This is a genomic window from Tepidibacter thalassicus DSM 15285 (genome assembly GCF_900129915.1).
GTDB classification, from domain to species: domain Bacteria; phylum Bacillota; class Clostridia; order Peptostreptococcales; family Peptostreptococcaceae; genus Tepidibacter; species Tepidibacter thalassicus.
The window spans coordinates 1-230,686 of record NZ_FQXH01000005.1 but is presented as its reverse complement, the minus strand read 5'-3'; the positions used below and the strand labels follow the sequence as shown (position 1 = coordinate 230,686).

Here is a 230,686-nt window from a genome sequence, read left to right as displayed (position 1 = left end):
TGTAAAACTTCTTCCACGTCTTTTATATTTTCTGGATATTTTTCCTCAAAATAAGAAATAGTTTCTTCTTTAACTTTTTCCATATTTTCAGTTCTTTCAAGCTTTTCAACTGTTTTTATAGCTTTTTTCATCTTTTCAGTGGCAAATTCTCTGACCTCTTTTTCTATTTCTTCAGCTGGTTTATATAAAACCACATCTTGCTTTTCTTTACCTAATTCTTCTACAATCTCCTCTATAAATTCAACTATTTTTTTAATTTCTTCATGCGCAAACATAATTGCATCTAACATTACTTCTTCTGAAACTTCATTTGCACCTGCTTCAACCATCATGATAGCATCTTTAGTTCCAGAAACAATTAAATTTAAATCACTTTTTTCTTTTTCTTCAGCTGTAGGATTTACAATAAATTTTCCATCTATTAATCCTATGCAAACAGACCCTGTAGGTCCATTGAATGGAATATCAGATATTGAAAGTGCCACTGATGAACCTATCATAGCTACTATATCAGTACTACAATTTGGATCTACAGACATAACAGTTGCTACAACTTGTACATCATTTCTATATCCTTTTGGAAATAAAGGTCTTATAGGTCTATCTATTAACCTTGAAGTCAAAATAGCTTTTTCTGACGGTTTTCCTTCTCTTTTTATAAATCCTCCAGGTATTTTACCAACTGAATAAAGTCTTTCTTCATAATCAACACTTAAAGGAAAAAAATCTATTCCTTCCCTTGGCTCAGATGAAGCACAAGCATTTACAAGAACTACACTATCTCCATATTTTATCATACAACTACCATTTGACATTTCACAAACTTTTCCAATTTCTACCGAAAGCTTTCTACCAGCTAAATCCATTTCAAAATTTTTATACATAATTTACCTCCTCTCATAGGTAAAAGATACTACAAAATTTAATTTAAGTAAATAACTTTATATAATTTATATAAACATTATTCCCTAATACAAATAAATTATAATTTGTTGTATTAGAAAAAAGAGCAGGTAAAATCCTGCCCTTTACTATTTTCTTAATCCTAATTTTTCAATTAAAGTTTTATATCTTTCTAAATCTTTCTCTTTTAAGTAATTAAGTAGGCTTCTTCTTCTACCAACCATCTTTAAAAGACCTCTTCTTGAATGATGATCTTTTTTATGAATCTTTAAGTGTTCATTTAACTCATTTATTCTTGCAGTAAGCAAAGCTACTTGAACCTCTGGAGAACCAGTATCTCCTTCATGAGTTTTATAAGTATCAATTATTTGTTGTTTTTTATTAGCATCTAACATGCTTAACACCTCCACATTTTTTTATCTCCTATTGCCAAGCATTAGTCGGTGAATCTAATGCTGAGCAATGGTTGACAACAAAATCTATTGTAGCATAATTTTCCCTATAAGTAAATATATTTTTTTCTTTTTATCCACTCTATGTCATTTTTCATTTGATTTTTCAGTTCTTCTAAAGAAAGAAATTTCTGTTCATCTCTAATTCTCTCTATAAAATAAACAGATACTTTTTTTTTATATAAATCTCCATTATAATTTATAATATGAGTTTCAATAGAAAAATTTTTATTTTTTATTGTAGGACTATATCCTATATTGGTTGCTCCATCATAAAAATTATCTTTTATTTTAACTTTTGTATAATAAACACCAGTTTTAGGAATTAAAATATTTTCATTTAATTTCAAATTAATAGTAGGAAATCCCAATTTTCTTCCTAACTTTTTCCCATGTATAACTACTCCATTAATATTATAATATCTTCCTAAAAATTTTTTAACTTTTCCCACATTTCCTTTTTCTAATAATGTTCTAATAAAAGTACTGCTCACTCTAATATTTTCAATTTTTACAGGGCGAACAACATTTACATTGAAATTGTATATTTGTCCAATTTTTTTTAAAAAATTAATATCTCCACCTCTATTTTTTCCAAATTTAAAATCATGACCTACAACTAATTCTTTCGCTTTCAATCTTTTTATAAGTATTTCCTTTACATATTCATCAGGAGTTAATTTTATAATAGATTCATTAAATGGTATTAATAAAACTATATCTATTCCCATATTCTTTATGAAATTATATTTATCTTCAACTGTCATTAAATTTTTCAAACTATTATCAGTAAAAAAGTTTATAGGATGATTAGAAAAAGTAAAAAGCACACTTTTCAAATTCTTTTCTTTAGCTATCAACTTAGTTTTATCTATTATATTTTGATGTCCTATATGAACTCCATCAAAATTCCCAATAGTTACAACTGTATCATTTTTTAAATTTATTTCATTTAAATTATTGACTATCTTCATCCCAAACATCTCCAATATTTATAAAAACAATTTGTAACTTTTTAAAGATATAGTTTCATTTATAATTATTATTTTTCCAATACCACAAAACTTATTATTTAAATAAACTTTAACTAATTCTTTATTTTTATAATTATTAGACAATATTAATCCTTTTTCATATACTATATTCCCATTAGAAAAAGCTTTAAAAGCACTTTCCTTTATTTTTATACTTTTATAATTTTCTAATGGATAATCTATATCAAATAAATATTTCTGCAGGTCATTATTTTTTAAAGCTTCTTCAATTTCTTCTAATGTAACAGAATTTTTTATATCAAAATTTCCTGATAAAGTTCTAAGTAAAAAAGACATATACGCTCCAGTACCTAATTTATCGCCTATGTCCTTACAAAGAGTTCTTATATAAGTTCCCTTAGAACAAGTTACCTCAAACAATACTTTATTCTCACTTATATTTTTTATTTTTATATCCCTAATAAACACATTTCTAGATTTTATATTTACATCAGTTTGTCCAGCTCGAGCAAGTTCATAAAGCTTTTTTCCATTTACCTTTATAGCAGAATAAATAGGAGGAGTTTGAGATATTTCTCCTTTAAACATTTCAAACACTTCATATAATTCTTTTTCATTTATACATTTTACATCTTTTTTACATATTACATTACCAAAAGAATCGTAAGTATCTGTTTGAATTCCTAAAGTCAATTCTGCTATATAAGTTTTTTCTTTATTTAATATAAAATCTGATATTTTTGTTGCCTTTCCTATACATACAGGAAGTACTCCTGCAGCATTAGGGTCTAAAGTGCCAGTATGTCCCACTTTTTTTATTTTAGTAATTTTTCTTATTTTAGAAACTACATCATGCGATGTCATTCCAGTTGGCTTTAATATATTAAATATTCCATTCATATAACCACTCTCTTAAATATAATTTAATACTTCTTTTATTATCGCTTTTTTTACATTTTCTAAAGAATCTTCTATTGTACATCCAGAAGCCATCATATGGCCTCCTCCTCCAAATTTCTGAGCTATCTTATTTACATCTACATACGACTTAGATCTAAAACTTACTTTCACTACATTTAAATCTTTTTGTTTAAATAATATTCCAACTTCAATACCTTGTATATCTCTTGCATAATTTACAACTCCATCAACATTATTAAAACTTATGTTGTTCTTTTTAAACATTTCATAAGTTAAATCAATAGTTGCAATTTTTCCATTTATAACTTCTAATGTATTTAATGCATCTCCAAGTATTTTTACATAATTTAAAGGATTATTTTGATATATATTTTTTATTATACCCTGTTTATCTATATCAAGTTTTAATAAATTAGAAGCCATTATAAAACTACTTGGATTAGTATTTGAATACATAAAATTTCCTGTATCTGTTATAAGCCCTGTATAAAGACAATTGCCTATTTTTTTATCGATTATTTTATTATCTATACGCATTAACAAATCATATATAATTTCACAAGTTGATGAAGCTGTAGGGTCGACATAATTTAGATCTCCATAATTATCATTGCTTTTATGATGATCTATATTTATAAGCATTTTATAATTTTCTTTTAAATACTCACTACAACATAATCTATCTTTATCTCCACAATCAAGAGATATTAAATTATAATCTTTTACTTTTACCTCTTCTGATTTATAAACTTTTATATCCTCATACAAAAATTTTAAATTAATAGGCAATACATCGTCCAATACAAAAAACACATTTTTATTAAGCTTTTTAAGTGCGTAATAAAGCCCTATAGACGAGCCCAAATTATCTCCATCTGGGCTATAATGGGAAGTGATAATAAAATTATCACTTCCCATTATAGCTTCAATTATATTATTCATTTTCATCATCTTCTTTTTTAATGTTTAAATTTTTTATTAAATTAGACATATATAACCCTTTTTCTATAGATTCATCTAATTTAAATATAATTTCTGGAGTATATCTTAATTTTACACTTTTCCCAACTTCTCTTCTAATAAACCCACTAGCACTTTTAAGCCCTTCTAAAGTACTTTCTTTATCACCTGAAAGTACACTTACATATACATAAGCATATTTTAAATCTGAAGTAACATCTACATCCGTCACACTAACCAAAGAAGATACCCTTGGGTCTTTAATTCCTTCTAACAACAATCTACTTATTACTTTTTTTATTTCCTCACCAATTCTCTTTGTTCTAGGATATGATGACATAGTATCTACAACCCTTCTATATATTATCTTTCCTTTTCTTTAACTATATAAGCTTCTATAATATCGCCTTCTTTAACATCATTATATTTTTCAATTCCTATACCACACTCATAACCTGAAGCCACTTCTCTTACATCATCTTTAAATCTCTTCAATGACGAAAGTTCTCCTTCATGTATCACTATACCATCTCTAACTAATCTTATTTTTGCATTTCTAGTTATTTTACCATTAATTACATAACATCCTGCTATAGTTCCAACTCCAGAAACTTTAAATGTAGCTCTAACTTCCGCTTTTCCTAACTCTTCTTCAACAAATTCTGGATCAAGCATACCTTTCATAGCAGCTTGTATATCTTCTATAGCATTATATATAATTCTATACGTTCTCATATCAACTTTTTCAGTTTCAGCAAGCGATGATGCTCCAGCAACTGGTCTTACATTAAACCCTATTATAATTGCATTAGAAGCACTTGCAAGCATTACATCAGATTCAGTTATAGCTCCTACTCCACCATGTATTACTTTTACAGAAACTTCTTCATTACTTAATTTTTCTAAAGATTGTTTAACGGCCTGAACTGAACCTTGAACATCAGCCTTTACTATTATATTAAGTTCTTTTATTTCACCTTGTTCCATCTGTTTAAACAAATCGTCAAGAGAAACCTTTTGAGTAGCTTTTAATTGTTCTTCTCTTAATTTTTCCTTTCTTTTCTCTGAAATACTTCTAGCTATTTTATCACTTCCAACTACTACAAATTGATCTCCTGGTTGAGGAACTTCAGAAAGACCTAAAATTTCAACTGGAATAGAAGGTCCTGCTTCTTTTATTCTCTTCCCTTTATCATTTATCATAGCTCTTACTTTTCCACAAACACTTCCAGCAACAATAGCATCTCCTACTCTTAATGTCCCGTTTTGAACAAGTACAGTAGCAACCGGACCTCTTCCTTTATCTAATTGAGCTTCTATAACTGTTCCTACTGCTTTTTTATCAGGATTTGCTTTAAGTTCTTCCATTTCCGCTACAAGTAATATCATCTCAAGTAAAGTATCTATATTTTGTTTTTTAAGAGCTGAAACAGGAACAGATATTACATCTCCACCCCAATCTTCTACTAAAAGTCCTTGTTCTGCTAATTCTTGCTTTACTCTATCTGGATTTGCATCTGGCTTATCTATTTTATTTATAGCTACTATTATTGGAACACCTGCTGCTTTTGAGTGATTAATTGCTTCTATCGTTTGAGGCATTATTCCATCATCAGCTGCTACTACAAGTATAGCAATATCTGTTACTTGAGCACCTCTTGCTCTCATTGCAGTAAAAGCTTCATGACCCGGTGTATCTAAAAATACTATTTTTTTACCATCTACATCAACTTCTGAAGCTCCTATATGTTGAGTTATTCCTCCTGCTTCTTTAGCCGTAACATTACTATGTCTTATAGCATCAAGTAAAGATGTTTTACCATGATCAACGTGTCCCATAACAGTTACTATTGGTGGTCTTGGTTTTAAATCTTCAGGTTTATCCTCTTCTATTTTTATAAGTTCTTCAGTTTCATCCTTTACCTCTTCTTTTATAGTCTTAAATCCAAAATCTAAAGCTACAAGTTCTGCAACATCGTAATCTATTTCTTGATTTATCGTCGCCATTATACCTAATTTTATAAGTTTAGTGATAACTTCAGAAGGGGTTTTATCCATTAATTGAGCTAAATTTTGAACTGATATTTTACTTCCTATTTCAATTTTAGGAATATTATCATCATCTTCTTCAACTGCTAATTCACCTTTTTTATCATTTAAATCATCAACTTTTTCATCTTTTAAAAGCTCTATTATAAGTTCTGCTTCTTCTTCATCTAATGTACTCATATGATTTGCTACATGAATATCTAATTCTTCTAACTTTTCCATAAGTTCTTTACTTGAAATTCCAATTTCTTGTGCTAATTTATAAACTCTTGTCTTTGACAAAAGCTTCACCCCCTATTAATTCTTTTATTTTATTTGCAAAGTTTTTATCTTTTATTCCTATAATAGCTCTGCTATTTTTTCCTATACTTTTTCCTAATTCTTCCTTAGTCGAAAATACAACATAATCTATATTTCTAAACTTAGATTTATCTACAAAAAGCTTTTTCGTATTATCAGATGCATCTTGAGCAATAATTATCAATTCAATTTTATTTTTTTTTAATTCTCTTAAAGTTGTATCATCTCCTGATACTAAATTTTTACTCTTTAAAGCAAGTCCTAACAAGGAAAGTATTTTATTTTTCATATTTTTTCATTTCCTCCGTTAGTTTTTCATATACTTGTTGTGGAATTTCCAATTTAAAAGCTCTATTTAACGCTTTACTTTTTATAGCCTTTTCTAAACATTCTGCACTATTGCAAATATAAGCTCCTCTACCATTAGCTTTCCCTGTAGGATCTACAAATATTTCTCCTTCTTTATTTTTAACTATTCTTATTAAATCTCTTTTAGCATCTCTATTTTGACAAGCTATACATTTACGTTGAGGTATTTTCTTTTGTTTCAAGAATATCGCCTCCTTTATAATTAATCTTGTTTAGCTTGACTTTCACTTTTTATATCAATCTTCCAATTTGTAAGCTTTGCTGCTAATCTAGCATTTTGTCCTTCTTTACCTATAGCTAAAGAAAGTTGATAGTCTGGAACTATAACTTTTGCACTTTTTTCATCTTCATTTACTTCTACAGATATTACTTTAGATGGACTTAATGAGCTCGAAATAAATTCAGCTGGATCTTGACTGTATTTAATTATATCTATTTTCTCTTCTTTAAGTTCATCAACTATATTTTTAACTCTACTTCCCTTAGGTCCAACACAAGCACCTATAGGATCTACATTACTATCAACTGAATGTACTGCTATTTTAGTTCTTGAACCTGCTTCTCTAGCTATTGATTTTATTTGAACAACTCCATCATATATTTCAGGAACTTCAAGCTCAAATAATCTCTTAACTAAACCTGGATGACTTCTAGATAAAAGTATTTGTGGCCCTTTTGTTGTCTTTTTTACTTCTAATATATATGATTTTATTCTTTGTCCTATTTCATATGTTTCACCTGGAATCTGCTCAGTCTGATTTAACACTCCTTCTATTCTTCCAAGTGATACATAAACTATTCCTTTGCTTATTCTAGCTACTATTCCTGTTATTATTTCACTTTCTCTATTTACAAATTCTTCATATATCACTTCTCTTTCTGCTTCTCTAATTCTTTGAACTACAACTTGCTTAGCAGTTTGAGCCGCTATTCTTCCAAAATTTTTAGGAGTTACTTCAAATTCTACTACATCTCCAACTTCATAGTTTACATTAAACTCTCTTGCCTCTTCTAATGATATTTCTAAAAAATCATTATCAACTTCTTCTACTACTTTTTTTTGAGAATATACTTTTACATCTCCATTTTCTCTATCAATCTCAATCCTGACATTTTGAGACGATCCAAAATTTCTTTTGTATGCTGAAACTAATGCCGCTTCAATTGTGTCTATTAATATGTCCTTAGAAATTCCCTTTTCTTTTTCTAATTGCTCCAAAGCTTCTATAAATTCTATATTCATTTCTTTTCCTCCTTATTAAATCTTTATAGATAATCTAATTATAGATACATCTTTTTTATTAAATTCAAGTATTTTTTCACCAAATTTTATTTTAATTACTCCATCAAATAATCCTAAAAGCTCTCCTTCAAATTGTTTTTTACCATCTAAAGACTTGTATAATTTAAGTTCAACATCTCTCCCTTTATATCTTTCAAAATCTTTATCTTTTTTTAATGGTCTATCAAGTCCAGGTGATGATACTTCTAAAAAATAATTTTCTTTTATTGGATCTAATTCATCCAACAATTTACTTAATTCTTCACTTACAATTTGACAATCTTTTAAAGATATTCCTCCCTCTTTATCTATATATACTCTTAGATATTTATGCCCTGCTTCTTGAACATATTCTATATCAACTAATTCAAAATTTTCTCTGTCAAGTATTGGAAGTACTATATCTTCTACTAATTTTTCTATATTTTTTCTCATTTGCAAACCTCCTTTATTCAATTGTAATGTTTTTTATAAAAGAAAGAGTGGGAATCTACCCACTCTATATTTTCACAAAACATATATTTTTCTATACTAGTATACCATATAATGTTTTTTTGTGCAACTTATCACAATAATGATAATTGATTTGTATCAGGCATATTTTTAAGACAACCATGTTTTTTTAAAGTCTCTATAACAGTTTTAGAAATTTTAGTTCTAATTCTTAAATCTTCTATAGATAAAAATTCACCTTTATCCCTTTCATTTACTATATTTACTGCAGCATTAGCTCCTACTCCTTGAAGCGCTATTAAAGGAGGTAATAACTTTCCATCTATTATTTTAAATTTTTTTGTATCCGATTTATACAAATCAACTCTTAAAATTTCAATGTTTCTCGCAAACATTTCTACAACAACTTCAAGCACAGTTAACATATTTTTTTCTTTCGCAGTAGCGCCATTACCTAATTTCTCTATTTCTTTTATTTTATCAATTACTGCATCTTTACCTTTTACAACTAATTCAGCATCAAAATCTTCAGCTTTAGTTGTAAAATACGTTGCATAAAACGCAGCAGGATAATAAACTTTACAATAAGCTATTCTAAACGACATCATAACATATGCAACAGCATGAGCTTTTGGAAACATATATTTTATCTTATTACAAGAATCTATATACCACTGAGGTACATTATTTTTTCTCATTTCTTCTTCATCTTCAGGAGTTAAACCCTTGCCTTTTCTAACCCTTTCCATAATTTGAAATGAAAGTTTTGGTTTTAATCCTTTAAATATTAAGTAATTCATAATATCATCTCTTGTAGATATAACATCCTTAAGAGTAACTACTCCATCTCTTACTAAATCCTGAGCATTGTTAAGCCAAACATCTGTACCATGAGAAAGTCCTGATATTCTAACAAGTTCTCCAAATGTTGAGGGCTTTGTATCTATAAGCATTTGCCTTACAAACTTTGTTCCAAACTCAGGTATCCCAAGACTTCCTATAGGACAATTAATATCTTCAGGAGTTACTCCTAAAGCTTCAGTAGATGTAAATATAGACATTGTTTTTTTATCATCCAAAGGTATTTTAGTAGCATCAATTCCCGTTATATCTTCAAGCATTCTTATTATAGTAGGTACATCGTGTCCTAATATATCAAGTTTAAGTATTCTTCCACTTATAGAATGATAATCAAAATGAGTCGTAATAACACCAGATGAAGAATCATTAGCAGGATATTGTATTGGCGTAAAATCATATATTTCTTTATAATGTGGAACTACCATAACTCCTCCCGGATGCTGACCTGATGTTCTTTTTACTCCTGTACACCCACTAGACAACCTATTAATTTCTGCTGATGTCGTAGTAATCCCATTTTCTTCTACATATTTTTTTACAAATCCATAAGCTGTTTTTTCTGCTATAGTACCAATAGTTCCCGCTCTATAAACATATCCTTCCCCAAATAAAACTTCTGTATACTTATGAGCATTCGATTGATATTCTCCTGCAAAATTAAGATCTATATCAGGTTCTTTATCTCCTTCAAAACCTAAAAATACTTCAAAAGGTATATCATGTCCATCTTTTATAAGAGGAATATTACAATTAGGACAATCTTTATCTGGTAAATCTGCACCTGATGTATAACTTCCAGTTTCAAAAAACTCAGAATAAAGACATTTTTCACATCTATAATGAGCAGGAAGAGGATTAACTTCGGTTATATCACTCATGGTAGCTGCAAATGACGATCCAACCGAACCCCTAGACCCTACTAAATAACCATCGGCTAAAGATTTTGTAACTAACTTTTGAGAAATTATATACATAACCGCATATCCATTATTTATAATGGAATTTAATTCTCTTTCAAGTCTATCCCTAACTACATCTGGAAGTGGATCTCCATATATTCTATGTGCTTTTTCATAGCACATCTTTCTTAAACTTTCTTCAGAACCTTCTATTATAGGAGGACATGTTTCATCTGGAATTGGTTTTATAACTTCTACATCGTCAGCTATTTTATTTGTATTTGTTATAACAACTTCTTTAGCTAAATCATCACCTAAATAACTAAACTCTTCAAGCATTTCATCTGTAGTTCTAAAATATAAAGGAACTTCTTCATTTGCACTATCAAACCCTTGAGAGTGTTTTAATATTTTTCTAAATATTTCATCATGAGGATCTAAAAAGTGCACATCTCCTGTTGCAACCACAATTTTATTGTATTTTTTTCCTAATTCTACAATTTTCTTATTAATTTCTTTTAATTCTTCATAATCTTTTACTATTCCTTTTTCTATCATAAACTTATTGTTGTCAAGAGGCATAATTTCTAAATAATCATAAAAACTTATAACCGTTTTTATATCATCTTCACTTTTGTTTTTTAATACACATTGATATACCTCTCCATTTTCACAAGCAGAACCAATCAAAAGTCCTTCTCTATATTTAGATAATATGCTTTTTGGTATTCTTGGATTTTTATAAAAATAATTAATATGAGACTCTGATATTATTTTATATAAATTTTTAAGTCCAATATAATTTTTAACAAGTATAGTTATATGATTTGTCCTTATCTTTTTATAATCTAATTTAGTAAATAATTCATTAACTTCATTTAAATTATTCACTCCTCTTTCTTTTAACATGTTTAAAAATTTAATAAATATATGAGCTGTTGCTTCTGCATCATCTACTGCTCTATGATGATTTTCTAATTTTATATTTAATTCTTTTGCAACTATATTTAATTTATATTTTTTCAAACTTGGAAGCAATTCTTTAGCAAGTGCTATTGTATCTATAGATCTGTTATTAAATTCAAGAGACAACCTATTACAATTTTCTTTTATAAATCCCATATCAAAATCTGCATTATGAGCAACTAAAACACTATCTCCTATAAATTCTAAAAATTTAGGCATTATTTCTTCAATAACAGGTTCATTTTTTACCATATCATTAGTTATACCAGTAAGTTCTTGAACTTTATAAGGAATTTCTCTTTGAGGATTAACCAAAACACTAAACCTATCAACTATTTCAAAATTTTTTATTTTTACTGCTCCTATTTCTGTAATTCTATCATTTTTATTAGAAAATCCCGTAGTTTCTATATCAAATACTATAAAACTTTGACTAAGAGGTAAATTATTAGGATTTTTTATTACTGGATTTGTATCATTTACCAAATACCCCTCTACACCATAAATAACTTTTATTCCATATTTTTTTGCCGCATTCATAGCTTCAGGAAATGCTTGAACTACTCCATGATCAGTTATAGCAATAGCTTTATGTCCCCATTTCGCTGCTCTTTCAATTAATTTTGAAGCAGAAGTAACAGCATCCATGGCAGACATTTGAGTATGAAGATGAAGCTCTACTCTTTTTTCTTCACTATTATCTATTTTTTCTTTCTTTTTAGACCTTTGTATATCAGAAATATTTATAATAAGTTCTTGTGAATAATTATCAAACAAAGCATTTCCTCTTATTTTTAAATAAGAACCTTTTTTTATATTATTTACAACATCATCCCTATTGTTTTCTCTTAAAAACAATTTACATTTTATAGAACTTGTATAATCAGTAATAGAAATTATAAGAAGAATTCTTCCACCTTTTAATTCCCTAGTCTCTATATCAAATACTTCCCCTCTTACAGAAACTCTACCTGTTTCTGGGGTAACGTTTTTAATCATTTCTACAGGATCTATATTGTCTTTCCCATATATCAAATCAGTTTCTTGTTTTTCAATTTTATTATTAATTTCTTTCTCGTTTTTTTCTTCTATCGCTTCCTTTATAGATATTATTTTTTTATTTAAAATTTCATTTGTTTCTTCCTCTTTTTTAGATATATACTCTTTTAAATTTAAAGTCTTTTTAGATTCTAAAATAAAATTAACATTTAAATCTAATCCCAATTCTTCATTAATAATATTTTTTATAGAATATGAAGCATTTTTTAACAACAACCTTTTATATAAAATTTCATCACTTATGTTTATTTCAAATAAATTATCTCTATATTTCCATTTTATTTCATCACATATACAATTAATAGAAGGTACCAACGACTTAATTACAAAAAATATATTATTCCAATAAGAACATAAAACATCATTTATATTATTCATATCTAAATCTATATACCTTACTTTTATCCTTATATCATTAAAATAATTTAATTTACTTTTTATTTCTGATTCTAATTTTTTCAACACATTAACTTTTAATATCTTTTTTGCTTCTAAAAACATATAAACAATTTTATCTTCTTTAAAGTACAATACTTTTTTTATAAATACATTTTTTAATGTAGAATCTAATTTTATATTATCCAATCCTACTCTTACTAAATATTCCTTTATATTTTTCATAACTTCCTCCCAGAAAGCTTTAATATATATCTACATTAACATAAAAATTCTAGACTAAAAAGTCTAGAATTTTTTTATTTCATCAATTAACTTATCTACCAAATATTCACTTTTTATTTTTCTTACAATTTGACCTTTTTTAAATAAAAGTCCCTCACCTTTTCCACCAGCAATTCCTATATCAGCTTCTTTTGCTTCTCCTGGTCCATTTACAGCACACCCCATTATAGCAACTGTAATATTTTTGTTCAAATTTTGTGTTTTCTCTTCTACATTAGAAACTATATCTATTAAATCTATATTACATCTACCACATGTAGGACAAGATATTATCTTCACTCCTTCTTTAATCAAACCTAAAGACTTTAATATTTCTTTTCCCACAAATATTTCTTCCTCAGGATCTCCTGTTAATGAAACTCTAATAGTATCTCCTATTCCTTTTAAAAGTAAATATCCTATTCCTATAGAAGATTTTATAGTACCTCTTTTTATACTTCCAGATTCAGTTATACCTATATGAAGCGGATAATTCACCTTTTTAGACATAAGCTCATACGCTTTTATTGTAATATGTATATCACTAGATTTTAAAGAAATTACTATATTATCAAAATCCATATTTTCTAAAACATTCACATGTCTCATTGCACTTTCCACTAAAGCTTCAGGAGTCACCTTTTTATATTTTTCAAGAAGATCTTTCTCAAGTGATCCACCATTCACTCCTATTCGTATTTTTATATTTCTTTCCTTTGCTTTTTTTACTATTTTTTTTACTTTTTCTAAATCTCCAATATTTCCAGGATTAATTCTAAGTCCATCTACTCCTTGTTTTATAGATTCAATTGCTAATCTATAATCAAAATGTATATCAGCTATTAAAGGAATATTTATTTTGCTCTTTATATCTGAAAGCTTAATTGCAGCTTCCATATCTGGAACTGCAACTCTAACAATATCACACCCTACTTCTTCTAACCTTTTTATTTGATTCACAGTAGAATTCACATCTCTTGTATCTGTGTTAGTCATAGACTGAACAGTTATAGGATTATTTCCTCCAATTTTAATATTTCCACATCTAACCTCTTTAGTTAATTTCCTCAAAAAAACCACCTTCTACTTTATTATTCTAGTAATATCCTTATAAGTAATAAATATCATCAAAATCATCAACGCTACAAATCCTATTAAATGTATTTTTCCTTCTTTTTCTGGATCAATTTTTTTACCTCTTATTAACTCTATTATTAAAAATATAATTCTACCTCCATCAAGTGCCGGTATAGGAAGTAAATTAAAAAGTCCCAAATTTATACTAATTGCAGCAGCTAAAAATATTAAATGTACTATTCCAGATTCAGCTGCCTGACCAACTACACTTATTATTCCCACAGGTCCAGTTACCTGTTCAAAAGATATATTCCCTGTTATAGCTTTTCCTAAAAAAATAATTATTTGATTTGAAAGGAACACAGTTTGATCTACAGCATATTTTAACGATAAAATTATATTTTTCTCATATTTAGGCTGTATTCCTATCATCATTCTCCCGTCTTTTTTTTCAGGAACAACATTGTAATTAAATATTTTTCCATCCCTCAAAACTTGTATATTTACACTTTTACTATCAGAAGAATTTATAACTTTCACTATATCATCCCAAGTATTAGTTTTAATATCATCAATTTTAATTATTTTATCTCCAGATTTAATTCCAATTTCCTGAGCCGGAAAATTTTCTATAGTATTTTTTATAGTTGTACTTGGAATTCCTTGATACATAAACATACCTACAAACAATAATATAGCAAGCACAAAATTCATAAAAGGACCTGCAAACAATATACTTATTTTTTGTAATATGCTTTTGTTATTAAAACTTCTAGGGTCATTTGATTCTTCATCTTCTCCTTCCATTCTAACATACCCTCCAAGAGGTAAAGCTCTTATTGTATATTCTGTTTCTCTGCCTTTAAATCCATATATTTTTGGTCCCATACCTATTGCAAATTCATGTATTTTTACTCCTGCTTTTTTAGCAACTATAAAATGACCAAATTCATGAAATAAAACAAGAATTCCAAATACTACAAGCGATATAACTATAGTCATTTTTTCACCTTCCTATTTTACAATTTCTTTAATAAACTCTCTACTCCAGTTATCTACATATAATATTTCCTCTAATGTAGGATTATTTACACAAGAATGTTTTTCAAGTGCTTTTTCTATATACAATGGTATATCATAAAATTTTATATTATCATTTAAAAATTCACTTACTAACACTTCATTAGCTGCATTTAAAACAGTAGGATATGTTCCCCCATTTTTTAAAGATTCATAAGCGAGTTTTAAACACGGGAAAGTATCCATATCAGGTTTCTCAAATGTTAAAGAACTAATTTTTACAAGGTCAAGCCTTTCAAAATTACTATAAATTCTATTCGGATAAGACAAAGCATATTGTATAGGTAACTTCATATCAGGATTTCCTAACTGAGCTATTACAGAACTATCCTTAAATTGAACCATTGAATGTATAATACTTTGAGGATGAACAAGTACATCTATATTATCTCCATCAATATCAAATAACCATCTCGCCTCTATTACTTCAAGTCCTTTATTCATAAGAGTAGCTGAATCGATAGTTATTTTTTTTCCCATACTCCAATTTGGATGCTTTAATGCTTCATTTTTTGTAACAGTTAAAAGTTCTTCTTTTGTCTTATTTCTAAAAGGACCTCCTGAAGCTGTTAATATTAATTTTTCAATACTCTTATTATCCTCTCCATTTAAGCACTGAAATATAGCACTATGTTCACTATCAACAGGAATTATATTAACTCCTTTTTCCTTAGCTTTTTTCATAACTAAACTACCAGCCGTAACAAGCGTCTCTTTATTTGCAAGAGCAATAGTTTTTCCTTTATTTATAGCTTCTAATGTAGGAATAAGTCCAATCATTCCAACCAAAGCTGTAATCAATATATCTACTTCTTCTAAAGAAGCTATAGCTTTCAACCCCTCCATTCCCCAATATATTTCTATATTTATGTTATTAGGCAAAATTTCTTTCAACTTTTTAGCTTTATCTTCATCATATACAGCAATTATTTTAGGCTTAAATTCTTTTATTTGTTCTAATAATTTATATATATTTGTATTTACTGCTAACGCTACAATATTAAAATCATCTTTGTTATTTCTTATAACTTCTAAAGCTTGAGTTCCTATTGATCCTGTTGACCCTAAAATAGCTATATTTTTCATATTATTCATCCCTTCTTATAATAAATCTAAATTAATATAATAGCTTCAGATTATTCTGAAGCTATTTAATAAAAAATAATATATAATAATATACAAAAGGAGCTGTAAAAATAATACTATCAAATCTATCTAATATACCTCCATGTCCAGGTATTAATTTTCCATAATCTTTTATTCCTAAAAATCTTTTTATAGAAGATGCAAATAAATCCCCAAACTGAGCAATTATACTTCCAATCAAACCTATTACAGCCATATGCAATAAATTTAAATTGAATAAACTTCCAAATAAAACGCACGAAAGAGAACTTCCTAATATTCCTCCAATACTTCCTTCCACTGTTTTTTTAGGACTTACTTCAGGTATTAATTTATTTTTACCAAAAAAATACCCACTAAAATAAGCAAATGTATCTGTCATCCAAGCTATTATAAAAACCAACCAAACATACTCATAATCACTTAATTTTGAAATTAACACTATATGATTTAAAAGATACGGTATATATAATATACCTAAAAAGGTTATACTCATATCCATAATATTATATTTTCTTAAAACTATTAATATGCATGCTACTAAAAACAGAATAAAACTTAAACCTAATAAATATTCATTACTAAATTTTAAAACTGAAAATATAAAAAATATTAAACACAATATATATCCTAACACATTAACCGAATTTAAATTTTTCTCCTTAAAAGCATCATAAAACTCCTTAAGTGCAATTAAAGAAACTATTAAAACTCCTAAATAGAGGGGAATTCCTCCATTTATCAATATAAATATTAAAAGCGGTAATAATATTATTGAAGATAGTATTCTAATAAACATATAATTCCCCCTATTTAAGTCCTCCAAATCTTCTTTCTCTATTTTGATATTCTAATATAGCAGCATATAAATGTTCTTTTTTAAAATCCGGCCAATATACATCTGAAAAGTAAAATTCTGAATAAGCTATTTCCCATAACAAAAAATTACTCACTCTATATTCTCCACTAGTTCTAATTAAAATATCAGGATCTGGCAGATTTTTTGTGTTTAAATAATTTTTAATAAAATTTTCATCTATATCATTTATAGATATATTACCTGTTTCATATTCTTTCAATATATTTACTATAGCATTTTTTATATCATTTCTACTTCCATAATTTAATGCCAAAGTAAGAACTAATCCACTATTGTTTTTAGTAAACTCCTTAGCTTTATTCAACTCATCTATTGCAACTTTAGGAAGATAAGAAATGTCACCTATTGTATTTAAAATAACATTATTTTTATGAAGTTCTTTAACTTCTTTTCTTAAATATTCAACTAATAAATTCATCAAAGTACTTACTTCTTCCTTAGGTCTTTTCCAATTTTCTGTCGAAAAAGCATACAATGTCAAATAATTAACACCCAAAGCACTGCATTCCTTGACAATTTCTCTTATAGTTTCAACTCCTGCTTTATGCCCAAAAGTTCGAGGTAAAAATCTTTTCTTTGCCCATCTTCCATTTCCATCCATTATTATAGCTATATGTTTTGGAATATTCTTTTTATCTATACTATCTAGTTCTCTTTTATTCATCGTTTTCCTCCAAGTAAATATTTTTCCAACTTCTTACTTTAAGAAGTCGGAAAAATATGTGATAACAAGTTCTATAATATTATCTTTTTCTTTTACCATAATTACTCTAGGAATTTTTAATGTTTCTTTATCCTTATGTCCTCTAATCTCTCTAATAACATATGTTATATTTTTTCTTTTAAGTATATTTTCTACTTCTTCAAGTTCAAGTCCTAAAAGATTTTTATAATCCAAATTAAACCTCCATAATTTCTTTTTCTTTCTTTTCTAAAAGTTCATCAACGATTTTTATATAACTATCAGTAATCTTTTGAACTTCATCTTGAGCCTTTTTCAAATCATCTTCTGTAAGCTCACCATCTTTTTGCATCTTTTTTAATTTATCATTAGCATCTCTTCTTTCATTTCTCAAAGCAACTTTAGAATTTTCTGCTGTTTTACTAGCAAGTTTAAACAGTTCTTTTCTTCTTTCTTCTGTAAGTTGCGGAATAACTATTCTTATAACTTTTCCATCATTAGTTGGATTAAATCCTAAATCTGCCAACTGAATAGCTTTTTCAATACTACTTAAAGCAGACATATCCCACGGTTGAATTACTAAACATCTTGGCTCTGGTGCAGATACTGTAGCTAACTGCTTAAGCGGAGTTGGTGCACCATAATAATCAACAACAACTCTATCAAGCATTCCAGGATTTGCTCTTCCAGCTCTTATAACTCCTAATTCTTCTTTTAAAACCGAAATAGTTTTTTTCATTTTTTCTTCTAAAGACTTATGCACTTCTAATCTCATAATTAATCCTCCTTTACAATCGTTCCAATATTTTTTCCTAAAACAACATCTATAATATTTTTAGAATTATTTAAACCAAATACCCTTATAGGTATTTTATTATCCATACATAAAGAAGTTGCAGTTGAATCCATAACTTTTAAACCTCTTTTTAAAACTTCTATGTAAGAAACACTGTCAAACTTTTTAGCTCTAGGATTTATCATAGGATCACTATCATATACCCCATCCACTTTTTTGGCTAAAAGTATAACTTCAGCTTCAATTTCAGCAGCTCTTAGCGCCGCCGCTGTATCAGTTGAAAAATATGGATTTCCTGTTCCTGCCGCAAATATAACTACTCTATTTTTTTCTAAATGTCTCATTGCTTTTCTTCTTATATACGGTTCTGCTATTTGTCTCATTTCTATAGCTGTTTGAACTCTAGTCAAAACCCCTATATTTTCTAAAGCATCTTGCATAGCTAAAGAATTCATTACAGTAGCAAGCATACCAATATGATCAGCAGTAGTTCTATCCATTCCTTCACTACTTCTTCCTCTCCAAAAATTACCACCACCTACTACTATAGCAATTTCCACTCCCATTTTATGTAATTCTTTTATAGAAAATGCAATTTCATTTACAATTTCATTATCTATTCCAAATCCTTTTTCTCCAGCTAAAGCTTCACCACTTAATTTTAATAATACCCTTTTATATATAGGTTTATCCATAAAAATCCTCCATTCAATATTCTTTTAAAAAAGAGAACACACATGTGTTCTCTTTTTTATTATTTAAGTTGCTTAGCAACTTCTTCTGCAAAGTTTTCTTCTTTCTTTTCTATACCTTCTCCAACTTCAAATCTAACTACTTTAGATATTTTAATTTCAGTACCCAATTTATCAGCAGTTTCTTTAATAAGTTTTTCTACTGTTAAATCTGGATTTTTTACAAATGATTGATCAAGTAAACACACTTCTTTTAATTGTTTATTTAACCTTCCAACTACCATTTTTTCAACTATTTCAGCTGGTTTTCCTTCATTTAATGCTTGTTGTTTTAATATTTCTGTTTCATGAGCTATGTAATCTTGATCCACATCATCTCTTGAAATATATTTTGGATTCATTGCAGCAACCTGCATAGCTATATCTTTACCTAAAGTAAATACCTCTTCAGAATCAGAATCTGTTTCTATAGCTACTAATACTCCTATTTTTCCTGCACCATGAATATATCCTGCAATTTTTCCGTTTTCAACTTCAAATATTTCAAATCTTCTTATATTCATGTTTTCTCCAATTGTAGCTATTTTAGAGTTTAAAACTTCTTGAACTGTTGTTTCAGTATCTAAATATTTTTCATTTAATAATTCTTCAACAGTTGACTTATTTGATGCTAAAGCTGTAGTTGCTATATCCTTTACAAACTGTATAAATTTATCATTTTTAGCAACAAAATCAGTTTCAGAATTCACTTCAACTATAGAAGCTTTTTTGCCATCTTCAGTCATACATATATCTACTAATCCTTCTGCTGCCACTCTACCTGCTTTCTTAGCAGCTTTTGCTAAACCTTTTTCTCTTAATAAATCTATAGCTTTATTCATATCTCCATCAACTTCAATTAAAGCTTTTTTACAATCCATCATTCCTGCACCAGTTTTTTCTCTTAATTCTTTTACCATTGCAGCTGTAATTGCCATATAATCGCCTCCCTATATATTATTAAAGGTAAGGGATTTTATCCCTTACCAATTTATTATTCTTGTACTTCTTCTACTTCATCTTCAACGCTTTGTTTACCTTCCGCCACAGCATTAGCTATTGTACTAGTAATAAGCTTAACAGCTCTTATAGCGTCATCATTTCCTGGAATTGCATAGTCAACCTCTTCTGGATCACAGTTAGTGTCAACTATAGCTACAACAGGAATGCCTAATCTATGAGCTTCTTGTATTGCTATCTTTTCTTTTCTTGGATCTACAACAAATAAAGCTCCTGGTAATTCAGGCATATCTTTAATACCATTTAAATATTTTTCTAATTTTTCTTTTTCATGTCTTAACTTTATAACTTCTTTTTTAGGTAAAACTTCGAATGTTCCATCTTCTTCCATTTTTTCTAATTCTCTTAATTTTTGAATTCTATTCTTGATAGTTTTGTAGTTAGTTAACATTCCACCTAACCATCTTTCATTGACATAGAACATTCCACATTTTTCTGCTTCTTCTTTTATAGCATCTTGAGCTTGTTTTTTTGTACCAACAAATAATATTGGCTTTCCAGTTTCAGCAACTTCTTTAATAAATTTATAAGCTTCTTCAATTTTCTTTACAGTTTTTTGTAAATCGATAATGTAAATTCCATTTCTCTCAGTAAATATGTACTGAGCCATTTTTGGATTCCATCTTCTTGTTTGATGTCCAAAATGAACGCCTGCTTCTAATAATTGCTTCATTGATATAACTGACATTTAAAATGCACCTCCTATGGTTTTTCCTCCGATTTAGTCATTTTCTTAAAAGACCATTTTTGGCACCATTTTAAGAATTCTAAATCGTGCGTAATATTTTCGCCTATGATAGTATAGCACATAGAAAGCAAATTTACAATATTTTTTTCCATTTTAATTTACTAATATTTTTATTATCTAAAATTATTTCAATTTTATTACAAGTATATCCATTTTCGATCTTAATATGCATAAAAATTCATTTAAAATCGTTTTCTTTATGCTTATTTTTTTAATTTTAATATTAAATCCACTTCACGTATACTTTTGTTTGTTTTTTTAGCTATTTCTTCTTTTGAATATCCTAACATATTTAATCTTTCAACTTCATTTGAATAAATAACTTCTTTATTTTTAAAATTCATTGTATACATTTGATTCTTTATAATATTATCTATATTTTTTACTTTTTCATCTAACTCACTTAATTTATTTTTTAATAAATCCCCCGAAAAATTATTTTTATATTCATTTGATGTATTAGTTGTATTTTCAAATTTAGAAAAAAATTTGATTAAAAAAAACAAACTTATAATACACGTAATCGACCCTAATAAAATAATTACGTAGTTTATATTCATGTTTTCCTCCTATACTACAGACTTTACAACAATATCTTTATTTTCAACATAAAATTTAGAACCTCTTATCTCTTCCCTTATATGCTTCGTTAAACTTCCTATGTTTATCTCCACTCCAGGATATATCTTTTTATTGACAACTATAACCCCTTTTTCTGAATTTTTAATTTCACAATTAACTCTTTGAATAGTGTCATTTAAAATCTTTAATCTTTTTGAAAGCTTATCACATAATTGTAATTTTTCTAAAAGTAAATTTTTTTCTTTTCTATCTAAAGTTCCTTTTTTTAATAAACTCTTATACGAATTTATAGCAATTGATAAAATTTTTAATTTTTTTTCAATATCTTCTTTTTCATCTAAAGAATATTTCATCTTGATTTTAAGTTTAGGATCAACTCCTGCTTCTAAATACGTTTTTGTTCCCATTGGAGATCCTATTATATCAGCTTCGATATTTTGTCGAGCATTTAATTCTCCACCTGCTATTAACCCTTTTTTACCATTTACAATTATACTTCCTCCACACATTATCTTACTATGAACTATAAAATCTGTAATTATATCTCCTTCACAAATGACTTTAGCATTTTCTATATATTTACAAATTAAATTTCCACTACAAAATATAACATTTTTATCACTACCTTGTATTCCACTTTTTACAAATAAACTTCCGTTTGCTTTTACAGTAGCACTTTCTATTACTCCATTAACTTCTATATCACCATCCGATTCCACACAAAATCCAGCTTTTATATCTCCATAAACCAAAATACTTCCATTAAATCTAATATTTCCAGTTAATGAATCTACATTCCCTTTTATATCTAAAACTGTATTAACACTTATTTTTCCATCTCTAAATTCAATTCTTCCTTCAGTGGTACTTATTGCTTTTAATCCATCTTTACTTATTTTTACATTTTTACCCAACTTAAAATTTACATCTTTACCTTTATTAGCTTTTATTTTTTCACCTTTTAAATTTATACCATCAAGTCCTTCTTTTGGAGGAATTTTTTCAGCTAATATCTGTCCTTTTTTTACATTTTCCACAAAATTTAATTCTTTAAAATCTATCCTTCCATTTTCATCAATTTTTGCTTTTCTCTCTCTATTAATATCAAAATAATATTTAATAAATCCATTCTCGCCAGTTACAGGTTTTAATCCATTTGCTACTTCTATTAATTTATTAAAATCTTTCCTCTGAATAGTATCATTTATCACTTTTTCATCTATTCCATATACAATATTATTTTCTTTTAAAAAATCTATTATATACTGTGTATCTAAATTTATGTTTTCTTTACTAGTTTTTATTTTTAAATAAGCTTTCATAAAATCACTAGTTACACTAAGTATTAATTCTCCCTCTTCAAATTTTTTATAAATATCTTTTAACACTATTCCCTCTCCTTTATACTTACCTAAAATTTTCTAACTTTGTTTTTATTTTTAATATAGATCTACTATGAATTTGAGATATTCTTGATTCAGATATGTTAAGTATTTTACCAATTTCTTTATAGGTAAGCCCCTCATAATAATATAAATTAATTATCAACCTTTCTCTTTCATTAAGTACATCTAAAGCTTTCTTTAAACTTTCTATAATATCTTTCCTTATTAGAGATTCTTCTGGATTTACATCAGAAGAAGTATCTTCTATTTGAATTTTAAAATTATCATTTAATTCTTCTTCTAAAGAAACTACATTATATATATTTGTTTCTTCTAAAAGCTTTAAAATTTCATCTTCACTTTTACCAAGTTCCTCAGCTAATTCATTTGTATTAGGTTCTCTCCCTAACTTGTTTTCTAATTTTGCATAAGCATCTTTTATTAATTTTGATTTTTGACGTATCGATCTAGGTATCCAATCTAAATTTCTTATTTCATCAATTATTGCTCCTCTTATTCTAACTGATGCATAAGTTTCAAATTTTATATTTTTACTATAATCATATTTTTCTATTGCATCTATAAGCCCTATTATTCCATAACTTACCAAATCATCATATTCTATATTTGATCCGTAATAATTATAAAGTCTTCCTGAAATTATTTTAACTAATTTTATATACCTTAAAATAATTTCTTTCTTCAATTCATTTTTTGCCTTTTCATCTTTTGTACTTTTATATTTAATCCATATATCTGATTCATTCATCTAAATACCTCCAGTTAATTATTCAAATCTTTAAAGTTTATTTCTTTAAATTCATTATTATCATCTTCTTGTCCATCATTTTCATTTAATATATCTTTTATATCTGAATCTATAGGAGGTATAACTATATCTATGTTATTTTTAGTTTTATTTATATTTTTTAATATAATATTAAAAAATATAAATAAAACTACATTTAAAGCTATCAATAAAAACATAGATCTAGTAATAAATTCAAAAAAACTCATCTTTTTCACTATTGAATTTAATGTGCACATAAATAACAATAAATAATTTATAACAAGTGTATATAATATATTTTTTTTCATATTAAACACCTTAATCTATATTATTTTTCTACCTTTACCTATAGCCTTAATTGCCAATTCACCATTATAACAATTAAATTCTATAGTTCTTCCATAATTACCCAAAACATCTTCTCCTATAATTGATATTTTATGCTCAGATAATTTTTCTTTTACAGCAATTACATTTCTTTTCCCTATATTAAGAGTATCACTTTTAATTGAAATATTAAACATTTGGGCTCCTCCAGCAATTTTAGCTGTTAATCTATTTTTTGAAGCCCCTTTTTTTATCATATCAGTTATAAGTTCTTCAATAGCTGTATCTGCAAATTTTGCCTTATTTGAATTATTTTTTATTTCTTTACTAGAAGGAAGCATTATATGTGCCATTCCTCCAACTTTTTTAAATTTATCATATAAAACAATGCCAACACATGATCCCAAACCTAATGTTATTAAAATATCATTTTCTTTTCCTATTTTATAATCTGCCATTCCCACTTTTATAATATTACTCATCTTTCAACACTCCAAGACTTTTAAATAAAACTTTAAACGAATCTATGTCTGGCATTAAAAAAAATTTTCCCACAATTTCATTATTTCCTTCTTTTAATTTATTTTCTATTAGAATTATTTTATCGCTTATTTGTCCATATTCTATAGCAGGAACACTTAATATAGATCCCGCCATATCTATACTAACACAAGGAACAGATATATTTATTTTCAAATTAGAAAATGCAGATATAGCATTTATATATGAACTTGATAATATATTACCTATTTCTTGTAAAGCTGAAATTTCCATTTCATTATAAAATTCAGATTCTATTTTTTTACCAAATAACATGCTAAGTAAATTATCACTAGACTCTTTATCCAAAATCAATAACATTGTTCCATTTATATCGTTAAAAAAACTAATATAAACTCCTACTACAATTAATTCTTCTCCTCCTAAAATTTCTACTATTTTTTCTGTATCAAGTATTTCTATAGATGGAACTTCCATATCTACTTTTGTATTAATCATTTTTGAAAGAGAAGTAGCTGCATTTCCAGCTCCTATATTTCCAATTTCTTTTAAAACATCTATATATATACCCTTTAAATTGTTTATTTGAAAACCCATAATGCTTTTTTCTCCCTCCGCCCTTAAATTAAATTTAGTCATTCATGTTTAATATTTTATATACATCTATTAATATAATAACTCTATCTTCTATTTTTCCTATACCTTTAATAAACCCCTCACTAAAACTATCATCAACTATATTATAATCAATATCTTCTTGATTTATATCTTTTACTTCAGAAGCTGAATCCACTATAAAACCTATTAAAACATCTTCTATTTTATTAACTATTATTCTAGCATCCTTATCGTATTCTTTAATACCAAGATTAAATCTTTTTCTTAAATCGATTACTGGTACTATTTCTCCTCTTAAATTAATTACTCCTTTTATATAGCTTTCAGTTTTAGGAACCCTAGTTATTTCTGTCATTTTTTCTATAGTTTGAACATAGTTTATATTTATTCCATAAAATTCTTCTTCTAATTTAAATATTACATATTGATTGTCATTATTTTTCAATTCATTCACTCCCCTTAAAATAGAGAATTTGTATCTATAATTAATGCTACACTACCATTACCTAATATAGTAGCTCCAGCTATAAAATTAATTCCACTTAAATACTTTCCTAAAGATTTTATAACTATTTCTTGTTGTCCTATAAGTTTATCTACTATTACACCCAAATCCTTATCTCCTTTTTTCACTATTACAACAGTTACTTCTTCTAAATCTTTTTCTCTTTTTTCATCTATTTCTATCACTTCTCCCAAATCTACTAATGGAAGTGTTTTTCCTCTATATAAAACAATATCCTTACCTTCTACCTTTCTAATTTTATTTTTATCAATATTAGTTATTTCTTTAATATTATTCAAAGGTATAGCATATTTTTCACTTCCCACCATTACCAATAAAGCTTGTATTATTGCAAGTGTCAATGGCAATCTTATTATAAACTTAGTTCCTTTATTTCTCTCAGTTTCAATTTCTACTAAACCACCTAACGCTTCTATCTTTGTCTTTACCACGTCAAGCCCCACACCTCTACCAGAAATATCTGATATTTTATCAGCAGTACTAAAACCTGGGGCAAATATCAAATTACTAGCCTCTTTATCATCCATTAAAGCTGCTTGTTCTTTACTTATTATTCCTTTTTCTACAGCTTTATTTTTTATTTTCTCTACATTAATTCCAGCACCATCATCACAAACTTCTATAACAACATTATTTCCATCTGGATAAGCAAGTAATTTAACTGTCCCCACTTCATTTTTATTTAATGACCTTCTCACTTCTGGAGTTTCTATTCCATGATCAATAGAATTTCTTAAAAGGTGAATTAAAGGATCTCCAATTTCATCTATGACAGTTCTATCAACTTCAGTTTCTTCACCTTCCATTATCAAATTAATTTCTTTATTTAATTCTTTAGAAAGATCTCTTACCATTCTTGGAAATCTATTGAAAACTCTTTCAATAGGAACCATTCTAACTTTAGTAACTGCATCATGAAGACTTGTAGTAATTCTCTCCAAGTACTCTATAGCCTCATTCATGTTCTGAGTTTTTGAAGATATATCAATATCTTCAAGTCTAGTTTTAACTATTATAAGTTCACTTACCAAATTCATAAGATTATCTAATCTATCAATATCCACTCTAACTGTTTTTCCTGTTTTTCCTCTTCTTTGTTTGTTTTGTTTTTCCTTATTATTTTTTATTTTTCCTTGTACTACTTTATTAATTTCATTTTTTGAAATGACTTTATCTTCAGATTGTTTATTATCTATATTATTTCTAATAGGAGTATCTCCGGTAAAATCTTTTATAATTACATCTTTTACCTCTGATATATTTTTTAATTTATCTCTCAATTCTTCTTCTTGTAATTTTGTCAAAACTATAATATCAAATTCTTTATCAAAATTTTCATCTTCAATATCTTCTACAGATGGATTTGAATATACTATTTCTCCATCTTCTTCTACAGATTTAAATACTAAAAATGCCCTTGCAGCCTTTAACATACAGTTTGAATCTAATTCAATCTTAATATTGTACGAATTTAAACCTCCTTCTTTAGCCTTAGTAACTACTTCATATACATATTTAAATTCTTCATTATTTAAATTTTCATCAATATTTTCATTACCTTGATATTCAAAATCTTTTATAATTACATCTTTTACCTCTGATATGTTTTTTAATTTTTCTCTTAATTCTTCTTCTTGTAATTTTGTCAAAACTATAATATCAAATTCTTTGTCAAAATTTTCATTTTCAATATCTTCTACAGATGGATTTGAATGTACTATTTCTCCATCTTCCTCTACAGATTTAAATACTAAAAATGCCCTTGCAGCCTTTAACATACAGTTTGAATCTAATTCAATCTTAATATTATAAGCGTTCAATCCGCTTTCATTTGCTTTAGATATTATATCATTCACATATTCTAATTCTTCATTATTTCCATCTTTTTTATCCACTTTAGAATCTTCTATAGATCCTATATGTTCTAATCTATATATTATGTCTTCTACAGATCTATCTGATTCTTTTCCTTCGATTTCTACATTTTTTATAAATTCTTCTAAAATGTCTAACCCTTCAAATAATATATCTATTATATTAGAATCTATTTTTAATTTTCCACTTCTAATATCGTCTAAAACATTTTCCATTTTATGTGTAAGATTAGATATTTTTAAAAAACCCATAGTAGATGACATACCTTTGAGAGTATGCGCAATTCTAAATATTTCATTCACTATTTCCATATTTGAAGTATCATTTTCAAGTTCTAATAAACTTTGATTTAAATTTTCTAGGTGCTCTTTAGATTCATCCAAAAACATATCTAAATATTGTTCTAAATCAAGCACTATTTACACCCCCATTAATTTATTAATTTCTTTGCCAATAAGATTAACCGGAAAAACTTTATCAGCTAATCCTAAATTTATAATTGATTTTGGCATTCCAAAAACTACACATGTTGACTCATCTTCAGCTATTGATATAACATTTTGTTTCACTTGTTTTAATTTATTCAATCCTTTCGTTCCATCAGAACCCATTCCCGTCATTACAACAGCAATAATTTTCCTTAAATCAATTTCACATAATGAATAAAACATTGCATCTACAGAAGGTTTGTGTCCTGAAACCTTTTGACCATCGTCCAAAACTATTTTAATTTTATTTCCTTCATTTTTAAATTTGATATGCTTATCACCTGGAGCAATATATGCTACCCCATTTTTTACAATTTCACCATCTTCTGCTTCTTTTACTAAAACTTCAGAAATATTATTTAATCTTTCTGCTAAAGATTTTGTAAACCCAGGAGGCATATGCTGAACTATAACAATTGGTGCTTTAACATTTTTTGAAATATTAGGTAGAACCTCTTGAAGCGCCCTAGGTCCTCCTGTAGAAGTTCCTATTGCAATTATAGATTCTACTTGCCCAAATCCTATATTAATACTTTTTTTATTTGTATTTTCTTTCTTTATTTTTACAATTTCTCTCTTCGTATAATGTCTTCTAGAAATCTTAACTTTTGAAGCAGTTTTTATCTTATTTATAATCAATGATTTTATTTCTTCATCATTTATTTTAAAAATATTTGAGGGTTTAGTTATAAAATCTACAGCACCTAAATTTAAAGCTTGTATTGTTAAATCTGCTCCACTTTTAGTTAAACTACTGAGCATAACTACAGGTGTTGGTTTTTCTTTCATTATTTTTTCTAAAGTTAATATTCCATTCATAATTGGCATTTCAACATCTAACGTTACTACATCTACTTCATTTAACATCAATTTTTCTATAGCTTCTTTCCCATTTTTCGCAACATCTACCACTTGAATTTGTTTATCAACAGACAAAATATCTTTAATTATCTTTCTTATAAAAGCTGAATCATCAACTACTAATACTCTTATTTTATCCATCTAAATCAATCCTTTTTGTCTTAATATTCTTTGTTGTTTAAATAAATAACCGACAATATAATTTCTAATTTTTTCCTCCAATTCTACAAACTTAATTCCAAGTTCAAATTGTTTCATATTCTTTGTATATACATTAACTCTTATTACTTCTCCTTTTATTTCAAGTTCATTTCCTTCTATATTCATTTTACAACATACTTGTTCATTATTTTCTAATTTTTTATCTGATATTAATTTAAAACCTCCTCCACTTAAATCTTTTGTATATCCATTTATAATGATTTCATTTTCATTGTTATAAATTTTCACTGGAATACTAACATCTAATCTAAAATAATTTCTTCTTTGTATAGTTTTTGTCTCTTCTAATTGCTGTATTCTAAAATAAGGAATCTCAGTATTTTTTCTATCTATTAATTTTGCAGTAAAGTAAAATACTCCTTTATTATCAATGCTATAATATACTAATATTTTACTTCCAATATGTATTGGAACTAAATTTCCTTCATGTATAGGTATTGCTATTAAAAATTCTTCTTCTGATACTATTTCAAGAAGTTGACTGATTAAATTTTTGTCTTTTTCTGTATAGCTACCTAATACCTGAATTTCTAGTTTATCACCTACTTTAAAACAGTTTTTATATTTCATTCAAAATTTACCCCCTATTGCTAAAAAATAAACCAGATAATTTTTTCACAAAACTACTAAATAATTTATTATTTTCTTTTTTCCCTAATAGTTTATTACAAATATTATCTATATTTTGACTTGCTAGACTATTAGGTGCCCCTATATAAAAAGGAATCTGTCTTTTTACACAAGTTTGAACATTTTTATCATTACTTATATATCCTAAATATTCAATATTTTTATATAAAAATTTTTTAGATACTAAACTTAATTTATTAAAAGTATTTTCAGCTTCTTTTTTTGTATCAGCCTTATTTACAACTAAACTTATAATTTTACTAGTAGATTCTTTACTAATAACTTTAATTAAAGCATATGCATCAGCTATAGCTGTGGGCTCAGGAGTTGAAACCACAATTATTTCTTCAGAAGCTGATATAAAAGATATAACCGATTTCGATATACCAGCTCCTGTATCTATTAACATAAAATCTGCATAATTTTTTAAATAAGCTATATTATTTAATATTTTATTTAATTTATAAAGTGGTAAATCGACTATATCACTTATTCCTGCTCCTCCTGAAATTATTTTTATACCTAAAGGTCCTTCTATAATTATATCTTCAATATTCACATTATCTTTAACTAAATCTACAAGACCTAATTTCGGACTAATCCCAAGAAGAATTTCTATATTAGCAAGTCCTAAATCAGCATCTATAATCAAAACCCTACTACCTTTTTTTTTCAAAGCTAAAGCTAAATTTAAAGTAAAATTACTTTTTCCAACTCCACCTTTACCACTAGATATACATATTACCCTTGGTTCATTTTCATTGTTGCTTTTATTATTTATATAATTATAACTATTTTTTTTCAAAATAGCACTTCTTAATTTTGAGGCTTGATCCATAATTATTTACCTCCTAAGAACTTCATTTACTACTTTTTTAAGATCAAATTTCTCTATATCATCTGGCACATTTTGACCAAAGGTAGTATAAGTTATAAATTTATTAGAATTATATAAAATATCTAATACTATACCTATATTATCAGTTTCATCTAATTTAGTTACTATAATTTTATAATCATTTAAAAAACTATATTCATTAATAATACTTTTTATATCATCTATATTGCAATTAGCACTTAATACTAAAAATACTTCTTTTTCTTTAAAACAATTTAAAAATTCCTTTAATTCTTTCATATGTTTTTTATTTTTATGGCTTCTTCCAGCTGTATCTACAAATATTAAATCCCTATTTTTTAATTTTTCTATACAATAACTTACATCATTTAAATCATAAGCTACTTCAATAGGAGCATTTAATATATCGGCATATGTCTTTAATTGATCAACAGCTGAAATTCTATAAGTGTCTAATGTTAAAAAACCAACTTTCTTATCTTTTTGTAAAACAACTTCTGAAGCAAGTTTTGCTAAAGTTGTAGTTTTCCCAACACCTGTCGCTCCAACAAATATATTTATTTTTTTATCAAAATCAATATCATTAAGTTCATATATTTTAAACTTATCTAATAAATATTTTCCAACATAAGCCTCAAATTTATTATCATCTATATCTACATCTTCAATATCACATAAAATATTTTCTATTAACTCATCAGACAATCCTTTTCTTTTAAGATTATTATAATAATCTTTAAATTTAACTTTTATGCTTTTTTCATCATTAAATTTAATATCTACTTTATTGTTAATTTTTTTTATCATTTGTTTTAACTCTTGTATTTCTCTATTTAGTGTATTAACTTCTTCATTTTCATATTTAATTTTATCTAATTGTTTCTTTACTTGATCCTTGAATTGTATTTCTTTTATATCTCTATTATCTAAGTTTTTTTCTTTTAAAGCAACCATTTTATTTTCTAATTGCTGCTTTTCTAAAGCAGCTAATACTTCTACTTTTTCTTTTTTTAAAAAACCAAATATTCCTCCTGTTTTAATTTTTTTTGTATGAAGTATCACTGCATTATCCCCTAATTCATTTTTAGCTTTTTTAATAGCTTCTTGTGCATTATCTGCAACAAACTTCTTTATTTGCATTATTATATACTCACCATCCCTACAGATTGGATTTTCACTTTAGGGTCTATTTCATTGTATGACAATACAATTATATCATCACTAATTTGTTCTACAAAGCGTTTAAAATATATTCTTATCACAGGAGGTGTAACTATAATAGGTTGTTCTCCTATCGATAAAAGTTTTTCTACTTCTTTACTTAAACTAGAAACAAGCTTTTGAGAAATTTGAGGATCTAAAGCTAAATAATTACCTGTTTCTGTTGGTTGAATAGAATCCATAATTATCTTTTCTAAATTTTGATCTAAAGTTATGACTTTAGCTTCATTATTAGGAATAAACTGTTTAGTTATCGATCTAAACAAAGCTTGTCTTACATATTCAGTAAGAGTATCTGTATCTTTTGTTATAGTTCCATAATCCGCTAAAGTTTCTATAATAGTTGATAAATTTCTAATAGATACTCCTTCTCTTAAAAGATTTGCTAATACTTTTTGAATATCTCCCAATGAAAACAAATTAGGTATTACTTCTTCAACTAAAGCTGGACTATTCTCTTTTAAATTATCAATTAACATTTTAACTTCTTGTCTTCCTAAAAGTTCATATGAGAATTTTTTTATAATTTCTGTCAAATGAGTTGAAATGATTGAAGGTGGATCAACTACAGTATAACCTAATATTTCGGCTCTTTCCCTTTCTTTTTCATCAATCCACTTAGCAGGAAGTCCAAAAGCTGGTTCTATAGTATCAATACCACTTATTTCACCTTCCACCATTCCTGGATTCATGGCTAAATAATGATCAAACATTATTTCACCTTTAGCTATTTCAACTCCTTTTATTTTAATAATATATTCATTCGCTTCAAGCTGTATATTATCTCTAAGTCTTATCATAGGTACAATTATTCCCATTTCAATAGCACATTGTCTCCTTATCATAACTAGTCTATCAAATAAATCTCCGCCTTGAGACTTATCAGCAAGAGGTATTATTCCATAACCAAACTCTAATTCAATAGGATCTACTTGAAGAAGAGGTAATACATTTTCAGGTTTTCTTATCTCCTCAATATCCACATCCGTAGATTCTTCGCCTTCTTCTTGTTCCGATTCTTCTAAAACATCTACTGATTTTTTTATATTAAAACCTAATATAAGAAAAATTATCGACAAAGTTAAATAAGGAATAGCTGGAAGTGGAGTTAATGATAAAAAGAATAAAACTCCCGATATTATAAACATAATTTTAGGTTGCTTAAAAAGCTGATTGATAACGTCATTACCTAAATTTGATTCCGAAGCAGCTCTCGTAACAACTATACCTGTAGCTGTAGATATAAGAAGAGCTGGTATTTGAGATACTAATCCATCCCCTACAGTAAGCAAAGTATATCTGCTTATAGCATCCTGTATAGATAAATGCTGAAAAACTATCCCCATTACAAATCCAGCTAATATATTAATAACAGCTATAATTATACCAGCAATAGCATCTCCTTTTACAAATTTAGATGCACCATCCATTGCTCCATAAAAATCAGCTTCCATTTGTATTTTTTTTCTTCTTTCTCTAGCTTCTTTTTCGTCTATAAGACCAGAATTCAAATCAGCATCTATTGCCATTTGTTTTCCCGGCATAGCATCGAGAGTAAATCTAGCACCTACCTCTGATACTCTTTCTGCTCCTTTTGTAATTACCATAAACTGAATAATAATTATTATGATAAAAACTATAAATCCAACTAAAGCATTTCCACCCATTACAAAATTACCAAAAGCTTCAATTACATCTCCAGCATTTCCTGTTCCTAATATATATCTCGTACTGGTTATATTAAGCGCAAGCCTAAACATTGTAGTTATTAATAATAAAGATGGAAATATAGAAAACTCCAATGCTTCTCTATTATATATAGCAATTAAAAGTATCAAAAGTGAAATAGATATATTCAAACTTAAAAGAATATCAAGTACAAAAAGGGGTACTGGTATTATTATCATTAAAATTATACCTATTATCCCTATAGTAACTATAATATCTCCTGATTTTTTCATTTTAATCCCCCTACTTAGTCCCATTTTTTAATGAATATACATAAGCAAGTATTTCGGCTATAGCTTCATAAAGTTGTGGAGGTATTAAATCACCTATATTAACTACAGCATATAACTCTCTTGCTAAGGGTTTATTTTCTACTATTGGTATATTATTTTCTCTCGCTTTTTCTTTAATTTTTAACGCAACTAAATTCTTTCCTTTTCCAATTACATAAGGTGCATCATACTCAGTTTCATCATATCTTATAGCAACAGCAAAATGAGTTGGATTTGTAATAATAACATCTGCTTTTGGAATATCCTGCATCATTCTTTTCATTGCAGATTGTCTTTGTTTTTCTTTTATTTTAGATTTAATTTGAGGATCTCCTTCTGATTGTTTAAATTCTTCTTTTATTTCTTGTTTAGACATTTTTAAATTTTTTTCATATTCATACCATTGATATAAGTAATCAAAAATAGATAAAACAAAAAGTACAACAGACAACTTGATTCCAAGATCAATAGCTAAATTAAATAACGCATAAGAAAACTGAACTTTATTTAAATACATTGGTTTTAATAAATAAGATATATTTTTTTTTACATGAATATAAGATATAACTATAAGTATTAAAAGTTTAAAACTCGATTTTGAAAATTCAAAAAAAGCTTTTACTGAAAAAAGTTTTTTAAACCCTTCAACAGGATTCAATCTTTCAAATTTAAACTTTAAAGTTTCAGTAGTAAATAAATTTCCTACTTGAATTCGACTGCTTAAAAAAGCTGTTACAGCATTTATTAATACAATCAAAATAGCTCCTTTAATCGCAAAATAAAAAATATATATAAAAATTCTATACCCAACTAAAGTATTTTCAAATTCAGCATTTAAAAAATTCTCTTTAAAAAATAATATACTTTCATATATATCATTAACTATATATTTACCAAAATATTTTAAAATTAACAAAGAACAAATCAATGTTAAAGAAGAAGTTATCTCTCTACTTTGAAATACTTGACCTTTTTTTCTAGCTTCTTGTCTCTTTTTAGGCGTTGCTTTTTCCGTTTTTTCTTCTCCAGCAAAAAGCTGTAAATCAATATACATACTCATATATCTCATCCTTGAAATAATTTTATACTTTGAAATATAAATTCATACATATCTTTAAATATCGTTTTTATTATAGGTACATAATAAGGAATTATAAATACCATAATAACAAGTCCAAACATTATTTTAAGAGGCATACCAACTACAAATACATTCATTTGAGGCATAGTTCTAGCTAAAATTCCTAATATTAAATTAGTCAAAAATATAGATATAATAACAGGTATAGCTATTTTTAAAGCGTATATAAAAATGTAATCCAATAATTTTATTATAAATATTAAAAAATTATCATTTATTTTTATTAAACTATTAATAGGTAATATATAAAAACTATTTATCATACCTTTTATTAAATAATGATGTCCATTTAATATTAAAAAAATTAACGTAGAAAGTATATATATATAATTCCCAGAAATAGAAACTTGAGATCCATATTGAGGATCTAAAACATTAGCCATACTAAATCCCATATCTCTATCTATAAAAGAACCTGCAAGAAAAAATATTGAAAATATTACAAATGCAATAAATCCAATAATTAATCCTATTATCAATTCTTTAATTGACAAAAATAGTATCTGCAAAAACGGCATATATTTCAAATTAGGAGTACTCACATACGGCAAAATTATATACGCCAATATCATTGAAAATCCTAATTTAAAAATATTCGGAAGGTTTTTCCTTCCGAATACAGGTGATGCTACAAATAACCCTATGCATCTTGATAAAATAAGCATATATAAATTTAAATAAATTAATATTTGATTTAATACATCATTCATATTATCATCTCTTTACTTTATGAACTTATCTATATTTAAAAATAGATTTTCTGTAAAGTTAACAACAGTAGTTATCATCCAATGTCCAAATAATACTAAAGATATAAATGTAACAACAATTTTAGGCACAAAAGATAATGTAGCCTCTTGTATTTGAGTTGTAGCTTGAAATATACTAACCAAAAGTCCAACTATAAGACTCAATATAAGTATAGGTGAAGCAAGTAATAATACCATAGTTAACGCTTGCTGACCTAAATTAATAGCAGAATTAACATCCACTGTTTCACTTCCTTTTTTATTTAAAACCCATTACAATAGATTTTATTACTAAATTCCATCCATCTACTAATATAAAAAGTAATATTTTAAATGGAAGAGATATCATTACAGGTGGTAACATCATCATCCCCATGGACATTAATGTACTTGCTACTACCATATCTATTATTATAAAAGGAATAAAAAGAATAAATCCTATCTGAAACCCTGTTTTAAGTTCACTTATTAAAAAAGCCGGAATTAAAACCTTATTAGGTATATCATTCAAAGTTTTAGGTTTTTTTAATTTTGCAATTTCTATAAAAAGAGAAATATCTTTCTTTCTAGTTTGCTTAAACATAAATTCCCTCACTGGATCCATTGCTCTGCTAAAAGCTTCTTCTTGGGTTATTTCTTCATTAAAATACGGATTTAAAGCATCATTATAAATTTTATTCCCAACTGGAGCCATTATAAAAAAAGTTAAAAATATAGCAAGCCCAATTAAAACCTGAGTAGGTGGATTTTGTTGAGTAGATAAAGCATTTCTTAAAAAAGATAATACTATTATTATCCTCGTAAAAGAAGTCATCATTATTATTATTGTTGGAAGTAAAGAAAGTACAGTGAACAATAATATTAATTCAATTGTACTGCTTAAATTTCTAGGATCCGAATTACCATTTATTTGTAAAGAAATATTCGGAACTTGAGGCTGAGCCCATGATAAATTTGTGCTTAACAAACATATTATTAAAAAAAGAAATAATACTTTAAATTTTTTCATTATTATCATCCTTAAGTTTAAAAGTATCTATTTTTGTAAATTTATCTTGAGAAATCCCCAATAGGTATTCTTTATCTTTATACTGTAATAAAACGACTTCTTTTTCTTTACCAAGAAATACTCTTTCTACAATTTTAATTTTTTTATTTTTATATAATAATTCATTTTTTTTTGCTAAATATTTTGATGTCCAATGAGCAAAATACAGTATTATTAAAAAAATACATATATATAATATTATTTTTAATATTTCTAAAAAAATACCCATTTTAACATCTAATTATCCTAAAACTTTTTTAACAGCTTCTAATACTCTATCAGCTTGAAATGGCTTTACTATAAAATCTTTAGCTCCAGATTGAATAGCTTCAATTACCATAGCTTGTTGCCCCATAGCTGAACACATTATTATATTAGCATTAGGATCTATTTTCTTTATTTCTTTTACTGCCTGTATGCCATCAACTTCAGGCATAGTAATGTCCATAACTACAAGATCTGGTTTTAACTCTTTGTATTTTTCTATTGCCTTTGCTCCATTTTCAGCTTCACCAACAACTTCATATCCGTTTTTTACCAAAATATCCTTAATCATCATTCTCATAAATGCTGCATCATCCACTAATAATATGTTTTTTGACATTTTATAATTCCTCCTTCTAATTTAATTTATATAAATTTATATTTAAATTTTACTAAATATTTCTCAATCTTTTTTCTGGCTTAATAATATCAGTTATTCTTATACCATAATTTTCATCTATAACCACAACTTCTCCTTTAGCTACTTTTTTACCATTGACTAATATATCTAAAGGCTCTCCTACTAGCTTATCTAATTCCACTATCGTTCCAGGAGCAAATTCTAGTATATCATCAATGCTTTTTTTTGTTCTTCCAAGCTCTACTGTTACATTTAAAAGCACATCTTTAATTATGTCTATATTCTCTGGCACATTATTTGTATAAGAACTATTTGTATCGAAGCTCTCAAATTTTACAGGTTGAACATTTATAGGATTTTCTTGTTTTACTTCTTTCTTCTCAATTGAATAATTACTATTTTGAATTGTATAATCTGTATTTATAACTTCTTTATCCACATCAGAAGACACTATTGAATCTTTAGAAGAAGTATTGTTATTTGACTCCCCATATAACATATTATCAACTAAAGTCTTAGCAAAGTCAATAGGCATAAGTTGCATAATATTACTATCAACTAAATCTCCAATAGTCATTTTAAAAGATATTCTAACTATTTTTTCATCTTTTTGTATAAATTTAAGATCATAATCTTCATTTCCTAAATCAACCTTGTAAATATTAGGAGGAAGTATATCTATTTTTTTAGAAATCATATCTGAAAGCGCTGTCGAAGAAGCTCCTATCATCTGATTCATTGCTTCACTTATAGCGCTTAAATGTATTTCATCCAATGTATCTGGTAAATTATTTTTTCCATCTCCGCCCATCATTAATGAAGTAATAACTTTGACATCATCTTCTTTTAGAACAAGTAAATTGCTTCCAGTTAAACCTTCTTTATACCCTACTTCCACAGCTACAAATGGCAAAGGATATTCATCAGCCATTTCATTGAGTGTAACTAAATCTACTCTTGGAGTAGTTATACTAACTTTTTGACCTAATAACGTATATAAAGTGGTAGCAGATGTACCCATGCTTATATTTCCAATTTCACCAATAGCATCTTTTTCTATATCGCTTAATAACAAATCTGCTTCATTATTTGAAGAAACATCTTCTGAACTCCCTTTTAAAAGAGCATCAATTTCTTCTTGTGATAACATATCATTCATCATATTCTTCATCACCCTTTTCAAAGACTTTAGTAATCTTTATAGCATATTTATTTTTCATACTACCTGGGGTACCTAAAAACTTAATTTTATTTCCAACTTTTATTTCAAGCTGTTCATTTATGTTTTTATTAAGACTAATTACATCTCCTACTTGAAGATTTAAAAATTCTTCAACTGTTATAGTTGTATTTGCAATTATTGCCGATAATTCAATATTAGCTTTCTTAAGTCTTTTTTGTAACATGTTTTTTTCTTCATCTGTAATTGTTTTATTAGTATTAGTAGAAAACCAAAATTTAGTGCTTAATTTTGGTAAAATAGGCTCTAATACTATGTGAGGTATACATATGTTAATAAGCCCTTCCACTTCACTTATTTTTGCTTTTAGAGTAATCAAAGCTACTGTTTCATTAGGAGAAACTATTTGAGCAAATTGAGAATTTGTTTCTATTTTATCAAGTTTTGGCGATAATTCTATTACATTTTCCCATGGCTCAATAAGCAACTTAATTATTTGTCTAACTATTTTATTTAATATAGTGAGCTCTATTTCAGTAAAACTTCTTATTTCGCCTTGATAATTCCCATTTCCTCCTAGTATTCTGTCAATTATACAAAAAGCCAACGATGTAGAAACTTCCATTATCATTTGTCCTGGCAAAGGATTAAAGTCGACAATAGAAAGCATTGCCGGATTAGATATTGAATTGCTAAATTCATAATACGAAAGTTCTTCAACAGATAATACTTCTATTTGAATATAACTTCTTAAATATCCTGATAAAAAAGTATTTAATATTCTAGAATAATTTTCGTGTATTATGTGAAGAGTGCGCAATTGATCTTTTGCTAATTTTTTAGGACTTTTAAAATCATATTTTTTTATTTTCTTCTCTTTAGTCTCTTCTTTAATTTCTTGAACATCGACATCTCCAGTATTTAAAGCTTCTAATAAGGCGTCTATTTCACTTTGAGATAATATTTCAGACAATTACGCCACCTGCCTTTACTGAACTATATAATTAGTAAAATATATATTTCTTATAGATTGAATATTTAAAACCTTTGATAATTTAGATATCAATTCTTTTTCTATTTTGTCCATTCCCTCATTTGTTGTCATTTGATTAGGGTCTTGAGATATTATAACTTTTAATACTGTATCTCTTACTATAACATTTTTTTCAGTTAATTTTTCAATTGCTTTTTTATCAGTAGTTTCAATTACTAAATTTCCTTTAAAATAATGCCTTAAATCTCCCATATTTGTAGAAAACTCACCAGCATCATAATTATACGTCTTTATATCTTTAACGTCTTTAGATGAGCTTTTAACATAATACAATGTCCCAACAAATATAAACAAGGATAATACAAATCCTATAATAGAAAAAATCATCACTTTTTTTGTATCCATTTTATTAATCCTCCAATCTTATAGGCTCATCTTTTATAAATTGATTTTTTAATATAAGTATATCTACTCTTCTATTTTTAGCTTTATTTTCAGGAGAATTATTCGGTGCTACAGGATGATATTCACTATATCCTGAAGCTGAAATGCGTTTAGGATCTATTCCTGTATTCTCAACTAAAAACCTAACTACATTACTAGCTCTAGCAACAGATAATTCCCAATTTGTAGGATATTTATGATTATATCTTATAGGATCATTATCTGTATGGCCTTCTATTCTTATAAATTTATTTTTAAATTCATTTTTATTTAAAAAAGTTGAGATGTATCTTAAAATTTCTTTAGATTTTAATTTTAAATCTGCTTTTCCTGAATCAAATAAAACATTATCTTGAAATCTCAGCAAAAGTCCTGCACTCTCATTCATGACAAAAACATCTTTATCTAATCCATTATTTTTTAAATACTCTTTTATTTGTTTTTCTAAATTATTAAAATTCTCAGTTTCCTGTTTTTGATCTATACTTTTATCATCATTTAACCCTTTACCTATATATTCCTTATCAACTATAGTTGTACCTCCTGATAACATTCCCAATGATCCATTAAACGATTGTATAATCGCTTGAAATTTTTGAGCATCAACAGATGACATCGAAAAAAGCAAAACAAAAAAACAAAGTAATAATGTTACCATATCTCCATAAGTACCCATCCATTCAGGAGCACCTTGTTTAACTTCTTCTTCTTTTTTCTTTTTAGCCATATTATGCTTCTCCTTCCTGTGCTTCTCTTCTCATTGAAGGAGGTAAAAATGCCTTTAATTTTTCTTCTATTATTCTTGGATTTTCCCCTGCTTGTATAGAAAGTAATCCTTCTACTACAATTTCTTTTTCCAATGTTTCCTCTCTACTTTTTAATTTTAATTTATTTGCAATAGGTATAAACATTAAGTTTGCAAATAAAGAACCATAAAATGTTGTAATTAATGCAACAGCCATAGATGGACCTATACTCGATGGATCATCTAACTTTTGAAGCATATTGATAAGTCCAATAAGCGTACCAACCATACCAAAAGCAGGACACAAAGAACCCATAGTTTCAAATAATCCTTGACCACTTTTATGTCTTTCTTCTAAAAAAGCTAATTCAGTTTCAAGCAAAGTCCTAACAAGTTCTGGATCTGTTCCATCTACCACAAGCATTATTCCCTTTTTTAAAAACTCATCATCCATATCATTAGATAATTCTTCAAGAGCTAACAAACCTTCTTTTCTTGCTTTATTTGCAAGTTCTATTATATTTTCTATTACATCATTTGGGTTATTTGTTCTTTGTTTAAAAGCTATTTGAGTTAATTTTATAACTTCTTTAACTTTTGGAAGGGGATATGCAACTAAAGTTGCAGCAATTGTTCCCCCTAATACTATCATTAAAGAAGGTACATCAAAAAACGACCCCAAACTTCCTCCTAAAAGAATACTTACTATAATTAATACAAAACCTAATACTATACCAATGAGTGTTCCTAAATCCAAATGCTACACCTCTTTTCTACGTTGTACTATTACAGTATTTATACTACTTTTAAATTGTTTTACTTTTTCAATTACTGTATTTATATCCTCTTTTACTACATATTTATGTCCCGTAGTTAATGTTATTATTGTATCTGGATTTCCTTCAATCGTTTCTATTAATTCACAATTAATAACAAATTCTTCACCATTAAGCCTTTTAACCTTTATCATAATTTCACCTTATTATCTCTTTAGATTTACAAGTTCTTCAAGCATTTGATCTGTCGTAGTTATAACTCTCGAGTTAGCCTGAAAACCTCTCTGAGTTGTAATCATATTTGTAAATTCCTGTCCTAAATCAACATTAGACATCTCTAAAGAACCAGGATTAAGCTCTGCAAATCCATCTTGACCAGGCTTTCCAACTACAGCATTTCCTGAGTTTCTAGTTTCTACAAACATATTAGATTGTAATTTTTGAAGACCTGATGGATTTCTAAAATTAGCTATTGCAACTCTACCTAAAAGTCTTCTTTCTCCATTATCAAACATACCTATTATTTCCCCATTTGGAGCTATAGTAAATTCTTTTAAAGAACCTTGTTTATAACCTTTTATAAAACTAGCATCTGCATTAGATTTGTCAGAAAACTGAGTTAATTTACCTAAATCAATTTCAAAATTCAATGCATCTGCTCCTTGAGTTAAATCACTTCCTATAGTTATAGGCATTTTTGCAGCACTTCCAGCTTTGATTTTTCCATTTTTATCAAATGTTATTGTGAAAGAATCACAATTAAATCCATTTGCTCCTGTATTTGGAGTAATGCTTCCATCAGCGGCAACAGTCCATCCAATTGTTTCATCATCTGCTAACATATATCCATCTTTTCCCATGTACATAGCATCTACTTGCCACGTACTTTCTCCATTATTTGAATCTACTGACATCTTAGTAAATAATAACTTTATTTGATGTACATTTCCGAAATCATCGAATACTTTTATCGTAGTTTCTCTTCCTAATGCTTTGTTTAATTCTTCATTTTTCTGAGAATAAACAGGCTTTCCAGCTGCTTTTGAAAGAACTGGATCAAATTGATAAATACCTGCTTTATCACCATTTTTTGCAACTGGTTTTAAATCACTAGGATTTATAGGATTACCTGTTGCATCATCAATATTTATAGTTCTAAGCCCAATAGTATCAGAATTTAAATTTCCTTTAAAAGTTACTATTTCCTCGCCAGGTATAGGAGGATTAGATGGTTTTGTCGCTTGAGGAGGATATACTAACGATTTGTCTATTTTAAGTCCTTCTAAGCTACTTTTAAGTCTCCCTGTTTCGTCAGCCATATAACCAAGTACTTTATAACCATCTTGTGTAACTAAATTGCCACCTTCATCAAGAATAAAATTACCAGCTCTTGTGTAATATCTGTTTAAAAAATTAACATCATCAGATACCATAAAATATCCTTCACCATTAATCATTAAATCTGTTACATTGTCTGTTCTTTCAACAGCCCCTCTTCTTTGAATTGTATCAATCGAAGCTACATCTGCACCAAGCCCTATTTGCATAGGATTTGTACCTCCACGTCCATCTTGAGCTCCACCTGCTCCTTTTATTGTTTGAGCAAATGTTTCTTTGAATGTAACCCTAGAAGCTTTAAATCCCACAGTATTAACATTTGCTATGTTATTTCCTATAATATCCATTTTTGTTTGATGTGCTCTTAAACTTGATACAGCAGCATACATTGATCTCATCATAATAAATTCCCCCTCTAAAATTTTATACTAACTCAATTTTATTTTCATTATCTTTATCGACAGAATCTGTTTCATCATTATTTTTAAATTCTTCCTTTAAAGATTTAATTTCACTTATAAGTTCATCTATTTGTTCTTCCAAATTTTTATTAGCTACTACAAAATTATTATTTAACGATACCATTCCCTTAGCTACATCTTGAAAAGAAGTATTTAAATTTTGCATTTGCTCTAATGAACTAAACTGTGCCATTTGTGATATAAATTCTTTATCCTCCATAGGATTTAATGGATCTTGATATTTAAGTTGAGTTGTAAGCAACTTTAAGAAATCATTTTTTCCTAACTGATTTCTTAAGCTTTTTGTTAATTTATCAGAATTAATGTTTTTATTATCCGTATTTTTTTTTTCATTAATTTTATTTTCATCTTTTTTTTCAACAATCTCACCTGAAGCTGTATATTTAGTAAACTTATCAGGTAATACTCCCGCTATATTCATATTCTCCCTCCTAAGCTAATTCATTAAACTTTTCATCATTATACAAATAAGGATTTTCTTTTTCTTCTTCAACAACATCATTTATAGCTAAATTTTTACTAATTCTTTTATTATAAGCCATAGCTTCTAAAATATTCCTATGTTTGTTTAAATCGCCTTGACTATCAACAGATACACTTAAACTTTGTATATTAAGCCCTTGCTCTAAAAGATTCTCTTTAAGTTCATCCATATTATTTTCTATTATTGTCTTTACATCATCATTTTCAGCTATAAACTTAGCACTTAAAATACCTCTTTCAAAAACCACTTTTAAAGTTAATTTACCTAAATGTTCTGGTTCTAACTTAATTTCCATACTTGAATTATCTTTATCAATAATTAATTTGCTTTTTTTAATTATTTGTTCTAATATATCATTATGATTTATACCGTTTACTTGTCTTAAATTCAAAGAAGAAGATATATTTTTTAAATTTTGAGATGCTTTCAACGTATTAAAATCTTGTAAATTTAAACTCATCTCATCTTCATTATTTGATTCATGTATTCCTAAAAATTTTTTTTCCAACTTATGCAGATCTTCATCTTCTTTTATAAAACCCGAATTCAAACTATTATTCAAATTAAAATTTTTATCTACCTTATCTATTTTACTTGCTTGTCGCACTATTGAGGATTTATCTTCTGTATTTTCTGATTTTATATTATGACTATTTATTTTTTTTATATCTTTTTTATTTGATTCTAAATTATCTAAATTTACATCTAACTCTTTTTTGTTTAAATTTAAAACAGTATCAACACTTATTTTTTCTTTTATATTTTTAATAATGTATACCACTTTATCTTTCACATCTTTTGGTAGAAAATCTGCTTCTTCTAATTTTACAAAAAGTTCCTCAATATCTTTATTGTTCAATTTTTCATTAGATATATCATTATATACCTTTATTAAACTCGTTTTCATTTCCTCAACTTTATTTAAATTATTAATATCTTCTGAATTAACATTAACAGACTGTAAAAAAGATAATATATATTCTAACTCTTTTATCAATTCATCATTGTTCGAAAATTTTTCATTTGATTTTAATGAATTTAATTCCTGATTTTCATCTTCTTGATCTACTTTTTTTATTGTATTTTTTTCAATTGCATTTTCATTTTTATGAAAATTAAAATCTTGTTCTTTTATATTTTTTGATTCTTCAACATCTTTATATTTTTCACTACTAATACTTTTATCATTTTTTAAATATTTATTAATTGTATTTTTAAAACCATCTGTTTTTTGTAAATTGAAAGATTTTTTCTCTTTTTTAAAGGACCTTCGTAAACTTAAATTTACAGATAATAAATTGTTCAATAATATCCCCCCTTAATTTTGCAACTTTGGTAAACCTATTTTTCTGCTTATCTCAGCTCCTTTTTCATTATCCAAATTCGATATTACTTGAGATAATAATTTAGGCTTTAATTTCTTTAAAATTTCTATCATAAGCTCTTCTTCACTTATAATAAAACTTTTACCTCCATCAATTTTATATTGCTTAAATTTCGGCTTACTAGTAGTCATTTTATTTACTAAATCCGCAATTTCTCTTGGAGTCATTTTTTCATAAGATTTCCTTAAAACCTCCAAATCCCTTTTATACATATCCAAAATTTTCAAAGCATTATTTATATCATTAGATATATTTACTATTTTTTCATTATCTTTATTTAACTCCTCTACATATTTTACTTGTTTTAAAACAGAATTTAAATACTCTTTATCTTCAAATTCAGAAAGTATTTTAGCTGCTGTTAAATAATCCATATTTGCAAATATTATTCCTAAATCTTCAATTGAATACAAGTCTTTATCTTGAAGCTGTTTTGCAGATTCTTCTTCTTTTTTATTTTTATAAATTAAAGCTAAATTTTCTTTTTCTTTTATATACTCTTTATACTTTTTTATTTCCTTATCTAATTTTTCAATATATTTTTTTGACATATTTTCTTTTATCATTGATGATATGTTTTTATCCATATAATAAAATACTTTAGCTGAATAATCGGGTTTAAAATTTTCAATAACCTTAGCTGCATCTTCAAAATCTAATCTTAAATTAATTATATCTTCTTCTAAATTATTTATCGTACCAACTAACCCTAATTTTAAATAATTATTCGAAATACCTTTTATTTCATTAAGTCTTTCTTTATTCATATCATCTATCTCTCTTTGAAGAATATCTTTTTTAAGCTCTTTGTTTCTTACTTCCTTTAATATATTCTTTGTATTAGATAGATCTATTTTATTCATTTCTAATATTATATCATCATATAATTTTCTATTTTCCTTTTTTAATATAATCAACTTATCCACAGTTCTATCAGCATCTAAAGATAAATAATACTCAGCAAGAACTTTTTTTCTTTGTTCATTTTCTTCTTTAGATGGAATACTTTCAAAGCTACTTCCAATTATTGGAGCTTTTTTTAACAAATTATTAATCATTGTATTAATATTTGCACTTGTAAAATAGAGGATAATAAAAGTTACAAACAATACAGATAACATAATTACTAAAGCTTTAAACTTTTTCTTTCTTGGCTTAATTTTATTTTCCTCTATATTTTCATTTAAATTCTCTTTCATATTCTCCTCCTAGTTACCAATACTGTGTTTGAATGTAACTATTTGATCTACAAATTGCTCTTCTTGTTTTTTTAATTTTTCATTAAAGTTTTGAATATCTCTTTCTTTAAGCTTTTCAAATGTTTTTTTTTCTTTCATTACTTCTATATACTCTTTTTTCTTTACCTCTAATTCATTTTCCAATAAATCAAGTTTCTGAATTAACATTTTTATTTTTAAATCAATAGAATATATAAATTCATTCATAGATCTGATAGTGTTTATATCTGTACCTAACTTCATAACACTTTTTATTTCTATGTTTTTAGATTCTTTACTTTTATTTAAATAATAAATTTCTTCTTTAAACTTATTTACTTCACTAAGAAGATTATTAATTTCCATCTTTTTACTTTCTTCTAATTTTTCTTTTATATCTAAAATTTTTTGAAATCTAAATTTATATTTCAAAATACACACCTCTAATCTTCAAATATTCTGAATAGAGTTTGTATAATTTCTTCATATTCAAACTTTTCATGAGTCCATTGTTTTAAAAAAGAATTAATTTCATCTATTTTTTCTATAGCTAAATCTATTTTGGGATTAGATCCTTTTGCATAAGCCCCTATATTTATCAAATCCTCGGCTTCTCTATAGGTAGCCAAAAGATCTTTTAACTTATTAGCTATTTCTATATGCTTTCTATCTGTAATATTTGTCATTACCCTACTCGCACTAGACAACACTTCAATAGCTGGATAATGATTTTTATTTGCAAGACTCCTAGATAAAACAATATGTCCATCAAGTATACCTCTTACAGTATCAGCTATAGGCTCATTCATATCGTCGCCATCTACAAGTACTGTATATAATCCTGTAATAGATCCTTTATCCGAATTACCCGATCTTTCTAAAAGTTTTGGAAGCACTGCAAATACAGAAGGAGTATATCCTTTTGTAACTGGTGGCTCTCCTATTGCAAGTCCTATTTCTCTCTGTGCCATCGAAAAACGAGTTAACGAATCCATCATTAATATCACATTTTTTCCTTTATCTCTAAAATATTCAGCTATTGATGTTGCAAGTAATGCTCCTTTCATTCTAACTAACGGTGGTTGATCTGATGTCGCTACTACTACTACAGACCTTTTTAATCCTTCTTCTTGAAGATCATTTTCAATGAATTCTCTAACTTCTCTACCCCTTTCTCCAATTAAAGCGATTACATTTATATCAGCTTTTGTATTTCTTGCAATCATCCCCAAAAGTGTAGATTTTCCTACTCCTGAACCTGCAAATATACCTACTCTTTGACCTCTCCCACAAGTTAAAATACCATCTAATGCTTTAACTCCAAGGGGCAGTGGTTCTGATATTTTTTGTCTTTGCAGAGGATTTGGCGGTTGATTCATTACAGGATAAGATTCTCTAAGATTCAAACTTTCTCCACCATCTATTGGATTACCTAATCCATCTAAAACTCTTCCTAATAGTTCATCTCCAACTTTAACTTCTAATCCATGGCCACTTGCTACAACTTTACTTCCAGGACCTATACCATCCATCTCTCCAAGAGGCATTAACAAAACTTTCTCTTCTTTAAATCCAACTACTTCAGCTAATATCGGTTCATCTGATTTTATTGGATATATATAACACATCTCACCTAATTTTACAGCTGGCCCTTTTGACTCAATTGTAAGCCCTACTACTTGAGATACTCGTCCAGTATACTGAATCAAATTAATTTCTCTTAATTTTTGAAAATAATTTTCTATATTTATAGTTTTCATACCTTATCATCACCTTGAATCAGGTTCAAAAATTCTTTTTTCAATATTTCTAACTGATTTTTAATTCCTGGATTTATACTTCCTGAATTTGTATCAATTATTACCTCGCCTTTTTCTAAAGAACTATCCATTTTTACATCCATTTCATCTATATGATCTGCCATGGCGAGAATTCTATCTTTCGAAAAATTAACCACATCAAAATCATCAGAACTTACCCTAATAATAATTTTTTCTGTAAATGTAAATTTATCTAATCCTTCTTTTATAATATTTAAAACTAAATTGTCATCTTCTTTTAATTTAATCTGAATTATTTTTTCTACAGATTGAATAACTAAATTTATTAAATCTTTTTCAAGTCTATTTATTTCTGATTTTTTCCAAGCCAATACAGAATTTTTAACATCTAAAGCTTCTTGCACTATGCGATTGTATTCTTCTATACTTTTTTTATACCCATCTTCATATCCTTGCTTATATCCTTCCTCTTTTTTCTTATTAAATAATACTTTAGATTCCTCTTCTGCTTTTTTTAATATATTTTCATATTCTATTTTTGCATTATTCAATATCTCTTCTTTTTCTCTTTGTGCCATTTCTTTTTCTTTTTTAATTTGATTGCTTATTTCATCTTTTTCAATTAATAATCGCTCAATTTGAGCCGTTATTTTTTTTATTTCTATATCATTAGAAGGATCTTCTTTTATTTTTTTTTCAGAATCAAACTTAACTATTTTTTGATTAATAACTTTAACTTGATTAGATTTTATTACTCTAGACAATCAATTCATCTCCTCCACCTCTTGAGATTACTATTTCTCCTGTTTCTTCTAATTTTCTTATTACATTAACAATTTTTTGTTGAGCTTCTTCAACATCCTTAAGTCTAACAGGTCCCATAAATTCCATATCCTCTTTTATCATTTCTACCAAACGCTTAGACATATTCGAGAATATAATATCAGCAACCTCTTGAGTTGCTCCTTTAAGAGCAACAGCAAGATCATTATTATCAATTTCTCTGATAAATCTTTGAATATACACATTATCAAGAGTAATAATATCTTCAAATACGAACATTCTTTTCTTAATTTCTTCAGCAAGCTCTGGATCTGACATTTCAAGATCTTCCATAATATATTTTTCAGTACCTCTATCTACTGAATTTAATATATCAACTATAGATTGAACGCCTCCAACAGTTGTATAATCTTGTGTTACTAAATTAGATAATTTATTTTCAAGAACTAACTCAACTTCTCTTATCACCTCTGGATAAGTTCTATCCATTGTAGCTATCCTCTTTGCAACTTCAGCTTGTTTATCATTAGGAAGATTTGATAATATTTGTCCTGACTTTTGAGGGTCTAAATACGATAATATAAGAGCTATAGTCTGAGGATGCTCATTTTGTATAAAATTCACTATTTGAGCCGCATCAGCTTTTCTAGCAAAATCAAAAGGTTTAACTTGCAATGACGCTGTAAGTCTATTTATAATTTCAATAGCTTTATCAGTTCCTAATGCTTTTTCTAATACATCTTTTGCATATCCAATTCCACCCTCAGAAATTACTTCTTGAGCTAAACAAATTTCATAAAATTCTTGCAAAACTTTATCTTTAACTTCTGATTCAACTTTTTTCATATTGGCAATTTCCAAAGTAATTTCTTCAATTTCTTCTTCAGATAAATATTTAAACATTTTAGCAGAATATTCTGGTCCTAAAGCAATTAAAAGTATCGCTGCTTTTTGCTTTCCTGTTAATTCATTTTTAGACCCTTTTGTTTTTGGCAATATAACCACCTCTTTTAATCCTCATCTAACCAACTTTTTAATAATTGAGATACAATCTCTGGGTTCTTATCGACAAAATTCTCAATACTCTTTTTATACCCAGATTCTTTTATATCTAATTCCAATTCATCTATTTCTTCTTTAATACTATCTATATTATCAAGTTCTGTTTTGACAGATTCTTGACTCATCATTTGCTGCTTTTTCTTATTTTTCATAATCACGTAAACAGCAAATCCAATTAACGGTATTAAAACAAGTATCACTAATAAAATAATTGCCCACATAGGTAATTCATTTCCTTGACTCTTAGAAGCATTATCAAATGCATCAGCTATATTTGTATTAAATGCTTGAGCATACACTTCTACTCTTTTAGTATCTAACCCTGTAGCACTCGAAACTAAATTAGATATTTCTTTTTTCTTCTCATCAGTAAGTTCTTTACCTTCCAACACTTCACTATTTAATATAACAGCAACTGTAATATCTTGTATTTGACCTTTTGACTTTTCAACTTTTCTAACTATTTCATTTATCTCATAATTCACTATTTTACTTGATTTATTATAAGCAGATTCATTACTTTGTTCCTCTTGATATTGAGTAATTTCTTCTGTATTACTATCAGTTCCAGGAATTCCTCCATTTTGATTATCTCTTACAGATTCACTGCTTTCTTTCAAACTTCTTATTATTCCATTTTCTTCCCCTTCTATTGGAGGCTTATATTCCTTAGTTTCTGTAATATCAGTATCAAAATTAAGCTTAACACTTGCCATTACAGAAACATTTCCATATCCATAAACTGATGATAAAAATTCCATTAAACTTTTTTCAATATCTTTTTTCACTTTATTTTGAAGTTCTAATTGATTTGTAGATGCAAAAGTCTCATCTTCATCTTCTTTGTTTAAAACCTTTCCTGTAGAATCATGTACGGTTACATTTTTTGGATCAAGTCCTTCTACAGAATTTGCAACTAAAGTTGCAATCCCATCTATACTTTGTTTATCTAAAACAGCCCCCTCTTTTAAATCTATAAATACAGATGCTTTTGAATCTTTTTTATTTTCATCTAGTATAAAACTAGATGTTTTGGGAATACTAAGATTAACAAAAGCTTTTTTAATAGCTGGAATTTCTTCTATAATTGAAGCTATTTGATTCTGAAGAGCATAATTAAAAGCCCTTTCTTTTTCATCTTCACTCATAAACATAGTATTTTTATTTAATAAATCCTCATAAGAAAATTTAGCTGATGGAATGCCTTTTGTTGATAAATCCATTTTAACTTTGTTTATTTTTTCTTTTCTAACAAGTATAGTTCCTTCATCTTTTATTTTGTAATCTACTTGTAATTCATCTAGACTTTTTGCAATTTGTGCACTTTCTCTTAAATCTAAATCTTTATACAATATTGCATATTCTGGTCTAGTAATATATAAAATAGTTCCAGTAGTTATAGCAATTATCAGAAAAACACCAATACCTATACTTATTTTCTGCTTTTTACTATATTTAGATAAAAAGCCACCTGTAAAATCTTTTAATTTAGAAAAAAAATCACCCATTTATACACCTCATTTCAAACTAGGTATATTACTATATTTGAATTCTCATTATTTCTTTATAAGCGTCCATAATTTTATTTTTTATTTGTATGAACGCTTGAATTGCTATATCTGCTTTTTGACTTGCAATCATTACATCATGAATATTATCAACCTCACCAATCATAAATTTCAAATTCATATCATTAGCCTTTTTTTCCATATCACTTACAAGATATATATTTTCTTTTAAAAAATCTTTAAAACTAATATTTTTTTCGTTTTGAATATCCACTTTACTTTTGATACTACCGATAGTTAGGTTGTGATTTGCTACACCTTTTATATCCATAACGCATTACCCCTTTATTTGCCTATTTCTAAAGCTTTCATCATCATACTTTTACTAGCATTCAAAGCTGTAACATTAGCTTCATAAGAACGCGTTGCTGAAATCATATTTACCATTTCAGTAACTATATTTACATTAGGCATTAATACATATCCATCTTTATCCGCATCCGGATGCCCTGGATCGTATACCTTTTTAAATGCACTAGTATCTTCTTTAATCGATTCAACTTCTACTCCTTGTCCTATATTCTTGCTTAAAGATTTACTCAAATAATCCTTAAACGAATTATTTTCAACAGCTTTAAATGTAACTACTTGTCGTCTATATGGTGTTCCGTTAGCTGTTCTAGTTGTATTAGCATTAGCTATATTTTTAGATATAACATCCATTCTAAGTCTTTCAGCAGTTAATCCTGAAGAACTTATATTAATCGAATTAAATATAGACATAACTATCTACCCCCTTCATTTATTGCATTTTTAATTCTTCTAAATGAATTTGATATTTGCTGACTAATTACATTGTACTTAATGTAATTTTTTGTTAATTGTGCCATTTCAACATCGATATCTACATTATTTCCATCTAGTCTTGATTTAGTATTTTTGCTAACTACAATTTTAGGTTCTATGCTTATGTCATTAATTTTAATATGTTTTGGATTTGTTGTGCGTAATTTTATAGATTTATCACTATCTTGTAAAAACTTCTTTAAAATACTATCAAATTCCACATCTTTTCTTTTATAATTTGGAGTGTTTGCATTTGCTATATTATTTGTTATAGCTTCCTGTTTAAGAGAATAAGCATCAAGGCCTTTACTCATCAATTCTATATTATTAGTTATCTTCATAGTGTATTCCTCACATTCCGACAATATTCTATATATATTTTATCACACTAAAAAAAATCTAACAATTCTAGTTTAACATTTGTAAATAAAATTTAAACTTTTGAAATATTTTTTTAACAACACAAATATATTCTACATAATAAACCAATTTTTAGCAATATTTTTTATCCAAAATAATTCAAATTTACTAATCATTGCGAAATACTCAGTACATGAGTATTATAAAAATATTACTTTTTTTTATACCCCATTCTATCTAATATCAAGTTATATCCATCAGCTCCATAATTTAAACACCTACTAATTCTACTTATAGTAGCTGTACTAGCCCCTGTTTTTTCTTCTATTTCACTATATGTTTTATTTTCTCTTAATAATATAGCAACTTGAAGTCTTTGTGCTATTGATTTTATTTCTTTAATAGTACAAATATCCTCAAAAAATCTATAACACTCTTCTATATTCTCAAGTTTTAATATAGCTTTAAATAATTTATCAATTTGGTCGCCTTTAAGCTTAGAATTATAAGACAAAAAATCCCCTCCTTAAAATAAAACTTATAACATTTCCTCAAATCTATTTTAATATTTATACCTATTCTTGCCAATACTGTAATATATCCAATATTCTCTTATATTTCCCAGGACATATTTAATTTCCACTATGAATATATGTCCGAAAATTCAATGTTAATTTTTTCTATTTTGTCTTCATTACTAGAAATCTCGCCTACTAAAACAGATTTATCTTCTGGATTTAAATTACTAGGTATTTCAATAATAAATTCACTCCCTTTGCCATATTCACTATTTAAATAAATATTTCCTCCATGAGATTCTACTATAGACTTTACTAAAGAAAGCCCTATTCCACTTCCTTCTCTTTCTCTATTGAGCAAAGGATGCACTTGTCTAAATCTTTCAAATATTGTTTTTTGTTCTTCTTTTGGAATACCTATTCCTGTATCCCTTACAGAAATACAAATCACATCATTTTTATCATATATATTTACAAAAATACTTCCTCCCGACTTTGTAAACTTAATAGAATTAGATAGTAAGTTAAGAATAACTCTCTCAATTTTATCAGCATCACACAAAATAACCTTTTCTTCTATATCCGTATCAAATATTATATTTATATTTTTACTTTTTACATACTCTACTACAGACATAGTTATATCTTCAACAACTTGAACAATATTGTATTTTTTAAAATTCATCCTAAAAAATCCTGCATCTATTTTAGTTATATCTATTAAATTATTAATAAGTTTAAGAAGTCTATAACAATTTTGAGTCATTATATGTGAATATTTATTGTAATACTGATATTGTGTATATATATCATCATTTTCAGAAACTTTATTAATAAGCTGAATAGTTCCCAATAAAATATTTAACGGAGTTCTAATTTCATGAGATATATTAGCAAAAAATTCTGTTTTTAATTGCTCATATTTTAATTTTTCCCTTAAAATTTTTTGTTTTTCCTCTTCTCTTTCTTTTCTTTGAGAAATGTCCCTTATAATAGTTAAAATTGCAGTTTTTTCTTTATAATGTATTACATTCATTGTCATTTCAATATCAATTATCTCTCCATTGCTTTTAACTATTTTTTCTTCAAATGTAGGAGTCGTAATTTTAAATTTTTCAAGCATATAAATTACATTTTGAATAGTTTTTTTACTATCTCCTTGTATAAACTCTAAAAAATTTTTATTAATTATATTAGTATCATTTTTTTCTCCAAGTATTTTTATTGCAGCGTCATTAGCAAATACAACTTTTCCTTTTTGATGAACAAAAATACCATCTGGACAAAGAGTAACGAGTTTTTTATAACTTTCTTCACTTTCTGCAAGCCTTTTAACTCCCAATGCAATTCTATTTTTTAAAAACAAGATATTCATCAATAAAAATAAAATTATAACAATAAATGCTATTAAAATATATTTTTGTACTTTATCCTTTGTTAAATATATATTTATATATTCCCATTTAGATTTCGCACCTTCTATTTCACTAACCGACATTTTCTTTATTCCATTATTTATAAAGTTCAATAATTCTTTTTCTCCTTTTTTCACAGCAACCCTCAAAGGCTGTGTATATATTGTTTGTAAAAGTTTAAAATCTTTTAATTCAGTATAATAAAAAGATATATTTCTAAAATTATTATAATAATCTATACAAACAGCCTTTACTTTTCCATTTTTAACATCATTCATTACATCTTTAACATCTTTATATATTAACAATTTTATATCAGGATAATTTTCTTCTAAATAATATCTAGCATAATTTTCTTCTGTAACACCAATTCCTAAATCTTTAATATCATTAATATTAAAAGCGTCTATATCTTCCTGTATATATATAACTGTCATAAGATCTAAAAACGGACTACCAAAATCCATATATTTCGATCTGTTATCATTATAAAATAACCCCAAGTGTATATCTGCTTCTCCATTTTTTATAAGTTCTAATGATTTTGCCCAAGATGTTGCTTTAACAAATTCTACTTTAATATTATTAACTTTACCCCATGCTTTCCAAAAATCAATCAGTATTCCCTTTGGATTGCCTTTTGAATCTAAATAACTAAAAGGTTTCCAATTAGTTATACTTGTTACTTTTATAACTTTGGGATTTTTATATGTTACTCCTAAACTAATAAAAGAAGTACAATTAATTAATATCATAATAATTACACATGTCTTTAATATTTTTTTCATAAAACTATTTCCTTTCAAAACTTTTTCATTATTCAATATTATCCATAAGCCAACTTTATACGCTAATATTATACACGTTATACAATGCTCATACTATATTTTTATAAAATTTCAATCATGTTATTTTTCTGATTATATTCAAAAGAATGAATATTTCTAAATTTTATAAAATCATTGCTCTTTTTATATATTCTTATATAATTATATTTATATTGTAAATTTTTTTTATATGGCCATTATTCATAATTTATAATCTAATCTTTAAATAAGGAGGGCATAATATGTCATCAAACGTAAAAAACAACAAAAAATTAACTTTAATATCATTAGTATTAATGATTTTCACATCTGTATTTGGATTTGCAAATATGCCTAGATCTTTTTATTTAATGGGATATGGTGCAATTCCTTGGTATATTTTATCTGCAATCACATTTTTTATACCTTTCGCTTTTATGATGGCTGAATACGGCGCAGCATTTAAAAACGAAAAAGGTGGCATTTATTCGTGGATGTCAAGATCTGTAAATCCTAAATATGCATTTATTGGAACATTCATGTGGTACGCATCTTATATAATATGGATGGTCAATGTTAGTTCTTCAATATGGATTGTATTTTCAACTGCAATATTTGGAACAGATACAACTTCAGCATGGTCATTATTCGGTTTAAACTCTACTCAAACACTAGGATTATTAGGTGTTGCTTGGATAGCACTTGTATCATTTATATCAACTAAAGGATTAGATAAAATTAAAAAAATAACTTCTGTAGGAGGTAGTGCAGTAGCTCTATTAAATATTGTATTGTTAATTGGATCAATGGCCATATTAATAGGAAATGGTGGAAAAATAGCACAACCTATTCTAGGTATCCAATCATTTGTACAATCTCCTAACCCAGGTTATCAAAACCCAATTGCAATACTTGCATTTTTAGTATTTGCTATTTTTGCTTACGGTGGAACTGAAGTAGTTGGCGGTTTAGTTGACCAAACAGAAAATGCTGAAGTAACATTCCCTAAAGGTATAATGATTGCATCTATTATCATTTCAATAGGATATGCAATAGGTATATTTTTATGTGGTATATTCGTTAATTGGAATCAAGTATTATCTTCTGAAAATGTAAATATGGCTAACGTTGCGTATATAATGATGAACAATATGGGATATGAATTAGGACATGCATTTGGACTAAATAAAGCACTTTGTATTTCACTAGGTAATTGGATAGCTAGATATGTCGGTATATCTATGCTACTTGCATTAACAGGAGCTTTTTTTACATTGACATACGCTCCATTAAAACAAATAATCCAAGGTACTCCAAAAGAATTATGGCCAGGTAAAATGGGTGAATTAAACGAAGATGGAATGCCTATAAATGCTATGAAAATACAAGCTATAATAGTTATATTCATGATATTAGCAGTGTCATTCGGCGGAGATAAAGCTGCTACATTTTTCACAAAATTAGTATTAATGACTAATGTTGCAATGACACTACCATATATGTTTATAGCAGCTGCATTTGCTCCGTTTAAGAAAAAAACGGAAATATACAAACCATTTGAAATATTTAAAACCTATAAAAGTGGATTAATAGCTTCTATAATAGTTACATTCACTGTTGGTTTTGCTAACTTCTTTACAATAATAGAACCTGCAATAAAAAAAGGAGATATAGCATCTACTATATGGAGTATAGCTGGACCTGTAATTTTTACAATAATCGCATTAATAATGTACAATAGATATGAAAAAAAAGTAAAAAAACAAAAGATAAAACAAACTGCTTAATTTAAAAACAGCTGGATATACATCTAGCTGTTTTTTATTTGAAAATTTAAAAATAAATAAATTAATATAATATTGTTAATTTTCCTATATAATGGTAATATAATATATAAAAAGATTTTAAATTTAATCAAAAATTAAAATTCAGGAGGGGGTAAAATGTTTAACACATTAACAAAACAAAAAGAAACTAAAAAACATCCACCAGGTCTTTACGTCATTTGTTTTACTGAAATGATGGAAAGATTTAGTTATTATGGAATGAGAGGACTTTTAATTTTATTTTTAACAACACAACTTGTAAAAGGCGGATTGGGTATTGACACAAAAACAGCAGGTTTAATTTATGGTCTTTTTGCTGGCTTTGTTTATTTCACTCCAATAATAGGAGGATGGCTTGCTGATAAATACTTAGGACATAGAAAAGCTATTTTACTTGGTGGACTTTTAATAATGCTAGGACAATTCGCTTTATTTGCTACATATACTAAAAGCATGTTATATTTAGGTCTTTTACTTTTAATATTAGGAAATGGTTTTTTTAAACCAAATATGTCTATAATTGTTGGAAACTTATACGATAAAAATGATGGTAGAAAAGATGCAGCATACACAATATTCTATATGTTCATAAACATAGGTGCATTTATAGCTCCACTTGTTTGCGGAACACTTGCTGAACAAGTATTTGCCCAAAAACAAGGTATTGAAATAATATCATATGGATATAGATATGGATTTTTAGCAGCTGGTATAGGTATGTTAATAGGTCAAATTGGATTTATGTTATTAGCAAATAAATATTTAGGCGATATAGGAAAATATCCCATTACAAATACTCCTAAAAACAATTCTGCTACAAATACAGATAAACCTCTTACTAAACAAGAAAAAAGAAGAATTAAAGCTATATTTATAATAGTGTTCTTTGTAACATTCTTCTGGGCTGGATTTGAACAAGCCGGAAGTTCTCTTACTATATATACTAATAATTTTATAAATAGAAATATAGGAAATTTTGTAGTTCCTGTAACATGGTTCCAATCTTTAAACCCTATATTTTGTGTTATTTTAGGTCCAATTATGGGAGCCTTATGGATACACCTTTCTAAAAGGGAAAAAGGAGATTTAAGTATTCCGCAAAAAATGTCTTTAGGTATGATTTTGCTTGGTTTAGGCTTTTTATTAATGGTAGGCGCAGTTTTACAAAGAGGCTCAGCTGGTAATGATGTAACTGTAAAAGCTAATATGCTATGGTTAATAGGTGCATACTTTTTACATACAGTGGGAGAAATGTGTTTATCTCCTGTAGGACTTTCAATGATTAGTAAATTATCTCCACCTAAATTAGCATCTTTTTTAATGGGAGTTTGGTTATTAAGTAGTTTTTTTGCAAATTTAACTGCAGGTATTGTAGCTTCTTTTATGGAAACTTTCACTCATATGCAAATATTCGGAACTATAACTATTGTATCTATTGGATTGGGTTTTATATTACTATTATTAAACAAAAAACTTATTTCTATGATGGAATAATAAATAGAGAGAAGGAATCCAAATATATTTGGATTCCTTCTCTCTATTTATTATAATAAAAAAGAGATGATTTCTCATCTCTGCATATTTAATACCCGGCATTTGAATCAGTGATTCCTTTAACTATAGCAACCGAAGAACTAGCTCCTATTCTTGAAGCCCCATTTTTAATGACAGCTTCAGCATCTTCTTTACTTCTAACTCCACCAGATGCTTTTACTCCCATATCTTGTCCAACTATTTCTCTCATAAGTTTTATATCTTCAGGAGTTGCTCCACCTGTTCCAAATCCTGTAGAAGTTTTTACATAATCTGCTCCTGCTTTTTTAGAAAGCTCACAAGCTATTTTCTTCTCTTCATCAGTTAAATAACATGTTTCTATTATAACTTTAACTAAAGCTTTTTTATCAGCAGCATCTACAACTGCTTTTATGTCTTTTTCTACATAATCGTATTTTTTATCTTTAAGTGCACCTATATTTATAACCATATCAACTTCATCAGCACCTTTTTGAATAGCATCTTTTGTTTCAAATGCCTTAACTTCTGAAGTATTAGCTCCTAAAGGAAATCCTATCACTGTACAAACTTTAACATCTGAATCTTTTAACTCTTCTTTAGCTAATTCTATATACGCTGGATTTATACATACAGAAAAAAATCCATATTCTTTAGCTTCTTTACAAACCCTTTTTACATCTGCCTCAGTTGTTTGTGCTTTTAAAACTGTATGGTCTATATACTTTGCTAAATTCATTTTTAACATCTCCTTTTTATTTAAAATTTAATTGACGAAACCGGTTACATTTTATCAATAACATAAATGTGAATAATATTATTCACATTTATTATTTATAAACTTTTCTGATCCTTTTAAAACGAGCTTAGGGAAAAGAGTAATTCTTTTTATTTCTTCTTTACTTTTTTTATTATCTAAATTATCTATAAGCATCTTCATACCAACCTTACCCATTTCTATAGTAGGTCCATTAACAAAACTAATATTCATTCCTATTATATTCAATGCATCTATCTTGTCAAAACCTATAATAGCCATATCTCTTGGAATATTTATATTTTCTTCATAAAAAGCTTTTATACTTCCTAAAATCATCATATTACTCGTTACAAAAACAGCAGTAGGTCTATCATTCATTTTTAATATATGCTTTGTTATCTTATATGCACTTTCATATTCAAAATCACCATAAAAAACGTATTTATCCTCTACAAATATATTATTTTCATTTAACGCTTTTTTATATCCTTTAAATCTATCTACTGTTATTTTATAATTCTTCCTACCATTAATTATGGCTATTTTTTTATGTCCAGCTTTTATTAAAGCCTTTGTAGCATCATAAGCCCCTTTTACGTGATCTATAAATATCCCACTAAAATTTGAATATTTAACATGTCCATCTAATAATACAACTGGAATCCCTAAATTTTCAAGTGTACTTAAATATTCACTATTAAACTGATCTTCTGCATATGTCGGTGTTATTATTATCCCCCGAATTCTTTGCTCTTTTAAAATCTTAAGAGCCTTTAACTCTTTTTCTCTATCATCATCAGTATTACAAAGAATTATATTTAAATTATGTTCATCAGCTACTTGTCCAACTCCTTTTATTATTTCTCCAAAAAATGGATTGTTTATTTCTGGAACAATAACCCCTATTGTATTACTTTTATTTGTAGATAAGCTTCTCGCTATAGCACTAGGAGTATAATTTAATTCCTTTATAACTTTCAAAACTCTTTGTCTCGTTTCATCCTTTACATATCCTGAATCATTCAAAACTCTCGATACTGTTGTACGAGATACCCCTGCTTTTCGTGCAATATCTTTTATTGTAACAGTCATTTTACTCCTCCCCACACACATTAAAGAAAGCGATTGCTCAAATTGTATATCAAAAGATGTTACCGGTTTCATTAATAATTATATACTCTTTTTTCATATACTTCAATATATTATGATAAAATTTTATTTATTTTTTAAATTAAAGTCTCACATATTTTAAATTATATATATCAATTACCTATTTAACAGTTTTTTATTTCTTATTTCTGCAAAAATCCATATAAAAATAGGTAAAATCACTTGAAACGGAAAAGCATAATACTTCCATATTTTCAAAGACCATTCAATAAATTCCATTATATTACTGTACAATAAACACGAAAAATCTACCATTAACAATCCTAAAGGAGTCACTATGAATTTATAATCATTATATCCCAATATTTTAGCAACACCTCTACAAGCAGCCAGCAAACATATACTTACCTTTATAAATGCACCCACTATAAATATAAACGATATTACAACCTCTAATCTCTGCAACATATGTCCAATATTCAATCTAGATACAGTAACATACGTTGGAACATAATTTAATAAAGATTCATTTACTCCTAATACCAATACAGTAGATAAAGAAGTAATTAGTATTACTATTGACGATAAAATCAGACTATATATATATATTTTATAAGAAGATTTTTTGTATTTAAAATTTGTAAAAATCATAGTAAAAATTACTGTTTCTGAAAAAGGAAATGAAAACGCTGTAAAAGCAGCTTTTATAACAGGTTGTATTCCATTATATAAAACAGGGCTAACATAATTAATATTCATTTTAGGAATCAATAAAACAAATGTAAAAAACAATAAAATAACAATTCCAATAAGAAAAATTTGACTCAACCTCCCCATTACTTCAATGCCTTCTTTCAAAACCCAAATAATCAAAATTGTTGTAATTATTATAAATACTATTAATGGAGTATCTTTCATACCCGATATAATAGCATATTCTCCAAAATCTCTTACAACTATAGATGCTAAATGAAATGCAAACCAAACATATATAATTCCTATTAACTTTCCAATAAATTTTCCAAAGCAAATCACAAGAATATCATACAGATCTTTACCTTCAAAAATACAATTCAATCTAGAATATATAAGTATCATTGGAAATGCCATAATAAATGCTAATATAGTAGCTAACCATAAATCTTGTTTAGCATCAAGTCCTGTTATTATTATAGTTGAAGTTCCAATTATAAATATACTCACAATAGAAATTGCTTCTTCATTAGAAATAATCTCCTTGTTCATTATGTGTTCCTCCACACATATATTTTTTATATTTAATCCTCCACTTTAAAAGCAAGTGGAGGATTACACTATCCTAAAACAACCTCTACATTGTGTTCTATTTTATCATTTAATAAAAGTATCTCTTTGCTTTTAAGTTTTTTTCCATCTAAACTTATACTTTTAATATTTTTATTAACTCCATCGGGATTTTTTACAATTATATTATATATTGTCTCTTCATACTTATACTTAATCGAATACTCCCTCCAATCTTTTGGTATACACGGTTCTATAATCAATCTGTTTTTACGCTTTTTAAAACCTAATATATCCTCTATCCCAACTCTGTACATCCATCCTGCTGTTCCTGTATACCAAGTCCATCCACCTCTTCCTACATGAGGATTTACTGCATAAACATCTGCTGCCATTACATACGGTTCAACTTTATAAGTAGAACATTCAATACTTGTTCTAGTATGATTAATAGGATTAATGCTATTATAAAGCTCCCATGCTTTATCTCCATATCCCATCATAGCAAAAGCCTTTATAACCCAAGTTGCTGCATGTGTATATTGTCCTCCATTTTCTCGTACTCCCGGTACATATCCTTTTATATATCCTGGATGTAAATCACTATTGTCAAAAGGTGGAGTAAATAAAAGTATCATCCCTTCCTCTTTTTTAACAAGATACTTATCAACTGATTCCATGGCTTGTTTTATTCTATCTTTTCTTCCTGCCCCTGAAATTACTGACCAAGACTGAGCTAAAGAATCTATTGTACATTCTGAATTTTTTATCGATCCAAGCGGAGTACCATCATCAAAATACGCTCTTCTATACCACTCTCCATCCCATGCATTTTCCTCAATTGAATTTGCAATTTGTCTTGCATATTCTACGTAGCGATTTTCTCTATCATAATCTTTCATCTCATTACATATCACAGAAAACTCCTTCAAAATAGTATATAAAAACCATCCTAACCATATACTTTCGCCTTTTCCCTTGTTACCTACTGTACTCATTCCATCATTCCAGTCTCCAGATCCCATTAAAGGTATACCATGTTCTCCAAATTTCAAAGCTCTTTCAATAGCCCTTACACAATGATTATAAACTGATGCTTTTTCCTCAGATACTGTCGGTATTCCGTATCTTTCATCTTCATGTTCGGCTAAAGGTTTATCCTCTAAAAAATGAACTTCCTCAGTTAAAAGACTATAATCACCTGTATTCTTTATATATTCAGTTGTTACATAAGGAAGCCATAATAAGTCATCAGAAAATCTCGTTCTTATGCCTTTTTCACCAGCTCCAGGATGCCACCAATGCTGAACATCTCCTTCAACAAATTGATGAGCACAATGAAGCAATATTTGATTTCTTGTAATTTCTGGAACTGAATAGACTGCATTCATACAATCTTGAAGCTGATCTCTAAAACCATATGCTCCTCCTGATTGATAAAAAGCTGACCTTGCCCAAATTCTACAACCTATATTTTGATATAAAAGCCAATTATTAACAAGTAAATCCATTGATAAATCAGGGGTTTTAACTTGAATAGTTCCTAAAATGTTTTTCCAATTCTCTTTTACTTCTTGAAATGATTTTTTACAATTATCCAAATTTTTATATTTATTCACTAATTCATTTACTTTTTCAATATCTCTTTCTTGTCCTAATAAAAACACTAATTCCCTTTCTTCTTCTGGATTTAATTCAATTAAAATTTGTATAACACCACATGGTTCAAATCCTGCACCTATACTATTTGAAAGCTTTTCTTTTTTTAACGCCATAGGTTCACTCAAATCACCCTTTAATCCTAAAAACTCTTTTCTATCACCTGTATAACACTTTATATTTTCTGATGAACTCATAAAAGCAATACGTCCTGGAAAATCAGAATTATATGGATTTTTAATCAAAAACGTTCCATTAACCTCATCTATATCCGTTATAATATACTGTTGTGTGAATTGATCACTAACTCCCATTACTGGTCTTATATAATAAGTAAGAGTCAATTCTCTTTTTATTCCAGAATTATTTTTAAGTTTAATCATATTTATTTTTACAGGATCCTTTACAGGAACAAACATAGTAAGTTCTTGTTTAATTCCATTACTATCATGAATAAATTTTGAATATCCATACCCATGATGTATTGTATAACTTTCTTTTTCTTTTATCGGCAAAGGTGTATTTGTCCATATTTTCCCATTCACTTCATCTCTAAAGTAAATCACTTCTCCCGGTGGATCTGATACCGGATCATTTGACCATGGCGTTAACTTATTTTCCCTACTGTTTTCAGCCCATGTAAATCCCGAACCATTTTCAGATACATGAAACCCAAAATTTTTATTAGATATTACATTTATCCAAGGAGCAGGAGTATCAACATTCTCTTTAAGTCTTATAATATACTCTTTTTGATCTTTCGTAAATCCTCCATATCCATTAAAATAATCAAGATCAAGAACTTCATCTTTACTCATATATACTATTTTATCTTTTTTAAACACTTTTTCTTTGATATTATAATTTTCATTTTCTATTTTTATCTGTGAACTAATTAAACCATTTTCACCTTTTAAAACAATTCTAGCAACAGCATAAATGAGAATTATGTCTTCCTCAGGCATTACATTAGCATTTCTAATAAATATTCCTCCTGGTTTATCAAACATATCATATCCGTATTTTGAACTTACTGTATCTTTAAGAAGTTCTTGAAGAGGTTGTAAATAACTACTTTCATCTTCATTGAGAATGACCAAATCTACAGCTAATCCCTTCATTTTCCAATATTCATGAGCTTTTAAAACCTCTTTTACTATATCCATCTCATCTACATTTTTAATACTCACAAGCACAATAGGAATATCCCCAGAAATTCCATACGCCCAAAGTGACGATTGCCCTTTAACATTTTGCTGTAAAATTTTTTGATATTTTCTTCTATTAGGACTTAAAAATACTATATGCGATATCATGTCCTGATAAGTTTCAATTTCATCATTTTTAAAATTAAGATACGTATTTTCCACTTGACTTCTAGTATGAGCTAATTCAAAAGCTCTAGATATTGAAGATATATCATAATATTTTTTTGCAAGCTCTAAAGCTTCTTTTCTATTTTTTGCAATTGCAGTTGTAAAAGATACTACAATACTACTTCCCGGTTCTATTTTTAGCTTCCTTCTTAAACTCATAATAGGATCAAGAACTGGTCCATAAGTATTTTTAAGAGCTTGTGTTATAGCAATAGGATTTTTTATATTTCGACCTCTACCAATAAAATTAGCTCTATTCGTCTCATATTCTAAATTTCCTATTAACTCACCTTCAGTAGAAATAGTATGAACCATCCATATAGTGTCTTGTCCTTCCACTCTCGGTCTTCTCGAAGCTATAATACTATCATATTCTAAAATTGGTTCAGTTCTTATAAATAAATTAGTAAATGCAGGATGTACAACATCTGCTGCTTGATGAGTTAATACTATTTCAAAATAACTAGTAAGCTCAAGTACCACAGCTTCATCACTATGATTTGTCAAAGTTATTTTCCTTATCTCAGCATCATCTTCAGGTGATACTACAATTTCTGTATGAGTATCTATACTTTCATCTCTTCTAATAAATTCAGCTTTATCTTGATAAAATTTAACTTGATATTCGTCCAACTCCGTTCTCAAAGGTTCATATGTTGATGACCATATTTTATTTGAACTTAAATTTTTTATAAAAATATAGTTTCCATAATTTCCTGTTATTAAATCTTCTCTCCATCTAGTAACTTGTATATCATCTTTTTTACTATATCCTCTACCATCATCTGTAATCATGACAAAATATCTTCCATTTGACAGTATATGGCATCTAGGAATTAAACTATCTAGTGAATTATATGTTCTGAGGACATGTACTTCTTCATTTTTTACTACTTTTAAATCTAAAGGTTCTATATCATCTTTATATTCTTTTGTAATAATAGCCCTTACAGGAACTTTTTCTTGAAGTAAAACTTCTCCTGACCTTATAACTGGATCAGAATGAAATCTTTTCTGCATAATATTTTCATTTAAAAAATTATTAAGTGCTATAAAACTCATTCCTTGATGATGAGCCATAAAACTTTTTACTATCATTTTTTTCTTTCCACGAGGTAATCTTTCAATCGTATAATCTATCGCTTCATAAAAACCATAATCTCCTTCTAATCCATCATTTATCAATCTATTAATATTATTCATTGATTCTTTATAATCAAAAGGAAGTGCTAAAATTGTAGAATATGGTGATATAACCATATCATTCACAAGACCTCTTTTTAATCCTAAATCCGGCACTCCAAACGCTTTATACTGATAATTCAAACTCATATCAAATCCATAATATCCCGATTCAGATGTGCCCCAAGGTACTTTTCTCTTTTCTCCATATTTTTTTTGAACTCTAATTACAGTTCCATAAGTTTCATCTAAAAGAGTATTTTTATAATTTTTCATTACAAGAGGTGGCATTAAATACTCAAACATAGTTGCAGTCCACGAAACTAATCCTCTATAACCATCAATTACTGATAAAGCTCTACCCATTTTAAACCAATGCCTTTTAGGTATCTGTCTTTTAGTAATTGCAATATAACTTGTAAGTCTTGCCTCTGAAGCAAGTAAATCGTAATATGAATTTGTAAGTTTTTCTTCTTTAACATTATATCCAATTGAAAATAAATGTCTCTTTATATCATATAAACAACTAAAATCTGTATTTTCTATTATTTTATCTATTCTATCAACAATACTATTTATATTTAATAAAGTTTTATCAATGTTATTTTTTAAATCTAATACATTATTTTTTAAATTTAATAAATATTCTCTTTGTTTACTTTGTAATTTTTTATCTCCATATATTTTATTGATATTTAATACAATATCCTCATAAATTTCTTTTAAATTAATTAAAGATTTATTCAAATCAATATTCTCTATTTTTTCTTTTATATATTTAAATTCTTCATCAATTTTCTCATCTATTATAAATTCATCAATTTCAGCTTTTAAACTAATTAACATATCGTTAAGTTTAATAGCCCATTTTGATTGATTTTTATTTTTAGAAAGCAAATCTTCTATTAATTCATTTAATTCATTTTTACTTATTTTTTCTTTATTTATCAAATTATCTATATTTGTATGCTCAATATAATTTTCATCAATAAATTCAATTGTATCCTTAATACCTATAAGTAATTTTTTATCAAATATTGAATTATTTGCATATTCCAAAAGTCCTTGTTTTAAAGTCATTAAATATCCAACAAAATTCCCACTATCTACTGTAGATATATATAGGGGAAGCAACACTTTTAAACTACGTGTATCATACCAATTATATAAATGTCCATTCCACTTTTCTAACTTTTCAACTGTAGATAATGTTTTATTTATTTTATCTATCATTTGAGTAGTTGAAATATATCCTAAATCTCTAGCTGCAAGTATAGAAATTAATAAAAATCCTATATTTGTAGGAGATGTTCTAGTAGCTATTCCATTTGGTGGATCCTCTTGATAATTATCAATAGGAAGATAATTTTCTTCTTCTCCAGCAAAATCTTCATAGTATGCCCAAGTTTTTCTTGCAAGTCTTCTCAATATCTTAATATCTTTTTCATTTATCTCCATATCCTCTTTTTCTTCTTTGCTTATATTATATGCAACTACAGGAGCAATTCCCCATATAAACGTCAAAGTAATAGCATATATTATATTATTAGGTTTTACAAAGTACACTAATATTAAAGTTATCATAGCAATAAATATTGAAATTTTCATTCTTTTTATATAACTCGATAAATTGTTCTTAAGTTTTCTTTCCACATCTGCTGCTGTAACCCATTCTAATAAATTTTTCTTAGAAATAAATACTCTATAAAGAGTTCTCAATATAGCATCCGTCATTACATACGCATGATAAGGTAAAGATATAAACAAAAATAGAGCTTGACATAAGACACCTTTACAACCATATATTAAATTTCCATTTATTTTACTAGTTATATTTTTATAGTATTTACAAATTATACAATTTACAAATTCCATTATTAAAGGAAAAGCCATGGCAAAAACTGCATACCCAATCCATATCCAAGTTTTTCCCGGAAGAACAGTCAATCCTAATATAATTAATAACATTAAACTTATAGAAACTTTACTCCTTCTTAAATTATCTAGTATTTTCCATTTAGACAATGTCGAAATAGGATTTTTTACTATCTTTCCTTCTCTATTTTTTACATTTGAAAACAGCCATTTTATAAGCTGCCAATCTCCTCTTACCCACCTGTGAAGTCTCATAATAAAAGAACTATAATTCGATGGATAATTATCAATAAGTTCTATATCCGTTGCTAAGCCCGTTCTTACATAACTTCCTTCAAGAAGATCATGACTTAATATAGTATTATCCGGTATTGCATTTTTCAATACTTTATTAAAAATTTGTAAATCGTATATTCCCTTTCCTGTAAAAATACCTTCTCCAAATAAATCTTGATATACATCTGAAATTGCAGTTGTATAAGTATCTATTCCTCCTTGTCCTGCAAAAATTCTTGTAAATGTAGTTTTATTTGAGCTTTCAATATCTACAGCTATCCTAGGCTGAATTAATCCATATCCATCTACTACTATTTTGCTTTCTTCATCCAAAACGGCTTTATTAAGAGGATGAGATATTGTTCCTATAAGTTTTTTTGCAGTATCCATAGCAAGATTTGTATCAGCATCAATTGTAATTACATACTTTATTTTATTTACAATATGAGAAATATCTCCTGAAATTATCGAATATGAAGTGTTCTTATTTCCAGCCAATAATTCATTTAGCTCAATTAAAGCACCTCTTTTTCTTTCCCACCCCATCCATTTTTTCTGTTTATCACAATATTGTCGCTCTCTATGAAAATAAAAAAATATGTCTCTATCTTTTGAATATTTTTCATTTAAAATTCTAATTCCTTTAATTGCAGTGTTTATTATATTTTTATCTTCAGGCATAATTTTATTTTCACTGTCTTTAAAATCACCTGCTATAGCAAAGTATATATTTTTTTCTTTATTTCCATGATAATATACTTCTAATTTTTCAATAAGTTCTTCAACACATTGTTCACTTGGTACTAAAGTAGGTATAACTACAATTGTAGCTAACTCATTTGGAATACCATCTGTATATTCAATCTTTGGTAAAAATGCAGGATTAACAGTATGAGTAACTACCCAATTGACAATACTCACTACTATATCGCTCGATGGAATCAACACAATAGCTCCTGATAATAAACTCAAACTTATACTATTCGAAATTTTATATGAATAAAAAACAAATAATAAACTTATCAACCCAGTTAATATAATAATAGGAATTAAGTAAATTAAAACAGGATAATTATTTAAATCATATTTTTTCAAAGTATATCCAAATTCATTTAATATTTTTTTTCTTCCTTGTCCAATAATGTAATATCCTACATGTTTTAATTTTTCATCTTCCTCTTTACAATTCTCAGCATATTCAATTGCCTTTTTAGCAATTCTCACCTCAGAAACTTTGCACTTTTTTGCAATTTTTTCAATTTGAGCTCTATAATAATCTCTAGTTTCAAAATCCATTTTTTCATAAATTTCTGCAGGATCTTTCCTTAATATTTCTTCGACAATAGATAAAGATTCAAAAATATCATTCCAATCTAATGTTGAAACTACATTGAGACTGATAATTGAATTTCCTATAGATATCTTTCTAGCCGCTTGTTCCTTATGTTCTAATTTAATCACTTCATCTATGCTCATTTCAAATTCTAACAATTTTTTTTCAATGTAATCTTTAACTTCCCCAGCTTCATCATTTTCCACTCTTAATTTCTTAAAAAGATGTTCTATAAAAGAATAACTTACATTATCTACTTTTTTAAATTCTTTATTTATAGAATCTAATAAATTTTCTTTATTTTCAATTGCTTGTTCAACTTTTTCCCATTCAATCTGATCTTCATATATTTTTTCACAAATATTTCTTATTTTTTCAATAAGAGCACATCTTATTACTAAAGATAATGACCAAATTTCTGCTATCGAAAGAATACTTTGTGATTGATATGCTTTTACAAAATCTATTATTAAATTCTCATCCACTCTACCATCAGTATGAGATATAAGTTCAAGAGCTATTGCATAAACTCTTGGGTATCCTTTTAAAAATCCAGTTTCCAACACGCTTAATTCCAAAAATTTATCTTTAATCAATTCTTGTTTTACAAATTTAGCTTGTTCCTCAATTTTATAAAAATTATCTAATAACCATTCTGATGCAGCAGATAAATCTTTTTTATTTTTAGCATACTTATTCAAATTTTTATATACATTTGAAATAATATTAAAATTATTATTAAGTCTTAATAAAAGAGATTTACTACTTCCATACTCTTTTGATACAACATGTTTTTTAGCTATTTCTATAGAATGATTCACAAGTTCTTCTCTGTTTAATAAAACGTCGCTTACATCTATCTTTTCATCATCATTAATTCTTAAATTATTTTGACTCATTTTTACTCCCTCCTATTAAAAAATAAAAGGCATTATAGCCTCTTATCTTTTAATAATCTCTCTATTTTTTTACTAAAAATAGTTGAAAGTTCATTAGCATATTCCTCAGAAAATCCTTCAGCATATATATTAAATAATGGTTTTTCACTATCTGGAAGTATCAAAGCCCATCCCTTATCATTATTGATTTTTACTCCTTCAAATAATTCTATATCATTATCTTTGTTTTCCATTATAATCTCCTTTATAATTCTTCCTTTATCATCCCAATCACATGGAATTTCTTTTTTTATATAATAAAAATCAGGAATTTCATCTAGTAGATCACTAAGTTTTATAGAATTATTTACTAAAAAATCAATTATTTTTCCTGCTGCCCAAATACCATCAAAAGAAAGAATATATTGAAGCATCACGTTTTCCTTACTTTCAAAATTTAACATTTCTTTCATTATTGAAGCAGGCGAAGTTTTTGTACGAACAACATCTACTTTATATTTTTTTATCATATTTTCTATAGCTTTAGGTGTTGTATGAGGCATGACAATTTTTTCAGAATATCCACTCTTTAGAAGTATAATAGCTACTAAAGCTCTATATTTTTCTTCTTCTATAATCTTTCCATTTTCATTAATCAAAATGATATTTTCACCATTTTCACTAAAAAGTATTCCAAAACTAGCATTATTTTTGACAACATTTTGAGACATAAAATTTAAATATTTATTAATAGATTTATAATTGTTTATTGAGTAATCACATACAACATCACAACCTATATTGGCAAGAAATTTAGAAGTTAAATTTGTTATATTTTTACATATAGAACTTATCACTAATCTAGGATTTTTTCTTTTAATTTCAGATATATTCTCTAAAAATTGTTCAGCATTATTTATATAAAATGAATCGAAATTATCTACTTCTACAACTGATTTCACTTCATTAGCACTACATCTTTGAAAATCATCTCTATTAAACAAATTTTCTATTTTTCTCTCAGTAGCTCTATCTATATTGGCTCCACTTTTATCAATAAATTCAATATGAACCTTATCATTTTCTACGTGATTAATTCTAACGTGTATACCTCCACTAGCTTTATAATGTCTTACTGCAAATCTTGTAATTGGAATAGCTGAATTTTTTATATCTATTACTCCAACTCCAGTTGAAAGTATCCCTGATATTAATGATTTTCTTATTACTTCAGATGCACTAGAACAATCTCCGCTAACTACTACCATAGAATCTTTAGTCAAATTAGAAGCATAGGCAGAACCTAATCTTGAAGCAAACTCAGGATTAATTTCTGTATTTAAATACCCAGATACATCTCTATGTCCAAAAATAGTTTTAGAAAATCTTGTTCCCCATATAATATTTTGATTTATTATCATATCTTCTCCAATTGCTTTGTCTGGCCAAATTTTTATATTTGGTTTAACTTTTACTCCTGATGATAATAAACTACCTTTTCCTATTGCACAACTTTCAAATGTATTTATTCTATTTTTTAATTGAACATTATTGCATACTACAGTTCCTCTACAATGCGTATTTTTACCTATTTTCGCATTTTTCCATAAAATGGTTTTCTTCAAAGTACTTTCTTCTCCTATTTCACAATTAGGTCCAATAATCGAATAAGAGTGTATATTAGCAAAATTTTTAATAATAGAATTTTTTCCTATATATATTGGTGGATTAAAATTAACATTATCTCCTATTCTCACTCCATTTTCAACCCAAACTCCATTTTGAATTTCCCTAGCATTTATAGCTACATCAACCTTTTTATCTAATATGTGAAAATGTGTAACCATATAGGAATTTAAATCGCCAATATCATTCCAATAATCTTCTGTTATATAACCATACATAGAAATTTCATCTCTTAATAATTTAGGAAATAAATCTTTACTAAAATCAAAATTTTCTCCTTTATTATAATAATTTAAAACTTCTGGTTCTAATATATAAATACCTGTATTTACAGTATCACTAAATACTTCTCCCCAACTTGGCTTTTCTAAAAATCTAATAATTTTTCCATATTCATTAGTAATAACTACTCCATATTCAAGAGGAACTGATTCTTTTTTTAATACGATAGTTACTTTTGATTTTTTCTTATTATGATAATCAATTGCCTTTTTAATGTTTAAATCAGTTAAAGCATCTCCACTTATTACTATAAATGTATCATCTAAAAAGTCCTGAGCATTTTTTACACTTCCTCCTGTTCCAAGTGGGACATCCTCTATAAAATAACTTAAATTAACTCCCCATTCTTTACCATCTCCAAAATAATCCATTATAACAGATGGTAAATAAGCCATTGTAACAGCAATATCTTCTATTCCATATTTTTTTAATAAATTTATTGAATATTCCATCACCGGTTTATTTAATATAGGAACCATAGGTTTTGGTATATCACATGTAAGAGGTCTTAATCTAGTTCCTTTTCCTCCTGCCATTATTACAGCTTTAATAACAACCGCCTCCTTATATTCAAAACTTCTTACATTAATTTCAATATTTATTATGTGTTATATATTTTCGTAAAAAAAACTTATTTTTATTCATTAAATATACTAAATTAACAATTTACATACTATTAATATCTCCTGAAGAATTACTATCTATGCATAAATTAAAACTCATCATTTTATTTAATTTAAAATCTGTCTTACAAATATTTTAAATAATATATTCAATGGTACAAATTTAATTTCACTATCACTTACTAAATCAACATTTGCAATAACATTTCCATTCTGATCGATATAGTTTATTCTTCCTACTTTATCACCTTTTTTTACAGGACAAGATATATCATCTAATATTACTTTTCTTTTTATTTTTTCTTTTTTGTTTTTTACAATCCACAAATCATTTTTTGCTTTTAATTTTATTTCTAATTTATCTATTCCATACAAATACACTTTGCCTATAAAATCACCTTTTTTTATAACTCTTTTTTTAATAAAATTATTTTTAACATATTCTAAAATTTTTTTACTTTCAATTGTTCTATTTTTCGAACTTGTTGCACCTAATACAATTCCAATAACTCTAAAATCATTATCTTCTTTACCCAGCACATTCATTGTAAAAGCCAAACAATATCCAGCTCTACCTGTAAATCCAGTTTTAATTCCATCTACTTGATTCATAATTCTAAGTAATGCATTTGTATTATTTCTAATAAAATTTCTTTCAGGATTAATATAAGTTTTTATTTTTGTTATAGATAAAACTTCATTTTTATAATTATCTAACAAGTATTTTGCTAAAATACTTAAATCCCTTGCACAAGACATATTTTCCTTTGGATTTTTCATATCTTTATTAATTCCATAAACAGGAAGACCATGAGGATTTATAAAAAATGTTTTGTTCATACCTATTTCTTTTGCCTTATTGTTCATAATATCTACAAATGTTTTCGTATCTCCTCCTATATATTCTGCAATAGCTACAGCTGCATCATTCCCTGATACAACCATCAAACCTTTCATCAAATCAATAAATTTTACTTTTTCATTATATTTCAATCCATAAGTAGATCCTCTTGTTCTAGCAGCTTTTTTACTTATTTTTACAATATCGTATTTTGACACTTTATTTTTTTCAATAGATTCTAAAGCTATAAGAAATGTCATCATTTTTGTTAAACTAGCACAAGCTCTTTGTTCATCTGGATTTTTTTCATATAATACTCTTCCTGTTTCTTGATCTATTAATATAGCAGACTTAACATTAATATCAATATTATCTTGTCCATATACATTGCTTGAAAACAAATTAAATACCATTAAAAAAACAAATAATTTTAAATAAACTTTCAAAATATCACCTCTTTAAGTAATAAATTTTTATATTATTAATATCTGCTAATTATTTTTTATAATGCTAGGAAAATTTTATAAAAACATGTAAAAAAGCAGCTAAAATTAGCTGCCTTATTTTATCTTGACATTTTTCTCACTAAAGTAGATGTCCACGCTGCAACAACTGTAAGTCCTAAAAACATTTCTATAGATGAAAGTATTTTACCCCAAAAATTTATGGGGATAAAATCACCATATCCTACTGTTGTAAACGTAACTATACTAAAATACCATGCTTGAAAATAATCTTTAAAAATTTGTTTTATATCTGCTCTTAAAAAATCAACTAAATTATATTTTATAATCTCTTGAGAATCTATTGAACAAGTACTATAAACATTTAATTTTAAACCTACAATCATATATAAATAAGCAAACAAACTTATTAAAATAAAAGATAAAAAAAGAACATTTTGAGGTCTTTCACCATAGCCTACAACATATTTAGCTGTTAAATCCATTAATTTAGGTATTACGTATTTATAATGTTTTTCATTTTTTATACTTCTAAATACAGCTATCTTTTTTATTCCTTTATTATTATTGTCCCAAAATAATACAGGTGGAAATATCATTTTTCCATTATACCATCTTTCTTTGTAATAATATCTTCCAACTTTATAGTAATCTCCTATTATATTGGATTGATTTTTAGCAATTCTATATGCATTTCTACCATTTAAATAATTCATTTTATCGTAATTTACATTATCCAATATAAACTTCGTATTTTGAGAAAATAATATTCCATCAAATTTAGGTCCATTTTCTATATCTTTAAATATTAAATGTTGTCCCACAAAATTAGCTTTATAAAAAGGAGAAATATTATGTACTAATTTAAATTTAGTTTTTTGAAAAACACAATCTCCTTCAAAAATACAATTTTTAAATGATACTACTTTTTCAAATTCAGTATTATAAAAATATACATCACCTTTAAACTTATAATTATCAAAATATATATTTTGTTTAAATACAGCTTCCGAAAAATCAAAAGTAATATTATCCTTTATATTAACAATACTATTTTTAAAATTAAAATGCTTAATCTCTTCACAAAAAACAAATCCTCTAAAATCCAATAATCCACTTTTTGAATTATAAATATATAAATCAGATTGTATACCTTCACTTATAATTTTATTAAATATTTCATTTTCCTTTTTTGTTTTATTAGGTTTATGAAATAAGCAATATCCAGAAGTATCATATGCATCTCTACAACATTTTATATTATCGTACTTTGACTCCCATTTACATTTCATAAAATATAACCCTCCATAAGTTATATTAAAATAACTTATAAATATATTAACTTGAATTTATTATTAACATATATCATATTTTTATATACTTTGAATTTTCTCCACAAAAAAAACTATCTCTCTAGAAATTACTTTCTAAAAGAGATAGTTTTTTGTATTAAATATTAAAATTCTGCATTTCTTGGAGTTCTTGGAAAAGGAATTACATCTCTAATATTACTCATTCCTGTTAAATACATAATAGCTCTTTCAAATCCAAGCCCATATCCAGCATGCTTTGTTCCACCGTATTTTCTAAGTTCTAAATACCACCAATAATCTTCTTTATTGAGTTTTATTTCTTCCATCCTTTTTTCCAAAATATCAAGTCTTTCTTCTCTTTGACTTCCGCCAATTATTTCCCCTACTCCTGGAACAAGTAAATCTGCTGCTGCAACTGTTCTATTATCATCATTAAGTCTCATATAAAAAGCTTTAATGTCTTTTGGATAATCAGTAACAAATACAGGTTTTTTATACACTTCATCTGTTAAATATCTTTCATGTTCTGTTTGAAGATCACATCCCCATTCTACTGGATATTCAAATTTTTTACCTGATTTTTTAAGAATTTCTATTGCTTCTGTATAAGTTATTCTACCAAATTCAGAATTCACGACATTATTTAATCTACTAAGTAATTCTTTATCAATAAATTTATTGAAAAATTCCATTTCTTCTGGTGCATTTTCTAATACAAAACTAATAATATACTTCATCATATCTTCTGCAAGATCCATATAATCATTAAGATCCGCAAATGCAATTTCAGGTTCAATCATCCAAAACTCTGATGCATGTCTAGCCGTATTAGAATTCTCAGCTCTAAAAGTAGGCCCAAATGTATATATATTTCTAAAAGCTAAAGCATAAGCTTCTCCTTCTAATTGTCCACTTACTGTTAAATTAGTTTCTTTACCAAAAAAATCTTTAGAAAAATCAACATTTCCATCTTCATCTATCGGTATATTTTTCATATCTAAAGTAGATACTCTAAACATTTCTCCTGCACCCTCACAGTCACTTCCAGTTATAATAGGTGTATGAACATATACAAAACCTCTTTCTTGAAAAAACTTATGTATCGCATAAGCTGCTAAAGAACGAACTCTAAACACTGCTGAAAAAGTATTACTACGAGGTCTTAAATGTGCTATAGATCTTAAAAACTCAAAAGTATGTCTTTTTTTCTGAAGTGGATAATCACTTGATGAATATCCCTCAATAATTATTTTTGAAGCCTTAATTTCAAACGGCTGTTTAGCTTCAGGTGTTAAAACTAATTTTCCTTCAACTACTATAGACGAACTAATAGGTAATTTAGATATTTCTTTAAAATTCTCTAAATTTTCTTCAAATACAATCTGAATATTTTTGAAAAAACTTCCATCGTTTACTTCTATAAATCCAAATGCTTTTGATGCTCTTAACGTTCTAATCCATCCTGCTACTTGCACTATTTGCTCAGCATATTTTTCAGTATCTCTATAAATATCTTTTACTAATATAGTTTTCATTATTTTACCTCCTTTATTAAATTTTAATGTATAAAAAAAGCCCTTCACTCCCTAAAAAAGGGACGAAAGACTCAACATTCGCGGTGCCACCCTAATTGTCAAAATATGACCACCTTAAACCAGCACAAAAACTTATCATGCTGTCCACTTTATAACGGTGTGAAACCGTCTAAGCCTACTCTCTTTTAAGATTTCAGTTAGAGACTCTGAGATGTTCTTCAATATAGGCTTCGTATCGATCTTCCACCATCATCGACTCGCTAAAACTACTTCCTATACCTACTCTTCTCTTCATAGTCTTTTCTCTTTTCAATATCTAATTATCGATGTTTATATTATATTATTTTTGAATTTTCAAGTCAAATATATTTTAAAATTTTTCAACAAATAATAAAATCATATTATTTATTTTTGATTTTCATTATCAACCCATTCTTTAGCTTCTATAACTGATTGTTCACTTGGAATTGGAACTTTAGATTTAGACATTGATTCTTTAATATTTGCCCATGCTGCTGTATCGTGTTTTTCTATTTGGTCTAAAGGATTGTTTTTAATTGTTTTATTTTTCATACAATCACCTCTTTGTATTATTATTACCTTAAATTTTATTTAATATTTATATTTAATTATTAAATTTTATACAAAAACAAAGGAATCCTTTTTAAAAATTAAGGATTCCTAATTATTAAATTCCTTTTTTATTCAACTATAATGGCAACTTTTTCAGGATCATTGTAATACAATCTTAAAAATTGATTTTTTCTTATTTTTTTCTCATCTATACCTTTTCTAATAGTCAATTTAATCGGTAATTTTCCATTTTTAAGCAAAAGTTCATGATAATTTTCTTTCTTTTGAAAATATATAACTTTTCCTTCGTAATATTTTAATTGTTGAAGCTTGTCTCTATATTTTTTAAGATAGAAAAAGTTTCCTGCCATAACAACTAAAGTAACAAGCAATCTCACCCATATATTAGGAATAAATGATTTAGTTCCAAAGAAAGCCACAAATATTAAAATAATAGGAATTATAGATTTTTTTAATATCATTTTTCCAAAAATTGTTGATAAATTTTTTTCCGCTTCACTCATATTTTTAAAATCTACTTTCTTTTTTATTTCTTGTCTAAATTCTTTTTTCATCATAAAAACCTCCTTACAATTATATTTTACAATAAACAACACATAACATATTTTATCATGAATACAACTAAAAGAAAACTAGTATAGTTCACAGAATATAATTGTACACAAAAAAATATTTTAAATTTGATAAACCCACGATTTTTAAAATCGTGGGTTTATATACTATTATTATTATATTTTAGTTACATTTGCAGCCTGAAGTCCTTTTGGACCTTTCACCACATTTAATAAAACATCTTGTCCTTCTTCTAAATCTTTTTTAGATCCTTTTTCTTTTACTGCAGATATATGAACAAATACATCTTCACCTTCATCTAAAGTTATAAATCCATATCCTTTTTCTGGATTAAACCACTTTACTACACCAGTTTTCATATTAATTCCTCCATTTTGCAAAATTTATTTAAATTGATATTTTTTAATTGTAATTATTTTTTGTATAAAAAAAAAATTATATACTAATACTTCAGTAGATTTTTTGTTTAAATCAGTATACAATATACTTGATTAGTTTTACTAATACAACTAGAAAAGAGGTGTTTGTTTTGAAGTTTCTACGACAATTAGGTATTATTTTATTTATTTCTTTTTTAGGTGAATTTATATCTAATTTTTTTAATTTAACCATACCAGGAAGCGTCGTGGGTATGCTCATTCTTTTTACATGCCTTTATACAAAAATTATTAAATTAGATATGATAAGTGAAGTAAGCAAATTTTTAATTGACCATCTAGCTTTTTTTTTCATACCAGCTGGAGTAAGTTTAATATCTTCACTAAATCTACTCAAAGGTAAATGGATATCAATTATTGTAATCTCTTTAATATCAACTATTCTTGTAATTTTTACTACTGGAATTACTGTTCAATTATTAACAAGGAGATGTGAAAAATGATAGATTTGATAAATACGCCTTTATTCGGAATATTAATATCTATAATAGCATTTGAATTTGGTATTTTTATAAATAAAAAAACTAAACTAGCTATATTTAATCCATTATTGATAAGTATATTAACTATAATTATATTTCTTCTAAAATTTAATATAAATTTAAGCGTATATAATAAAGGAGCAAACTTTATATCTTTTTTTCTAAGCCCAGCAACAGTAATATTAGCAGTTCCACTTTATAAACAGCTTAATATTTTAAAATCAAATTTAATTCCTATACTCATTGGAATATCTATCGGCTGTATAACTGCAATAATAAGTGTATCGTTTTTAATAAAATTATTCAACATATCCAATGATATTGGATTATCTCTTATTCCAAAATCAATAACTACACCTATTGGTATAGAAGTTTCTCGCCAAATAGGAGGTATCCCCTCTATCACTGTAGTTGCTATCATTATTACAGGAATATTAGGAGCTATTATTGCTCCTGTTGTATGCAAAATATTTAAAATAAAAAATAAAATTGCTGTTGGAATTGCAATAGGTACTTCATCTCATGCCCTTGGTACTACAAAAGCCATGGAAATCGGAGAAATAGAAGGAGCCATGAGCAGTTTATCAATAGGTATAGCTGGTCTTATCACAGTTTTTTTAGCTCCTGCATTAATTAAAATTTTTTAAAAATCAAATATTTATAAAAAGCCTGCCATTTTATTATTATTGTCAGGCTTTTTATAAATATTTAATTAAATTGAATTTTTATTCTAATACATATTATCAAAATATACTTTGTATAGTATAATATATTAAATTTAATTTTCTGAATTTTCCAAAATATTTTTTTAACAAAGGGGGTTATCATATGTTAAATAATATTTTAGAGGAAGAAAAATTCAAAGAACTTAAGAATTTTATCTCTAATCTTAATGATGAAAAAGGTACTTTAATAGAAGTACTTCACAAAGCCCAACACATATTTGGATATCTTCCAAAAGAAGTTCAACTTTTTATAAGTGAACAACTAAATATTCCTTTATCTAAAGTATTTGGAGTAGTGAGTTTTTATTCTTACTTTACTACTAAACCAAGAGGTAAATTTGTTATTAATGTCTGTTTAGGAACAGTATGCTTTGTTAAAGGTGCTGATAAAATTATGGAAGAATTTGAAAAACAACTCAATATTAAATGCGGTGAAACTACTCCTGATAATAAATTCACTTTAGAAGGCTTAAGATGCGTAGGAGCATGTGGTCTTGCACCTGTTGTTGTAATTAACGATAAAGTTTATGGTCATGTTACAAAAAACGATGTAATTAAGATATTATCAAATTATAGTGATATTGAATAAAAAATAATTATTAGAAATTTAATATAATTTTTTGTATATTGGGGGTAACTGCTTATGAATAAAATAAAATCTTATCAAGAACTCATTAAGCTCAATGAAAAATTAAAACCTTTATTAAATTTAAGAAATCATTATGAAAACTATAAAAATAATGAATTAAAAGAAATTTTAGTTTGTGGTGGAACTGGCTGCCATTCTTCAGAAAGCAATAAAATAATTGAAAATTTAAAAAAATGTGTAGATAATGCAAATCTTTCAAATAAAGTCAAAATTTCTTTAACAGGATGTTTTGGTTTTTGCGCTAAAGGTCCTATAATAAAAATTTTCCCTGATAATGTTTTCTATGTTCACGTATCTCCAAATGATGCTTATGAAATTATTCATGAACATATTATTAACGGAAATGTTATAGAAAGACTTTTATTTGAAGAACCCACTATAAAACAAAAAGTTAAACGACATGATCAAATGTCTTTTTATAAAAAACAAATGCGTATAGCACTTAGAAACTGTGGACTTATAAATCCTGAAGATATCAATGAATATATAGCATCAAATGGCTATATGGCTCTTGGGAAAATATTAACTTCTATGTCTCAAAATGAAGTTATTGATATAATTAAAAAATCTGGATTAAGAGGTAGAGGTGGCGCTGGTTTTCCTACAGGAATAAAATGGGAATCAACTAAAAAAGCTATCTCTGATGAAAAATACGTAATTTGTAATGCAGATGAAGGGGATCCTGGTGCATTTATGGATAGATCTATACTTGAAGGAGATCCTCACTCTATTCTAGAAGCCATGGCAATTAACGGTTATGCTATAGGTTCTAACAAAGGATATATATATATTCGCGCCGAATACCCTCTTGCAATTCACAGATTAAAAATAGCTATTAATCAAGCTCAAGAATTTGGTTTTCTTGGTAAAAATATATTGGGAACAGGATTTGATTTTGACATAAAACTTAAATACGGTGCTGGAGCATTTGTATGTGGAGAAGCAACAGCCCTTATACATTCTATAGAAGGAAATCGCGGAGAACCTAGAATGAAAACTATAAGTTCTTCTAAAAAAGGTTTATGGAAAAAACCTACTTGTGTAAACAATGTAGAAACTTATGCTAATATTCCTGTAATAATAAATAAAGGAGCTGATTGGTATTCAAGTATAGGCACTAAAAACTCTAAAGGCACAAAAGTTTTTGCACTTGGCGGAAAAATAAACAATATAGGTCTCGTTGAAGTTCCTATGGGAACTACATTAAGAGAAATTATATATGAAATTGGCGGCGGAATTCCTAATGGAAAAAAATTTAAAGCTGTACAAACAGGAGGCCCTTCTGGCGGATGTATTCCCCCAAAATTTTTAGATACTCCTATAGATTTTGATTCATTAAATGCTATAGGATCTATGATGGGATCAGGCGGAATGCTTGTACTTGATGAAACCGACTGTATGGTTAATATAGCAAAATTTTTCCTTGAATTCACTGTAGATGAATCCTGTGGAAAATGCACACCTTGTCGCATAGGAAACAAACGTTTACACGAAATACTTACAAAAATTACAGAAGGCAAAGGAACAGAACAAGATTTATCTAATTTAAAAGAACTTGCTCAAACTATTAAAGACACTTCTTTATGTGGTCTTGGTAAAACAGCACCAAACCCTGTTTTAAGTACAATGAAATATTTTATGAATGAGTACGAAGAACATGTTAATGATAAAAAATGCTCTTCTGGATCATGTCAAGCACTCCTTAACTATTTTATTACAGATAAATGTATTGGATGTACTAAATGTTCTAAAATATGTCCTGCAAATGCTATAACCGGTAAAATAAAAGAACAACACACAATAGATTCTCAAAAATGTTTAAAATGTGGAGCTTGTTTAGAAGAATGTAAATTCAATGCAATAATAAAAAAATAGTTTGCGAGGTGATAATGTGAATTTAATAAATATAACAATTAACAACAAAAAAATAGCAGTTCCAAAAGGAACTACAATTTTAGAAGCTGCAAAAGCCTTAAATATCAAAATACCAACTTTGTGCCATCTTGATCTTCACGATATCAAAATGATTAATAAAGTTTCTTCCTGCCGTGTTTGTGTAGTTGAAGTTGAAGGAAAAAAAAATCTTCTTCCTGCATGTTCAACTCTTGTATCAGAAGGAATGATAATCAGAACTGACACACTAAGAGCAATTAAAGCCCGCAAAAATATAGTTGAACTTCTTTTATCAAATCATCCTCAAGATTGTCTACTTTGTGAAAAAAATACAAATTGTGAACTTCAGTCTCTAGCTGCTGAACTTGGAATTCAAGAAATTAAATACAAAGGTCAAACTTCAAATCACGGCATAGATAAATCAAGTTATTCAATTGTTAAAAATTTAGATAAATGTATTTTATGTAGACGTTGTGAAACTATGTGCAACGAAGTTCAAACAGTAAATGTTCTATCCGGAGTTAATCGTGGTTTTGAAACAATCATTTCACCAGCTTTTTATAACCCTATACTCGAAACTTCATGTACTTTTTGTGGTCAATGCATAGCAGTATGTCCTACAGCAGCATTAACAGAAGTTAATAATATTTCTAAAGTATGGGACGCTTTAAATGATGACAAAAAAACAGTTATAGTTCAAGTAGCACCAGCTATAAGAGTCTCTTTAGGAGAAGAATTTGGAATGCAACCTGGCGAAATTGTAACAGGAAAAATAGTATCCGCACTTAAAATTTTAGGATTTGATAAAATCTTTGATACTGATTTCGCAGCAGATTTAACTATAATCGAAGAAGCATCTGAACTTATTTATAGAATAAAAAATAATACTAAACTTCCAATGCTTACAAGCTGTTGCCCTGCTTGGATTAAATTCTTTGAACATCAATTTCCAGATCTTTTAGATATACCTTCAACTTGTAAATCTCCACATGAAATGTTTGGAGCAATTGCCAAAACCTATCTTGCTCAAAAAATGAATATAGATCCTAAAAACATGGTAATTGTATCTATAATGCCATGTGTTGCTAAAAAATATGAAGCAACTCGTCCCGAACTCAGCAATAAAAATATAAGAGATGTAGACATTGTAATAACAACAAGAGAATTTGCTAAAATGATAAGAGAAGCAGGAATAGACTTTAATTCTCTTAAAGACAATAATTTTGATAATCCTCTTGGAGAATCTACAGGAGCATCTGTAATATTTGGTACAACTGGCGGAGTTTTAGAAGCTGCTCTTCGTACTGCTTATGAATGGATTACAAATAAACCATTAGAAAATATAGAATTTAATAAGCTTAGAGGTATAAATGGAATTAAAGAAGCTACTATAAAAATAAACAATATAAATATAAACGTAGCAGTAGCAAGTGGACTTGGTAATGCTCGTAAAATATTAGAAGATATCAAATCAGGAAGATCAAATTACCACGCAATCGAAATAATGGCTTGTCCTGGAGGATGCGTCGGTGGAGGTGGTCAACCTTACCACCATGGCAATCTAGAAATAATTTCAAAACGCGCTGAAGGCTTATACAAAGAAGATAGATCTAAAAAACTTCGTAAATCTCATGAAAATCCATATATCCAAAAATTATATAAAGAATTTTTAGGTGAACCTTATGGTGAAAAAGCTCATGAAATTCTTCATACACATTATTTTAAGAGAAAAAAAATATAAAAATATATTAACTAAATTTATTAAATAATAAAATCCGGTATTATTTTTTTAAATCAAAATAATACCGGATTTCTACTAAAATTTTCTTAACAAGTTTGCCATTTCTATAGCTGTTACAGTAGCTTCATAACCTTTATTACCAGCTTTAGCACCTGCCCTTTCAATAGCTTGTTCTATAGTATCTGTAGTAAGTACTCCAAATATAACAGGAACCTCTGTATCTAAAGATACATTTGCAATTCCTTTTGAAACTTCACTAGATACATAATCAAAATGAAGAGTAGCACCTCTTATAACAGCTCCAAGACATATAACTGCATCGTATTTTTTTGATTTAGCCATTTTTTTAGCAACTAAAGGTATTTCAAAAGCTCCTGGAACCCAAATTATTTCAATATCATTTTCTTCAGCTCCATGGCGCTTAATTGCATCAATAGCACCAGATAGTAATTTCGATCCTATAAACTCATTAAATCTTCCAACAATAATACCCAATTTCAAACCCTTTGCAATTAAATTTCCTTCATAAATCTTCATTTTTATTTATCCTCCTTAAAATTTAACATATGTCCTAATTTTTCTTTTTTCGTCTTTAAATAATAAACATTTCTTTCGTTATGATTCACTTGTATAGGAACTCTATCGACTATTTCTATACCATAACCTGATAATCCACATAATTTTTTAGGATTATTAGTCATTAATTTTATTTTTTGTACTCCTAAATCTAATAAAATTTGAGCACCTATTCCATAATCTCTCATATCTTCTGGAAATCCTAATGCTAAATTTGCTTCCACAGTATCCATACCTTTATCTTGAAGAGCATAAGCCTTTAACTTATTAATAAGACCTATTCCTCTTCCTTCTTGACGCATGTATACAAGCACTCCTCTACCTTCATCATTTATTTTTTCCATTGCAATAGAATACTGCTCACCACAATCACATCTTAATGAACCAAAAGCATCGCCTGTTAAACACTCTGAATGAACTCTAACCAAAACAGGCTCTCCATCAGATACATTTCCTTTCACAAGAGCAATATGATGTTCACCATTTAATTTGTTTTCATATCCAATAATTTTAAAATCTCCATATTTTGTAGGCATATTAGCCTCTGTTACTCTTTTTACTAAAATTTCATTTTTTCTCCTATATTCTATTAAATCAGCTATTGTAATAATTTTAAGATTATGTTTTTTTACATATTCCATAAGGTGAGAAACTCTAGCCATGGTTCCATCTTCATTCATAATTTCACAAATTACTCCAGCAGGATAAAGTCCAGCAAGTCTTGCCAAATCTACAGCAGCTTCAGTATGTCCAGCTCTTTTTAATACTCCTCCTTCTTTTGCCTTAAGAGGAAATATATGACCCGGTCTTTTAAAATCATTAAAAGTAGATTTAGGATCTAAAGCCTTACGTATTGTAATAGCTCTTTCATATGCAGATATACCTGTAGTAGTTTCTATTGCATCAATAGATATAGTAAATGCAGTTTCATATGTATCTGTATTATTAGAAACCATTTGTGGAATATCAAGTTTTCTCAGTCTTTCTTCAACTATAGGCATACATATAAGCCCCCTGCCATATGTAGCCATAAAGTTTATAGCTTCAGGAGTTACTTTTTCTGCTGCCATAAGTAAATCTCCTTCATTTTCCCTATCCTCATCATCTACAACTACAATCATTTTTCCTTGTTTAATATCTTCTATAGCTTCTTCAATAGTATTAAATTTGTTCATATTTTCACCTCATATTTTTGTAGAATCTATATAAAACCATGCTGACTTAAAAAATCAACATCAATATCTTTTTTTACTTTTGAATCCTCTTTTAATAACAAAAATTTTTCTATATATTTACCTATCAGATCACACTCTAAATTTACTTCATCTCCTATATTTTTTGTCAAAAGAGTAGTTTCATCTTTTGTATGTGGTATTATAGAAACCTTAAATATATTGTCATCAACATAAGAAACAGTTAAGCTTACTCCATCTATAGTTATTGATCCTTTATATACAATGTATTTTAATATATCAGAAGATGTAGATATTGATATCCAAGTTGCATTTTCTTCTTTTTCAAGACTAGTTACAATTCCTATCCCATCAATATGTCCACTAACTATATGTCCTCCTAGCCTATCCCCTACTCTTAATGCCCTTTCTAAATTAACCTTACTCCCTCTTTTTAAATTTTTCAAATTACTTTTTCTCATAGTTTCAGCCATAACATCTACGCAAAATTTATCATTATCATATTCAGTTACAGTAAGACATACTCCATTAGTACTTATACTATCTCCTAACTTCACATCATATAATATTTTTTTTGCTTTAATAATAATTTTTGCACTTTTAAAGCCTTTAGTAATAGACTCTACAGTACCTATTTCTTCTACAAGTCCTGTAAACATAATTATTCCCTCTTTCTTATGTATCCTTGTATCATAAAATCCTCTTCAAATCTTGACATTTTTAAATCATATAACTTAAAAGCATCTTTAACATATTCTTTTCCTTGTCCACCAACTGGAGTTTTTGCATTAATTCCTCCTAAAATCTTAGGGGCTATAAAAAAAATTACTTTATCTACAATCCCTTCATTTAAAGCACTATAATTCAATGTACTTCCACCTTCTAAAAGAACACTATCTATATTTATTTTTCCTAGTTCTTTCATTAAATAATTTAAATCTACTTTATTGTCTTTTATTGGTGTTACAATTACATCTAAACCCATTTCTTTAAGAGATTTAATTTTATTTTCTTGAGCAAACTCCGTTGTAGCTATTATTGTATTTCCCTCTAAATCTTTATTAAGTACATTAGAATCAAGTGGAATTCTAGCTTTGCTATCTACTACTATTCTTATAGGACTATTTCCTTTTTTATCTTTTAATCTAGTTGTCAATCGCGGATTGTCCATAAATACAGTTTCAATACCCACCATTATTCCAGAAACTCTATGTCGAAGTTCATGCACATATTTTCTAGAAAATTCATTTGTAATCCATTTTGAATCTCCTGTATAACAAGCTATTTTACCATCTAATGTCATAGCTGTTTTAAGAATACAAAAAGGAACTTTTTCAGTTATATACTTTATAAATATCTCATTTAATTTTTTAGCTTCTTCTTCAAGCACACCATATATAACTTCTATTTTATTTTCTTTGAGTATTTTTATACCTTTACCTGATACAATAGGATTTGGATCTCTCATCGCTATTACAACTTTACTTATACCTTTTTTAACAATTTCCTGTGCACATGGAGGAGTTTTTCCATAATGAGAACAAGGCTCCAAGGTTACATACATAGTAGCTCCTTTTACATCTTCAATAGTATTTTTAAATGCATTTATTTCTGCATGAGGTCCTCCGTAAAATTGATGATACCCCTCTGAAATTATTTTTCCATCCTTGACAATTACTGCTCCTACAAGAGGATTAGGATTTACATATCCTATTCCTAATTTTGCTAGTTCCAACGCTCTTTTCATATAATTAACATTCAAATAAATCACCTACTTTAACTTTAAAAAAATAAAAACCCTAAGAATATTATTCTCAGGGCTTTATTTGCGTATAGCAAAATATATTATATCCATATAAAATACATTATAGATATAACTACTCCTTCTTCCATCCAGACTTTACTGTCGGCCTTGGAATTTCACCAAGTCTGCCATAAATATGGCTCGCGGGCTATACCGCCGGTCGGGAATTTCACCCTGCCCTGAAGGATTTAGTATTTATTTAATTTTATATAAAAATCTTAACATATTTTCTCTTAGTTGTAAAGATATTCAAAAATATATGTAACCTTAATTATTATCTTTAATCAGGCTTAATTTCCTTAATAAACAATTTCCCTTTTTCCCATAATTTTTAATATACTGTTCTACTAATTGTTCTAATAAAATTAAATTTTCTTTATCCCTACTATTAACATTATTTATTTTCTTTGATATATCATTAAACATTAGAAAGTCAGCTATAATATCTGTATTTTTCATATCTTACCTCCTATAACTATTATAAGAGTATTATTTAATCTATATAATTATATTATTCCTTTTTCTTTTAGTCTTAACTGATATAAACAAAAATAACCTCATTCTTGAGGTTATTTTTGTTTTTTATTTACCTTTGTTTTTTCTATTTAATTTATTCATTGTCTTTTTACTGTATTTACTTTCTCCCATAGCTGCTAAATTAACTTTATTTTCTATATCATAACTCTGTATTCCAAGTTCACTAGCCATTTCTGACATCATCATATTCGCATTTTTTCTTCCTTGTGGAACACCATTTCTATTTTTTTGTCCCATATAAACACTTCCTTTTTTATAATTTTACTTATTTTTATTTTATAAAAATATAAAAATTTAATTCAAAGAAAAATTTGGATTTATATTTTTATTTTATATTTAACACTTAAAATTGGACATAATGCATTCTTTTTGTTATTATATGAAAGAATAAAATTATAAAGGAGAGTTTATTTTATGGAAAAAAAAGATATATTAGCTATAGTTGGTAAAAAAGAAATAACAAAAAATGATGTTGAATCAGCTCTTAAAAGTCTTGGAACTCAAAGAAGTATGCAATTCAATTCCGAAGAAGGAAGAAAAAAATTATTAGAAGACTTAATAAATCAAGAATTATTTTATTTAGAAGCAATAGAAAATAAAGTTGATGAAGAAGAAGAGTTCAAAACTGAAATGGAAAAAATAAAAGAAAACTTTTTAAAACAATATTCAATTAATAAATTATTAAACAGCGTAATAGTTGAAGAAAAAGAAATAAATGATTTTTACAATAATAATAAATCACAATTTAAATCTCCAGAAAGTGTAAAAGCAAGTCATATTCTTGTAGAAGAAAAAACTCAAGCAGAAGAAATATTAAAAAAATTACATAATGGACTTTCTTTTGAAGACGCTGCTAAAAAATACTCAAAATGTCCTTCAAATCAAACCGGTGGAGACTTAGGATATTTTACAAAAGGACAAATGGTTCCTGAATTTGAAAAAGCAGCTTTTGAAATGAAAAAAAATGAAATAAGTAAACCTATTAAAACTCAATTTGGCTATCACATAATAAAAGTATATGATAAAAAAGAAGAAACAATAAAACCTCTTTCTGAAGTAAAAGATTCAATATTTAATCAAATACTATATAGAAAACAACAAATTGCATATTTTGAAAAAATAGAAAAACTAAAAAATAAATACGAAGTAAAAATCAACTTATAATAAAAGAAAACCTCTTAATTTTTAAAGAGGTTTTCATCTTATAATTCACTAAAATACAATATTAACTATTTTTTAACATCTTCTAAAACATTTAATTTTTTAGCTACTATTTTAGTAGTACTTGCCTGAATCCCTAAAGTTATCAATATAGCCATAAATACTACAGACGATAAAATTCCTTTATACTTTATATCCATACTCATAATCATCCCAGATAAAGCAGCTGGAATAACACCTGTTTCTCTTACCCACATCATAAAAAGTATTTCATTAAACTTCCACTTTATCTTTCTATCTATTAAAGTACACACTATTACAGATATAGGTCTTACAATTAAAACTAAAGCTAAAATAACTAAAAGAGATTCTTTCCAATACTTAGCTAAAGATACAAAATCAACTTGAGTTCCTAATAATACAAATATAGCCATACGCATTATAATAGCAAGTGTATCTCTTACATGAGTTTGTATTTCAAAATCTTCACTAGGAACCCATAATTTAAAAGTTTTTTTATTTCCACAAACTAACCCTGTAATAAATGTAGCCATATATCCACTACCATGTATTTTTTCAGCAAATATATACGATAATATAACTGCTACTATTGAAACTAACGGTGCAAATTCATGAAATAAACCAAATTTACCCTCTGATATAGAAATTGAAAAAAGTATTCCAACTAATGCACCGGCAAAAATTCCACCTAATATCATAATTATTAATTCTTCTAAATTGTGAGTTAAAGAAATTTTACCAGACTCAATAATAGTTAATATAGAAAAAACTAATATAGCTCCTGCTGCATCATTAAAAGCAGATTCACTTATTACAGTTTGTTTTAATCTATCTTTTATAGCAACAGCTTTAAAAACAGGAACTAAAGTAGCAGGATCTGTTGAAGCTATTACTGCCCCTATTAAAAGCGCATAAATAAATGGAATATTAAATATATTCATCGATACAAAACCTATGCTAAATGCAGATATTGCAACCCCAATAGTCGCTAAAAGCCCTACTGTTATTTTAACATTATTTAAAACTTTCAATTTTATTTCTCTACCACCATCATATAAAATATAAGCTGATCCAAAAATAAGTATAAATTGATTTGCAGTAGGATAAGCATCAGCACTTATTAAATTTAATACAGATGGTCCTATTATAATACCTGCAATTAAAAATAAAACTACATCTGGTAGTTTTACAATTCTACTTATTTTAGAAAAAATCATCCCTATTACTAAAATCACTGCTGACATCGTCATTATTCCATTTACCGCCAATTCTGTTGTGTTTTCCATTTTATTACCACCTCCACTTGATTAACTTCTTCAAACAGGGAACTAGATAATTATATACTATATATATAAAACATAAAAATCTTATTTGTTTCTATATTTTCTCTTATAATTTAAATTAAAATTATTATTCTTATTTATCTCTCTTTTTCATAGTTATTTACACATTTTCTGTTTTTATGTGCTAATTTCAATTTTATTAAATAAAAAAGTCTTCATTCTAAAGATTTTAAATGTAGACTTTTTTAAAATTTCATATCGCCAACGAATTCCGTTGCTCAAAATTTCATAACGAAAATTATATTTATCCACAATTCAAAAAGATTATAATTTCCTATTCATTATAAAAAAAGCCTATGTTAAACACAGGCTTTTACATATTATGTGAAATTTTAATAATATTTAGTTTTAAAAAAATCGCGTACATTTTGCAAAGATTGTATAAGCACCTTTTGTTCATCTTTGTTCATAGTACAAACTATATTTTTTATAATTTCATAATGAAAATCTTCATGAATTTTATATACCAACTTTCCTTTATCAGTTAATTTAATTTTTACAACTCTCCTATCTTTTTCTATTCTTAACCTTTCAACATACCCCTTCTTTTCCAATCTATTAATAGCAGTAGTAAGTGTTCCTATTGTAATTTTCAAGTCCATAGCAACTTCAGACATTTTTCTCGCTTCATCCAATCCAATAGCCTGAATTGTTCGCACTTCATTTATAGATAAATCTTTAAATTCACCTTTACTAAATATCTCTTTTTCAATGCATATTATATCATAAAAAATATCTACTATAAGTTTATTTAACTCCTTTATAACTTCATTCAATTTTACCACCACTTTAATATATTTTTTTATTCTAAAGCTATATTGGCTTCTGTAACTAATTGAAATATAAGTTCTTTTACAGAAACAATTTTATCCAATTTATATGCATTACTACCACTAAAAATCAATCCATTTTCTATATCACCTTTTACAGCAGCAATTAGTGCTTCTGTTATACAATAAGGTGTAGTATTAGGATTACAACTAACCAAACAATTATAACACTTTTTTACAAGTATATTATTCAATTTAGTTTTTTTAACAAAATTATTATTAATAGCTCTTCCAGGAAGACCTACAGGACTTTTAATTAATTCAATATCCTCTTGACTTGAATTTAAATACGCTTTCTTATAGTTTATATCTGCATCACATTCATGAGTAGCTACAAATCTAGTCCCCATTTGCACTCCAGCAGCACCTATTTTAATGCATTTTGCAATATCAATTCCATCAAATATTCCACCAGCAGCAATAACAGGAATATCTTTTTTGTATTTTTCTTTAAAAGGTTTCAATTTTTCTATAACTTCTTCCACAATATCAAACAAATCTATCTTTTTATGTAAATCTAATTCTTCCATTGAAAATCCTAAATGTCCACCTGCCTTAGGTCCTTCTACAATAATTAAATCTGGTATATAATTATACTTTCTATCCCACAATTTAGATATCAATTCAGCCGCTTTTCCTGAAGATACAATTGGAGCTATTTTAGTTTTAGAACCTTTAATCATTTCCGGTAAACTTTTTGGTAATCCTGCACCAGAAATAATTAAATTTATTTTTTCTTCTACAGCAGTTTTTACCATTTCCTTGTAATTTTTCATGGCAACTAAAAAATTAACACCCAAAATTCCATTTGGACTAAGTTCTCTTGCTCTTCTTATCTCTTTTTTCAACGCTCTAATGTTTGCCTCTTTATTATTTGTTCTAAAATCCTCTTCTGTAAATCCTATCTGCACACCTGAAATAACTCCAATCCCTCCTTCATTCGCCACAGCCGCTGCCAATGAAGATCTTGAAACTCCAATTCCCATTCCACCTTGAATAATAGGTACTTTTGCTATTAATTCTCCTATATTAAGAGATGGTAATCTCATAAATTCAGCTCCTTTATTTTTTGATTTTCAAATATTTTGATAATCAAAGTATATATAAAATATTACTTTAAGTCAATAACTATTTACCTAAAGAAACGAGCTGTATCAAAATAAAATTTTGATACAGCTCGTTTAATCTACTTATTAAATAAAAACTTATAACAATAATCTATTATCTCACTTCTTTTTATTATACCTATAAATATTTGCTGGTCATCAACTACAGGCACAAAATTTTGTCTTACAGCAATAGAAATCAAATCTTCTATATTCGCATTAATAGATACAGGTTTATTATTCATATGTCTTGGTACATCTTTCAATAAAATTTTACTTGTATTCTTAAAACTCAATTCAGGAGTATTTTTTAATTTCCAAAGCAAATCTCCCTCAGTTATAGTCCCTATATATTTCCCATTATCATCAATAATAGGAATAGCCGTATATCTATGATATTCCATTTTTTCTAAAGCTTGACGCATAGTTGAATCTGGCGATATATAAGCCACATCCTTTTTAGGTGTAAGAAAAAAAGCAATATTCATATATGTCTCTCCCCTATTTGGCAAAATATAATATCAATAGTATATTACGTTACACAATAAAAGTTGTCAAGTTTTATTATTTTCTAACAAACATTAAAAGCCGCTTTACACATTAAATGTAAAGCGGCATCTTTTTATATTTATTATAATCGATCTATATATAAACTATATAATTATATACAAATTGACGATTATAACTTAACAACGTTAGCAGCTTGAGGTCCTCTAGCACCTTCAACTACTTCAAATTCAACGTTTTGTCCTTCTTCTAAAGTTTTATATCCATCTGTTTGGATAGCTGAAAAATGTACAAATACATCTCCTTCTCCTTCGATAGATATAAATCCATAACCTTTTTCTGCATTAAACCATTTAACTATTCCTTTTTTCATTCTAAAATATCCTCCCAAAATAAAACAAATTTGAAACAAATAAAACTATTTGTTACTCATGTACTATAATACTATATTTTCGAATTTTTGTCAATATCAAAAATGTACTCTTATTAACCAAAATTTAATTCCTCTATTACTCCATCCTAAATCCCAAGGAACTCTATATCTATCTGTATTATGACAATTTACTAATGCATATCCTCTTGAATCTAATCCAGTCACAACTGAAATGTGAGTTACCTTACCCTTTTTTTCATATGCTACAAAATCTCCTGGTAATAAATTATATGCAGCTTTATAAACTTTACCATAATTTCCATACGCTATCAAAGAAGCTCTACCACTATTTAACATATAATCCTTAAAGGCTTGTGCATTTATCCACGCTTTACTTCCTCCAGTTTTATTATAATTCCAAATGTATGTTTTTTTAAAATTACCTCCTTCATGTAATATTTGAGAAGCAAAATTTGCACAATCTCCTCCTAAATAATTATAATTTCTATACTTTTTATTATATTTAAATCCATCTTCATCATTTCCAGCTGCACCACAAAATTTATCTGCATAATCAACAGCATTTTTCCTTCTTTCATTTAAATTCGATAAATCCTTTTTTTCTTGAGCTAAAATATATTCCTTTATATCTTTGTATTCTATCTCATCTAAATTAAGCGAATCAGCAAAAGGATCTGTATACCATTCTTTAGTTATAACCCATCCTTCTTCTTTTTTTATTATATTTAAAATATGATATGTTCCTATCCTAAAAAAATTAACATTATCTAAATCATTTTTATAAACATATTTATACTCTGTTGATACTATAAAATTTATTGAATACCCATCATTTATTGTCTTTATACGATTTATCTTTATTTTAGTTCTTATACTTTTAAAATCTACTCCCTGTTTATCAGCCCATTTATGTAAATATTTCATTTTTTTCAATTCATGCTCATATGCCCAAACTCCATATTTTACACTTTTATCATATAAATTATTTAATATATTTAAATCTTCTTCAAGCAAAGCTTTATTTCTCAATTCAAATATTTTTTCTAAAATCAGAAGACATTCATTATTATTAAAAATCGTTGTTATATCTGATTTAAAATTAAATGGTAATATTACAAAACTTAATATCAATAAACAAATAAAACTAATAATAAATTTTCTTTTATTTATTATAACAAACACACCTCTCCCCCCTAAAGCCTACTCAAAAGATTATATGTCTGTAAATATCAAAATAGAATTAAAAAAAAGAACTAGATTTTAACCTAGTTCTAAAAATTTATAATTGTACCTACAGAATTTTTTAAAAACTTTATTCCACTATCTAATAACTTTTCAATAGCTTCATCTCCTGTACAATGACATAAAGATACAATATCTATTTTTTCATTTTTCAAATAATCAATAGTCATATCAATCCTATTAGAATCTGCTTCTTTAAGATGACTTCCTCCTAAAACCATATGTATTCTTTGTTTAAATCTATCTCTTATAGTACTTAAAATATTTACTATACCAATATGAGAACAGCCTACTACAACAACAAGACCCTTTTCAGTTTTTATTACAATAGCTATTTCATCATCAAAATTATCAATATTATATTCACCATTTTCTTTTAAATAAAATCTTTTATTAATTTTTTCAAACCCACTACTCGCTTCAAAATTTTTCACTATAAATACATCTTTACAAATTTCAACTATATCTTTTTTTACGATATTAATATTGATATTATTTTCTACCAAAAATTTTAAATCAAAATTATTACCTGAAAATCTGTAGTTCTCCCCATTATAAGAATACTTTTCATTAAAAAATTTATCTCCAACAAAAAGAGTATATTCACTTTTAAAATTCTCGACCAAATACCTAAACCCTCCTGTATGGTCATAATGACCATGACTTAAAACTACAAAATCTAAATTTGAAAGATCTACATTTAACAACCTTGAATTTATTGTGAAATTTTTACTTTGTCCTGTATCAAACAAAATTTTTACTCCATCTTTTTCAATATACATAGATAAACCATGTTCAGATATAAATTTTTTTTCTTTTGAATAGTTATCCATTAACGTTATTATTTTATTCATCTAAATCCCTTCTTTCATATTTTATACATTTTAAAATTGAACTCCTATTTATATTATTATACAATAATAATAAACTATATTTAGGAGTGAATAATTATGGATATAAAAACACTAGAAAAAAAAATAAAAAACAACGGATATAAACTCACAAATCAAAGAAAAGGCATCATCAAAACCCTATTTGAACATAAAAACCATTTTCTATCTGCTGAAGAAATATTTTCAAAATTAAAAGAAAAAAATATAAAAACAAATCTCTCCACAGTATACAGAAATTTAGAGATATTGGAAAAAATAGATATAATTCACAAAATAAATATAGATGGAAACTATTTTAAATATGAATTAATACAAAATAAAAAACAACATAATCATGTTATTATTTGTAAAAATTGCGGAAAAACAGAAAAAATAAATTTCTGTCCTCTTGAAAAAATCATTTCAAATATAACTAATAACAATTTTGTTTTAACAGATCATAAATTTGAATTATACGGCTACTGCAATAAATGTAAAATTAAATAAAATTTAATATATATCCAAAAATATTTTTCTCATATTTTTAATTGTAATTACACAAATTAAAATAAAAATAGATAATACTACTATAGTTCCTCCTGATGCTATTTCTAAATAATAAGAAATTATAATTCCCAATATAATAGAAACTTGAGCAAATATTACAGACAATATTGTAGTTTGTTTAAAACTATTTGATATTTGTAAACTTGTCGCTACAGGTATTACCATTAAAGAAGATACTAATAATGCCCCTACAATCCTCATAGATAAAGTAACAGTCGCTGCTACCATTATGGTAAAAATCAAATTAATCCACTTTACTGGTATTCCAGAAAGTTTTGCTCCTTCTTCATCAAAAGCTATATAAAATAACTCTTTGTACAATAATTTTACAAAAAGTATAATGAAAAATCCTATAATACCTATCATATATAAATCTTCTTTTAATACCGTTGTAATACTTCCAAATAAATATCCAAATAAATCTACATTTAATGATTGTACAAAGCTCATTAAAACAACTGCAATCCCAATGCCTGCCGATAGAATAATAGCAATTGAAAGTTCTGCATACTCACTATAATTCTTTCTGAGCTTTTCAATAGCAAATGCTGCAATTACCGAAGTTATTAATGCTGAAACTATAGGATACACATTCAAAAGTATACCTGATACTACCCCTGTTAAAGCAACATGAGATAAGCTATCTCCTATTAAAGACATTCTCCTTAAAACTATAAAAACTCCTATTAAAGGACATAAGACACCTACAATTACTCCTGCCATCAACGCCCTTTGTATAAACCCATATTGTAACATTTCTAGCATTTTTTATTACTCCTTTATTTTTCGTTATAATTATGACTTAAAATTCTTATTCCATCTCCATAAATCTCTTTTAAGATATTACTCTTAGAAATATTTAAATTTTTTTCATGAAAAATTAATCTTTTATTATTAATACACGCTAATTTATTTACTTTTTCTGAAATAATTCCTATATCATGAGATATAATAACAATTGTTATGTTAAACTCTTTATTTAATCTTTCTAATAGCTCATAAAATTCTTCTTGAGATTTCATATCTATCCCTACAGTAGGTTCATCAAGAAAAATAATTTTCGGAGAACTAATTAATGCTCTAGCTATAAAAACCTTTTGTTGCTGCCCTCCTGACAAATTACCAATTAACTTTTTTGTATAATTTTGCATACCCACAATTTCAAGAACCTCATAAACTTTTTGTAAATCTTTCTTTTTTATACGCTTAAACATACCTATTTTTGAAAATAAATTAAGTCCTACTACTTCTTCTACAGTAGCTGGAAAACTAGTATTAAAAGAAGTTGCTTTTTGATTTACATACCCAATTGTTCCCCAATTTTTAAACTTATTAATATCTGTATCAAATAATTTTATACTACCTTTTAATGGCTTTAATATATTTAACATAAGCTTTATTAACGTACTTTTTCCCGATCCATTCGCTCCTACTATTCCAAAATAATCTCCTTCATATATATCTACATTGATATTTTCAAGAACTAATTTACCTTCATATCCAAAATATACATTTTTCAAACTCACAACCTTACTCATTTTTTTATTCTCCTAACGCTTTTTTTAATGTTTCTAAATTTTCTTCCATAATAATTATATAATTTTTATTATTTTTTATATCTTCTTCAGTTAATCCTTCAATAGGATTCAAAACCAAAGTTTTTGCTCCAACTTCTTCAGCTAAAACTCTTGATAATTTAGGACTAGTTAAAGTTTCAAAGAAAATATATTTTATATTATGCTCTTTTACAAAATCAGATAATTTTGCAATTTTAGCTGCACTAGGTTCCTCTTGTGGAGATAATCCACTAATAGCAATTTGCTTTAATCCATATCTATCTGCAAGATATCCAAAAGCTGCATGAGAAACCACAATTTCTTTTTTTTCTAAATTAGAAAGCTCATTTTTATATTTTTTATCTAATTTACTTAATTTGTCAACAAATTCTTTATAATTTCTTTCATAAAAATCTTTATTTTCAGCATCAGCTTTTATAAAAGCATTTTTTATATTTTCTGCTTCTTTTATAGCATTTATTGGATCAAGCCACACATGAGGATCATATTTCCCATGATCATGTTCATACTCATTAGAATGAACTCCTAATAAATGTACACCTTTTGACGCTTCTACCGTTATTAATTTTTCATTGTCAATAGAACCAATAAGTTTATCAACCCATGGCTCTAAATCTAAACCATTATATATAAACACATCAGCTTTTTCAATTTCTCCCATAATTTTAGCCGTAGGTTCCCAATCATGAGGTTCAATTCCTGAAGGAATCATTAATTTTAAATTAATTTTTTCTCCTCCAATATTTTTTGCAAAATCATACATTGGATAAAAACTTGCATATACTAATATTTTATTTTTTTCTATAGATTTTTGTTTTGTATTATCTGTGCACCCTACTACAGTTAATAACATAACAATCATGATAAATATAACTACAATTTTATTTTTCATAACCAACCCCCTCATTTTATGTAATTTTTCTGTAACAAAAAATATATCACATTCTCAATGTAAATGCAAATTATTTGCATTTACATTAAAAGGGCTATTTTCATTGTTTACAAAAATAAAAATACTATACCCAAAAATCAAAAGGATTATTAGTTTTTTCTAATAATCCTTTTGATTTTAAAATGAATTGAGTATTTTTTCAATTTTCTTAACCACTTTACTCAATTTTTCATTTATACTCTCATTTCTAATTTTAGCACCACATTTTGGACAATATATAGCACTCTTTGGTAATACCGCTTTACACTCAGGTTCTGGACAAAATATATATCCTACATCAGTTGGTTTTACTTTTCTTTTACACCTTGGACATACAGTTCCCGGTCTTGCAGATATTTGTTTATTGCATCTAGGACATTTGATCATACTAACCCCTCCATTTATTTCAAATACCACTTTAGTTATATTATCATATTCAATTTTGCATTCTATTGATAAAAAAATAGAGTGGTCATATGACCACTCTATTTTTTAGCAACTTTTTCTAAAATTTTCAATGGCTTTATTTAAATTCAATTCATTTTCCTTAGCAATTTGTTTCAATTCTTTGTTTATAACTATATTTATATATTCCCCATCATATTCTATTCCATCCACAAAATTATATTCACTTAAAACATTTTTCACCTTAGACTCAACATCACTATAACTTAATATATCTTTTAAATTATCAAACGAATATTTATAAATCACGATATTACCTCCTCACTTTATTACTTATTAATAAAATTAAAAAGCATATCACCAAATTCAACTATTAAATTATAATGCCTCTTTTATTTTTTGTCAAAAACACCTCCTTTATTTTTATAATAAAAAAACTCCCATTTCTTAAAATTAAGAAACGAGAGTTACTTCCCGTGTTGCCATTCTTATTGATATGAATAATCATATCCACTCATTACCCTTTAACGGCGGGAACCGTATTTTCCTACTAAATAGTTCAGAAAATATCCTCCATGGCTCTTTTCAGTATAACTATGTTACTAGACTTTCACCAACTCTAGCTCGCTGAAACAATCATTATACCTACTCTCCACTTCTTAGGATTTATATAAAATATTATACTCACTTTTTATATAATTTATGTCTGTTAACAAAAAAATATATTAAATTATAAATCTATTTTATTAAACTTAAACTGAGTATTAATTAATTTAAAATTCTCCTTCAATCCAGAAGTTATATAAACATTATAATCCCTAGTAATAAATATAGCATCAACATCACTTAACTTCTCAATAAAATCCATCCCTTTACGTAAACCTAAAGAAAAAACAGCCGTAGATAGAGCATCAGCATCTATCGAAGTATTTGTTATTATCGAAACTCCTACAAGATTATTTTCTACAGGATATCCTGTAACTGTATCTAATATATGATGATACCTTTTACCATCTTTTTCAAAAAACCTCTCATAAATTCCAGAAGTAACAACTGTTTTATTTGAAATATTAACTATACCCATATAATCTCCCCTTTGAGAAAAAGGATTTTGAATACCTATTTTCCATGAAGTTCCATCAGGTTTATTTCCATAAGCAAATACGTTTCCTCCAAGATTGATAATTGCATGCTTTATATTGCTTTCTTTTAAAATTTTTACTATTTCATCAGCAGCATACCCTTTTGCAATTCCTCCTAAATCAAGAACCATACCTTTTTCTTTTAACATAATACTTTTTTGAGATTCATTTAAAACTACATTATTATAATCTACTAATTTTATTTTTTTATCAATTTCATATTTAGAGGGTACTCTAGCATATTCCGTTCCAATATTCCAAAGTTTAACAAGAGGTCCAATAGTTATATCAAATTTTCCATTAGATAAACTCGAAAAATATTTTCCTTTTTTTATAACATAAAAAGTATCATTAGATACTTTAACAAAATCTTTGCCAGAATTTGAATTTATTCTCATAACCTCACTATCTTCTTTATTAATAGTCATTTTATGTTCTATTTCTCTCAACCTATTAAAAATTTTATTAAAAACTTCTTCTGAAACATCATCATAAATTTTTACTGTTACAACTGTACCCAATACAAATTCTGTTTTTGAAACTGGATTACTTTTTATAGGTCCATTATCTAAAGCCTTTTTAGCCAATTTAAAAAATTCACTAACTCTTATCGATACTCCAGAAATTGCATCAGTATGTCCTTGATAATCTTTATACTTTATAGCTGTTGGATCTTGTGTTTTTAATAAAAAAGCTTCTACTTTTTCTGCTTGTTCATGCCATGGTGCCTTTGCTCCCGCTTTTTCCACCATTGGATATTTTCCATTTTTAGATAAAGTTTTTCTGTCTTCTCCACCATTTTTGCTAATTCCATTCCAATCAACTGAAATTATCTTTCCATCTTTCACCTCAATCTTTACTGTATCTTTAAAACCAGTTTTCTCATTAAAATTATCTTCTTGAGCAAAATAAATTCCATCTTCATATTTTGCTGTATTTTGTGATGCATGTAAAATAAATCCTACCATCAATCCAACAAATATAATTAATATTAATTTTTTCATTAAAAAACCTCCTTTATATTGCACAAACAATTATAAATTTATTATATATCTATTATACAATTTCAACACTACAAAAAGACAATGCAAATACGCATTGTCTTTTTAATTTTATATATTATTTTTTTCTTTCAACACAGCTTGAGCTGCAGCGAGTTTTGCAATAGGAACTCTATATGGAGAGCATGAAACATAATCAAGACCTATATTATGACAAAACTCAACAGATGAAGGTTCTCCACCATGTTCCCCGCAAATACCTAATTTTATATTAGGTCTTGTTTTTTTTCCAAGTTTTAATGCCATTTGAATAAGTTTTCCAACTCCGTTTTTATCTAGTATTTGAAATGGATTTTTTTCTAGTATATTTTTGGAGCTATATTCTACTAGGAATTTATTAGCATCATCTCTTGAAAAACCATATGTCATCTGCGTTAAATCATTAGTACCAAAGCTAAAAAACTCTGCCTCTTTTGCTATTTCATCAGCAGTTAAAGCAGCTCTAGGAACTTCTATCATTGTTCCAACTAAATAATCAAGTTTAACTTCAGATTTTTCTATTATTTCATCTGCAATTTTAATAACAAATTCTTTTATATATTTAATCTCATTTACATCTCCTATAAGAGGTATCATTATTTCTGGCTTTACACTTATACCTTTCTTTTTAACCTCTACAGCTCCCTCAATTATTGCTTTTACTTGCATTTTATATATTTCTGGATAAGTAATAGCCAATCTACACCCCCTGTGACCTAACATTGGATTAAACTCTTCTAAATCTTCAACCCTTTTTCTTAATTCATCATAAGAAATTTTCATATCAATTGCTAAAGATTTAATATCTTCTTCTTTTTTAGGTAAAAATTCATGAAGTGGTGGATCTAAAAGCCTTATTGTCACAGGTCTTTCTCCCATTACTTCAAATATACCTATAAAATCTTCTCTTTGCATAGGTAAAAGCTTGTCAAGAGCTTTCTGTCTTTCATCTATTGTTTTTGATAATATCATTTTTCTTACAACTGATATTCTAGTTTCATCAAAAAACATATGCTCAGTTCTACAAAGCCCTATACCTTCTGCTCCAAATTTCACAGCAATATGTGCATCTTTTGGAGTATCCGCATTTGTTCTTACTTTAAGAACTCTTATTTCATCTACCCAATTCATAAATTCTTCAAATTTACCAATAAGCTCTACTTCAACTCTAGGTATGTTACCCAAATAAACTTTACCTGTAGAACCATCAAGAGATATATAATCTCCTTCTTTTACAACCAAATCTCCTACCCTAAACTCTTTTTTATGCTCATAAACTTTAATTTCTCCACAACCAGCAACACAGCATTTTCCCATACCTCTTGCAACAACAGCAGCATGAGATGTCATACCACCTCTTGCTGTAAGTATTCCTTCACTAGATACCATACCTTCTATATCCTCTGGAGATGTTTCAATTCTTACTAGAATTGCTTTTTCACCATTAGCCTTTGCATTCACAACATCACTTGCTGTAAAATATACTCTTCCTGATGCAGCTCCAGGTGATGCCGGAAGTCCTTTAGCTATAACTTTTGCTTTTTGCAAAGCTTTTTCTTCAAAATTAGGATGTAGAAGTTGATCTAATTGCCTAGCATCTATTCTCTCAATCGCATTTTCTTTACTTATAAGTCCTTCATTTACCATATCAACAGCTATATTAATAGCTGCTCTTGAAGTTCTTTTACCATTTCTCGTTTGAAGAATATATAATTTTCCATTTTCAATAGTAAATTCTATATCTTGCATATCTCTATAATGATTTTCAAGCATACTTGTAACTTCTTTAAACTCTCGATATACTTTTGGCATCAATTTTTTTAAGTTGCTTATATGTTGAGGTGTTCTAATACCAGCAACTACATCTTCTCCTTGAGCATTTACCAAAAATTCTCCAAATAGTTTATTTTCTCCTGTAGATGGATTTCTCGTAAAAGCGACTCCTGTACCAGAAGTATTTCCCATATTCCCAAATACCATAGATTGAATATTTACTGCTGTTCCTAAATCATTAGGTATATCATTCAATTTTCTATATATTATTGCCCTTGGATTGTTCCAAGAATCAAATACCGCTTTTACTGCAAGTAAAAGCTGTTTTTTTGGATCATCTGGAAATTCCTCTTTAATCTCTTTTTCGTATATTAACTTAAATTCACACACAATTTCTTTTAAATCTTCAACAGTTAACTCTGTATCGTATTTATACCCTTTTTTTTCTTTTATTTTATCTAAAATTGATTCAAATTTATATTTTGGAATACCCATGGCTACATCTGAAAACATCTGTATAAATCTTCTATAACTATCATAAGCAAACCTTTCATTATTTGTATTCTTAGAAAGCGCATTCACAGTTACATCATTAAGTCCTAAATTTAATATTGTATCCATCATACCAGGCATTGAAATTACAGCACCTGATCTAACAGAAAGAAGTAGTGGATTTTCTTCATCTCCAAATTTTTTTCCTAACGTTTTCTCGAGTTTTAAAAGATGATTCATTATCTCATCTATAAGTTCTTCCCAAAGCTCCTTATTTTTTTCATAGTATGTATTACAAGCAGTAGTTGTAACTGTAAATCCCGGAGGAACTGGCAAGCCAATCTTTGTCATTTCAGCTAAATTTGCACCTTTACCTCCTAATAAATTTTTCATTTCTTTTGAACCTTCGCAAAAACTATATACATATTTCCCCACTTTTTCCACTCTCCCTTTTTTATATTAAATATAAACTTATAAACTTAACTATTTAAAAAACCCTTATAAACTCTAAGTCCATTTTCCTTCATTATGTTTATAATAAGACCAGCTGTTTCTTCAATAGCTTTATTTGACACATCAATAATAGGACATCCTATTTTTTTCATTATTTTTTCAGCATATTCAATTTCTTCTAAAATCCTTTCCATAGTTGCATAATTTGCATTACTAGAAAGACCTAAAGACTTTAATCTTTCTTGTCTTATTTCATTTAACTTTTCTGGAGTATTTGTAAGACCTATTATTTTTTTAGATGGTATTTCAAATAACTCTTTAGGTACTGGAACTTCTGGTACTAAAGGAACATTTGCTACTTTTATATTTTTATTAGCTAAATACATACTAAGAGGAGTTTTTGATGTTCTTGATATACCAATAAGAACTAAATCTGATTTTACAAGCCCTCTAGGATCTTTTCCATCATCATATTTAACTGCAAATTCTATAGCTTCTACTCTTTTAAAGTATTTCTCATCTAATTTTCTTATTGTTCCTGGCTCTCTTAAAGGTTTTAAATTAGTTCTTAAAGATATTGATTTAAGCAAAGGACTAACTAAATCTATGCTAGGTATTTTATTATTTTCACAAAACTTAGCAACATAATTTGCAAGTTCTAAATCTACCAATGTATATACTACTATTGAATTTTCATTTTTCGCTTCATTTAAAATTTCATCTAAAAAATTAACATCAAGTACATAAGGATATTTTCTCATTTCATAATTATTTATGTTAAATTGACCAATAGAAGCTCTTGCTACTTGTTCTCCTGTTTCTCCCAAAGAATCAGATATTATATATATAACTAAATTTTCCATAAAACACCTCTCTATTCTCCACATAATTCTACAAATAATCTCGCTATATTAGTTTTAGAAATTCTTCCAATCACTTTATAATACTCTTTTTCATTTTTTAACTCTATCTCAACAACAGGAATAGAATCAACTTCATGATCTATTATTTTTTTTACAGCTTCAGAAATACTATCATTTGGATTTGCTAAAACAATATTAGGCATCCTAGTCATTATCATTCCAACTGGAATCTTATTAATATCTATTCCTCCTATAGTACTTTTCAATAAATCTTTTCTAGATACCACCCCCGATAAATAACCATTATTTGTTATATATATACTTCCTACATCCTCTAAAAACATAGTAACTATAGCATTATAAACTGTAGTTTCTTCAGTTAAAAGAACTGGAATACTCATTATTTCACTTACTTTTTTTGATTTAAGTTTTTTAGATATTATATTATTTTCATCAATCCCTGCATAAAAATATCCAACTTTAGGTCTTGCATCCAAAATACCAGTCATAGTAAGTATTGCAAGATCTGGTCTTAAAGTAGCTCTTGTTACATTAAGCATTGAAGCTATTTGTTCACTAGTTATAGGCTCATGTTCTTTTACTATTTCTATTATCTTCATTTGACGATCATTTAATTGAATAATAACCACCTCTCTCAAAATGTGTTATACTATATTATATAGTATATTATATATCCTTATGCATTATATGTAAATATAAAAATTTATAATTTCCAAGTAATTGTAATAAAGATTTAAAGCCGGGTTGTTACCCGGCTCTAACTACTTATATACTATTTTTGATAAATCACATATTAAAAGCATTGTATCGTATATTTGTTTTAATAAAGCAAGCCTGTTATTTTTTATATTTTCATCTTTATCCATAATCATTACAGTATCAAATAAATTATCAATAGGTTGTTTTAAACTTATAAACTCATCTAATGCTTTTGAATATTCTGCTTTTTGTATAGCTAAATTTACATTTTTACTTACTTCTTTAAATTTATTGTAAAGAATTTTTTCTTCATCTACTTGTAAATAATCTTCATTTACTTTACTACATTCTGCTTTTTGTGCTAAAGTCGAAACTCTATTGAATGCAGTTAATATTTCTACAATTTCATCTTTTTCTATCCATAAATTGAGCTCTTTTGCTCTAATATACATATCAGCTATATCATCAGTATTACTGCTTAATACTGCATCTATAACGTCATATCTTATTCCCTTTTCACTAAATAAATTTTTAATTCTTTGTTTAAAAAATTCAAGTATTTCTAAAGCTACTTTTTCTTTATCAAAATCTAAATTAGTATAATTATCTAGAGAGTAATTTATAATTTGTTTTAAACTCACGCTAATGTTTTTATCCATTATGATATTAATTATACCTAAAGCTTGTCTTCTCAAAGCATATGGATCATAAGACCCTGTAGGCTGAATTCCTATTGCAAAAAAACCTGCTATCGAATCTAATTTGTCAGCTATAGAAAGTACTATTCCAGCTTTTGTACTTGGAAGATTATCTCCTGAAAATCTCGGAAGATAATGTTCAAAAATAGCTTCTGATACTATTTCCTTTTCTCCAGATACCTTTGAATATTCCCTTCCTATAACGCCTTGAAGTTCAGTAAATTCAAATACCATATTAGTAACTAAATCTGCTTTACAAAGCTTTGCAGCCCTTAATACTTCTTCTTTTTCTTCTTCATATCCTAAATCTTGAATTAACTTTTTAGACAATTCTTCTATCCTAAGAGTTTTATCATATACAGTTCCAAGTTTTTCTTGAAAAACTACATTTTTAAGTCCATCAATATAACTTTCAAGTGGTTTTTTAGTATCTTCTTTATAGAAAAATAGCGCATCTGCAAGTCTTGCTTCAAGTACCTTTTCATTTCCCTTTTTAACATTTTCTATTTTATAATCAGTTCCATTTCTAACAGTTATAAAATTAGGAAGTAAACTTCCGTCTTCTTTTACTACTGGAAAATATCTTTGGTGCTCTTTCATAGGAGTTATTACTACTTCTTTTGGAAGTTTTAAATAATCTTCCTTAAATTCTCCATAAAAAGCGGTTGGATACTCTAATATATAAGTAACTTCTTCAAGCAAATCTTCATCTAAAAGAATTTGTCCATCTAAATCTCTTGCTACTTTTATACATTGTTCTTTTATTATTTCTCTTCTTTCATTTTGATCAAGTATTACATAGTTTTCTCTCAATTTATTCAAATATTCATCGACTGAATTTACAACTATATTATCGCTTCCTAAAAATCTATGTCCTCTTGTAATATTTGAAGCTCTTATTCCTTCTATATCAAATTCTAAAGTTTCTCCATTATAAACTGATACTATCCATCTTATCGGTCTTGCAAATCGTAAATTTTTTCCTCCCCAACGCATTGATTTAGGAAAATTTATAGATCTTATTATGTTTGGAAGTAAATCTTTTAAAACATCTTCAGTATTTTTTCCTTTTTCTTTTATTTTTGCAAATACATATTCTTCTTTTCCTACTACCTTAAAGTACAAATCATCTAAATTTACACCTTTACTTCTCATAAATCCTTGTAATGGTTTAGTTGGATTATTCTCTTCATCAAAAGCAATCTTTTTAGCTGGTCCTTTTATTTCTTCTTCTAAATCGTACTGCTTATCATTTAATCCTTCAACTATTAAAGTAAGTCTTCTAGGTGTTCCATATGTTTTTATACTTTTAAAATTCAATCTATTTTCATTTAAAAATTTTTCTGCATTTTCCTTCAACTGATTTAATGAACTATTCATAAATCTAGCAGGAATTTCTTCACATCCTATCTCAAATAAAAGATCTTTATTCATATTATTTTCCTCCTTTCTTTAAAAGAGGGTATCCCATTTCTTCTCTTTGTTTTACATAAGCGTTTGCAACCATTCTCGCCATAGTTCTAACCCTCGCTATAAATGAAGCTCTTTCACTAACACCTATTGCCCCTCTTGCATCTAATACATTAAATGTATGAGAACATTTTAATATATAATCATAAGCTGGAAGAACTAATCCTTTTTCTAAAAGTTTTTTTGCTTCTTCTTCATAAGTATTAAAATGTTCAAGCATCATATCAACATTTCCCTCTTCAAAACTATAAACAGAATGTTCGTATTCTGCTTTTTTAAATATATCTCCATAAGTTAATTCATCATTCCATTGTAAATCATATACATTATCTTTCTCTTGAATATACATAGCTAGCCTTTCAAGCCCATAAGTAAGTTCTGCTGATTCCAGCTCACAGTCAATACTTCCTACTTGTTGGAAATATGTAAACTGAGTAACTTCCATACCATCAAGCCATACTTCCCAACCAAGTCCCCATGCTCCAACGGCTGCAGCTTCCCAGTTATCTTCTACAAATCTAATATCATGTTCATCTGGATTTATCCCTATAGTTTTTAAACTATTTAAATAAAGTTCTTGAACATTATCAGGAGATGGCTTTAATATTACTTGAAATTGATGATGCTGATACAATCTATTCGGATTTTCTCCATATCTAGCATCTGTTGGTCTCCTTGAAGGCTCTACATAACATACTTTCCATGGCTCAGGTCCAAGTGATTTTAAAAAAGTATATGGACTCATAGTTCCAGCACCTTTTTCTATATCATAAGGGTTCATTACAATACAACCTTGCTTAGCCCAATAATTTTGTAGTGCAAGTATCATATCTTGAAAATTCATTTTCTTACCTCCTACAATAGTTTAAAAAATTTAGCCTTTCGCAGTGCGAAAGGCTAAATTTTACACAATTCTAATTTTTAATTTAGCAAAATAAGGTTTATTTGTCAAGCTCATTAGATGTATCTTGCTTTTCTTCTTTTATAACTTCTTCAGTTATATCCTTGTTATCCTTGTTTTTTAAATTCATTTTACTTTTTATTTCAGTCAATGAATCTTGTGTCATTTCATTTAAATCTAAAGTTTCTCCATCATCTTTTACTATTTTTATCTTATATTTTGTAACCATAGCTGCAGAAACTCCTACTATTGTAGCTACAGGCCCTAAAACCAAACCAATTGCTCCAACTGTTACAGGAAGATTTAATAACACATCTCCATCTTTTTCTACCATTACTCTAGTTACATTTCCTTTTTTAAGTATTTCTTTTAACTTTTCTATCAATTCATTTCCCTTTTCATTAATCCCTTTTAAAACATTCACATCCTTTTTTTCAAGATAAATTAAAGCATCTACTACATCCCCATTTGCATTAACTAAAGCTTCTTTTGCTTTTTCATAACTTACGTTCATTCTTTTCATGATTTCATCAATTTTTTCCAATGTAATTTCCATAGTATCACTCCTACCCCTTTGAATTTTCTAAAAAGCCTAAAGATTTTAAATTTAGATCTCCAAGGTGAAATTTCAAATACATTTTTAAAATATTATCTAACTGATTTATAATATATTCTGAAACTTTTACTTTGCTACATATTATTATGTCATTTTTTAATATATATTCCATTAATTTTACAGTTGAAAAATCAATTTTCAAACTACTACTATCTACATAGGCACACTCTTTACAAAGCATTCCACCTTCTAATATGCTAAATTTACCTTTATTTAAATTATTATTACCACAATTAACGCATTTTAAAACATTTGGTTTATATCCTATATAATGTAAAAATTTAAGTTCAAATATTTTAGTTATATATATATAATTTAACTCATTTTTAGAATATAAATACAATGTTTTTAAAAATAAATCAAACAACCTATTATTTGTTTGATTTTCAAATGTACTACTTTCAACTAATTGAGTTACATAAGAAGCATGAGATAACAAATCTATATCACAACTTAAATTGTAAAAATTTTCTTTCAGTTCACATTGACTTATCTTATATATACTTGAAGATTTATAAAGTAAAAAATTAGAATAAGAAAAAACTTGAGTTCCTGATAAAATAGTACTATTTGTTCTTTTTGCACCCTTTGCTAAAACAGAAATTTTCCCAAGTTTTCTTGTAAATAATGTCAATATCAAATCTGTTTCTTCATATTTTATCGATTTTAATACTATCCCATCTGTATTTATAAGCATAGTTATCCTTTTTCTCCCTTGTATTTTCACTCTCAAAATAAAAATTTTTAAATGCCGTTATATACATAAAAGCTTCTATATTACCAGTTTTTTTAAAAAATTCCCAGCAAAAATTTTTCATTTTTAAAAACCCCCTTCTATCCATTTAATTTTATTTTAGGTAAGAAGAGGGCTTAATATACTTAAGAAATTTTTAGTAAAAGCACTGTGGTTAAAGTAAAATAAATTGTAAGTCCTGTTATATCAAGAGTTGTAGAAATAAACGGAGCAGAAGCAACAGCTGGATCTACTCCAAGCTTTTTAAAAATTATAGGAACTAAAGTCCCTATAGTTGCAGCTGTCAACATATTTGCAGCCATGGCAATTCCTACAACTACACCTAATTTAAAATCTCCCATCCATAAATAAGCAACAATACAAATTATAACACTACATACAACTCCAACGCTAGCTCCAACACTCATTTCTTGAAATATTGTTTTAAAAGCTCTTTTCATGTCTACATGTCCTGTAGCAATACCTCTAACTGTAAGCGTTGAAGATTGAGTCCCAACATTTCCTCCCATTCCTGTTAAAAGAGGCATAAAAAAAGATACAGCAGTATATTGACTTATAGTACTTTCATACTTTCCAAGTATTGTAGCTGATAAAGTTCCTCCAAGTAAAGTAATTAAAAGCCAAGGAAGTCTTGCTTTAACAGAATATATAACCTTTGAAAAAAATTTATCTTCTTCTAAATGTTCACTTTCTGCTTCCGAAGTTCCAGCAAATTTATATATATCTTCTGTTGCTTCTTCTTGTATAACATCTATTATATCATCAACAGTAATTATACCTCTAAGTTTTCCATTTATATCTGTAACTGGAATTGCTAAAAAATCGTATTTAGATACAAGTTTTGCAACTTCCTCTTGGTCATCATTTACATTTACCGATATTACCTTTTCACTCATTATATCTTCAATTAAAGAATTAGGTTTTGCTATTATAAGCTCTCTTAAAGATATAACTCCAACTAATTTTTGATCTTTATCTATAACATATACATAATAAATAGTTTCTGCATCAGGAGCATTTTCTCTTAAATATTCTATCGCTGAATAAACTGTAATATCTTTTCTCAGAGCAATAAAATCAGTTGTCATTATACCCCCAGCAGAATCTTCTTTATATACCAATAATTCTTTTATATCTTCGGCTAGCTCTGAATCTAAAAGATTTATAATTTCTTGCCTTTTATCCTCTGAAAGATCACTTAAAATATCAACCATGTCATCTTGAGACATTAAATCAAGTATTTTCTTTTTATGTTCAATACTAATTTTAGACAAAATAGAAGAAAATATATCAGAATCAAGTTCATCTAGTACTTTTGCTCCAATTTCCCAAGGAAGCACTTCAAATAACTTAATTCTTTTTTCTTCTTCTAAATCAACTAATATTTCAGCTATATCTCGGGGATGAAGCTCCTCTAAGTATCGATTTAATTCAACTATTTTCTCACTATCTATCAAAGCTTTAACTTCTAATGCTATTTTTTCAAATAAAATTTCATTCTTATTCATAGTTTTCACCCCCAATTAATTAGCTATTTATTACTATATCCAAAATTACTTATATAATTTTCTAAATTCCTCCAATTTTCTTTAACTTTAACCCATGTTTGAAGGTATACTTTTGACCCTAGAAGCCTTTCTATATCTTCCCTTGCAGACTTTCCTATCCCTTTAAGTTTTTTCCCATTTTTTCCTATTATAATTCCTTTATGAGAGTCTCTTTCACAGTATATTATAGCAGATATATCAATAATTTTATTATCTTCTCTCGACTTTATATATTCAATTTCCACAGCAACTCCATGAGGAACCTCATCATGAACATAATGCAAAACTTTTTCTCTTATTAACTCAGAAATTAACACCCTTTCTGGTTGATCTGTTATCATATCATCAGGAAAATACTTAGGTCCATTAGGAAGATATTTTTTTATAACATTTATTAAAGAATTTAAGTTTCCTTCTTTTAATGCAGATATTGGAACTATTTCATCGAAAACTTCTTCTTTACTATATTTTTCAATCAAAGTTATTAACTCTTCTTTAGAAATTTTATCTATTTTATTTATAACCAAAACAACAGGAGTCTTAACTTTTCTTAAACTTTCTATAATTCTCCTATCTCCAGGACCAATATCCTTAGAGTCATCTACTACAAATAAAACTACATCTACTTCATTTAATGTATCTGTAGCAACTTTTACCATATACTCTCCAAGCTTATTTTTAGGCTTATGTATTCCTGGAGTATCTAAAAATACTATTTGAAAATCTTTATCTGTATATACTGACTGTATTTTATTTCTAGTAGTTTGAGGTTTATCACTCATTATAGCTATTTTTTGTCCAATTATTTTATTCATAAGTGTAGACTTTCCAACATTAGGTCTTCCTATTATACTTGCAAATCCTGATTTAAAGCTCATTTTATCACCTCAATCTATTTATTAATATCTGCTCCTGTAAATCCACATGGAATTAATTCCTCTATAGATATTTCCTTATATTCTCCATCAGATTCTCCAACTACTACTTTAATATTTCTTCCAAATTCTAAAATTACTTGCCTACATATACCACACGGATAAGTTTCTCCTTTATTATCACTAGAAATAGCTATTTTTTCAAATTCTCTTTCTCCTTCAGAGATAGCCTTAAATATAGCAGTTCTTTCAGCACAATTTGTTCCTCCATACGAAGCACATTCTACATTACATCCAGTAAATACTTTTCCAGATTTAGTTAAAAGCGCAGCTCCCACATGAAAATTAGAATATGGAGCATATGCATTTTTTCTAGCTTCTTCTGCAAGTTTTAATAATTCTTTATTGTTCATCAGTATATTCCTCCTTTAAATTAATTTTCTTTCGGTGATACAATCCCTCCAGAAACAATAATTTTTAAAGCATTTTCTATAGAAACATCTAAATATATTATTTCATCTTTTGGAACTGTAATTAACATTCCAGAAGTTGGATTTGGAGTTGTAGGTATAAATACAAAAACTCCTTCTGCTCCTGTATTTTCATTTATAAATTTAGGAGTATTTGTTGTTATAAAACCTAAAGTATATATACCCTTTGAAGGATACTCAACCAATACAGTATTTTTAAATCCATCGCCTTTTTTAGCTGCAAAAGCATCTACCACTTGTTTAACTGATGAGTATATCATTCCAACTAAAGGTATTTTATACATAACGTTTTCAAACGCCTGGAATATCTTTTTCCCCAATAAATCAGTAGTAATCATTCCCGTCAAAAAAATCAAAAGAAATGTAATGATAATTCCTACTCCATAAAGAGGAAATCCTAAAAGCCTTTCAAGTGGTCCTCTAAATATAGAATCTATTTTATTAAAAAGCCAAAATACCAAAGAAATGGTTACTGCAATTGGAAGAATAGTAAAAATACCAGTTATAAATACTTTTCTTATATCTTTTAAATTAGAATTATTTTTCATACTCAGCCTCCTAATTTTACAGAAATTAAAGGAGCATTTCTCATTATATCAAATATTTCATTTTTATCCAATATGTATTTTTTCATTAAAATTTTAATCATTTTTTTGTCAAACATAAAAAATGGAAATATAATATATCTCCATTTTAACCAAGACTAAACTGAAATATAAGTATTGTCGTTAATATTCCCAAAATAGCTCCAAATACAACCTCTAATGGCGTATGAATTTCTCCCTCTATTCTACTTTGAGCTACTAATAATGCTAAAATATATGTAAGTGTTGAAACCAACATTTCTTCTGATATAAATGTAACCGCAGTAGCTACAGAAAAAGCTAGTGCAGCATGACCACTTGGCATACCTCCTTTTAAATGAGTTCCTTTTTGACTTATAGATTTACCCACTATAACTAAAATCATTACTATAACAAGTCCAATTACAGTAATATGAATTTCAGATCTTCTTATCTTATTTAAAACTATATACGAAAATGGATTTATTCTATCAAAAAACAACAAATAACCTACTACAATTGAATTCAACGATGAAATAAGAACAGCTCCTGCAGCTACATCTTTTGCTATTTTAGCAAGCTCATGATATTCTTTTGTAAATAAATCTATGGATTTTTCTATAGCAGTATTTATCATTTCAGATATAATAACAAGAGATATTGTAAAAAATAACATTATCATTTCAAACCTACTTAAATCAAAAAAAAGACTTAAAAACAATATTAATACAGCTATCAAATAATGAATTTTCATATTTCTTTCATTTTTCAATGTATATATTATTCCATCTATTGCACAATTAAAAGCGGTTATAAGGTTTTTCAATTTCATCTCATTCCCTCACTATACCAAGTTTTAACAATACAGCTTCTTCTTTTTCTCTCATTATTTTAGTATTTTCTTCAGTATCATGATCATATCCCATTAAATGAAACATACTATGACAAACTAAAAAAGCTACTTCTCTCTCAAAACTATGATTATATTCTCTACTTTGTTCCAAAGCTTTTTCCATTGATATTACTATATCTCCTAATGCTTTTTCTCCAAATTCTATATAAAAATCATTCTCTTCAATAAGAGGAAATGAAAGCACATCTGTAGGCTTATCTACTCCTCTAAACTCTTTATTCAATTTATGTATTTCTTCATTATTTACAAAAGATAAACTTATTTCATAATCTTCATCAAACCCCTCATATTTTAAAGATTCATTTATTACATCTTTTATCATATCTAATAAATTATCGTTAACTTCTATTTCATCTTGTCTATTATCTATTATCAGTTTCAACTTTATTTCCTCCTTCATCTGGATATTCTATTCTCTCATGAAACATCCCCATTATTACTTCAATAAATGCTTCTTTTATAGTATCTAAATCTCTTAATGTTAAATTACTTTTATCAAGTTGTCCATCATTTAATTTTCCATTAATTATTTTACTTATCATTTCTTCAATTTTTTCTTTAGTAGGCTCTTTTATACTTCTTATAGCAGCCTCGACAGAATCTGCAAGCATTATAACAGCTGATTCCCTACTTTGAGGCTTTGGCCCTTCATATCTAAATTCTTCTTCTCTTATATCAAGTCCTTCTTCTTTAGCCTTATGATAAAAGAAAGCTACTAAAGTAGTTCCATGGTGTTCTCTTATAATATTTGTTATTTCTCTAGGAAGTTTATATTTTTTAGCAAGTTCAACTCCATATGTAACATGTTCTTTTATTATTTTAACACTAAGTGTAGGTACTATTTTATCATGAGGATTATCTGTTGTTATTTGATTCTCTTTAAAAAAATACGGTCTTGAAAGTTTTCCTATATCATGATAATAAGATGCAACTCTTGCAAATAATGAATTAGCTCCTATTTTATCACACGCTCTTTCTGCTAAATTTCCAACTATGATACTGTGATGATAAGTTCCTGGAGTTTCTATAAGCATCCTTTTTAAAATCTCATTATTAGCACTTGAAAGCTCAAGAAGTTTTAAACTAGTCAATATATCAAAATAATGTTCCCATAACGGAAGACTTCCAACTACAAATATAGATGAAAATATACCTGATAAAAAAGCAAGTAAAGAATTAATTAACGGTTCTTTTAAATTAGTTGTAGTAATAAAACTTAAAGATAACACAATCAAAAAATTCACTATACCTATTTTAAACCCTGTAAATATTATGTTTCTCCTTTGTGATATTTCTAAATTCGCAAAAGAACCAAAAGTTCCTGATACTAAAGACAATAACAATAAATTAACATCACCTATTGCTAAATATATCATAATCGAAATGATTATATTAGATATTATAGCTATATTTGAATTTAAAAGTATGCTAATAAGCATACTAGCACCGGCAACAGGTATTATATACATAGATATACTATTTAATGATAAGCACATTAAAACAGTTATACTTATCACTAGTATTACTAATAACAATTTTTTTTCGTCATTTAATATATCTTTATTAAAAATATAAATATATAAAATACCAACTGATTCTAATATCAATATTATTAATATCAATCCCATTAACACAAAAAAATCTTCTTTTCCTTTTTTCTCAATAAATCCTATACTTTGAAGTAGTTCTAATTTCTCTTTTGTTATGACTTCACCTTTAGAAATTATATTTTCTCCCTTAGGTATTATTACTTTTTCAACAGAAGCTTTAGCTTCTTCTGTTTTTTGTTGTGTCTTTTCTAAATCTAAAAATTTATTAGGTCTTATATAATTATTTATTATTTCTATCCCTAACAATTTTTCATTTTGATTGAGTTTTTTTATTTCTTCAAAAAATTCAGAGACATTTTTCTTTTGAGAATCAATTTCTTCTTTTGTAACTCCTGTACTCATTATTTGATTTATAGTATCAAATATATAGTTTTTTAACCTTTCCAAATTAACCTTATTTAATTTTAAAGCTATATTTATAGATTTGTCTGAAATACTAGGATATTCTTTTTTTATATTTTTTAATTTATCATCAAAACTCAATTCTTCATTAGAATTTATAAAATATATATCATTAAAAAATTTCTCTATATCAGATTTTATTTCAGCTTGTATTGTAGGGTTTATTCTATATACAGGTTGTACTTGTTCTATAGCTTTTTTTATAAGTTTTTCTGTTTCTATTTTGTTTTCTATATCTTTTGTTGCTTTTATATCTTCTTGAGCCCTTTGTCCTATTTTTAACTCATATTTTTCTGGAGATAAAAATGTAAATAATAATATAAAATTTACTAAAAAAAACAAAAGGGCAAAAGAAAATTTCTTAAACTTCATCGTTTCAATCTCCTTCCTCACTTTTTCTTCTTGACGTTCTTTTTATATTCTCGTCTTTTTTCGAACTTCTCATATGCTTTTATAATCCTCTGAACAAGTTCATGTCTAACTACATCTTTTTCAGTCAATGTTACAATAGATATTCCTTTTACGTCTTTTAATACTTCCTGAGCATGCAAAAGTCCAGATTTTTTACTTGTAGGAAGATCTGTTTGAGTTATATCTCCTGTAACTACAGCTTTTGATCCAAAACCAAGTCTTGTTAAAAACATTTTCATTTGCTCAGGTGTAGTATTTTGTGCCTCATCAAGTATTATAAAAGCATTATCTAATGTTCTTCCTCTCATAAAAGCAAGGGGAGCTACTTCTATCATTCCTCGTTCCATATATTTATTAAACTTTTCTCCTCCTAATATCTCAAATAAAGCATCATATAACGGTCTAAGGTATGGATCTACTTTATCCTTTAAATCTCCTGGTAAAAATCCAAGTGTTTCTCCTGCCTCAACAGCTGGTCTAGTTAATATTATTCTACTCACTTCATCTCTTTTAAAAGCTTTTACAGCCATGGCAACAGCAAGATATGTTTTACCTGTCCCAGCAGGACCTATTCCAAAAGTAATATCATTATTTTTTATCTGATTAATATATTCCTTTTGTCCTAGCGTTTTAGGTTGTATAGCTTTTCCCTTAGTTGTAAAAGCTATTATATCCTCAGCAAGTTCTTTCATTTTTTCCTCTGTTCCTTCAAACAACAAATTTATACTATATGATATATTCTGAGCATTTAAATCATTACCTTTTTTAACTAATTCATTCAACTCTTTCATAAGTCTTTGTGCAAGATTTATATTTTCTTCTGTTCCTATCAAAACTACATTTCCATCTCTAAGAACTATATTAATATTGAGATTATCCTCTATTATCTTTACATTTTGATCAAAATTTCCAAATAATTCTCTTGTAAAAACTTCATCTTCAATTTCTATTTTTTTCTGTATTATCAATATAGTTTCCTCCTTCTATTTTTTCATCTTTACCTATATCTTCTAAAGCTTGTATTGTTACAATAAATTCTAACACATTACCCTTTATTTTGTAATCTTCTTTTTTATTTATTATTCTTGCCTGTACTGGAAGTAAATAGTCAATTTTCTTTAAAGCTTTTTGTCTAATAATATTTTTTAACTTTTCTATATCTTTTTTATTATCTTTTACATTTACTTCATAAAAAGTATTTATTTCAACTTCAATAGGAACTTTAAATTTTTTATATTCACACTTCAAAATTCTTTTCCTTATATAATAATTTTTATACGGTATATTTCTTTTTATATAATAAGTTTTATTAAAAAATTTTATTTTATAAGTTTTTTTGCTCTTTCCTGTCTTAATTTTATCTTTATTTATATACTCAATACTTTCTTTTATCTCATAAAATGTTCTTGCCCAAACTTCTCCCTTGGCTATTACATTACCCCCAGCAATCAAAACATCTCCTTTTTTTACTATATTCCCCTTACTCACTAAAGCTTCACCACTTCTAGGTATTACCTTTTCTATTATACCATCTTTTTTAGCAATTATATTACAATTTATTTTTGTATTTTCCTCAGGTTCTTCTGATTTCTTTACTATTTCTACAAACGCATTAGTTCCCTCAATATTTATAAAAATATACGCAATATCATCAAATTTTGACAATATACTATCTCTTATATCTTTTTTATCAATCATATATTTATTAACCCAAGGTTTAAGTCCACAATTATATAATTCCTTTCTCAATTCAGATTTATTTATACCTTCTGGACAATCAATATATACATTTGTTATAAATGTAGTTAAAAAAACTAAAATAAATAAAGATAAAATTCCTCCTATTAATAAAGACTTTCTTTTATATATTCTCTTCATTAAAAAAGGAAGTCCAATTGATCTTTTTATTTTTAAATTATAATCAGATTTTTTATAAAGATATATAAGATTTTTAACATCATCCCTATATATATAAGCTTCTATTTTAGTAGGAGATATCCTTCTTATATTAAAAAGATAAATCCCATTATTAACTAAATAATTTATAAATTTCTCCAAATAAAGCCCTTCTATACTTACTATACAAAACCCTTTGACATACTGCCACAAAATCTATGCCCCCCCTAAACCCAATATTCAACAGAATATATTTTTCCCTCTATACACAAATCATCTTCAGTTATATACTTTATAATCAAATCCTCCCCTTCTATTTTTAAAACATTTAACTTCGTACTCACTTTAATCATTTGTTTAGAATATTCTAAAACACTTATATAATTTTCTATGTTAATAAATTTATTACCAACCGTTATAACTTTAGGTAAATTAATTTTTAAATCGTTAGGTAAATCAAACATTCCTACACCTCCCTTATATAATTTTATGAATACAACATTATTTAATTCCACATTTTTATTGTGCATAAAGCAATACACATTTTTATATTTAAAATTTCTATTGACATTTATATTATTATATCGTAATATATAGATATAAAAATTAGCGATATTTTTTATAAGGAGGTATTCAAATGAAAAAAAGAAAATCTTATATGAATTGGTCTTGGATATTTTTCATTACATTTATGACTCTTGCAATTTACGACATTAGATTTGCAGCATTAGGTTTAGCATGTATGATTTCACCTATAGTATTTTCATCTACTGGACAAGGAAAAGTGCATTGTTCCCATTACTGTCCTAGAGGCTCATTCTTAGGAAAATTTTTAAGCAAGTTATCTCTTGGATACAATGTACCAGCTTTTATGAAAGCTAAATTATTTAAACACACTATCTTAGTTTCTATGCTTACTTCTTTTTCTTTATCTTTATATAAAGGCGGATTAACTTTAACAAATATAGGTGCAACTATATTTAGATTAGTACTAATTACTACTATAATCGGAATTTTTCTTGGAATAATTTTCAAACCAAGAACTTGGTGTACAATATGTCCTATGGGTCATGCTTCTAATTTAATAGATAAACAAATAAAAAAATCATCTCCTACAAAAAATAAAACTACTAAAAAAATAGCTTAAAAGTAGGTCTTAATAAATTTTATTAAGACCTACTTTTAATTTTAAATATAAGTAGTTTTTCCCCTTCCTAATTTTTTCGAAATATACAAAGCTTTATCAGCTTTTTCTAAAACCTCTTCAATAGTTTCATGTTCACCTTCAAAAGTTGAAATTCCAGCACTAAACGAAATATTAATACTATTATCTTTATATTTAATAACTTTGTCAATTATCTTATTTCTAGCTCTTTCTAAAGCTTCATAAGCTTGAGTGCCTAATGTATCATTAAATAAAACTAAAAATTCATCTCCTCCAAAACGATATATCTCATCAGTACTTCTAAGACACTTTTTCAACTCTTCTACAAACACTTTTAATGCATAATCTCCTGCTAAATGTCCATATTTATCGTTAATTTCTTTAAAGTAATCAAAATCTATAAAAGCTATAGAAAAAACTGTTTTACCATCTTTAAAACTGTTTTTAATCTCTTTTAATCTTTCATTAAAATACTCCTTATTGTAAACCCCCGTTAAATTATCTTTAATTATTTTCGTTCTATAAATATTAATTTTTTTCAATATACTCTCTACCCTTACAATAAGCTCTTCTATTTGAAAAGGTTTTATTATATAATCATCTGCTCCTTCTTTTAGAGCTTTTACTTTATAACTTATCGTATTTTTAGACGTTAAAAATATAACAGGTACATTTATCTTCTCCTCTTTTATCTGTTTTAATAACTCAAACCCACTCTTTTCTGATATGATTATGTCTAAAATCACTAAATCTATTTTTTCTCTCTTTAATATACACATTACATTTTCCAAACTATAAGAAGTAATTACATTATATCCTTCATTTCTAAATATATTTTCTAATAAATAAATAAGCTCTACATCATTATCGACTATTAATATATTTCCTTTGTTAGTAATATTTATATTTTCACTTTTTATCTTATTTTGTTTATTTTCTAAATTAAATACATACATCTGTTTTAACTTTTCTATTTCTTCATAAATACACGCTAATCCCTTTAATAAATTGGAAAAAACCTCATCACTTATAAATTTACTATTTATACATTCTAAATAATCTTCATACTCCCCTGCTAATCGAGACAAATGATTAAGTCTTAATATACCACTTTTTCCCCTTATAGTATGAAAAAAATTCTTTATTTGCATTTCATATTTTCTATCTCTATACAAACGATATTTCATTAAATTTACAATTGCATTATCTATTTTTTCTCTTTGACTATTTAAAAACATTTGTATCTTATTCACAAATAATTTTTTTGATTCATCCACTCCGTCTCTCCCCTTTTTATTTTTTACCTCTAAAAAAAGCACATCAAAACGTATTATATTAAATATATATACAATAACAATATCAAAAATATTACATCTAAATAATTTTACGATACTTATATAATAATATTTCTTTTTATTTATCATAAATCCTTTGTTTTTTTAACAAATATAAAAAAAGACTAAAGCTAAGCTTTAGTCTTTTATATCTATTGTAAGTGTTTTTTTACTAATTGATTTACAATTTTACCATCAGCCTTTCCCTTCACTTTAGGCATTATAGCTGACATAACTTTACCCATATCCTTCATTGAAGAAGCACTAATTTCACCTATAGTTTCTACAACTATCTTTTCTACTTCTTCATCGCTTAATTGAGCTGGCAAATAAGTTTTTAATATTTCAATCTCAGATTCTGTCTGAGCTATAAGATCTTCTCTACCTGCCTTTTTAAATTCCTCAAGTGCATCTTTTCTTTGTTTCATTTGTTTAGAAACAATGTCTATAACACCATCATCATCAAGTTCAATTCTATTATCCACTTCATACTGCTTAACTGCAGATCTTATAAGAGTAATAACAGACTTTTTAACTTGATCTTTTTCTTTCATAGCAAGTTTTAGATCATCCATTAATTTCGATTTAAGGGACATCCCCTTTCACCTCTTATCTACTATCTTTTTGCTTTTTTTCTTCTTGCAGCCTCAGCTTTTTTCTTACGCTTTACGCTTGGCTTATCATAATGCTCTCTTTTTCTGATTTCAGATAATATACCAGACATAGCACATTGACGCTTAAATCTTCTAAGAGCACTATCTAAAGATTCATTTTCTCTTACTTTTACTTCTGACATTCTTCTTCCCTCCCTCCAATACCAGCAATTCTGCTATAACTATAACTGTGATTATAAGCTAGATTTATTACAGGGTTAATACCATACTTAGTTATTATAAACTACTTTTAAACTTTTATCAAGTATTTTTTGATTCTATGGCCAATTTAAGGTTTTTCCACCAATAATATGATAATGTATATGTTTTACCTCTTGTCCTGCATCTTTTCCACAATTATTTACAATTCTAAATCCACTTTGTTCAAAATTCATATCTTTAGCAATTTTATTTATAACTTTATGAATATCAGATATAATATCCATTTCATTATCTGGTATATGTATTATAGATTCATAGTGTTTTTTAGGTATCACTAAAATATGAATTGGCGCTATTGGATTTATATCTTTAAATGCAAGCACTTTATCATCCTCATATATTTTAGTCGATGGAATTTCTCCATTCACTATTTTACAAAATATACAATTTTCCATTTTTTACACCTCCTTACACAAAACCTAAAATATAAATACTATATTCAAATTAAAATTCCTTCTACAAACTCTTCTTTTATTTTGTTTAACTTAACATTTAATATTTTTCCCTCTATATCTTCTTCCTCTTTAACTAAAACCCTTATATAATTAGGAGTCAACCCTTCATAATATCCATTTTCTAATTTCTGCTCAAATAATACAGGTACAATTTCACCTATAAACTTAGATGTAAATTTTATATAATTCTCCTTAGATAAATTTATAAGTTTCTCACTTCTTATTTGCTTTACTTTAGGATCTACTTGATTTTTCATAGATGCAGCAGGAGTCCCTTTCCTAGGAGAATACTTAAAAATATGCATTTGAGAAAGTTGTATCTCCTTCAAAAAATTATAAGTTACTTCAAATTCTTTATCAGTTTCTCCAGGAAAACCAACTATAACATCTGTAGTTATAGATGCATCTTTTATGTTTTTTCTAATTTTTTCAACTATATCTCTATACTGTTTTGTAGTATACTTTCTATTCATTCTTTTTAATGTTTCATCGCATCCACTTTGAAGAGATAGATGAAAATGAGGACATATCTTGTCCATAGAGGCTATTTCCTTTATAAAACTATCTGTCATAAGAAGTGGTTCCACAGAACTCAATCTTATTCTTTGTATACCCTCAATTTTATGAATTTCTCTTAAAACATCTAATAAATTTACATTTCCTAAATCCTTTCCATAAGATGCCACATGAATACCAGTTAAAACTATCTCTTTAAATCCATTATTTGAAAGCTTTTTAACTTCATTCACTATATTTTCAAGTAGTCTACTTCTAACAGGTCCTCTAGCATAAGGTATTATACAGTAAGAACAAAACCTATCACATCCTTCTTGTATTTTTAAAAATGCTCTAGTTTTTCCTCTTACTTCTTTTATTTGCATTTCCTCAAATTCTCTAACCTTCATTATATCATCAACAGTACTTAACTTAGTATTGCTATCAACATTTTTTACTATTTCAACAATTTTATTCCTATCATTAGTTCCCATAACAATATTTACTTCTTCTATATCTAAAATCTCCTCAGGTGCTACTTGAGAATAACAACCTACTACTACTATTATAGATAAAGGATTTTTCTTTTTAGCTCTTCTTATAAACTGCCTTGATTTTCTGTCACTCATATTTGTAACAGTACAAGTATTTATTACATATATATCTGCATATTCTTCACAATCTACAATTTCGTATGAAGATTTTTTAAAAAGTTCCATCATAGCTTCCGTTTCATATTGATTTACTTTACAACCTAAAGTGAATATAGATATGGTTTTTTTGCGCCCATATTTCTTGTAAAATGCCTCTGCGTCAAGACTTAGGTCAACTTTTTCTCTATTTTTATTTTCCATCGCGGTAGCTTCCTCCTATATTTATTATTTCCAAGTGTGTTATTATATATTGTTAATAAAATTAATTTTTCTTGTATTCTTTCTGTATTTTTGGTATAATGCTGTTTTATGCATGAATATATTCTACCATACAGTTTGTAAGCATTCAACTATAAAATATGTTCAAAAGCCCACTGGTGAACATCAATTCTCCAATGGGCTTTTGCTTCTTTTATTCCGTTTTAATTTCTGGCAAAATTTTCTCTTCATTATTAATATACATTTTTAGGTTTTCGTTGCTTTCCCATTTTTGTTTTGCCATTTCAAGTGTGCTTTCAATCATTCTGTCTATATCTTTTGAAGTAAATAAGAATTTCAATATAGCCGGCAAACGTTCGTATATCCAATCAGATACCGCCGCATATTTCAATTCCCCTGTTCCTGCTCCAAATTCTCTTTCTGCTTGTGTTACCAACTTGTAAAGTATATTGTTCAATATTTTCATTTCGCCTCTTTTGATAAGCACTACAACAAGGGCAATAAACCCTATAACAACAATAACGCTGTCCCAATTTTCAAGTAAAAAATTCAATATAGCCATTTTAATTCCTCCTATTCTATAACTTTAATATCACTTTTATTTAACCAGCTATTGATTCCGCCGTTTGCTCCAAGCAATGCTTTTTCTCCCGCTATTCTCGAAACTTCATGAGTTCCGTTTTTTACCCATCCCGGGATTTTCTGACCTGTTGCATATTTGTTTCCGGTGATTTTAACTTTTGAACCTACTTTTATAATGTTTCTAGTTCCTCCCTCTCCTTCTAGGTCTGATAATTTCACCCAGCTATTTATACCAGATAACAACGCCCTGTCCGCTCCAAGCTGTTTTATTTTGTATTTGCTTCCTTTTACAAAGTTAGCAATCCTTTGTCCTGTAGCGTACTTTGTGGCGCTTCTTTTAACTGTTACAGTATCACCAACTTTAAAATCATTTGTATTCGTTGGTGCGTTAGGTGTAACCGGAACACTTGAACCGCCTACCGCTTTTATAATTTCGTCAAACTGGAAGTTTTCACCCGGGCAATGTGGTTTTGTTATTGGGCTTACTTCATAATGTCCCACTATATGCGCCCTATCTGCTGGTATTTCTACCCCAAATATCTTTTTCACTTCATCTCTTATATGTTTTATCAGTTCAATTGTTGCGGCTTTCTGCGCTTCTGTAAGTTTGCCTTTGTTTTCCTTCCAGAATCCCTCATGCTCAATTGATACGGTGTAATAGTTTGCGTTGGTCCTTCTATCTCTTACGGCTTTTAGTGATGATTTCCCATAATAAACTTTGCTTGATGGCTTTGTACTTGTCCCATTGCACCAAGCACCGTCCTTTAGGTCCACAAGTTGCGTCACTCTTCCATCTTTAGCAACAACATAATGTGCTGAAGCTTGCGACTTCGGATTGCATAACCATGATACCGCGCCATTATATGACCCCTCTGTGATATGACAAACAATCATATCTGGTTTCCAACCTCTTCTTCCATTATACTTGTTTGGTGAATTTTTCTTTGTTATTCTCATTCCAAATTACCTCCTTATTATTGTGATGATATATTATTAAAATCAATAGGAACTTCCGTAATTTCCGGATTTTCCTTTTTAATTTTCAATAAGTTCTCTGCCTTTGCTTTCCAGCAATAAAAAGCAATCGCGGCGGCTGTTGGTGTTCCAATGAACGCCAGCACAACCCCCAATTGTGATACATCAATAAAAACAATTTTCACTCCTACGAAAACCCCTATGAAATAGGTTGATAAAACCAACATAAGTACAACTTTCGAGAACTCAATTTTTTTCTTTCCTTTTTTCGCCGCAATAAATGCCGTTACAATGGCTCCGGCAAAAACTCCTGCTATGATGTAGCCTATATATTCCATTCTTTTTCACCGACCTTTTAGAAAAGTTTAGCCATGGCAAAGGCAAGCCCAGCTAACACGATGTATTTTATAACCTCATATTTTAAATTGTCATATGTCTTGATGTCTTTGCTTTTCATGGCTTCCATAGCGTCTGCAATTTTGACTATATTTTTTTCAATCGTCTCTATTGCGTCAAATATCCTTTCTATATCTTTTCTGCTCTCACTTTTTGCGATTTCTAAATCTGTAATTCTTTTTTCAAAGTCTTTAATGAAACCCTTTGTTTCATTAATCGCATTCCAAACGGATTTTATTCTATCTTCCAAGTTCTTCACTTGTATGCAATCCTTGCATTCGTTCAACGTTGCTCACCTCTATTCTTTCCGAACACTTTAGCTATTTTAAAAATAAAAATGACAGCCTTTATTTAAAAGAGCCATCATTTTTATTCGTTACTATCAATTCGCTTGTTAATTGTTTCAAATTTATATTTTCTAACGAAAGATTATTGATTATTTCTTGTTGGGTTTTTATAGTTTTCTGTTGTTCCTCAATTATTTGTTCAAGTTTTAAAAATGTTTCTAGCACTTTATTACACTTCCTCAACTTGTTTTGCTAAATATTCCGAAACCGGTATCTTGTATTGTTCCGGTATGGCTTCTATTGTTCTTCTATTATTTTTGATAAGAAACGCATATACTTGTACCATATAATTAAGCATCGCTTTCACCTCTCTTTAAAGTATTCAGTTCTTCTTGCAAGACCATAATTTGTTCATTCAAACCCGCAATCGCTTCATAAGCCGCAATTAATCCAACATTTTCTTTCGCTTTTTCTTCTTTAAGCTTTTTTAAATCTGTAATCCTAAGAGCCTTCATCCCTATACCTCCTTATTCAAATGAAATACCAAATCCATCAATCCATATTGGTTGAGGTTGATTGTTTTTGAGTATTTCTATTTCGATATTAATTCCCCAGCTTTCAGAAGTTTTAACTGCATTGGTAAAATAAAAAGTCTGTCTATTTTCTACTTTTTCGGTTATATCCTCCCATACAGGGTTTTCGTCAAATCCGTTATTTGTCGCTCTTGCCGTAAAAGTTGTTCCATCTGGTATACTTTCAACAAGACTTAATACAATTTTCGAAGCCGCTTCCGATGTTGGTATTGGGGTTTTTAATGTAAATTTTAACCTATCATCAACTTTTGTGAAAGTATACGTTCTTGTTGCTATTGCCCCATCAGTATTCACTGCATTAATTGTGATAATATGTTCTCTATTAAGTTCTAATACCTCAAAAACATCATTAATGCTTAATTCTATATCAGTGTTTTGCGGTGCTGAACTTACAACCCTAATGGTATTTCCATTAATTTTTTCGGTGACATCAACCATTTTTCCATTCAAATCACTAACTTGATATTTCAGTGTAAAAGGTTTCCACTTTCCTTCCAAATTTGTATCCTCACCAGAAATAACAACAGGAGAAGCAGTTTTGGTAAAAGTATGGGTTCTTGTGGCTGTATGGTTTTTAGAATCTGTGGCTTCAATAATAATCGTGTGTTGCTGGTTTAATTCTAACCCTTGAAAAGTAGCGCTATCAATCGAAATGTTTAGGTCAACATTTTGTTGAACATTAGTCCTAGTGTTGATTACATTTCCATTTAATTTTTCCACCACATTTATTGTGTCTCCGTCCGGGTCAGAAACATTGTATATTATTTCAAAAGGTGAGTTCTTTTCACCCAAGTCGCCATCTTGTCCAGAAATCAGCGGAGCAGAGTTCAGAATTTCAAGGACGGGGCGCCACCCGACGGTCACGCTACGACCAGACGCGGAATAGTAAGACCAATAGCGAGCCGAACCGTAACCACGGAGAGCACGAGAGGAGCTATTTCCTGTATAGGTTTCTTGACCCCATGAATAAACACCCATCCAATTCCAAAATTGATTATGTGCCGAATTTTTATCGGTTGAATTTAAAGCGCTGTCTAAATTGCTACTAATGGGTACAGGCAAACCCGAAATTGATTCTTCACGTGTTATGAACCTATCCCATTCATTGTTTGTGGGTGTACCGCCCGAATAATTATCAGAACCTCTTCTGTAATTATTTCCAACCGTCATTACCCTAGCTTTATAACTCTGTCCATCAATTGTAATATCCTTACCCATTATTAGCCCTTGTGAATTTAAGTCATTCCAACTCACATTTACAAGAATTACTCTATCGCAAATAAGCAAGGTTTTGTCTCCATCTTGAATTTTATGCCACTTCAATCTCTTAGCAGCGTCCACTGGTGTATCTCCAAGCGTCCATTGCGTCATATCTTTCAACGTGCTAAAATCAGCTATGTTTCCAACTCCCGCTCCTGTGTATGGCTCTGAACTAATTCTCCACGGTTTAGTGGCTCTTAGTTGTGCAACTCCGCTTTTGTATAAAGCGCCTAATTCAACTGTTTCTAAATACTGTGCCAAAATATTCACCTTCCTTTTCTATTTGAATATAAGGATACTTTGCAAATATTTTTTTGCATAAATTAAAACTGTTCGAATGTCTAGCATGACCTAGCCAACTATTAACAGCTTGTATAATATCCTTTTTATCCATTTTCCCTTCTTTCAATTTTCTGTCCATGGCTTTTATTCGCCTTTTCATAGCTTTTTTAGATTGGTTTCTTACTAATTTATGAGTAGTCCAAATCTTATAACCATATGCATTTACACCTTGACTTATAGGAAAAATTTTAGTCTTTTTATTTGTTTCAAGGTCAAGTTCCTCTTTTAAAAACCATTTAATCTGTTTTAGATACGTTTGTGCTTCTTCTTTCCTCGGTACAACGATGATAATATCATCCATATATCTGGTGTAATGTTTGATTTTAAGATACCTTTTGCAGTATTGGTCCAATTCATTAAGATATATATTGGCGAAATCTTGTGATGTCACATTTCCTAACGGTATTCCTCTTTCACCCTCTGGGGAACTGTCTATAATCTTATCAAGCAACTCCAAATACCTATAATCTTTTATTTTCTTTCTTAAAATCTTTTTAAGTATACTCCTATTTATAGAATAGAAAAATTTAGCAACATCCATTTTTAAAACCCATCCATCGCCATACTTCCATTTAATGAATCTCATATCATGTTGAACCTTATCAACCGCTTTATGAGTTCCACCCCCTTCAACACATGCAAAAGATGTGCTTATGAAAATCGGTTTGTACATTTCTTTTAATACTTCATGGACCGCAAATTGAACTACTTTATCGTGTATTTTCGGGGCACTCACCACCCTTTCTTTAGGCTCATACACTTTGAATCTTATATATTCTCCTACCTCATAAGTTTCATTCTTTAACTTCTTCCATATGTTTACTAAATTTCTTTCTCTGCACATATCGAATAATATATTTTCTTTTCTGTATTTCCTAGAGCCTTTTTGTGTGTTTTTGTAGCTTAATTCTATGTTTTTATAGTCAATTACTTTATTGTATAAATCCGTCATATCGGCATCCTTTCTTTGGCTTGGCAATATGACATTGTTCATGTATTTACACCTTTAGGTGAAGGAATTATTCTCCCTCGAAATTCTAAACAAGGACTTGCCGATAAATCCGTAGACGTATCGGACAAAATATTTTTTTTACGAGGCGGGGCGCCACCCGACGTTCACGTTACGATTAGACGCGGAATTGTAATTCCAATAGCGAGCCGAATTGTAACCACGGATAGCACGATAGGAGTCCAAACAGAATAATCCCTATTATGTCATTAATTTTTAGTAGACTTCATTAATCCACCGCAAATTCTGCCTAATTCTGAAACTTTGTTTTGAATTTCCAAACATTTCTTTTTTGTTATATATTTTTGTTCCCTCGCAACATTAAAAAGGACCAATAGTAACTTTAAATCTCCATCAACTTGCTGTAAATAATATAATTTATTCCTTTTTAAATTGTTAGAAATCATAGCATTTTTAATAATTCTGTAACAAGCCTGCTTTATTTCTTGACAAAGACAAAATTTTTCAGCCTTTGGGAAATTTGTTAAAACAGGATAAATCGAATTAAGAAACACTTCTGATTTCTTTTGAAGGATGAATGGTTCCAATTTTTTTGCGCCACCTTATGCGTATATACGTTTATTTTGTTCGTCATACTTTCCGTTTTGCAAGTTGATGTCATCAAGATTTAAGAAAGTTTCAACAAACATATTAGCTGTTACATCATTTAAAGTTGCACCCTTTAGCGTTTCAACCTCTACTGCCATGGCAATAAAATTTACAGTTAAACTCGATACGCTATTGTCAACTATTTTATCCACTTCATTTAATCTTCCTGTGATATTTTCAACACTGACATGCGCTTGAAAAATACCCTCTTCCATTTTATTGAAATTTGTTGCACTCATCGGAGTTCCTTGCTGTATTACCTCCCCTTGTTTCGGAATCAAAGTAACTGTTCCATCTGGGTTTGAAACTTCTTCATACTTGTTAGGGTATTCCACAACATGGTCTTGCCATTGCGTTTTTTTATATGCCATTATCATTCACCGCCTTTTTTCTATTATTCATTTTCCTTTATATCGATAGTAAAACGATATAAAACCCCTTCTTGCATTGCCTTTCTTATGATGTTTTCCGGCTTAACTAACCAGATTTTATCATCAATATCAAATAATCTTATTTCTGATATTGTTACATCACCTTCGATAGTGTGGTCTATCAACAGATATATTGCCACACTTCCATTTTCTAATCTTTCTTTTTTGTGAATTGTTGTAGGGTAGTACGTCTCTCCAATTTTTATATCTGCCGATTTTATAACATTTTCTGTATATTTTTTGTAACCTTCAATCGCCTCTTCTGTAAGAAACATCCTTCCGCCTCCTTTTTTAGTTGTTGTAAGCATTTTTAGTTCCACAAAGCACATAATTTATTTTATATCCTTGTGCTTCAATCTTTGGACTTACCCCTTTGTTTTTTGCGCTTCCATTAATATTTTCATCCGGAAGTATACCACTCCTTTCAGTTCCAGAAAAATCATAATTAAATCTATATCTTTTAGAATCGTTGTTGATTTTTATTTCTCTCATTCTCAATTCCGCTTTTATATTTTCTTGTGGAAAAGTACCGCTCAACTTATAGGTTTGTTTCCATGAAGATATATTGATAAACGATTCTACCTCTATATTTGAATTGATTCCAATTATATTTTTGTTTGGATAAGTGCCACATTCTAACATGCCACAATGCATAATCTGAAATTTTGTATATTCAGCTTTTACATTTATCCCAACTCCTGTGGTACACTGGTAAATCAAACTATCCATATGCGCACTTTTTCTTTTATACGAATCTACCGCTTTTTTTATTTCAAAATATCCCGCTCCTGCTCTTGAATGTGTCGTGTCTAACACAACCCGGAAAGAGAAAGGCTCCCCGTTATACTCGAACCATTCTTCTACATAACTATTGGGGTGAAGGTTTCCCAACGCTGTTTCAACTGCAAATTTTGTTCCTAACCTTTTATGGACCTTGACACTATCTTTAATCAAAGCCCGTTTTGCTTCAATTGGATAAGAATAATCGTACCAATCAACGTGCAAATCATATGCTAAAATATCAAGCGCCTCTTCTTCCAGTTCATCAATTCTGGCATATATGATATTTTTTCGCGCCATCTTGCTTGTTTTTTGCAATTCTTCTCCAATTACTTTTGCAAGAGCAAGCATGTTTTCATCATTTTTCAAACTTGGCGGTAGCTTTCTCGTTAAGTCAATATCGTAAATAGTATTATTCATCTTCAACCCCTCCATTTATTATGCTTGGGGGGTTTTGAAGCGTTGCAACCTTGTTTTCTTCCACAACTGCATGTGTTGGACTTGTTACTTCGACACGTTTTATTCCTGTTTTCATGAGCAGTGAAATTAAATAAGATGGGTTTATATCTCTTCCCATCTTCTCGGTTTGCCACTTCTTATATTCATTTACTGCTTTTTCAACTTCTTCCGCTATCACCATGCCACTGTTTGCACTTAGCTTCGGAATGTAGTACGTAAATTCAATATTGAACGGCACAACCTCTGGTGCCGATACCTTTACAAAATCTGTAAGAGGTCGTGTGCTATCTGCTGAAATAGCGGCTTCAACATTTTTCAAAACCTCTTCTCCGGGCATTTCTCCATCTTTTAGTAATACTCGTACATCTACAACTCCGCGTTCCGGTGAAGTTGCTGAAACGTCCGCTACTTGTGGAGAAGCTGTTTTGGCATGATATATATATGCACCTTCCGGTCCTGCTGTCGAAAAACTTTCCATACTTTCGCGCATTCGCTCGTAAAAAGCTTCGTCCGTTTCTCTTTCTGTACCTCCTGCGCTAGTTGTAATGTTTTCTACCTTTTCATAATATGGGAATAAATCAACAATTTGAGTTATTTGCCCCGGTATAAAATCGTTCCCTATTTCCCCAGCCTTTTGACATACCGCAAGTACATCACCGTATAATTCACCAGCTTTAATGTAAAGGTCCTCTATAGTTTCAAATGTAATTTCTCCATCAACTGTTACTCTTGTCCCTTTTGGCACGATTTGTTGCGAAGAAAGTATTGTTGATAAATAAAACCTAAATGTCGTTTTTGCCGCTTTTGCTTCAAGTCTGTATGTGTCTTTGAAAATTTCTGCAAGCGAATCCAGATACTCCCCTTCTGCATACCTCGGAATATTTTGTTTTGCTGATTCATCAATAATAACTCTTTCTTGTATGATAATATCAGCAACCCAAAGAATAAAAAGACGTGTCGGGTCCGCGGGATATAGAGTTCTCCCGGTAAACATTTCATATGATTTTATTAAACTATTTACAAGCAATTCCGTGTCTGTATCAACAAAGCTTATTTCTGGGTACTTCCTGTTATTCTCCGTCAATTATATTCACCTCCACCCGCGGAATGAGTTTCCCTGCTTTTGTTTCCTGCTTTTCCTCTACAAATGTAATGTTTTCAATTTCTGCTCTCGGCTCATATCTTTCAATTGCGTCCAGCACTTCTGTCACAAGAATTGCTTTCGCTACTGGTAGGGGTTTATCCAAAAAGCGTTGAGGAAGCCCGAAACCTCTATCAAGCGGCACAGTAAATTGAGGCGTTGAAATAATCATTGCCACATTCTGCAAAACCTCTTCAACAACCGTTTCTGGTGCAAGGTTTATTTTTTTATTATCATTTGCCGTCACAATATGAGCCATCCTCTTCACCTCCCTGCGTATTCTTTTAATGAAATAGATACCTTTGCAATAAGCAAATTCCCTTTGTTGTCAAACCTCTCTAAATCCTTTGAGGTTTTCTCTATGACCCATTTGTATTTTCCATAGGGTTTATTGCCTATCACAAGGCGCATGATTTTTCCTTTTCTCTCAGCTTCAAGAAGCTTGTTTATTTCTTTTATAGGATTTACACCCAAGAACGCAGAGAAATTCATTTTAAATGAAATAGAATCCGCATTTCTTCCTGTAAATTCAAGCAATGTGTCTTTTAAATGCCTGTCGTGAGTGGCATACTTTGCGGAACTGTCCCATTTCATGCCTTCAAATGTTTTCACCGTTTTTTTCGATACACTAAAAACTATGTCCCCCAAAGTGCCGACTACTGCCATATTAAATCCCCCCTATCACAAATCCGTCACTTTCGCCGTTGGGAAGATATATGCAAAGTACCAATTGCCCAACATATGGAAGCCACGGATATACTTTGATTAAAGTTTTATCGACATTTTTAATGTAATCAGGTTCATATATCCTACCGCTGTATTTTGCATATTTTTCGTTAATGTTAAGATTTTGATTTGCAGAATGATATATTGCTTCGTAATCCGGGTTTATTTCTTCTGTTATGTCTATTTCTTTAATAGTGTTTGGCTCGTCACCCTCAACGCTGTTGTCGACGCTCCATTTTTTATAAACAATAAGCGGTTGATTTTGAATTACTTTCAACGGTCCAGAAACAAGATTGTTTTTATCAGCGAACTTCACTCTTGCTGTTCTATTTTCTACATCAACCGAACTCACCGTGCCAACTCGCACCATATTTTTTAATACATTCAATTCCTCTTTCATTTATCAATATTCCTCCAATACACGGCGTAATTTAATGTTTACAGTGTACCCACCTGTCAAATTATGCGTTGCACTTTCGATGATATATTTTCCATCAAATGCACCATACCCCCCAACATCAACCGTTACCCCTGCAACTAGGTCTAAATCTCCAACGAGAGTAAACTCCGCGGTAAATTCTTTTTTATTTTTTTCTCTTAGTCTTTTCATTGCAAGTTTTCTGGCTTCTTCTTTGTCATTTACTTTCTCGTTAATTTCCAGAACTTGACCGCTACCCGGTGCATTTCTCGGCTGGTAAGTATATTCAATTGTTTTTCCAGTTTTAGGGTTTGTATAACTAACATGGCATTTATCATATGCCGTATCATTGAAGTTCGTTGAAAATCTATAACTTTTCACATCTGATTCACCGCGTTTTATCTTTCTTATCGTGTCTTTTTTCTCGTATGTTGCGGCGTCAAATAGAACAATCGTTTTTGCTGTTACTTTCAGTGATATTCCCGCATTCTTGCAAAGTGTTTTTAAAAAAACAATATCAGATTGTTGCACTTGCTCTCTTCGGTCATAATATGGATTGTATGCCGATTCAAACATGCACTTCATACCGTTTTTGCTTGCAATTTCTTCTGCTATAGCTTTAAGAAAAATATTTTCCCACGCTTTGGTTTTTTTCTGCTTTCGTATTGTTGATGTATAAGGGATTGAAGTTCCTTTTAAGCTTACTTTAGCAGGTGGTCCGCTTCCATCCACGCTGTCTATTTCAAATAAACCGCAATCAAGAACTTTATCCTTTCCTGTCGAATCCCAATTTTTCTGAACGATAAGTGCATGAATCATCGCGCCTTTTGCTCCACCGCTGTTTGTCATTGTTTCTTGTTTTGCCGAAATCTTTTCCACTTGATTTTCAGCAAACCACCCTATTTTTTCAACATGAATTGGGTATGGCACGCCTTGTTTTATGTTCAACTTAGTAACTTTTCCTTTGTAGTTTGTCACAGCACTTCCCGGCGTTCCTCTTCCATAACTGCTATATTGAGGTTTACCATTCACAATTACTTCATCACCTATTTTCCAACCACTATTATTAATCTCTGGTGTTTGGGGTTGGGCTGGCGTATTAAGCCAATCGCCCAGCCAAACCCCTTCCCTATCATCAAGCGTTAATTGCAAATCATCCGTTTTATCCTCTTCGTTATCAGTATAAGTCATTGATAAAAAATATTTATTTACATCCGCGCTGATGTCCACCCCCTCAAATTCAAGGCGTATTTCAACGCGTCTTGCCATTTCATTATTGCTCATACTATCCCTCTTTTCCACGGTGGCAGTTTCGCCGAAACCTCCACTTCTATTTCTGGAATATCAATCACTATTCCTGCGGGGAAAATGGCGGTGTGACGATGTTGCAAATTGTTTTTTATGAGTTTATCGGTATATTTTTCATCCCCAAGCGTTTTATATGCTATAGTGTCCCACATATCGCCTAAAACCGTTGTATATTTTTTACTCATATCTTCCCCGCCTTTCGTCCTCTTCTTTTTTTCTTATTCTTTCTTCCACTTCGTTTAATAATTCCTCATTGTTTTTCTTCAACTTCTCTTCTAGGTCATTCGGTGCGTTACCGTCAACATGGATTGTCGGTTGGTTATGAATTGTTATTTTTGTTATGACTTGTGTTGAATCTGCTTTTACTGTTGGTGCTGTAACTCCTGCCGCCGTTGTGCTATATGCAAGTTGAAGTTGCGGCAACATAGGTCCTCTTGGCGCTACCGCTCTTATGGAAGAAAGCATTGCTTGCAACATCGGTGCAAGCATTACAACTTCTTTTACTTCATTGTAATTATTCTGTGTGCTTGCTTTGTTGATATTATTGAATATTTGTCCTGTTTGTGCGGCTGTAAATACTTTTCTTCCTTTTGCATTGGTAATAAGTTCCGCGCCTTTTTCACCAGCAATAAATGTGTCTGGTGTATAATTTGACCCTTTTGCAAACATAGGGATTTTAGGGATTTTTAATTCAAACTTTTTCCCTCCGACCATCGGAACCCAATCTGGTATATCAAAACCGACCTTGTTTATACTTCCTATAACTCCATTCACTATTGAAATAACTGCATTCAAAGGTGCTTTGACAATACCTCCAAGCGATTGGAAGATTCCTTTGAAAATATCTTTTACACCTGTCCAAGCTTTTTCCCAATCGCCGGTGAAAACACCTACAATAAAATTGATTATGCCTTTTATTGCAGTTAATAATCCCCCAATAACTTGCATTATCGTATGGAGCGCCCCTGTAATAATTGATTGAATCAGTGGCATTACTACACTTACAACATTCATAACCGCTGTTGCTACACCTTGAATTATGGTCCATAACCCTTGAATGATACTTGCTATAGTCGGCGCCCATTCAGCGAATTTTTGTGCAATCATTGGAAGCACTGTCCCAACTATAAAGTTGAAAATTTCTACTATTACTGGTTTAACACTTGTGTCAACAAAAGATATAAACTGTCCCACAATATTTCCTATAGTAGCAAACACGTCAATAAAAGCATTTAAGAAGTTAGCCAAAGCCGGATTTTCTCCAAAAGTATCATCTATGAATTTTTTTATTCCGCTAATTCCATCATCAGAAAACACATTTTTTATTGCATTTCCGATATTTCCTATCGTTGCAACAACTTTGTCAAATACTTTAAGCCCAGCTTTTCCAAATACTCTTTCTACAACACCTCTTACTTTGTCCAGATTGTCTCTTAAAATCTGAATCGCTGAAATGATTAGCATAACCACTCCGACAACTGGGAATATTTTCCCGAATATGCCACTAAACGGTCCTAATATTGCGCCTCCCAAATTCATGAGCGGCGAAATTAATTTCCCTATGCTCATGAACGGTTTTGCCACCACCATTCCTATTTTCCCAAGCGGTCCAGCAATTATCTTGCTTCCTACACTCCCGAAAATTGATGTGATTCTACCTCCAACGCCTCCAAATGCACCAACTATCTTACCGCCGATACCTCCGAATACTTTTCCTATTCCAGAAAACGCCGTTGCAATTTTGCCACCAAACATTTGACCAATTGCGCTTCCTACTCCACCAAGCGCACCTTTAATTCCACCAAAATAATTTTTTATACCTGCTCCTGCTGTTGTCAATCTGCTTGAAAGCCCCATTGCCTCAACACCTGCAACTGCTGTTCTTCCTCTAAATAATGCAAACACTTTCTGAACCGCCAATGCTCCGCCTTTTAATTCTAGGAATCCAAGTTTTGCCCCAAGCGTCGCAACTTTGAACGCGGCTAATCCTGCGGCAAGCTTTATAATTGTACTTGTCAATTCTGGGTTTTCATCTGCAAATAAAGTTATTTTTGTGACCAATTCGGTCAACTTTTTCATTCCTTCTGTGATTGTTGGAAGCAATGCTTCTCCAAGCGCAATTTGTAACCCTTCAAAAGCCGATTTTGCAAGTTTTACTTGTCCATCGTAATTATCAAGTCGTATTGCCGCCATTTTTTCTGCCGCGCCATTCGCATTATTAATTTCTTTTGTAAGTTTTGCAAAATCCTGTTCACTTGCATTCATCATAGCCAAAAAACCGGACATTGCCTCTTTTCCTGCGATACTTGCGGCATATTGCATTTTCTGGTCCTCTGTAAGTCCTGCAAATTTCCCTCTAAGTTCAACCAATGTTTGATTTAATGGTTTTACAGTTCCATCCGCTTTTAACATGGACCATTGTAAATCTTGTAATGCTTTTTGTGCTTGTTTAGGTGGTTTTGCCAAACGTGTCAATACGCCTCTTAAACTCGTTCCTGCTTTTTCAGCTTTAATTCCCGAGTTTGCCATCAATCCCAGCGCAACCCCTACATCTTCAACCCTGTATTTTAACGCGCCGGCGATTGGAGCAACATAACTGAATGAACCTCCCATCATCCCGACATTAGTATTTGAATTTGAAGCCGCTTTTGCAAGAACATCCGCAAAGTGTCCGGAATCTTTTGCTTGCATTCCAAATGCCGTAAGCGCGTCCGTCACAATATCGGAAACGGTCGCTAAATCCTCGCCGCTTGCGGCGGCTAAATTCATGACGCCCGGTAAGCCGTTAATCATTTCTTTGGTTTTCCACCCAGCCATAGACATATATTCAAGTGCCTTTCCGGATTCTACTGCTGTAAATTGAGTTGTAGCCCCCATTTGCTTTGCTTTAGCGGCTAATAACTCCATTTCGTCACCGGTTGCACCCGATATAGCTTTAACCGTGGACATTTGCGCTTGAAACTCCCGTGCCTTCTTGACTGGTCCAGCAAAAAAAGCGGCGCCCAGTGCAGTTGCAACTCCCAACGTACCCACTAACTCTGATTTTGTCTTTGAAATGGCGGCGGCATTTTTTTGTTGTGCGGCATTTATTTTTGCCAAATCCTGTTGACTTCTCCGCACTGCTTCGTAACTTCTTGCAAGCCTTCCGTTTGCCGCTTCTAAATTATTGGTATTAACGCCCGCACTTAGCAACTCTTCGCCTAGTTCTCCAAGTCGTCTTTCCTGCTCTTCAATACGGGTGGTTGTAGTAGCAATTTGACGGGCGTTTCTTTCAAATTTTCTTCGTAAGGATTCGGACGGATTTTCCGTTTGATTCATTTCTTGTTGCAATCGTTCATGCTCTGCGGTTAATTCTGCAAGTTTTGCCCTGCTTTTTTCTACCGCGTTTGATTGCTTTTTATATCCGTCTATTTTGCCCGAAAGGGAATTTATTTTTGTAAGAGTTCCTTGAAGTTGCTTTGTTGTGTTCATAGCCGTTTGAAAAGAACTGTTGAAATTTCCTCCAAGAGCGGCTTTTAATTTAAAAAGCAATTCATACTCTTTTCTTCCTCCCGCCAAATCACTCACCCCCTTTGTCCTCTTCTGCGGCGGCGTTAATATCTTTTATCCAAGTCATTATTTCAATTGTTGTCATATCAATCCAAAAAGTTACTGGCGTGAACGTTGCTTTTGCTAGCCTATAACTTTCTTTTCTCCACCAACGCGCCGGGCTTTTTAATAGCCCGAACTTATTAAAAAATCGCGCGCGGCATTTGTAATTTTATTAAATTCCGGAAGTGGCATACTTTCCAATGCGTCCGCACCTATATTTCCAGCTTTGGCTGCCATTCTGCATTGAAACCCTCTTGAAATTTCTGGTGCAAGCGCATATTCTCCCATAGCCTGCATTTCAGTTTCAATGGCAATCATATCTTTTCCGGTTAATTTATCAAAATAGAAATTCAGTGTTTCAAATTTCTTCCCTTCGTATTCAAACGGCTTTTTAAATTCATGTACATAAACGCCATTTTTCTCTTTTGATATATTTACCTCTGTGCCTGCTTCTGTGGCTTCTACATTAACGTTTTTAATTTCTTCACTCATTGTTCTTTCCTCCTTTTTTTATTTGGTTAAATTAAAACCAGCGGTTTTTACCGCTGGTTATTTTCCAAGTGCTTTTCTTACGTCTGCCAAATAATCTGTTCCATTTACAAAATAGATAAAATTCAATATATCAACTTCAAGTACCTTTTCACCATCAATGAATGTCGCCCAATACGTCACCGCATACTCTCCGCTTGCTTCTGCCGGTGAAGCTGGCGCAACTTTCCCCGGATTGAGTTTCTTCGGCTTTACAACCATAACATGCTTAATTGACGTTACGGTAGTTTTCCCAGAAACGGTGTCTTTCCCTTGTTGCGCAACCCTCAAATCAATCTGATGGTCGCGTGGTTCAAGAAGTGCCACTGCGTCTTTTACAAGCGTTCTGAAATTCAGCGTCAATGTCATTGCTTCAAGATGTCCCAAAACAACACTCTCAAAAGTTCCGCTGATTCCTGCGCCCTTTACCTCTTCCGTTAAATTTGAGATTTCCGGCAATGTTACCTCTGCCATTCCGTAATATTCTGTTGAATTTTCATATACCGCAAAGTTAATTACGGATTCGTTTACTTTTGGCATACTCTTTTACCCCCCTTTTTTTATGCTTTCAATGCCGCGGCAACATAGTTCGCGTCATATTCTAAAATAAATTCAAGCTCTTTCGCTGGACTAGGTGGTGTCATGTAAATGTGGAATGTTGCTTTTCCACTCATGAGCGCTGTTGTGCTGTTTTCTTCGTCTCTAAACTCAACCCTACCGCCAAGCAACTTTTCTTCCGATGTAAGCCCATTCAGCCATATGTTAAGGCTGTCAATAATCGAATCAATTAATCTTCGATTCAATTTGTTATCTATCTTCGACCAATATGTCAGGATTACACTGTTTGAAACCCATCCAAACATACGAGAAACGCAAATAAAGTAATCTTTTACGTCTGTACTAGCTGGGAAGCACGCTGTTTCATTTCCCCATAAAACAAAGCCCCCAATAAAATTTAGCGCCGTAACAATACCATTCGAATTGAGGAAGTTTGCTTGCTGTAAATCAAGCGCGACTTCTGTTCCATCCGCAAGAACTGTGCTATTAATTTGCAATAACTTGTTAGATGGGCTTTCGCATGGACTATCTCCATTTTCTATATCAACCTTTGTCATAAGTCCTGCCACTTGCGTTGACATATGGAATATTTTTTCTCCTAATTTACACATCGGAAAGCAAAGTATTTGAGTTTTAGCATTGATATTATTGGCTTTTTTCCAAACCGGCGCGTCTGCATAATGCTTTGTTGACGATGTGTCTACATCTATTAGCGCTTTCCCTTCAAAGATTCCATTAATATTTTGGGCTTTACTGCTCATAATCGCCGCAACTTCTGCTTTGTGTGACCATCCCGGGCAAAGTATAATGTCCGGAACTATACTGAACAATGGAAATACCTTGTCTATCAATTCAAACCCTGTAGTCTCTTTGGTTTCAACATTAAAACCACCTATGATTTCCGCGTCTGTCACCATTGATGGGTCAACTTCATCGTAAGCAATATTTAATTTCGTTGCCGCTTCTGGTATAGTTCCGCCGTCAAGCACTTCAAGGACCAGTTTCCCGCCATCATAAAACAAATCATAATCCGTTTCAATTGTGTACGCTTCTCCTGTTCCTGTTTTTGCTTTAACGACCACGCTACTTTTAATTGCTTCAAATGGCAAATAAACCTTGCCTTCTGTCAATTCCAAATCTGCGGCGGCAACTGTCTTTTTGTGCTTTGTTGGGTCAAGTACATTGACAAAGATAACCGGACTTACTCCGTATAACTTGTAATGCGAATACATCACTTCACAAAGGCTGTATTTTTCCCAATCATCACTATAACCAAGCGCCGCAACTGCTTCACTGTAGTTGTTGCCCAGAATAGGCACATTTGTTTTCCCGCTCACCGTATGCACTGGCGCTGTTCCTACTACAAAAGCAATGCCGCTTCCTGCTGTCACCGGAGTTGAAACCGATGTTTCAATTTGTCGCGTTTTTACGCCGTGATAAAATGCCATTTTCTATTCCTCCTTATTTTCACCCATCGCAGAAACTACATCGCCATAATATTTATTGATGATATTTCCGTGTGTCTGGGTTTTCTCTTTTAGTTCCCCAAGTTTTTCAACCGGAACAATCAAACGTTCCACTTGGGGGTATTTTTCTATTACTTCTTTGTAGTATTCTTTAATGCTTTCTATGCCACCACATAGGACCGTATTGCTCTTTAATCTTCCACCGGGCAATGATGGTCCTATATATACAAAATGCTGGCATTCCTTGCCTTTTACTGTATTGGCTTTTACTTCTGTTTTTTTAACCTCTTCCGTTTTCTCACTGCTGGTAGAGGTTGTTGTTTCCGTTGGATTTTCTTTTCTTTTTGCTACCATATATTTCTAACCTCTCTTTCTATTTCTGGCATTTCCCAAATAGTGAGCATTTCACCCATATAATACGGTGCGGTATCATCCGGATATACAATATATTCAAGCGGTTTTTTAATCAAGAATTGTTCACCCACAACCCCATCTTTTAACAACGAAATGCGTATTCGCGTTAATACGTTTAATACATCCATTGCCCCTTCGCCGCCATCCTCTGAATATGTCGCTACAATTATTCTTATTTTGCATTCACTCTCCGGGCTTTCTCCTTCTTCCTGTTTATCTTTTCCGGTTAGAAACTGCAAAAGGATATAAGGAATACGCTTTGTTTCGCCTTCTTTGTCTGGCAAGCGCATTTTATGGACTTCCGCCGGGCGCTCTTTGGCTTCTTCACTACTTGGCTTTACACGAACCGAAAGAATAATATCTTTCGTGTGTTCTTCGATATATTTTTTTAATTCTTCAAGTAATACAACCGCCGTCATGCTTTACCTCCTTATTAAACATAACCGTTTAGTATTCGGCTTATTTCATGCTCAATACGTTTATTCACCGTCTCTTGCGCGGCGGCTTCAACTTTTTGCAAAACCTCTTCATTTTCCATCATATGGGCTGTTGATGGTCCGAAAAGTTGTTGTGATGTTTCACGCTTTCTTGTCATTCTCTCAAATACACCAACGCCATACCTTCCTAAATTTGCAACATATGCTGATTGCAACCTTTTCGCGCCTTCATTTTTCAACACCGAAACGCTTACAACTTTCCTTTTTGGTTGGCTTGGCGTCACCTTAAATTTAATCAGCGGTATTACTGCGCCGCCAAACTCAATTTGCCCTTCCAGTTTGCTTGAACTCGCCCGCTTCACCTTCATGTTGCGATTGCTGGTAATGTCTTTCTGTTTTATACGGTACGTTTCCCGAATCATTTTACCGGATTTTGAACGTACCGTTGCCAATCCTCTATTTATCGTGTTGTAAAAGACTTTATTCGGAGCGTTTTTTATTCCTCCGAGTATTAAATTCACTCTTTCTATTTGTTGGTTTGTTATTTCAATCATTCGTCCAACCTCTCCAAATCAAGAATTATTTCGCCCGCTTCATTCCCCACTTTTGTAATACTAAAAATATCGTCCCCAACCTCTATATTTGCGCCCTGTCTTGGTATAAAGTTCAAATCACTAAAAGCAACATATAACTTTACATCAACACGAAAAATGCCGCCTGCATTATCGCTTGACGGCTTTTTCCTGTCTTGTGCGCCCTCGTAATCAAGAATTATAGGGACCGTGTAATATTCTCCATCGTAATAAATTTCCGTTTTTTCCGCAAATTCATCCGTATTGTGGAAAACCGCTTTTACATCACGCTTCATTTGTTCTTTTAAATTCATTACAGAACTTGTGCAACAAACCAGCTATCGACTTCGTGAGGAATTGGAAGCGGGTTACTGTTAAGCTGTAAGAATCTGCGTGATGGATTTCTTTCAATCCAAGAATCCGGAACTCTCTCTCCTTCTACTGTAATGAAATTCTTCGTATTTTCATCGAGTAGTGTAACTGCTCCATAGTACATAGAGTAATTCGCTCCTGTAGAAATAAGAGCAAGTGTTTTTTCTGGTACAAGTGGTTTTTGCTCTGGCGCTTCTGGATTTGTCCAATCGTCCAAATACCATTCATTGTAAGTATAAATGTCCAAACCTTCTGCGTGAAGAGTACCTATATATGTTGTACCGTTTGGAAGTTCGCGTGGTTTGATAGACGCAAGGTCATAACCTTTTGTATCAAGTATTTTTTGCACTTTAGGGTGATTAATAAATGCCGTCGCAACATCATCTGACATTACACACACATCGCAATTTACAAAGCCGTTTTTTTGAACTTGCTTCCTCCATCTTTTCAAGTCTGCAATCGGGTCTGATGTTTCAGCACCCCATTTTTTAGCCGCTGTTGTGATAGTTTCTTTGTTCGTAAAACTAAAGTCAATTACTTCGTTGATTCCATCGCCAACAATCGGAATCGTACCCGTGAAAATCGCTTGCGCGCACATCCATTCTTCACGCCTTACAATCATTTCGTTAAGCTCCGTGAAATCTCTCGCAAGTTTTTCAACTGCTCTTTCTGCTGGACTTTTACCTCCATATATACTTTCACCCGGCATTCTTTGCATAAGGTCGTCCACTGTCGTAATTTTATTTGGTGCTACAAGTGGCGGCGTATAAGATTTCGTTTGATATCCACTATTTGGAATCGTCTTGCCTCCAATTTTTCTATGAACAAATGGTGCAAGCGCTCTGTTCCCTTTTTTAAAATCTACATCAACGCTTTTTGTTGTAAAAGTCTGAATGTTTTTAAAGAATGTCGTTCTAAAAAACGTATGCACTTTCGGCATACGCGTAACAACCTTCCCCATAGTACGTGGTTCAAAAATACTGATTTCTGCCATTTTCTATTCCTCCCTTTTCTACTTTAAGAAAATCCCTAGTTTTCTGAATGCTGGTTTCAGCATATCAATTGTAACGTCTGCCGGAAGTGGAATTTTATCCGCGAAAAATTCGCCAGTTAGATAAATAACCGCTTCCCCGCCACTTCCATCTTCTGCGGCTATTCCATAAAGATTTTCGACTGTGTTTTCTTCAATTGTTTTTGCAGGAATCGCATTAGTCGCGTCTACCTCTGTTGCTTCAATTTTAACAACTGGTTCAATTTCTCCCCCGACAAGTTTAACGGGCGTATGTTTAGTTACTGTTACCCCACTTTTAATCGGATATACACCTTTTGTAATCGGATAATCGCCTGCAATAATATTTTCCGGCGTGTTTGTTGCAGTATTTACTTCATACATGTTTTATCCCTCCTTATTTGCTTTCCGGAAACAACTTATCAATAGCCGCGTCATATGGATTTTCTCCATTGTTATTCTCCACGCCTTCTTGACTGCTGTTTCCTACTTCATTGATGTTACTGTTCACTACGTCTGCATTTCTACTTGCAAGGTAATTTGCTCCTTGCTTTTTCTGCTCTGCCACAATCTTCATTGCTACTTCTGCGGCAGCAATTGGGTTTTCAAATTTTGCATTGTTTACAATCCCTTCGTAACCATCAATCGCCATTTCTTCAATGTTTTTAATGCGTTCACGTTCTTCTTTTGCCGCGGCATTTTCTATTTGCTTTGTTAAGTCTGGAAACGCGGCTTTCAATTCATCAACTGTCTTAATTTCCATAGTGTTTTCACTCTCCTTTGATTTGGTTTGTTTAGGTGTTTTATTTGAAAAATCTCTGCTGTCATGTGGTGGAGAACAGAGGTTTAACAACGAAATAGGTGGATTTCTATACATCTGCATATCCAATGCGGCTGAATTGACTACGTTTTCAATGGTATTTTCTACTTCTTCAAACATCAATTCATCACAAAAACCGTTTTCAACTGCTTCATCTCCTGTGTACCATGTTTCAGCCGTCATAAGGTCTGAAATTTCTTTTTTGTCTTTTCCTGTTTTTGCGGCATAAGCATTTATGATGCCTTGCTTTATTTTTTCAAGCATGACTTGCCCTTTACTGAAATCACTTATGTTGTAATATCCATAAGCAAAAACCATCGGGTCATGTATCATGAAATAACTACTTGACGAAATCGCTATTGATTCGCAAGCTGCTGCAATACCAACTGCCGCGCTTCCACAAAAACCATCAATTTTACAATTTATTTTCTTTCCTTCTTGCCTTTTTTCTCTTATAGCAGTTCTTATTGCTTCCGCCGCAAAAACATCGCCTCCACCACTATTTATGCGCACGCATATTTTCGATGTTGTTATTTTGTTCAACTCTTCTTTGAATAAAATTGGTGTTACTTCCGTTCCTTTTTCATCTGTCCACCAATTATAACTTTGTTTGTCAGCAATCACATCGTATATTAATATTTCTGTTAAATCTCCGTTAGCTTGCGTGAAATTCCACGCAATTTTACTTGCTATTAGCTTCTTCTGCAATGTTTCTCACCTCTTTCATTAATTGTTCTTCTCTTTTTAATTGCTGTACGTTTTTGTAGAAATCTCCGCCAGTAAGTTCCATCGTTTCTCTGTCACGTGTAGAGAATCCATTTGCAACCCGTTTTTCTGCCGCGGTGACTTCTTGTACTGGATTTAAAAGCCCTTGTGCTGGTCCATTCCACTCCGCTCCACAATATGCTTTCCTCATAATCGGGTCTGCAAAGAATCCAGGAGCCGGTATTCTCCCTTTCGCAATTGCTTCCGCTAGCCATTCTTCAAAAATCGGCTGACAAAAATCATTTGCAAGCCATGTTCTGTACATTTTGAACATTTTCCACGCTTCAAGTAAAGCCCCTCTCGACGCACTGTACGAAGCATTAAAGTTCTTTACAAGTAATTCGTACGGAATTTCAAGCGCAGCACCAATTTGTCTGCAAATAGCGATTACAAAGCCATCGAACGCAGTGTTTGGTCTACCGGGGTTTAATTCTTTTGCTTTTTCACCTTCATTTAAGTCGATAATCGCCCCCGGTGCAAGTTCAAGAGTTCCATCATCCGCACTGTCTACTTGTTGCTCTTCTGGTATAATTTCACCTAGCGCAGTTTCACTGCTTGCACTTTCTTTTTCGATAAACACAGTAAACATTCCGCTAACAACCGCCGCAACAAGTTCCGCGTCTGTATAACGCCCTAGCTGCTTCAATGCTTCGATAACAGGTGCAAGGAAAGGAACACCTCTTCTTTGTCCTATGCGTTCCCTATTCATTACATGAAGCACATTTCTTCTTCCCGTTTTCGCTCCATAAGCTTCAACCCTTGTCCATTTAGTTTCTATTGCTTCAAATGATAACGGATGATGTGTGCTGATATGGTACGCCACGACTTCTCCAGCTTCGTTCACTTCTACACCTCCGACAATTCTGGGGTTTGTGTTTCCTGCTGGGTTACTTAATCTATCAGCTTCAATCAAGCAGATTCTCAAGTCATAAGGCATATTGATTCTTTTAGTTACTGGAAGGGTAACAATTACATCTCCACTCATAAGCCAATTCAAAAACGCAAGCTGTTGAAGTTCATAAAAGTTATCTAGTCTTTCAATGTCGCAAGCAGGAGAATCCGCCCACAATGCAAATTCTCTTTCGATTTTACTTTCAAGCTTGCTAGCTTCCTCTTCCGAAATCCCCAGCACTTCGTAATCTACTTGGCTTTTAAGCCTCAATCCTCCGCCGACTACATTGGTCCTGCATGTTTTGACTGCTCCTGTCGCAAGCGGAACACCCATATACAAATCACGTGAACGTTGTCTTAATGTCGCAAGATTTTCTTGTATATCCTCTTTAGCGCTTCCGCCACTATAAAGCCAACCTAATAGTGATTTTTTAGTATGCGAAGCCCCGTAATTGCTATAACCACTATTTATGATTTTAAGTCTTTGACGCGCGGCAACACGTTTAAGTCCTTTTTCTGGCGATATAGCGGCTATTGCCTTATCTAATATATTCAATTTTTTTCACCTCCTTTATAAATCACGGGGAACAACTCTCATTACTCGGTTTCTGCCCTTTCTTTTCGATATGTTTTTAAGTTTTTCAACTTCATTCTTCCAGAATTGAATTTGTTTTCTTATTTCCGGAAGATTCGCTTTCGTCAAGCTTCTTGAACCTATGGAATAGCTTTGGCTTGTTGTGACCTCCAATTCAGCGGTCAACCAAGCTTCCAAATGCTTCTTTGCTACTTCAAGTGTGTATGCCATTTATATAATTCCTCCCGAACGTGAACGCCTACCACGTTTTTTAGTCTGCACGGCTGACGTTTCTTTTTTATCTTGCTTTTTAAGTACCGGATTCGCTATTTCAAGCGCAACCGTCGCATAGTTACGAACGTCAAGTGGCTCATTTCGTTTATATCCGCTGTTTTTTAGCTTCCATACATATTGTGCTTTACCTCGTTTATAGGTCATTACCATTTTTTCAGCAGTTAAACCTTTAAAATATTCTTCCGTATAACCTCTGTCTTTCTCTTTTGGAAAATGACAATAGTTCGGTCCTTCTTCCTTTACCGCCAACCTTTGATATAGTAATGATTTTCCTGTATCGACTCCAATAGTAAACAAAGGTGTTTTCTCTCTGTTTGATGTTGATGGCTTGCTGTAGTAAGGAACTTCCGCTCCCCCTTTACCTTTAATAGCAAAAATGCGGCGTGCTGTCCTCGGTTTGCAAAATTTATACACTTGGTTAGTAAAATGTCCTCCACTATCTATGCATGTGCAAATGATTTTTAATTTTGCGCCATCTGCTCTGGTAAATGTTTGATTGAGGAACGTATCTAGTTCGTCCCATATACCTTTTAGCTTCAAATCTCCATATATTACTTGATATTTTATTCCCCAGCTTTCTTTACCTTCGCCCCATCCAACAACTTCAATTTCGAATCTATCATCTTGCGTGTCAACTCCTGCCGTTAAGCAAATTACCTCTTCCGGAACTTCGCAATTATATTTTTCTCGGCGCTTGTAGAGGTCGTCTTTTTCAAGTTGTTCGCCTTGTTCTTCCCACGTTTGCCCCATTTCTGTATTGGTCCAAACTTTTAATAATTCGATATTTCCCTTTTTCTTTTCTTCATTTGCTGTCAAAAACTTTTGAACTATCTCTTTCCACTCGACAAACAAAGAGGCAAGGGCGTTCAAATGAAATCCTCTAACTTTTCTCTCTGGGTATTTTGCAATAAACTTACCTTTCTGGAACTGTTCCTTCCAATCAATCTCATTTGATACAACGCCACACTTTTCACATACGTGTGAAATATCGTCAAGATTATTTTTATCAAATACCACTCTTCCCCATTCTAACGGCTGATATTCTCCACACTCTGGACAAGGTACGCACCATTCCTCTTGCGTGCTATGTTCAAACTCAACCTCTATTCGCGAAAGTCCTTTAATAGTGGGTGTACTTACGCATATTTCTTTCTTATTCCAAAATGTCGTAAGTCTTTTCCCAGCCAATAGAAGTGGGTCACCTTCATTCCCCGCGGTTGTTGGGTAGCGGTCTATTTCATCCGCAAGCAATATTCTAATAGGTCGAGACGCAAGAGAAGAAGCTGAATTTGCTCCAACCATTGTGACATGTCCACCCGGAAATATTTTTTGCAAAATCGTGTTCCCACTGTTTCTGCTTTTGTCATTCACTCTATCTTTCAGTACCGGTGTATCTCTCAACATAGGAGAAAGCCTGTCCTTGCTAAATGTTTCCGCCATTTGTATCGTTGGTTGTAGCACCATAATCGGGCTAGGGTCATAATGCATATAATATCCTATAGGATTTAAAATAAACCCATCCGTTTTCCCTAACTGTGCCGCACTCATTACGACAACTTTTTGCACCTTTATATCAGAAATCGCGTCCATGATTTCTCTTTGATATGGTGCTTTTGTTGTTTTCCATTTGCCCGGCTCTGCGGATGATTCAGAAGAAAGACGGCGGTATTCATCCGCCCACTGTGAAATTGTCATATCTGGCGGCGGCTTCAACACTGAAAATATTCTTGCGAATAAATCAACTGTCGCTTTCTTCATCGTCATTCACCCTCTCTCCGAAAACTGTTTTAAAATCTGAAAGCTCGTCTAGCGATTCATCAATATGCTCTTTTAGTATTTTGAATATCTCTGTTTTGTCTTTTTTTTTGCTTAAAATTGGTGAAAGTTTTGCAGGTATTGCCATTAAGCGACTTTTGAAATTAATGAGCATATCAGTCATTACGACTTCTATATCGTCCGAACTATGCAATTTATTTTCTTTTATCTTTAATTCAAACTCTTCATTCAATCGCTTGGCACGCACTAACTTTGCGCGTTCTGTATAGTAGTCAATGTTCTCTTCTGTTTCGGGGTTACGTTTTCTTAGATAATTTATATATCTGTGTACCGTGGGAATGAGTTCATAAAGTCCGTTGCTGTTTGGATATTCTTCAATGATTTTTTCGTCCCTCAATTGCCGCACTCTTCGTTCTGAAATATCAAGAAAACGCGCAATCGCTTTTGCGTTGTAAAGTTTCAAAAGCAACACCCCCTTCTTTTTTTATTTTTTGAACACCCCCTTATAAAATTTTTCCGCAAACTCCGGAAGTGGTTTTTTGTATTTTATATCTAGGCAAATCCCGGGCGTCAGCGGACCCGCAGGCTTTATATTTCACTGGAAGAACCTATGGTTTTTTTAGCATATACCTTAAATTTCTTCTGTTCCATCATCTTTGGTATCGTCAATCTCTCCTGTTTCTGGGTCTATGTTGAATACCCCTTTTAGTTTTTGTTTTGCAAGGCGATATTTTTTTTCTTCGAGTTCTATACGTCGCCTGTCGAGTTCGTATGACTTTATACTGTCAAGAAGCTTTATTATTCTGCCATGTATTTTATTCAACTCTGCCTCTAACCTTAAAGTCCTATCGAACGGACTTGCTTTTACAACTGTTTTCATGGCTGTTTTTAATTCTTCTATGTTGCTCCTCTGTTTTTGCTTCTTTTTATCCTCCTGCTTTGGCACAAGCATTTCAACAACCTTGTCCACGTGCAATGCCTCTTCATTCTCCTGCTCTAAAGCTTTAATTTTCCTTTTCAAATCATTTTCTTTTGCTATTAACAATTGAAGTTCTCTCAACATATTTTCTTGTGTGTTCAGCGTAATTGATTCTATATACGCCCTTTCCTCTGGCGGTAAATCGTCAAGATGTACGGTTGAATATGCACCGTGCGTTTCTGCGTTCTTATTCCGGAGAGGTGCGCCATGCCCTGTTGCGTTTTTATTCCCGGGTTGTCCTCCGCGCTTCTTCTTCCCAAGTTCTGCTTTCCAATCATCTTGACTTTTCCATTTTCTTATACTGCTTTCTGGCACTCCTGCTTCTTCTGCCAATTCTTTTGTCTTTATTTTCCCTCCGCTTTCAATCCATTTTTTCTTCACAACTTCTCGCATTGGATGTCTCGGTCTTGCCACTGGCTCTTCCCCTCCTTTCGTTTGTTTTTCTATTTTGCTTTTCGTTGCCTTTCCGGAAGCAAAAAAATAATGAGCCTAGAATCAAATAGGCTCATGTGGTATAGATTTCCATACTACAAATATACCGCATAAAAAGCGGACAAAACGGACAAAATTCAGTTTTTTTTAAAATATCTTTTGATTCTTTTTCTAGGTGTATCTCCGTTAGGATAACCGTACACTTTTAGAGCGACCATGCTCCATGTCATTCCTTTTATGTACCTTAATTCTATAATTTGGCGCACTTTACTATCTTCTATATTCTCGATAAAATTTTCTATTTCTTCTAACTCGCGATATAGTTTTAATTTTCTATCATTTAATCTTTCTGTTACTCTTTTTATCTTATCTCGTCTTTTGATATTAACTCCTGTTATTTTGATTGTATGTTCTGTATACGGAAATGATTTCGAAGAAGCCCGTACGACATCCGATACAATTTCCTCTGATTCTTGTTGCATTTCTAAAATTCTATTCTCTAATATTTTGATTTCTTTTATTTTATCTTTAAATTGTTCAAGTTTTTTTAAATCCATTATATGCAACCCTCTTTCTTTAATTATTGTTAAGGCGGTCTATTTACCCATTTGAATGGTATTAATCGCCTTGTTGTTTTCATTTTTTCACCCTCTCTTCTGTGCTTGGGTTTTTAACCACTTCATACATATTCCATGGCGTTCCTCTATCTCGCTTTGATTACATTCAAACGCATAATCACAAAACCTTCCTACGCCATCACATCTACAGCATATAAACTCCGCCATTTCTGAAATATTCATCCCTTTTATAATTTCAAATATCGTGGGAAATGGTTGAGACTCTGGGGTTTCTTTTTTAACCTCTGCTTTCTTGCCCTCTCCCTCTGTTTTTATTTTCTTTTCCTCTTCTGGTATTGTTTCTTCTGCCGCTTCCTTCCGGTCCTCTTCCTGCTCTGCATTTTCTTTATTCTCTTCTGCTATTGTTTTTATTTCTGCCTTTTTCTCTTTTACATCGTTTATTGATATATTACCTTTTTCCATGTATTTTTTAAAAACTTCTTGTTGTGCTTCTTTTGGTAAAGTCGAAATTTCATATGCTGTTGATATATTGATTTTCTGTTCCTTAAACTCTTCCTTGAAATCCTCTGAAAGCTTTTTCGATATACTGTCCATCCTGCCCACTTGCGCCGCTGATGTCTTTAATGCTTTAGCAACTAATTCTCTTACTCTACCCGGCAACTTCTCTTTCTTCTTATATCTTTCTAGTAACTCTTTCAATCTTTCTGCTTGTTGTGTCTTTTCCCAATCCGTCAACTGTCTTGCTGTTGCATTTGTCGTTATTAGCAATAGTTGCTCTTTTATTTCGTCCAGTTCAGTTTCAATAGCACATGGAATAAATTCAAATTCCTTTTTACCTTCTTTCACTAAAGCAAGAGAAGCAAGACGGCGGCGGTGTCCTGCTATAACCTCATATTTTCCATTGTCTAATTGCTTTACTGTTAAATTCTGTTTTATTCCAAACATTTCAATCGAATCTTTTAATTCCTCTATATCTTCCACGGAATAGAAGTTTTCTTTTGATGGTTCTAAATCAAACACGCTGATTGAAACCACTTTTAATGTTTTAGGCTTCCTTCCTCCCTCTTTTTCCGCCGCTCCATTCAATGATGTTCCACTTAATAATGAATTAAGATTGAACTTTGCCATTTTCGCACCTCCGTTTTGTGACCGAATCGGACACTTTTATTTACTTAAATATTCTTCAACAAACTTCAAATAATCTCTTGCCGCTCCACAACGTCTTGAATATTCAATAATAGGAGTTGTTGCGAAAGTGCTTTCGTCCACTTTTTCAGTGCGGCGTATATGCGTATTAAATACCGGATATTCTGTTTGAGTTTTTAACCACTCTTCCCCTTGTTTATTAACTTCGTTTCTTTGATAACATGTAACAAAGCAACCTCTTAAACATAAACCCGGGTTCAAGTCCTCTTTGGTATTCTCAATTTGTTCTTTCAGTTCTGCCAGACCGTCGAAAGCAAATTTGTCAATCTTAATCGGTATTAATATATCATCAGAAGCTACAAGAGCGTTTATGGTGCTTATATTGATGTCTGGGGCATTATCTATAATGCAATAGTCATATTCATCCTCTACAGAGCGTAGCGCTGTTTTGAATCGCGTTTGTTGCGGTCTTGTAGTATCAAACATTACTTCAAGATTTGCTTTAAGTAATGTCATGTTTGCTGGTATAAGGTCCAGATTCGCGTATTGTGTATGCGCAATTATTTCATCAAGGTTTACATTGCGTGTTGTCATAACTTCTGCAACACTAGGTTTATCATAACTGTGTAACCCAAACATCTTTGAAGCATTTCCCTGTTTATCATTATCCACAAGAAGAACACGTTTGTTGTGGACAACTGCAAGTATATGTGCAATATTTGTTGCTGAAATAGTCTTTGCCACTCCACCTTTTAAATTAATAATTGATATAGTTTTCATCGTTGTTTTTCCTCCTATTATTTTAAATTCTTAAAACTAAAATTTCTTTCTAGGTAAGTAACACTTTGGGTGTCTCTCGGGTCGCATAATGGTTGTATTTGAATATAGTTCCCGCTTCCATCTAACTCATATCGAAATTCAACTTTCCCGGTTTTGAGATAATGAACGCAAGCTATATCCGTTATCCTCTTCACTCCTCCTGTATTAGCCTCTTTTACCTTGTCCCCTATTTCAAAAGGACACGTTGCATTGAATGTTGCTATTTGCATTTTTATTCCCCCCTGCTCACTTATATATCGCTTGCCTTTTGAAGTTATAACATATGGATATAGTCTCACACCATCAACAACGCTTGCTTTAAACATTCCTATTGAAATATCTATGCATTCCAATTCATCTTCATATTCAAACCCATCTTCGGTCCCTTTCTCGTATTTCGCAACCTCTACTGTAACCCCATTATCTTCATGCTTTAATTGCCACTCTATTTGTATTTTTTGGAATGCTTTGTTCCATTCGGTATTATGTTCTGATTCCTCACCAGCAATTATATGAGCCAATTCATGTGCCAAAACTTCAATCATTGCTTCAAATGGTATATTTGTTGATATATCAATCAATGGTGTGCTGTCGTCCGCTGGAAATGTAACCATTCCGCATTCTCCAAAATCTTTTCCTTTTAAACTTGGGTTGAACTGTATATCTGCATTTATGTTCGGGTCTATGTCGTTCATTATTTTTACAATATCTTCAAAAGGATTATTGATGTATTTAATCATGTTTTTCACCTCTTCTTTTCAATTTTCTTTAATAACTCTATGATTTCGTCAATTCTGAACATGAAAGCTATAAGCTCCCTAAGTGTTGCTATGAGTAAAACCATTAAAGCAATTAAGATAATTCCCTTTAACACTCCCATTTCAATTCCTTCCACCTTTAATCTTTTATTATCGCTTTAAACATTCCATTAAATCACTCTACAGTCGTTTAATTTCCTTCATTTCACTCTAACCCTCAATCATCCTTACCTCTCACTTTCAAAACTTATATTTTATGCTGTTCCTTAATTTCTCTTGCTTCTAAAAAAATCATATTTCCATCAAAAGGTGTTTCACAACCAATCGCCATGTATTCCCCAAAAATATTCATTAAGTCCCAGAGTTGAAAACTTGAATAACCATTTTCATCAATTTTAACTGTAAATTTATTTAACCCTTTATGTCCTCTGCTCTTTAGTTCTTCGTTTAACCTATCATGTCTTTCCTTTAATATTTTTAAGCCTAATTGAGTAAGCTTTACTTTAACCTCCTGATTATAATTAAAACTTACATCCACCAAACCACCCCCATCAATCCTTAATTGCTTCTTATACCTGTCCATGATGTTTCATCCTCCTTTCATTAATGAGTTTCTTTGCCTCTTTCAATAAAGATTCCTTTGCCTCTTCTGCTTCTCCATACTGATATAACTTTAAAATTCCGTATGTGGTAACATTGTAGTTTTGTACTTTTTCCTCTAAACTTTTAAATTCATCAACTGTTAATTTCTTAGATTTTTCAACCCATGACAAATGACCTTCTACCGCTTCATATATCGTTTTGTATGTTTCGACCACTTTTATTTCTTTTGATTCTTTATTGTAAATCGCTGTTTCAAATTTGTTGGACCTTCTATCACTCGCTTTTATTGTTGATATTGTGAATTTCAATAATTCTTCTTTCCAAAGCGCAACCATGATTTCACCGCCTTATTCTTCATCTGGATAATTGCAAAATTCTTCTGCTCCTTCGTATATCTCTTGGAATATATTTTCAAACATCGCCATAACCGGGCTATCTCCCGTGTCCGGGTCGCTTCCGTCAACCAACGCTTTCGCTAAATACTCCGCAAACTCTGCTCTTTTCTCTTTCTTCACTGTTGCTTCTGGCGTAAAATTGTTTGGTGAATTGTTAAATGCATTTACTGCCCCAGAAATCTTGACTTCAATTTTTATCTTGTCTCCTGTTACAATTGTCGTAATACCTAGATTCTCAAACTTTTTCATTTTGAACCTCCCTTTCATTGCGTTTTGTACCCTCTCCCGCTTTGAAATCTCCCTTGCCAGTCCCACAATAGGCATTAAGCGGTTTATTTCATCAAGCTTTTGTTTTATTGGGCTTTGTGGATTTCTCTTCTTCTCAATGCCTTCTATTCTTCTTTTTCTTCTTGGTGCGTTTTTTCTTTTTCGGCTTTGCTTTTTCTTCTTTCCCAACCTCTTCTTTCACCTCTTCTCTGATAACCTCTAATTCCTCAACATCCTCTTTTTCAAAGCATATCGGGCAACCCGGGTCATATTTTCCAGCTTTCCAATCTGCGATAAATTCTTCTTTTTTTCCTTTGTATCTTGGGAATGGGTGCGTTTGTTCTGCATGATAAATTCCCATCATCATTTTTTCGTCAACTTCATCATCCCACCCGTAAACATGATAACTTTCGTGATTGTCATAGTCCCAAAGAGATAAAAGAAGTACAACGCCGTCAAATTCTTCATATGCCTTCTGTATATTTTCAAAATCTCTGTATGTAAGTCCTTGACCTTTATTCTGCTCTCTGATTTCATCAATTGTTTTACCGCCTGTTTTTAAACGACATTTAATGATTTTCGGCTGATATTTCACTTTGTTTTCTCCTTTCTAATCTGTTCGCAATGTTTAAAATGCTTTCCATGGCAACTCTAATGTTTCCGTCTGTTCCTGCTGTAATGCTTAATATATTTGCAATATCTCTCAATTCTTCTGCGGCTTCAATTTCTTTTTCATTTGCTCCGGATTTTCTCATGCATTCTGGACATATCTGTAACCCTTCCGGAACTACCTCGCCACATGTAATGCATTTGTCTACCGCCATTTTCTTTTCACCTCCCCTTTTTTATACTGAATAACCCAACATAACCATATTGTCTGTCATTATCGCTCCTATGAAGTATATGAGCCATGCTATGAGTGCAACAAGCAATATATTCTCAATCCACCCTGCAAGCTTTAAAAGCCCTCTTCAAGACTTTTTTTCTTATTCTTTTATTCAATTTCAACACCTCTTTCCTTGTGAACGTAATCCAGAAACAACACCGCTCCTGTGAATCTTACTCGGTACCGCTCCACATCTTCTGCGGTTACATATTGTCTCCCGTAATGTGCTTTCATATCCCGCCAAATACTCCACGGAATAAAGAAAAACTTGTCTTGAATGCCAATGCATACCCCTGCTACTGCTCCGAGCTTTTCATGGTTTTCAAGCTTCTCCATCTGCGTACTTGTCAAAACACTCCTTTTCATTCTGTCTGTTCTGGTGTACTTTGCTTCAAAGCATATTGAGCGTCCACCTTTTAAAGTCCCTTGAAAGTCTGGTTGTGCAAGTGACGTGAATCTACCTGTAAATGTCCCGTCTTTGTGTTTCTTTGTCACTCTGAACGGCTCCGGCGTTTTTCCCACTTCTGCTTGTCCATTTGCACAATATACCTTACACCCAGCTTTTATGTAAGTTTCAAAATGATGTCCTTGTGCATTGTTCACGCTGTTTTGATGCCTCTGCATTACTTTTCTTTGGTCGTGCATTTCTTTCACGCTCCCTTCATTCTTTACGACACATTTTCAAATATATGGACCACCCTGTATACTCGTTGTACTCTACACGGAATGCATAATCTTTGTTAGCAAGTGTCCAACCCTCGTATTTTCTTTCCCAATACTCAATTCCCGGAGGATTCTTTGCTATTCTTTCAATTTCTCTGCGACTGTATTTGAAATCGTTGCTTCTACTCCATGGCTTTTCTAGGTTCTGCGATGAACTCCAACGTTTTTTTCCACTTGGGTTCTTTGTTAGGTATGCACACAATGCGGCAACCCCGTTTTCATCTGGCTGTAACCTGTCCGCATTAACAAATCCTATTCTTTCGCCCTTCTTTTGACCTTTCTTTCTTCTTTTGCACCATAGGTCCTCAACTGTGTCTCTGTCAAGTCCACCATTTATGAATATATGGTGATGTATTCTCACTGGCTTCTTTCCATCTTTCCCGGTGCTGTATTCTGTAACAAGTATGTATTTCAAGGGTGGCAATCCCTCTTTTTCTCTTCTGTACTTTATACGGCGTAAGTAATTCGCAACTTCCTTTTCTGCTTCCTCTATTGTCTCTGGTAGAAACTTGTCTTTGTATGTAGCTGTAACATGCAAATCCTCTTCACTGAAATTTGTATTTGCAAGCTGTGTCAAATACCTCCTTGCATTCTTATCATTCAGATTCCTTTGCTTTGGCTCTGTGACCTTCTGTTTTTTTGCCCTCTTCCCTCTCCTGCTTACATCTTTCTGATTTTGTGAATATGGAAAAATATCAACTTCCAAATATCTATTGCCGCAATATATTTTTTTTTCTCTCATGAAACTTCTCACGGTTTTCTCTCCCTTCTCTTTTTGTTATACAACTTTAGATATAAGGAGTATTAAAACCATTCCTACTCACTCTATTCAAATATTAAAATTTATCCCCCAGTAATGAATAACTCCTATTGTACTTGTCAATAATAAATACGAGTGATGTATTTGGTATATTTTTTCTCTTGCTTACATACTCATTTATTAGTACAATCTTTTAGATATTATTTTTATATATTTTATATCTGGGTAATACTCTTTCGTTGGAATGTTAATACCCATTACAAGCCCGAATTGCGCCCGTGTCAAGCGCTGTTTTCTTGACTTTCGCCGCCATTCTGCTATAATGGATTTATAGTTTCATCGTTGTTTAGACGGCGATAGTTCAAAGAAAAACGTTTTGCATTCATTGTTGGAAGGTGCGTGCAAAGCGTTTTTCTTTTGTCCTTTCAAAATTGTTCAATTTAATTGTATTTGTAATTATTTTCCATTTTTCTAATATGCGCACCTTTACTCTCTTCCTTTTGTTTGGCACAATTGGTTTAGTCATGTTTGAATATGCTTTCTTTCTACCTTGTCCGGGTTTACTATTATTACACTGTGCGCATTCTTGTCCATTAATTCTGCTCGGATTTTGATTTTATTCCCGCTTTTTCGATAAATGATTGCCGAAATACATTTGTACTCTGCTCCATCAAATATAATGCTTTCTTCTGACATCATTGCTTCTTTCAATTCCTTGTTAGTCATTTTTATCACCTATCTTTTTAAAATCTCCTTTTAAAGCCTTTTAAATTTACCAAATCATCATATTTAAACTTGCATTTATTCTTACAGTAAATGTTGTCTGTCCAGTAAAACTCGCCATCCGAGCAATACCGATTCCCCTTTATTTCCAAACCACTTTCTCCGCAAACTGGACACTTATCATCAAAACTTATGTATTGAGTAGGAGTTACAACGCCATAATCTCCTAATATAACCACTCTCGCTTCCAATCGTTTCATATCTTTCGCCTCCTATTTCTTTTTCCGTGTTTTTGCCCGACTTTATATCCTATATGAAGCACTGTAAGGCATGTAACAAAAATCACAATTGTTGCCATGGACCTCACCTCTTCTTTGCCAATGTTAATACCATGTCCCAGAACCCGTTACATGTAACCATTCTTTCTTTCCATACATTTCATAATCGAATCTTAAATAAGGATTTCCGCCTTTTTCTTTAACATATTTAACGCTAATAGGCTTTATTGTTTCTCTTGCTTCAAGCCCCCATGCGTTATAAAAATTCTTTAGAAACACTTTGAATAACTCTGCGTTTTTTTCTAACTTGTCAAACCCTCTAACATTTTCAGCTACCAGCATATTTTTGCCTCCAATCTTTATCTTAGGATTCATTTTTTCATTAAAACGGTAATCCTTTATATTCTTCAAATCTAATTTTTACTGCTTCCAACATGTAATCAATTAGTCCGCAATCGAAAATTCCATACGGTGTATAATCCATGGCGCTTTCCGATTCATCTTGTTGCCCGTATAATCCGTTGTAAAGGTTAAATGCAAGTCGACAAACTTTTATAGTTGTTCCTGTCTGCCATGACTTATTCAATCCCTCGAAATCAATTGCTTTTTCTTTGAAATTATATAAACTTTCAATATTCTCTCTTGTTTCCTCTGTAAGCCCCCAAACATAAAATAACGCCTTTCTGTAGGGGTCATTCCTGCTTCGTGTTTTCTCCACTTGCTCTTTAAAGAAAGTTTTATGTTTCTCATCTTTAAATATCATTTCATCAAATATCATTTACTCTTCCTCCTTCTTTTTTCCATTTAAACCCTGCTGCCGTTTTTAATTTTCCACGAATTGCTTGGCAAATTGTTTCTTTATGAATGAAATTATCTCTAGCCGCCGCAGAAATACTTTTATAAAAATTAATCATTTCTCCAGTTTTAGCGTCCAGTTGAATAACTGGTATACTTTTTTTAGTATTTCCTCCTGTCTTTTTGCCTAATTCCTTTCTTGTTATCCAGCCAATATTGCCTGCGTAATTATCTGTAATAATTCCATTTTTGTGATATAAAACCATGCTCGGCGAAGTTCTTTTCTCTAAAAATACATCCGCAACGATTTTATGAACTTCATATTCTCTATATGTCCCATTGAAATCCACTTTTACAACCATCCATTTGTTCTTTTTTAAATACGACTTGATAGGCTTAACCCTTCCATTTTTAAGCTTTCTTCTAAAATTTCCGTAATTAGAAACTTGGTATTTCTTAGACCCCGGAACATCGAGCCAGTATTCGGGTATTTTCCTCAAACTTTCACCCCCTTTGCTTCTCTTGATATAGATATTTTATTTACGGGTGATACCATGCACCCAATGTTTATGGGTTTCATATTTTTTATAGCTTCGTCTAATTCTTTTTCACTTTTGATTCCATATTTCGCAAGTGCTTTCCATACCTTATTGATGTCTGGTTTGCTCAAATTCATTCGCCCCCTTTAAGATTGATTATTTGTCTTTGTCACCGCGGCAGGCTATATTCCTGCCGCCATTAACATCTTTTTTGAATTACTCACCAATTCAATTCCTTTTACCATGTAGAATATTTTTTCTTTGTCCTCTTCTGATAACTTGCTTAAAATTTTTACAAATTCTTCTGCGTCAATCTTCTTTTGTTTCAAAATAGACTTGTCTTGTAACATATTTTTTCACGCTCCTTTTTGTATTAAATAAAATTCCGTTATGCACTGGTCCAATATTTCTGATTGCTCTTGAATTTCTTCTTTAGAACCACCATTTTCAATTAATAGATGTAACCTTTTTCTTTCCTGCTCTAACTTTTCTTTTGCAGTCACTCCCTCTCCCTCCTCTGTTTTTATCTCCCGACCTCTAATCTCTTATTTTTGGTTCTTATATTTCCAGATACTCTATTTACTATTTGGAATAAGTCTGGTGTATCTTTTATCACTAGCCAATTCTTAAAATTCAATCCCATCTCTTTTATTCTTTTCTTTTGCGCTCGAGTTGGGTTCTTGCCATGCTTCATACTTTCATACCTCCTATATTTTACTTTCCAATTAATGGTGTATAATTTAATTGGAAGGGGGTGTTTATTTTGGGTATAAAGAAAACTTTTCAAACGGTTGATTCTTCCGGAAACCTTCTCAAATTGCCATCCGGAAAATATTTTTGTTATAACTGCAACAAATTTCTAAAAACTATTCTTTATCCACATACCGGGACTATTGAGCCTTGTAGTTGTGGTTCATCGGTTGTTTATACTATTTAGTGATTTTGCTGGACATTGTTTCGGATGCCGCCGTTACAATGTCCATTGCTTTTTCTTCAAACTCTTTGATTTCTGCTTCCATTTTTCGTTGTAGTTCTTCCGGTATCCCATCCATTACAACTTCAATCCTAATTCCCGGCGTTTGACTTTCATCAACACATAGTCCCATCATAATTTTTTTAATGTCGTGCGTTTTCAAATTTATCACCTCCTCTCAACTTCTGAATATCTTTATTTCTCCCTTCCCCTTTGCTATACTATATTTATCAATCCTGCCAGATTGAAATACAGATTAGAAGGGGCAATACCATGAATTTTGGAAATTGGGACAACTCTATTCATGAAAACCATGACCAAATCAAAAGAATTGCTACTATGCAGAAAATCAAGCCTCAAAACGTCAGTGTAAATTCTAAAGAGAAAACCGCTAAAATTATAGGTTCTAGCGGAATCTATAATGTAACTCTTAATAGTTGCACTTGTTATGATTTTGAAACTAGACAGTTACCGTGTAAGCATATATATCGTCTAGCTTTTGAACTCGGTTTTCTTGATGATTTACCTAAAATCAATAGAAAAGCTTCCAAGGCTTTCAAAGATAATATCCAAAATGAAATTGAACGTTACAAGGAATATTATCTAAATGGTGCTATTTCTATTGAAAAATTCAATAAGATTGTTAATGCTCTACAAAGTAAGTAATTCTTTTGCCCCGTGCTTTTGTACGGGGTTTTTCTTCTTTCTCGCTTCCATTTGTTTTATAGTATACCTATATATTAATATAGGTTGCCTATAAAGTCAACCTATATTTTATCGTTTTCCTATTGTTTTTATAGATAGCCTATATTATAATAGAATTATTATAAGTGATTGGAGGTGAAATTATGGGAAATTATTCATTTGACATTCATGAAAGAATTAAATATTTAAGGGAACGTGTCCTTAATATTAATCAAAGTGAAATGTCTGCTAAACTAGGAATAAGACAAGGCTCTTTGTCTGATATTGAACGTAAAAGAACTAAAAAAGTAACAGATAGAATTATCAAAGATATCTGCCGTGAATTTTCCGTAAATGAAGAATGGCTTCGTTTTGGAAAAGGAGAAATGTTTATCGAAAATGATTCAACTATTATTTCAAAACTATCAACCGAATATAATCTTGATTCACTTGATAAAAAAATTATAGAAAGTTATTTAAAACTAGGAGAAGAACAGAGAAAAGTGATTAAAGATTATGTCTATTCTCTCGCTAAAGCCATTAATAGCGATGAAGAAATTGCCGCTACCAAAGAGAATGTGTTAGAAAAAAAGCAGAATATGTCCCAAAATGAAGAAGATTCAATCGAAAAAGAATTGAATGCATACCGTCTTGAATTAGAGGCGGAGAAAAAAGGGAAAACATCATTAGTTTTAGACGAGCGAAAAGAAAGCTTGGGTTAAAACATTAAACTGCAAAATAAAATGATTAGGAGGTTTCAAGATGGCTGTTAATTATTGTGGAGGTATTCCGGAAATTCCCAAAGCAGGCGTTGTGGAAATTGTCGCTTTTCCAGATTCAATTAAAATTATTCGCGGATTTTCAAAAAGTATTGTTATACCGTATGATAATATTAAAAATATTTCCATGAAAACCGATGAACAGATATCCAAGGATGTTACTCTAACGAGAGTTCTTGCGCTTGGAATTTTTGCTTTAGCTGCAAAAAAGAAAACAAAGGTTGTTACAAATTATCTCTTGATTGATTATGACGCTAACGGAATTGAATGCACTGCTGTTTTTACTGGTGATAAACTTCCAAAAGTCGTTTCTAAAATTTCTAAAGCGCGCCAAAAATACTTAAAATCTAATAATAAAATTGATGAAATTTCTACAACTCGCGAAGAATCTGACTATGAATATTCTGATATAGAAAAGTTAGTTATAAAACAATATAGAAATAATCCGGAAGTTCATAAAGAAATTCATCGTTTATTAAATATTGAAGTCTAAAATTTTCTCAAAACCTCGTGCATAAACATGAGGTTATATTTTTATGAAGGGAGTTATGTACTTGAAAAAAGCCGCTTTGTATATAAGAGTTTCAACATCACATCAAATAGATAAAGATTCTTTACCCTTCCAGCGTCAAGAATTGTCTAATTACTCAAAATACGTGTTGGGTATTGATGATTTTGAAATATTTGAGGACGCTGGGTATTCCGCCAAAAATACTGATAGACCAAAATATCAAGAAATGATGTCTCGCATAAAGAATAACGAATTTTCACATTTGCTGGTATGGAAAATTGATAGGATTTCAAGAAATCTGAAAGACTTTACCGAAATGTATGACGAATTAAAGGATTATGGCGTAACCTTTATTTCTAAAAACGAGCAATTCGATACCTCTTCCGCCATGGGTGAAGCCATGTTGAAAATAATTCTAGTATTCGCAGAACTTGAACGCAAGTTGACCGCTGAACGTGTTTTCTCAATAATGCTTTCACGAGCCGAAAAAGGGTTATGGAATGGTGCAACTGTTCCTCTGGGGTATAAATGGTCAAAAGAGAAAAAATTCCCTGTAATAGATGAAGAGGAAGCAAAAACGGTTAAATATATATATGACTTATACGAGAAAAAAGCTTCTACCTCTAAAGTTGCCTTTCAATTAAATTCAGAGCAAGTAAAAACCAAACGTGGTGGAAAGTGGACCGCTAAAACCGTAAATGATATATTGAGAAATCCGTTTTATATAGGTACTTACAGGTACAATGTAAAGAATAGCCCTAACAGGCGTTGGAAGGATGAAAAAGAATGGGTTGTCGTTGAAAATAATCACCCGGGTTTCATTTCAAAGGAGCAATTTGAGAAGGTTAATAAAATGTTATCTGATAATTATAAGGGGAACGGAGAATTTCAAAGAGCTAACACCAACACTCATATATTTTCAAAAATATTATTTTGTGGCAAATGCGGTTTAGGCATGAATGCAGGGCTTGACAGAGCGAGAAAAGACGGTTACAGACCATCAAGATATACTTGTTATTCAAATCATTTTACAGAGAATACCCGTAATTGCAATAATTTTGTTAGTGATATAACATTAATGCCTTTTGTATTGAACTATATTTCAAACTTTACTAATTTGCAAAATAAAATTACACAAAAGCATTCTCTTCGCGATATTGAGAGAATACTTTTGCGCGGTAAATCTTTTGTAGATGTGGAATGTATTGATAGAAAAGGTCTTGAAGAAACATACATCGCCTTTGCTGTTGGTTTCGATGATAAAGCTTATAATAATTCCAATGAAGAGGAATCCGCTGAAAACTTAGAACTAGAATCTTTAAAGAAAGAAAAAATGAAGTATGAAAAAGCATTGAAGCGACTTGAAGATTTATTCCTATTTTCCGATGAAGCTATGTCCAATAAAGACTTTTTATTCAAAAAACGTGACCTAACACAGCACCTCGAAAGAGTAAATGAGAAACTTTCAGAACTCCATAGAAGAAATGCCGATATGAGATTAACAACCGATGTTGCTTTCTTAAATAAAGCAAGTAATTTTTTAATGAGTAAACATCTTTCCGGAAAAAGAAATATTGATTATAGAGAACTTTTAGAGGTTGTTGATAAGACTTTAATACAAGATTTCATACAAACTGTTATTGATAAAATTATTGTCGTTGATAAAAGAGTACATTCTATCACTTTTCAAAATGGAATTACTCATAAATTCCTTTATAAAGCTAAAGAAAAACAGAAAATGCGTCCAAAACAAAAGTTTCTTTATCGTTCTTATGAGCCAATACTTATACAGTACCTTAAAGAACACGAATCAGTATCAAGAAAAGAGGTTGAGGACCTTATAGGAATGGGGCGCACTGGTGCTGGTTCTATCCTTAAAGAATTTGTTGATAGAGGAATTGTTGAGAAAAAAGGAAATTCCGTTGCAACTAGATATTTTTTGAAAGAAAAAAAGACCACTTAATCAAAATAGTGGTCTTTTTGCCATTTGCCCAAAGCCTTATCTATCAAGGCATAGGAGCAATCATATTTACTTTAACTTTCGGTCACCCCAGAGTATAAAATGCGACTTTCTTCAAATTACTCATCTCCTTTTAAATCAGAAAGTTCGTAAAGTACTATAGATGTTGCTACTATAGATGCCGTTTCTGTTCTTAAAATTCTAGGACCTAAACTTACTAAAATTCCTCCTATATTTTTAAATTCATCTATTTCTTCTTCTTCAAATCCTCCCTCTGGACCTATAAAAATTCCTATTGAATTAACATTTATATTTCTTAAAACACTTTTAATAGATTTTAAATATTCTTTTTCATAGGGAATTAAATTCAAATCATTATTTTTCATATCTAAAAGAGCCTCTTTAAAATTTAATGGCCCTTTTACTTTAGGAATAATCCCTCTTTTACTTTGTTTTGCCGCTTCATATATTATTCTTTCCCATCTTTCAATTTTTTTATCTTTTTTATTATCAATTTTTACAACACTTCTTTTAGTTACAACAGGTATAATTTCAACTACACCAATCTCAGTTAATTTTTGGAGTATTAAATCCATTTTCTGTCCTTTAGGAAGCCCTTGATACACTTTTACTTTTATATCAGATTCTCTATTTACATTTACTTTTTCTATTATATTTAAAAAAACTTGTTTTTTAGTTATATCACTTATTTCACACACATATTCATTGTTGTTTTTATCACATATTTCCAGTTTATCTCCTATATTACATCTTAAAACTTTAGATATGTGCTTTACATCTTCACCTTCTATAAAACACTGTTTTTTATCCAAATTTATATTTTTTAAATCAACAAAAAACCTATCCAACTTTACTCACCCTTTTTAGATACAATTACTGCCCATTCTCCCATAGTTTTTACATCTATTATCTCAAATTTATTTTTCAAAAGAGCAACTTTAACATCTTCTATTTTATCCAATATTATACCTGATGATATAAACAATCCATTACTATTTAAAAATTTTCCTACATCACTTGATAAAAGTATTATTATATCAGCTATAATATTTGCAACTACTATATCTGCCTTTTCTGAAACTACTTCCATTAAATTTCCATGTCTTATTTCTACTACATCCTCAACTTTATTTAAAGCTACATTTTCTCTTGAAACTTTAACAGCAACTGGATCAAGATCTACACCTATAACCTTAGGCGAATTAAGCTTTGCAGCTGCAATAGATAATATTCCACTTCCACATCCTATATCAAATACAATAGTTTTATCGTTCACTCTTTTCTCTAATTCTTTTATACACATAGTAGTAGTCTCATGAGTTCCCGTTCCAAATGCCATTCCCGGATCAAGTTCTATTACTATTTCTCCTTCTTTTTCATCATAATTTTCCCAAGTAGGCTTTACAACTATTTTTTCTCCTACTTTACTAGGTTTATAATACTGTTTCCATGAATTAGCCCAATCTTCTTCATTTACTTCAGTTATATTTACACTTCCTTCTCCTATATCTAAACCATAACTTGGAAGTAATTTTATTTTTTCTCTAATCATTTCAACTTCTGCAACAACATTTTTTTCTTCCGAAAGATATGCTTTTATTATAACTCCCTCATATCCAGTATTAAATACATCTTCTTCTATGTAATCCCAATCCGCATCATCTTTTTCTTGAAACAAAAAGTCATTTGGATCTTCTATTACTACTCCACCTACTTCAGATTCATAAAGAATACTTGTAACTGCCTCAACCGCCTCCGTAGTAGTTTTTATTGTAATCTCAATCCATTTCATAAAATCACTTCCTTTTATAATTAATTTTTTCCACTTAACTGTAGTAATTATTATACAGTAATTTCAGACAAGAATCTACACAAATATTATCTGTAATAATATTTTAAAATAAAATCAACTATGTACTATGTTAATATATAATTAAAACACTATATCCTATAAATATGAGGTGAATTTATTTGAAAAAAATTAGTTACTTTTTGATTTTTACCATAATATTATTATCAATAACAAATATACCTATAATAGCTATTAATAAAGAAATAAAAATAAATATAAATAATAAAATATTAAAATTCAATGTTTCTCCTATAATTGAAAATAATAGAACACTCGCACCAATAAGAACTATATGCGAAAAACTTGGAGCAACAGTTTCATGGATTGAAAATAACAAAGAAGTAATCATAAAAAAAAATGACATAAATATAAAACTCAAAATAAATAACAAAGAAGCATATTTAAACAATAAATTAATAATTTTAGACACTCCACCCAAAATAATATCAAATAAAACACTAGCTCCAGTAAGATTTATATGCGAAAGTCTTAATGCAAATGTACTATGGGATTATAAAAATTATACAGTCATTATTAATAATAACCATAATAATATCTACAATTCACTAAAAAAAATATCAGATTACAATGGTAAATTTAATATGAAAATGATTATGAATATAAAAATAGAAGACATCAATACAATGCAATTTAACTATAATATAGAAGGATTAGCAGATAATAAAAATTACTACATTAATGGTATTATGCAACTAATAAAATCTGATAATACAAATATTCAAATTCCTTATAAATTTATTAATGCAAATGAAAAAAAATATATAAAAATCGACAAATGGAATAATGAAAAAGATACTGAAAATGCCAATTATTTTGATATTGATTTAAGTTTAATTAATTCTCTAAATAATAAACTTATTCTCAATTTCGACAAACTCACTATCAATAAAACTAATTCTGGATATTTAATATATTACAACAACAAAGAATTTGATAATTGTATAATAGAAATACATCTAAATGATAAAAATGAAATAATAAGAGAAATTGCTACCTATACTATTCACAATACAAAAAACGAAAAAAAAATAGATACCCAATTTATTATAGATGTAAATTTTTCTTTAAATAAAAAAGTTAGGTCTAATCAGATCTAACTTTTTTGTTTTTTATAAAAACGCATAATACCATATATATTGGCAAATACTACATATTGAATTACACCAATAATGCAAAAAGGCAGGTGAAACAAATGGAAATTCTCATCGAAAAAAATGAAGAAGATAATTTTAAAAAATTAGATGAAATTATTGAGAAATACAAAGAAGAAGAAGGTATGCTTATTCGAATTTTACAAAAATCTCAAGAAATATTTGGATATCTTCCTGAAAAAGTTCAAACGTATATTTCACAAAAACTTGATATTCCAATTTCAACTATTAACGGTATTGTAAGCTTTTATGCATTATTTTCAGAAGAACCACAAGGAAAATACACTATAGGAGTATGTCTTGGAACTGCTTGCTATGTCAAAGGAGCTCAAGAAATTTTAGAAACTATAAAAAAAGAACTTCAAATAGATGTCGGTGAAACCAGCATGGATAAACTATTTACGTTAAAAGCTACCAGATGTATTGGCGCCTGTGGGCTCGCTCCAGTTATTACTATAAACGAAGATGTGCATGGAAAACTAACTCCAGCTGATATTCCATCAATCCTTTACAAATATATCAAAAAACATAAAGAAAATAAAACCACTAAATAGGAGGTGAATATATTGTTAAAATCCATCGAAGATTTAGAAAATATTAAAAATGAATCTTTAAAATCAATAAGTTTACGTCTTAAAGATACTTCTATCGAAAAAGAAATCAATAAATATCATATTTTAGTTTGTGCTGGAACTGGATGTACTTCTTCTAAAAGTAATTTAGTTCGCGAAAGACTAGAAAATGAAATAATTAAAAGAAACTTACAAGATAAAGTTAAAGTATTCAAGACAGGATGTTTTGGTTTTTGTAAATTAGGACCAATATTAGTTGTTCATCCAGATAGAACTTTTTATACAAAGGTAGAACCAGATGATGTAGATAAAATAATTAATAATCATATTGAAAAAGGGAAAATAGTTGAAAAACTTTTATATCACTCACCTAAAAGTAATGAAATACAAAAAACTATAGACGAAATAGATTTTTTTAACCATCAAATGAGAATCGCTCTAAGAAATTGTGGAATTATTAACCCTGAAGATATAAAAGAATATATAGCTATGGACGGATATATAGCACTTGGTAATATCTTAAGTAAAAAAATTCCTCCTAAAGAAATAATAAAAGAAATAAAAGACTCTGGTCTCCGTGGTCGTGGTGGTGGAGGATTTAAAACAGGTGTTAAATGGGAATATGCAGCTTCTTATCAAAGCGATAAAAAATTCGTATTGTGTAATGCTGATGAAGGTGACCCAGGCGCTTTTATGGATCGTTCAATACTCGAAGGAGACCCTCATTCAGTTATAGAAGCTATGATCATTGCTGGATATTGTATAGGAGCTCATAAAGGATATATTTATGTACGAGCAGAATATCCCATAGCAGTAGAAAGACTTGAAATTGCCATAGAACAAGCAAGGAAATTAGGTCTTCTTGGTAAAAATATATTAGGATCATCTTTTGATTTTGATTTAGATATAAGACTTGGTGCAGGTGCTTTTGTATGTGGAGAAGAAACAGCTTTAATTCAATCTGTTATGGGACTTAGAGGTGAACCTAGACCAAGACCTCCTTTTCCTGCTGAAGTAGGTCTCTGGGAAAAACCAACACTAAATAATAATGTAGAAACATTCGCAAATATTCCTATAATACTTAGAAAAGGTTCTAACTGGTACTCAAGCATCGGAACAGAAGACAGTAAAGGTACTAAAGTTTTTGCTTTGGCAGGTCAAATAAACAATACAGGACTTATAGAGGTTCCTATGGGAACTTCTCTTAGAACAATAATTTATGATATAGGTGGTGGAATTCACGACAATAAAAAATTTAAAGCAGTTCAAACTGGAGGCCCATCTGGAGGATGTATTCCGGAAAAACTATTAGATACAAAAATTGATTTTAAATCACTAACTGATATAGGTTCAATGATGGGTTCTGGAGGAATGATTGTAATGGATGAAACTGATTGTATGGTAGATATTGCAAGATTTTATTTAGAATTTGCTCAAGATGAATCATGCGGTAAATGCGTACCTTGTAGAATAGGTACAAAAAGGCTTCTTGAAATATTAAATAAAATAAGCAAAGGCAAAGGCGAAATGGAAGATTTAAAAATACTAGAAGAACTCTCTTATGATATTAAAGACTCTGCTTTATGTGGCCTTGGCCAAACAGCTCCTAACCCTATTTTAAGTACATTAAAATATTTTAAAGATGAATTCATAGCTCATATTAAAGATAAACGCTGTCCAGCTGGTGTTTGTAATGATTTGCTAAAAATTGTAATATCAGACGAAAAATGTATTGCTTGTGGAATTTGTGCTAAAGTTTGTCCCGTAAACGCTATTACAGGCGAAATCAGAAAACCACCTTTTAGTATAAATCAAGATATTTGCATTAAATGCGGAGCATGTATTCCAAAATGTCCAGTAGATGCAATATATAAAAGATAAAGGCAGGTGAAAATAAATGGAGAATATTTCCGAAAACAAAGAGCAAAATATAAAAAATGAAACTGTAAATATAAATATAGATGGAATAGATTATAATGTTCCTAAGGGAATTTCAATACTAGAAGCTGCAAGAATGCTAAATATTGAAATCCCTAGTTTATGCTATTTAAAAGATATTAATGAAATAGGTTCTTGTAGAGTATGCGTCGTTGAAATTGAAGGCTCTCGTAATCTTCAAGCATCTTGTGTTTATCCAGTAAGAGAAGGACTTAAAATAAAAACTAATACCCAAAGAGTAAGAAAAGCAAGAAAATCAGCTGTAACATTATTACTTTCAAATCATCACAGAGAATGTTTGACTTGCATTAGAAATTTAAATTGTGAACTTCAAAATTTAGCAGATAATTTAGGTGTTAGAAATATACCTTATACAGGTGAAATGAATGATTACGGCTTTAACGATAATAATCCTGCAATACAAAGAGATTACAATAAATGTATAAATTGTCGCCGTTGTATGGCAATTTGTAACAAAATTCAGGAATGTAATGTATATTCACCTTTAAACAGAGGATTAAATACAATAATTGCACCTGCATTTAAAAAAGATTTGGAAGATGTTACTTGTATTATGTGTGGTCAATGCATACTTGCATGCCCTACAGCATCTTTATCTGAAAAAGAACATATCAGCGAAGTTTGGAAAGCAATATCTGATCCAGATAAAATAGTAATAGCTCAAACTGCTCCTTCTATTCAAGTTACAATTGGAGAAATTTTTGGAATGCCTATTGGTTCATTTGTTGCTGGAAAACTAGTTACAGCTCTTAGAAGAATAGGTTTTGATAAAGTATTTGCTACTGATGTTACTGCTGATTTAACTATTATGGAAGAAGGTAGCGAATTAGTTGAAAGACTTTTACATGAACCTGAAAAATTACCTCTTCTTTCTTCTTGTTGTCCTGGTTGGGTAAAATTTGCAGAACATTTTTATCCAGAATTTTTACCACATCTATCTTCTACAAAATCTCCTCATGAAATGTGTGGAGCTTTAACTAAAACATGGTATGCTAAAAAGTACGGATTAGACCCAAGCAAAATAGTAAATGTTGCTATAATGCCATGTACTGCTAAAAAATATGAAGCAAGTAGACCTGAAATGACATCTGATGGATTTAGAAATGTAGATTATGTTTTAACTACAAGAGAACTAGGACGCATGATAAGAGAAGTAGGACTTGATTTTCCAAATTTACCTGATGATAAATACGATGAACCATTTGATCAATATAGCGGTGCAGGAATGATATTCGGAGCTACAGGTGGAGTTTTAGAAGCAGCCGTTCGTAGTGCTCATAAATTAATAACTGGTGAAGAAATGCAAGTTCCCGACTTCAAAGAAGCTAGAGGTCAAAGTGGACTCAAGTATGGAACTGTTAAATTAGGAGATAGAATTATTACTGTTGCAATTGCCCATGGAACAGGAAATGCTAAAAAAGCTTTGGATATGTTCAAAAGCGGTGAAAAAAAATTCGATTATATGGAAGTTATGGCATGCCCTGGAGGATGTGTAGGTGGAGGAGGTCAACCTATTCTAGGTACTAGAGATCACAAATATATATCTTTAGATTACCGTCACAATCGTGCAGATACATTATATAATATTGATAAAGAAAAAAACATTAGACGTTCGCATGAAAATCCTAGGGTTCATCAAATTTATAAAGAATTTTTAGGCAATCCCCTATCAGAAATTGCTAAAAAATATCTTCATACAACTTTTACTCCAAGAGGAAAATACTCTTATTTAAACAAATAAGCTTTCGGCATAATGCCACAGCTTATTTGTTTTTTTATATTTTCCCGACAATAATCGCTATTTTTGTGGTATAAATATAATAGATACTTTAATTCAGGAGGGTGTTTATGGAAGTATTTGTTGCTAGACAGCCAATTTTTAATAAATATAAAGAAGTTATAGCTTATGAACTTTTATATAGAGATGGAAATAAGAATTTTTTCGATAAAAGTATAAGTTCTAGCAAGGCCACATCTATTCTTCTTACAAATACTTATCTTTCAATAGGAATTGAAAATCTGATAGGAGATAAAAAAGCTTTCATAAATTTTGATAAAAAACTTATTGATATGGATATACCATTTATTCTCAATAACAACATAGTAGTTATAGAACTTTTAGAAGACATTATCCCCGACAAAAATTTTATTGATAAATTAAAAAAATTAAAATTATCAGGTTATACAATAGCATTAGATGATTTTGTTTGTGGGCATCATGAAGAACTTATAGAATTTTGTGATATCATAAAGGTAGATTTTCTCCAAAATACTAGTACAGATATCGAATATATAATAAAAAAACATAAAAAAAACAACAAAAAATTCATTGCAGAAAAAATTGAAAATAACGAAGTATTTAATTACGCAAAAGACTTAGGATATGACTATTTTCAAGGATATTTTTTTAGTAAACCTACAACCATCAAAGGAAAAAATTTATTATCCAATAAATCTTACTATATAGATATTATGAATGAACTACATAAAAAAGAACCTTGCTATAACAAGATAACCCAAACCATAGAACAAAATGTCAAATTAACATATAATCTATTAAAACTTGTAAATTCCAAGTTTACTGCAGTAAACAAAATTTATTCTGTAAAACACGCTTTAACTATGTTAGGTTTAAATGAAATCGAAAAATGGATATCTTTAATAATGATACAAAATTTTTCACATAATAAACCTAATGAAATTTTCAAAATATCTATTTTCAGATCAAAATTTGGAGAATTACTCGCTGAAAATTCTATATATAAAAACAGAAAACACGAAATAATGATAATGGGACTATTGTCTGTTATAGATATAATATTAGAACAACCTCTAGAAACAATATTAAAAAAACTTCCTTTAGCAAATGATATAAAAGATGCAATGCTAAAAAAAGAAAGTATATTTAACAATATGTACAACTTAATAATAGAATATGAACAAGGCTGTTGGAAAAACGTTTCAAAATATGCTCAAAAACTAAAAATCGATATAAATAAACTTCCTGACATCTATTTTAAGTCTATAAAATGGGCTGATGAATTATATGAATATACAAATAAATCAGATATATCTATATGGAAATTCAAGTAAAGCTGTTGAAATTTCAACAGCTTTACTTGAATAAATCTTTCATTTTATCAAAAAAGTTTTTACGTTGTTCATGCACTTCTTCTCCACTTTCTTTAGCAAAATTCCTTAAAATTTCTTTTTGTCTTTCAGTAAGCTTTTTAGGAACTTCTACTATAACTTTCACATATTGATCTCCTCTAGAATTTGAATGAAGCTTTTTAATTCCTTTTTCTCTTAATCTAAATACAGTTCCACTTTGAGTACCTTCTGGTATTTTATATTTAACTTTTCCATCAAGTGTTGGAACTTCAACTTCATCTCCCAAAGCTGCTTGAACAAATGTTATAGGCATTTCACAATATATATCGTATCCTTCTCTTTTAAATAATTTATGTGGAGCTACATCTATAATAATATAAAGATCTCCTCTTGGCCCTCCTCTTAATCCTAATTCACCTTCTCCTGAAAGTCTTATCGCTGATCCATCATCTACTCCTGCTGGTATCTTTATGCTTATCTGTTTTGTCTTTTTAATTTCTCCTTTTCCTCCACATTTACTACATGGACTTTCAATTACAGTTCCTTCGCCATGGCAAGTATGACAAGTTCTAACATTCATCATAGTTCCAAAAGGAGTCCTTTGTGCCTGTCTAATTTCGCCACTTCCATTACAAGTAGGACAAGTTTTTCTCGATGTTCCAGGTTTTGCACCTGATCCATCACACACTTCACACTTTTCACTTCTATTTATTTTAATTTCTTTTTCAACTCCAAAAGCAGCTTCTTCAAAAGAAATAGTCATTCTATATCTTATATCTGCTCCTCTTTCTGGACCTTTTCTTCTAGATTTTCCACCAAAAGCCCCTCCAAATATATCTCCAAATATATCTCCAAATACATCTTCAAATCCTCCAAAACCAGATCCTCCAAAGTCAAATCCACCTTGACCTGAAAAATTACCATTTACTCCTGCATGACCAAATTGATCATAATTCTTTCTTTTTTGAGGATCTGATAAAACTTCATAAGCTTCATTCGCTTCCTTAAATTTTTCTTCAGCTTCTTTATCTCCTGGATTCCTATCTGGATGATATTTCATTGCAAGTTTTCTATATGCCTTTTTTATTTCTTGTTCTGTTGCATTTTTTCCAACACCAAGAACTTCATAATAATCCCTTTTGCTCACCTTATCACCACCCTTATCACAATAATAGCTTGTGGCTACATTGCCACAAGCTAATTATATTACTTATCATCATCAACTACTTCATAATCCGCATCAACTACATTATCATCCTTAACATCTTCACTCTTTCCTGCATTTTGACCAGCTCCCTGCTGTGCTTGAGCTGCTTGTTGATATATTTCCTGAGAAATTTTATGGAACTTATTCATTAATTCTTCAGTTGCCTTTTTAATATCATCTGCAGTTGAATCTTGTTTATCTTTTACTTGTTTTAAATTATTAAGAGCACTTTGTATAGCTTCTTTATCAGCACTGTTTATCTTATCTCCTAACTCATTTAATGTTTTTTCAGTTTGATATATAGTAGATTCAGCATTATTAACTGCCTCTATTTTATTTTTTCTTTCTTTATCTTGCTGAGCGTACATTTCAGCTTCTTTAACTTTCTTTTGTATTTCTTCTTCAGAAAGATTTGTACTTGAAGTAATAGTTATTTTCTGTTCTTTACCAGTTCCTAAATCTTTAGCAGAAACATGCACTATACCATTTGCATCTATATCAAAAGTAACTTCTATTTGAGGTACTCCTCTTGGCGCAGGAGGTATATCTGTCAACTGGAATCTTCCTAATGTAGTATTATCAGCTGCCATAGATCTTTCCCCTTGAAGAACATGAATATCAACAGCTGTTTGATTATCTGCTGCTGTAGAGAATACTTGAGATTTTTTAGTTGGTATAGTAGTATTTCTCTCTATTATCTTAGTAAATACTCCTCCTAAAGTTTCTATACCAAGAGATAAAGGAGTAACATCTAAAAGCAATAAGTCTTTAACTTCTCCAGCTAATACTCCACCTTGAATTGCAGCACCAACAGCAACACATTCATCAGGATTTATTCCTTTATGAGGTTCTTTCCCTAAAAATTTCTTTATAGCTTCTTGAACAGCCGGAATACGAGTTGAACCACCTACTAATAAAACTTTATCAATATCAGATGGATTAAGCCCTGCATCAGCTAAAGCCTTTCTAGTTGGTTCCATAGTCTTTTCAACTAAATCAGCTGTAAGTTCTTCAAACTTAGCCCTTGAAAGATCCATATTTAAGTGTTTTGGTCCAGTTGCAGTTGCTGTAATAAACGGTAAATTTATATTAGTAGTCATAACACTTGAAAGCTCTTTTTTAGCTTTTTCTGCTGCTTCTTTCAATCTTTGAAGACTCATTCTGTCTTCTCTTAAATCAACACCTTCTTGTTTTTTAAATTCTTCAGCTATGTAATTTATTATAGCTTCATCAAAATCATCTCCACCTAAATGATTATTACCACTTGTTGCTAAAACCTCAAACGCTCCATCTCCTATTTCAAGTATAGATACGTCAAAAGTACCTCCACCTAAGTCAAATACTAATATTTTTTGATCTTGATCAGCTTTGTCTAATCCATAAGCAAGTGCTGCTGCCGTAGGCTCATTTATAATTCTTTTCACTTCAAGACCTGCAATTCTTCCTGCATCTTTTGTTGCTTGTCTTTGAGCATCTGTAAAATAAGCAGGAACTGTTATAACAGCTTCTTTAACAGGTTCTCCTAAATAACTTTCAGCATCGGCCTTTAATTTTTGAAGTATCATAGCTGAAATTTCTTGTGGAGTATAATCTTTACCATCTATATTAACCTTATAATCTGTTCCCATATGTCTTTTTATAGATATTATAGTTTTATCAGGATTTGTAACCGCCTGTCTTTTTGCAGGCTCTCCTATTATTCTTTCTCCATCTTTACCAAAAGCTACAACAGATGGAGTAGTTCTAAACCCCTCAGCATTAGCAATAACTACAGGTTCTCCTCCTTCAAGTACTGCAACACAAGAGTTAGTAGTTCCCAAATCAATTCCAATTATCTTACTCATACATATCCTCCTTTACAGTTTTAATTACTATAAATTTAATATTTACATCTATTTTGACACTTTAACCATCGCTGGTCTTATTACCTTATCAGACAACTTATATCCCTTTTGAAGAACTTCTATAACCTTATTTGAATCCATACCTTCCACTTCTTCTTGCATTACTGCATAATGAAGATTTGGATCAAATTCACTATCCTCAGCTTTTATCTCTTCAACTCCAAACTTACTTAAAGTATCTACTAACTGTTTTAAAACAAGTTCTACACCTTTATAAATACTACTTTCTTTTTCTTCTACAGAAGAACTCAATGCTCTTTCCATATTATCAATTATAGGAAGAATTTCTAATACTATTTTTTCATTAGCAAATACACTTATATCTTTTTTTTCTTTTTCAACTCTTCTTCTGTAATTATTAAAATCAGCTTGAAGTCTTTGAAGAGAATCTTTAAGCTCTTGTATCTCTTTTTCCTCGACCTCTTTTTTATTTTCATTTACTTCTTCTTCAACAACTTCTTCAACAACTTCTTCATTATTATTCACAACTTCTCTTTCTTCCAAAATTTTCACCCCTTATTATCTATTTGTAATTTCTTTTTAATTGAATTTCTCAAAATATTTCCCATATAATTTATAACTGAATATATTTTAGAATAATCCATTCTAGTTGGACCTATTATACCAATTTTTCCTATCACAACACCATCTATATCACAAGTAGCAGTTATTACACTACAATCCTTTATAGTTTCACAATAATTATCACTACCTATTACTATATTAACGTGATTTTTTTCTATTCCTTTTGTGTTTAAAACATTTGCAACAATTTGCTTTTCTTCAAGCATATTCAAAAAAGCTTTAGCTTTAACTATATCATTAAATTCAGGAAAATTAAATATATTAGTAGCACCATTTAATAAAACTTCCAAATCATCTATTTCAATCAAATTAGACAATACACTTTCAAAAATATTATCAAGTATATTGCTATATTCTATCATTTGTGATCTTATATATTTTACAAAATTTTCATCTAACTCATTAATTACCTTACCAACTAATTTATCATTTAATACTTTAGAAATTATATTTACCTTATCTTCACTTATCTCTAAAACATTGTTTAATATTGTATTTTTCACCAAACCAGTATCTGTAATTACCACCAATAAAATACTAGTCGAATTAATATATACTAACTTTAAGTGTCTTATTTTACTTTCTACTATTTTAGGTTTTAAAGCTAACGAAGTACAATTTGTCAATTTTGAAAGAAGCTTTAAAGTTTCTTCAAGTAAATCTTTAACTTCTCCTATATTTTCAATTATAGACTTTTTTATTATATCCTTTTCTATTTCATCTAATTGTCCTTCCTTCATTAAACTATTTACATATAGCTTATATCCTTTTTCAGATGGTATTCTACCAGCAGAGGTATGAGGCTGTATTAAATATCCCATTTCTTCTAAATCAGACATTTCATTTCTTATAGTAGCAGCACTAACTCCTAAGTCATACTTTTTAGATATAGTCCTAGATCCTACAGCTTCTGCATTAATAATATAGTCTTTTATTATAGCCTCAAGTATTTTTATTTTTCTGTCTGTCAAATTCATAAAATCACCTCTTCGCTGTTAGCACTCGTTATATCCGAGTGCTAAAAACCTTCTGTTTTTAAAATATCACTATTACTTTACTTTGTCAAGATTAGTCTTTCAAAAATTCTACAAACACACTATTACTCAAATCTATGCCTCGATTAGTCAAATACAATCTATCTTTAGTATAATCTATTAAATTTTTATTTCTCAATTTTTCTATTATATCTTTATATTCTTTCATAAAATCTATTTCAAATTCTTCCTTGAATTCTTTAAAATATATACCTTCATTCATTCTAAGCCCCATAAATATTTTTTCCTCTATTTTATCTTTTTCTTCTAACTTATGACTATCTTCTACAGGTAAAATATTGTTATTTAACTTTTCAAAATAAGTTTCTAATGAACAATAATTAGAAAATCTAACTCCTTCTAAATAAGAATGAGCTCCCGGTCCTAATCCTAAATATTCTTTACTCCTCCAATATAATATATTGTGTTTACACTCATATCCCGATTTTGAAAAATTAGATATTTCATATTGATTATATCCTTCAGTTTTTAAATAATCTCTCGTATAGTGATACATTTTCAAATCTATTTCTTCATCTAAAACATTTAGTTCTCCTTTTTCATACATTTTTCCAAATACAGTTTCTTCTTCTATTATCAACGAATATGCCGATATATGAGCTGGATTTAAACTAACTACATTTTCAAGAGTTTCTCTCCAATCATCAAACGTTTGATTTGGAAGTGAAAACATAATATCTACATTTATATTTTCAAATCCTATATCTATTGCATCTTTAAAATTTTTTTCAAATTCTTCATATGAATGTATTCTTCCTAAATAATCTAAATGTTTTTTTTGATATGCTTGAAGACCCATACTCAATCTATTTACCCCTATAGAATACAACAATTTTAATTTTTCTTTTGTTAATGTCCCTGGATTTGACTCTATTGTTATCTCTGCATCTTTTTTTATATTAAAACTATCATATATACACTTAAATATATATGATATATCTTCTATTGATAGTATTGTAGGAGTACCTCCTCCTATAAAAATAGTAGAAAAACAATTTTCTTTTAAATTTTCAGAGTAAATACCAATTTCTCTTATTAAACTTTCAATATATTTTTCTTTATCCTCCTTAGTAAATTTAAAAGAATTAAAATCACAATAATTACACTTTTTTACACAAAAAGGTACATGTATATAAAGTCCTCTTTCCAATTAAATTCCCTCCTAAAAGTAAAGTCCTAATACTATTTTAAACAATAAAATAGTACAGGACTTTAATAGTATTACTTATCTATTTTAAGCACAGACATAAATGCCTTTTGTGGAACTTCTACTGATCCTATTTGTCTCATACGCTTTTTACCTTCTTTTTGTTTTTGAAGCAATTTCTTCTTACGAGATATATCTCCACCATAACATTTAGCTAAAACATCTTTTCTAAGAGCTTTTACAGTCTCTCTAGCTATTACTCTACTTCCTACTGAAGCTTGTATAGGAACAGCAAATTGATGTCTTGGTATTTCATCTTTTAATTTTTCACACATTGCTTTACCCCTAGTATAAGCTGTTGATTCATGTACTATAAAAGATAGTGCATCTACTTGCTCCTTATTTATAAGTATATCAAGTTTTACGAGCTTAGATGGTTTATATTCTTTAAATTCATAATCTAAAGATCCATACCCTCTAGTTCTAGACTTTAGAGCATCAAAAAAATCATATATTACTTCATTTAACGGTAGCTCATAATGAAGCATTACTCTTTTAGTATCTATATATTCCATATTAATCATTTCTCCACGTCTTTCTTGAGCAAGTTCCATAACAGCTCCTACATAATCTTTTGGAACTATTATATCAGCTTTTACTATAGGTTCTTCCATCATCTGAACTTCACTCATAGGAGGAAGATTTGTCGGATTTTGAATCATTAAAACTTCTCCATCATGCTTGGTAACTCTATATATAACAGAAGGAGCTGTAGTTATTATATTCAAATTAAATTCTCTTTCAAGTCTTTCTTGAATTATTTCCATATGAAGCAATCCCAAAAATCCACATCTAAAACCAAATCCAAGAGCTGCTGATGTTTCTGCTTCAAATTCAAGAGCTGCATCATTTACTTGTAATTTTTCTAAAGCATCTCTTATATTTTCATATTTTTCTCCTTCAGCAGGATAAATACCGCAATATACCATAGGAGTTGCCTTTTTATATCCTGGAAGTGGATTATCTGTAGGATTATCAGCATCTGTTATAGTATCTCCAACTTGACAACTTCTTATATCTTTTATACTTGCTGCTACATATCCAACATCACCTGCTCTTAACTCATCTATAGGAACTTGTCCAGGTGCCATAATACCAACTTCTGTAACTTCAAACACTTTTCCAGTATTCATCATTTTAATTTTCATACCCTTTTTTAAAGTTCCTTCAAATACCCTTATATAAGCTACAACCCCTTTATAACTATCATAATACGAATCAAATATCAAAGCCTTAAGCGGTGCATTTTCATCTCCTTGTGGATGAGGTATTTTATTAACTATTGCTTCTAAAACATCTTCTATATTTAATCCTTCTTTAGCAGACACTAAAGGTGCATCTGATGCATCAAGTCCTATTATATCTTCTATTTCCGCTTTTACTTCATCTGGTCTAGCACTAGGAAGATCTATCTTGTTAATAACAGGTACTATTTCAAGATCTTGATCAATTGCCAAATACACATTAGCAAGAGTTTGTGCTTCTACTCCTTGAGCAGCATCTACTACAAGCAATCCTCCTTCACATGCAGCAAGACTTCTTGAAACTTCATAATTAAAATCTACATGCCCAGGAGTATCAATTAAATTCAAAAAATATTCATTACCATCTTTAGCTTTATACACAAGTCTTATAGTTTGAAGTTTTATAGTTATTCCTCTTTCTCTCTCTAAATCCATATTATCTAAAAGTTGATCTTTCATTTCTCTGTCACTAACAAGTCCAGTATATTGAATCAACCTATCAGCTAAAGTCGATTTTCCATGATCTATATGGGCTATTATACTAAAGTTACGAGTTCTCTTTTGCTTATCCATAGCCTTCCTTTGCCTCCTCTGTATATGTAAAAATATATAAATTTAAGTTTTTATATAAAAATAATACAACCTTTATTTTATAATGTAATTATTTATATTTCAATAAAATTTAAACAGAAAATAAGGTTTATCTTAATTTAAAAGATAAACCCTTTATAAAAGAATATAACTTTATTAACACAGGTTTGTCATAAATCCCCATAAAATTTGCAGTTCTATAATCTATTAAACTTATAGATGATATTAAAAATAGAAAAACGAATAATGTAAATAAAATTTTATACCTCTTATTTCTTCTATTTTTTTTATACTCTAATGTCTTTTCTAAACGTCCCATAAAATCACCTGTTTATGCTATTTAAAACTTCAGCTAATACATCAGCTAAGTATTTCGTAGTTTTTAAAGCTTCATCTATTGTATTTGCATTACTGCCTATTTCTATTAACGCATAATTATTTGAAAGAAACTGATTGAACCTTCCATATGGTTTTACAATTACTTTTTTTGCAAGACCTGGATATTTCTTGTTACTTATACTAGTTATATATCTAGCAAACTTCTCTACTTCTTTTCTATTTGGACTTTCTGGACCTACGACTATTGAAAATCTAGCAACTTTTTCTCCATTTATAGTAACAGTTTCTTGACTTTTTACTTTTCTTCTCATTTCTTCATTTTTTATGTCTATTCCATCTCTGTGTATATCAAATATCACTTTTATAGAACTATATTTTTTTAATATATTAGAAGCAGTTTTAACAGACCTATTATAAGAACCATTAAAAGAAGGATAATCATGGTATTTCATATTATGTAAAACACAAAATCCTCTTTTCTCTAATTCTTTCTTTAAATTTTCACCTACAGCCATAACTGAATATTTCTTTTCTAAAGAATGATAATTACCTACACTTTCTGGTTCATAACTCTCTGTACCATGAGTATGATATATAAGAATTTGAGGTTTTCCTTTTGCCAATTCAATTTTATTAGGAACTTCAACTTTTATATTTTTATCATTAGCTTTTTTTACTATCTCATTGTTTTTAAAAGGCACAACATTTATATTTTGCATTTTATCATCTATTACTTCTATTTTTATATAATCTTTGCTATTTACAGTTACTGTTTCTTTTTTATCTTTTTTTAAAAAATCAAATCCTATTTTAATTAATCCACTACTTTTTCCTTCTAATTCTAATTCAGGATAAGTTTTTCTTATAAGATATTTAAAAAAATCTTCTTCATTATAATTTAACGCTAAACTTGTAAATGAAAATATAGCTACAAAAGCTATTACCAAAACAATACTTATTAATACTTCTTTTCTTTTCATTAGTATCACTCCCCTATCCTTGTCCATTGTTAATCTAAATTCAAAATCACTTTATACATTTTATGAGGAGTTTTTTTAATTTATTCCTGGATGTAAACATTTATTTAAAGCCTCACTGATAATTACAGATAAATTATCTATTATTTCATCTATATCCTTTGGCGTTACAATTACATTTTTGTTATATGGCTCAAGTATATCTTTTATTAAATTATATTTTTCTTCTTGTTTTAAAGATTTCAACATATTATAAAATTCTTTTCCCTTCTTACTTTCATTTATCAAATTATCTAAAGTCATATCTATTACATCTGAAGTCAAGGTCGCTGCATCTACAACAGTTGGAACTCCAATAGCTATTACAGGAACTTTTAAATATTCTTCATTTAAAGCTTTTCTTATATTTCCTATACCTGCTCCTGGAGAAATTCCCGCTGTAGAAATTTGAATTGTACTGTTTACCCTTTCTAATTTTCTAGAAGCCAAAGCATCTACCGCTATAACTCTATCTGGCTTTATCATATCTACTAAAGCTTTAACAGTTTCACTAGTCTCAATTCCTGTTATTCCCATAACCCCTGGACTAAGAGCTGATACTTCGCTTAAGTCATCATCATATTCTTTATTATAAGTTTTAAATAAATGTCTTGTAACTAATACTCTTGATACTGTTTTTGGTCCCAATGCATCTGAAGTGATATTCCAATTTCCAAGACCTATAATTAATGTTTTTTTGTTTTTATCATTTCCTAATATTTTACTCAACTCTTCTAAAAGAACATTTATCACCTCTGTTCTAGATTCATCATCATCAAAAGTTAGAATATTCGATTCAATAGTTACATAAATACCTTTTTCTTTTCCCATTATTTCTCTACCTTTTTCGTCAAATATTTCAATTCTTGTTACTGTATAGTTTTTTTCTTCTTTTCTATCAACTTTTACTCCAGGTATTTCTACTTTTTTATCTTCACTATACATTTCTCTAGCTTCTATTGCTAAATCTGTTCTTATATTTTTCAAAATTATCCCTCCATTGCTTTAGTATATATTATTATTTTTTACAGAAATTTATTTTTTATATAAGTTAATACAAAATTTTATATTTTTTTTATTAATTTATTGTAAAATATTCATTTTTTGGATATAATTTTAAAGATTATAATTTCTAAATAATATTAATATATATTTAGCCTTGATTTTTAGATTTTTTTCTGATAAAATCTACTTTGTTGACGTTGAAGAACATATTTACATACAAGGGGGTGAACAGGTTGGCTAACATAAAATCAGCTAAAAAAAGAATAAAAGTTATAGCTAAGAAAACTGCTTTAAATAAAGCTAGAAAATCTCAAGTTAAAACAGCTATAAGAAGATTTGAAGAAGCTTTAGCTTCTGGAAACAAAGAAGAAGCTATAATCAGATTCAGATCTGCTGAGAAGAAAATTTATCAAGTAGCTGCTAAAGGAACTATTCATAAAAACGCTGCGGCTAGAAAAGTGTCTAAATTAGCTAAAAAATTAAACGCTATGGTAGGCTAAATAGACAAAATTATATAAAACCGTGTCTGTATTCCCCAGTTCAAAAAACCCCAGATTTCTGGGGTTTTTTTAAACACAAAATTTACTAATGATTATTTCTAAAGCTAAAGTATCTTTTATTAATCCATTTTTTATTGAAAAATCAGCATTTAAAACTTCATTTAATATTTTTACTATAATTTCATTATCAAAATTCATTCCTTGATTTAAAGCTTTACTTACAACATATGGATGTACATTTATTTTCTGTGATATAACAGTTGAAGAGTATCCCATTTTTTTGAGTTGTTTACTTTGAATTATTATTCTAAATTGCCTTCCTATCATGTTTAAAATCATAAGAGGAGATTCTCCTTCTAATATCATATCGTTTAATATTTTCATAGATAAACTCGAATTTTTATTTCCTATAGCATCAATAAGTTTAAATATATCATTTTCTATTTTTTTAGAAGATAATTTATCTATTATTTCCTTAGTAACAACATTCCCATTCCCTGTAAAAGAAGCTATTTTTATAATTTGATTTTCTAAATCAGAAAGTGTTTTATTTGAATTTTTATTTTGATAATCTTCTATATTTAAAAAATATATTATTTGCTCTGCATCTATATTGACATTTTCTTTTTTAAATTTATTTTTAACCCATTTAAACAATTCTGTTGAATCTAATTTATCACAATTTAATACAATACCTTGTTTTATTAATCCTTTTGCTAATTTTCTCCTTTTATCAATATCTCCATAAACTATAAATACTAAAGTAGATTGCTGAGGAATATTTTTTAAATAAGAAATAAGATCACTTTCATCTTTTTCTGTAAAATTCTTTCTTTTATTTTTTAAAAGCTCAAAATCTTTTACTATAATAATTCTTCTATCATCCATAAATGGAAGAGTTTCTACATTACTTAAAAGCAAATCCATTGTGATTTCTCTCCCATCTAAAATAGAACAGTTAAAATCAAGAAGCGAACTATTTAAACTATCTTTAAAAACTTTAATTATATTATCCAATAAATAAGTTTCTCTTCCATAAAACAAATAAAGATTTTTAAAATTTTTAGATTTAATATCTTTAATGATATCCTTGTACTTCATTTTTCTGCTCCTTTACAATTTTTATTTCTCTAAAAATCATATAAGACATTAAAAGTATATAATAAAGAATTACTAATTTCAAACTAACATTTTCAAATTTCACGTAAGAAAATTTAATGCTTGCTAAGTAATTTACTATTAAAAAAATATAATTTTTTATAATAATAGTTGTTTTTATAAATATAAAAGACAGTTTTAAAAAAGACATAATTAAAGATATTAAAGTCAAACTCATTAAAATTCCAACAAAAGGAATAACTAGTATATTAGTAACTAAGCCTATTATAGATATAATTTTAAAATTGTAATATATTATAGGTAATGTAAGTATATTTGCAGCTAATGTAACAGATATTAATGGATATTTTACATACTTATCTATAATGCTATAAAAATAAATTATAGATAAAGTCGCAAAAAATGATAATTGAAAACTTATACTATATATTACAAAAGGATTTTCAATTATTAAGATAATTCCTACAAAACACAAAGAACATATTCCATCATATTCCCTCTGTATAAATAAAGCGATATACAAAACAATTGAAAAAATACAAGCTCTAACTATTGAAGGAGTAAAACCTACTATAAAACAATAAAAAAACAAAAATATACTTATAAGTATAAGTTTATATAGTTTATTTATTCCTCTTATAATAAAATTAAAAAAATATATAATTATACCCACATGAAGCCCTGAAAGTGCTATTATATGAGAAATTCCCGTTTTTGAAAAAGAATCTAATACCTCTTTATCCATATCTTCTTTATTCCCCAATATCAAAGCTTTTAAAAAAGACGCATGATTTTTAAAATTATATTCTAATTTATTTTCTATAAAATTTCTCAACTTATGAGAAAAATAATACACATTTTTACTTTTATTTTCTATTTTAAAATTTTTCAAATTTATTATTCCTACATAACCAATAGATCTTAAGTATCTTCCATAATCAAATTCATTTAATTTTAAATTGTCAAGACTTTCAAATTTTCCATTTACATTGATATAACAACCTACAGGTATTTTGTATTTCTTATTAAAATCTCTTACTAAAAATTTATCTATTTTATACTCAAAATATTTTTCTTTATATTTAGCTTGCTTAACTATTCCTTTTGTCTGTATTAATTTATTATTCAATTCAAAAAAATTATCTTTATAATTTTTTGTATATAAAAACACAAACAAAATACTTATAGTAAATATCAATAAAATTGGTCTTCTCATGCCGAATATATCTACCCTTCTTTCCTATAATTTTGTATATATTATATCCTTTATTTAACATATACAAACTAAAAAAGCCCTAGTATCTACTAGGACTTTTTCTCTTTATATAATTAGTTTTAAGTATAGCCATGGCCACAAAAACACCTATAATAACACTTGCTATCCCTTGAATTATATTTCCTGGAATCGACTCTAAAGCCACAATAAAACTTCCTTCTAATATTCCACCAGCAATATAATAACCAAACACCATAAACAAAGCTCCTATAATAGTTGATATTATCATTGTAAATTTATTTGAATACTTTTTCATTAAAGCTCCAACAATAAATCCTTCTATTCCTTTAATAATCAACGTAAAAACAGCCCAATGAGTATATCCAAGCAAAATATCTGCAAGAGCTGAACCTATTCCTCCTGCAATCATACCTGGTACAGGACCAAATAAAATAGAGGTTATAAAAATAATACTATCTCCAATATTAATAAAACCATTTGTAGCCGGCATATAAATATGAACTGTCATTGTACCCATACAAACAAAAGCTATCATAAGCCCAACAAAAACCAGATAACTTGTTTTTGTACTTTTCATAAAATCCTCCCCTATTTTGTTATCTTAACATAATTATAACAAGGAAGATTTATTATAACAACATGTATTGTATTCATACAATTTCAATTTTTACTGTTTTTTGTCATACTCTTATATCCTGAAAACAATCCGCTAGCAGTAAGTCCTAAAATTATTCCATCTAATACACTTTGTTTTATATCTCCTTTAGATTCAAAAAAAACACACATAATTATACCCAACACTAAAGATACTATTGGAGCGAACTTTTTAGGTAAACCTGCTATTTTTATAGCTTGTGTTATCCCTATTATCAAAGAAATCATTATAGGATTTATCAAACAAACCACCCCTTAATATTCTATTCAAAAAATACAAAAAGGCCCTAAGGCCTACACATATTCATTTATATAATTTATTTTTTTTGTAAATAACTTTTTAAAATCATTTAAAGCATATTCATTTTTTACTTTTATTTTCCTTAAAAACAAAACATCCTCTACATCTACATAAGAAAATACAAGTTGACTTAAACTGTTTATATCTATAATCAAATCCTCAACTCCATCAGTTTCTAAAACTTGAATTTTTCCACTTTGCACATTAATATTAAACACCTTATTATTTTGATTTATAAACTCATCTTCTACTTTTAAATTGAAATCAACATATACATCTAAATCTAAAGACTTTATAAATTTTTCAAAATTAATTATTCTTCCCATCATAAATGGTTTTATTTTCATATCTATATTTTTCAAATTAGAAATTAAATATTTTATTTTATCATCAATAATCGAAGATATAATTACTTTATTAAACTGTGTATTATGATTATATATAAACCCTAAAATAGACTTTAAAGCATCTACATTTTTATATGCAATTTCTCTGACAAAAAAGTCCTTGTCCATTTTAAAATATATCATATAACCATCAAATCCATCTTTTCCTTTATAGATATATATATATCCTCCTTCAGAATTTATTTCTTTAAATAAATTTTCAAAATAATATCTATCCCTAAATACATATCCATTTTTATCTTTTAAATAAGAACTATAAATAGAAATTAAATTAGAAATATCCTCTAAATAAGCTCTTTTAAAATCACCTTTTACTTTAAAATCTTTCAAAATTTCAATAGGAATAGTATATTCTATTTGATCATAACAATGTTCATATCCAAAACGCCTATACAACCTATAATCTATAGGCATAAGTATAGATATAAATTGCCCTTTTTTATAGATCTCATTTAAAGCACTCTTCATCAAAACTTTCATAGCACCTTTGCCCCTTGCTTCAGGAAAAGTTGAAACGCCTACAATATAAGATGTATCATAAATTCTATTATTTAAAACTAATTTATATTGATTAAGTTGAAGAGATGAAATTATAGTATTATTATCTTCTATAACTAATGTATTTTTACAATTATACTTATTTTCAAAATAATATTTTAAAAAACCTTCTGTATCATCAAAACAATACTTCCACATATCTTTTACTTTTTTTAAATCTTTATCTTTAGCAAATCTAATATTCATATTAACTTACTCCTCCACAACGGTATATTTTTCCACAAACTTATATGGATAATAAGAAAGTTTCGCCTTCCTCAATCCTCCAACCCCCAAATCTTCTTCTCTATTTACAAACTCCACCTCAGGAAACTCTTTTTGTAAAAATAACTTATTTATCATCGGATAAAGTCCTCTTATATTAGGATTTGCTTTTTCAACATGAATAAGTGCCATATTATTGTTTAAATATTCTCCAAACGTAAAAGCTTCAAGCTTTCCATCTATATATATGCCTCCTATTTTAACATCTAATTTATCATAATTTTTAAATACCTTTTCAATTGCTTTTCTTTCATTTTGTATACTTTCATTATCTTCCTTATTTTCAGTCCATTCATCTAAAAGTTTAAGGCATTGCTCAAAATCTTCTTTATCTAAAGTTTTATAAAAATATCTATTTCCATATTCTTTTAAAAAAGCGTTTATGTGATTTCTCTTTTTTTGATATTTTCTTCCTTTTAAAGTTCTTAAATTCTCTCCTAAATATATATAATCAAAACAATCTCTTTCCTCTATATATCTAAATTTTCCTTTATAATTGTCCTTGAAAAAATTTACAAATTCTTTTGTAACAGCTCTTAAATTCAATTTAATATTATTCCTATAGAAATAGTCATATATGAAATCAAAAGCACTCTTTAAATTTTCTTTAGTAGCCAATGGTATTACTGCAAATTCACGATTTTCATATTCTCCTATTAACACAACAAAATTCTCACCTTTATAGTACATAGTTTTGTATAAATGTTGCCACATAAATATTGTCGTAAAATTATATTCACATGCTTCATAATCTACACTTTTAAAATAATAATCTAGTTCTTTTTTTGATTCTATAGTTACTGGTCTAAAAATACTAATCTACCTCCTTCTATTCTATGACTATTGTATCACATATAAATATATACCCTCAACCGGTATTTACAATTATATATCATTAGATTATAGTATTAACAAGAAGCAAAAGCATCTTTATATATATTTTCCCAAATCTTTTTCCAATAAACATACCAACTAATATAATAAAACGAGGAGGTTTACAATGAAAAAAATAATAACTGTATTAATTCTAATATTTGCAATATTTTTAGTTGGATGCTCAAATAAAAAACTAGATAATAATATTTCTAATTCTAATTTAACAGTCCATTTTATAGATGTAAAGCAAGGAGACTCAACACTTATTATATCTCCAGATAATAAAACAATGTTAATAGATGCAGGTGATAATAGTCAAGGTGAAAATATAAAAAACTACCTAAAAAAACTCAATATAAATAAAATAGATGTATTAGTCGGTACTCATCCAGATGCAGATCATATAGGAGGACTTGATTATATAATTAATAATTTTGAAATAAATAGTTTCTATATGCCAAGAAAAAGTCACAATACAAAAACATTTAAAGATGTATTAATTGCAGCTAAAAATAAAGGACTGACTATTAAAGAAGCAAAATATGGAGTTAAATTCAAACTAGGAAATTACGTTAAATGTGAAATTTTAAATCCTGTAAAAAAATATGGTAATGACAATAATTTATGGTCTGCTGTAATTAAAACTACATATAATAATAAAAGCTTTTTATTTACAGGAGATGCTGAATTTAAAAATGAAGAAGACATGATAAAATCAGGTGCTAATTTAAAATCTGACGTTTTAAAATTAGGTCATCACGGTAGTTCTACTTCAACTTCTGAAAAATTCCTTAAAATAGTTAATCCAGATGTTGCTGTTATATCTTGTAAATATAAAAATAAATACGGACATCCACATAAAGAAACTTTAAAACTTCTAAAAAAATACAACATTCCTTTGTACAGAACAGATGAACAAGGAAACATAGTATTTTACTGTGATGGAAACAAAATTTGGACTGATAAAAAACCGGGAACATATAATTATTATGGAAATAAGTAGGTGATATAATGAAAGGAACAATTGATAGATTTGAAAACGACTTAGCTGTAATAGAATTAGAAGATAAAACTTTTATAACTATTAACAAATCAAAATTGCCTTCCAATGCAAAAGAAGGAGACGTTTTGATTATTAATAAAGATAAAATCGAAATCGATTTAACGAAAACTAATAAAGCAAAAAAAGAAATAGACGATTTAATGGATGAATTATTTCAAAGTTAAAAAATGCCTGTATCATTATACAGGCATTTTTACATTCCTATTAAATCTTTAACTACAACAGAAGCCATAATAAGTCCTCCTACCGAAGGTACAAATGATATACTTCCTGGAATTTCTCTTTTATTATCATTTAAAATTGATGTAACAGGTTTTATAGGTTTTTCTGTAGAATAAACTACTTTTAACTTTTTTATTTTTCTAGCTCTCAATTCTCTTCTCATAACTTTTGCAAGTGGACACATATGAGTTTTATATATATCCGAAACTTCTATTTTAGTAGGATCTAATTTGTTTCCCATTCCCATAGAACTTATTATATTAATCCCTTTATTATAACACCTTTCTATTAAATCTATTTTAGAAGATACCATATCAATAGCATCTACAACATAATCATATTCTTCACTCAAAAGTTCATTTGCACTATCCTTATTGTATAACTTCTTATATGCAATTACATTTGCATTAGGATTTATATCTAATATTCTATTTTTCATAACATCAACTTTACTTTTTCCAACAGTAGTATAAAGAGCATGAATTTGTCTATTTATATTAGTTATATCTATTTCATCATGATCTATTAATATTAAATTTCCTACTCCAGCTCTAGCAAGAGCTTCTACAACATAACTTCCAACACCTCCTATTCCAAACACTGCTACTTTAGATACTTTTAATTTCTCTAATCCTTCATTTCCTAACAAGAATTGTGTTCTCATAAAAAAACTTTTTTCCATAACATTCCTCCAATTTACATAATAACTACACCAAAATAATATTAAATAGTATAATACAAAATCAAGAATAAACTCCCTTGTTGATTTCATATTTATATAAGGGGTGGTTTTTTGAAAAAACTAATTTATATTTTAAATATATTAATTGCTATTAATTTTTTTATGATAATTCCAAAGTGTTACAATAATTTAATAGATAAAAATACAATTCAAAATTACTTAGATAGTTCTCAAAGTACAGAAGAAAAAGAGAATCTAAAAAAAGAAATAATAAAAAATATATTAAATGCCACTGGCTATGAAAAATGGAATGAATACATAGATTATATAGACCTTAAAATATATAAAGGAAATATTATTCCAAACAACAAAGAAGATATTATATTTGTTCTCAACTTATCTAAAGACAACGCATTAATAGCTATATACGAAGACAGTCTCAATAACAAGTATTTTTATAAAACTAAAATCACAAATTTAGTACCGGTAAAAAAGATATCTTTTTTTAAAAATTTTCTAGTAGTTGAGCAAATATTAGATGAAAGATTAGGTGCCTTTTTTGTAGATAATTTCATAGAAATTTTTTATTACGATGATAATTTATTTAAAAGTGTATTTAAAAAATCTATATATTACGATGAAATTTACAAAAATATATGGGTAAATAAAAATGCTCCTCACGATGAATGGATTAAAAATGTAGAAAAATCTTCTATAGATTATTTAGAAGAAGACATCCCTAAAATACTATCTATAACTAATATCATTAAATACAAAGCAAAATCGCCTAACATACCTAATCCTGACGAATTTAAAGAAATAAATAAAAAAACTCAAAAAGAACTTTACGTATGGGATGAAAATGAAAAAATTTTCAAATTAAAAGAAAAAAATCTAATAAAAGAGTAAAAGACCTCACATCTCGAGGTCTTTTACTCTTTTAAACTGGCGGGAGTATGTAGGAATCGAACCTACCCAGGAAGCTCCTAACTCCCCGTACTGGTTTTGAAGACCAGAGGGCACACCAGCACCCATCTACCCCCATATAGCGTCCTTTCTTTGACACTACTAATAATAGCATATACATTATTTTTTGACAAGAACTTTTTTATTATACCAAGTATTTTTACTGTATAGATTTTATTAAGCTCTCATCTCTAGTAAATGGTTTATTAAATTCATAATGAGAAAAATAATCTACTTTCTTACCTTCGATTAAAAATAATACACTAGATATATTCTCAAGTTCTGTAAGACTATTAACTATAGAATATATAGTCATAGTTTCACCAACGGATCCACCTATATAATTATCTATAAATTCTTTACTAAAATTAACAGTAGCTATACCTTTATCCTCTGAATAATCCAATAATTTCGTTCCTTTTGGAATTATATCATATCCCTGTCTTTCAGATTCATTTATAATCTCCTCTACTATTTTCTTCCCTAACTTATATCCCTCTTTTAATTCTACATTTTTTTTATAAGGAACAAGATATTCCATGTTTTCATCTGGAAAATAAAGCTGTATTACAATACTTTTTTCATCACTTAAATCAAACTCTTTTAAAATTCCATAAGGTTCTCCCTTTGGAGAAATCAATTCTTTTCCTTCTACTCTAATTTTAACTCCATTTATTTCTTTAAATTGATTTAAAGTATTACTAATTGTAATTACTGAATTCACTTGATTTATGTCTAATTTAAATTCTAAAAACTCTTTAGACAAATCTAAATACAATATATCGTTTTTCTTTTCAATTGATAATATTTTAGTATTTTCATTTATACTTCTACTCATATCAGATGAATACGGCCCGTTTATAAGTGCCTTCATAGTATTTGTATACTTTTCCATATCATTTGAATACTCTATTGATCTTGTAACCCATTGTATTTTTGAATTATCCAAACTCGAATAATAAAGCTTAACCTCTTGCTTTTCAATACTATCCTTAATTATTTGTTCACTACAACCTACAACAGATAAAATTAAAGTCAAAATCAACAATATGCAATATATTTTTTTCATCATTCCCGTTACCAAATACTTATAATAACTTATAAACAAGTTGATGATTTATAAGTTATTTGTAACGGTTTTCACCTCCTTCTAATTATAAGCCCATCTACTTAAATATTAGGTCATTTAATTACTTTTCCTTAAAATAATAACCCATCCCCCATTTAGTCAATATATATTTAGGATTAGAAGAATTTTTTTCTATTTTTTCTCTAAGCCTTCTCACATGAACATCTACAGTTCTTAAATCTCCATAATATTCGTATCCCCATATTTTTTCTAAAAGCTGTTGCCTGTTAAATACCTTATTGGGATTTGTAATTAAAAGTAAGAACAAATCAAATTCTTTTCCAGTTAAATTTATATCTTCACCTTTATAGCTTATTTTTCTCCCCAATGTATTGATTTTAAATTCTCCTATTTCAAATTCTGGTGATAAATTCACAACTTCTACTCTTTTAGTTCGTCTCAAAATTGCTTTTATTCTAGCTTTTAATTCCAAAACATTAAAAGGTTTTGACAGACAATCATCAGCCCCAAACTCTAAAGCCATTATCTTTTTCATATCCTCTCCCATAGGTGTAATCATTATTATCGGGACCGATGAAAATTTTCTAATTTCTTTACATATTTGAAATCCATCTTTTTTATGAAGTTCAGATTCTAAAATTATTATATCATAACTTTTATTTTCTATTTGTTTTAATACTTCTTCTATATTATATACTCTATTCATTTTATAATATTCATCTTCAAAGGCATATTTTATCTGTTCTATTAATAAGGGCTGATCATCTATTATTAATATTTTTATCATACATAATCCTCCTAGATAAGTACCCTTTTATCTCCAACTCTCTTTGTTATTTTGTTTTTATCAAAATCTTCTAGTAATGCCATGGCATACTTTCTACTAGCTCCTATTAAATCTCTAAAATCTCCTAATGTTAAACTTCCATTCTCTTTTATATATCTTTTAACAATACTTAAAGCCTTTTGATAGTATTCCTTGTGATACACCAATTCATCAGTAACTTTTACAAGAGTATCTGAAATTAACGCTTCTAAAACTTCCTTATATTCCTGTCTACCTTGTATAATCTCAGAAATATTTCTAGGAGTTAATCCATCATTTTTTAATTTAGATTCAATTTCTTGTTTTATTTTAATCTGACTTTCACTAAACACAACTTCAAAATCGTATATACTAACTAAATTCTGTACAACTTTTATTTTTTGTTCTTCGATAAATAAATTTAATAACTTATCAAAATCTTTATTTTTAAGATTTTTTTCTACTTTAGACCTCAATTCTTCTTTTAACACTCCTTTTTTCAAAGGATATTTATTATGAAAATCTAAAAGCAAATTCAAAGTTTTTTCCATTAATTCTTCATAAAAATACCTATGTATATACATATTATTTATACTCACAACTTTTTTATCTGCACACAAAGAATTAACTTTATCTTGTATTATTTCCTCTTTTTCACCTATATAAACAGATATATCCTTTAAAGAAGGATATTCTCTACTATGTTTTTTTATTATTTCCTCTAATACTTCTTTTGTATCCCCACGTTCTTTTAATTTTAAATATTGCAAAACTTCTTTATCAAATCTTTTGTGTTTTTTAGGATTACTATCAAGTATTACTCCTCCTCCTACAGTTTTCATAGGAGAATAAAACCTTATTACAAAAGTATCCCTATTTTTAGCAACAATTGACTCCTCAAGCCTAATTTGACAATATCCAGTATCACCTGGATTCAAATATTCTTTATCCAACGGAACAATTCTTCCTAAAATTTCCCTCGTTCCATGATAAAGCCTTATTCTATCCCAATATTCTATTTTTCTTAAAGAGTGTTTTACTAAAGAAATTTTAACATCAATCATCATAGATTCTATCAATGAATCAGGATAAGCTAATACATCTCCTCTTTGTATATCTTCAACTTTTACATTTGATAAATTTATTGCAACTCGTTGCCCAGCATAAGCTGTTTTAACTGAATTTCCATGAACTTGTATACTTCTAACCTTAGTTTCTATCCCCTTAGGATATATAAACATATTATCATCTATATTTATTTTTCCTTCAATTAAAGTTCCTGTAACTACAGTTCCAAATCCCTTTACAGAAAATACTCTGTCTATATTAAGCCTTGGCAGAGAATCTAAATTTTTATTTTTTACTTCTTCACTTATCCTATCTATAGCCTCAATTAAGTCATTAATTCCTCTTTTAGTAACAGAATCTACCTCGATAATTAAAGCATCTTTTAAAAATGTATCCTTAACTTGCTCTTTAATGTCTTCTTTTACAAGCTCTAAAAAATCATCTTCTACTAAATCAGATTTCGTTATTACAATAATTCCATTTTTTACATTTAAAAAATTTAAAATATCTAAATGTTCTATAGTTTGAGGCATAACCCCTTCATCTGCTGCTACCACTAAAAGAACCATATCCATTCCCGATGCTCCAGCTAACATATTTTTAATAAATTTCTCATGCCCTGGAACATCAACTATACCAGCTCTTTTTCCACTTGGCAAATCAAAATATGTAAATCCTAAATCGATAGATATTCCTCTCTTTTTTTCTTCTTTTAATCTATCTGTTTCTCTTCCCGTAAGAGCCTTAATTAAAGTAGTTTTTCCATGATCTATATGCCCTGCTGTACCTATTATTACATTTTTCATAATATTCCCCCTATTTCAAAACATTAACAAGTTCTTTTACAATTATTTCGAATTCATCCTCAAATACAGTTCTTACATCTATTACATATTTATTGTCATATATTCTTGCAATAATATGATTTTCACATAACCTTAACTTTCTTTCTAATTCCGAAACGCTAATTCGTTTAGGAATAATTGTTATTACTTTAGTTTTTATATTTTCAAGAGGCATAGATCCTCCTCCAACTTGAGAATATCCATCTTCTATATTCAAATCAATATCTAACTTTTCATTTTTTATCATATTATATAACTTTTCAGCTTTTTTGCTCAATTCATCCGCTGTAAATGTAAGCATTCTAAGCGTTGGCACTTCCTTAATAGCTCTATTTTCATCTAAATACAATTTAAATGTAGCTTCAAGAGCTGCTATTGTAAGTTTGTCAACTCTTAAAGCACGTGTTAACTGATTTTTCTTCATTTTTTCTATATATTCTTTTTTACCAATAATTATTCCCGCTTGAGGACCTCCTAATATTTTATCTCCACTAAAAGTTACTATATCAGCACCCTTTTTAAGTGAATCTATTACTGTCGGTTCATACTTTAATCCATATCTTGAAATATCTATAAAAAGCCCACTACCTAAATCTTCAACCACCGGAAGATTGTATTTTTTACCTAATATTGACAATTCATCTATATCTACAGTTTTAGTAAATCCTAATATTCTATAATTACTTGTATGAACTTTTAAAAGTAATGCTGTATTTTCATTTATTTCTTCTTCATAATCTTTAATATGAGTTTTATTTGTAGTTCCTACTTCTCTCAATATTGCTCCACTCTGCTCCATTACTTTAGGAATTCTAAAAGATCCTCCTATTTCAACTAGTTCCCCTCTAGACACTATTACTTCTTTTCCATTAGCAAGTGTACTTAAAACCAATAAAACAGCTGCTGCATTGTTATTCACAACTAATACTGATTCTGCTCCTGTTAATTTTTTTATAATATCTTCTAAATGTGAATATCTTGACCCTCTCTGTCCTAACTCTAAATCATATTCTAAATTTGTATATCTAGATGCAATTTTCCAAACATCTTCTTTTATACTATCAGAAAGAAGTGATCTACCTAAATTTGTATGTATAACGACTCCAGTCGCATTAATAACTTTTTTTAAAGAAAGCGAATAAACACTTTCTAAATTTTTTATTATATTTTCTATTAATTTATCATAATCTATATAAAAAGTATCAATTTCACAATCTTTCAAAGAAATTATTCTTTTTCTTACATCATCTATACAATCTCTTATAGTATCTACAATTAAATTTCTTGAATATTTTTCAATTAAACCCATTATTTTTTTATTATTTAATATTTCCTCTACTGATGGCAATTGAGAAAACAAACTTTTTTTATTCACTTTTATCTCCCCTTTATTTTACATTTATATACTTTTCCCCTTTATTTATTACCTTTCCTATTATCTTAGCCTCTAATCCTTTATTTTTCATAATACTTTTCACTAATTCTTCTCCTTTATCTGCATCTACAGAAATCAAAAGTCCTCCTGAAGTTTGAGGATCATATAAAATATCCATAACAGAAGATTTTACACCCTCATAATAAACATCTCTAGATATATAATCTCTATTTCTATACATTCCAGCAGGTATTATTCCCATATTAGCAAATTCTAAAGCCGAATCCATTATAGGAATATTTTTTGAATCAATTTCAATTGAAACATTAGATGCTTTTGCCATTTCAAGAGCATGTCCTAAAAGTCCAAATCCTGTTATATCTGTAACTGAATTTACTTTTATTTCATCAAATGCCTTTGCTGCATATTTATTTAAATGAGCCATTATTTTAATTGCTTCATCTTCTATATTTTTATCTGCAATTCCAGCTTTTATAGCTGTATTTATAATACCAAGTCCTATTGGTTTTGTTATTATCAATACATCTCCTTCTTTTGCAGTAGAATTTGATAATACTTTTTGTGGATGAACAATTCCAGAAACAGAAAGTCCGTATTTAGGTTCTTTATCATCAATTGAATGTCCTCCCACAAGAAGTGCGCCTGATTCTTGTACTTTATCATATCCTCCCTTTAATATTTCAGCTAATATACCCATATCAGTACAAGACGGAAAACACACTATATTCATGGCAACTATAGGTTTTCCTCCCATGGCATATACATCTGAAAGAGAATTAGCAGCTGCAATTTGTCCAAATAAATAAGGATCATCAACTACAGGAGTAAAAAAATCTAACGTTTGTATCAAAGCCATTTCTTCATTCAATCTATAAACAGCAGCATCATCAGCTGTATCAAGTCCTATTAATAATTTTTCACTTTCAATCTTAGGTAAACTACTAAGAACATCAGCCAGAACCTCTGGCCCAATCTTAGCAGCTCAGCCTGCAGAAGTTGTCATTTGAGTTAATTTTATATTATTTTCCATAGGTTTTCACCTTCCTTTTTATTGAAAATTACAAATATATAATATCATATTTTATAATATAAATGTATTTAATTTACCGTTATCAAATCTTTTATTGCTTCAAATTTTTTATCCCCTATACCAGATACATTTTTTATATCACTTATAGAATTAAAATTTCCATTTTGTTTTCTATAAGCTATAATTCTAGAAGATATAACATTACCTATACCGGGTAATGTATTTAACTCATTTAAAGTTGCTGTATTTATATTAATTTTAGCCGAATTAATACTATCATTATTTCTATTTGTATTTATAAATTTATTTCTTTCTTGCTCTTGTGTAAATTCTCCTTTTTTAGGTATTATATAATGGCATCCATCTTCTAATTTTATAGCTAAATTAACCTTATTTAAATCTGCATTTTCTGTAAGTCCACCTAATTTATCTACAGCATCTATAAGTCTATCTCCAACATTTACATTAACTACTCCACATGTTTTTACTTCTCCACTTATATAAACTGCTATTTTTGAATTTTCATCTATCTCCATTTTTTCATTATCAGCACTATATTCTTCACTAACACTTTCTTCTATATTTTCATTTGGACTTACAACATAAATAGTTTTTCCAAAATTAATTTTTCCACTTGAAATTATACCAATAAAAACTATTCCTAATACAATTAAAAATATAATAAAATTTCTTATATTTAACTTCACTTATAATCCCTCCTTACATTTCATTATTGACTAAAATATGTTATACTAAAATCATATTGCTTTTAGATTGGAGGTATATATGAAAAAATTTGTATCAATATTTTTAACAATAATCTTAATATCTTCATCTTTTCTTACCATTTTTGGAGAAGAAAATATTCAGATAACTTCAGAAGCTGCAATTCTCATTGATTACAATACCGGTAAAATTTTATACGGAAAAAATATACACAAAAAAATGTATCCCGCTTCAACTACTAAAGTTATGACAGCTCTTCTTACATTAGAAAACGGCAATCTAACCGATAAAATAACAATAGATTATGATTTAGGATATATTGACGGAAGTAGCATGTATATAAAAAAAGGTGAAACTTTTACGGTCGAAGAGCTTTTAAAAGCTATGTTAATAAGATCCGCAAATGATGCAGCTGTAGTTCTCGCTAAATATATTTCAGGATCTATAGATGAATTTGTTAAACTCATGAACAAAAGAGCAAAAGAACTAGGAGCTAAAAATACTCATTTTAATAACCCAAATGGTCTTCCTGATGAAAATCATTACACTAGTGCATATGATTTATCGCTAATTGCAAAAGAAGCTATGAAACACAAAAAATTCAGAGAAATAGTAAAAACTCCATATATTAAATTTCCACCTACTGAACAATATCCATATGAAAGATTTTTTAGAAATTCTAATAGATTTTTATGGGGTGTTGGTGGATACAATACAATGGAATATAAAGGTAAAATAGTAAATATAAAATACGATTTAGTTGATGGAATAAAAACAGGATATACAAGTATTGCGCGACAATGTCTTATATCAAGCGGGCAAAAGGATGGATTTAGATTAATTTCTGTTGTTTTAAAATCTGAAGGTAAAGATGTTTATAGAGATTCTAGGACCCTTTTAGATTATGGATTTGAAAATTATTCATTAAATAAAATTATAAATAAAAATAAAATTATCGGAACAAAAAAAATTCCATTTACTAAAGAAAAAACTCTTAAATACGGTTCAAATAACGATTTTAATATAGTTCTAAAAAAAGATGAAGATATAACAAACATAAGCACAAAAATAAAATTAAATCAAAATATCAATATACCAATAAAAAAAGGAGATATAGTTGGTAAAATAGAAATTTATCAAGATAAAAAAATTATTTCTAAAATAAATTTAGTAGCATTAAATAATGTTAATTCTATATTATTTAACTTAGACATAAATAAATTATTGAAAAAAACCTTATTAATACTCAAAATATCATTAAAAATAATAACCGGACTAATAATAGTTTGCTTATTAATTAGATATTTAAATAAGAAAATACGAAAGAAAAAGAAATTAATATAAAAGCTGTTGGTTTCCCAACAGCTTTTATATTAGCCAAATATCTTTTTAGTTAAATTACATCCCGTACATGTAGCAGCTACTCCACCTAAAGCAGTTTCTCTTAGTTCCATAGGAAGAGTTTTACCAACTTTATACATAGCTTCTACAACTTCATCAAATGGAACTATACTTTCAACTCCTGCTAATGCCATTTCAGCAGATATTAAAGCATTTGCTACCCCTATTGCATTTCTCTTTTGACAAGGAGCCTCAACAAGCCCAGCAATTGGATCACAAATAAGTCCCATTATATTTTTTAAAGTTGTAGCAGCAGCATGTATAGCTTGTCTTGGTGTTCCACCCATCATTTCAACTACTCCAGCAGCTGCCATGGCAGCTGCTGCTCCTGTTTCAGCTTGACATCCACCTTCTGCTCCTGCAACAGTTGCATTTCTAGTTATAATTATTCCTATAGCTGATCCTGTAAATATAGCATTGAGCATATCTTCATCACTAAGACCATATTCTTCACCTACAGTTATAATAGCACCTGGAAGTATTCCACAAGAACCAGCTGTTGGGGCTGCAACAATAAGCCCCATTGAAGCATTAACTTCTAAAACCCCCATAGCTGCACTTATTGCCTTTGACATAAGATATCCACATACAGGTCTTTCCGAAGCTAATCTATTTCTAATTTTTTTAGCTTCTCCTCCAATAAGCCCTCCAACAGATTTTATATCTTCTGTAAGGCTTTTTTTAATAGCATTTTTCATTATTTCTAAACTTTCTCTCATTCTATTTAATATCTCTTCTTTGCTTTTTCCACTTATCTCCATTTCTCTTTCTATACAAACTTCATATATAGTTTTATTATTCTTTTCACATAGTCTTAATAGCTCTTCTCCATTTGTAAAATTCATACTGTTCACTAGCATTCACCTTTCCTTATAAATTATAGTTTTATTAAAATCCTTCTATTATAAATGCATCTTGTATAAATTTATTGTTAGACTTTATATCTTCTATTACATTACCATCTATATGATCATCAGCTTCTATTATCGTAAATGCTTCATTTCCTTTTTCTTCTCTATATATACTCATAAAAGCTATATTAATATTATTTTTAGCTACACAATTTGTAATATGAGCAGCAGCACCAGGAACATCCCATTGCTTCACTATTAATGTTGGATATGCTCCTGTAAATTCAATTTCAAGTCCATTTATTTCCGTTACCTTTATATTTCCTCCCCCAATTGAAGCTCCCATTACCTCAACTGTTCTTCCGTCTTCTGTATTCATCACAATTTTAACTGTATTAGGATGTTTATCATCACCCAAGTCAATAGGGATAAATTCAAATTCTACGCCTTTTTCATTTGCTATTTCAAAAGAATTTTTTATTCTATCATCTTCTGGAGAAAACCCTAATATACCTCCCACTAATGCTTTATCCGTTCCATGACCTTTATAAGTTTCTGCAAAAGACCCATGAAGTAAAAATCTTACTTTTTTAACATTATCACCTGCAATTTTTGCTGCCATTCTTCCAAGTCTAGCAGCTCCTGCAGTATGCGAGCTTGACGGTCCAATCATATTAGGCCCTACTACATCAAATACACTATAATTTTTCATATATTTCTCCTTTCACACTTAAATATTTAAATTCACTATAAAACTTAAAAAAATGACCAATCGACTTTGGTCACCTTAAACTATTTTACTATAGTGAAGTATTTATCCTAACACAATTATACTATAAATATAATCATTATACTATAATTTTTTTCATTATAATGGATTTTAATTTGTTTAATATCAAAAAATGACCAAGGAACCCTTGGTCATTTGAATTACTCCACTACAGCAATAACCTCTATCTCTACTTTAACATCTCTTGGAAGTCTTGCAACTTCTACACATGCTCTTGCTGGTTTATTTTCTCCAAAATACTTTGCATAAACTTCATTTATTTGTGCAAATTCATTCATATCTTTTATAAATACTGTACTTTTTACTACATTATCAAAACTAGCTCCAGCTTCAGCAAGTATTGCTTTTATATTTTCTAAAGATCTTGCTGTTTGCTCTTTTACTCCTCCTTCAACTACTTCCATAGTTTCTGGATCAAATGGAACTTGTCCTGATACAAACAATAAATTTCCTACTTTTATTGCTTGTGAATAAGGACCTATAGCCTTAGGCGCTTTGTCTGTATGTATTATTTCTTTTTTCATCATACTTCCCTCCTAATTTAATAAATTTAAAACACTTTTTATTATACTACAAAATAATGGCAACCTGATAAAATTTTTTATAAATTTATTTTTAATTATTCTTCATTTTAACTTCATACCCACTTAATTTTATCTTTTCTATAATTTCATCCATATGATCCTTATCAAAAGTTTCAAGAACCAATTCAACCTCTTGAGTTCCTAATGCAACTTCATTTCCAAATCTAGTTTGATTTATACATAATATATTAGCCTTAGTTTCAGAAATTAAATTTATAAGCTTTAACATTTCTCCACATTTATCAGGAAGTACTGTATTAAAACATAATCTTCTCCCTTCTTTTTCTAAAGCTTTATCTATAATTCTATATAACACATTAACATCTATATTTCCACCTGAAACAACAGCAACTACATTTTTATTAACTTCTTTTATTTTTCCATTTATTATTGCAGCTGCACAAACAGCTCCAGAACCTTCAGCAACAATTTTGCCTTTTTCCATTAAGAAAAGTACTGCTTGAGCTATCTCTTCCTCTGTTACAGTAATAATTTCATCAACATATTCTTGAACTATATTAAATGTCAAATCTCCAGGAGTTTTAACAGCTATACCATCTGCTATTGTAGGCGCTTTAAAATACGTCGTAACTTTACCAGCTTCTCTTGAAGCCTTCATCGAACCAATATTTTCTGATTGAACTCCTATAACCTTAACATTAGGATTTATAGATTTTGCCGCAACAGCTATACCAGAAATTATACCTCCACCACCAATTGGCACTAATATAACATCGACATTTTCTAAATCTTCAAATATTTCAAGAGCTATTGTACCTTGTCCTGCAATAACATAAGGATCATTAAAAGGATGAAGAAATGTCGCTCCTGTTTCTCTTTGTATTTCTACAGCTTTTGCATAAGCATCATCATAAACTAATCCATTTAATACAACATCTGCTCCATAAGACTTTGTAGCTGTAACTTTTGCAAGTGGAGCCGTAGCTGGCATAACTATAGTTGCCTTTATCCCATTCATTTTAGCTCCTAAAGCAACACCTTGTGCGTGATTTCCAGCACTTGATGCTATCACCCCTTTTTTCTTTTCTTCTTCAGTTAAATTTGCTATCTTATTAACAGCTCCCCTTATTTTAAAAGAACCCGTTTTTTGTAAATTTTCAAGCTTTAAAAATACTCTATTATTACTAATTTTACTAAGAGCCGTACACTCTAGTAATTTAGTTTTACTTACTACATCTTTTAATACTTCTCTTGCTTTTTTTATATCTTCTAAAGTAACTTTTGCCATACCTATCACTCCTTAGCCCCCATTTATAACCACATTTGTATTTTATATCTAATCTAGATAAAAATCAACAGGAAAACGATTTTTTATAATTTTGAAACTTATCAAAAAATAATACAAAATATCTATTTAAAAGTATTTTCTAAGAAATAATCTAATATATCCTCTATTGAAATAATTCCCACAACTTTATTATCATCTACTACCGGCATTGCTATTATATTATTTTCTCTAAGCTTTTTACCTATCGAGTATATATCTTCATCCTTATTCACACTAAATACATTTTTTGTCATAGCAAGTTCTACTGGATATCCCTTATTATGTCCCTCATCTATTAAAAATCTATATATATCTGATTTTACTATCATTCCCATTAAATTTTTATTATCATCAACAACAGGAACTCCATTTATCTTGTTTTTTTCCATTATATCTAAAGCTTGACCTATAGATGTTTTTATATTTATTGATATAACATGATAAGTCATTATTTTAGAAACAGACATAATTTATCCCCCTTTAATTTAATTATTAATACACAATAAATATTATACTTTTTATTTTATTATACTATATTCCAGTAAAATTTAACATTATCTGATATACTAAAAATATATATTATAAAGCAAAAAGTCTCATATTATTTTTGATATCAAAAATAATATGAGACTTTTTTTAAATTTTTCTAAATACTATTTTACAACTATATTTACTAATTTTTTAGGAACAGCTATTATTTTTACTATATTTTTACCCTCTATTAATCTCTTAATTTTCTCATCTTCAAGTGCTTCTTTTTCCATTTCTTCTTTTGTTACATTAGCATTTAAATTCAATTTCCCTCTTACTTTTCCATTAATTTGAACTACAACTTCTATTTCATCTTTTACTAATGCATTCTCGTCATAATTTGGCCAAGTTATTTCAGATACATACCCTTCTTTACCTATCATACTCCAAAGTTCCTCTGCTATATGAGGTGTAAACGGAGCAAGTATTGTTATTATAGTTTCCAATCCTTCTTTTAATACAGCTTCATTTCTACTTTCTACTTCTTTGTATTTATACATTTCATTTACAAGCTCCATTAAAGCAGAAATAGCTGTATTAAAATTAAATCTTCCTGATATATCTTCTGTAACTTTCTTTAAAGTAGAATGAATAATCAATCTAGCCTTTTTATCTTCTTTAGAAAGATTTTTTAAACTCGCATCTACATTTACTAATTCTTTAAGTTCATCTACAAGTCTATATACTCTATTGATAAATCTAAAACATCCTTCAACTCCTTGATCAGACCAATCTAAATCTCTTTCAGGTGGTGCTGCAAATAAAACAAATAACCTTGCAGTATCTACTCCATATTTTTCTATTATATCTAAAGGACTTACTACATTTCCTTTAGATTTAGACATTTTTGCTCCATCTTTTAACACCATACCTTGAGTTAAAAGATTATTAAACGGCTCATCAAAATCCAACATTCCTAAATCTTTAAGAACTTTAACAAAGAATCTTGAATAAAGAAGGTGAAGTATTGCATGCTCCACACCTCCTATATATTGATCAACCGGCATCCATTTTTCTACTAAATCTTTATCAAAAGGAGATTTATCGTTTTTAGCATCTATATATCTTAAGAAATACCAAGATGAATCTATAAACGTATCCATAGTATCTATTTCTCTTTTTGCAATTTTTCCACACTTAGGACAACTTGTATTTACAAATTCTTTAGAAGTTGTAAGTGGCGATTGTCCTTTACCTGTAAATTCTACATCTGTAGGAAGTAATACTGGAAGATCTTCTCTATTTACTGGAACAACTCCACATTCATCACAATAAACTATAGGTATAGGACACCCCCAATATCTTTGTCTTGATATAAGCCAATCTCTCAATCTGTAATTTACAGTCTTTTTACCTACTCCTATACTTTCCAATTTCTCTACTATTTTATTAAACGCTTCTTTATGAGAAAGTCCATTAAATTCATCAGAATTCACCATATTTCCATCTTCATCAATTACAGATACAATTTCTAAATCGTATTTTTTAGCAAATTCTTCATCTCTTTCATCATGAGCAGGAACTGCCATTATAGCTCCCGTTCCATAATCAACTAAAACATAATTTGCTATATATATAGGAATTTTTTTGCCATTTAAAGGATTTATAGCGTATTTTCCTATAAATAATCCTTCTTTCTCAGTGTCAGTAGAAGTTCTTTCTATCTCACTCATTAACTGCATTTTTTCTTTAAAATCTTTTACACTTTTCTCATATTCAGATCCCTTTACTAACTCATCTACATAGTCATGCTCTGGAGCCAAAACCATATAAGTAACTCCATATATAGTATCTGGTCTTGTAGTAAATATTTTTAATTTTTTATCAAATCCTTCTATTTCAAAATCTACTTCTGCTCCTGTACTTTTTCCTATCCAATTTTTTTGCATAGTCTTAACTTTTTCTGGCCATCCTTGAAGCTTATCTATATCACTTAACAATCTTTCAGCATAATCTGTTATTTTTAAATACCACTGTTCTAGATCCTTTTTAACTACAACAGAATCACATCTCTCACATTTTCCACCAACAACTTGTTCATTTGCAAGTACAGTTTCACAAGATGTACACCAATTTACAAAAGATTTTTTCTTATATGCAAGTCCTTTTTCATAAAATTTTAAAAATAACTCTTGTGTCCATTTATAATAATCCGGAAGACAAGTAGCAATTTCCCTATCCCAATCATAACTAAGCCCCAAAAGTTTTAACTGTTCTTTCATTTCTTTTATATTTTCTCTTGTCCATTTATCAGGATGAATTCCATGCTTTATTGCAGCATTTTCTGCAGGAAGACCAAATGCATCCCATCCCATAGGATGTAAAACATTATATCCTCTCATTTTCATAAATCTTGCAACTACATCTCCAATAGAATAGTTTCTAACATGTCCCATATGTATTTTGCCTGATGGATATGGAAACATTTCTAAAACGTAATACTTAGGTTTGTCATTTTCTACAGTTTTAAAACTTTTATTTTCTTCCCATATTTTCTGCCATTTTTTTTCTATCTCTTTAAAATTATAAACAGCCATATTCTACCTCCTAATTAAATTTTCTTAATAATATAAAAAACTCCTCAATCCCTATAAACTTAGGGACGAGGAGTATTCTCGCGGTACCACCCTAATTGGCTAAATATAGCCCTCTTAGATAAGCTTATAAGGAAGCTACCCCAAATAGTTTATTCTAGCAAGTTCAAAGGCAAGTTTTACTAGTTCACACCAACCACTAGCTCTCTGTAAAAACTAAATCCTTTTACTACTCTAGACTATTTATACATATTAAAACTTTTAATTCAAATTGTCAATATCAACATAAGGTGCATCCTTCCATACTCTTTCTAAATTATAAAATTCTCTTTCTTCATTGTGAAATATATGAATCATAATATCACCATAATCTAAAAGAATCCATCTTGAAGCATTATGTCCTTCTTTTCCCTTGACATTTAAACCAACTTTTTTAAGTTCATCTTCAACATTATGTGCTATAGCCTGAACCTGTCTTTCTGATGAAGCACTAGTTATTATAAAATAATCTGCCATAGAAGAAATTTTACCTACATTTAATACAGCTATATCTTCCCCTTTTTTATCATCAATAGCATCATACACTTTTTTTACAATTTCTTCAATACTATTTAGCATTTAACAACCTCCTTTAAATATCTTTACCTACTAAAACTATTATATCCACATTTTTTTCCTTTAATTTTTGTTTATTTACAACAAGTTTTCCTTTACCTAGTATTCTTCTTATTTTTTCAGCTTCTTCTTTTTTTTCATCGTAATATATTATAGTTTTAGGATTATTAAAATCATCAGCATTTCCAACAACATCAGGTTTTAACCCTCTATCTATAAGTTTTTCTGATACACTACTTGCAGCTCCAGATTTGCCCGATCCATTAAGTACTGCAATTTTTACATTATTTCTTTTCTCTCCACCATAATAAAATCTTTGTACTAAATCATTTAATTTTTCTGTATTAGCTTTATAATAAGCTATTCCATTTATCATCATAGGTACTCCAGGAACAGTTTCTTTTTCTAAATTATCTAAATCTATATTTTTTGCCTTAAATACTAAAGAAGCCATTTCTCGTGTACTCATATCCGTATCTACGTACATATTAAAAGTATCTATATAATCTTTAATATTAAATATAGAAGATGGACTTAATACTTTTTTAGCAAGTGCATCTAAAAACTGTTGTTGAGCTTGTATTCTACCTAAATCTTGATTTGCATATCCTTTTCTAAATCTCAAAAATTGCATAGCTTTTTCTCCATTTAAAACTTGTCTACCCTTTTTCAAGTTTATATGAAGTGGAGGTGTTGCATAAGGATCGTCATATTTCATATTCATAGGTACATAAACTTCTACTCCTCCTACATCATCTACAGTTTTATATAAAGCTCTATAATCAACTTTTATATAATGATGTATAGGAATTCCTAAAAAATCTTTTACAGCTTTTATTGAAAGATCTACTCCGCCATATGCATGTGCAGCATTTATTTTATCATATCCTTTTCGTCCTCTTATTTTTACTCTTGTATCTCTAGGTATCGATAAAATAGAAGCTTTATTATTTTGAGGATCTATGCTTAAAACCATAATCGTATCAGTTCTAATCCCTTTTCTATTTCCATTTAAACTATCAACACCAAGCAATAACACATTTACCCTTTCATCTGATTTTGGCGGAGGAGAAGTTGTTATATCTTTAGGAAAAGGAACCTGTGCTAATTTTTTATCTTCCTTAGCAATTATAAGATATAAACTCGTTCCAAATATCATAGTAAATATTACAAAAAAAACTATAAAAACTTTAAAAAAATGCTTCAAAATTATCACCTCTACACATTATTTAATTGCTCAAGTATAAAATTTCTAGCTTCTATAGTTCTAGGATGAATAATCTTTTTTTCAGAAATAACGTATCTTATAGTATTATCAAAAGCCATTAAAATAGCTTTGTCCAAATCATCATTATAAGCAATATTTCTAAGCTCATCCACTCCTGGATAATCTCTATTAGGCTCTATAAAATCTGCTAAATATATTATTTTTTCAAGCTTTGTCATATCCTTTTTTCCAGTAGTATGATATGTTATAGCAGAAAATATATCTTCATCCTTTACTTTAAAAATATGTTTTGCAAAACACGCTCCAATTTTTCCATGTACCAACTCTAGCTCCTTTTCTTCAATTTCATCTAATAATATATCATATTTTTTCACATAATGTAATACCTCTTCCTTTTTTAAACACTTTCCACAATCGTGAAGCAAAGCAGCAATTTCTGATTTTCTTATATCACACCCATAAATTTTTGCCAATTCTTTCGCACTTTCCACTACACCTAAAGAATGTATCAATCTCTTTTTAGTTATCATTTTTTCTAATATTTTTAACATTTCTTCTAACTTCATAACATCACCTATACAAATTATATTTATAAATATATTTTTCAACGCATTCAGGAAGTAAATACTTTATAGACTTGTTCATTTTAATTCTTTCTCTTAAATCAGTTGAAGAAATATCTAAAGAAGGAACATGAATTTCAAGTATTTTAGTATTATATTTACTTTTAAGATATTCTATCTTATTTCTCACTTTAGACAATTCAACCCCTGGTCTTGTAGCTCCAATAAATGTAGCTAAATTAAAATTTTCCTCTACATCTTTCCACGTTTCTATATCACAAAAAGCATCTGCACCTGTTATAAAAAATAATTCTGAATTTTTATATGTATTTTTCAGCTTCTTTAATGTATCAATTGTATAGGTTCTTCCTTTTCTTTTTATTTCAAGCGAAGAAACCTCAAAATACTTATTACTCATAGTAGCTAATATTGTCATATTATATCTATGTAACTTATCTATTATATCCCTATCTCTTTTATGAGGTGGATTTCCTGAAGGCATAAATATAACTTTATTTAATTTGTACTTTACTCTAACAGCTTCTGCAGTTGCTAAATGTCCATAATGTATAGGATCAAATGTTCCTCCCATTATGCCAATTTTTCCAATAATCAATCTATTTCTATACGTAATACTTATCTTTTTTTCATTTATAAGTATAGCCCTTTTTAAGGTATTTTCCAACTTCATGTAAGCACCTCTTTATACATTACTAACTAACACATTATACAACATTTTATTTCAAAATTAAAGTCATGAATTCACCAAAAAATAAAAAATTTATAAAATATTAATAAAATATTGTGAGGTGATAATGTTGGAAAATATAAAACTAGGTTCTAGTGGACCTCATGTAAAACAAATACAATCACTTTTAAAAAAAATAGGATATAATCCAGGTTCCATAAATGGAGTATTTGGTGCACAAACTGAAAAGGCAATTAAGCAATTTCAAAAAGATAACGAACTAACTCCAGATGGAATTATAGGTCCCCAAACTTATAATCTTTTAAAATCTCTTTTGCTAGGATATGATACTTATATAATAAAACCCAATGATACTATCTATAATTTAGCTAAAAAATATTACACAACTGTAAATAGTATAATAACTTCAAATCCAAATATTGATCCTTATAACCTTAAAATAGGTGATAAAATTATAATCCCCTACGGAATAGATGTCGTTGATACAAATATAGATTACACATATGATATTTTAGAAAAAGATATAAAAGGCCTAAAAGTAAGATACCCCTTTATCGAAGTTGGATCTGCAGGAAAAAGTGTGCTAGGTAAAAATTTATACTATATCAAATTAGGAAATGGCCCTAATAAAGTATTTTTTAATGGTGCTCATCATGCACTAGAATGGATTACAACACCTCTTCTCATGAAATTTATAGAAAATTTTTCTAAAGCATATTCTCAAAATAAAAATATAAGAGGATACAATCCAAAAAACATATGGAAAAAGAGTACAATATATATAATGCCTATGGTAAATCCCGATGGTGTAGATTTAGTTTTAAATGGACTAGAAAAAAACAATCCATACTACAATGATTTAATAAAATGGAATAATGGAAGTACAGATTTTTCTAAAACTTGGAGTGCAAACATAAGAGGTGTTGATCTGAATCATAATTACGATGCTTCATGGAAACTATCAAAAGAAGCTGAACCTTTATATGGTGTTACCGGCCCTGGTCCTAGAAGATATTCTGGTGAATATCCCGAATCAGAACCAGAAACAAAAACAGTTGTAAATTTCACTAATAATATTGATCCAAGATTAGTTCTAGCATATCACAGTCAAGGAGAAGTTATTTACTGGAACTATATGAATTTAGCTCCTCCTGAGACTAGAAAAATTGGAGAATTATTTTCAAAAGTCAGCGGATATATTCTTGATGAACCCACAGGAATAACATCTTATTCAGGTTATAAAGATTGGTTTATAGAAAAATATAAAAGACCAGGATATACTATAGAAGTCGGGAAAGGAGTAAACCCTCTTCCGATATCTCAATTCGATAAAATATATAATGATAATGAAGAACTATTAATACTTGCATCAATAGTTTAAAACCTCGAGCTTTATACTCGAGGTTTTTGTTAAATACTATTTTTTCGGAAGTTCAATTTTAGGTTTATTTATAGATTTTCTATATATAGTAAATTTAGATCCTATAGCTTGAACAAATTCCGCTCTTACAGCCTTAGCAACTTCGCTTGCAGTTTTTTTAACTTCTAATCCACTATTTTCAAGTACAGTAACTTTAACTATTTCTCTTGCTTCTAACGCATCATCTAATTGATTTAAAAAAGCATCTGTAACTCCTTCTTTTCCAATTTGAGTTATAGGTTTTGTTTTATTAGCTATTGATTTTAAATAAGATCTTTGTTTTCCTGTTAACATTATTTACCTCCTAATCATAATATTCAAATTCTAAATCATATAATTTAACTAAATCACCATCTTGTACACCTAAACTTCTAAGCTTTTCAAATACACCTTTTTTCTCCATAATTTTTTGAAAATACTGAACTGATTCTATATCGTCAAAATTAACAGAATATAAAAGCCTTTCAAGAGCTTTACCTTCTACTATATAAACTCCATCTTCAACTCTTACATCTATTTCTTCATCTTTAGTATTTTTCACGTAATCATCTTTTAACATTTCTTCTTCAGAAACTAATTCTATTTCTTCTACTTCTTTTAATATATTTGAAACATAATTTATAATATCATCTATTCCCTCTCTAGTAGCTGCAGACATTGCAAACACTTTATATCCTCTCGATTCTATTTCTTCTTTAAATAATTCATAGTTTTCTTTAGCATCTGGTAAATCCATTTTATTAGCAACTACTATTTGAATTCTTTTCGACAACTTTTCATTATAAAGCTTTAATTCTTCATTTATTTTTTCAAAATCGTCTATTGGATCTCTTCCTTCAATACCAGAAACATCTACTATGTGAATTAAAACTTTTGTTCTTTCTATATGTCGTAAAAACTCATGACCAAGTCCTATCCCTTCACTTGCTCCTTCTATTATCCCCGGAATATCTGCAAGAACAAAGCTATCACCAAATCTAGTTTTAACTACTCCTAAATTCGGAGTAAGTGTTGTAAAGTGATAATTAGCAATCTTAGGTTTAGCTTTTGTTACTATTGAAAGAAAAGTTGACTTTCCTACATTTGGAAAACCTATCAATCCTACATCTGCTATCATTTTAAGCTCAAGAATTATCCATCTTTCTTCTCCTTCTTTACCTGCTTCTGCAAAGCGAGGAGCTTGTCTTACAGAAGTAGTAAAATGACAATTTCCTCTTCCTCCTCTTCCTCCCTTAGCAACTACAGCTCTATCTCCTGCTTTTTTTAAATCTGCAATCACAAGATTTGTTTCTTCATCTCTTATTATAGTTCCAGGTGGCACTTTAAGAACTAAATCATCTGCAGATTTTCCATTCATTTTTTTATTTTTTCCATCTTCTCCATTCGAAGCTACATATTTAGTTTTATATCTAAAATCCATAAGGGTTCTTAATCCTTCATCAACTTCAAATATAACATTTCCCCCATGGCCACCATCTCCACCAGCAGGGCCTCCAGCTGGAACATATATTTCTCTTCTAAAAGCAACTGCTCCATTTCCACCTTTTCCAGCTTTAACAAATATCCTAGCTTTATCTATGAACATACCTATCACCCTTTAATTAAATTCAATTTCATATATTAAATAATCTTTACATAAATAAAATTCTCCACAAGATAAATTAAGTTTTTTCTCTAAACAACTAATATCATTAAAATAACTTAAATCAACTTTTAAAGCAAAACATTCGGGAGTTTCCTCAATATAAAATATATACTCTTCAAAATTAGAATTATTATACACAAAATCCAACACTATATCTATCGCTTTTTCAAAATAATTTAATGATTTTAATATATTTTTACCTAAAAAATCTTTTCTCTCTCCAACACTATACACTTCAAAATTCACATTAATTCCTAATTCCTTGCATTTTCTTAATTTTTCATTCAAAATCAAATATAAATCTATACAATTTAAATTAGATAATTTTGAACATACCTTAGCACTATAACTTACTTTATTTATATATTCAACAGCTTTATCTATTTTATTCAACTTTATATATCCAAATATTATTTGTATTTCATTTAAAAAATCATGCCTTTGCTCTCTCAATAATTTTTCTATTAAATCCCAATAATATAAATCAATTTCATTTATTTTTTTCAAATGACGCCCTCCCTACATAACTTCTTTATACTATACAATATTCTACTTTTAGAAGGGTCAATCCTCTTTTTTATTATACATTAAGAAAAGGAGTGTTTAAAAACACTCCTTATTATCTTATTCAGCAACAGCAACTGGATATATGCTAACTTGCTTTCTTTTTTTATCTTTTCTTTCGAACTTAACTACACCATCAATTTTAGCGAATAATGTATCATCTCCGCCTCTTCCTACATTATTTCCTGGGTGTATTTTTGTTCCTCTTTGTCTTACTATTATACTACCAGCACTAACAAATTGTCCATCAAATCTCTTAACACCTAGTCTTTTAGAGATAGAATCACGTCCGTTTTTAGAAGAACCTACCCCTTTTTTGCTGGCAAATAACTGAAGGTTCATTTTTAATACCATAATTACACCTCCTCTTCTTTTAATTTTATATAAGAAGAGTATCCTTCTTTTATATTTTTCAAACCTAATACCATAGTTTCCAATATGGCATCAATTATTTTCCTTTTTTCATCAGAAATATCAGAAGGAATTTTACATTGAAGTTTTCCATCATCAATATTAAACTCACAATTTACTTTAGCATAATCACAAATTCCAAGTACAGCAGTTTGAGATAAAACAGAAACTGCAGCACAAACTACATCCTGTCCATGTTCAGCAAAGCCAGCATGTCCATTTATGCTAAATTCAATTATATTACCTTCTGAATTTCTTTTTATTCTAACCCTAATCATAATTAAGCATTTATTTTTTCTATAACTAATTTAGTGTATGGTTGACGATGTCCTTGTTTTCTTCTGTAGTCTTTTTTAGGCTTATACTTGAAAACTATTATTTTTTTAGCCTTTCCTTGCTTTAAAACTTTAGCTTCAACATTAGCTCCATCAACTACAGGATTTCCTACTACAAGGTTTCCATCTTTAGAACAAGCTAATACCTTGTCTAAAGTAACAACATCTCCTTCATTAGCTTCTAACTTTTCAACGAAGATTACATCACCTTCAGAAACTTTGTATTGTTTTCCACCTGTTTCTACTATTGCGTACATTATTACACCTCCTCAAACCAGTCTCGCCAGTCCTAGGTACCCAATTGGAATTTTAAAACCCGAACTGAGCGGCTACCTACAGATATAAATCTTATCAAACAATGTATATTTTGTCAAGAAAATTCTAGTACATTATTTTTATATCATTTACATTCAAATCAATGTCTTTTTCTACTTTTATATTCAAGCCATAATAATCAGATATAACCTCAATATCCTTAAACTCATTCTGATTTAAACTACTATATATATAAGGAGATACTCTAAGTAAAATTTCTTTAAAATTAGTATGTTTTTTTATTCTCATAACTTCTTTCTCTATATTATCTAATATAGTACTTATAGATTTTATTTTTCCATCTCCACCACAATAAATACATCCACTTTTGAAAAAATTATCTATTGAATCTTTAAATTTTCTCCTTACAATTTCAACAAGGCCTAAATTAGTCATTCCTAAAACTTTAGCTTTAACTTTATCATCTCGCAAATATTCCTGTAATTTTTTTATTAAAATTTTCTTGTATTCATCATTTTTCATATCAATAAAATCCACTAATATAATTCCACCTATATCTCTTATTCTAATCTGCCTTGCTATTTCACTTGCTGCTTCACAGTTTGTATTAAAGACTGTTTCATCAAGTCCCAAATTCCCAGTATATTTACCAGTATTAACATCTATAACTGTTAAAGCTTCAGTTTTATCTATTATTATATATCCTCCACTTTTAAGCCAAACTTTTCTATTTAATGCTCTTTTTAATTCATTTGTAACTTTATAATAGTCAAATATATCTATTCCTTCTTCGAAATATTCAACCTTAGATTCATATGATTTATCTATATTTTTCAATAATTTTTTTATTTGATTAAACTTTTCTAAATTATTTACAATAACCTTATCAAAATCCGAATTAAAAATATCTCTTATCACTTTTAATGTCATATCTAAATCTTCATATAATAATTTCGGTCCTATTCCTAGTTTATTTTTCTTTTTTATATTATTATATACATCAATTAACTCTTTAAAATCTTTTTTAAAATCTTGTTCATCTTTTCCAAATGCTTCAGTTCTTATAATAACACCGACATTTTCTGGTTTTAATTTTGATACTATACCCTTAAGCCTTTTTATTTCTTTTTCATCTTTTATCTTATTTGATACAACTATATCACATCTAGTTGGCATTAAAACTAGATATCTTCCTGGTATACTTATCTCCGAAGTTAACTTTGCTCCCTTATCTCCTATAGGCTCTTTTTTTATTTGAACTAAAACTTCATGTCCATTTTTTATATTCTGTACTTTATTGTCAAGTTTTAAATAAGCATTTTTATCTAAACCTATATCAACAAATGCCGCTTCCATTCCTAAAAGTATGTTTTTGACTATACCTCTGTATATATTATTTTGTGTTTTTTTATTTCTATTATCTTCTACAAACAAATCTTTTAATTTATTATCTTCTAAATATGCTATTTTCGATTGATAAAGCCCTACATCTACTATTAAATACTTCATTTAACCACTTCCTAAATAGGAGTTATCATTTTTTTGCCATCATCAATATATAAATCATTTCTTATAATTTTTATATTTTCCATATCTATATCCAAATTCGAAATTTCTTTAAATTTTTCTAGTAAAATACTGGGGTTTAAATTTCCACTTGAACCAGTAGCTATAACTGTATTTAAAATCAAATTACTGTCATCTAAAAGTACTGCATTTAATTTCCTTATTAAAGGTCTTATATTTACCTCTTTCATTTTTCCTTTTTTAGTCTTTTTCATAAATACAATTTCATCTTTTTCCATAAATTTTTTCACTTTTGACTTTATATCATCTATTGTTATGTCATTATTTATTTTTAATTTCAATGTATACGAGCCATGGCTAATAGATGACATCAAAGAAGGAACACTTTTATCAACATATACAGCCTTTAAAAATTTAATGCCATCAGGAAGAACATTATTTATTCTCGTTAAAAATTCATCTTCACTTATAACTTCATCTAACTCAATATCTATATATTCACCAAAACTTACCGTTCCAAGCGATAATGCTTGTCCAAATGAAATTTTAGGATGAGGATTAAATCCCTGAGAATAACTTACCTTAATCCCTGCTCTTCTTAAACTCCTCTGCAAAAGTCTTTGAAGATCTAAATGCGATATATATATCATATCTTTTTCTTTGATAAATTTACACCTTAAAATATTCATTAACACAGCCCCCTCGCTATATCTACATTTATACCACAAGCATTACATTTTTTTCTACAATCAGGTGTCAGTTCTTCTTTTTTCGATTTTTCGTTTTCTCTTATCAAAAATTTTTTACTAATACCTACATCTATATGATCCCAAGGAAGAACTTCTTCATAACTTCTTTCTCTATTAGCATAAAAACTCATATCTATATTATTTTCTTCAAAAGCTTCTTTCCATAAATCAAATTTAAAATGCTCAATCCAACCATCAAACTTACATCCTTTTTTAAAAGCATCATAAATAACTTTAGATATTCGTCTATCTCCTCTTGCAATTACAGCTTCTAAAAAGCTTGTTTGACTATCATGATAATTGTATTTTATATTTCTATTTTTAAGCTTTTTAGTTAAATACCTTTGTTTTTCTCTAAGTTCTTCTATACTATCTTGTCCATGCCACTGAAAAGGTGTAAAAGCTTTTGGAACAAAAGAAGATGTACTAACAGTAACATTAAAATTCCTAGTTAATTTCCCATTATGAACATCTCTGTATATATCAATAACCTTATACGCCAAATCTGCTATTCCATCTAAATCATCATAAGTTTCAGTTGGAAGTCCAATCATAAAATAAAGTTTCACACTATTCCATCCTTTTTCAAATGCTTTTTTAGTAGCATTTTCTAAATCATATTCAGTAACACCTTTATTTATAACGTCCCTAAGTCTTTGAGTTCCTGCTTCCGGAGCAAATGTCAATCCACTTTTTCTAACTTCTTGAACTTTATGAGCAAGTTCTAATGAAAAATTATCTAACCTCAATGAAGGTAAAGAAATTCCTATTCTTTCCTTCTTAGAATACTCTGAAATTAAATGTTCAGTAAGTTCTTTAAGTTGCGAGTAATCACTCGTACTTAAAGATGATAAAGATATTTCCTCATAACCTGTACTTTGAATTAATTTTTTAGCAAGTTCCTTTAATTTTTCAACACTTCTCTCTCTTATAGGTCTATATATCATACCCGCTTGACAGAATCTACAACCTCTTGTACATCCTCTAAAAAGCTCAAGCATTATCCTACTGTGTACTACATCTATATAAGGAACTAATATTTTATCTGGAAAAAAACTTTCATCTAAATTTTTAACAATCCTTTTTTGCATTTTTACTGGAATATTTTCTTTTAAAGGAATTAATTTTTTTATTGTTCCATCATCATTATAATCAAAATCATAAAACGAAGGAATATAAACTCCTCTTACATTTACAGCTAAATCGTATAGAAAATCCTCTCTAGTAGTTTTATTTTTTTTCCACTCTCTATATCTATCTATTATTTCTAAAGTTACTTCTTCTCCTTCTCCAAGAACTACAATATCTACAAAATCTGCTATAGGTTCACTATTATAAGCACATGGTCCTCCTACCATTATAAAAGGATGATTTAAATTTCTATCTCTTGAATAAACAGGAATATTTCCAAGTTCCATCATATTAAGCATATTAGTATATGAAAGCTCATATTGAAGAGTAAAACCTAAAAAATCAAAATTAGTAATTGGCTCTCTGGATTCAAGTCCAAATAAAGGAATATTATTTTCTCTCATCTTTTCTTCCATATCTACAGCTGGAGCAAATACTCTTTCACAGTAAATATCTTCCCTTGAATTTAAAAGATTATACATAATCTGAAGTCCTAAATGACTCATTCCAACTTCATATACATCTGGAAACGAAAAACCGTATCTTATCAGCTTTTTATTATTTGTATCCTTGTGATATGAATTCATTTCATTTCCTAAATATCTTGCAGGCTTTTCTACTTTGCTCAATATATTACTTAAGTTCACCTTTTGACTCATATATTTTTAATACCTCCGTTACCTTTTTGTGTACTAAATCTGAATACTGTTTAAAATCCAAATTATATTCTAATACATATTTAACTTGATTTAAATATTTTTCGCTATTTAAAATATTTAATTTTATTCCAAAAGCCAATAAAACAATTATACATGAAATTACAAACTGTATCAAAATTTTATTAATCATATTATTATTTTTATTAAATCTATTATTTTTAAACTTGTTTTTTCTAAAATTTCTTCTCATAAAAATACCTCCCCTAAATTATTTTTTATATTTTACTTAAGAAAAAAATTATACTTTCTTTAATTATATGAATATGAAATAGATATTATTTTAAGAATAAAAAAACACCTCCAAATGTTAAAATTTAAAAATGCCTATGTTACTCTAAATTTTTAGAATAACATAGGCATTTTTAAATTTAATTTATTTTTTAAATAAACCTTTCTTCCTTACATTTCTCCAATCTAAATCTCCTCTTTGAAGTGCTTTTATAAAAATTTCAGCAGTAGCTAAATTTGTAGCAATAGGAACATAATGTACATCACAAAGCCTAATTAAAGCCTGTATATCAGGCTCATGAGGTTGTGCTGTTAATGGATCTCTTAAAAAAATTACTAAATCCATATTATCTTCACTTATCTTAGCTCCTATTTGTTGATCTCCACCCAAAGGCCCTGATAAAAATCTATTTACCTTAAGCCCTGTAGCTTCCTCAATTTTTTTCCCAGTTGTTCCTGTTGCGTATAAATTATACTTTTTTAAAATATCTTTATACGCTAATGTAAAATTAACCATCCTTTCCTTCATTCTATCATGTGCAATTAATGCTATATTCATATTTTACATCTCCTTTTAAAAATTTATCTTTTTTCTTCTCATCGAAACATTTAATATAAGCCCTAAAGCCATCATACTTGTAACCAGTGAACTCCCTCCATAACTTACAAAAGGAAGAGTTACTCCAGTTACTGGCATTAATCCTATAGCCATTCCTATATTTTGAACAATCTGATATAAAAACATGAATAAAACTCCTACTGTTATAAGTGATCCATAAAAATCCTTTGCATTTTTAGCTATTTTCAATATTCTAACTAAAAATAGTAAAAACAACAAAACTAAAACAATTCCTCCTAAAAGCCCAAACTCTTCACCTAAAACGGCAAATATAAAATCTGTTTCTTGAACCGGAAGAAAATTATATTGATTTTGAGTTCCTTTAAACAAACCTTTCCCAAATATTTTTCCTGAACCTATCGCTATCATAGACTGAATAACTTGAAAGTTTCCCTCGTATTTTGGATCTCCAGGATGTAAAAAAGCATCTATTCTAACTCTTTGATGCGGTTTTAAAAATTTATAAATTATCGGTATGCAAAAAACTGCACCTAATCCTCCATATCCTATTATTTTAGCATTTAATCCAGTAATAAAAGTCATTCCAAATATAATAGACATAAACACAATTGCAGTTCCAAGATCTGGCTGTTTTAAAATTAAAAGCAGTATAGGTCCAGCATAAATAATAACAGGAATTAAATCCTTAAATGTATTTAACTTATCTTTTTTATCCTCTAAAAATTTTGCAAAACTGATAATAAAACCTAATTTTACAATTTCTGAAGTTTGAAAATCAATTGGACCTAACTTAATCCAAGATCTTGCCCCTGCATGAGATACACCAAGTCCCGGAATATACACTGCAAGTAACAGTAATATATTCAATATATATATTTGCTTATAATATTTGCCTAATTTATTGTAATCTACCAAAAGTATAAAAGATATTATTACTATTCCAATAACAAATGATATAGCCTGCACCTGTAATTGTCTAAAACTTCCTGAATCATTCACATGGGTTGCACTACTAATAACAATCATTCCTATAATAAATATGCATATAACAGTAAAAACTAATATCCAATCAATATTTTTAAACATCTTAATTTGAACATTCATAATTTATCACCTACTGAAAAATATTGGGAAACCCCATAGGACTTCCCAATATTTATAATATTATCTTACTCCTTCTTTTAATTTTTTTATAGGAATGTTCGCAACTAACGCAGATACAGGTGCATCTTTGTTTTCATTTCTAGATTTTGCCATCTTAATTTCTAAACCATTTTCATCTATTTCAATGTATTCAGATATAACCTTTATTATATCTCCCTTTATCATATCTAAAAACTTAGCAGAACAATCCACTCTATCATGAACTAATACTAACTTAAGTCTTTCTTTTGCTACATTTTTGCTTGTTTTAGATTCATTACCAAACATCTTAAACAAATCTAGCATTGCTACCACCCCTATTTAGCAAGTCCAAATATTTTTTTAAGCTTTGTCATAAAGGAATCTTGCGTTTCTATATTTAAGAAAGGAACTTCTTCTCCCATTATTCTCTTCGATACATTCTTATATGCTTGTCCAGCTAGTGATTTAGCATCTGTTACAGCTGGTTCTCCTTTGTTAGTAGATATTATTATACTCTCATCATCTGGAACAACACCTACTAAATCTATAGCCAAAATATCTATTATATCTTCCATATCCATCATATCTCCACGTTTTACCATTTCAAGTCTTATTCTATTTATGATAAGTTGTGGATCGCTTATTTCATTAGCTTCTAAAAGTCCTATAATCCTATCAGCATCTCTAACAGCTGAAACTTCAGGTGTTGTTACAACTATAGCTTTATCAGCTCCTGCTATTGCATTTTTAAATCCCTGCTCAATTCCTGCAGGACAATCAATCAATACATATTCAAATGATTTTTTTAAATCTTCACATAATTTTTTCATCTGTTCTGGTGAAATAGCATTTTTATCTCTCGTTTGAGCTGCAGGTAAAAGATATAAATTTTCAAATCTTTTATCCTTTATTAATGCCTGCTTTAATCTACATGTTCCTTCAACTACATCTACAATATCATAAACTATTCTATTTTCAAGTCCCATAACAACATCTAAATTTCTAAGCCCAATATCTGCATCTACTACTACAGTCTTTTTACCTGCAAGACTAAGTGCTGTTCCTAAATTAGCAGTTGTTGTAGTTTTTCCAACTCCACCTTTACCAGACGTAATTACTATAACTTCACTCATATAAAACTACCCCCATTCGTGCATATTGACTATTTTTTATTCAAATATGGCTCTATAATTATATAATCATCCTTTATAAAAGCAATTTCAGGCCAATTAGGTTTTTGAAAGTTATCTTCTGGAGCTATAGCTATTATATTTGCAATTCTAAGCTGTATAGGATCTAAATTATACGCTACAACAAAAGCATTTCTATTGCCATTAGCTCCTGCATGTACAACGCCTCTTAAAGATCCCATTATTAATACATTTCCGTGAGCTATTACTTGTCCTCCAGGATTTACATCTCCAACTATCACTACATTTCCTTTAAATTCAATCTTTGTACCTGATCGTACAGTATTTTTTATAAACTTAGTTGGCCCTTCATTTATTCCTTGAAAAATACTTTCTTTTTCCTCTTCTTCTTCTATAAATTCAATTTCAAATTTTGATGTTATTATATCCTTAAGATGTAGTATTTCTACATCATTGAGTGTTTTACAATTTATTGATACAATTTTTGCACCTTTAAAAAATCTCCCTGCACTCTCTATCTTTTTGATTATTTGCTCTTTTATCTTCTCAAAATCACTACATTCTTTCACATTAATAATTAATCCCTTTTTACTTCCTTTAAATTCTACTATATCTCTCTTAAATAGCATATCTTTGTTATTCCCTTTAAATTCTACAACCTCTCCTAAAGCCATACCTACTCCTCCAAAAGACTATATATTTTTAAATTCTTCAAAAATTATATAAATCCTTCTTTATCTTTTTAATTCTTCTATTAATTTTAACTCTTCCTTTACATCATCTGTATTTTTATCTTTTGTAAGTCCAAAATACTCTGCTATTATATCTCTAGCTATAGGAGCTGCATATCCCCCATGGCCACCTTGAAATATTAAAACTACAACAGCTATTTCTGGATCTTTATACGGTGCAAATGACACAAACCACGCAAAATCATCATAAGTATCTTTAAATCTATTTATTTGATCATACGTCAAATGAGGATTTAATTCAAATAATGCTTTTCTTATATAATAATCTCTGCTTAATTTACTTTTATCTTGTTTTTCATATTTATTTGCAAGCTCTAAAGCTTCACTAGGATTTACTCCGAAACTAGACATATGATCTATTAAATACTGTGCTTCATCTTTTGTAGGAATTCTTCCACTTCTCTGTGCAGTTCCCGTTTTTGCTCCAACTTTAATTGGAAAATTTTTAAAAGTCCTCTTAGCTGTTCCTGTCTGTGTAACTCTAAGCATTCCCCTTTTGATATGTTCTAAATTATTATAATCTTTTAATGGTATCCTTTCTTTCTCTTTCTTAGTTTTTTCTACTTTCATTTTATCATAAGATTCTACTTTATCCACTACTGAAACTTTATTTTTATATCCTCCATTTACTAAAGCTGAAATATAGTTTGCCATTTGAAGTGGAGTATAAGCATGTGCTCCCTGTCCTATTGATAAATTGAAAGTATCTCCTGTTTTCCACTTTGCTTGATTAAAATAACTGTATTTCACAAGATCAGCAACTTCAGATATTTTATCCTCTTTTATTTTCAAACTTTTAAGTCTTTTCATTATAGTTCCTCTACTTGGATTTTCATCTATCCAATTTACTATTTCTTTTATTCTCTTTTCATATTCTTCCTTATTCTTATCATTTATATCTTCAAAATAATTTTTTAACTTTCTATTTAAAGTATACTCTAAAGCTCTTCTTGTATTTTTAAGTTTTGCCTCAGGATTTGGAACTTTTCCTGGTATTTCTTCTATTTCAATTCCAGTTCTTTCATCTAGTCCAAATAATTTTGCATATTTTAAAACTTCTTCCACACTCATCTTTACAGGAAGAGGTTTATTACTTCCATAATCATACCCAACGCTTACACAATAAAAATAATAATTACAAGAATGTTCAATTGCTTTATACAAATCTGTAGGTCCATGACTTCCTCTATGAGAATTCCATATCCAACATCCAAATGATTTATTCCCAAGCATTATTCTTCCCTTAGCATTAATTTTATAATTAGGATCAAGTCCATTTTCAATAGCAGCAAGACCTGTTATCATCTTAAATATCGATCCAGGCTGAACTGCTGTAAATGTAGCTGTATTATAAAGCGGCTTTGCTGCTAATGGATCATTTTTATTTTCAGGAAGGAGTTTTTCCATATCCTCATTAGTTATTCCTGTAGCAAACAAATTTGGATCATAATCTGGATAACTTGCCATGGCAAGTACTTCTCCGGTTTTAACATCAAGTGCTACAACAGCACCTGATTTAGCTTTATTATATATTCTCTTACTATCTCTAAGTCTTACATTTCCCCAAGGACTTTTATAAGTTCCTCCTACTTGAATAGTTTTCAAAACATTTTTTAAAGAATTCTCAGCTACTTCTTGTAAATCTTTATCAATAGTCAAATATACAGTATCTCCTGCTATAGGATTTTTAATATCTATCTTTCGTATAAGTCTTCCATACGCGTCAACTTCTACCTTTTTATAACCTTTTTCTCCATGAAGTTTTTCTTCATATTTTTTTTCTATACCAATTTTACCTATCATATCACTTATACTGTAACCTTTTTTCTTTATATATGTATCTATTTCATTTTGCTGCGATATTTTCCCTATTGTCCCTAATATATGCGAAGCGAAATTTCCATTAGGATAATATCTTATAGGTTCAGTTTCTATACTAACACCAGGAAGTTCCATAGCATACTCCTCTATTTCCGATACAGTTTCTTTGCTTACATCAAGTGCAAGTTTTATAGGCTGGTATTGTAAATATCCCTGAGATTTTAACAAATCTCTAACCAAAAGTATTTTTCTAGCATCATAATCATTTAATTCTTCTGAAATTTTATAGTAATCTCTAACTTTTTTAAATGCATCTTTTGCACTAATATTTTCTTCCTTTATTCTATACCTATAAAGCCACTGCTCTTTTTTAACTTCTTCTGCAAATTTCCATTTAGACACATATATGGGAGGATAATAACCTTTTTCATTCAACAATTTCTGAAGCTCATATTTATCTGTATCTTTATCTACATTCAATATCCCATCATTAATCAACCTATCGACAATCTCATAAAAACTTTTCTCTGCATTATAACTTAAAGGTATATTGTTTTTTCGTTTCCATTCATTTATTGTTCTATCATATGTATAATAAAACTTTCCATTCTCTATTATTATTGGAAATTCATCTATGTACTTCTCTCCATTCTGTTCTAATATTTTTATCACCTTATTAGCTATCTTATTAGGATCTGATTTTTCTATCTCATCTTTTGACAACTGAACAGTAAAAGACGCTCTATTTCCCGCAAGCAACCTTCCATATCTATCTCTTATTTCTCCTCTAGGTGCTTCTATTGGTATTTTTTTATACACTTTATTTTGCGCTTGTTCATAATACTCTTCACCTTTTATAACTGTCATATAACCTAACTTCAAAATAATTACGGAAAATACAAGTATAAATGAAAATTTTAAAACGTCATATCTATCCTCAAATTTTTTGTTCTTCATAACAATCACCATTAAATATTGTCTAATTTTTTTATAAAATCAATTAAAAATTTATGTACAAACAAAGCTACTACAACATTTAAAATAGGTATAATTACAAAACCTTTATAAATTGAAATTATAATTTTACTACTCGTAAAAAAACTCTTTAAAAATATAAAATTAATAAAAGACTCAAAGATACTAGAGAAAAAAATCAAAATTACTATAGTCATAACATTTTCTTTAAAAACTTTATCTTTTAATATTCCATACACATATCCAATTACAAAAAATATAAGAGCATTTATTCCTAAAAATCTACCTATCAAAATATCCTTAAAAAAACCTAATATTAAACCTATAAAAGCTCCTTGATTTCGTTTTAAAAACAAAGAAATAATACTTATATATATAATCGACATATTTATACTCAAGTCAAATATGTCGATATAATTTAGAACGCTATTTTCCAATATAATTAATGTCATTCCTAAAAATACTAATATAAAATTTTTCATTTAAGATTCCCTCTTTACTCTATTATCCTAGGTCTTATTATCAAAACCTTATCTATCTTTTTAAAATTGACATAAGGTTTTACTTTTATATATTTTAGTAAATTATTTTTATCTTCTATTACTTTTTCTACCTCTCCAAGTGGTATTCCTTTAGGATATATTCCTATACCTGAAGTTACTATTATATCTCCAGGAACCACTTCATATTTTATATCAAATAAATAACCTTTTAAATACCCTTCAAAATTTTCGCTAGAATCTATTGATAAATTTTGACTGATAACTCCTGTATACTCTCCCTTTCTCAAAACTTCAAAACTCACAGCAGATTTATTGTTAAGCAGTGAAATAGCTTTAGAATAATTATTTGAAACTTCATATATTTTTCCTACAAGCCCTTCTCCTGAAATTACAATGCTATTTTTAACCACTCCGTCTTTTTTTCCTGCAGATACAGTAAAAGTAGTATACCAATTCCCGTCGTTTTTACTTACTACCGATGCACTTATATAACTTTTATCATAATTTTCACTTATATAATTTAAAGATTTTTTTAAATCTCTAAGCGAATTAAGTTCATCTCTTTTTAAATCTATATCTATTATTTTTTTCTTTAACTCTTCATTCTCTTTAGACAACAGTTTAACCTTTTTAATATTACTTCTATAATTTATTATCCCAGAAATATTTTCACTAGTAATCGTAAAAATTTTATTTATTCCTCTTTGAATAGGAGAAGCAACATCTAAAATAGCACCTGTCAAATAATTGTTTATATTTCCTTTAATAGACATCCCTATAATTACAAGTAGAGTGATAGCAATCAAAACAACTACTATCACTTCTTTATTTGAATTATTTTTCTTTTTACTTCTCACCATATCACCATCTCTTAACTTTTTCTTGCATACATAAGAACTTTATTGAAGATTTCCTTGTCTTCTACTGATTTTCCAGTTCCTATTGCTACACAATCAAGAGGATTTTCTGCAATATGTACAGGCATACCAGTTTCTTCTTTAACCAATTTATCAAGACCTTTTAAAAGTGCTCCTCCACCAGTAAGCATTATACCATTCTCCATTATATCTGCTGCAAGTTCAGGAGGAGTTATTTCAAGAGTTGCCTTTATTGCATCTACTATACTAGTAATAGGCTCTTTTAAAGCTTCTCTCACTTCAGAAGATGTAATGTTTATAGTTTTTGGAAGTCCTGAAATTAAATCTCTTCCTCTTACATCTAATTTTTCTTCTTTTTCTTCTTTAAAAGCAGAACCTATTTTTATTTTTACTTCCTCTGCAGTTCTTTCTCCAATCATAAGATTATATTCTTTTTTCACATAATTAACTATCGATTCATCAAGTTCATCTCCACCTACTCTAATTGATTTAGCTGTAACTATACCACCTAAAGATATAACTGCAATTTCACTTGTACCTCCACCTATATCTACTACCATATTTCCATCAGGTTCTTCAACCTTTAATCCTGCTCCAATAGCAGCTGCCATTGGCTCTTCAATTAAATATGCATCTCTCGCTCCAGCTTGACGTGCTGCATCTTCTATAGCTCTTTTCTCTACTTCTGTTACTCCATAAGGAACACACACAGCAATTCTTGGACTAATTAATGTTTTTTTAGGATACGCTTTTTTTATAAAATACCTAAGCATACTTTGAGTTACATCAAAATCCGCAATCACTCCATCTTTCATAGGTCTTATAGCTATAATATTCCCCGGAGTTCTTCCTATCATTTTTTTAGCTTCTTCTCCAACCGCTAAAACTTCCTTGTTATCATCTCTTATAGCTACAACTGAAGGTTCTCTTACTACTATACCATTTCCTCTTACATAAACCAAAGTATTAGCTGTTCCTAAATCTATACCCATATCTTTTGAAATCATATCAAAAAAACTTCCCTTTTTTTGTCTAGTTTTTTTAGTCTTTTTCATAATTCTTTCTCCTTTCTAAATTAATCCTTTCGCTTTAAAGCTAAAGTATATACCATCTCCAATTATTATATGATCTATAATATCTATGCCTATTATTTTACCTCCATCAATCAACCTTTTAGTAATACTTTTATCTTCCCTACTTGGTTCTACATGACCTGAAGGATGATTGTGCATAAGAATAATTTTATTTGCACTTCTTTTTATAGCTTCAACAAAAACTTCTCTCGGATGAACTATTGATGAATTTAAAGATCCTACAGAAATTTCTATATTAGATATTATTTCGTTTTTTGTATTTAAAAGAACTATCTTAAAAACTTCTTTTTTTAAATACCTAAGTTCTTCCATATATACACTTGCTATATCATCAGGACTTGTTATTTTAACTCTTTGTCCAAAAGAAGCTTTTGCAACTCTTTTGCCGAGCTCTAATGCAGCTAATATTTGGCAGGCTTTAGCAACTCCTATACCTTTTACTTTTCTAAGCTCTTCTATAGTAATATTACATAAATTTCTTATTCCTTCTGATTTATCCATATTTATTATGTAATTTGCAAGATCAATAGCAGACATATCTTTATTTCCTGATCTTAAAAGTATAGCCAAAAGTTCAGAATTAGATAAATATTTTACTCCTTTTGAAAGTATTTTTTCTCTGGGTCTTTCATCTACTGCCATTTCTTTTATGGATACTTTTCTTTCTTGACCCATACAACAACCTCCATATTTATATTTAATAAAATATCAACCGTTCATACAATTCAAATTTATATAATATTTATCCCAAAATGTCTATATAAAATTTCTTCTAATTTTGCAATTGGAAGACCTACTACATTAAAATAATCTCCTTCTATTTTTTCAACCAATAAAGAACCATATCCTTGTATTCCATATGATCCCGCTTTATCCATTGGCTCTTTTGTACTTATATATCTTTTTATCTTATCATCGTCAATGTTTTTCATTTTTACCTTTGTAATTTCATAATCTATTATTTTTGTATTATCAGAAAGTCTAATAACACTAATCCCTGTTATCACTTCATGATATTTCCCAGACAATTTTTTGAGCATATCAAAAGCATTATCCTCATCAACAGGTTTTCCAAATATTTGATTGTCCAATACAACTACTGTATCCGCTCCAATAACTATATCATTTTCTTCTACTTTATTAGCCACATCTAATGCTTTTTGAAAAGCCAAATTCATAACTACTATTTTAGGATTGCTATCTATATCAATAGATTCCTTAATTTCACTTTTTATCGCTTTAAATTTCAAATTTAAATTCGAAAGCAACTCTCTTCTCCTAGGAGATGATGATGCCAATATAATACTCATAAAACCAGCTTTATAAAATCTATAAAAATCTAAATAAATATATAAAAATTATAGATTTTATTCATACACTCAATATTTTTACAAATATTAGTGTACATAATAGCATATCTCTACAATGCTATACCGCAAGCCAACGGTACTTTTGTTCACCTCTCTTT

250 protein-coding genes, 1 tRNA gene, 1 riboswitch and 3 other annotated features (1 of these 255 cut by a window edge) are annotated in these 230,686 nt (G+C 29.1%); of the genes, 25 read left to right on the top strand and 226 right to left on the bottom strand.

The genetic code is table 11. The annotated features are described in order from the left end of the window. From pnp to BUA19_RS00930, 61 genes are all read right to left on the bottom strand, one after another. Positions 1 to 884 carry the 5' end (the start) of a polyribonucleotide nucleotidyltransferase gene (gene pnp / locus BUA19_RS01230; RefSeq protein WP_072723054.1) on the bottom strand. It extends 1,225 nt beyond the left edge of the window, so only the first 884 of its 2,109 coding nucleotides appear in the window; its start codon is at positions 882 to 884; its stop codon lies beyond the left edge, outside the window. Positions 885 to 1,031: 147 nt separating this feature from the next. Further along, the gene (rpsO, locus tag BUA19_RS01225) at positions 1,032 to 1,298 is read right to left on the bottom strand and encodes a 30S ribosomal protein S15 (protein WP_072723053.1); all 267 of its coding nucleotides are present in this window, start codon (positions 1,296 to 1,298) and stop codon (positions 1,032 to 1,034) included. A gap of 104 nt (positions 1,299 to 1,402) precedes the next feature. Further along, a complete protein-coding gene (locus BUA19_RS01220; RefSeq protein WP_072723052.1) occupies positions 1,403 to 2,329 on the bottom strand; it encodes a bifunctional riboflavin kinase/FAD synthetase in 927 nt (308 codons plus the stop codon). Between the two features lie 18 nt (positions 2,330 to 2,347). Next, positions 2,348 to 3,250, bottom strand: coding sequence for a tRNA pseudouridine(55) synthase TruB (gene truB / locus BUA19_RS01215; protein ID WP_072723051.1), 903 nt, complete (start codon positions 3,248 to 3,250; stop codon positions 2,348 to 2,350). Between the two features lie 12 nt (positions 3,251 to 3,262). Continuing rightward, positions 3,263 to 4,213 (bottom strand): DHH family phosphoesterase, encoded by a 951-nt coding sequence (locus BUA19_RS01210; RefSeq protein ID WP_330388974.1) that lies wholly within the window; start codon positions 4,211 to 4,213, stop codon positions 3,263 to 3,265. After that, on the bottom strand, positions 4,206 to 4,571 hold the full coding sequence (gene rbfA, locus BUA19_RS01205; RefSeq protein WP_072723049.1) for a 30S ribosome-binding factor RbfA: 366 nt from the start codon (positions 4,569 to 4,571) through the stop codon (positions 4,206 to 4,208). The genes BUA19_RS01210 and rbfA overlap by 8 nt, the downstream gene beginning before the upstream one ends. 23 nt (positions 4,572 to 4,594) lie before the next feature. Beyond that, a complete protein-coding gene (infB, locus tag BUA19_RS01200) occupies positions 4,595 to 6,562 on the bottom strand; it encodes a translation initiation factor IF-2 (RefSeq protein WP_072723048.1) in 1,968 nt (655 codons plus the stop codon). Further along, positions 6,540 to 6,869, bottom strand: coding sequence for a L7Ae/L30e/S12e/Gadd45 family ribosomal protein (locus BUA19_RS01195; RefSeq protein ID WP_072723047.1), 330 nt, complete (start codon positions 6,867 to 6,869; stop codon positions 6,540 to 6,542). Before BUA19_RS01195 ends, infB begins: the two co-directional genes overlap by 23 nt. Continuing rightward, positions 6,859 to 7,131, bottom strand: coding sequence for an RNase P modulator RnpM (gene rnpM, locus BUA19_RS01190; protein WP_072723046.1), 273 nt, complete (start codon positions 7,129 to 7,131; stop codon positions 6,859 to 6,861). The genes BUA19_RS01195 and rnpM overlap by 11 nt, the downstream gene beginning before the upstream one ends. A gap of 20 nt (positions 7,132 to 7,151) precedes the next feature. Further along, the gene (nusA, locus tag BUA19_RS01185) at positions 7,152 to 8,192 is read right to left on the bottom strand and encodes a transcription termination factor NusA (protein ID WP_072723045.1); all 1,041 of its coding nucleotides are present in this window, start codon (positions 8,190 to 8,192) and stop codon (positions 7,152 to 7,154) included. A gap of 15 nt (positions 8,193 to 8,207) precedes the next feature. Beyond that, the gene (locus BUA19_RS01180; RefSeq protein ID WP_072723044.1) at positions 8,208 to 8,666 is read right to left on the bottom strand and encodes a ribosome maturation factor RimP; all 459 of its coding nucleotides are present in this window, start codon (positions 8,664 to 8,666) and stop codon (positions 8,208 to 8,210) included. Between the two features lie 131 nt (positions 8,667 to 8,797). After that, a complete protein-coding gene (locus tag BUA19_RS01175) occupies positions 8,798 to 13,090 on the bottom strand; it encodes a PolC-type DNA polymerase III (RefSeq protein ID WP_072723043.1) in 4,293 nt (1,430 codons plus the stop codon). Between the two features lie 63 nt (positions 13,091 to 13,153). Then, positions 13,154 to 14,209, bottom strand: coding sequence for a flavodoxin-dependent (E)-4-hydroxy-3-methylbut-2-enyl-diphosphate synthase (ispG, locus tag BUA19_RS01170; protein ID WP_072723042.1), 1,056 nt, complete (start codon positions 14,207 to 14,209; stop codon positions 13,154 to 13,156). A 3-nt stretch (positions 14,210 to 14,212) separates the two neighbouring features. Then, positions 14,213 to 15,208 carry an RIP metalloprotease RseP gene (gene rseP / locus BUA19_RS01165; RefSeq protein WP_072723041.1) on the bottom strand — a complete coding sequence of 332 codons (996 nt, stop codon included), beginning with the start codon at positions 15,206 to 15,208 and terminating at the stop codon, positions 14,213 to 14,215. A 12-nt stretch (positions 15,209 to 15,220) separates the two neighbouring features. Beyond that, positions 15,221 to 16,372, bottom strand: a complete 1,152-nt coding sequence (locus tag BUA19_RS01160; protein ID WP_072723040.1) for a 1-deoxy-D-xylulose-5-phosphate reductoisomerase — start codon at positions 16,370 to 16,372, stop codon at positions 15,221 to 15,223. 61 nt (positions 16,373 to 16,433) lie between these two features. Beyond that, positions 16,434 to 17,210, bottom strand: a complete 777-nt coding sequence (locus BUA19_RS01155; protein WP_072723039.1) for a phosphatidate cytidylyltransferase — start codon at positions 17,208 to 17,210, stop codon at positions 16,434 to 16,436. Positions 17,211 to 17,220: 10 nt separating this feature from the next. Then, a complete protein-coding gene (locus tag BUA19_RS01150) occupies positions 17,221 to 17,955 on the bottom strand; it encodes an isoprenyl transferase (RefSeq protein WP_072723038.1) in 735 nt (244 codons plus the stop codon). Between the two features lie 33 nt (positions 17,956 to 17,988). Next, the gene (locus tag BUA19_RS01145; RefSeq protein ID WP_072723037.1) at positions 17,989 to 18,189 is read right to left on the bottom strand and encodes a hypothetical protein; all 201 of its coding nucleotides are present in this window, start codon (positions 18,187 to 18,189) and stop codon (positions 17,989 to 17,991) included. A gap of 1 nt (position 18,190) precedes the next feature. Next, entirely contained in the window at positions 18,191 to 18,748 is a 558-nt protein-coding gene (gene frr / locus BUA19_RS01140; protein WP_072723036.1) for a ribosome recycling factor, read from the bottom strand. 2 nt (positions 18,749 to 18,750) lie between these two features. Next, positions 18,751 to 19,464, bottom strand: a complete 714-nt coding sequence (gene pyrH, locus BUA19_RS01135; protein WP_072723035.1) for a UMP kinase — start codon at positions 19,462 to 19,464, stop codon at positions 18,751 to 18,753. A gap of 59 nt (positions 19,465 to 19,523) precedes the next feature. Next, positions 19,524 to 20,438: a translation elongation factor Ts gene (gene tsf, locus BUA19_RS01130; protein WP_072723034.1), complete on the bottom strand. Its 915-nt coding sequence runs from the start codon at positions 20,436 to 20,438 to the stop codon at positions 19,524 to 19,526. Between the two features lie 56 nt (positions 20,439 to 20,494). Further along, positions 20,495 to 21,208 (bottom strand): 30S ribosomal protein S2, encoded by a 714-nt coding sequence (rpsB, locus tag BUA19_RS01125; protein ID WP_072723033.1) that lies wholly within the window; start codon positions 21,206 to 21,208, stop codon positions 20,495 to 20,497. A gap of 263 nt (positions 21,209 to 21,471) precedes the next feature. After that, the gene (locus BUA19_RS01120; protein WP_072723032.1) at positions 21,472 to 21,828 is read right to left on the bottom strand and encodes a hypothetical protein; all 357 of its coding nucleotides are present in this window, start codon (positions 21,826 to 21,828) and stop codon (positions 21,472 to 21,474) included. A gap of 9 nt (positions 21,829 to 21,837) precedes the next feature. Continuing rightward, positions 21,838 to 23,238 (bottom strand): DUF342 domain-containing protein, encoded by a 1,401-nt coding sequence (locus BUA19_RS01115; RefSeq protein WP_072723031.1) that lies wholly within the window; start codon positions 23,236 to 23,238, stop codon positions 21,838 to 21,840. A 19-nt stretch (positions 23,239 to 23,257) separates the two neighbouring features. Beyond that, entirely contained in the window at positions 23,258 to 24,004 is a 747-nt protein-coding gene (locus tag BUA19_RS01110) for a sigma-70 family RNA polymerase sigma factor (RefSeq protein WP_072723030.1), read from the bottom strand. Positions 24,005 to 24,018: 14 nt separating this feature from the next. Then, positions 24,019 to 24,333 (bottom strand): hypothetical protein, encoded by a 315-nt coding sequence (locus BUA19_RS01105; RefSeq protein WP_072723029.1) that lies wholly within the window; start codon positions 24,331 to 24,333, stop codon positions 24,019 to 24,021. Between the two features lie 15 nt (positions 24,334 to 24,348). Continuing rightward, the gene (locus BUA19_RS01100; protein WP_072723028.1) at positions 24,349 to 24,834 is read right to left on the bottom strand and encodes a chemotaxis protein CheD; all 486 of its coding nucleotides are present in this window, start codon (positions 24,832 to 24,834) and stop codon (positions 24,349 to 24,351) included. Then, the gene (locus tag BUA19_RS01095) at positions 24,827 to 25,450 is read right to left on the bottom strand and encodes a chemotaxis protein CheC (RefSeq protein WP_072723027.1); all 624 of its coding nucleotides are present in this window, start codon (positions 25,448 to 25,450) and stop codon (positions 24,827 to 24,829) included. Before BUA19_RS01095 ends, BUA19_RS01100 begins: the two co-directional genes overlap by 8 nt. Before the next feature lie 34 nt (positions 25,451 to 25,484). Continuing rightward, positions 25,485 to 25,916, bottom strand: a complete 432-nt coding sequence (locus BUA19_RS01090; protein ID WP_072723026.1) for a chemotaxis protein CheW — start codon at positions 25,914 to 25,916, stop codon at positions 25,485 to 25,487. A gap of 14 nt (positions 25,917 to 25,930) precedes the next feature. After that, entirely contained in the window at positions 25,931 to 28,288 is a 2,358-nt protein-coding gene (locus BUA19_RS01085; RefSeq protein ID WP_084601874.1) for a chemotaxis protein CheA, read from the bottom strand. Between the two features lie 3 nt (positions 28,289 to 28,291). Beyond that, entirely contained in the window at positions 28,292 to 29,362 is a 1,071-nt protein-coding gene (locus BUA19_RS01080; protein WP_072723025.1) for a protein-glutamate methylesterase/protein-glutamine glutaminase, read from the bottom strand. After that, complete coding sequence (locus BUA19_RS01075) at positions 29,363 to 30,013, bottom strand: flagellar brake protein (protein ID WP_072723024.1); 651 nt, start codon at positions 30,011 to 30,013, stop codon at positions 29,363 to 29,365. 7 nt (positions 30,014 to 30,020) lie between these two features. Beyond that, positions 30,021 to 30,911: a MinD/ParA family protein gene (locus tag BUA19_RS01070; protein WP_084601873.1), complete on the bottom strand. Its 891-nt coding sequence runs from the start codon at positions 30,909 to 30,911 to the stop codon at positions 30,021 to 30,023. Between the two features lie 6 nt (positions 30,912 to 30,917). Then, positions 30,918 to 32,072 carry a flagellar biosynthesis protein FlhF gene (flhF, locus tag BUA19_RS01065; RefSeq protein ID WP_072723022.1) on the bottom strand — a complete coding sequence of 385 codons (1,155 nt, stop codon included), beginning with the start codon at positions 32,070 to 32,072 and terminating at the stop codon, positions 30,918 to 30,920. 2 nt (positions 32,073 to 32,074) lie between these two features. Further along, on the bottom strand, positions 32,075 to 34,114 hold the full coding sequence (flhA, locus tag BUA19_RS01060; protein ID WP_084601872.1) for a flagellar biosynthesis protein FlhA: 2,040 nt from the start codon (positions 34,112 to 34,114) through the stop codon (positions 32,075 to 32,077). Positions 34,115 to 34,124: 10 nt separating this feature from the next. After that, positions 34,125 to 35,213: a flagellar biosynthesis protein FlhB gene (gene flhB / locus BUA19_RS01055; RefSeq protein ID WP_178137410.1), complete on the bottom strand. Its 1,089-nt coding sequence runs from the start codon at positions 35,211 to 35,213 to the stop codon at positions 34,125 to 34,127. A gap of 5 nt (positions 35,214 to 35,218) precedes the next feature. Beyond that, a complete protein-coding gene (gene fliR / locus BUA19_RS01050) occupies positions 35,219 to 36,004 on the bottom strand; it encodes a flagellar biosynthetic protein FliR (protein ID WP_072723019.1) in 786 nt (261 codons plus the stop codon). A 12-nt stretch (positions 36,005 to 36,016) separates the two neighbouring features. After that, complete coding sequence (fliQ, locus tag BUA19_RS01045) at positions 36,017 to 36,286, bottom strand: flagellar biosynthesis protein FliQ (RefSeq protein ID WP_072723018.1); 270 nt, start codon at positions 36,284 to 36,286, stop codon at positions 36,017 to 36,019. Positions 36,287 to 36,302: 16 nt separating this feature from the next. After that, complete coding sequence (gene fliP / locus BUA19_RS01040) at positions 36,303 to 37,052, bottom strand: flagellar type III secretion system pore protein FliP (RefSeq protein ID WP_242939218.1); 750 nt, start codon at positions 37,050 to 37,052, stop codon at positions 36,303 to 36,305. Then, positions 37,039 to 37,320, bottom strand: coding sequence for a flagellar biosynthetic protein FliO (locus BUA19_RS01035; protein ID WP_072723016.1), 282 nt, complete (start codon positions 37,318 to 37,320; stop codon positions 37,039 to 37,041). The genes fliP and BUA19_RS01035 overlap by 14 nt, the downstream gene beginning before the upstream one ends. Before the next feature lie 12 nt (positions 37,321 to 37,332). Further along, positions 37,333 to 37,695 carry a response regulator gene (locus BUA19_RS01030; protein ID WP_072723015.1) on the bottom strand — a complete coding sequence of 121 codons (363 nt, stop codon included), beginning with the start codon at positions 37,693 to 37,695 and terminating at the stop codon, positions 37,333 to 37,335. A gap of 52 nt (positions 37,696 to 37,747) precedes the next feature. After that, complete coding sequence (gene fliY / locus BUA19_RS01025; protein ID WP_072723014.1) at positions 37,748 to 38,878, bottom strand: flagellar motor switch phosphatase FliY; 1,131 nt, start codon at positions 38,876 to 38,878, stop codon at positions 37,748 to 37,750. Then, positions 38,868 to 39,869 (bottom strand): flagellar motor switch protein FliM, encoded by a 1,002-nt coding sequence (fliM, locus tag BUA19_RS01020; RefSeq protein WP_072723013.1) that lies wholly within the window; start codon positions 39,867 to 39,869, stop codon positions 38,868 to 38,870. Before fliM ends, fliY begins: the two co-directional genes overlap by 11 nt. Before the next feature lie 15 nt (positions 39,870 to 39,884). Continuing rightward, on the bottom strand, positions 39,885 to 40,295 hold the full coding sequence (locus BUA19_RS01015) for a flagellar basal body-associated FliL family protein (RefSeq protein ID WP_072723012.1): 411 nt from the start codon (positions 40,293 to 40,295) through the stop codon (positions 39,885 to 39,887). Between the two features lie 4 nt (positions 40,296 to 40,299). After that, positions 40,300 to 41,061, bottom strand: coding sequence for an OmpA family protein (locus BUA19_RS01010; protein WP_072723011.1), 762 nt, complete (start codon positions 41,059 to 41,061; stop codon positions 40,300 to 40,302). Between the two features lies 1 nt (position 41,062). Then, positions 41,063 to 41,836, bottom strand: coding sequence for a flagellar motor protein (locus BUA19_RS01005; RefSeq protein ID WP_072723010.1), 774 nt, complete (start codon positions 41,834 to 41,836; stop codon positions 41,063 to 41,065). Between the two features lie 3 nt (positions 41,837 to 41,839). Further along, positions 41,840 to 42,049: a flagellar FlbD family protein gene (locus tag BUA19_RS01000; protein ID WP_072723009.1), complete on the bottom strand. Its 210-nt coding sequence runs from the start codon at positions 42,047 to 42,049 to the stop codon at positions 41,840 to 41,842. A gap of 12 nt (positions 42,050 to 42,061) precedes the next feature. After that, entirely contained in the window at positions 42,062 to 43,594 is a 1,533-nt protein-coding gene (locus BUA19_RS00995) for a flagellar hook protein FlgE (RefSeq protein ID WP_072723008.1), read from the bottom strand. 22 nt (positions 43,595 to 43,616) lie between these two features. Then, positions 43,617 to 44,096, bottom strand: a complete 480-nt coding sequence (locus tag BUA19_RS00990) for a flagellar hook assembly protein FlgD (RefSeq protein ID WP_084601871.1) — start codon at positions 44,094 to 44,096, stop codon at positions 43,617 to 43,619. Positions 44,097 to 44,106: 10 nt separating this feature from the next. Beyond that, positions 44,107 to 45,465 carry a flagellar hook-length control protein FliK gene (locus BUA19_RS00985; RefSeq protein ID WP_072723007.1) on the bottom strand — a complete coding sequence of 453 codons (1,359 nt, stop codon included), beginning with the start codon at positions 45,463 to 45,465 and terminating at the stop codon, positions 44,107 to 44,109. 12 nt (positions 45,466 to 45,477) lie between these two features. Further along, entirely contained in the window at positions 45,478 to 46,743 is a 1,266-nt protein-coding gene (locus BUA19_RS00980; RefSeq protein ID WP_072723006.1) for a hypothetical protein, read from the bottom strand. 9 nt (positions 46,744 to 46,752) lie between these two features. After that, positions 46,753 to 47,193 carry a flagellar export protein FliJ gene (gene fliJ / locus BUA19_RS00975; protein ID WP_072723005.1) on the bottom strand — a complete coding sequence of 147 codons (441 nt, stop codon included), beginning with the start codon at positions 47,191 to 47,193 and terminating at the stop codon, positions 46,753 to 46,755. Between the two features lie 11 nt (positions 47,194 to 47,204). Further along, on the bottom strand, positions 47,205 to 48,521 hold the full coding sequence (gene fliI / locus BUA19_RS00970; RefSeq protein ID WP_072723004.1) for a flagellar protein export ATPase FliI: 1,317 nt from the start codon (positions 48,519 to 48,521) through the stop codon (positions 47,205 to 47,207). Continuing rightward, a complete protein-coding gene (locus BUA19_RS00965; RefSeq protein WP_072723003.1) occupies positions 48,518 to 49,306 on the bottom strand; it encodes a FliH/SctL family protein in 789 nt (262 codons plus the stop codon). Before BUA19_RS00965 ends, fliI begins: the two co-directional genes overlap by 4 nt. After that, positions 49,299 to 50,321, bottom strand: coding sequence for a flagellar motor switch protein FliG (gene fliG, locus BUA19_RS00960; RefSeq protein ID WP_072723002.1), 1,023 nt, complete (start codon positions 50,319 to 50,321; stop codon positions 49,299 to 49,301). The genes BUA19_RS00965 and fliG overlap by 8 nt, the downstream gene beginning before the upstream one ends. A 14-nt stretch (positions 50,322 to 50,335) precedes the next feature. Then, positions 50,336 to 51,895, bottom strand: coding sequence for a flagellar basal-body MS-ring/collar protein FliF (gene fliF, locus BUA19_RS00955; protein ID WP_072723001.1), 1,560 nt, complete (start codon positions 51,893 to 51,895; stop codon positions 50,336 to 50,338). A 31-nt stretch (positions 51,896 to 51,926) separates the two neighbouring features. Next, on the bottom strand, positions 51,927 to 52,226 hold the full coding sequence (gene fliE / locus BUA19_RS00950) for a flagellar hook-basal body complex protein FliE (RefSeq protein ID WP_072723000.1): 300 nt from the start codon (positions 52,224 to 52,226) through the stop codon (positions 51,927 to 51,929). Between the two features lie 14 nt (positions 52,227 to 52,240). Continuing rightward, positions 52,241 to 52,678: a flagellar basal body rod protein FlgC gene (gene flgC / locus BUA19_RS00945; protein ID WP_072722999.1), complete on the bottom strand. Its 438-nt coding sequence runs from the start codon at positions 52,676 to 52,678 to the stop codon at positions 52,241 to 52,243. 2 nt (positions 52,679 to 52,680) lie between these two features. Continuing rightward, the gene (gene flgB, locus BUA19_RS00940; RefSeq protein WP_072722998.1) at positions 52,681 to 53,082 is read right to left on the bottom strand and encodes a flagellar basal body rod protein FlgB; all 402 of its coding nucleotides are present in this window, start codon (positions 53,080 to 53,082) and stop codon (positions 52,681 to 52,683) included. Between the two features lie 230 nt (positions 53,083 to 53,312). Next, positions 53,313 to 53,615 carry a YerC/YecD family TrpR-related protein gene (locus BUA19_RS00935; RefSeq protein WP_072722997.1) on the bottom strand — a complete coding sequence of 101 codons (303 nt, stop codon included), beginning with the start codon at positions 53,613 to 53,615 and terminating at the stop codon, positions 53,313 to 53,315. A 128-nt stretch (positions 53,616 to 53,743) separates the two neighbouring features. Further along, positions 53,744 to 55,822 (bottom strand): sensor histidine kinase, encoded by a 2,079-nt coding sequence (locus tag BUA19_RS00930; RefSeq protein ID WP_072722996.1) that lies wholly within the window; start codon positions 55,820 to 55,822, stop codon positions 53,744 to 53,746. Positions 55,823 to 56,103: 281 nt separating this feature from the next. Here BUA19_RS00930 and yjeM point away from each other — a divergent pair, with 281 nt between their 5' ends. Together yjeM and BUA19_RS00920 are read left to right on the top strand one after the other, a co-directional pair. Beyond that, the gene (yjeM, locus tag BUA19_RS00925) at positions 56,104 to 57,627 is read left to right on the top strand and encodes a glutamate/gamma-aminobutyrate family transporter YjeM (protein WP_072722995.1); all 1,524 of its coding nucleotides are present in this window, start codon (positions 56,104 to 56,106) and stop codon (positions 57,625 to 57,627) included. A gap of 156 nt (positions 57,628 to 57,783) precedes the next feature. After that, positions 57,784 to 59,160 (top strand): peptide MFS transporter, encoded by a 1,377-nt coding sequence (locus BUA19_RS00920; RefSeq protein ID WP_072722994.1) that lies wholly within the window; start codon positions 57,784 to 57,786, stop codon positions 59,158 to 59,160. 88 nt (positions 59,161 to 59,248) lie between these two features. Here the strand turns inward: BUA19_RS00920 and deoC are convergent, their stop codons facing one another. The 11 genes from deoC to BUA19_RS00865 all read right to left on the bottom strand — a co-directional run bounded on the left by deoC (position 59,249) and on the right by BUA19_RS00865 (position 79,160). Beyond that, positions 59,249 to 59,917 (bottom strand): deoxyribose-phosphate aldolase, encoded by a 669-nt coding sequence (deoC, locus tag BUA19_RS00915; protein WP_330388969.1) that lies wholly within the window; start codon positions 59,915 to 59,917, stop codon positions 59,249 to 59,251. Positions 59,918 to 59,995: 78 nt separating this feature from the next. Continuing rightward, complete coding sequence (locus tag BUA19_RS00910) at positions 59,996 to 61,030, bottom strand: LacI family DNA-binding transcriptional regulator (RefSeq protein ID WP_072722992.1); 1,035 nt, start codon at positions 61,028 to 61,030, stop codon at positions 59,996 to 59,998. A gap of 174 nt (positions 61,031 to 61,204) precedes the next feature. Continuing rightward, positions 61,205 to 62,293, bottom strand: coding sequence for a GerAB/ArcD/ProY family transporter (locus BUA19_RS00905; protein ID WP_072722991.1), 1,089 nt, complete (start codon positions 62,291 to 62,293; stop codon positions 61,205 to 61,207). A gap of 68 nt (positions 62,294 to 62,361) precedes the next feature. Beyond that, positions 62,362 to 70,911: a GH36-type glycosyl hydrolase domain-containing protein gene (locus tag BUA19_RS00900; RefSeq protein WP_072722990.1), complete on the bottom strand. Its 8,550-nt coding sequence runs from the start codon at positions 70,909 to 70,911 to the stop codon at positions 62,362 to 62,364. Positions 70,912 to 70,943: 32 nt separating this feature from the next. After that, positions 70,944 to 73,394 carry a sugar phosphate nucleotidyltransferase gene (locus BUA19_RS00895; RefSeq protein WP_084601869.1) on the bottom strand — a complete coding sequence of 817 codons (2,451 nt, stop codon included), beginning with the start codon at positions 73,392 to 73,394 and terminating at the stop codon, positions 70,944 to 70,946. Between the two features lie 195 nt (positions 73,395 to 73,589). Next, positions 73,590 to 74,768, bottom strand: a complete 1,179-nt coding sequence (locus tag BUA19_RS00890; protein ID WP_242939217.1) for a D-alanyl-D-alanine carboxypeptidase family protein — start codon at positions 74,766 to 74,768, stop codon at positions 73,590 to 73,592. Positions 74,769 to 74,887: 119 nt separating this feature from the next. Then, on the bottom strand, positions 74,888 to 76,078 hold the full coding sequence (locus tag BUA19_RS00885; protein ID WP_072722988.1) for a potassium channel family protein: 1,191 nt from the start codon (positions 76,076 to 76,078) through the stop codon (positions 74,888 to 74,890). 164 nt (positions 76,079 to 76,242) lie between these two features. Further along, the gene (gene asnS / locus BUA19_RS00880) at positions 76,243 to 77,634 is read right to left on the bottom strand and encodes an asparagine--tRNA ligase (protein ID WP_072722987.1); all 1,392 of its coding nucleotides are present in this window, start codon (positions 77,632 to 77,634) and stop codon (positions 76,243 to 76,245) included. A gap of 55 nt (positions 77,635 to 77,689) precedes the next feature. Beyond that, positions 77,690 to 77,938: a binding site (T-box leader), on the bottom strand. A gap of 101 nt (positions 77,939 to 78,039) precedes the next feature. Next, the gene (locus BUA19_RS00875; protein ID WP_072722986.1) at positions 78,040 to 78,207 is read right to left on the bottom strand and encodes a CDIF630_02480 family spore surface protein; all 168 of its coding nucleotides are present in this window, start codon (positions 78,205 to 78,207) and stop codon (positions 78,040 to 78,042) included. Positions 78,208 to 78,335: 128 nt separating this feature from the next. Continuing rightward, positions 78,336 to 78,782, bottom strand: coding sequence for a hypothetical protein (locus BUA19_RS00870; protein WP_072722985.1), 447 nt, complete (start codon positions 78,780 to 78,782; stop codon positions 78,336 to 78,338). 174 nt (positions 78,783 to 78,956) lie between these two features. After that, positions 78,957 to 79,160, bottom strand: a complete 204-nt coding sequence (locus BUA19_RS00865; RefSeq protein WP_072722984.1) for a cold-shock protein — start codon at positions 79,158 to 79,160, stop codon at positions 78,957 to 78,959. 170 nt (positions 79,161 to 79,330) lie between these two features. On the opposite strand from BUA19_RS00865, the gene BUA19_RS00860 reads away from it, so the two are divergent. From BUA19_RS00860 to BUA19_RS00840, 5 genes are all read left to right on the top strand, one after another. Then, positions 79,331 to 79,681: a CidA/LrgA family protein gene (locus BUA19_RS00860; RefSeq protein ID WP_072722983.1), complete on the top strand. Its 351-nt coding sequence runs from the start codon at positions 79,331 to 79,333 to the stop codon at positions 79,679 to 79,681. Then, on the top strand, positions 79,678 to 80,367 hold the full coding sequence (locus tag BUA19_RS00855; protein WP_072722982.1) for an LrgB family protein: 690 nt from the start codon (positions 79,678 to 79,680) through the stop codon (positions 80,365 to 80,367). Before BUA19_RS00860 ends, BUA19_RS00855 begins: the two co-directional genes overlap by 4 nt. Positions 80,368 to 80,548: 181 nt before the next feature. Continuing rightward, positions 80,549 to 81,034, top strand: a complete 486-nt coding sequence (nuoE, locus tag BUA19_RS00850) for an NADH-quinone oxidoreductase subunit NuoE (RefSeq protein ID WP_072722981.1) — start codon at positions 80,549 to 80,551, stop codon at positions 81,032 to 81,034. A 54-nt stretch (positions 81,035 to 81,088) separates the two neighbouring features. Further along, entirely contained in the window at positions 81,089 to 82,969 is a 1,881-nt protein-coding gene (locus tag BUA19_RS00845; RefSeq protein ID WP_072722980.1) for an NADH-quinone oxidoreductase subunit NuoF, read from the top strand. Positions 82,970 to 82,985: 16 nt separating this feature from the next. Further along, positions 82,986 to 84,728, top strand: a complete 1,743-nt coding sequence (locus tag BUA19_RS00840; RefSeq protein WP_072722979.1) for an NADH-dependent [FeFe] hydrogenase, group A6 — start codon at positions 82,986 to 82,988, stop codon at positions 84,726 to 84,728. Positions 84,729 to 84,803: 75 nt separating this feature from the next. Here BUA19_RS00840 and ribH read toward each other — a convergent pair whose 3' ends face one another. The 6 genes from ribH to BUA19_RS00810 all read right to left on the bottom strand — a co-directional run bounded on the left by ribH (position 84,804) and on the right by BUA19_RS00810 (position 89,075). Continuing rightward, on the bottom strand, positions 84,804 to 85,265 hold the full coding sequence (ribH, locus tag BUA19_RS00835; protein WP_072722978.1) for a 6,7-dimethyl-8-ribityllumazine synthase: 462 nt from the start codon (positions 85,263 to 85,265) through the stop codon (positions 84,804 to 84,806). A gap of 2 nt (positions 85,266 to 85,267) precedes the next feature. Continuing rightward, the gene (locus BUA19_RS00830) at positions 85,268 to 86,479 is read right to left on the bottom strand and encodes a bifunctional 3,4-dihydroxy-2-butanone-4-phosphate synthase/GTP cyclohydrolase II (RefSeq protein WP_072722977.1); all 1,212 of its coding nucleotides are present in this window, start codon (positions 86,477 to 86,479) and stop codon (positions 85,268 to 85,270) included. 26 nt (positions 86,480 to 86,505) lie between these two features. Continuing rightward, positions 86,506 to 87,156: a riboflavin synthase gene (gene ribE, locus BUA19_RS00825; protein ID WP_072722976.1), complete on the bottom strand. Its 651-nt coding sequence runs from the start codon at positions 87,154 to 87,156 to the stop codon at positions 86,506 to 86,508. Positions 87,157 to 87,158: 2 nt separating this feature from the next. Next, a complete protein-coding gene (gene ribD, locus BUA19_RS00820) occupies positions 87,159 to 88,244 on the bottom strand; it encodes a bifunctional diaminohydroxyphosphoribosylaminopyrimidine deaminase/5-amino-6-(5-phosphoribosylamino)uracil reductase RibD (protein ID WP_330388965.1) in 1,086 nt (361 codons plus the stop codon). 130 nt (positions 88,245 to 88,374) lie between these two features. Then, positions 88,375 to 88,492: riboswitch (FMN riboswitch) on the bottom strand. Between the two features lie 76 nt (positions 88,493 to 88,568). Beyond that, the gene (locus BUA19_RS00815) at positions 88,569 to 88,760 is read right to left on the bottom strand and encodes a hypothetical protein (protein WP_072722974.1); all 192 of its coding nucleotides are present in this window, start codon (positions 88,758 to 88,760) and stop codon (positions 88,569 to 88,571) included. A 123-nt stretch (positions 88,761 to 88,883) separates the two neighbouring features. Further along, positions 88,884 to 89,075, bottom strand: coding sequence for a hypothetical protein (locus BUA19_RS00810; protein WP_072722973.1), 192 nt, complete (start codon positions 89,073 to 89,075; stop codon positions 88,884 to 88,886). A gap of 177 nt (positions 89,076 to 89,252) precedes the next feature. On the opposite strand from BUA19_RS00810, the gene BUA19_RS00805 reads away from it, so the two are divergent. Next, entirely contained in the window at positions 89,253 to 90,002 is a 750-nt protein-coding gene (locus BUA19_RS00805; RefSeq protein ID WP_072722972.1) for a peptidylprolyl isomerase, read from the top strand. A gap of 65 nt (positions 90,003 to 90,067) precedes the next feature. Here BUA19_RS00805 and BUA19_RS00800 read toward each other — a convergent pair whose 3' ends face one another. From BUA19_RS00800 to BUA19_RS00770, 7 genes are all read right to left on the bottom strand, one after another. Beyond that, complete coding sequence (locus BUA19_RS00800) at positions 90,068 to 91,306, bottom strand: cation:proton antiporter (RefSeq protein WP_072722971.1); 1,239 nt, start codon at positions 91,304 to 91,306, stop codon at positions 90,068 to 90,070. 389 nt (positions 91,307 to 91,695) lie between these two features. Then, positions 91,696 to 92,139, bottom strand: a complete 444-nt coding sequence (locus tag BUA19_RS00795; RefSeq protein WP_072722970.1) for a MarR family winged helix-turn-helix transcriptional regulator — start codon at positions 92,137 to 92,139, stop codon at positions 91,696 to 91,698. A 26-nt stretch (positions 92,140 to 92,165) separates the two neighbouring features. Then, positions 92,166 to 93,242, bottom strand: coding sequence for an NAD(P)H-dependent flavin oxidoreductase (locus BUA19_RS00790; protein ID WP_072722969.1), 1,077 nt, complete (start codon positions 93,240 to 93,242; stop codon positions 92,166 to 92,168). 137 nt (positions 93,243 to 93,379) lie between these two features. Then, the gene (locus BUA19_RS00785; protein ID WP_072722968.1) at positions 93,380 to 93,787 is read right to left on the bottom strand and encodes a CBS domain-containing protein; all 408 of its coding nucleotides are present in this window, start codon (positions 93,785 to 93,787) and stop codon (positions 93,380 to 93,382) included. Positions 93,788 to 93,978: 191 nt separating this feature from the next. Further along, on the bottom strand, positions 93,979 to 94,179 hold the full coding sequence (locus tag BUA19_RS00780) for a cold-shock protein (RefSeq protein WP_072722967.1): 201 nt from the start codon (positions 94,177 to 94,179) through the stop codon (positions 93,979 to 93,981). Between the two features lie 96 nt (positions 94,180 to 94,275). Next, positions 94,276 to 95,382, bottom strand: coding sequence for an amidase domain-containing protein (locus tag BUA19_RS00775; RefSeq protein ID WP_072722966.1), 1,107 nt, complete (start codon positions 95,380 to 95,382; stop codon positions 94,276 to 94,278). 89 nt (positions 95,383 to 95,471) lie between these two features. Next, on the bottom strand, positions 95,472 to 96,296 hold the full coding sequence (locus BUA19_RS00770) for an MBL fold metallo-hydrolase (protein WP_072722965.1): 825 nt from the start codon (positions 96,294 to 96,296) through the stop codon (positions 95,472 to 95,474). A 96-nt stretch (positions 96,297 to 96,392) separates the two neighbouring features. On the opposite strand from BUA19_RS00770, the gene BUA19_RS00765 reads away from it, so the two are divergent. Further along, positions 96,393 to 96,821, top strand: a complete 429-nt coding sequence (locus tag BUA19_RS00765) for a Fur family transcriptional regulator (protein ID WP_072722964.1) — start codon at positions 96,393 to 96,395, stop codon at positions 96,819 to 96,821. 3 nt (positions 96,822 to 96,824) lie between these two features. On the opposite strand, the gene BUA19_RS00760 is transcribed toward BUA19_RS00765, so the two are convergent. The 24 genes from BUA19_RS00760 to BUA19_RS00650 form a co-directional block, all read right to left on the bottom strand. Next, the gene (locus tag BUA19_RS00760) at positions 96,825 to 97,646 is read right to left on the bottom strand and encodes a metal ABC transporter permease (RefSeq protein ID WP_072722963.1); all 822 of its coding nucleotides are present in this window, start codon (positions 97,644 to 97,646) and stop codon (positions 96,825 to 96,827) included. 14 nt (positions 97,647 to 97,660) lie between these two features. Then, positions 97,661 to 98,419 (bottom strand): metal ABC transporter ATP-binding protein, encoded by a 759-nt coding sequence (locus BUA19_RS00755; protein ID WP_072722962.1) that lies wholly within the window; start codon positions 98,417 to 98,419, stop codon positions 97,661 to 97,663. A gap of 4 nt (positions 98,420 to 98,423) precedes the next feature. After that, positions 98,424 to 99,350 carry a metal ABC transporter substrate-binding protein gene (locus tag BUA19_RS00750; RefSeq protein ID WP_143145341.1) on the bottom strand — a complete coding sequence of 309 codons (927 nt, stop codon included), beginning with the start codon at positions 99,348 to 99,350 and terminating at the stop codon, positions 98,424 to 98,426. Positions 99,351 to 99,527: 177 nt separating this feature from the next. Further along, entirely contained in the window at positions 99,528 to 99,776 is a 249-nt protein-coding gene (locus tag BUA19_RS00745; RefSeq protein ID WP_072722960.1) for a hypothetical protein, read from the bottom strand. A 105-nt stretch (positions 99,777 to 99,881) separates the two neighbouring features. Beyond that, a complete protein-coding gene (locus tag BUA19_RS00740) occupies positions 99,882 to 100,103 on the bottom strand; it encodes a hypothetical protein (protein ID WP_072722959.1) in 222 nt (73 codons plus the stop codon). Positions 100,104 to 100,247: 144 nt separating this feature from the next. Further along, positions 100,248 to 100,464: a binding site (T-box leader), on the bottom strand. 60 nt (positions 100,465 to 100,524) lie between these two features. Next, positions 100,525 to 101,940, bottom strand: coding sequence for an FAD:protein FMN transferase (locus BUA19_RS00735; RefSeq protein ID WP_242939216.1), 1,416 nt, complete (start codon positions 101,938 to 101,940; stop codon positions 100,525 to 100,527). A 108-nt stretch (positions 101,941 to 102,048) separates the two neighbouring features. Then, complete coding sequence (gene ppdK, locus BUA19_RS00730; protein ID WP_072722958.1) at positions 102,049 to 104,676, bottom strand: pyruvate, phosphate dikinase; 2,628 nt, start codon at positions 104,674 to 104,676, stop codon at positions 102,049 to 102,051. Positions 104,677 to 104,720: 44 nt separating this feature from the next. Beyond that, positions 104,721 to 105,557 carry a pyruvate, water dikinase regulatory protein gene (locus tag BUA19_RS00725; protein WP_072722957.1) on the bottom strand — a complete coding sequence of 279 codons (837 nt, stop codon included), beginning with the start codon at positions 105,555 to 105,557 and terminating at the stop codon, positions 104,721 to 104,723. 11 nt (positions 105,558 to 105,568) lie between these two features. Beyond that, positions 105,569 to 106,207 carry a helix-turn-helix transcriptional regulator gene (locus BUA19_RS00720; protein ID WP_072723195.1) on the bottom strand — a complete coding sequence of 213 codons (639 nt, stop codon included), beginning with the start codon at positions 106,205 to 106,207 and terminating at the stop codon, positions 105,569 to 105,571. 132 nt (positions 106,208 to 106,339) lie between these two features. Then, positions 106,340 to 108,409 carry a glycine--tRNA ligase subunit beta gene (gene glyS, locus BUA19_RS00715; protein ID WP_072722956.1) on the bottom strand — a complete coding sequence of 690 codons (2,070 nt, stop codon included), beginning with the start codon at positions 108,407 to 108,409 and terminating at the stop codon, positions 106,340 to 106,342. Position 108,410: 1 nt separating this feature from the next. Next, complete coding sequence (glyQ, locus tag BUA19_RS00710) at positions 108,411 to 109,289, bottom strand: glycine--tRNA ligase subunit alpha (RefSeq protein WP_072722955.1); 879 nt, start codon at positions 109,287 to 109,289, stop codon at positions 108,411 to 108,413. A 97-nt stretch (positions 109,290 to 109,386) separates the two neighbouring features. Next, a complete protein-coding gene (locus tag BUA19_RS00705) occupies positions 109,387 to 109,902 on the bottom strand; it encodes a DUF4342 domain-containing protein (protein WP_072722954.1) in 516 nt (171 codons plus the stop codon). Positions 109,903 to 109,912: 10 nt separating this feature from the next. After that, complete coding sequence (gene recO, locus BUA19_RS00700; RefSeq protein WP_072722953.1) at positions 109,913 to 110,659, bottom strand: DNA repair protein RecO; 747 nt, start codon at positions 110,657 to 110,659, stop codon at positions 109,913 to 109,915. Next, positions 110,613 to 110,780, bottom strand: a complete 168-nt coding sequence (locus tag BUA19_RS11490; protein ID WP_143145340.1) for a YqzL family protein — start codon at positions 110,778 to 110,780, stop codon at positions 110,613 to 110,615. Before BUA19_RS11490 ends, recO begins: the two co-directional genes overlap by 47 nt. Positions 110,781 to 110,841: 61 nt before the next feature. Continuing rightward, a complete protein-coding gene (gene mgtE / locus BUA19_RS00695; RefSeq protein ID WP_072722952.1) occupies positions 110,842 to 112,224 on the bottom strand; it encodes a magnesium transporter in 1,383 nt (460 codons plus the stop codon). Positions 112,225 to 112,247: 23 nt separating this feature from the next. Beyond that, positions 112,248 to 113,141 carry a GTPase Era gene (gene era / locus BUA19_RS00690; RefSeq protein ID WP_072722951.1) on the bottom strand — a complete coding sequence of 298 codons (894 nt, stop codon included), beginning with the start codon at positions 113,139 to 113,141 and terminating at the stop codon, positions 112,248 to 112,250. A gap of 14 nt (positions 113,142 to 113,155) precedes the next feature. Continuing rightward, positions 113,156 to 113,551: a cytidine deaminase gene (cdd, locus tag BUA19_RS00685; RefSeq protein ID WP_072722950.1), complete on the bottom strand. Its 396-nt coding sequence runs from the start codon at positions 113,549 to 113,551 to the stop codon at positions 113,156 to 113,158. 20 nt (positions 113,552 to 113,571) lie between these two features. Continuing rightward, positions 113,572 to 114,177, bottom strand: a complete 606-nt coding sequence (locus BUA19_RS00680) for a DUF502 domain-containing protein (protein ID WP_072722949.1) — start codon at positions 114,175 to 114,177, stop codon at positions 113,572 to 113,574. Positions 114,178 to 114,322: 145 nt separating this feature from the next. Then, entirely contained in the window at positions 114,323 to 115,024 is a 702-nt protein-coding gene (locus BUA19_RS00675; RefSeq protein WP_072722948.1) for a diacylglycerol kinase, read from the bottom strand. 1 nt (position 115,025) lies between these two features. After that, positions 115,026 to 115,487 (bottom strand): rRNA maturation RNase YbeY, encoded by a 462-nt coding sequence (gene ybeY, locus BUA19_RS00670; protein WP_072722947.1) that lies wholly within the window; start codon positions 115,485 to 115,487, stop codon positions 115,026 to 115,028. Continuing rightward, positions 115,468 to 117,489 carry an HD family phosphohydrolase gene (locus BUA19_RS00665; RefSeq protein ID WP_072722946.1) on the bottom strand — a complete coding sequence of 674 codons (2,022 nt, stop codon included), beginning with the start codon at positions 117,487 to 117,489 and terminating at the stop codon, positions 115,468 to 115,470. The genes ybeY and BUA19_RS00665 overlap by 20 nt, the downstream gene beginning before the upstream one ends. A 17-nt stretch (positions 117,490 to 117,506) precedes the next feature. Beyond that, the gene (locus BUA19_RS00660) at positions 117,507 to 118,496 is read right to left on the bottom strand and encodes a PhoH family protein (RefSeq protein ID WP_072722945.1); all 990 of its coding nucleotides are present in this window, start codon (positions 118,494 to 118,496) and stop codon (positions 117,507 to 117,509) included. After that, positions 118,468 to 119,637: a sporulation protein YqfD gene (gene yqfD / locus BUA19_RS00655; RefSeq protein WP_072722944.1), complete on the bottom strand. Its 1,170-nt coding sequence runs from the start codon at positions 119,635 to 119,637 to the stop codon at positions 118,468 to 118,470. The genes BUA19_RS00660 and yqfD overlap by 29 nt, the downstream gene beginning before the upstream one ends. A gap of 14 nt (positions 119,638 to 119,651) precedes the next feature. Continuing rightward, entirely contained in the window at positions 119,652 to 119,888 is a 237-nt protein-coding gene (locus BUA19_RS00650) for a YabP/YqfC family sporulation protein (protein WP_072722943.1), read from the bottom strand. Positions 119,889 to 120,061: 173 nt separating this feature from the next. Between BUA19_RS00650 and BUA19_RS00645 the strand changes: the two genes are divergently transcribed. After that, positions 120,062 to 120,571, top strand: a complete 510-nt coding sequence (locus BUA19_RS00645) for a 4Fe-4S binding protein (RefSeq protein ID WP_072722942.1) — start codon at positions 120,062 to 120,064, stop codon at positions 120,569 to 120,571. A 41-nt stretch (positions 120,572 to 120,612) separates the two neighbouring features. Here BUA19_RS00645 and BUA19_RS00640 read toward each other — a convergent pair whose 3' ends face one another. From BUA19_RS00640 to BUA19_RS00375, 61 genes are all read right to left on the bottom strand, one after another. After that, positions 120,613 to 121,866, bottom strand: coding sequence for a GGDEF domain-containing response regulator (locus BUA19_RS00640; RefSeq protein ID WP_178137409.1), 1,254 nt, complete (start codon positions 121,864 to 121,866; stop codon positions 120,613 to 120,615). Positions 121,867 to 122,075: 209 nt separating this feature from the next. Then, positions 122,076 to 122,519 (bottom strand): GatB/YqeY domain-containing protein, encoded by a 444-nt coding sequence (locus BUA19_RS00635; RefSeq protein WP_072722940.1) that lies wholly within the window; start codon positions 122,517 to 122,519, stop codon positions 122,076 to 122,078. Positions 122,520 to 122,539: 20 nt separating this feature from the next. Then, entirely contained in the window at positions 122,540 to 122,719 is a 180-nt protein-coding gene (rpsU, locus tag BUA19_RS00630; RefSeq protein WP_072722939.1) for a 30S ribosomal protein S21, read from the bottom strand. A gap of 135 nt (positions 122,720 to 122,854) precedes the next feature. Further along, the gene (locus BUA19_RS00625; protein WP_072722938.1) at positions 122,855 to 123,193 is read right to left on the bottom strand and encodes a histidine triad nucleotide-binding protein; all 339 of its coding nucleotides are present in this window, start codon (positions 123,191 to 123,193) and stop codon (positions 122,855 to 122,857) included. 44 nt (positions 123,194 to 123,237) lie between these two features. Continuing rightward, the gene (mtaB, locus tag BUA19_RS00620) at positions 123,238 to 124,602 is read right to left on the bottom strand and encodes a tRNA (N(6)-L-threonylcarbamoyladenosine(37)-C(2))-methylthiotransferase MtaB (RefSeq protein WP_084601866.1); all 1,365 of its coding nucleotides are present in this window, start codon (positions 124,600 to 124,602) and stop codon (positions 123,238 to 123,240) included. A gap of 211 nt (positions 124,603 to 124,813) precedes the next feature. After that, a complete protein-coding gene (locus BUA19_RS00615) occupies positions 124,814 to 125,182 on the bottom strand; it encodes a hypothetical protein (protein ID WP_072722937.1) in 369 nt (122 codons plus the stop codon). Positions 125,183 to 125,193: 11 nt separating this feature from the next. Beyond that, positions 125,194 to 126,159, bottom strand: a complete 966-nt coding sequence (locus BUA19_RS00610) for an N-acetylmuramoyl-L-alanine amidase (protein ID WP_072722936.1) — start codon at positions 126,157 to 126,159, stop codon at positions 125,194 to 125,196. A gap of 17 nt (positions 126,160 to 126,176) precedes the next feature. Then, positions 126,177 to 126,515, bottom strand: coding sequence for a hypothetical protein (locus BUA19_RS00605; RefSeq protein ID WP_072722935.1), 339 nt, complete (start codon positions 126,513 to 126,515; stop codon positions 126,177 to 126,179). 17 nt (positions 126,516 to 126,532) lie between these two features. Next, a complete protein-coding gene (locus tag BUA19_RS00600; RefSeq protein WP_072722934.1) occupies positions 126,533 to 126,859 on the bottom strand; it encodes a hypothetical protein in 327 nt (108 codons plus the stop codon). 61 nt (positions 126,860 to 126,920) lie between these two features. After that, positions 126,921 to 127,085 carry a hypothetical protein gene (locus BUA19_RS11605; protein WP_178137408.1) on the bottom strand — a complete coding sequence of 55 codons (165 nt, stop codon included), beginning with the start codon at positions 127,083 to 127,085 and terminating at the stop codon, positions 126,921 to 126,923. 4 nt (positions 127,086 to 127,089) lie between these two features. Beyond that, entirely contained in the window at positions 127,090 to 127,206 is a 117-nt protein-coding gene (locus BUA19_RS12110) for a CD1375 family protein (RefSeq protein ID WP_278280439.1), read from the bottom strand. Positions 127,207 to 127,210: 4 nt separating this feature from the next. Continuing rightward, positions 127,211 to 127,375, bottom strand: coding sequence for a hypothetical protein (locus BUA19_RS11600; protein ID WP_178137407.1), 165 nt, complete (start codon positions 127,373 to 127,375; stop codon positions 127,211 to 127,213). A gap of 12 nt (positions 127,376 to 127,387) precedes the next feature. Then, complete coding sequence (locus BUA19_RS00595; RefSeq protein WP_207645961.1) at positions 127,388 to 128,974, bottom strand: hypothetical protein; 1,587 nt, start codon at positions 128,972 to 128,974, stop codon at positions 127,388 to 127,390. Continuing rightward, entirely contained in the window at positions 128,949 to 130,049 is a 1,101-nt protein-coding gene (locus tag BUA19_RS00590) for a reverse transcriptase domain-containing protein (RefSeq protein WP_207645960.1), read from the bottom strand. The genes BUA19_RS00595 and BUA19_RS00590 overlap by 26 nt, the downstream gene beginning before the upstream one ends. Before the next feature lie 224 nt (positions 130,050 to 130,273). Then, a complete protein-coding gene (gene avd, locus BUA19_RS00585; RefSeq protein WP_072722933.1) occupies positions 130,274 to 130,612 on the bottom strand; it encodes a diversity-generating retroelement protein Avd in 339 nt (112 codons plus the stop codon). A gap of 15 nt (positions 130,613 to 130,627) precedes the next feature. After that, positions 130,628 to 131,008 carry a hypothetical protein gene (locus BUA19_RS00580; protein WP_207645959.1) on the bottom strand — a complete coding sequence of 127 codons (381 nt, stop codon included), beginning with the start codon at positions 131,006 to 131,008 and terminating at the stop codon, positions 130,628 to 130,630. Positions 131,009 to 131,067: 59 nt separating this feature from the next. Next, on the bottom strand, positions 131,068 to 131,379 hold the full coding sequence (locus BUA19_RS00575) for a hypothetical protein (RefSeq protein WP_072722931.1): 312 nt from the start codon (positions 131,377 to 131,379) through the stop codon (positions 131,068 to 131,070). Between the two features lie 16 nt (positions 131,380 to 131,395). Further along, positions 131,396 to 132,304 (bottom strand): phage tail protein I, encoded by a 909-nt coding sequence (locus BUA19_RS00570; RefSeq protein WP_072722930.1) that lies wholly within the window; start codon positions 132,302 to 132,304, stop codon positions 131,396 to 131,398. Beyond that, positions 132,297 to 133,427, bottom strand: coding sequence for a baseplate assembly protein (locus BUA19_RS00565; RefSeq protein WP_072722929.1), 1,131 nt, complete (start codon positions 133,425 to 133,427; stop codon positions 132,297 to 132,299). Before BUA19_RS00565 ends, BUA19_RS00570 begins: the two co-directional genes overlap by 8 nt. Continuing rightward, positions 133,414 to 133,743, bottom strand: coding sequence for a GPW/gp25 family protein (locus tag BUA19_RS00560; protein WP_072722928.1), 330 nt, complete (start codon positions 133,741 to 133,743; stop codon positions 133,414 to 133,416). Before BUA19_RS00560 ends, BUA19_RS00565 begins: the two co-directional genes overlap by 14 nt. 5 nt (positions 133,744 to 133,748) lie before the next feature. Beyond that, complete coding sequence (locus tag BUA19_RS00555; protein ID WP_072722927.1) at positions 133,749 to 134,150, bottom strand: phage tail protein; 402 nt, start codon at positions 134,148 to 134,150, stop codon at positions 133,749 to 133,751. Position 134,151: 1 nt separating this feature from the next. Continuing rightward, positions 134,152 to 134,580, bottom strand: a complete 429-nt coding sequence (locus BUA19_RS00550) for a hypothetical protein (RefSeq protein ID WP_143145338.1) — start codon at positions 134,578 to 134,580, stop codon at positions 134,152 to 134,154. 33 nt (positions 134,581 to 134,613) lie between these two features. Then, on the bottom strand, positions 134,614 to 135,912 hold the full coding sequence (locus BUA19_RS00545; protein WP_072722925.1) for a phage late control D family protein: 1,299 nt from the start codon (positions 135,910 to 135,912) through the stop codon (positions 134,614 to 134,616). Further along, the gene (locus tag BUA19_RS00540) at positions 135,909 to 136,121 is read right to left on the bottom strand and encodes a tail protein X (RefSeq protein WP_072722924.1); all 213 of its coding nucleotides are present in this window, start codon (positions 136,119 to 136,121) and stop codon (positions 135,909 to 135,911) included. The genes BUA19_RS00545 and BUA19_RS00540 overlap by 4 nt, the downstream gene beginning before the upstream one ends. After that, the gene (locus tag BUA19_RS00535) at positions 136,114 to 139,494 is read right to left on the bottom strand and encodes a phage tail tape measure protein (protein WP_072722923.1); all 3,381 of its coding nucleotides are present in this window, start codon (positions 139,492 to 139,494) and stop codon (positions 136,114 to 136,116) included. The genes BUA19_RS00540 and BUA19_RS00535 overlap by 8 nt, the downstream gene beginning before the upstream one ends. A 156-nt stretch (positions 139,495 to 139,650) precedes the next feature. After that, a complete protein-coding gene (locus BUA19_RS00530; protein WP_072722922.1) occupies positions 139,651 to 140,019 on the bottom strand; it encodes a hypothetical protein in 369 nt (122 codons plus the stop codon). Between the two features lie 57 nt (positions 140,020 to 140,076). After that, positions 140,077 to 140,595: a phage major tail tube protein gene (locus BUA19_RS00525; protein WP_072722921.1), complete on the bottom strand. Its 519-nt coding sequence runs from the start codon at positions 140,593 to 140,595 to the stop codon at positions 140,077 to 140,079. Between the two features lie 20 nt (positions 140,596 to 140,615). Beyond that, the gene (locus BUA19_RS00520; RefSeq protein ID WP_072722920.1) at positions 140,616 to 142,061 is read right to left on the bottom strand and encodes a phage tail sheath family protein; all 1,446 of its coding nucleotides are present in this window, start codon (positions 142,059 to 142,061) and stop codon (positions 140,616 to 140,618) included. A gap of 3 nt (positions 142,062 to 142,064) precedes the next feature. After that, positions 142,065 to 142,433, bottom strand: a complete 369-nt coding sequence (locus BUA19_RS00515; RefSeq protein WP_072722919.1) for a hypothetical protein — start codon at positions 142,431 to 142,433, stop codon at positions 142,065 to 142,067. Then, on the bottom strand, positions 142,427 to 142,912 hold the full coding sequence (locus tag BUA19_RS00510; RefSeq protein ID WP_072722918.1) for a hypothetical protein: 486 nt from the start codon (positions 142,910 to 142,912) through the stop codon (positions 142,427 to 142,429). Before BUA19_RS00510 ends, BUA19_RS00515 begins: the two co-directional genes overlap by 7 nt. A 14-nt stretch (positions 142,913 to 142,926) precedes the next feature. Beyond that, complete coding sequence (locus BUA19_RS00505; RefSeq protein ID WP_072722917.1) at positions 142,927 to 143,484, bottom strand: phage tail protein; 558 nt, start codon at positions 143,482 to 143,484, stop codon at positions 142,927 to 142,929. After that, complete coding sequence (locus BUA19_RS00500) at positions 143,481 to 143,816, bottom strand: hypothetical protein (RefSeq protein ID WP_072722916.1); 336 nt, start codon at positions 143,814 to 143,816, stop codon at positions 143,481 to 143,483. The genes BUA19_RS00505 and BUA19_RS00500 overlap by 4 nt, the downstream gene beginning before the upstream one ends. Further along, positions 143,816 to 144,868 (bottom strand): major capsid protein, encoded by a 1,053-nt coding sequence (locus tag BUA19_RS00495; protein WP_072722915.1) that lies wholly within the window; start codon positions 144,866 to 144,868, stop codon positions 143,816 to 143,818. Before BUA19_RS00495 ends, BUA19_RS00500 begins: the two co-directional genes overlap by 1 nt. 18 nt (positions 144,869 to 144,886) lie before the next feature. Next, positions 144,887 to 145,267, bottom strand: a complete 381-nt coding sequence (locus BUA19_RS00490; RefSeq protein WP_072722914.1) for a hypothetical protein — start codon at positions 145,265 to 145,267, stop codon at positions 144,887 to 144,889. Positions 145,268 to 145,280: 13 nt separating this feature from the next. Beyond that, complete coding sequence (locus tag BUA19_RS00485) at positions 145,281 to 146,411, bottom strand: head maturation protease, ClpP-related (RefSeq protein ID WP_242939215.1); 1,131 nt, start codon at positions 146,409 to 146,411, stop codon at positions 145,281 to 145,283. Then, entirely contained in the window at positions 146,386 to 147,915 is a 1,530-nt protein-coding gene (locus BUA19_RS00480) for a phage portal protein (protein WP_072722913.1), read from the bottom strand. The genes BUA19_RS00485 and BUA19_RS00480 overlap by 26 nt, the downstream gene beginning before the upstream one ends. A 15-nt stretch (positions 147,916 to 147,930) precedes the next feature. Further along, positions 147,931 to 148,164, bottom strand: a complete 234-nt coding sequence (locus BUA19_RS00475; RefSeq protein ID WP_072722912.1) for a DUF6148 family protein — start codon at positions 148,162 to 148,164, stop codon at positions 147,931 to 147,933. Continuing rightward, positions 148,165 to 149,991, bottom strand: coding sequence for a phage terminase large subunit family protein (locus BUA19_RS00470; protein WP_242939214.1), 1,827 nt, complete (start codon positions 149,989 to 149,991; stop codon positions 148,165 to 148,167). Continuing rightward, positions 149,966 to 150,466: a hypothetical protein gene (locus tag BUA19_RS00465; protein WP_072722910.1), complete on the bottom strand. Its 501-nt coding sequence runs from the start codon at positions 150,464 to 150,466 to the stop codon at positions 149,966 to 149,968. Before BUA19_RS00465 ends, BUA19_RS00470 begins: the two co-directional genes overlap by 26 nt. Positions 150,467 to 150,634: 168 nt before the next feature. Then, positions 150,635 to 151,396: a phage terminase small subunit gene (gene terS / locus BUA19_RS00460; protein WP_242939076.1), complete on the bottom strand. Its 762-nt coding sequence runs from the start codon at positions 151,394 to 151,396 to the stop codon at positions 150,635 to 150,637. A 155-nt stretch (positions 151,397 to 151,551) separates the two neighbouring features. After that, positions 151,552 to 151,980 (bottom strand): hypothetical protein, encoded by a 429-nt coding sequence (locus BUA19_RS00455; RefSeq protein ID WP_143145337.1) that lies wholly within the window; start codon positions 151,978 to 151,980, stop codon positions 151,552 to 151,554. Positions 151,981 to 152,058: 78 nt separating this feature from the next. Next, the gene (locus BUA19_RS00450) at positions 152,059 to 153,120 is read right to left on the bottom strand and encodes a ParB/RepB/Spo0J family partition protein (protein WP_072722908.1); all 1,062 of its coding nucleotides are present in this window, start codon (positions 153,118 to 153,120) and stop codon (positions 152,059 to 152,061) included. 36 nt (positions 153,121 to 153,156) lie between these two features. Further along, positions 153,157 to 153,918 (bottom strand): ParA family protein, encoded by a 762-nt coding sequence (locus tag BUA19_RS00445; RefSeq protein ID WP_072722907.1) that lies wholly within the window; start codon positions 153,916 to 153,918, stop codon positions 153,157 to 153,159. Between the two features lie 17 nt (positions 153,919 to 153,935). Then, positions 153,936 to 154,697 (bottom strand): ImmA/IrrE family metallo-endopeptidase, encoded by a 762-nt coding sequence (locus tag BUA19_RS11485; RefSeq protein WP_143145336.1) that lies wholly within the window; start codon positions 154,695 to 154,697, stop codon positions 153,936 to 153,938. 5 nt (positions 154,698 to 154,702) lie between these two features. Continuing rightward, positions 154,703 to 154,837, bottom strand: coding sequence for a hypothetical protein (locus tag BUA19_RS11990; protein WP_278280431.1), 135 nt, complete (start codon positions 154,835 to 154,837; stop codon positions 154,703 to 154,705). 125 nt (positions 154,838 to 154,962) lie between these two features. Further along, a complete protein-coding gene (locus tag BUA19_RS00435; protein ID WP_178137406.1) occupies positions 154,963 to 155,253 on the bottom strand; it encodes a hypothetical protein in 291 nt (96 codons plus the stop codon). A gap of 31 nt (positions 155,254 to 155,284) precedes the next feature. Further along, positions 155,285 to 155,653, bottom strand: a complete 369-nt coding sequence (locus BUA19_RS00430; RefSeq protein ID WP_072722905.1) for a hypothetical protein — start codon at positions 155,651 to 155,653, stop codon at positions 155,285 to 155,287. A 12-nt stretch (positions 155,654 to 155,665) separates the two neighbouring features. Further along, complete coding sequence (locus BUA19_RS11480) at positions 155,666 to 156,169, bottom strand: hypothetical protein (protein ID WP_143145335.1); 504 nt, start codon at positions 156,167 to 156,169, stop codon at positions 155,666 to 155,668. Then, positions 156,096 to 156,575, bottom strand: coding sequence for a hypothetical protein (locus BUA19_RS00420; protein WP_072722903.1), 480 nt, complete (start codon positions 156,573 to 156,575; stop codon positions 156,096 to 156,098). The genes BUA19_RS11480 and BUA19_RS00420 overlap by 74 nt, the downstream gene beginning before the upstream one ends. Next, positions 156,550 to 156,804 (bottom strand): hypothetical protein, encoded by a 255-nt coding sequence (locus BUA19_RS00415; RefSeq protein ID WP_072722902.1) that lies wholly within the window; start codon positions 156,802 to 156,804, stop codon positions 156,550 to 156,552. The genes BUA19_RS00420 and BUA19_RS00415 overlap by 26 nt, the downstream gene beginning before the upstream one ends. Before the next feature lie 170 nt (positions 156,805 to 156,974). Continuing rightward, positions 156,975 to 157,511, bottom strand: a complete 537-nt coding sequence (locus BUA19_RS00410; protein WP_072722901.1) for a Holliday junction resolvase RecU — start codon at positions 157,509 to 157,511, stop codon at positions 156,975 to 156,977. Between the two features lie 16 nt (positions 157,512 to 157,527). Continuing rightward, complete coding sequence (locus tag BUA19_RS00405) at positions 157,528 to 158,343, bottom strand: rolling circle replication-associated protein (protein ID WP_072722900.1); 816 nt, start codon at positions 158,341 to 158,343, stop codon at positions 157,528 to 157,530. Between the two features lie 749 nt (positions 158,344 to 159,092). Beyond that, positions 159,093 to 159,332 (bottom strand): hypothetical protein, encoded by a 240-nt coding sequence (locus BUA19_RS00395; protein ID WP_072722898.1) that lies wholly within the window; start codon positions 159,330 to 159,332, stop codon positions 159,093 to 159,095. A 123-nt stretch (positions 159,333 to 159,455) separates the two neighbouring features. Continuing rightward, positions 159,456 to 159,692, bottom strand: coding sequence for a hypothetical protein (locus tag BUA19_RS00390; RefSeq protein WP_072722897.1), 237 nt, complete (start codon positions 159,690 to 159,692; stop codon positions 159,456 to 159,458). Between the two features lie 40 nt (positions 159,693 to 159,732). Continuing rightward, a complete protein-coding gene (locus BUA19_RS00385) occupies positions 159,733 to 160,128 on the bottom strand; it encodes a DUF6075 family protein (protein WP_072722896.1) in 396 nt (131 codons plus the stop codon). Next, positions 160,118 to 160,645 (bottom strand): NUMOD4 domain-containing protein, encoded by a 528-nt coding sequence (locus BUA19_RS00380; protein ID WP_072722895.1) that lies wholly within the window; start codon positions 160,643 to 160,645, stop codon positions 160,118 to 160,120. Before BUA19_RS00380 ends, BUA19_RS00385 begins: the two co-directional genes overlap by 11 nt. Next, the gene (locus BUA19_RS11595) at positions 160,642 to 160,821 is read right to left on the bottom strand and encodes a hypothetical protein (RefSeq protein WP_178137405.1); all 180 of its coding nucleotides are present in this window, start codon (positions 160,819 to 160,821) and stop codon (positions 160,642 to 160,644) included. The genes BUA19_RS00380 and BUA19_RS11595 overlap by 4 nt, the downstream gene beginning before the upstream one ends. 45 nt (positions 160,822 to 160,866) lie before the next feature. Next, positions 160,867 to 161,034, bottom strand: a complete 168-nt coding sequence (locus BUA19_RS11590) for a hypothetical protein (RefSeq protein ID WP_178137404.1) — start codon at positions 161,032 to 161,034, stop codon at positions 160,867 to 160,869. Between the two features lie 6 nt (positions 161,035 to 161,040). After that, on the bottom strand, positions 161,041 to 161,187 hold the full coding sequence (locus BUA19_RS11585) for a hypothetical protein (RefSeq protein ID WP_159428941.1): 147 nt from the start codon (positions 161,185 to 161,187) through the stop codon (positions 161,041 to 161,043). Positions 161,188 to 161,207: 20 nt separating this feature from the next. Then, positions 161,208 to 161,378 carry a DUF6906 family protein gene (locus BUA19_RS11580; RefSeq protein ID WP_178137403.1) on the bottom strand — a complete coding sequence of 57 codons (171 nt, stop codon included), beginning with the start codon at positions 161,376 to 161,378 and terminating at the stop codon, positions 161,208 to 161,210. A gap of 235 nt (positions 161,379 to 161,613) precedes the next feature. Then, entirely contained in the window at positions 161,614 to 161,820 is a 207-nt protein-coding gene (locus tag BUA19_RS00375; protein WP_072722894.1) for a hypothetical protein, read from the bottom strand. Between the two features lie 110 nt (positions 161,821 to 161,930). On the opposite strand from BUA19_RS00375, the gene BUA19_RS00370 reads away from it, so the two are divergent. The 4 genes from BUA19_RS00370 to BUA19_RS00355 all read left to right on the top strand — a co-directional run bounded on the left by BUA19_RS00370 (position 161,931) and on the right by BUA19_RS00355 (position 165,594). Beyond that, complete coding sequence (locus BUA19_RS00370; RefSeq protein ID WP_072722893.1) at positions 161,931 to 162,323, top strand: SWIM zinc finger family protein; 393 nt, start codon at positions 161,931 to 161,933, stop codon at positions 162,321 to 162,323. 182 nt (positions 162,324 to 162,505) lie between these two features. Beyond that, entirely contained in the window at positions 162,506 to 163,063 is a 558-nt protein-coding gene (locus BUA19_RS00365) for a helix-turn-helix domain-containing protein (protein ID WP_084601865.1), read from the top strand. A 40-nt stretch (positions 163,064 to 163,103) separates the two neighbouring features. Continuing rightward, positions 163,104 to 163,613, top strand: a complete 510-nt coding sequence (locus tag BUA19_RS00360; protein ID WP_072722892.1) for a hypothetical protein — start codon at positions 163,104 to 163,106, stop codon at positions 163,611 to 163,613. Between the two features lie 61 nt (positions 163,614 to 163,674). Beyond that, positions 163,675 to 165,594, top strand: a complete 1,920-nt coding sequence (locus tag BUA19_RS00355; RefSeq protein ID WP_207645958.1) for a recombinase family protein — start codon at positions 163,675 to 163,677, stop codon at positions 165,592 to 165,594. 116 nt (positions 165,595 to 165,710) lie between these two features. Here BUA19_RS00355 and BUA19_RS00350 read toward each other — a convergent pair whose 3' ends face one another. Both BUA19_RS00350 and prmA read right to left on the bottom strand, forming a co-directional pair. Continuing rightward, a complete protein-coding gene (locus tag BUA19_RS00350) occupies positions 165,711 to 166,460 on the bottom strand; it encodes a 16S rRNA (uracil(1498)-N(3))-methyltransferase (RefSeq protein ID WP_072722890.1) in 750 nt (249 codons plus the stop codon). Positions 166,461 to 166,462: 2 nt separating this feature from the next. Next, on the bottom strand, positions 166,463 to 167,404 hold the full coding sequence (gene prmA / locus BUA19_RS00345; RefSeq protein WP_072722889.1) for a 50S ribosomal protein L11 methyltransferase: 942 nt from the start codon (positions 167,402 to 167,404) through the stop codon (positions 166,463 to 166,465). A gap of 179 nt (positions 167,405 to 167,583) precedes the next feature. On the opposite strand from prmA, the gene BUA19_RS00340 reads away from it, so the two are divergent. The 5 genes from BUA19_RS00340 (at position 167,584) to BUA19_RS00320 (ending at position 174,260) form a co-directional block, all read left to right on the top strand. Continuing rightward, positions 167,584 to 168,582, top strand: coding sequence for a copper amine oxidase N-terminal domain-containing protein (locus tag BUA19_RS00340; protein WP_072722888.1), 999 nt, complete (start codon positions 167,584 to 167,586; stop codon positions 168,580 to 168,582). Between the two features lie 95 nt (positions 168,583 to 168,677). Next, the gene (locus BUA19_RS00335) at positions 168,678 to 169,190 is read left to right on the top strand and encodes an NADH-quinone oxidoreductase subunit NuoE family protein (RefSeq protein ID WP_072722887.1); all 513 of its coding nucleotides are present in this window, start codon (positions 168,678 to 168,680) and stop codon (positions 169,188 to 169,190) included. Between the two features lie 12 nt (positions 169,191 to 169,202). Next, complete coding sequence (locus tag BUA19_RS00330; RefSeq protein WP_330388959.1) at positions 169,203 to 171,089, top strand: NADH-quinone oxidoreductase subunit NuoF; 1,887 nt, start codon at positions 169,203 to 169,205, stop codon at positions 171,087 to 171,089. 16 nt (positions 171,090 to 171,105) lie between these two features. Continuing rightward, a complete protein-coding gene (locus BUA19_RS00325; protein WP_072722886.1) occupies positions 171,106 to 172,908 on the top strand; it encodes an NADH-dependent [FeFe] hydrogenase, group A6 in 1,803 nt (600 codons plus the stop codon). A gap of 107 nt (positions 172,909 to 173,015) precedes the next feature. Beyond that, the gene (locus tag BUA19_RS00320; RefSeq protein WP_072722885.1) at positions 173,016 to 174,260 is read left to right on the top strand and encodes an EAL and HDOD domain-containing protein; all 1,245 of its coding nucleotides are present in this window, start codon (positions 173,016 to 173,018) and stop codon (positions 174,258 to 174,260) included. 22 nt (positions 174,261 to 174,282) lie between these two features. On the opposite strand, the gene dnaJ is transcribed toward BUA19_RS00320, so the two are convergent. The 9 genes from dnaJ to gpr all read right to left on the bottom strand — a co-directional run bounded on the left by dnaJ (position 174,283) and on the right by gpr (position 184,413). After that, the gene (dnaJ, locus tag BUA19_RS00315; RefSeq protein ID WP_072722884.1) at positions 174,283 to 175,425 is read right to left on the bottom strand and encodes a molecular chaperone DnaJ; all 1,143 of its coding nucleotides are present in this window, start codon (positions 175,423 to 175,425) and stop codon (positions 174,283 to 174,285) included. Between the two features lie 59 nt (positions 175,426 to 175,484). Then, positions 175,485 to 177,329, bottom strand: coding sequence for a molecular chaperone DnaK (gene dnaK, locus BUA19_RS00310; RefSeq protein ID WP_072722883.1), 1,845 nt, complete (start codon positions 177,327 to 177,329; stop codon positions 175,485 to 175,487). A 48-nt stretch (positions 177,330 to 177,377) separates the two neighbouring features. Continuing rightward, positions 177,378 to 177,893, bottom strand: a complete 516-nt coding sequence (grpE, locus tag BUA19_RS00305) for a nucleotide exchange factor GrpE (RefSeq protein WP_143145333.1) — start codon at positions 177,891 to 177,893, stop codon at positions 177,378 to 177,380. A gap of 5 nt (positions 177,894 to 177,898) precedes the next feature. Further along, positions 177,899 to 178,951 carry a heat-inducible transcriptional repressor HrcA gene (hrcA, locus tag BUA19_RS00300; RefSeq protein ID WP_072722881.1) on the bottom strand — a complete coding sequence of 351 codons (1,053 nt, stop codon included), beginning with the start codon at positions 178,949 to 178,951 and terminating at the stop codon, positions 177,899 to 177,901. Positions 178,952 to 179,042: 91 nt separating this feature from the next. After that, positions 179,043 to 180,179 (bottom strand): radical SAM family heme chaperone HemW, encoded by a 1,137-nt coding sequence (gene hemW, locus BUA19_RS00295; RefSeq protein WP_072722880.1) that lies wholly within the window; start codon positions 180,177 to 180,179, stop codon positions 179,043 to 179,045. A gap of 71 nt (positions 180,180 to 180,250) precedes the next feature. Continuing rightward, positions 180,251 to 182,053: a translation elongation factor 4 gene (gene lepA, locus BUA19_RS00290; protein ID WP_072722879.1), complete on the bottom strand. Its 1,803-nt coding sequence runs from the start codon at positions 182,051 to 182,053 to the stop codon at positions 180,251 to 180,253. Between the two features lie 127 nt (positions 182,054 to 182,180). Continuing rightward, positions 182,181 to 182,390: a hypothetical protein gene (locus BUA19_RS00285; protein ID WP_072722878.1), complete on the bottom strand. Its 210-nt coding sequence runs from the start codon at positions 182,388 to 182,390 to the stop codon at positions 182,181 to 182,183. 4 nt (positions 182,391 to 182,394) lie between these two features. Beyond that, positions 182,395 to 183,390, bottom strand: a complete 996-nt coding sequence (spoIIP, locus tag BUA19_RS00280) for a stage II sporulation protein P (RefSeq protein WP_072722877.1) — start codon at positions 183,388 to 183,390, stop codon at positions 182,395 to 182,397. Between the two features lie 75 nt (positions 183,391 to 183,465). Then, complete coding sequence (gene gpr / locus BUA19_RS00275) at positions 183,466 to 184,413, bottom strand: GPR endopeptidase (RefSeq protein WP_072722876.1); 948 nt, start codon at positions 184,411 to 184,413, stop codon at positions 183,466 to 183,468. A gap of 251 nt (positions 184,414 to 184,664) precedes the next feature. Between gpr and rpsT the strand changes: the two genes are divergently transcribed. Beyond that, positions 184,665 to 184,931, top strand: coding sequence for a 30S ribosomal protein S20 (gene rpsT, locus BUA19_RS00270; protein ID WP_072722875.1), 267 nt, complete (start codon positions 184,665 to 184,667; stop codon positions 184,929 to 184,931). A gap of 69 nt (positions 184,932 to 185,000) precedes the next feature. On the opposite strand, the gene holA is transcribed toward rpsT, so the two are convergent. From holA to BUA19_RS00240, 6 genes are all read right to left on the bottom strand, one after another. Beyond that, positions 185,001 to 186,032 (bottom strand): DNA polymerase III subunit delta, encoded by a 1,032-nt coding sequence (gene holA / locus BUA19_RS00265; RefSeq protein ID WP_072722874.1) that lies wholly within the window; start codon positions 186,030 to 186,032, stop codon positions 185,001 to 185,003. After that, positions 186,010 to 187,266 carry a ComEC/Rec2 family competence protein gene (locus BUA19_RS00260; protein WP_072722873.1) on the bottom strand — a complete coding sequence of 419 codons (1,257 nt, stop codon included), beginning with the start codon at positions 187,264 to 187,266 and terminating at the stop codon, positions 186,010 to 186,012. The genes holA and BUA19_RS00260 overlap by 23 nt, the downstream gene beginning before the upstream one ends. Before the next feature lie 79 nt (positions 187,267 to 187,345). Continuing rightward, entirely contained in the window at positions 187,346 to 187,864 is a 519-nt protein-coding gene (locus tag BUA19_RS00255) for an ECF transporter S component (protein ID WP_072722872.1), read from the bottom strand. 83 nt (positions 187,865 to 187,947) lie between these two features. Next, positions 187,948 to 188,184 (bottom strand): holin, encoded by a 237-nt coding sequence (locus BUA19_RS00250; RefSeq protein WP_207645957.1) that lies wholly within the window; start codon positions 188,182 to 188,184, stop codon positions 187,948 to 187,950. Between the two features lie 51 nt (positions 188,185 to 188,235). After that, entirely contained in the window at positions 188,236 to 189,393 is a 1,158-nt protein-coding gene (locus BUA19_RS00245; protein WP_072722871.1) for a GNAT family N-acetyltransferase, read from the bottom strand. Positions 189,394 to 189,399: 6 nt separating this feature from the next. Next, positions 189,400 to 190,290 carry a DUF2156 domain-containing protein gene (locus tag BUA19_RS00240; protein ID WP_084601862.1) on the bottom strand — a complete coding sequence of 297 codons (891 nt, stop codon included), beginning with the start codon at positions 190,288 to 190,290 and terminating at the stop codon, positions 189,400 to 189,402. A gap of 181 nt (positions 190,291 to 190,471) precedes the next feature. Between BUA19_RS00240 and BUA19_RS00235 the strand changes: the two genes are divergently transcribed. Together BUA19_RS00235 and BUA19_RS00230 are read left to right on the top strand one after the other, a co-directional pair. Continuing rightward, on the top strand, positions 190,472 to 191,350 hold the full coding sequence (locus tag BUA19_RS00235) for a ComEC/Rec2 family competence protein (protein ID WP_072722869.1): 879 nt from the start codon (positions 190,472 to 190,474) through the stop codon (positions 191,348 to 191,350). An 8-nt stretch (positions 191,351 to 191,358) separates the two neighbouring features. Continuing rightward, a complete protein-coding gene (locus BUA19_RS00230) occupies positions 191,359 to 191,574 on the top strand; it encodes a DUF3006 domain-containing protein (RefSeq protein ID WP_072722868.1) in 216 nt (71 codons plus the stop codon). A 29-nt stretch (positions 191,575 to 191,603) separates the two neighbouring features. On the opposite strand, the gene BUA19_RS00225 is transcribed toward BUA19_RS00230, so the two are convergent. Continuing rightward, entirely contained in the window at positions 191,604 to 192,314 is a 711-nt protein-coding gene (locus BUA19_RS00225; protein WP_072722867.1) for a tRNA threonylcarbamoyladenosine dehydratase, read from the bottom strand. A 111-nt stretch (positions 192,315 to 192,425) separates the two neighbouring features. Here BUA19_RS00225 and BUA19_RS00220 point away from each other — a divergent pair, with 111 nt between their 5' ends. After that, positions 192,426 to 193,223: a hypothetical protein gene (locus BUA19_RS00220; protein WP_072722866.1), complete on the top strand. Its 798-nt coding sequence runs from the start codon at positions 192,426 to 192,428 to the stop codon at positions 193,221 to 193,223. A gap of 37 nt (positions 193,224 to 193,260) precedes the next feature. Here BUA19_RS00220 and BUA19_RS11575 read toward each other — a convergent pair. The 7 genes from BUA19_RS11575 to BUA19_RS00190 all read right to left on the bottom strand — a co-directional run bounded on the left by BUA19_RS11575 (position 193,261) and on the right by BUA19_RS00190 (position 200,221). Next, a tRNA-Sec gene (locus BUA19_RS11575) sits at positions 193,261 to 193,357 on the bottom strand. A gap of 83 nt (positions 193,358 to 193,440) precedes the next feature. After that, a complete protein-coding gene (locus BUA19_RS00215; RefSeq protein ID WP_178137402.1) occupies positions 193,441 to 194,349 on the bottom strand; it encodes a GerMN domain-containing protein in 909 nt (302 codons plus the stop codon). Between the two features lie 121 nt (positions 194,350 to 194,470). Beyond that, positions 194,471 to 195,157 (bottom strand): response regulator transcription factor, encoded by a 687-nt coding sequence (locus BUA19_RS00210; protein ID WP_072722864.1) that lies wholly within the window; start codon positions 195,155 to 195,157, stop codon positions 194,471 to 194,473. Between the two features lie 11 nt (positions 195,158 to 195,168). Further along, on the bottom strand, positions 195,169 to 197,049 hold the full coding sequence (gene selB / locus BUA19_RS00205) for a selenocysteine-specific translation elongation factor (protein ID WP_072722863.1): 1,881 nt from the start codon (positions 197,047 to 197,049) through the stop codon (positions 195,169 to 195,171). A 10-nt stretch (positions 197,050 to 197,059) separates the two neighbouring features. Then, the gene (gene selA, locus BUA19_RS00200; protein WP_072722862.1) at positions 197,060 to 198,463 is read right to left on the bottom strand and encodes an L-seryl-tRNA(Sec) selenium transferase; all 1,404 of its coding nucleotides are present in this window, start codon (positions 198,461 to 198,463) and stop codon (positions 197,060 to 197,062) included. A gap of 13 nt (positions 198,464 to 198,476) precedes the next feature. After that, positions 198,477 to 199,514 (bottom strand): selenide, water dikinase SelD, encoded by a 1,038-nt coding sequence (gene selD / locus BUA19_RS00195; protein ID WP_084601860.1) that lies wholly within the window; start codon positions 199,512 to 199,514, stop codon positions 198,477 to 198,479. 68 nt (positions 199,515 to 199,582) lie between these two features. Next, positions 199,583 to 200,221 (bottom strand): helix-hairpin-helix domain-containing protein, encoded by a 639-nt coding sequence (locus tag BUA19_RS00190; RefSeq protein WP_072722860.1) that lies wholly within the window; start codon positions 200,219 to 200,221, stop codon positions 199,583 to 199,585. A gap of 79 nt (positions 200,222 to 200,300) precedes the next feature. Here BUA19_RS00190 and BUA19_RS00185 point away from each other — a divergent pair, with 79 nt between their 5' ends. Then, entirely contained in the window at positions 200,301 to 201,584 is a 1,284-nt protein-coding gene (locus BUA19_RS00185) for a D-alanyl-D-alanine carboxypeptidase family protein (protein WP_072722859.1), read from the top strand. A 29-nt stretch (positions 201,585 to 201,613) separates the two neighbouring features. On the opposite strand, the gene sdaAA is transcribed toward BUA19_RS00185, so the two are convergent. The 10 genes from sdaAA to nadD form a co-directional block, all read right to left on the bottom strand. Then, the gene (gene sdaAA, locus BUA19_RS00180; protein WP_072723185.1) at positions 201,614 to 202,486 is read right to left on the bottom strand and encodes an L-serine ammonia-lyase, iron-sulfur-dependent, subunit alpha; all 873 of its coding nucleotides are present in this window, start codon (positions 202,484 to 202,486) and stop codon (positions 201,614 to 201,616) included. Positions 202,487 to 202,529: 43 nt separating this feature from the next. Further along, positions 202,530 to 203,204, bottom strand: coding sequence for an L-serine ammonia-lyase, iron-sulfur-dependent subunit beta (gene sdaAB, locus BUA19_RS00175; RefSeq protein ID WP_072722858.1), 675 nt, complete (start codon positions 203,202 to 203,204; stop codon positions 202,530 to 202,532). A 218-nt stretch (positions 203,205 to 203,422) separates the two neighbouring features. Then, positions 203,423 to 203,806 carry a RidA family protein gene (locus tag BUA19_RS00170; RefSeq protein ID WP_072722857.1) on the bottom strand — a complete coding sequence of 128 codons (384 nt, stop codon included), beginning with the start codon at positions 203,804 to 203,806 and terminating at the stop codon, positions 203,423 to 203,425. A gap of 91 nt (positions 203,807 to 203,897) precedes the next feature. After that, on the bottom strand, positions 203,898 to 205,115 hold the full coding sequence (gene ilvA / locus BUA19_RS00165) for a threonine ammonia-lyase (RefSeq protein WP_072723184.1): 1,218 nt from the start codon (positions 205,113 to 205,115) through the stop codon (positions 203,898 to 203,900). A gap of 122 nt (positions 205,116 to 205,237) precedes the next feature. Beyond that, positions 205,238 to 205,621 (bottom strand): CBS domain-containing protein, encoded by a 384-nt coding sequence (locus BUA19_RS00160; protein WP_072722856.1) that lies wholly within the window; start codon positions 205,619 to 205,621, stop codon positions 205,238 to 205,240. Between the two features lie 186 nt (positions 205,622 to 205,807). Next, complete coding sequence (gene leuS / locus BUA19_RS00155) at positions 205,808 to 208,222, bottom strand: leucine--tRNA ligase (protein ID WP_072722855.1); 2,415 nt, start codon at positions 208,220 to 208,222, stop codon at positions 205,808 to 205,810. Between the two features lie 58 nt (positions 208,223 to 208,280). Next, positions 208,281 to 208,465 (bottom strand) — a binding site (T-box leader). 15 nt (positions 208,466 to 208,480) lie between these two features. Continuing rightward, positions 208,481 to 208,837, bottom strand: coding sequence for a ribosome silencing factor (rsfS, locus tag BUA19_RS00150; protein WP_072722854.1), 357 nt, complete (start codon positions 208,835 to 208,837; stop codon positions 208,481 to 208,483). Between the two features lie 13 nt (positions 208,838 to 208,850). Further along, positions 208,851 to 210,041 carry an LCP family protein gene (locus BUA19_RS00145; protein WP_072722853.1) on the bottom strand — a complete coding sequence of 397 codons (1,191 nt, stop codon included), beginning with the start codon at positions 210,039 to 210,041 and terminating at the stop codon, positions 208,851 to 208,853. An 11-nt stretch (positions 210,042 to 210,052) separates the two neighbouring features. Continuing rightward, complete coding sequence (yqeK, locus tag BUA19_RS00140; protein ID WP_072723183.1) at positions 210,053 to 210,628, bottom strand: bis(5'-nucleosyl)-tetraphosphatase (symmetrical) YqeK; 576 nt, start codon at positions 210,626 to 210,628, stop codon at positions 210,053 to 210,055. A 4-nt stretch (positions 210,629 to 210,632) separates the two neighbouring features. After that, the gene (gene nadD / locus BUA19_RS00135; protein WP_084601859.1) at positions 210,633 to 211,316 is read right to left on the bottom strand and encodes a nicotinate-nucleotide adenylyltransferase; all 684 of its coding nucleotides are present in this window, start codon (positions 211,314 to 211,316) and stop codon (positions 210,633 to 210,635) included. Positions 211,317 to 211,443: 127 nt separating this feature from the next. On the opposite strand from nadD, the gene BUA19_RS00130 reads away from it, so the two are divergent. Further along, positions 211,444 to 212,715, top strand: a complete 1,272-nt coding sequence (locus BUA19_RS00130) for a M14 family metallopeptidase (RefSeq protein ID WP_242939213.1) — start codon at positions 211,444 to 211,446, stop codon at positions 212,713 to 212,715. Between the two features lie 36 nt (positions 212,716 to 212,751). Here the strand turns inward: BUA19_RS00130 and yhbY are convergent, their stop codons facing one another. The 21 genes from yhbY to BUA19_RS00025 form a co-directional block, all read right to left on the bottom strand. Continuing rightward, the gene (gene yhbY / locus BUA19_RS00125; protein ID WP_072722851.1) at positions 212,752 to 213,048 is read right to left on the bottom strand and encodes a ribosome assembly RNA-binding protein YhbY; all 297 of its coding nucleotides are present in this window, start codon (positions 213,046 to 213,048) and stop codon (positions 212,752 to 212,754) included. Positions 213,049 to 213,058: 10 nt separating this feature from the next. Then, a complete protein-coding gene (gene obgE / locus BUA19_RS00120; protein WP_072722850.1) occupies positions 213,059 to 214,339 on the bottom strand; it encodes a GTPase ObgE in 1,281 nt (426 codons plus the stop codon). Between the two features lie 12 nt (positions 214,340 to 214,351). Next, the gene (locus tag BUA19_RS00115) at positions 214,352 to 214,906 is read right to left on the bottom strand and encodes a Spo0B domain-containing protein (protein WP_072722849.1); all 555 of its coding nucleotides are present in this window, start codon (positions 214,904 to 214,906) and stop codon (positions 214,352 to 214,354) included. A gap of 117 nt (positions 214,907 to 215,023) precedes the next feature. Then, complete coding sequence (gene rpmA, locus BUA19_RS00110) at positions 215,024 to 215,317, bottom strand: 50S ribosomal protein L27 (protein ID WP_072722848.1); 294 nt, start codon at positions 215,315 to 215,317, stop codon at positions 215,024 to 215,026. Between the two features lie 2 nt (positions 215,318 to 215,319). Then, positions 215,320 to 215,652 carry a ribosomal-processing cysteine protease Prp gene (locus BUA19_RS00105; protein ID WP_072722847.1) on the bottom strand — a complete coding sequence of 111 codons (333 nt, stop codon included), beginning with the start codon at positions 215,650 to 215,652 and terminating at the stop codon, positions 215,320 to 215,322. Between the two features lie 2 nt (positions 215,653 to 215,654). Next, on the bottom strand, positions 215,655 to 215,966 hold the full coding sequence (gene rplU / locus BUA19_RS00100; RefSeq protein ID WP_072722846.1) for a 50S ribosomal protein L21: 312 nt from the start codon (positions 215,964 to 215,966) through the stop codon (positions 215,655 to 215,657). A 124-nt stretch (positions 215,967 to 216,090) separates the two neighbouring features. Continuing rightward, positions 216,091 to 217,494 (bottom strand): Rne/Rng family ribonuclease, encoded by a 1,404-nt coding sequence (locus BUA19_RS00095; RefSeq protein ID WP_072722845.1) that lies wholly within the window; start codon positions 217,492 to 217,494, stop codon positions 216,091 to 216,093. 11 nt (positions 217,495 to 217,505) lie between these two features. Beyond that, positions 217,506 to 218,201: a TIGR03936 family radical SAM-associated protein gene (locus BUA19_RS00090; RefSeq protein ID WP_072722844.1), complete on the bottom strand. Its 696-nt coding sequence runs from the start codon at positions 218,199 to 218,201 to the stop codon at positions 217,506 to 217,508. Beyond that, complete coding sequence (locus BUA19_RS00085; protein ID WP_072722843.1) at positions 218,201 to 220,051, bottom strand: TIGR03960 family B12-binding radical SAM protein; 1,851 nt, start codon at positions 220,049 to 220,051, stop codon at positions 218,201 to 218,203. Before BUA19_RS00085 ends, BUA19_RS00090 begins: the two co-directional genes overlap by 1 nt. Beyond that, on the bottom strand, positions 220,026 to 220,301 hold the full coding sequence (locus BUA19_RS00080) for a hypothetical protein (RefSeq protein ID WP_072722842.1): 276 nt from the start codon (positions 220,299 to 220,301) through the stop codon (positions 220,026 to 220,028). Before BUA19_RS00080 ends, BUA19_RS00085 begins: the two co-directional genes overlap by 26 nt. 183 nt (positions 220,302 to 220,484) lie before the next feature. Next, a complete protein-coding gene (mgsA, locus tag BUA19_RS00075; RefSeq protein ID WP_072722841.1) occupies positions 220,485 to 220,898 on the bottom strand; it encodes a methylglyoxal synthase in 414 nt (137 codons plus the stop codon). Between the two features lie 15 nt (positions 220,899 to 220,913). After that, entirely contained in the window at positions 220,914 to 222,023 is a 1,110-nt protein-coding gene (gene rodA / locus BUA19_RS00070; protein ID WP_072722840.1) for a rod shape-determining protein RodA, read from the bottom strand. Between the two features lie 60 nt (positions 222,024 to 222,083). Then, the gene (gene minE, locus BUA19_RS00065; protein ID WP_072722839.1) at positions 222,084 to 222,368 is read right to left on the bottom strand and encodes a cell division topological specificity factor MinE; all 285 of its coding nucleotides are present in this window, start codon (positions 222,366 to 222,368) and stop codon (positions 222,084 to 222,086) included. An 11-nt stretch (positions 222,369 to 222,379) separates the two neighbouring features. Beyond that, positions 222,380 to 223,177 carry a septum site-determining protein MinD gene (gene minD / locus BUA19_RS00060; protein WP_072722838.1) on the bottom strand — a complete coding sequence of 266 codons (798 nt, stop codon included), beginning with the start codon at positions 223,175 to 223,177 and terminating at the stop codon, positions 222,380 to 222,382. Between the two features lie 29 nt (positions 223,178 to 223,206). Then, a complete protein-coding gene (minC, locus tag BUA19_RS00055) occupies positions 223,207 to 223,869 on the bottom strand; it encodes a septum site-determining protein MinC (protein ID WP_242939212.1) in 663 nt (220 codons plus the stop codon). Positions 223,870 to 223,929: 60 nt separating this feature from the next. Continuing rightward, positions 223,930 to 226,725 (bottom strand): penicillin-binding transpeptidase domain-containing protein, encoded by a 2,796-nt coding sequence (locus BUA19_RS00050; RefSeq protein ID WP_072722837.1) that lies wholly within the window; start codon positions 226,723 to 226,725, stop codon positions 223,930 to 223,932. Positions 226,726 to 226,736: 11 nt separating this feature from the next. Next, positions 226,737 to 227,225: a rod shape-determining protein MreD gene (mreD, locus tag BUA19_RS00045; protein ID WP_072722836.1), complete on the bottom strand. Its 489-nt coding sequence runs from the start codon at positions 227,223 to 227,225 to the stop codon at positions 226,737 to 226,739. Between the two features lie 14 nt (positions 227,226 to 227,239). Beyond that, positions 227,240 to 228,106, bottom strand: coding sequence for a rod shape-determining protein MreC (gene mreC / locus BUA19_RS00040; protein WP_072722835.1), 867 nt, complete (start codon positions 228,104 to 228,106; stop codon positions 227,240 to 227,242). Between the two features lie 11 nt (positions 228,107 to 228,117). Beyond that, the gene (locus tag BUA19_RS00035) at positions 228,118 to 229,179 is read right to left on the bottom strand and encodes a rod shape-determining protein (protein WP_072722834.1); all 1,062 of its coding nucleotides are present in this window, start codon (positions 229,177 to 229,179) and stop codon (positions 228,118 to 228,120) included. Between the two features lie 15 nt (positions 229,180 to 229,194). Further along, positions 229,195 to 229,893: a RadC family protein gene (gene radC, locus BUA19_RS00030; RefSeq protein WP_072722833.1), complete on the bottom strand. Its 699-nt coding sequence runs from the start codon at positions 229,891 to 229,893 to the stop codon at positions 229,195 to 229,197. Between the two features lie 56 nt (positions 229,894 to 229,949). Continuing rightward, positions 229,950 to 230,528 carry a Maf family protein gene (locus BUA19_RS00025; RefSeq protein WP_072722832.1) on the bottom strand — a complete coding sequence of 193 codons (579 nt, stop codon included), beginning with the start codon at positions 230,526 to 230,528 and terminating at the stop codon, positions 229,950 to 229,952. Positions 230,529 to 230,686 lie beyond the last annotated feature (158 nt).

Bases quoted from the DNA above. Each gene is read 5' to 3' on its own strand.
- BUA19_RS00635 (WP_072722940.1), bottom strand. From the start codon at position 122,519: ATGTCCCTTAAATCGAAATTAATGGATGATCTAAAACTTGCTATGAAA.
- BUA19_RS00230 (WP_072722868.1), top strand. From the start codon at position 191,359: ATGAAAGGAACAATTGATAGATTTGAAAACGACTTAGCTGTAATAGAA.
- BUA19_RS11580 (WP_178137403.1), bottom strand. From the start codon at position 161,378: ATGAAGCATGGCAAGAACCCAACTCGAGCGCAAAAGAAAAGAATAAAA.
- BUA19_RS00905 (WP_072722991.1), bottom strand. From the start codon at position 62,293: ATGAACAAGGAGATTATTTCTAATGAAGAAGCAATTTCTATTGTGAGT.
- BUA19_RS00320 (WP_072722885.1), top strand. From the start codon at position 173,016: ATGGAAGTATTTGTTGCTAGACAGCCAATTTTTAATAAATATAAAGAA.
- BUA19_RS00995 (WP_072723008.1), bottom strand. From the start codon at position 43,594: ATGATGAGATCAATGTATGCTGCTGTATCAAGTTTAAGAGCACATCAA.
- BUA19_RS00805 (WP_072722972.1), top strand. From the start codon at position 89,253: ATGGAAAAAAAAGATATATTAGCTATAGTTGGTAAAAAAGAAATAACA.
- BUA19_RS00855 (WP_072722982.1), top strand. From the start codon at position 79,678: ATGATAGATTTGATAAATACGCCTTTATTCGGAATATTAATATCTATA.
- truB (WP_072723051.1), bottom strand. From the start codon at position 3,250: ATGAATGGAATATTTAATATATTAAAGCCAACTGGAATGACATCGCAT.
- BUA19_RS11590 (WP_178137404.1), bottom strand. From the start codon at position 161,034: ATGTTACAAGACAAGTCTATTTTGAAACAAAAGAAGATTGACGCAGAA.
- BUA19_RS00705 (WP_072722954.1), bottom strand. From the start codon at position 109,902: ATGGAAATTACATTGGAAAAAATTGATGAAATCATGAAAAGAATGAAC.
- BUA19_RS00510 (WP_072722918.1), bottom strand. From the start codon at position 142,912: ATGACGGCGGTTGTATTACTTGAAGAATTAAAAAAATATATCGAAGAA.
- BUA19_RS00560 (WP_072722928.1), bottom strand. From the start codon at position 133,743: ATGGCTCATATTGTGACGGCAAATGATAATAAAAAAATAAACCTTGCA.
- minD (WP_072722838.1), bottom strand. From the start codon at position 223,177: ATGAGTGAAGTTATAGTAATTACGTCTGGTAAAGGTGGAGTTGGAAAA.
- sdaAA (WP_072723185.1), bottom strand. From the start codon at position 202,486: ATGAATTTTACAAATGGAGAAGAGCTATTAAGACTATGTGAAAAGAAT.
- BUA19_RS00785 (WP_072722968.1), bottom strand. From the start codon at position 93,787: ATGAATATTGCTTTTTTTCTTACACCTAAAAAGGATGTGGCTTATATA.
- mtaB (WP_084601866.1), bottom strand. From the start codon at position 124,602: ATGGAAAATAAAAATAGAGAAAAAGTTGACCTAAGTCTTGACGCAGAG.
- BUA19_RS00615 (WP_072722937.1), bottom strand. From the start codon at position 125,182: ATGGCTATATTGAATTTTTTACTTGAAAATTGGGACAGCGTTATTGTT.
- BUA19_RS00495 (WP_072722915.1), bottom strand. From the start codon at position 144,868: ATGGCAGAAATCAGTATTTTTGAACCACGTACTATGGGGAAGGTTGTT.
- flhB (WP_178137410.1), bottom strand. From the start codon at position 35,213: ATGAGTATGTATATTGATTTACAGCTTTTTGCTGGAGAAGAAAAAACG.
- radC (WP_072722833.1), bottom strand. From the start codon at position 229,893: ATGGGTCAAGAAAGAAAAGTATCCATAAAAGAAATGGCAGTAGATGAA.
- BUA19_RS00160 (WP_072722856.1), bottom strand. From the start codon at position 205,621: ATGTCTGTTTCTAAAATAATGACTTATCATGTTATATCAATAAATATA.
- rplU (WP_072722846.1), bottom strand. From the start codon at position 215,966: ATGTACGCAATAGTAGAAACAGGTGGAAAACAATACAAAGTTTCTGAA.
- minE (WP_072722839.1), bottom strand. From the start codon at position 222,368: ATGCTAGATTTGTTTAAGATGTTTGGTAATGAATCTAAAACAAGCAAA.
- BUA19_RS00675 (WP_072722948.1), bottom strand. From the start codon at position 115,024: ATGAAATTGAAAAACCTTATAACCGCTTTTAATTGTGCAATAGATGGA.
- BUA19_RS00810 (WP_072722973.1), bottom strand. From the start codon at position 89,075: ATGGGACAAAAAAATAGAAATGGTGTTCCACAAGGAAGAAAAAATGCG.
- cdd (WP_072722950.1), bottom strand. From the start codon at position 113,551: ATGAACAATAAAGAATTATTAAAACTTGCAGAAGAAGCTAGAAAAAAT.
- glyS (WP_072722956.1), bottom strand. From the start codon at position 108,409: ATGAATAAAGATCTTTTATTTGAGATAGGATGTGAAGAAATTCCTGCT.
- BUA19_RS01195 (WP_072723047.1), bottom strand. From the start codon at position 6,869: ATGAAAAATAAAATACTTTCCTTGTTAGGACTTGCTTTAAAGAGTAAA.
- BUA19_RS00095 (WP_072722845.1), bottom strand. From the start codon at position 217,494: ATGAAGTATTTAATAGTAGATGTAGGGCTTTATCAATCGAAAATAGCA.
- prmA (WP_072722889.1), bottom strand. From the start codon at position 167,404: ATGAAATGGATTGAGATTACAATAAAAACTACTACGGAGGCGGTTGAG.
- BUA19_RS00590 (WP_207645960.1), bottom strand. From the start codon at position 130,049: ATGAACAATGTCATATTGCCAAGCCAAAGAAAGGATGCCGATATGACG.
- BUA19_RS00210 (WP_072722864.1), bottom strand. From the start codon at position 195,157: ATGATAAAAATATTAATAATAGATGATCAGCCCTTATTAATAGAACAG.
- ilvA (WP_072723184.1), bottom strand. From the start codon at position 205,115: ATGGCAAAAGTTACTTTAGAAGATATAAAAAAAGCAAGAGAAGTATTA.
- BUA19_RS00665 (WP_072722946.1), bottom strand. From the start codon at position 117,489: ATGAAGTTTAAGAAATTTTCTTTTGCCCTTTTGTTTTTTTTAGTAAAT.
- BUA19_RS00910 (WP_072722992.1), bottom strand. From the start codon at position 61,030: ATGACTGTTACAATAAAAGATATTGCACGAAAAGCAGGGGTATCTCGT.
- BUA19_RS00830 (WP_072722977.1), bottom strand. From the start codon at position 86,479: ATGAACAAATTTAATACTATTGAAGAAGCTATAGAAGATATTAAACAA.
- BUA19_RS00680 (WP_072722949.1), bottom strand. From the start codon at position 114,177: ATGAAAAATAATTCTAATTTAAAAGATATAAGAAAAGTATTTATAACT.
- BUA19_RS00080 (WP_072722842.1), bottom strand. From the start codon at position 220,301: ATGAGAAGAAATTTTAGAAAAAACAAGTTTAAAAATAATAGATTTAAT.
- BUA19_RS01220 (WP_072723052.1), bottom strand. From the start codon at position 2,329: ATGAAGATAGTCAATAATTTAAATGAAATAAATTTAAAAAATGATACA.
- BUA19_RS00475 (WP_072722912.1), bottom strand. From the start codon at position 148,164: ATGGCATACACACTTGAAGTAGCAAAGAAGCATTTGGAAGCTTGGTTG.
- flhF (WP_072723022.1), bottom strand. From the start codon at position 32,072: ATGCAAATAAAGAAGTTTGTTGCAGATAATGCACAAGAAGCTATTAAA.
- BUA19_RS00335 (WP_072722887.1), top strand. From the start codon at position 168,678: ATGGAAATTCTCATCGAAAAAAATGAAGAAGATAATTTTAAAAAATTA.
- BUA19_RS00390 (WP_072722897.1), bottom strand. From the start codon at position 159,692: ATGCTGGTAGCTGAAAATGTTAGAGGGTTTGACAAGTTAGAAAAAAAC.
- BUA19_RS00490 (WP_072722914.1), bottom strand. From the start codon at position 145,267: ATGTATGAAGTAAATACTGCAACAAACACGCCGGAAAATATTATTGCA.
- BUA19_RS00170 (WP_072722857.1), bottom strand. From the start codon at position 203,806: ATGAAAAAAGAAATAATACATACAGACAAAGCGCCTAAGGCTATAGGT.
- recO (WP_072722953.1), bottom strand. From the start codon at position 110,659: ATGCTTATAAATACAGATGGGATAGTATTAAAATCGATAAAATATGAA.
- BUA19_RS00105 (WP_072722847.1), bottom strand. From the start codon at position 215,652: ATGATTAGGGTTAGAATAAAAAGAAATTCAGAAGGTAATATAATTGAA.
- BUA19_RS00800 (WP_072722971.1), bottom strand. From the start codon at position 91,306: ATGGAAAACACAACAGAATTGGCGGTAAATGGAATAATGACGATGTCA.
- glyQ (WP_072722955.1), bottom strand. From the start codon at position 109,289: ATGAATTTTCAAGATATGATACTTGCACTACAAAATTATTGGGCTAAG.
- BUA19_RS00755 (WP_072722962.1), bottom strand. From the start codon at position 98,419: ATGAGTAAGGTTGTGAGTTTGAAAAATGTATATTTTGGATATGAAGGT.
- BUA19_RS00555 (WP_072722927.1), bottom strand. From the start codon at position 134,150: ATGGCAGTAGTCGGCACTTTGGGGGACATAGTTTTTAGTGTATCGAAA.
- BUA19_RS00525 (WP_072722921.1), bottom strand. From the start codon at position 140,595: ATGCCAAAAGTAAACGAATCCGTAATTAACTTTGCGGTATATGAAAAT.
- rsfS (WP_072722854.1), bottom strand. From the start codon at position 208,837: ATGCTAAATAGTATTGAAGAAATTGTAAAAAAAGTGTATGATGCTATT.
- leuS (WP_072722855.1), bottom strand. From the start codon at position 208,222: ATGGCTGTTTATAATTTTAAAGAGATAGAAAAAAAATGGCAGAAAATA.
- BUA19_RS00545 (WP_072722925.1), bottom strand. From the start codon at position 135,912: ATGAGCAATAATGAAATGGCAAGACGCGTTGAAATACGCCTTGAATTT.
- lepA (WP_072722879.1), bottom strand. From the start codon at position 182,053: ATGGATAAGCAAAAGAGAACTCGTAACTTTAGTATAATAGCCCATATA.
- BUA19_RS00980 (WP_072723006.1), bottom strand. From the start codon at position 46,743: ATGAAAGAGAATTTAAATGAAAATATAGAGGAAAATAAAATTAAGCCA.
- BUA19_RS01070 (WP_084601873.1), bottom strand. From the start codon at position 30,911: ATGGATCAAGCCTCAAAATTAAGAAGTGCTATTTTGAAAAAAAATAGT.
- BUA19_RS00875 (WP_072722986.1), bottom strand. From the start codon at position 78,207: ATGAAAAATAAAACAATTAAAAACAATCCTTTAGACCAAATAGAAAAA.
- BUA19_RS00920 (WP_072722994.1), top strand. From the start codon at position 57,784: ATGTTTAACACATTAACAAAACAAAAAGAAACTAAAAAACATCCACCA.
- BUA19_RS01095 (WP_072723027.1), bottom strand. From the start codon at position 25,450: ATGGGTTTTCAAATAAACAATTTAAAGGGTATATATATAGATGTTTTA.
- mgsA (WP_072722841.1), bottom strand. From the start codon at position 220,898: ATGAATATAGCATTAATTGCACATGATAGAATGAAGGAAAGGATGGTT.
- BUA19_RS12110 (WP_278280439.1), bottom strand. From the start codon at position 127,206: ATGGTACAAGTATATGCGTTTCTTATCAAAAATAATAGAAGAACAATA.
- BUA19_RS00445 (WP_072722907.1), bottom strand. From the start codon at position 153,918: ATGAAAACTATATCAATTATTAATTTAAAAGGTGGAGTGGCAAAGACT.
- BUA19_RS00450 (WP_072722908.1), bottom strand. From the start codon at position 153,120: ATGGCAAAGTTCAATCTTAATTCATTATTAAGTGGAACATCATTGAAT.
- BUA19_RS00845 (WP_072722980.1), top strand. From the start codon at position 81,089: ATGAATAAAATAAAATCTTATCAAGAACTCATTAAGCTCAATGAAAAA.
- BUA19_RS00050 (WP_072722837.1), bottom strand. From the start codon at position 226,725: ATGAAGAACAAAAAATTTGAGGATAGATATGACGTTTTAAAATTTTCA.
- BUA19_RS00470 (WP_242939214.1), bottom strand. From the start codon at position 149,991: ATGACGATGAAGAAAGCGACAGTTGATTTATTCGCAAGAATATTTTCA.
- ribD (WP_330388965.1), bottom strand. From the start codon at position 88,244: ATGAAAAGAGCGTTGGAACTAGCAAAATTAGGAATAGGATATGTAAAT.
- mreC (WP_072722835.1), bottom strand. From the start codon at position 228,106: ATGGTGAGAAGTAAAAAGAAAAATAATTCAAATAAAGAAGTGATAGTA.
- BUA19_RS00540 (WP_072722924.1), bottom strand. From the start codon at position 136,121: ATGAGTAAAAAATATACAACGGTTTTAGGCGATATGTGGGACACTATA.
- BUA19_RS11595 (WP_178137405.1), bottom strand. From the start codon at position 160,821: ATGAATTTGAGCAAACCAGACATCAATAAGGTATGGAAAGCACTTGCG.
- rpsB (WP_072723033.1), bottom strand. From the start codon at position 21,208: ATGTCAGTTATATCAATGAAGCAATTATTAGAAGCAGGCGTTCATTTT.
- BUA19_RS01075 (WP_072723024.1), bottom strand. From the start codon at position 30,013: ATGAAATATAAAAACTGTTTTAAAGTAGGTGATAAACTAGAAATTCAG.
- BUA19_RS00245 (WP_072722871.1), bottom strand. From the start codon at position 189,393: ATGAATATTAGATTTGCTAAAGATAAAGATTTAAAAAAAGTAAAAGAT.
- BUA19_RS00735 (WP_242939216.1), bottom strand. From the start codon at position 101,940: ATGAAAAAATTAATATTAATTATATTTGTTGGATTGATGGTAGGATTT.
- BUA19_RS00500 (WP_072722916.1), bottom strand. From the start codon at position 143,816: ATGAATTTAAAAGAACAAATGAAGCGTGATGTAAAAGCGGTTTTCCAC.
- BUA19_RS00365 (WP_084601865.1), top strand. From the start codon at position 162,506: ATGGGAAATTATTCATTTGACATTCATGAAAGAATTAAATATTTAAGG.
- rpmA (WP_072722848.1), bottom strand. From the start codon at position 215,317: ATGGTATTAAAAATGAACCTTCAGTTATTTGCCAGCAAAAAAGGGGTA.
- BUA19_RS01120 (WP_072723032.1), bottom strand. From the start codon at position 21,828: ATGAATATAAACTACGTAATTATTTTATTAGGGTCGATTACGTGTATT.
- BUA19_RS00285 (WP_072722878.1), bottom strand. From the start codon at position 182,390: ATGGGACGTTTAGAAAAGACATTAGAGTATAAAAAAAATAGAAGAAAT.
- BUA19_RS00515 (WP_072722919.1), bottom strand. From the start codon at position 142,433: ATGGTAGCAAAAAGAAAAGAAAATCCAACGGAAACAACAACCTCTACC.
- BUA19_RS00895 (WP_084601869.1), bottom strand. From the start codon at position 73,394: ATGGCAGGAGGAAAAGGAACTAGATTAAGACCTCTTACATGTGATATA.
- BUA19_RS00760 (WP_072722963.1), bottom strand. From the start codon at position 97,646: ATGCTAGAAATGTTACAATATGGGTTTATACAAAGGGCGTTGATGGCA.
- rodA (WP_072722840.1), bottom strand. From the start codon at position 222,023: ATGAATGTTCAAATTAAGATGTTTAAAAATATTGATTGGATATTAGTT.
- BUA19_RS01150 (WP_072723038.1), bottom strand. From the start codon at position 17,955: ATGAATAAAAGAGAACTAGATAGTATAGATAAAAAGAATATTCCAAAA.
- BUA19_RS01100 (WP_072723028.1), bottom strand. From the start codon at position 24,834: ATGAGTAATATTATAAAAGTGGGAATGGCAGATTATAAAATAGGAAAA.
- BUA19_RS11600 (WP_178137407.1), bottom strand. From the start codon at position 127,375: ATGAAGGCTCTTAGGATTACAGATTTAAAAAAGCTTAAAGAAGAAAAA.
- BUA19_RS01175 (WP_072723043.1), bottom strand. From the start codon at position 13,090: ATGAAAAATATAAAGGAATATTTAGTAAGAGTAGGATTGGATAATATA.
- BUA19_RS01010 (WP_072723011.1), bottom strand. From the start codon at position 41,061: ATGGCTAAAAAGAAAAAAGAAGAAGAAGTTAAACAAGGTGCTCCTGAA.
- yqeK (WP_072723183.1), bottom strand. From the start codon at position 210,628: ATGAAGTTAGAAGAAATGTTAAAAATATTAGAAAAAATGATAACTAAA.
- BUA19_RS01015 (WP_072723012.1), bottom strand. From the start codon at position 40,295: ATGGATACAAAAAAAGTGATGATTTTTTCTATTATAGGATTTGTATTA.
- BUA19_RS00865 (WP_072722984.1), bottom strand. From the start codon at position 79,160: ATGAAAACTGGTGTAGTAAAGTGGTTTAATCCAGAAAAAGGATATGGA.
- BUA19_RS00575 (WP_072722931.1), bottom strand. From the start codon at position 131,379: ATGTTTCTTACAGAAGAGGCGATTGAAGGTTACAAAAAATATACAGAA.
- BUA19_RS00625 (WP_072722938.1), bottom strand. From the start codon at position 123,193: ATGGAAAATTGTATATTTTGTAAAATAGTGAATGGAGAAATTCCATCG.
- fliR (WP_072723019.1), bottom strand. From the start codon at position 36,004: ATGAATGATGTATTAAATCAAATATTAATTTATTTAAATTTATATATG.
- BUA19_RS00235 (WP_072722869.1), top strand. From the start codon at position 190,472: ATGAAAAAAATAATAACTGTATTAATTCTAATATTTGCAATATTTTTA.
- BUA19_RS01080 (WP_072723025.1), bottom strand. From the start codon at position 29,362: ATGGATAAAATAAGAGTATTAGTAGTTGATGATTCAGCTTTTATAAGA.
- ribE (WP_072722976.1), bottom strand. From the start codon at position 87,156: ATGTTTACAGGACTTGTAGAAGAAATAGGTACTGTAGAGTCTATTACT.
- BUA19_RS00360 (WP_072722892.1), top strand. From the start codon at position 163,104: ATGGCTGTTAATTATTGTGGAGGTATTCCGGAAATTCCCAAAGCAGGC.
- BUA19_RS00035 (WP_072722834.1), bottom strand. From the start codon at position 229,179: ATGAAAAAGACTAAAAAAACTAGACAAAAAAAGGGAAGTTTTTTTGAT.
- rseP (WP_072723041.1), bottom strand. From the start codon at position 15,208: ATGACTATAGTTATATCGCTTGTAGTATTTGGAATTCTTGTTTTATTT.
- BUA19_RS11485 (WP_143145336.1), bottom strand. From the start codon at position 154,697: ATGATTAAATACATCAATAATCCTTTTGAAGATATTGTAAAAATAATG.
- yhbY (WP_072722851.1), bottom strand. From the start codon at position 213,048: ATGTTAACAGGAAAACAAAGATCTTATTTAAAATCAATAGCTAATAAA.
- BUA19_RS00520 (WP_072722920.1), bottom strand. From the start codon at position 142,061: ATGGCATTTTATCACGGCGTAAAAACGCGACAAATTGAAACATCGGTT.
- BUA19_RS11490 (WP_143145340.1), bottom strand. From the start codon at position 110,780: ATGAAAAATTTTTGCTGGGAATTTTTTAAAAAAACTGGTAATATAGAA.
- BUA19_RS01180 (WP_072723044.1), bottom strand. From the start codon at position 8,666: ATGAGAAAAAATATAGAAAAATTAGTAGAAGATATAGTACTTCCAATA.
- BUA19_RS01105 (WP_072723029.1), bottom strand. From the start codon at position 24,333: ATGAAAAAAAATATATTATATACACTTGTTATAAATTATTTATTGTTA.
- flgC (WP_072722999.1), bottom strand. From the start codon at position 52,678: ATGTCTATATTTAATTCGATTAATATAAGTTCTTCAGGATTAACTGCT.
- BUA19_RS00790 (WP_072722969.1), bottom strand. From the start codon at position 93,242: ATGAGATTACCATCTCTTAATATAGGAGAATTAATAGCAAAAGTACCT.
- rpsU (WP_072722939.1), bottom strand. From the start codon at position 122,719: ATGTCAGAAGTAAAAGTAAGAGAAAATGAATCTTTAGATAGTGCTCTT.
- dnaK (WP_072722883.1), bottom strand. From the start codon at position 177,329: ATGAGTAAGATAATTGGAATTGATTTGGGAACTACTAACTCTTGTGTT.
- BUA19_RS00085 (WP_072722843.1), bottom strand. From the start codon at position 220,051: ATGAGTCAAAAGGTGAACTTAAGTAATATATTGAGCAAAGTAGAAAAG.
- BUA19_RS00885 (WP_072722988.1), bottom strand. From the start codon at position 76,078: ATGAAATGTAAATGGGAGTCAAAGTACGATAATATAAAATGTTGTAGA.
- hrcA (WP_072722881.1), bottom strand. From the start codon at position 178,951: ATGAATTTGACAGACAGAAAAATAAAAATACTTGAGGCTATAATAAAA.
- holA (WP_072722874.1), bottom strand. From the start codon at position 186,032: ATGAAGTACAAGGATATCATTAAAGATATTAAATCTAAAAATTTTAAA.
- BUA19_RS00645 (WP_072722942.1), top strand. From the start codon at position 120,062: ATGAAAAAAAGAAAATCTTATATGAATTGGTCTTGGATATTTTTCATT.
- BUA19_RS00900 (WP_072722990.1), bottom strand. From the start codon at position 70,911: ATGAGTCAAAATAATTTAAGAATTAATGATGATGAAAAGATAGATGTA.
- fliI (WP_072723004.1), bottom strand. From the start codon at position 48,521: ATGAAAACTATAAATATAGAAAATTATTTTCAAAAATTAAGAGAAATT.
- rpsO (WP_072723053.1), bottom strand. From the start codon at position 1,298: ATGTTAGATGCTAATAAAAAACAACAAATAATTGATACTTATAAAACT.
- ribH (WP_072722978.1), bottom strand. From the start codon at position 85,265: ATGAAGATTTATGAAGGAAATTTAATTGCAAAGGGTTTGAAATTGGGT.
- nadD (WP_084601859.1), bottom strand. From the start codon at position 211,316: ATGAAGTTGGAAAATACCTTAAAAAGGGCTATACTTATAAATGAAAAA.
- BUA19_RS01030 (WP_072723015.1), bottom strand. From the start codon at position 37,695: ATGTCAAAAAACATATTATTAGTGGATGATGCAGCATTTATGAGAATG.
- BUA19_RS00255 (WP_072722872.1), bottom strand. From the start codon at position 187,864: ATGAAAAGTACAAAAACAAGTTATCTGGTTTTTGTTGGGCTTATGATA.
- BUA19_RS00415 (WP_072722902.1), bottom strand. From the start codon at position 156,804: ATGGCGGTAGACAAATGCATTACATGTGGCGAGGTAGTTCCGGAAGGG.
- BUA19_RS00370 (WP_072722893.1), top strand. From the start codon at position 161,931: ATGAATTTTGGAAATTGGGACAACTCTATTCATGAAAACCATGACCAA.
- flhA (WP_084601872.1), bottom strand. From the start codon at position 34,114: ATGAAAAAATCAGGAGATATTATAGTTACTATAGGGATAATAGGTATA.
- BUA19_RS00745 (WP_072722960.1), bottom strand. From the start codon at position 99,776: ATGATCAAATGTCCTAGATGCAATAAACAAATATCTGCAAGACCGGGA.
- BUA19_RS00605 (WP_072722935.1), bottom strand. From the start codon at position 126,515: ATGGAATATATAGGCTACATCATAGCAGGAGTTTTTGCCGGAGCCATT.
- frr (WP_072723036.1), bottom strand. From the start codon at position 18,748: ATGAGATTAGAAGTGCATAAGTCTTTAGAAGAAAAAATGAAAAAAACT.
- mgtE (WP_072722952.1), bottom strand. From the start codon at position 112,224: ATGAATAAGAATGAAATTTTATTTGAAAAAATAGCATTAGAAGTTAAA.
- BUA19_RS01000 (WP_072723009.1), bottom strand. From the start codon at position 42,049: ATGATAAAGGTTAAAAGGCTTAATGGTGAAGAATTTGTTATTAATTGT.
- BUA19_RS00225 (WP_072722867.1), bottom strand. From the start codon at position 192,314: ATGGAAAAAAGTTTTTTTATGAGAACACAATTCTTGTTAGGAAATGAA.
- minC (WP_242939212.1), bottom strand. From the start codon at position 223,869: ATGGCTTTAGGAGAGGTTGTAGAATTTAAAGGGAATAACAAAGATATG.
- rbfA (WP_072723049.1), bottom strand. From the start codon at position 4,571: ATGTCATCATATCCTAGAACAAAGAGAATTGGTGAGGAAATAAAAAAA.
- BUA19_RS01155 (WP_072723039.1), bottom strand. From the start codon at position 17,210: ATGTTTATTAGAATACTATCTTCAATAATATTATTACCGCTTTTAATA.
- BUA19_RS00215 (WP_178137402.1), bottom strand. From the start codon at position 194,349: ATGAAAAAAATATATTGCATATTGTTGATTTTGACTTTAATTTTATCT.
- selB (WP_072722863.1), bottom strand. From the start codon at position 197,049: ATGAAAAATGTAATAATAGGTACAGCAGGGCATATAGATCATGGAAAA.
- BUA19_RS01210 (WP_330388974.1), bottom strand. From the start codon at position 4,213: ATGAATAATATAATTGAAGCTATAATGGGAAGTGATAATTTTATTATC.
- BUA19_RS00750 (WP_143145341.1), bottom strand. From the start codon at position 99,350: ATGAAAAATAAAATTGTAGTTATATTTATCATGATTGTTATGTTATTA.
- fliE (WP_072723000.1), bottom strand. From the start codon at position 52,226: ATGGATATAAAAGGTGTAGCAAATCACAACCTAACTATCGGTAGTATC.
- nusA (WP_072723045.1), bottom strand. From the start codon at position 8,192: ATGAATATAGAATTTATAGAAGCTTTGGAGCAATTAGAAAAAGAAAAG.
- BUA19_RS00780 (WP_072722967.1), bottom strand. From the start codon at position 94,179: ATGAAAAAAGGAATAGTTAAATGGTTTAATGCAGAAAAAGGTTATGGA.
- BUA19_RS00765 (WP_072722964.1), top strand. From the start codon at position 96,393: ATGGATATAAAAACACTAGAAAAAAAAATAAAAAACAACGGATATAAA.
- sdaAB (WP_072722858.1), bottom strand. From the start codon at position 203,204: ATGAAAAATTATAGTGTATTTGATGTAGTAGGGCCTAATATGATTGGA.
- BUA19_RS00990 (WP_084601871.1), bottom strand. From the start codon at position 44,096: ATGAATATAGCGGGAGTATTACCTGATAAGTTTACTAAATATACAGCT.
- era (WP_072722951.1), bottom strand. From the start codon at position 113,141: ATGAGCTTTAAATCAGGATTTGCAAGTATAATAGGAAGACCTAATGTT.
- pyrH (WP_072723035.1), bottom strand. From the start codon at position 19,464: ATGGATAAACCTATATATAAAAGGGTATTATTAAAATTAAGTGGTGAA.
- BUA19_RS00325 (WP_072722886.1), top strand. From the start codon at position 171,106: ATGGAGAATATTTCCGAAAACAAAGAGCAAAATATAAAAAATGAAACT.
- BUA19_RS01160 (WP_072723040.1), bottom strand. From the start codon at position 16,372: ATGAAAAATATAGCTATTTTAGGGTCAACAGGATCAATAGGAACTCAA.
- BUA19_RS01110 (WP_072723030.1), bottom strand. From the start codon at position 24,004: ATGAATGAATCAGATATATGGATTAAATATAAAAGTACAAAAGATGAA.
- BUA19_RS00185 (WP_072722859.1), top strand. From the start codon at position 200,301: ATGAAAAAATTTGTATCAATATTTTTAACAATAATCTTAATATCTTCA.
- fliY (WP_072723014.1), bottom strand. From the start codon at position 38,878: ATGATGAATGATATGTTATCACAAGAAGAAATTGATGCTCTTTTAAAA.
- BUA19_RS00530 (WP_072722922.1), bottom strand. From the start codon at position 140,019: ATGAGTGAAGAAATTAAAAACGTTAATGTAGAAGCCACAGAAGCAGGC.
- deoC (WP_330388969.1), bottom strand. From the start codon at position 59,917: ATGAATTTAGCAAAGTATATAGACCATACAGTTTTAAAAGCACAAACA.
- BUA19_RS00260 (WP_072722873.1), bottom strand. From the start codon at position 187,266: ATGAGAAGACCAATTTTATTGATATTTACTATAAGTATTTTGTTTGTG.
- BUA19_RS00395 (WP_072722898.1), bottom strand. From the start codon at position 159,332: ATGAAACGATTGGAAGCGAGAGTGGTTATATTAGGAGATTATGGCGTT.
- BUA19_RS00430 (WP_072722905.1), bottom strand. From the start codon at position 155,653: ATGGTTGCGCTTTGGAAAGAAGAATTATTGAAATTCACAATATCAACA.
- BUA19_RS00870 (WP_072722985.1), bottom strand. From the start codon at position 78,782: ATGAAAAAAGAATTTAGACAAGAAATAAAAAAGAAAGTAGATTTTAAA.
- BUA19_RS00725 (WP_072722957.1), bottom strand. From the start codon at position 105,557: ATGGAAAATTTAGTTATATATATAATATCTGATTCTTTGGGAGAAACA.
- BUA19_RS11990 (WP_278280431.1), bottom strand. From the start codon at position 154,837: ATGGGAGTGTTAAAGGGAATTATCTTAATTGCTTTAATGGTTTTACTC.
- flgB (WP_072722998.1), bottom strand. From the start codon at position 53,082: ATGAAGATAACTAATAATATAGAATTGATGAGTAAAGGCCTTGATGCT.
- BUA19_RS00815 (WP_072722974.1), bottom strand. From the start codon at position 88,760: ATGAAAAATACAGATATTATAGCTGACTTTCTAATGTTTAATGATATA.
- nuoE (WP_072722981.1), top strand. From the start codon at position 80,549: ATGTTAAATAATATTTTAGAGGAAGAAAAATTCAAAGAACTTAAGAAT.
- BUA19_RS00410 (WP_072722901.1), bottom strand. From the start codon at position 157,511: ATGCACGACCAAAGAAAAGTAATGCAGAGGCATCAAAACAGCGTGAAC.
- fliP (WP_242939218.1), bottom strand. From the start codon at position 37,052: ATGAAAAAATTTAAAGTATTATTTCTTTTTTTAATAATATGTTTGTTA.
- BUA19_RS00090 (WP_072722844.1), bottom strand. From the start codon at position 218,201: ATGAATATTTTAAGGTGTAAATTTATCAAAGAAAAAGATATGATATAT.
- asnS (WP_072722987.1), bottom strand. From the start codon at position 77,634: ATGAAAACTATATTAGTAAAAGATATTTATAGAGATACTGAAAAATAT.
- BUA19_RS00385 (WP_072722896.1), bottom strand. From the start codon at position 160,128: ATGATATTTGATGAAATGATATTTAAAGATGAGAAACATAAAACTTTC.
- tsf (WP_072723034.1), bottom strand. From the start codon at position 20,438: ATGGCAATTACAGCTGCAATGGTAAAAGAATTAAGAGAAAAAACTGGT.
- BUA19_RS00610 (WP_072722936.1), bottom strand. From the start codon at position 126,159: ATGAGAATAACAAAGAAAAATTCACCAAACAAGTATAATGGAAGAAGA.
- BUA19_RS00550 (WP_143145338.1), bottom strand. From the start codon at position 134,580: ATGGTGCGAGTTGGCACGGTGAGTTCGGTTGATGTAGAAAATAGAACA.
- yjeM (WP_072722995.1), top strand. From the start codon at position 56,104: ATGTCATCAAACGTAAAAAACAACAAAAAATTAACTTTAATATCATTA.
- fliF (WP_072723001.1), bottom strand. From the start codon at position 51,895: ATGGGTGATTTTTTTTCTAAATTAAAAGATTTTACAGGTGGCTTTTTA.
- mreD (WP_072722836.1), bottom strand. From the start codon at position 227,225: ATGAAAAATTTTATATTAGTATTTTTAGGAATGACATTAATTATATTG.
- spoIIP (WP_072722877.1), bottom strand. From the start codon at position 183,390: ATGAAAAGAAAAGAAGTATTAATAAGTATTGTTTTGGTAATAGCTTTT.
- BUA19_RS00505 (WP_072722917.1), bottom strand. From the start codon at position 143,484: ATGATTGAAATAACAAACCAACAAATAGAAAGAGTGAATTTAATACTC.
- obgE (WP_072722850.1), bottom strand. From the start codon at position 214,339: ATGTTCATAGATAAAGCTAGGATATTTGTTAAAGCTGGAAAAGGTGGA.
- BUA19_RS00570 (WP_072722930.1), bottom strand. From the start codon at position 132,304: ATGAATAATACTATTTACGATATTGACTTAACGAGAAAGCTACCGCCA.
- BUA19_RS00025 (WP_072722832.1), bottom strand. From the start codon at position 230,528: ATGAGTATTATATTGGCATCATCATCTCCTAGGAGAAGAGAGTTGCTT.
- BUA19_RS00770 (WP_072722965.1), bottom strand. From the start codon at position 96,296: ATGAATAAAATAATAACGTTAATGGATAACTATTCAAAAGAAAAAAAA.
- BUA19_RS01035 (WP_072723016.1), bottom strand. From the start codon at position 37,320: ATGGGTATTTTTTTAGAAATATTAAAAATAATATTATATATATGTATT.
- BUA19_RS00650 (WP_072722943.1), bottom strand. From the start codon at position 119,888: ATGTTTGATTTACCTAACGATTTAAAAATTAATTTACCTAAAGTTATA.
- BUA19_RS00930 (WP_072722996.1), bottom strand. From the start codon at position 55,822: ATGAAAAAAATATTAAAGACATGTGTAATTATTATGATATTAATTAAT.